Source organism: Streptomyces sp. RLB3-17 (assembly GCF_007113425.2).
Lineage (GTDB): Bacteria > Actinomycetota > Actinomycetes > Streptomycetales > Streptomycetaceae > Streptomyces > Streptomyces mirabilis_D.
This window is the reverse complement of the sequence record NZ_CP041610.2, coordinates 7026721-7256037: the sequence shown is the minus strand read 5'-3', so window position 1 is coordinate 7256037 and position 229317 is coordinate 7026721. Positions and strand designations below refer to the sequence as shown.

At 70.0% G+C, this 229317-nt stretch carries 206 protein-coding genes and 4 pseudogenes (2 of these 210 cut by a window edge); 81 read left to right on the top strand and 129 right to left on the bottom strand.

Annotation, left to right across the window (positions count from 1 at the left end):
- Positions 1 to 664 carry the 5' portion of an NYN domain-containing protein gene (locus FNV62_RS32950; RefSeq protein ID WP_179858560.1) on the bottom strand. Its footprint begins 242 nt before the window's first position, so only the first 664 of its 906 coding nucleotides appear in the window; it begins with the start codon at positions 662 to 664; its stop codon lies beyond the left edge, outside the window.
- A 217-nt stretch (positions 665 to 881) separates the two neighbouring features.
- Between FNV62_RS32950 and FNV62_RS54715 the strand changes: the two genes are divergently transcribed.
- Positions 882 to 1034 (top strand): hypothetical protein, encoded by a 153-nt coding sequence (locus FNV62_RS54715; protein WP_097286158.1) that lies wholly within the window; start codon positions 882 to 884, stop codon positions 1032 to 1034.
- 120 nt (positions 1035 to 1154) lie between these two features.
- Here the strand turns inward: FNV62_RS54715 and FNV62_RS32945 are convergent, their stop codons facing one another.
- The 3 genes from FNV62_RS32945 to FNV62_RS32935 form a co-directional block, all read right to left on the bottom strand.
- Positions 1155 to 1760: a MarC family protein gene (locus FNV62_RS32945; RefSeq protein ID WP_054228205.1), complete on the bottom strand. Its 606-nt coding sequence runs from the start codon at positions 1758 to 1760 to the stop codon at positions 1155 to 1157.
- Between the two features lie 206 nt (positions 1761 to 1966).
- Positions 1967 to 2824, bottom strand: coding sequence for a PHP domain-containing protein (locus tag FNV62_RS32940; protein WP_143627977.1), 858 nt, complete (start codon positions 2822 to 2824; stop codon positions 1967 to 1969).
- A 209-nt stretch (positions 2825 to 3033) separates the two neighbouring features.
- The gene (locus FNV62_RS32935) at positions 3034 to 3675 is read right to left on the bottom strand and encodes a DUF6758 family protein (protein WP_054228207.1); all 642 of its coding nucleotides are present in this window, start codon (positions 3673 to 3675) and stop codon (positions 3034 to 3036) included.
- 189 nt (positions 3676 to 3864) lie between these two features.
- Here FNV62_RS32935 and FNV62_RS32930 point away from each other — a divergent pair, with 189 nt between their 5' ends.
- Entirely contained in the window at positions 3865 to 5118 is a 1254-nt protein-coding gene (locus FNV62_RS32930; protein WP_054228208.1) for an MFS transporter, read from the top strand.
- A gap of 58 nt (positions 5119 to 5176) precedes the next feature.
- Here the strand turns inward: FNV62_RS32930 and FNV62_RS32925 are convergent, their stop codons facing one another.
- Positions 5177 to 5761, bottom strand: coding sequence for a suppressor of fused domain protein (locus tag FNV62_RS32925; RefSeq protein WP_054228209.1), 585 nt, complete (start codon positions 5759 to 5761; stop codon positions 5177 to 5179).
- Between the two features lie 550 nt (positions 5762 to 6311).
- Here FNV62_RS32925 and FNV62_RS32920 point away from each other — a divergent pair.
- Positions 6312 to 7424, top strand: a complete 1113-nt coding sequence (locus FNV62_RS32920) for a magnesium and cobalt transport protein CorA (RefSeq protein ID WP_054228210.1) — start codon at positions 6312 to 6314, stop codon at positions 7422 to 7424.
- A gap of 43 nt (positions 7425 to 7467) precedes the next feature.
- Positions 7468 to 8013, top strand: coding sequence for a hypothetical protein (locus FNV62_RS32915; RefSeq protein ID WP_143627975.1), 546 nt, complete (start codon positions 7468 to 7470; stop codon positions 8011 to 8013).
- A gap of 27 nt (positions 8014 to 8040) precedes the next feature.
- Here FNV62_RS32915 and FNV62_RS32910 read toward each other — a convergent pair whose 3' ends face one another.
- The gene (locus FNV62_RS32910) at positions 8041 to 8802 is read right to left on the bottom strand and encodes a hypothetical protein (RefSeq protein WP_225900456.1); all 762 of its coding nucleotides are present in this window, start codon (positions 8800 to 8802) and stop codon (positions 8041 to 8043) included.
- 354 nt (positions 8803 to 9156) lie between these two features.
- Here FNV62_RS32910 and FNV62_RS32905 point away from each other — a divergent pair, with 354 nt between their 5' ends.
- The 3 genes from FNV62_RS32905 to FNV62_RS32895 are packed head-to-tail and all read left to right on the top strand — an operon-like array spanning position 9157 to position 12317.
- Positions 9157 to 10566 carry a magnesium transporter MgtE N-terminal domain-containing protein gene (locus FNV62_RS32905; RefSeq protein ID WP_144315712.1) on the top strand — a complete coding sequence of 470 codons (1410 nt, stop codon included), beginning with the start codon at positions 9157 to 9159 and terminating at the stop codon, positions 10564 to 10566.
- Positions 10556 to 11140, top strand: coding sequence for a DUF1003 domain-containing protein (locus tag FNV62_RS32900; protein ID WP_054228286.1), 585 nt, complete (start codon positions 10556 to 10558; stop codon positions 11138 to 11140). Before FNV62_RS32905 ends, FNV62_RS32900 begins: the two co-directional genes overlap by 11 nt.
- 43 nt (positions 11141 to 11183) lie before the next feature.
- On the top strand, positions 11184 to 12317 hold the full coding sequence (locus tag FNV62_RS32895; protein ID WP_054228213.1) for an Mrp/NBP35 family ATP-binding protein: 1134 nt from the start codon (positions 11184 to 11186) through the stop codon (positions 12315 to 12317).
- Between the two features lie 162 nt (positions 12318 to 12479).
- Here the strand turns inward: FNV62_RS32895 and FNV62_RS32890 are convergent, their stop codons facing one another.
- The 5 genes from FNV62_RS32890 to sigE form a co-directional block, all read right to left on the bottom strand.
- Positions 12480 to 13136, bottom strand: a complete 657-nt coding sequence (locus FNV62_RS32890) for a hypothetical protein (RefSeq protein ID WP_054228214.1) — start codon at positions 13134 to 13136, stop codon at positions 12480 to 12482.
- A 211-nt stretch (positions 13137 to 13347) separates the two neighbouring features.
- The gene (locus FNV62_RS32885) at positions 13348 to 13797 is read right to left on the bottom strand and encodes a sec-independent translocase (protein ID WP_054228215.1); all 450 of its coding nucleotides are present in this window, start codon (positions 13795 to 13797) and stop codon (positions 13348 to 13350) included.
- A 209-nt stretch (positions 13798 to 14006) separates the two neighbouring features.
- Positions 14007 to 15866 carry a trypsin-like peptidase domain-containing protein gene (locus tag FNV62_RS32880; RefSeq protein WP_143627973.1) on the bottom strand — a complete coding sequence of 620 codons (1860 nt, stop codon included), beginning with the start codon at positions 15864 to 15866 and terminating at the stop codon, positions 14007 to 14009.
- A 138-nt stretch (positions 15867 to 16004) separates the two neighbouring features.
- Positions 16005 to 16985 (bottom strand): anti-sigma factor family protein, encoded by a 981-nt coding sequence (locus FNV62_RS32875; RefSeq protein WP_143627972.1) that lies wholly within the window; start codon positions 16983 to 16985, stop codon positions 16005 to 16007.
- Positions 16982 to 17683 carry an RNA polymerase sigma factor SigE gene (gene sigE / locus FNV62_RS32870; protein WP_054228218.1) on the bottom strand — a complete coding sequence of 234 codons (702 nt, stop codon included), beginning with the start codon at positions 17681 to 17683 and terminating at the stop codon, positions 16982 to 16984. Before sigE ends, FNV62_RS32875 begins: the two co-directional genes overlap by 4 nt.
- Positions 17684 to 18085: 402 nt before the next feature.
- Here sigE and FNV62_RS32865 point away from each other — a divergent pair, with 402 nt between their 5' ends.
- Positions 18086 to 18610, top strand: a complete 525-nt coding sequence (locus FNV62_RS32865) for an O-methyltransferase (RefSeq protein ID WP_054228219.1) — start codon at positions 18086 to 18088, stop codon at positions 18608 to 18610.
- A gap of 143 nt (positions 18611 to 18753) precedes the next feature.
- On the opposite strand, the gene FNV62_RS32860 is transcribed toward FNV62_RS32865, so the two are convergent.
- Positions 18754 to 18921, bottom strand: a complete 168-nt coding sequence (locus FNV62_RS32860; protein WP_003966491.1) for a DUF3117 domain-containing protein — start codon at positions 18919 to 18921, stop codon at positions 18754 to 18756.
- Between the two features lie 375 nt (positions 18922 to 19296).
- Between FNV62_RS32860 and FNV62_RS32855 the strand changes: the two genes are divergently transcribed.
- Positions 19297 to 20100, top strand: coding sequence for an enoyl-CoA hydratase/isomerase family protein (locus FNV62_RS32855; RefSeq protein ID WP_060901367.1), 804 nt, complete (start codon positions 19297 to 19299; stop codon positions 20098 to 20100).
- Between the two features lie 81 nt (positions 20101 to 20181).
- On the opposite strand, the gene FNV62_RS32850 is transcribed toward FNV62_RS32855, so the two are convergent.
- Positions 20182 to 20763, bottom strand: a complete 582-nt coding sequence (locus FNV62_RS32850; protein ID WP_143627970.1) for a DNA-3-methyladenine glycosylase I — start codon at positions 20761 to 20763, stop codon at positions 20182 to 20184.
- A complete protein-coding gene (locus FNV62_RS32845; protein WP_143627968.1) occupies positions 20760 to 21110 on the bottom strand; it encodes a DivIVA domain-containing protein in 351 nt (116 codons plus the stop codon). Before FNV62_RS32845 ends, FNV62_RS32850 begins: the two co-directional genes overlap by 4 nt.
- 192 nt (positions 21111 to 21302) lie before the next feature.
- On the opposite strand from FNV62_RS32845, the gene folP reads away from it, so the two are divergent.
- Positions 21303 to 22163 (top strand): dihydropteroate synthase, encoded by an 861-nt coding sequence (gene folP / locus FNV62_RS32840; RefSeq protein WP_054228223.1) that lies wholly within the window; start codon positions 21303 to 21305, stop codon positions 22161 to 22163.
- An 88-nt stretch (positions 22164 to 22251) separates the two neighbouring features.
- Here the strand turns inward: folP and FNV62_RS32835 are convergent, their stop codons facing one another.
- Positions 22252 to 23010 (bottom strand): TIGR00730 family Rossman fold protein, encoded by a 759-nt coding sequence (locus FNV62_RS32835; protein WP_054228224.1) that lies wholly within the window; start codon positions 23008 to 23010, stop codon positions 22252 to 22254.
- A 109-nt stretch (positions 23011 to 23119) separates the two neighbouring features.
- Complete coding sequence (gene dapE, locus FNV62_RS32830; RefSeq protein WP_067368472.1) at positions 23120 to 24199, bottom strand: succinyl-diaminopimelate desuccinylase; 1080 nt, start codon at positions 24197 to 24199, stop codon at positions 23120 to 23122.
- Between the two features lie 97 nt (positions 24200 to 24296).
- Here dapE and FNV62_RS32825 point away from each other — a divergent pair, with 97 nt between their 5' ends.
- Both FNV62_RS32825 and FNV62_RS32820 read left to right on the top strand, forming a co-directional pair.
- Positions 24297 to 25283, top strand: coding sequence for a heavy metal transporter (locus FNV62_RS32825; protein ID WP_097286144.1), 987 nt, complete (start codon positions 24297 to 24299; stop codon positions 25281 to 25283).
- A 350-nt stretch (positions 25284 to 25633) separates the two neighbouring features.
- Complete coding sequence (locus FNV62_RS32820; protein ID WP_097286143.1) at positions 25634 to 26077, top strand: ATP-binding protein; 444 nt, start codon at positions 25634 to 25636, stop codon at positions 26075 to 26077.
- Between the two features lie 182 nt (positions 26078 to 26259).
- On the opposite strand, the gene FNV62_RS32815 is transcribed toward FNV62_RS32820, so the two are convergent.
- Both FNV62_RS32815 and fdxA read right to left on the bottom strand, forming a co-directional pair.
- Entirely contained in the window at positions 26260 to 27354 is a 1095-nt protein-coding gene (locus tag FNV62_RS32815) for a bifunctional succinyldiaminopimelate transaminase/glutamate-prephenate aminotransferase (RefSeq protein ID WP_060901374.1), read from the bottom strand.
- A gap of 153 nt (positions 27355 to 27507) precedes the next feature.
- Positions 27508 to 27828: a ferredoxin gene (fdxA, locus tag FNV62_RS32810; RefSeq protein ID WP_018089397.1), complete on the bottom strand. Its 321-nt coding sequence runs from the start codon at positions 27826 to 27828 to the stop codon at positions 27508 to 27510.
- 140 nt (positions 27829 to 27968) lie between these two features.
- On the opposite strand from fdxA, the gene FNV62_RS32805 reads away from it, so the two are divergent.
- Together FNV62_RS32805 and FNV62_RS32800 are read left to right on the top strand one after the other, a co-directional pair.
- Positions 27969 to 29009, top strand: a complete 1041-nt coding sequence (locus tag FNV62_RS32805) for a GNAT family N-acetyltransferase (protein WP_143609149.1) — start codon at positions 27969 to 27971, stop codon at positions 29007 to 29009.
- 17 nt (positions 29010 to 29026) lie between these two features.
- Positions 29027 to 29878: a transglutaminase-like domain-containing protein gene (locus tag FNV62_RS32800; protein WP_143609148.1), complete on the top strand. Its 852-nt coding sequence runs from the start codon at positions 29027 to 29029 to the stop codon at positions 29876 to 29878.
- A 115-nt stretch (positions 29879 to 29993) separates the two neighbouring features.
- Here FNV62_RS32800 and FNV62_RS32795 read toward each other — a convergent pair whose 3' ends face one another.
- The 4 genes from FNV62_RS32795 to FNV62_RS32780 are packed head-to-tail and all read right to left on the bottom strand — an operon-like array spanning position 29994 to position 33440.
- Positions 29994 to 30608, bottom strand: a complete 615-nt coding sequence (locus FNV62_RS32795) for a DNA-binding response regulator (RefSeq protein ID WP_060901376.1) — start codon at positions 30606 to 30608, stop codon at positions 29994 to 29996.
- Entirely contained in the window at positions 30605 to 31780 is a 1176-nt protein-coding gene (locus tag FNV62_RS32790; RefSeq protein ID WP_143602823.1) for a sensor histidine kinase, read from the bottom strand. Before FNV62_RS32790 ends, FNV62_RS32795 begins: the two co-directional genes overlap by 4 nt.
- The gene (locus FNV62_RS32785; protein ID WP_143627966.1) at positions 31777 to 32517 is read right to left on the bottom strand and encodes an ABC transporter permease; all 741 of its coding nucleotides are present in this window, start codon (positions 32515 to 32517) and stop codon (positions 31777 to 31779) included. Before FNV62_RS32785 ends, FNV62_RS32790 begins: the two co-directional genes overlap by 4 nt.
- A complete protein-coding gene (locus tag FNV62_RS32780; RefSeq protein ID WP_179858271.1) occupies positions 32514 to 33440 on the bottom strand; it encodes an ABC transporter ATP-binding protein in 927 nt (308 codons plus the stop codon). Before FNV62_RS32780 ends, FNV62_RS32785 begins: the two co-directional genes overlap by 4 nt.
- 241 nt (positions 33441 to 33681) lie before the next feature.
- On the opposite strand from FNV62_RS32780, the gene FNV62_RS32775 reads away from it, so the two are divergent.
- The gene (locus FNV62_RS32775) at positions 33682 to 34011 is read left to right on the top strand and encodes a hypothetical protein (protein WP_054228234.1); all 330 of its coding nucleotides are present in this window, start codon (positions 33682 to 33684) and stop codon (positions 34009 to 34011) included.
- 118 nt (positions 34012 to 34129) lie between these two features.
- On the opposite strand, the gene FNV62_RS32770 is transcribed toward FNV62_RS32775, so the two are convergent.
- The 4 genes from FNV62_RS32770 to FNV62_RS32755 all read right to left on the bottom strand — a co-directional run bounded on the left by FNV62_RS32770 (position 34130) and on the right by FNV62_RS32755 (position 38230).
- Positions 34130 to 36403: a peptidoglycan binding domain-containing protein gene (locus tag FNV62_RS32770; RefSeq protein ID WP_143609147.1), complete on the bottom strand. Its 2274-nt coding sequence runs from the start codon at positions 36401 to 36403 to the stop codon at positions 34130 to 34132.
- Between the two features lie 160 nt (positions 36404 to 36563).
- Positions 36564 to 36983 carry a DUF6113 family protein gene (locus tag FNV62_RS32765; protein WP_079090155.1) on the bottom strand — a complete coding sequence of 140 codons (420 nt, stop codon included), beginning with the start codon at positions 36981 to 36983 and terminating at the stop codon, positions 36564 to 36566.
- Positions 36983 to 37927, bottom strand: coding sequence for an N-acetyl-1-D-myo-inositol-2-amino-2-deoxy-alpha-D-glucopyranoside deacetylase (gene mshB / locus FNV62_RS32760; RefSeq protein WP_143609146.1), 945 nt, complete (start codon positions 37925 to 37927; stop codon positions 36983 to 36985). Before mshB ends, FNV62_RS32765 begins: the two co-directional genes overlap by 1 nt.
- Positions 37928 to 38035: 108 nt before the next feature.
- Entirely contained in the window at positions 38036 to 38230 is a 195-nt protein-coding gene (locus FNV62_RS32755; protein ID WP_054228237.1) for a hypothetical protein, read from the bottom strand.
- Positions 38231 to 38406: 176 nt separating this feature from the next.
- Between FNV62_RS32755 and FNV62_RS32750 the strand changes: the two genes are divergently transcribed.
- Complete coding sequence (locus FNV62_RS32750) at positions 38407 to 40536, top strand: prolyl oligopeptidase family serine peptidase (RefSeq protein WP_097286137.1); 2130 nt, start codon at positions 38407 to 38409, stop codon at positions 40534 to 40536.
- Between the two features lie 244 nt (positions 40537 to 40780).
- Here FNV62_RS32750 and FNV62_RS32745 read toward each other — a convergent pair whose 3' ends face one another.
- The 13 genes from FNV62_RS32745 to FNV62_RS32685 form a co-directional block, all read right to left on the bottom strand.
- Entirely contained in the window at positions 40781 to 41830 is a 1050-nt protein-coding gene (locus tag FNV62_RS32745; RefSeq protein WP_143609145.1) for an ABC transporter ATP-binding protein, read from the bottom strand.
- Positions 41823 to 42851, bottom strand: a complete 1029-nt coding sequence (locus FNV62_RS32740) for an ABC transporter ATP-binding protein (protein WP_143602820.1) — start codon at positions 42849 to 42851, stop codon at positions 41823 to 41825. The genes FNV62_RS32745 and FNV62_RS32740 overlap by 8 nt, the downstream gene beginning before the upstream one ends.
- Positions 42852 to 42856: 5 nt before the next feature.
- Positions 42857 to 43840 carry an ABC transporter permease gene (locus tag FNV62_RS32735; RefSeq protein WP_054228240.1) on the bottom strand — a complete coding sequence of 328 codons (984 nt, stop codon included), beginning with the start codon at positions 43838 to 43840 and terminating at the stop codon, positions 42857 to 42859.
- Entirely contained in the window at positions 43833 to 44756 is a 924-nt protein-coding gene (locus FNV62_RS32730; protein ID WP_143609144.1) for an ABC transporter permease, read from the bottom strand. Before FNV62_RS32730 ends, FNV62_RS32735 begins: the two co-directional genes overlap by 8 nt.
- 73 nt (positions 44757 to 44829) lie before the next feature.
- On the bottom strand, positions 44830 to 46470 hold the full coding sequence (locus FNV62_RS32725; protein ID WP_143609143.1) for a peptide ABC transporter substrate-binding protein: 1641 nt from the start codon (positions 46468 to 46470) through the stop codon (positions 44830 to 44832).
- A gap of 126 nt (positions 46471 to 46596) precedes the next feature.
- A complete protein-coding gene (locus tag FNV62_RS32720) occupies positions 46597 to 46980 on the bottom strand; it encodes a VOC family protein (RefSeq protein ID WP_143609142.1) in 384 nt (127 codons plus the stop codon).
- Between the two features lie 158 nt (positions 46981 to 47138).
- Positions 47139 to 48284: an ABC transporter ATP-binding protein gene (locus tag FNV62_RS32715; RefSeq protein WP_097286133.1), complete on the bottom strand. Its 1146-nt coding sequence runs from the start codon at positions 48282 to 48284 to the stop codon at positions 47139 to 47141.
- Entirely contained in the window at positions 48277 to 49338 is a 1062-nt protein-coding gene (locus FNV62_RS32710) for an ABC transporter ATP-binding protein (RefSeq protein WP_054228245.1), read from the bottom strand. Before FNV62_RS32710 ends, FNV62_RS32715 begins: the two co-directional genes overlap by 8 nt.
- A gap of 11 nt (positions 49339 to 49349) precedes the next feature.
- On the bottom strand, positions 49350 to 50297 hold the full coding sequence (locus tag FNV62_RS32705) for an ABC transporter permease (protein WP_060900642.1): 948 nt from the start codon (positions 50295 to 50297) through the stop codon (positions 49350 to 49352).
- Positions 50290 to 51222: an ABC transporter permease gene (locus FNV62_RS32700; protein WP_054228247.1), complete on the bottom strand. Its 933-nt coding sequence runs from the start codon at positions 51220 to 51222 to the stop codon at positions 50290 to 50292. The genes FNV62_RS32705 and FNV62_RS32700 overlap by 8 nt, the downstream gene beginning before the upstream one ends.
- Before the next feature lie 154 nt (positions 51223 to 51376).
- Positions 51377 to 53002, bottom strand: coding sequence for a peptide ABC transporter substrate-binding protein (locus FNV62_RS32695; protein ID WP_054228248.1), 1626 nt, complete (start codon positions 53000 to 53002; stop codon positions 51377 to 51379).
- 723 nt (positions 53003 to 53725) lie between these two features.
- The gene (gene typA / locus FNV62_RS32690) at positions 53726 to 55633 is read right to left on the bottom strand and encodes a translational GTPase TypA (RefSeq protein WP_054228249.1); all 1908 of its coding nucleotides are present in this window, start codon (positions 55631 to 55633) and stop codon (positions 53726 to 53728) included.
- 181 nt (positions 55634 to 55814) lie between these two features.
- Entirely contained in the window at positions 55815 to 57995 is a 2181-nt protein-coding gene (locus FNV62_RS32685) for an ABC transporter family substrate-binding protein (RefSeq protein ID WP_143609141.1), read from the bottom strand.
- Between the two features lie 385 nt (positions 57996 to 58380).
- On the opposite strand from FNV62_RS32685, the gene FNV62_RS32680 reads away from it, so the two are divergent.
- Genes FNV62_RS32680 through FNV62_RS32665 form a run of 4 tightly spaced genes read left to right on the top strand, consistent with a single transcriptional unit; the run spans position 58381 to position 62246 of the window.
- Positions 58381 to 58671, top strand: a complete 291-nt coding sequence (locus FNV62_RS32680; RefSeq protein WP_054228251.1) for a hypothetical protein — start codon at positions 58381 to 58383, stop codon at positions 58669 to 58671.
- Between the two features lie 19 nt (positions 58672 to 58690).
- Positions 58691 to 59512, top strand: a complete 822-nt coding sequence (locus FNV62_RS32675; protein ID WP_143602818.1) for a hypothetical protein — start codon at positions 58691 to 58693, stop codon at positions 59510 to 59512.
- A gap of 17 nt (positions 59513 to 59529) precedes the next feature.
- Entirely contained in the window at positions 59530 to 61473 is a 1944-nt protein-coding gene (locus FNV62_RS32670) for a fumarate reductase/succinate dehydrogenase flavoprotein subunit (protein WP_054228253.1), read from the top strand.
- Entirely contained in the window at positions 61470 to 62246 is a 777-nt protein-coding gene (locus FNV62_RS32665; RefSeq protein WP_097286129.1) for a succinate dehydrogenase/fumarate reductase iron-sulfur subunit, read from the top strand. Before FNV62_RS32670 ends, FNV62_RS32665 begins: the two co-directional genes overlap by 4 nt.
- A gap of 13 nt (positions 62247 to 62259) precedes the next feature.
- On the opposite strand, the gene FNV62_RS32660 is transcribed toward FNV62_RS32665, so the two are convergent.
- From FNV62_RS32660 to FNV62_RS32645, 4 genes are read right to left on the bottom strand one after another with little or no spacing between them, the layout of a single operon-like run.
- Positions 62260 to 62589: a hypothetical protein gene (locus FNV62_RS32660; protein WP_143602816.1), complete on the bottom strand. Its 330-nt coding sequence runs from the start codon at positions 62587 to 62589 to the stop codon at positions 62260 to 62262.
- Entirely contained in the window at positions 62586 to 62897 is a 312-nt protein-coding gene (locus FNV62_RS32655) for a hypothetical protein (protein ID WP_143609140.1), read from the bottom strand. Before FNV62_RS32655 ends, FNV62_RS32660 begins: the two co-directional genes overlap by 4 nt.
- Positions 62898 to 62943: 46 nt before the next feature.
- The gene (locus FNV62_RS32650; RefSeq protein WP_164331805.1) at positions 62944 to 63096 is read right to left on the bottom strand and encodes a hypothetical protein; all 153 of its coding nucleotides are present in this window, start codon (positions 63094 to 63096) and stop codon (positions 62944 to 62946) included.
- Positions 63093 to 64292, bottom strand: a complete 1200-nt coding sequence (locus FNV62_RS32645; RefSeq protein ID WP_225900455.1) for a glycoside hydrolase family 18 protein — start codon at positions 64290 to 64292, stop codon at positions 63093 to 63095. Before FNV62_RS32645 ends, FNV62_RS32650 begins: the two co-directional genes overlap by 4 nt.
- A 106-nt stretch (positions 64293 to 64398) precedes the next feature.
- Between FNV62_RS32645 and FNV62_RS32640 the strand changes: the two genes are divergently transcribed.
- On the top strand, positions 64399 to 65943 hold the full coding sequence (locus FNV62_RS32640) for a hypothetical protein (protein WP_143609138.1): 1545 nt from the start codon (positions 64399 to 64401) through the stop codon (positions 65941 to 65943).
- Positions 65944 to 66160: 217 nt separating this feature from the next.
- On the opposite strand, the gene FNV62_RS32635 is transcribed toward FNV62_RS32640, so the two are convergent.
- The 6 genes from FNV62_RS32635 to FNV62_RS32610 form a co-directional block, all read right to left on the bottom strand.
- Complete coding sequence (locus FNV62_RS32635) at positions 66161 to 69076, bottom strand: SpoIIE family protein phosphatase (protein ID WP_225900454.1); 2916 nt, start codon at positions 69074 to 69076, stop codon at positions 66161 to 66163.
- A gap of 359 nt (positions 69077 to 69435) precedes the next feature.
- On the bottom strand, positions 69436 to 69867 hold the full coding sequence (locus tag FNV62_RS32630) for an ATP-binding protein (protein WP_097286123.1): 432 nt from the start codon (positions 69865 to 69867) through the stop codon (positions 69436 to 69438).
- A gap of 311 nt (positions 69868 to 70178) precedes the next feature.
- On the bottom strand, positions 70179 to 70592 hold the full coding sequence (locus tag FNV62_RS32625; protein ID WP_143609136.1) for a (deoxy)nucleoside triphosphate pyrophosphohydrolase: 414 nt from the start codon (positions 70590 to 70592) through the stop codon (positions 70179 to 70181).
- A gap of 74 nt (positions 70593 to 70666) precedes the next feature.
- Complete coding sequence (locus tag FNV62_RS32620) at positions 70667 to 70849, bottom strand: SPOR domain-containing protein (protein WP_054228261.1); 183 nt, start codon at positions 70847 to 70849, stop codon at positions 70667 to 70669.
- A 339-nt stretch (positions 70850 to 71188) separates the two neighbouring features.
- Complete coding sequence (locus FNV62_RS32615; protein WP_054228262.1) at positions 71189 to 71941, bottom strand: GntR family transcriptional regulator; 753 nt, start codon at positions 71939 to 71941, stop codon at positions 71189 to 71191.
- 147 nt (positions 71942 to 72088) lie between these two features.
- A complete protein-coding gene (locus tag FNV62_RS32610; protein WP_143609135.1) occupies positions 72089 to 72382 on the bottom strand; it encodes a hypothetical protein in 294 nt (97 codons plus the stop codon).
- A gap of 124 nt (positions 72383 to 72506) precedes the next feature.
- Between FNV62_RS32610 and FNV62_RS32605 the strand changes: the two genes are divergently transcribed.
- Complete coding sequence (locus FNV62_RS32605) at positions 72507 to 73613, top strand: threonine synthase (RefSeq protein ID WP_097286121.1); 1107 nt, start codon at positions 72507 to 72509, stop codon at positions 73611 to 73613.
- Between the two features lie 31 nt (positions 73614 to 73644).
- Here FNV62_RS32605 and FNV62_RS32600 read toward each other — a convergent pair whose 3' ends face one another.
- On the bottom strand, positions 73645 to 75822 hold the full coding sequence (locus FNV62_RS32600) for a DEAD/DEAH box helicase (RefSeq protein WP_143609134.1): 2178 nt from the start codon (positions 75820 to 75822) through the stop codon (positions 73645 to 73647).
- Between the two features lie 148 nt (positions 75823 to 75970).
- Between FNV62_RS32600 and FNV62_RS32595 the strand changes: the two are divergent.
- Positions 75971 to 76552: pseudogene (locus tag FNV62_RS32595) on the top strand (Uma2 family endonuclease).
- Between the two features lie 111 nt (positions 76553 to 76663).
- Here the strand turns inward: FNV62_RS32595 and FNV62_RS32590 are convergent.
- The 4 genes from FNV62_RS32590 to ychF all read right to left on the bottom strand — a co-directional run bounded on the left by FNV62_RS32590 (position 76664) and on the right by ychF (position 81778).
- Positions 76664 to 77635 carry a polysaccharide deacetylase family protein gene (locus FNV62_RS32590; RefSeq protein WP_143609133.1) on the bottom strand — a complete coding sequence of 324 codons (972 nt, stop codon included), beginning with the start codon at positions 77633 to 77635 and terminating at the stop codon, positions 76664 to 76666.
- A 34-nt stretch (positions 77636 to 77669) separates the two neighbouring features.
- Complete coding sequence (locus FNV62_RS32585; protein WP_143611446.1) at positions 77670 to 78611, bottom strand: glycoside hydrolase family 11 protein; 942 nt, start codon at positions 78609 to 78611, stop codon at positions 77670 to 77672.
- A gap of 454 nt (positions 78612 to 79065) precedes the next feature.
- The gene (locus FNV62_RS32580; RefSeq protein ID WP_143609132.1) at positions 79066 to 80505 is read right to left on the bottom strand and encodes an ATP-binding protein; all 1440 of its coding nucleotides are present in this window, start codon (positions 80503 to 80505) and stop codon (positions 79066 to 79068) included.
- Positions 80506 to 80689: 184 nt separating this feature from the next.
- Positions 80690 to 81778 (bottom strand): redox-regulated ATPase YchF, encoded by a 1089-nt coding sequence (gene ychF / locus FNV62_RS32575; RefSeq protein ID WP_054228266.1) that lies wholly within the window; start codon positions 81776 to 81778, stop codon positions 80690 to 80692.
- A gap of 335 nt (positions 81779 to 82113) precedes the next feature.
- On the opposite strand from ychF, the gene FNV62_RS32570 reads away from it, so the two are divergent.
- On the top strand, positions 82114 to 82545 hold the full coding sequence (locus FNV62_RS32570) for a DUF6542 domain-containing protein (protein WP_313905041.1): 432 nt from the start codon (positions 82114 to 82116) through the stop codon (positions 82543 to 82545).
- 145 nt (positions 82546 to 82690) lie between these two features.
- Here FNV62_RS32570 and ppgK read toward each other — a convergent pair whose 3' ends face one another.
- Positions 82691 to 83437 carry a polyphosphate--glucose phosphotransferase gene (gene ppgK, locus FNV62_RS32565; protein WP_143602807.1) on the bottom strand — a complete coding sequence of 249 codons (747 nt, stop codon included), beginning with the start codon at positions 83435 to 83437 and terminating at the stop codon, positions 82691 to 82693.
- 29 nt (positions 83438 to 83466) lie between these two features.
- Positions 83467 to 84492, bottom strand: a complete 1026-nt coding sequence (locus FNV62_RS32560; RefSeq protein ID WP_097286114.1) for a 4-hydroxy-3-methylbut-2-enyl diphosphate reductase — start codon at positions 84490 to 84492, stop codon at positions 83467 to 83469.
- A gap of 359 nt (positions 84493 to 84851) precedes the next feature.
- On the opposite strand from FNV62_RS32560, the gene xseA reads away from it, so the two are divergent.
- The 3 genes from xseA (at position 84852) to FNV62_RS32545 (ending at position 87178) form a co-directional block, all read left to right on the top strand.
- A complete protein-coding gene (gene xseA / locus FNV62_RS32555) occupies positions 84852 to 86060 on the top strand; it encodes an exodeoxyribonuclease VII large subunit (RefSeq protein WP_143602806.1) in 1209 nt (402 codons plus the stop codon).
- Positions 86061 to 86069: 9 nt separating this feature from the next.
- Positions 86070 to 86327 carry an exodeoxyribonuclease VII small subunit gene (locus tag FNV62_RS32550; RefSeq protein ID WP_143609131.1) on the top strand — a complete coding sequence of 86 codons (258 nt, stop codon included), beginning with the start codon at positions 86070 to 86072 and terminating at the stop codon, positions 86325 to 86327.
- A gap of 260 nt (positions 86328 to 86587) precedes the next feature.
- Positions 86588 to 87178 (top strand): malonic semialdehyde reductase, encoded by a 591-nt coding sequence (locus FNV62_RS32545; protein WP_097286111.1) that lies wholly within the window; start codon positions 86588 to 86590, stop codon positions 87176 to 87178.
- Between the two features lie 147 nt (positions 87179 to 87325).
- Here FNV62_RS32545 and FNV62_RS32540 read toward each other — a convergent pair whose 3' ends face one another.
- A complete protein-coding gene (locus FNV62_RS32540; RefSeq protein WP_060901390.1) occupies positions 87326 to 87844 on the bottom strand; it encodes a DUF4245 domain-containing protein in 519 nt (172 codons plus the stop codon).
- Positions 87845 to 87969: 125 nt separating this feature from the next.
- Here FNV62_RS32540 and glpX point away from each other — a divergent pair, with 125 nt between their 5' ends.
- Positions 87970 to 89001, top strand: coding sequence for a class II fructose-bisphosphatase (gene glpX, locus FNV62_RS32535; RefSeq protein WP_054235023.1), 1032 nt, complete (start codon positions 87970 to 87972; stop codon positions 88999 to 89001).
- A gap of 214 nt (positions 89002 to 89215) precedes the next feature.
- On the opposite strand, the gene FNV62_RS32530 is transcribed toward glpX, so the two are convergent.
- On the bottom strand, positions 89216 to 89587 hold the full coding sequence (locus tag FNV62_RS32530; RefSeq protein ID WP_075028724.1) for a WhiB family transcriptional regulator: 372 nt from the start codon (positions 89585 to 89587) through the stop codon (positions 89216 to 89218).
- Positions 89588 to 89786: 199 nt separating this feature from the next.
- Complete coding sequence (locus tag FNV62_RS32525) at positions 89787 to 90479, bottom strand: DUF1707 domain-containing protein (RefSeq protein WP_097286109.1); 693 nt, start codon at positions 90477 to 90479, stop codon at positions 89787 to 89789.
- Positions 90480 to 90657: 178 nt separating this feature from the next.
- Here FNV62_RS32525 and FNV62_RS32520 point away from each other — a divergent pair, with 178 nt between their 5' ends.
- The 8 genes from FNV62_RS32520 to FNV62_RS32480 all read left to right on the top strand — a co-directional run bounded on the left by FNV62_RS32520 (position 90658) and on the right by FNV62_RS32480 (position 101475).
- A complete protein-coding gene (locus FNV62_RS32520; RefSeq protein ID WP_054235020.1) occupies positions 90658 to 92328 on the top strand; it encodes a fumarate hydratase in 1671 nt (556 codons plus the stop codon).
- Positions 92329 to 92656: 328 nt separating this feature from the next.
- Positions 92657 to 93172, top strand: a complete 516-nt coding sequence (locus FNV62_RS55930; RefSeq protein ID WP_225900453.1) for an SH3 domain-containing protein — start codon at positions 92657 to 92659, stop codon at positions 93170 to 93172.
- A 238-nt stretch (positions 93173 to 93410) separates the two neighbouring features.
- Positions 93411 to 94334 (top strand): helix-turn-helix domain-containing protein, encoded by a 924-nt coding sequence (locus FNV62_RS32505; RefSeq protein WP_143602804.1) that lies wholly within the window; start codon positions 93411 to 93413, stop codon positions 94332 to 94334.
- A gap of 109 nt (positions 94335 to 94443) precedes the next feature.
- Entirely contained in the window at positions 94444 to 95844 is a 1401-nt protein-coding gene (locus tag FNV62_RS32500; protein WP_143602803.1) for a class II fumarate hydratase, read from the top strand.
- 126 nt (positions 95845 to 95970) lie between these two features.
- Positions 95971 to 96663: a DUF402 domain-containing protein gene (locus FNV62_RS32495; protein ID WP_179436447.1), complete on the top strand. Its 693-nt coding sequence runs from the start codon at positions 95971 to 95973 to the stop codon at positions 96661 to 96663.
- 319 nt (positions 96664 to 96982) lie between these two features.
- The gene (locus tag FNV62_RS32490; RefSeq protein WP_143627963.1) at positions 96983 to 99148 is read left to right on the top strand and encodes an ATP-binding SpoIIE family protein phosphatase; all 2166 of its coding nucleotides are present in this window, start codon (positions 96983 to 96985) and stop codon (positions 99146 to 99148) included.
- Between the two features lie 133 nt (positions 99149 to 99281).
- Positions 99282 to 100745: a catalase gene (locus FNV62_RS32485; RefSeq protein ID WP_054235014.1), complete on the top strand. Its 1464-nt coding sequence runs from the start codon at positions 99282 to 99284 to the stop codon at positions 100743 to 100745.
- Between the two features lie 127 nt (positions 100746 to 100872).
- Positions 100873 to 101475 carry a hypothetical protein gene (locus tag FNV62_RS32480; protein ID WP_143627961.1) on the top strand — a complete coding sequence of 201 codons (603 nt, stop codon included), beginning with the start codon at positions 100873 to 100875 and terminating at the stop codon, positions 101473 to 101475.
- Between the two features lie 74 nt (positions 101476 to 101549).
- On the opposite strand, the gene FNV62_RS32475 is transcribed toward FNV62_RS32480, so the two are convergent.
- Positions 101550 to 105908, bottom strand: coding sequence for a hypothetical protein (locus FNV62_RS32475; protein ID WP_143627959.1), 4359 nt, complete (start codon positions 105906 to 105908; stop codon positions 101550 to 101552).
- Positions 105909 to 106348: 440 nt separating this feature from the next.
- On the bottom strand, positions 106349 to 108655 hold the full coding sequence (locus FNV62_RS32470; protein ID WP_143627957.1) for a transglycosylase domain-containing protein: 2307 nt from the start codon (positions 108653 to 108655) through the stop codon (positions 106349 to 106351).
- A 355-nt stretch (positions 108656 to 109010) separates the two neighbouring features.
- On the opposite strand from FNV62_RS32470, the gene FNV62_RS32465 reads away from it, so the two are divergent.
- From FNV62_RS32465 to FNV62_RS32445, 5 genes are all read left to right on the top strand, one after another.
- On the top strand, positions 109011 to 109976 hold the full coding sequence (locus FNV62_RS32465) for an SPFH domain-containing protein (RefSeq protein ID WP_143627955.1): 966 nt from the start codon (positions 109011 to 109013) through the stop codon (positions 109974 to 109976).
- The gene (locus FNV62_RS32460; protein ID WP_143627953.1) at positions 109973 to 110248 is read left to right on the top strand and encodes a toxin-antitoxin system HicB family antitoxin; all 276 of its coding nucleotides are present in this window, start codon (positions 109973 to 109975) and stop codon (positions 110246 to 110248) included. Before FNV62_RS32465 ends, FNV62_RS32460 begins: the two co-directional genes overlap by 4 nt.
- A 947-nt stretch (positions 110249 to 111195) precedes the next feature.
- Complete coding sequence (locus FNV62_RS32455) at positions 111196 to 111720, top strand: PadR family transcriptional regulator (RefSeq protein ID WP_054235008.1); 525 nt, start codon at positions 111196 to 111198, stop codon at positions 111718 to 111720.
- On the top strand, positions 111717 to 112403 hold the full coding sequence (locus FNV62_RS32450; RefSeq protein WP_097286090.1) for an ABC transporter ATP-binding protein: 687 nt from the start codon (positions 111717 to 111719) through the stop codon (positions 112401 to 112403). Before FNV62_RS32455 ends, FNV62_RS32450 begins: the two co-directional genes overlap by 4 nt.
- Positions 112400 to 114748: an ABC transporter permease gene (locus FNV62_RS32445; protein WP_164331803.1), complete on the top strand. Its 2349-nt coding sequence runs from the start codon at positions 112400 to 112402 to the stop codon at positions 114746 to 114748. Before FNV62_RS32450 ends, FNV62_RS32445 begins: the two co-directional genes overlap by 4 nt.
- A gap of 22 nt (positions 114749 to 114770) precedes the next feature.
- On the opposite strand, the gene FNV62_RS32440 is transcribed toward FNV62_RS32445, so the two are convergent.
- On the bottom strand, positions 114771 to 115724 hold the full coding sequence (locus tag FNV62_RS32440) for a LysR substrate-binding domain-containing protein (protein WP_097289186.1): 954 nt from the start codon (positions 115722 to 115724) through the stop codon (positions 114771 to 114773).
- Positions 115725 to 115975: 251 nt separating this feature from the next.
- Between FNV62_RS32440 and FNV62_RS32435 the strand changes: the two genes are divergently transcribed.
- Together FNV62_RS32435 and FNV62_RS32430 are read left to right on the top strand one after the other, a co-directional pair.
- Complete coding sequence (locus FNV62_RS32435; RefSeq protein WP_054235005.1) at positions 115976 to 116530, top strand: peroxiredoxin; 555 nt, start codon at positions 115976 to 115978, stop codon at positions 116528 to 116530.
- A 6-nt stretch (positions 116531 to 116536) separates the two neighbouring features.
- Positions 116537 to 117070, top strand: a complete 534-nt coding sequence (locus FNV62_RS32430; protein WP_060894603.1) for an alkyl hydroperoxide reductase — start codon at positions 116537 to 116539, stop codon at positions 117068 to 117070.
- 248 nt (positions 117071 to 117318) lie between these two features.
- Here FNV62_RS32430 and FNV62_RS32425 read toward each other — a convergent pair whose 3' ends face one another.
- From FNV62_RS32425 to FNV62_RS32410, 4 genes are all read right to left on the bottom strand, one after another.
- Complete coding sequence (locus FNV62_RS32425) at positions 117319 to 118758, bottom strand: AI-2E family transporter (protein ID WP_143627951.1); 1440 nt, start codon at positions 118756 to 118758, stop codon at positions 117319 to 117321.
- Between the two features lie 134 nt (positions 118759 to 118892).
- The gene (locus tag FNV62_RS32420; RefSeq protein WP_225900452.1) at positions 118893 to 119585 is read right to left on the bottom strand and encodes a transglycosylase SLT domain-containing protein; all 693 of its coding nucleotides are present in this window, start codon (positions 119583 to 119585) and stop codon (positions 118893 to 118895) included.
- Between the two features lie 505 nt (positions 119586 to 120090).
- The gene (locus FNV62_RS32415) at positions 120091 to 121416 is read right to left on the bottom strand and encodes a PhoH family protein (protein ID WP_054235001.1); all 1326 of its coding nucleotides are present in this window, start codon (positions 121414 to 121416) and stop codon (positions 120091 to 120093) included.
- A 297-nt stretch (positions 121417 to 121713) separates the two neighbouring features.
- Positions 121714 to 122487 carry an isoprenyl transferase gene (locus FNV62_RS32410; RefSeq protein WP_054235000.1) on the bottom strand — a complete coding sequence of 258 codons (774 nt, stop codon included), beginning with the start codon at positions 122485 to 122487 and terminating at the stop codon, positions 121714 to 121716.
- A 607-nt stretch (positions 122488 to 123094) separates the two neighbouring features.
- Between FNV62_RS32410 and FNV62_RS32405 the strand changes: the two genes are divergently transcribed.
- Complete coding sequence (locus FNV62_RS32405; protein WP_097286086.1) at positions 123095 to 123430, top strand: DUF192 domain-containing protein; 336 nt, start codon at positions 123095 to 123097, stop codon at positions 123428 to 123430.
- A gap of 277 nt (positions 123431 to 123707) precedes the next feature.
- Positions 123708 to 124856 carry a winged helix DNA-binding domain-containing protein gene (locus FNV62_RS32400; RefSeq protein ID WP_143627949.1) on the top strand — a complete coding sequence of 383 codons (1149 nt, stop codon included), beginning with the start codon at positions 123708 to 123710 and terminating at the stop codon, positions 124854 to 124856.
- A 12-nt stretch (positions 124857 to 124868) separates the two neighbouring features.
- Here FNV62_RS32400 and FNV62_RS32395 read toward each other — a convergent pair whose 3' ends face one another.
- The 17 genes from FNV62_RS32395 to FNV62_RS32315 all read right to left on the bottom strand — a co-directional run bounded on the left by FNV62_RS32395 (position 124869) and on the right by FNV62_RS32315 (position 139075).
- Positions 124869 to 125642, bottom strand: a complete 774-nt coding sequence (locus FNV62_RS32395) for a class I SAM-dependent methyltransferase (RefSeq protein ID WP_143627948.1) — start codon at positions 125640 to 125642, stop codon at positions 124869 to 124871.
- A 99-nt stretch (positions 125643 to 125741) separates the two neighbouring features.
- Complete coding sequence (locus FNV62_RS32390) at positions 125742 to 126203, bottom strand: GNAT family N-acetyltransferase (protein WP_143627946.1); 462 nt, start codon at positions 126201 to 126203, stop codon at positions 125742 to 125744.
- Between the two features lie 38 nt (positions 126204 to 126241).
- On the bottom strand, positions 126242 to 127114 hold the full coding sequence (locus tag FNV62_RS32385) for an LLM class flavin-dependent oxidoreductase (RefSeq protein ID WP_143627944.1): 873 nt from the start codon (positions 127112 to 127114) through the stop codon (positions 126242 to 126244).
- A 40-nt stretch (positions 127115 to 127154) separates the two neighbouring features.
- On the bottom strand, positions 127155 to 127754 hold the full coding sequence (locus FNV62_RS32380; protein ID WP_143627942.1) for a dihydrofolate reductase family protein: 600 nt from the start codon (positions 127752 to 127754) through the stop codon (positions 127155 to 127157).
- Between the two features lie 12 nt (positions 127755 to 127766).
- Positions 127767 to 128423, bottom strand: coding sequence for an OmpA family protein (locus tag FNV62_RS32375; protein WP_143627940.1), 657 nt, complete (start codon positions 128421 to 128423; stop codon positions 127767 to 127769).
- A 2-nt stretch (positions 128424 to 128425) separates the two neighbouring features.
- Positions 128426 to 129016, bottom strand: a complete 591-nt coding sequence (locus FNV62_RS32370; protein ID WP_143627938.1) for a hypothetical protein — start codon at positions 129014 to 129016, stop codon at positions 128426 to 128428.
- Positions 129017 to 129031: 15 nt separating this feature from the next.
- Positions 129032 to 129568, bottom strand: coding sequence for a pilus assembly protein TadG-related protein (locus tag FNV62_RS32365; protein ID WP_240361518.1), 537 nt, complete (start codon positions 129566 to 129568; stop codon positions 129032 to 129034).
- 59 nt (positions 129569 to 129627) lie between these two features.
- Positions 129628 to 129867 (bottom strand): hypothetical protein, encoded by a 240-nt coding sequence (locus FNV62_RS32360; protein ID WP_143602788.1) that lies wholly within the window; start codon positions 129865 to 129867, stop codon positions 129628 to 129630.
- Positions 129868 to 129972: 105 nt separating this feature from the next.
- Positions 129973 to 130704 carry a response regulator gene (locus tag FNV62_RS32355; RefSeq protein WP_143627936.1) on the bottom strand — a complete coding sequence of 244 codons (732 nt, stop codon included), beginning with the start codon at positions 130702 to 130704 and terminating at the stop codon, positions 129973 to 129975.
- The gene (locus tag FNV62_RS32350) at positions 130697 to 132121 is read right to left on the bottom strand and encodes a sensor histidine kinase (RefSeq protein ID WP_143627934.1); all 1425 of its coding nucleotides are present in this window, start codon (positions 132119 to 132121) and stop codon (positions 130697 to 130699) included. The genes FNV62_RS32355 and FNV62_RS32350 overlap by 8 nt, the downstream gene beginning before the upstream one ends.
- Complete coding sequence (locus FNV62_RS32345; protein WP_060901398.1) at positions 132121 to 133011, bottom strand: DUF5936 domain-containing protein; 891 nt, start codon at positions 133009 to 133011, stop codon at positions 132121 to 132123. The genes FNV62_RS32350 and FNV62_RS32345 overlap by 1 nt, the downstream gene beginning before the upstream one ends.
- Positions 133012 to 133027: 16 nt before the next feature.
- Positions 133028 to 133969 (bottom strand): type II secretion system F family protein, encoded by a 942-nt coding sequence (locus tag FNV62_RS32340; protein ID WP_054234988.1) that lies wholly within the window; start codon positions 133967 to 133969, stop codon positions 133028 to 133030.
- Between the two features lie 28 nt (positions 133970 to 133997).
- Entirely contained in the window at positions 133998 to 135338 is a 1341-nt protein-coding gene (locus FNV62_RS32335) for a CpaF family protein (RefSeq protein ID WP_060901399.1), read from the bottom strand.
- Between the two features lie 44 nt (positions 135339 to 135382).
- Positions 135383 to 135748: a TadE/TadG family type IV pilus assembly protein gene (locus tag FNV62_RS32330; RefSeq protein ID WP_225900451.1), complete on the bottom strand. Its 366-nt coding sequence runs from the start codon at positions 135746 to 135748 to the stop codon at positions 135383 to 135385.
- The gene (locus FNV62_RS32325) at positions 135745 to 137364 is read right to left on the bottom strand and encodes an AAA family ATPase (protein WP_143627932.1); all 1620 of its coding nucleotides are present in this window, start codon (positions 137362 to 137364) and stop codon (positions 135745 to 135747) included. The genes FNV62_RS32330 and FNV62_RS32325 overlap by 4 nt, the downstream gene beginning before the upstream one ends.
- A 39-nt stretch (positions 137365 to 137403) precedes the next feature.
- Entirely contained in the window at positions 137404 to 138117 is a 714-nt protein-coding gene (cpaB, locus tag FNV62_RS32320) for a Flp pilus assembly protein CpaB (protein ID WP_097286074.1), read from the bottom strand.
- Between the two features lie 82 nt (positions 138118 to 138199).
- Positions 138200 to 139075 (bottom strand): hypothetical protein, encoded by an 876-nt coding sequence (locus tag FNV62_RS32315; RefSeq protein ID WP_101913835.1) that lies wholly within the window; start codon positions 139073 to 139075, stop codon positions 138200 to 138202.
- A gap of 364 nt (positions 139076 to 139439) precedes the next feature.
- On the opposite strand from FNV62_RS32315, the gene FNV62_RS32310 reads away from it, so the two are divergent.
- Positions 139440 to 141137, top strand: coding sequence for a chitinase (locus tag FNV62_RS32310; protein ID WP_143627930.1), 1698 nt, complete (start codon positions 139440 to 139442; stop codon positions 141135 to 141137).
- 279 nt (positions 141138 to 141416) lie between these two features.
- On the opposite strand, the gene FNV62_RS54710 is transcribed toward FNV62_RS32310, so the two are convergent.
- From FNV62_RS54710 to FNV62_RS32295, 3 genes are all read right to left on the bottom strand, one after another.
- Positions 141417 to 142226 carry a hypothetical protein gene (locus FNV62_RS54710; protein ID WP_186003126.1) on the bottom strand — a complete coding sequence of 270 codons (810 nt, stop codon included), beginning with the start codon at positions 142224 to 142226 and terminating at the stop codon, positions 141417 to 141419.
- A 4-nt stretch (positions 142227 to 142230) separates the two neighbouring features.
- Complete coding sequence (locus tag FNV62_RS32300) at positions 142231 to 142572, bottom strand: hypothetical protein (RefSeq protein ID WP_179858265.1); 342 nt, start codon at positions 142570 to 142572, stop codon at positions 142231 to 142233.
- Between the two features lie 212 nt (positions 142573 to 142784).
- Positions 142785 to 143165, bottom strand: a complete 381-nt coding sequence (locus FNV62_RS32295; RefSeq protein WP_097286071.1) for a hypothetical protein — start codon at positions 143163 to 143165, stop codon at positions 142785 to 142787.
- Positions 143166 to 143326: 161 nt separating this feature from the next.
- Between FNV62_RS32295 and FNV62_RS32290 the strand changes: the two genes are divergently transcribed.
- From FNV62_RS32290 to FNV62_RS32280, 3 genes are all read left to right on the top strand, one after another.
- Complete coding sequence (locus FNV62_RS32290) at positions 143327 to 143842, top strand: SigE family RNA polymerase sigma factor (RefSeq protein WP_054234980.1); 516 nt, start codon at positions 143327 to 143329, stop codon at positions 143840 to 143842.
- An 88-nt stretch (positions 143843 to 143930) separates the two neighbouring features.
- On the top strand, positions 143931 to 145226 hold the full coding sequence (locus FNV62_RS32285; protein WP_164331802.1) for a hypothetical protein: 1296 nt from the start codon (positions 143931 to 143933) through the stop codon (positions 145224 to 145226).
- A 192-nt stretch (positions 145227 to 145418) separates the two neighbouring features.
- Entirely contained in the window at positions 145419 to 146756 is a 1338-nt protein-coding gene (locus tag FNV62_RS32280; RefSeq protein WP_143627929.1) for a M14 family metallopeptidase, read from the top strand.
- 68 nt (positions 146757 to 146824) lie between these two features.
- Here the strand turns inward: FNV62_RS32280 and FNV62_RS32275 are convergent, their stop codons facing one another.
- The 5 genes from FNV62_RS32275 to FNV62_RS32255 form a co-directional block, all read right to left on the bottom strand.
- Entirely contained in the window at positions 146825 to 147433 is a 609-nt protein-coding gene (locus FNV62_RS32275; RefSeq protein ID WP_097286069.1) for a hypothetical protein, read from the bottom strand.
- Between the two features lie 86 nt (positions 147434 to 147519).
- Complete coding sequence (locus FNV62_RS32270; RefSeq protein ID WP_054234977.1) at positions 147520 to 149004, bottom strand: GntP family permease; 1485 nt, start codon at positions 149002 to 149004, stop codon at positions 147520 to 147522.
- A gap of 132 nt (positions 149005 to 149136) precedes the next feature.
- A complete protein-coding gene (locus FNV62_RS32265) occupies positions 149137 to 149547 on the bottom strand; it encodes a RidA family protein (RefSeq protein WP_054234976.1) in 411 nt (136 codons plus the stop codon).
- Positions 149544 to 150317 (bottom strand): IclR family transcriptional regulator, encoded by a 774-nt coding sequence (locus FNV62_RS32260; protein WP_060899204.1) that lies wholly within the window; start codon positions 150315 to 150317, stop codon positions 149544 to 149546. The genes FNV62_RS32265 and FNV62_RS32260 overlap by 4 nt, the downstream gene beginning before the upstream one ends.
- Positions 150314 to 151402 carry a sugar kinase gene (locus FNV62_RS32255; protein WP_097286066.1) on the bottom strand — a complete coding sequence of 363 codons (1089 nt, stop codon included), beginning with the start codon at positions 151400 to 151402 and terminating at the stop codon, positions 150314 to 150316. Before FNV62_RS32255 ends, FNV62_RS32260 begins: the two co-directional genes overlap by 4 nt.
- Positions 151403 to 151554: 152 nt before the next feature.
- Here FNV62_RS32255 and FNV62_RS32250 point away from each other — a divergent pair, with 152 nt between their 5' ends.
- Together FNV62_RS32250 and FNV62_RS32245 are read left to right on the top strand one after the other, a co-directional pair.
- Positions 151555 to 152838 (top strand): amino acid deaminase, encoded by a 1284-nt coding sequence (locus tag FNV62_RS32250; RefSeq protein ID WP_143609112.1) that lies wholly within the window; start codon positions 151555 to 151557, stop codon positions 152836 to 152838.
- 47 nt (positions 152839 to 152885) lie between these two features.
- On the top strand, positions 152886 to 154508 hold the full coding sequence (locus FNV62_RS32245) for an N-acyl-D-amino-acid deacylase family protein (RefSeq protein ID WP_143609111.1): 1623 nt from the start codon (positions 152886 to 152888) through the stop codon (positions 154506 to 154508).
- A 21-nt stretch (positions 154509 to 154529) separates the two neighbouring features.
- On the opposite strand, the gene FNV62_RS32240 is transcribed toward FNV62_RS32245, so the two are convergent.
- Together FNV62_RS32240 and FNV62_RS32235 are read right to left on the bottom strand one after the other, a co-directional pair.
- On the bottom strand, positions 154530 to 155435 hold the full coding sequence (locus FNV62_RS32240; RefSeq protein ID WP_143609110.1) for a S1 family peptidase: 906 nt from the start codon (positions 155433 to 155435) through the stop codon (positions 154530 to 154532).
- Between the two features lie 227 nt (positions 155436 to 155662).
- On the bottom strand, positions 155663 to 156361 hold the full coding sequence (locus FNV62_RS32235) for a hypothetical protein (RefSeq protein ID WP_143609109.1): 699 nt from the start codon (positions 156359 to 156361) through the stop codon (positions 155663 to 155665).
- Between the two features lie 128 nt (positions 156362 to 156489).
- On the opposite strand from FNV62_RS32235, the gene FNV62_RS32230 reads away from it, so the two are divergent.
- Positions 156490 to 157701: a pyridoxal phosphate-dependent aminotransferase gene (locus FNV62_RS32230; protein ID WP_097286062.1), complete on the top strand. Its 1212-nt coding sequence runs from the start codon at positions 156490 to 156492 to the stop codon at positions 157699 to 157701.
- A 143-nt stretch (positions 157702 to 157844) separates the two neighbouring features.
- Here FNV62_RS32230 and FNV62_RS32225 read toward each other — a convergent pair whose 3' ends face one another.
- Positions 157845 to 158276, bottom strand: coding sequence for a methyltransferase domain-containing protein (locus FNV62_RS32225; RefSeq protein ID WP_097286061.1), 432 nt, complete (start codon positions 158274 to 158276; stop codon positions 157845 to 157847).
- 29 nt (positions 158277 to 158305) lie between these two features.
- The gene (locus tag FNV62_RS32220; protein WP_164331800.1) at positions 158306 to 159295 is read right to left on the bottom strand and encodes a glycosyltransferase; all 990 of its coding nucleotides are present in this window, start codon (positions 159293 to 159295) and stop codon (positions 158306 to 158308) included.
- A gap of 283 nt (positions 159296 to 159578) precedes the next feature.
- On the opposite strand from FNV62_RS32220, the gene FNV62_RS32215 reads away from it, so the two are divergent.
- Positions 159579 to 159995: a hypothetical protein gene (locus FNV62_RS32215; protein WP_097286059.1), complete on the top strand. Its 417-nt coding sequence runs from the start codon at positions 159579 to 159581 to the stop codon at positions 159993 to 159995.
- Positions 159996 to 160088: 93 nt separating this feature from the next.
- On the opposite strand, the gene FNV62_RS32210 is transcribed toward FNV62_RS32215, so the two are convergent.
- Positions 160089 to 160964 (bottom strand): helix-turn-helix transcriptional regulator, encoded by an 876-nt coding sequence (locus FNV62_RS32210; RefSeq protein WP_143655650.1) that lies wholly within the window; start codon positions 160962 to 160964, stop codon positions 160089 to 160091.
- Positions 160965 to 161251: 287 nt separating this feature from the next.
- Between FNV62_RS32210 and FNV62_RS32205 the strand changes: the two genes are divergently transcribed.
- Genes FNV62_RS32205 through FNV62_RS32190 form a run of 4 tightly spaced genes read left to right on the top strand, consistent with a single transcriptional unit; the run spans position 161252 to position 165664 of the window.
- Positions 161252 to 162325 carry a substrate-binding domain-containing protein gene (locus tag FNV62_RS32205; protein ID WP_143609106.1) on the top strand — a complete coding sequence of 358 codons (1074 nt, stop codon included), beginning with the start codon at positions 161252 to 161254 and terminating at the stop codon, positions 162323 to 162325.
- Between the two features lie 12 nt (positions 162326 to 162337).
- Positions 162338 to 163510, top strand: coding sequence for a toxic anion resistance protein (locus FNV62_RS32200; protein WP_143609105.1), 1173 nt, complete (start codon positions 162338 to 162340; stop codon positions 163508 to 163510).
- Complete coding sequence (locus FNV62_RS32195; RefSeq protein WP_186003124.1) at positions 163507 to 165066, top strand: substrate-binding and vWA domain-containing protein; 1560 nt, start codon at positions 163507 to 163509, stop codon at positions 165064 to 165066. Before FNV62_RS32200 ends, FNV62_RS32195 begins: the two co-directional genes overlap by 4 nt.
- Entirely contained in the window at positions 165053 to 165664 is a 612-nt protein-coding gene (locus FNV62_RS32190) for a hypothetical protein (RefSeq protein WP_225900450.1), read from the top strand. The genes FNV62_RS32195 and FNV62_RS32190 overlap by 14 nt, the downstream gene beginning before the upstream one ends.
- 7 nt (positions 165665 to 165671) lie before the next feature.
- On the opposite strand, the gene FNV62_RS32185 is transcribed toward FNV62_RS32190, so the two are convergent.
- Positions 165672 to 165884 carry a hypothetical protein gene (locus tag FNV62_RS32185; protein WP_143602774.1) on the bottom strand — a complete coding sequence of 71 codons (213 nt, stop codon included), beginning with the start codon at positions 165882 to 165884 and terminating at the stop codon, positions 165672 to 165674.
- Between the two features lie 832 nt (positions 165885 to 166716).
- Between FNV62_RS32185 and FNV62_RS32180 the strand changes: the two genes are divergently transcribed.
- Together FNV62_RS32180 and FNV62_RS32175 are read left to right on the top strand one after the other, a co-directional pair.
- Positions 166717 to 167220, top strand: coding sequence for a tetratricopeptide repeat protein (locus FNV62_RS32180; RefSeq protein WP_164331799.1), 504 nt, complete (start codon positions 166717 to 166719; stop codon positions 167218 to 167220).
- Positions 167217 to 168491 carry a glycosyltransferase gene (locus FNV62_RS32175; protein ID WP_143602773.1) on the top strand — a complete coding sequence of 425 codons (1275 nt, stop codon included), beginning with the start codon at positions 167217 to 167219 and terminating at the stop codon, positions 168489 to 168491. Before FNV62_RS32180 ends, FNV62_RS32175 begins: the two co-directional genes overlap by 4 nt.
- 96 nt (positions 168492 to 168587) lie before the next feature.
- Here the strand turns inward: FNV62_RS32175 and rfbD are convergent, their stop codons facing one another.
- From rfbD to FNV62_RS32155, 4 genes are all read right to left on the bottom strand, one after another.
- Positions 168588 to 169505: a dTDP-4-dehydrorhamnose reductase gene (gene rfbD, locus FNV62_RS32170; protein WP_143602772.1), complete on the bottom strand. Its 918-nt coding sequence runs from the start codon at positions 169503 to 169505 to the stop codon at positions 168588 to 168590.
- The gene (gene rfbB / locus FNV62_RS32165) at positions 169502 to 170476 is read right to left on the bottom strand and encodes a dTDP-glucose 4,6-dehydratase (RefSeq protein WP_143602771.1); all 975 of its coding nucleotides are present in this window, start codon (positions 170474 to 170476) and stop codon (positions 169502 to 169504) included. The genes rfbD and rfbB overlap by 4 nt, the downstream gene beginning before the upstream one ends.
- 276 nt (positions 170477 to 170752) lie before the next feature.
- Positions 170753 to 171853 carry a hypothetical protein gene (locus FNV62_RS57180; RefSeq protein ID WP_263986788.1) on the bottom strand — a complete coding sequence of 367 codons (1101 nt, stop codon included), beginning with the start codon at positions 171851 to 171853 and terminating at the stop codon, positions 170753 to 170755.
- 297 nt (positions 171854 to 172150) lie between these two features.
- Positions 172151 to 172750 (bottom strand): dTDP-4-dehydrorhamnose 3,5-epimerase family protein, encoded by a 600-nt coding sequence (locus FNV62_RS32155; protein WP_097286051.1) that lies wholly within the window; start codon positions 172748 to 172750, stop codon positions 172151 to 172153.
- 282 nt (positions 172751 to 173032) lie between these two features.
- On the opposite strand from FNV62_RS32155, the gene FNV62_RS32150 reads away from it, so the two are divergent.
- A complete protein-coding gene (locus FNV62_RS32150) occupies positions 173033 to 174505 on the top strand; it encodes a DUF2079 domain-containing protein (RefSeq protein ID WP_225900449.1) in 1473 nt (490 codons plus the stop codon).
- Positions 174506 to 174679: 174 nt separating this feature from the next.
- Here FNV62_RS32150 and rfbA read toward each other — a convergent pair whose 3' ends face one another.
- The 3 genes from rfbA to FNV62_RS32135 all read right to left on the bottom strand — a co-directional run bounded on the left by rfbA (position 174680) and on the right by FNV62_RS32135 (position 179335).
- Positions 174680 to 175624 carry a glucose-1-phosphate thymidylyltransferase RfbA gene (gene rfbA, locus FNV62_RS32145; RefSeq protein ID WP_097286049.1) on the bottom strand — a complete coding sequence of 315 codons (945 nt, stop codon included), beginning with the start codon at positions 175622 to 175624 and terminating at the stop codon, positions 174680 to 174682.
- A gap of 539 nt (positions 175625 to 176163) precedes the next feature.
- The gene (locus tag FNV62_RS32140; RefSeq protein ID WP_143602768.1) at positions 176164 to 176955 is read right to left on the bottom strand and encodes a DUF6445 family protein; all 792 of its coding nucleotides are present in this window, start codon (positions 176953 to 176955) and stop codon (positions 176164 to 176166) included.
- Between the two features lie 556 nt (positions 176956 to 177511).
- Positions 177512 to 179335, bottom strand: coding sequence for a phosphoenolpyruvate carboxykinase (GTP) (locus FNV62_RS32135; protein WP_097286047.1), 1824 nt, complete (start codon positions 179333 to 179335; stop codon positions 177512 to 177514).
- Between the two features lie 334 nt (positions 179336 to 179669).
- On the opposite strand from FNV62_RS32135, the gene trhA reads away from it, so the two are divergent.
- From trhA to FNV62_RS32115, 4 genes are all read left to right on the top strand, one after another.
- A complete protein-coding gene (gene trhA / locus FNV62_RS32130) occupies positions 179670 to 180383 on the top strand; it encodes a PAQR family membrane homeostasis protein TrhA (protein ID WP_054234786.1) in 714 nt (237 codons plus the stop codon).
- A 113-nt stretch (positions 180384 to 180496) separates the two neighbouring features.
- Positions 180497 to 182065 (top strand): DHA2 family efflux MFS transporter permease subunit, encoded by a 1569-nt coding sequence (locus FNV62_RS32125; RefSeq protein ID WP_143609103.1) that lies wholly within the window; start codon positions 180497 to 180499, stop codon positions 182063 to 182065.
- The gene (locus FNV62_RS32120) at positions 182062 to 182703 is read left to right on the top strand and encodes a TetR/AcrR family transcriptional regulator (protein ID WP_144315708.1); all 642 of its coding nucleotides are present in this window, start codon (positions 182062 to 182064) and stop codon (positions 182701 to 182703) included. Before FNV62_RS32125 ends, FNV62_RS32120 begins: the two co-directional genes overlap by 4 nt.
- Positions 182704 to 182736: 33 nt before the next feature.
- Entirely contained in the window at positions 182737 to 183480 is a 744-nt protein-coding gene (locus tag FNV62_RS32115; RefSeq protein WP_143609102.1) for a Mut7-C RNAse domain-containing protein, read from the top strand.
- On the opposite strand, the gene FNV62_RS32110 is transcribed toward FNV62_RS32115, so the two are convergent.
- The 5 genes from FNV62_RS32110 to FNV62_RS32090 form a co-directional block, all read right to left on the bottom strand.
- Positions 183467 to 185869, bottom strand: coding sequence for a galactose oxidase early set domain-containing protein (locus tag FNV62_RS32110; RefSeq protein ID WP_143611437.1), 2403 nt, complete (start codon positions 185867 to 185869; stop codon positions 183467 to 183469). The two genes, FNV62_RS32115 and FNV62_RS32110, sit on opposite strands and share 14 nt — an antisense overlap.
- 5 nt (positions 185870 to 185874) lie before the next feature.
- Entirely contained in the window at positions 185875 to 187086 is a 1212-nt protein-coding gene (locus FNV62_RS32105; RefSeq protein WP_054234782.1) for a glycosyltransferase, read from the bottom strand.
- The gene (locus FNV62_RS32100) at positions 187083 to 188753 is read right to left on the bottom strand and encodes an ArnT family glycosyltransferase (RefSeq protein WP_143609101.1); all 1671 of its coding nucleotides are present in this window, start codon (positions 188751 to 188753) and stop codon (positions 187083 to 187085) included. The genes FNV62_RS32105 and FNV62_RS32100 overlap by 4 nt, the downstream gene beginning before the upstream one ends.
- A 154-nt stretch (positions 188754 to 188907) precedes the next feature.
- Entirely contained in the window at positions 188908 to 190161 is a 1254-nt protein-coding gene (locus FNV62_RS32095) for a glycosyltransferase (protein WP_060894902.1), read from the bottom strand.
- Between the two features lie 202 nt (positions 190162 to 190363).
- Entirely contained in the window at positions 190364 to 192394 is a 2031-nt protein-coding gene (locus tag FNV62_RS32090; RefSeq protein WP_143609100.1) for a thioredoxin domain-containing protein, read from the bottom strand.
- Positions 192395 to 192530: 136 nt separating this feature from the next.
- Between FNV62_RS32090 and FNV62_RS32085 the strand changes: the two genes are divergently transcribed.
- Genes FNV62_RS32085 through FNV62_RS32075 form a run of 3 tightly spaced genes read left to right on the top strand, consistent with a single transcriptional unit; the run spans position 192531 to position 198891 of the window.
- Positions 192531 to 195731 (top strand): AAA family ATPase, encoded by a 3201-nt coding sequence (locus FNV62_RS32085; RefSeq protein ID WP_143609099.1) that lies wholly within the window; start codon positions 192531 to 192533, stop codon positions 195729 to 195731.
- 35 nt (positions 195732 to 195766) lie between these two features.
- Positions 195767 to 197575, top strand: a complete 1809-nt coding sequence (locus FNV62_RS32080) for a tetratricopeptide repeat protein (protein WP_164657644.1) — start codon at positions 195767 to 195769, stop codon at positions 197573 to 197575.
- A gap of 5 nt (positions 197576 to 197580) precedes the next feature.
- Positions 197581 to 198891 (top strand): hypothetical protein, encoded by a 1311-nt coding sequence (locus FNV62_RS32075; protein WP_097286038.1) that lies wholly within the window; start codon positions 197581 to 197583, stop codon positions 198889 to 198891.
- A gap of 132 nt (positions 198892 to 199023) precedes the next feature.
- Here FNV62_RS32075 and FNV62_RS32070 read toward each other — a convergent pair whose 3' ends face one another.
- On the bottom strand, positions 199024 to 199293 hold the full coding sequence (locus FNV62_RS32070) for a hypothetical protein (protein WP_079089883.1): 270 nt from the start codon (positions 199291 to 199293) through the stop codon (positions 199024 to 199026).
- The gene (gene mca / locus FNV62_RS32065; RefSeq protein ID WP_164331955.1) at positions 199286 to 200146 is read right to left on the bottom strand and encodes a mycothiol conjugate amidase Mca; all 861 of its coding nucleotides are present in this window, start codon (positions 200144 to 200146) and stop codon (positions 199286 to 199288) included. The genes FNV62_RS32070 and mca overlap by 8 nt, the downstream gene beginning before the upstream one ends.
- Positions 200147 to 200305: 159 nt before the next feature.
- Between mca and FNV62_RS32060 the strand changes: the two genes are divergently transcribed.
- Positions 200306 to 200707, top strand: a complete 402-nt coding sequence (locus FNV62_RS32060; RefSeq protein ID WP_097286036.1) for a DUF4307 domain-containing protein — start codon at positions 200306 to 200308, stop codon at positions 200705 to 200707.
- Between the two features lie 233 nt (positions 200708 to 200940).
- A complete protein-coding gene (gene greA, locus FNV62_RS32055; protein ID WP_054234773.1) occupies positions 200941 to 201438 on the top strand; it encodes a transcription elongation factor GreA in 498 nt (165 codons plus the stop codon).
- A gap of 137 nt (positions 201439 to 201575) precedes the next feature.
- On the opposite strand, the gene FNV62_RS32050 is transcribed toward greA, so the two are convergent.
- The 3 genes from FNV62_RS32050 to FNV62_RS32040 all read right to left on the bottom strand — a co-directional run bounded on the left by FNV62_RS32050 (position 201576) and on the right by FNV62_RS32040 (position 204818).
- A complete protein-coding gene (locus FNV62_RS32050) occupies positions 201576 to 202706 on the bottom strand; it encodes a catalase family protein (protein ID WP_097286035.1) in 1131 nt (376 codons plus the stop codon).
- A 54-nt stretch (positions 202707 to 202760) separates the two neighbouring features.
- Positions 202761 to 204113: a Dyp-type peroxidase gene (locus FNV62_RS32045; RefSeq protein ID WP_186003123.1), complete on the bottom strand. Its 1353-nt coding sequence runs from the start codon at positions 204111 to 204113 to the stop codon at positions 202761 to 202763.
- Between the two features lie 114 nt (positions 204114 to 204227).
- Entirely contained in the window at positions 204228 to 204818 is a 591-nt protein-coding gene (locus tag FNV62_RS32040) for a hypothetical protein (RefSeq protein ID WP_225900448.1), read from the bottom strand.
- 359 nt (positions 204819 to 205177) lie between these two features.
- On the opposite strand from FNV62_RS32040, the gene FNV62_RS32035 reads away from it, so the two are divergent.
- Positions 205178 to 205855, top strand: coding sequence for a GAP family protein (locus tag FNV62_RS32035; RefSeq protein WP_060899023.1), 678 nt, complete (start codon positions 205178 to 205180; stop codon positions 205853 to 205855).
- Between the two features lie 108 nt (positions 205856 to 205963).
- Here FNV62_RS32035 and FNV62_RS32030 read toward each other — a convergent pair.
- Positions 205964 to 206164: pseudogene (locus FNV62_RS32030) on the bottom strand (ABC transporter permease); the annotation flags it as partial.
- A gap of 3 nt (positions 206165 to 206167) precedes the next feature.
- On the opposite strand from FNV62_RS32030, the pseudogene FNV62_RS55915 reads away from it, so the two are divergent.
- Positions 206168 to 206492: pseudogene (locus FNV62_RS55915) on the top strand (arsenite S-adenosylmethyltransferase); the annotation flags it as partial.
- A gap of 83 nt (positions 206493 to 206575) precedes the next feature.
- On the opposite strand, the gene FNV62_RS32020 reads toward FNV62_RS55915, so the two are convergent.
- From FNV62_RS32020 to ilvA, 3 genes are all read right to left on the bottom strand, one after another.
- Positions 206576 to 207331 (bottom strand): ABC transporter permease, encoded by a 756-nt coding sequence (locus tag FNV62_RS32020; protein ID WP_211180092.1) that lies wholly within the window; start codon positions 207329 to 207331, stop codon positions 206576 to 206578.
- 163 nt (positions 207332 to 207494) lie between these two features.
- Positions 207495 to 208577, bottom strand: a complete 1083-nt coding sequence (locus FNV62_RS32015; protein ID WP_169081085.1) for an ATP-binding cassette domain-containing protein — start codon at positions 208575 to 208577, stop codon at positions 207495 to 207497.
- Between the two features lie 207 nt (positions 208578 to 208784).
- Positions 208785 to 210014, bottom strand: coding sequence for a threonine ammonia-lyase (ilvA, locus tag FNV62_RS32010; RefSeq protein ID WP_060899017.1), 1230 nt, complete (start codon positions 210012 to 210014; stop codon positions 208785 to 208787).
- 165 nt (positions 210015 to 210179) lie between these two features.
- Between ilvA and FNV62_RS32005 the strand changes: the two genes are divergently transcribed.
- The 3 genes from FNV62_RS32005 to FNV62_RS31995 all read left to right on the top strand — a co-directional run bounded on the left by FNV62_RS32005 (position 210180) and on the right by FNV62_RS31995 (position 211768).
- A complete protein-coding gene (locus tag FNV62_RS32005) occupies positions 210180 to 210683 on the top strand; it encodes a MarR family winged helix-turn-helix transcriptional regulator (RefSeq protein ID WP_060899016.1) in 504 nt (167 codons plus the stop codon).
- 235 nt (positions 210684 to 210918) lie between these two features.
- Complete coding sequence (locus tag FNV62_RS32000) at positions 210919 to 211461, top strand: sigma factor-like helix-turn-helix DNA-binding protein (protein ID WP_186003122.1); 543 nt, start codon at positions 210919 to 210921, stop codon at positions 211459 to 211461.
- A gap of 58 nt (positions 211462 to 211519) precedes the next feature.
- A complete protein-coding gene (locus FNV62_RS31995; protein ID WP_060899014.1) occupies positions 211520 to 211768 on the top strand; it encodes a hypothetical protein in 249 nt (82 codons plus the stop codon).
- 22 nt (positions 211769 to 211790) lie between these two features.
- On the opposite strand, the gene FNV62_RS31990 is transcribed toward FNV62_RS31995, so the two are convergent.
- Positions 211791 to 212945, bottom strand: coding sequence for a cystathionine gamma-synthase (locus tag FNV62_RS31990; protein ID WP_054234766.1), 1155 nt, complete (start codon positions 212943 to 212945; stop codon positions 211791 to 211793).
- Between the two features lie 231 nt (positions 212946 to 213176).
- Between FNV62_RS31990 and FNV62_RS31985 the strand changes: the two genes are divergently transcribed.
- The 7 genes from FNV62_RS31985 (at position 213177) to FNV62_RS31955 (ending at position 220938) form a co-directional block, all read left to right on the top strand.
- On the top strand, positions 213177 to 214295 hold the full coding sequence (locus FNV62_RS31985; RefSeq protein ID WP_143609095.1) for a hypothetical protein: 1119 nt from the start codon (positions 213177 to 213179) through the stop codon (positions 214293 to 214295).
- Positions 214296 to 214386: 91 nt separating this feature from the next.
- Positions 214387 to 215103 carry a peptide-methionine (S)-S-oxide reductase MsrA gene (msrA, locus tag FNV62_RS31980; RefSeq protein WP_143627925.1) on the top strand — a complete coding sequence of 239 codons (717 nt, stop codon included), beginning with the start codon at positions 214387 to 214389 and terminating at the stop codon, positions 215101 to 215103.
- A gap of 209 nt (positions 215104 to 215312) precedes the next feature.
- Positions 215313 to 217748: a SpoIIE family protein phosphatase gene (locus FNV62_RS31975; protein WP_097286028.1), complete on the top strand. Its 2436-nt coding sequence runs from the start codon at positions 215313 to 215315 to the stop codon at positions 217746 to 217748.
- A 336-nt stretch (positions 217749 to 218084) separates the two neighbouring features.
- Positions 218085 to 218369, top strand: coding sequence for a hypothetical protein (locus tag FNV62_RS31970; protein WP_054234762.1), 285 nt, complete (start codon positions 218085 to 218087; stop codon positions 218367 to 218369).
- 158 nt (positions 218370 to 218527) lie between these two features.
- Positions 218528 to 219433 (top strand): hypothetical protein, encoded by a 906-nt coding sequence (locus FNV62_RS31965; RefSeq protein WP_143602756.1) that lies wholly within the window; start codon positions 218528 to 218530, stop codon positions 219431 to 219433.
- A 70-nt stretch (positions 219434 to 219503) separates the two neighbouring features.
- Complete coding sequence (locus FNV62_RS31960) at positions 219504 to 219941, top strand: GNAT family N-acetyltransferase (protein ID WP_097286026.1); 438 nt, start codon at positions 219504 to 219506, stop codon at positions 219939 to 219941.
- A gap of 52 nt (positions 219942 to 219993) precedes the next feature.
- Positions 219994 to 220938 (top strand): phosphotransferase family protein, encoded by a 945-nt coding sequence (locus FNV62_RS31955; protein WP_205521759.1) that lies wholly within the window; start codon positions 219994 to 219996, stop codon positions 220936 to 220938.
- 14 nt (positions 220939 to 220952) lie between these two features.
- Here FNV62_RS31955 and FNV62_RS31950 read toward each other — a convergent pair whose 3' ends face one another.
- The 10 genes and pseudogenes from FNV62_RS31950 to FNV62_RS31905 form a co-directional block, all read right to left on the bottom strand.
- Complete coding sequence (locus FNV62_RS31950; protein ID WP_225900447.1) at positions 220953 to 221246, bottom strand: GMC oxidoreductase; 294 nt, start codon at positions 221244 to 221246, stop codon at positions 220953 to 220955.
- Positions 221215 to 221835 carry a GMC family oxidoreductase N-terminal domain-containing protein gene (locus FNV62_RS57175; RefSeq protein ID WP_143609092.1) on the bottom strand — a complete coding sequence of 207 codons (621 nt, stop codon included), beginning with the start codon at positions 221833 to 221835 and terminating at the stop codon, positions 221215 to 221217. The genes FNV62_RS31950 and FNV62_RS57175 overlap by 32 nt, the downstream gene beginning before the upstream one ends.
- Complete coding sequence (locus tag FNV62_RS57170; RefSeq protein ID WP_186003121.1) at positions 221832 to 222038, bottom strand: NAD(P)-binding protein; 207 nt, start codon at positions 222036 to 222038, stop codon at positions 221832 to 221834. Before FNV62_RS57170 ends, FNV62_RS57175 begins: the two co-directional genes overlap by 4 nt.
- A gap of 331 nt (positions 222039 to 222369) precedes the next feature.
- Positions 222370 to 222711 (bottom strand): annotated as a pseudogene (locus tag FNV62_RS58060) ((2Fe-2S)-binding protein); the annotation flags it as partial.
- 150 nt (positions 222712 to 222861) lie between these two features.
- The gene (locus tag FNV62_RS31930; RefSeq protein WP_143609090.1) at positions 222862 to 223704 is read right to left on the bottom strand and encodes a YhjD/YihY/BrkB family envelope integrity protein; all 843 of its coding nucleotides are present in this window, start codon (positions 223702 to 223704) and stop codon (positions 222862 to 222864) included.
- Between the two features lie 224 nt (positions 223705 to 223928).
- Entirely contained in the window at positions 223929 to 225143 is a 1215-nt protein-coding gene (locus FNV62_RS31925; RefSeq protein ID WP_054234757.1) for a cytochrome P450, read from the bottom strand.
- A 37-nt stretch (positions 225144 to 225180) separates the two neighbouring features.
- Positions 225181 to 226572: an NAD(P)/FAD-dependent oxidoreductase gene (locus FNV62_RS31920; protein ID WP_060899005.1), complete on the bottom strand. Its 1392-nt coding sequence runs from the start codon at positions 226570 to 226572 to the stop codon at positions 225181 to 225183.
- A complete protein-coding gene (locus FNV62_RS31915) occupies positions 226569 to 226796 on the bottom strand; it encodes a ferredoxin (protein WP_054234805.1) in 228 nt (75 codons plus the stop codon). The genes FNV62_RS31920 and FNV62_RS31915 overlap by 4 nt, the downstream gene beginning before the upstream one ends.
- Positions 226797 to 227084: 288 nt before the next feature.
- Positions 227085 to 227561, bottom strand: a complete 477-nt coding sequence (locus FNV62_RS31910) for a hypothetical protein (RefSeq protein ID WP_097286025.1) — start codon at positions 227559 to 227561, stop codon at positions 227085 to 227087.
- A 543-nt stretch (positions 227562 to 228104) separates the two neighbouring features.
- Positions 228105 to 229317 carry the 3' portion of a multicopper oxidase family protein gene (locus tag FNV62_RS31905; protein ID WP_060899003.1) on the bottom strand. Its footprint extends 419 nt past the window's final position, so 1213 of the gene's 1632 nt are visible here — the last part of the coding sequence; its start codon lies beyond the right edge, outside the window; its stop codon occupies positions 228105 to 228107.

The following is a 229317-nucleotide window of genomic DNA, read 5'->3' as shown; positions in this document are numbered from 1 at the left end:
TCGCCGCCGTCGGGTCGTAGGTCGCGGAGGTGCGCCGGGACACGTAGGGCTTGAAGAATTCGAGGTCGAACGTGCGCTGGCTGTCGACCTCCCACAGCAGCGGCTCGGCCTGGTTGCGGCCCTCGGGCGCCTCGATACCCCAGAGGTGGACCCGCGCCCCGTACCCCTGCGCCGCCTCGACCGCCGACACCAGGTCCTCGTCGCCGCCGAGCAGTGCGGCGTCGCTGATGGCGCGGTGCCGGGCGAGGGACTCCAGGTCGGAGCGGATGAGGGAATCGACGCCCTTTTGCTGGTTGTTGGCGTTGAGGTTGCCCAACCGGACCTTCACGTCCGGGAGTTCGGCGATCGTCTGCTGTTCCGCGGTGTGGATACGGCGGCGTGCGCCGTCGTACCAGTAGACGCGCAGCAGCCTGCTGTCGGCGAAGATGGTGCGGGCCCTGTCGATGAGCGCGTCGATGAGACCTTCGGCGTCGAGGTCGAAGGCACGGCGGTCCTCGGTCCCGGCGACGAGCCGCCCCGCGGCCGCGTACAGGTATCCGGCGTCGACGAAGATCGCATGGGTCGAGGGCGTCTTCGCCACCTCGGCGAGCATGCGCTGGAGCAGCTCGTTCGTGCGGTCGATGCGGGCGCCGAGCGCCGCGTGGTCGTCGTTCATCACCTCCATTGTCCCGGCGGTCACGCTGCGAACACAACTGGTCCCGTTCAGTCTCCTCCAGACTTCTTACCGGACAGTAATTAGGTTCTCGAAAAATTTCCTTAGCGTAGGGAATGTTTGTAACACGCACCCCGTTGAATACGAACGGAAGCGCGAGCATCGACGTCTCGCGCACCACACGCCAGTAGTTCTCCTCAGGAGGATGACCAGACGAAGGGAGAAGCCCATGCGCTTCGAAATCATGCGACTCGACGATGTCGACGGCACGCCCGTGGACACCACCGTTGTAGACGCCGCCTCCGTCAACCGGATCGTTCAGCAGGCCGCCGCCATCGGGCAGCGACTGTGGATCCGCCCGACCGAATCGTCCGCTTCATAACATTTCAGAGCAGTTCGAAGCATCACGGAGCAGTTCACCTCCGGGCGGACGCCTTCAGATTTCAAAGCCCCGTACGGCACGACGCCGTACGGGGCTTTGCACGTTCTCACCGGCTCACGATCAGCTCGCCCGGATCACCTGGGTGATCCCGTTGATGATCTGCTGCACGGCGATCGCGGACAGCATCATGCCCGCGAGCCGGGTCACCAGCACGACACCGCCGTCCTTGATGACGCGGATGATCAGCAGCGAGTAGCGCATGACCAGCCACAGCACGACGTGGATGGCGAGGATCGCGACCCACACGGACACCTGGGTGGCGACGGTGTCGGCCTTCTGGACCGCGAGGATCACCGACACGATCGCGCCGGGTCCCGCGAGCAGCGGCATGCCGAGCGGTACGAGGGCGACGTTGACGTCCTTGGTCTGCTTGGGCTCGTCGGTCTTGCCGGTCAGCAGGTCGAGGGCGATCAGCAGGAGCAGCAGCCCGCCCGCGATCATCAGCGCGGGCACGGACACATGCAGGTAGTCGAGGATCTGGTGGCCGAGGAGGCCGAAGACGGCGATCACGCCGCCGGCCACGCAGACGGCCTGGAGGGCCATCCGCTTCTGCACCTTGGCGGGGCGTCCCGCGGTGAGCGCGAGGAAGATCGGCGTGATCCCGGGGGGATCCATGATGACGAAGAGGGTGAGGAAGAGGGAGCCGAAGACGGCGACGTCGAACATGAGTGAGTGAGGCCTTGCGAAGGTGGGGAAACCGGCGCGGCGAGATCTGCCGCCACCGCTGGGGAAAGGCGTTCCGCCGGGCGGAACGGAGGCACACGACGGCCGGCGTCGAGTACGTTGCCGAGCGCTTTGGCAGGCGCTTGGGCAGGCGCTTCGTCAGGTGCCCTGTCGGGTGCTTCGAGGAACCTGGGGCGCGAAGGCGGGCGTCAGACTCCGCCGGCGCCCGGCACGGGGAACGCCCCGGTCGCACGCCGGGTGATCTCGCCGTACACCTCGGGGTCGGTGGTGAACTCCCCGAGCACGCAGGTCTTGCGGCTGCCGTGGTAGTCGCTGGATCCGGTGGCGAGCAGTCCTAGGTCGGCGGCGAGGCCGCGCAGCCGGGCGCGGGTGGCCGGCTCGTGGTCCATGTGGTCCACCTCGATGCCGTCGAGCCCGGCGGCGGCCAGGTCGGCGATCGCGGACTCCGGCACGGTCCGGCCGCGTTTGGCGGCGGCCGGGTGCGCGAACACGGTCACGCCGCCCGCGGCCTTGACGAGGCGGATCGCCTCGAAGGGGTCGGTCTCGTGCTTGGGGACGTAGGCCCGACCGCCGTCGGCCAGCCAGTCCCGCGTGAAGGCGTCGGAGACGCTGTCCACGACCCCCAGCTCGACCAGGGCGGAGGCGACGTGCGGTCGCCCGACGGATCCGTCGCCCGCGATGCGCGCGACCTGCTCCCAGGTGACCGGCACACCGAGCTCCTGGAGCTTGGCGACCATGGCCCGGGCACGCGGCACGCGATCGTCGCGCACCAGCTCGCGCTCGGCGAGCAGCCCGGGCTCCTCGGGGTCGAAGAGGTAGGCCAGCACGTGCATGCTGATGCCGTCGAGGCGGCAGGAGAGTTCGGCGCCCGTGACGAGGGTGAGCCCCGCGGGCAGCGCGGCCAGCGCCTCCGCGTACCCGCGGGTCGTGTCGTGATCGGTCAGCGCGACGACGTCGAGACCGGCGGCGCCGGCGTTGCGCACCAGCTCGGCGGGGGTGTCCGTACCGTCCGACGCGGTGGAGTGGGTGTGCAGATCGATGCGCACGACGCGGACTCCAGGCGATGACGGGGTGACAGGGGACGCTCAAGCATAACGGGAGCTCCGAGCTTCTTGTCACACCCACAAGTACCGGGCGCCCCCTACAACCAAGCTGCGCGAAGCGCCCCGCCAGGGGCGCGGGGAACCGCGCGCTCAGCCAACGACAACCCGCACGCCTCCACCCGCCCGAGGCGCCCCTGCACCACAGCGGAGCGCTACGGCTCCAGGATCCGTGGTGACAACGCCCCGCACGGCAACAGATCCACCTCCGCCCCCGCATCCCGCAGATCCGTCAGCACCAGCTCGTCGTACATCAGCAGCCCCGACTGCTCGGGCCACACCACCGCCCACACCCACAGCCCCAGCGCCTCGCCCGCGAAGACGGCACGGTCGTCCGGACTGCCGGCCACATGCCAGAGCGGGGTCGGGCGACCGGCCGCGAGGACCTTCGCCTGGGGCGGTTTCTCGACGTTCATGTACGGCCCCGGGTCGGGTCCGTCGATGCCCGCGTAGCGCGCGCCGAGGCCGACGCCGAGCTCCTCGGCGACGAGGATCAGCTCCCCTATGCCGCCGAGCGGCCCGGGGCCCGAGCAGGCCACGGCCGTCGCGCGCCCTCCGCTGCGATCGTCACCGGCGAAGGCCGCGCCGGTGAACAGCCAGCCGACCGGCAGTGGCCACGGCATCCACACCGGCACCTGGGCACGGTGCACCACGACACCGAGGGCCTCGACGCTGGGCGGGATCACGGGCTGCAGCGGATACACGGCCCCGTGCGCATCGCACTGCCAGGAGTCGGCAAAGAGGCCGGGAGCCCTGACCCGGCCACCACACTTCGGGCAACTGGGTTCGCCCCTCATAGGGCCCCACGGTCCTCCCCGTATTTCGCCGCGTCAAGGACGATCACCCGTCCGGAGCGCGCCGGTCACCCGATGGAACTAGATGCAGCTTGCATTAATTAGCACTTCTAACTTATTATGTGTATACGCCAACGATCTAGCCATCGATCCATGGCCACCGATCTCTCCATTCGCAGTCGAGGAGCGAGCATGACCAACACCACGGGAGGTCCCGCCGAGGGGGACACATTCGACGCCGGCGCGGGCAGCATCCTGCGGCAGCCGAAGGCCGTCTGGGCGACCGCCGGCGCATCCGTCGTCGCCTTCATGGGCATCGGGCTCGTCGACCCGATCCTGCCCTCCATCGCCAAGGGCCTGGACGCCACCCCGAGCCAGGTCTCGCTGCTGTTCACCTCGTACTTCCTGATCACCGCGGTCGCGATGCTGGTGACCGGCTTCGTCTCCAGCCGCATCGGCGGCAAGAAGACCCTGCTGCTCGGCCTCGCGCTCGTCGTGGTCTTCGCGGGGCTCGCGGGCACGTCGGGCTCGGTCGGCGAACTCGTCGGCTTCCGGGCCGGCTGGGGTCTGGGCAACGCGCTGTTCGTCTCCACCGCCCTCGCCGTCATCGTCGGCGCGGCGGCCGGCGGCAGCGCCGCGGCGATCCTGCTCTACGAGTCCGCGCTCGGCCTCGGCATGGCGTGCGGGCCGCTGCTCGGCGCCCTGCTCGGCAACGCCAGCTGGCGCTACCCCTTCTTCGGCACCGCGTTCCTGATGGCGGTCGGCTTCCTGTGCATCACGGCGTTCCTGAAGGAGCAGCCGAGGCCCGCGAAGAAGACCTCACTGCTCGACCCGATCAAGGCGCTCGGCCACGGCGGCCTCGCCTCGGCGGCCGTGTCGGCGTTCTTCTACAACTACACGTTCTTCACCGTGCTGGCCTTCACCCCGTTCGTGCTGAACATGACCCCCTACAAGTCGGGCGCCGTGTTCTTCTGCTGGGGCCTGCTGCTCGCCGTCTTCTCGGTGATCGTGGCGCCCCGAATGCAGGCACGGTTCGGCTCGCTCAAGGTGCTGGGCGGCTCCCTGGTCCTGCTCGCCGCCGACGTGCTCGTGCTCGGGTACGGCAACCACACCGCGGCCGTGGTCTGCACGATCCTGTCGGGCGCCTTCATCGGCGTGAACAACACCGTCTACACCGAGCTGGCCCTCGGCGTGTCGGACGCGCCCCGCCCGGTGGCGAGCGCCGGCTACAACTTCGTCCGGTGGTTCGCCGCCGCGGCCGCGCCCTACTTCGCGCCGAAAATCGAGGAGTGGAGCGACATCCACATCCCGTTCGTGGTCGCCGCGATCACCGCCGTGATCGGAGCGGTCGTGGTCTTCGTACGCCGGAACGCGCTCTCCCACGAGGCCGAGGAGCTCCAGCCGAAGCACGCCACCGAGGACAGTGTGACCGTGTTCGCCAACTGACTGTTTTCGGCCAGGAAACCGGCCTGGTCTCAGGTCGGCGGAGCCGGGCGAGAAGTACTCAATCCAGCGGAACGGACCTGCGCGAGGGATCGCGCAGGTCCGTTCCGCCATTCAGCCAGCGTTCCTGAAGGGCCCCGGCGCCGTGCACGCGCTTCCACGCGGCCTCGTTCGGCGTCATCGGGAGCAGCGGCAGGAACCGTACGGGATCGGCGGGCGCGTCCAGCTCCAGGTCCTCGACCAGACCACCGGACTCCGCGACCAGGACCGAGGTGAACGGCGCACCGGGCCACAGCGCCCCGCCCACGTCGAGCGAGGCACCGGGGGCCACGATCAGCCCCTCGACCTGCGGGGACGCGGCGAGCACGGCGAGCGGGCGGAGCACCTTGTCGGTGTCGGCGGTACCGGGGCGGACCGACAGGACCAGCTCCGCGCGCGGGCCCTTCACCGGGTCGGCGAGGACCGCCGTGGGGTCCGCCATCGGCTGGGCGGACATACCCAGCGTGGCGTAGCGGACGACGTCACCCTCTGTGAAGCGCAGCACCTCGATACGGTCGGTGCCGAGGAAGGTGACCGCGGCCCGGGCGTCGGGTTCGCCCAGCGCGGAGCGCAACCGGGCCTCAACCAAAGGAAGAACATCAGCCATGAGCCGAGCATAGAACTCGTCAGCAACGGGCAAAGCGGCGGCTTGACGCTTCAGTGCGCTGATAGTCTTGGCCGCTGGTCGGGGCAGCACGCAGAAGCGTCGCTCTCAAGCTCCGACGCACTGAGACTGACTGGCTTCCCCACGGGGGGAGCCAGCTCCCCCACGGGGGATGGATCGTCCCTCACGGGGGACCGACCGGAGGAGGTGGGGCTGCAATGGACCGAAGTCGACCTGGCAGTACCACCCGCTCTTCCGGTCGCTGAAGTTTCTGTAGCTGGTTCCAGCCGCTCCCCGGCTCTTGTAGCTCTGTCGGCTGCTTCCTCCTGCAAACGTGTGCATACGTGTCAGCGTTGTCCCGGTGCACCACGGAAGAGCGCTTCGTTTCCGCCTGATCCATCCGATCTGTCTGATCTGAATCAGTAGCGAAGCTGCCACCGCGACGGTGCGGTGCTCCCCGCTTTGTGGACGTGCCAAACATCCGCAGTCAGGACGTCCCCATTCCGGGTAGTTCCAACCGTCGTCGGTCGCCTCCGTTGCGAAGGAGCCCGTCATGTCGATGATTCGTGACCTGCGTGCCGCGGTCCGCCCCCGTCCCTCGCTGCGCAAGGACAGTGGCTCGTACGACCACACCCGCGCCCCCGGGACCAACTCCGCCGTGGTCGACTGCGCCGTCTACCGCGACGGCGCCCGCGTCCAGACCCCCGAGCCGCTGACGCCCCAGGAGGCGATGCGGCTGGTGCACCGCGACGGGGGCTTCGTATGGATCGGTCTGCACGAGCCCACGGAGGCCGAATTCGCCGGTATCGCGGGCGAGTTCGGGCTGCACCCGCTGGCCGTCGAGGACGCCGTCCAGGCCCACCAGCGGCCCAAGCTGGAGCGCTACGACGACTCCCTGTTCACCGTCTTCAAGACCATCCACTACGTCGAGCACGACGAACTCACCGCCACCAGCGAGATCGTGGAGACCGGCGAGGTCATGTGCTTCACCGGGCGGGACTTCTTCATCACCGTCCGGCACGGCGGGCAGGGCTCGCTGCGGGCGCTGCGACACCGGCTGCAGGACGACCCCGAGCTGCTCGCCAAGGGCCCCTCCGCCGTGCTGCACGCCATCGCCGACCACGTCGTCGACGGGTACATCGCGGTCGCGGACGCCGTGCAGGACGACATCGACGAGGTGGAGACCGAGGTCTTCTCGCCGGGCCGCAAGGGCACCCCGCGCGGCACGGACGCCGGCCGCATCTACCAACTCAAGCGCGAGGTGCTGGAGTTCAAGCGGGCCGTGTCCCCGCTGCTGCGCCCCATGCAGCTGCTCAGCGAGCGCCCGATGCGGCTGATCGACCCGGACATCCAGAAGTACTTCCGCGACGTCGCCGACCACCTCGCCCGCGTCCAGGAGCAGGTCCTCGGCTTCGACGAACTGCTCAACTCCATCCTCCAGGCCAACCTCGCGCAGGCGTCCGTGACGCAGAACGAGGACATGCGCAAGATCACTTCCTGGGCCGCGATCATCGCCGTACCGACGATGGTCTGTGGCGTGTACGGCATGAACTTCGACTACATGCCGGAGCTGCACTGGAAGTTCGGCTACCCGCTGGTGCTGGGCGCCACGGTCGGGATGTGTCTGTCGATCCACCGGATCCTGAAGCGCAACGGCTGGCTCTGAGCGCACCGGGTGACCGCCCGGTGCCCCTGGATAGGCTGGGCCCATGACGGAACAGCTGCTCGACCGGGCCCTCGTCGAGGAGGCCACGAAGAAGTCCGGGCTGATCTGGGTGCGCAGCGGCGGCGTGCCGGCGCCCGAGGCGCCGGGCGCCGAGGCGCCCACCCGGGCCCTGTGGCACGTGTGGCACGACGGCGCGGCCTGCCTGGTCGGCGACGGGCCCGGAGAGCAGCCGCTGCCCGGGCTCGTCGACGGGGGCGACGCGGTCGTCGTCGTCCGCAGCAAGGACAAGGGCGGGCGGCTGGCCGCGTGGACGGCGAAGGTGGTCGAGCTCGCGCCCGGCTCCCCCGCGTGGGAGGCGACCGTCGCCGAGCTCAAGGGCAAGCGTCTGAACGCGCCCGACGGCGAGGAGATGCCGGCCCGCTGGGCCCGCGAGTGCCGGGTGCTGCGCCTGGAGCCCCGGGCGGGCACCCTCCCGCTGCCGGACGGCTCGCTGGCCGCCGCGCCGGTCCCGTCCCCCGCGACCACCCGCCAACCGATCCCGGCCGCCGTACCACGCCTGCTCTTCAGGAAGCGGGGACGCCGCCGCTAGTGCCTGTCCGGCGGACAGGCCCCAGGGCTACGACGTCGGCAGCTGCTGGCCGTAGTCCACGGTCTCGTCCTTGGCGGGCTCCGCGAGGGCGAAGTTCTTGCCCCAGTCGGTGAGGCTGAGCGTGCCGGCGTCGCCCGCGCGGACCAGGAGCAGCGGGTACGGGGTTCCCTTCAGGGAGACGTCCAGGGTGCCGCCCGCGCCCTTGTCGCCGGTGATACGGATGGTGCGGACGCCGGACTGCTCGTGGTGGCCGTCCGTGGCGAGGGAGCCGTGCAGGGTCAGCAGACCGTCGAGCAGGACGTCCTTGTCCGTGAAGCTGATGAAGCGCTTGTAGGCCGGGTCGCCGCTCGGGACCTTCACGTACTTGCCGTCGAGCTTGTCGGCGGCCGCGGTGTCCGCCGAGGAGGTGGCACCGCTCTTGCCGCCCTGGTGGTTCCAGAACTCGGCGCCGGCCTTGAGGAAGAGATGCCGGCCGACCCGGAGCAGATGGAAGCTCGCCCCCTCCGAGGTGACCGAACCGGTGCCGCCGTCGGACTTCAGCCGCATGTCGAGCTTGTACGTGCGGCCGTTCGACACCACGGTCCCGGCGAGTCTTACCGCCTCGGCCGACGTGGCGGCCTTGCGCGTCTTCGACTGGATCTCGGTGGCGGGCAGCTTCCCGACCCCGTTCGTGCCCGCGTCCGGATCCTCACTACCGCACCCCGTCAGCGCCGTCCCCGTCACGACCAGTGCGCACATCGCGCCCACCAGTGCGGCCCTGCGGGTTCGGCCCTGGGAAATCGCAGTCACAGGTAGGGCTGCCTTTCATACGGGTGTCCATGCGGGTGTCCAAGCGCGTGTCCGTGCGCGTGTCCGTGCGGGTGCCCATGCCGGGGTGGCCGTGCCGGGTGTCCCCAACGGCGTACGGCAGCGTACCGGTGCCGTGCGTGCCCGGCGGAGCCAGTCCGTCCGGACCGCTCACCAGGGCGTATCCGACCGGGACGGGCTAGCCTGAAGCCCACCTGAGCGGACAGGTCGGGACCAAACGCCCGTACGGAGAAGGCCGGCAAGCGTCCGGAGCAACACGCGACGAGCAAACGCGACGAACAACACGCGACCAGCGACACGGAAGAAAGAGCAACACGGAAAGAAGGAGGCGCGGGCATGGCCGCAGGCGCCCCCCGGATCTTCGTCTCGCACCTCGCCGGTGTCGCCGTCTTCGACCCCAACGGCGACCAGGTGGGCCGCGTGCGGGACCTGGTCGCCATGCTCCGCGTCGGACGCCGCCCGCCCCGGTTGCTCGGGCTGGTCGTGGAACTCTCCACCCGGCGACGCATCTTCCTGCCCATGACCCGCGTCATCGGCATCGAGTCCGGCCAGGTCATCACCACCGGTGTCCTGAACGTGCGCCGCTTCGAACCGCGGCCCACCGAGCGGCTCGTCTTCGGCGAACTGCTCGACCGGCGGGTCCAGCTCGTCGAGACCCACGAGGAGGTGACCGTGCTCGACGTGTCCGTCCAGCAGCTGCCGGCCCGCCGGGAGTGGGAGATCGGCCGCGTCTTCGTGCGCAAGGGCCGCAGCGGGACCTTCCGGCGCACCAAGGGCGAGACGCTGACCGTCGACTGGTCCGCCGTCACCGGGTTCTCGCTGGAGGAGCACGGACAGGGCGCCGAGAGCCTCCTCGCCACGTTCGAGCAGCTGCGCGCCGCCGACCTGGCCAACGTCCTGCACCACCTGTCGCCGAAGCGGCGCGGGGAGGTGGCCGCCGCCCTGGACGACGACCGCCTCGCCGACGTCCTGGAGGAACTCCCCGAGGACGACCAGATCGAGATCCTGGGCAAGCTCAAGGAGGAGCGCGCCGCCGACGTCCTGGAGGCGATGGACCCCGACGACGCGGCCGACCTGCTCGCCGAACTCCCCGAGGACGACGTGGAGCGACTGCTGACGCTGATGCGGCCCGACGACGCGGCCGACGTACGACGGCTGATGTCGTACGAGGAGCGGACCGCCGGCGGTCTGATGACGACCGAGCCCATCGTGCTGCGGCCCGACGCCACGGTCGCCGACGCGCTCGCCCGGGTCCGCAACCCCGACCTGTCCCCGGCGCTCGCCGCGCAGGTGTACGTGTGCCGCCCACCGGACGAGACACCCACCGGCAAGTACCTGGGCACGGTGCACTTCCAGCGGCTGCTGCGCGATCCGCCGTACACGCTGGTCAGCTCGATCCTCGATGGCGATCTGCAGGCGCTCGCGCCGGACGCGGCGCTGCCCGTCGTCGCGGGCTTCTTCGCCACGTACGACATGGTCGCGGCGCCCGTCGTCGACGAGAGCGGCTCACTGCTCGGCGCGGTGACCGTGGACGACGTACTGGACCACATGCTGCCGGAGGACTGGCGCGAGACCGAGTTCCATCTGCGCGAGGACGACCCCCAGGACGATCACCTGGACGAACCTCAGGACGGGCGCCTGCGCGAACGCGAGGACGACCGGGGAGACGACGAGGAAGGCGACGAGGAAGGCGACCAGAAAGACGGCCGTGAAGGCGTGGACGAAGGGGGGCGCGATGGGACCTGACCGCGAGACCCGCGAACGGGCCGCCACCGGGGCGACCGCCACCACCCGGCCCCGCACCCGCCTCGACCAGCCGCTGCCGCCGCGCCGCCGGCTGGTGCCCGAGTGGGACCCGGAGGCCTTCGGGCGACTGTCGGAGCGGATCGCGCGTTTCCTCGGCACCGGACGGTTCATCGTCTGGATGACGGTCGTCATCATCGTGTGGCTGGTGTGGAACATCTCGGCACCGCGCCATCTGCGCTTCGACCCGTACCCGTTCATCTTCCTGACCCTGATGCTCTCGCTCCAGGCCTCCTACGCCGCCCCGCTGATCCTCCTCGCGCAGAACCGCCAGGACGACCGCGACCGGGTCAACCTCGAACAGGACCGCAAGCAGAACGAGCGCTCTATCGCGGACACCGAATACCTCACCCGCGAGATCGCCGCCCTGCGCATGGGCCTCGGCGAGGTCGCCACCCGCGACTGGATCCGCTCCGAATTCCAGGACCTGATCAGGGAGCTGGAGGAACACCGCACCGACGGCCGGGTCGTATTCCCGGCAGAACGGCCGCCACGAAGTGACGTAGACGACCGCTGACGGGGCTTTCCGAGCCCAGGGCCCGGCGCCGTACCATCGTCCTATGGCTACGGAAGACGCGGTGCGTGAAGCACTGGCGACGGTGAACGACCCCGAGATCCAGCGACCCATCACCGAGCTGGGGATGGTCAAATCGGTGGAGATCGGTGCGGATGGCGCGGTCGCGGTCACCGTGTATCTGACCGTCTCCGGCTGCCCGATGCGCGAGACCATCACGAAGAACGTGACGGAGGCGGTCTCGGCGGTCGAGGGTGTCACCCGCGTCGACGTGACCCTGGACGTGATGAGCGACGAGCAGCGCAAGGAGCTGGCGACCGCGCTGCGCGGCGGTCAGACCGAGCGTGAGGTGCCCTTCGCCAAGCCGGGCTCACTCACGCGCGTGTACGCGGTCGCCTCCGGCAAGGGCGGTGTCGGCAAGTCCTCGGTGACCGTGAACCTCGCGGCGGCGATGGCGGCCGACGGCCTCAAGGTCGGCGTGGTCGACGCGGACATCTACGGCCACTCGGTGCCCCGCATGCTCGGCGCGTACGGCCGTCCGACCCAGGTCGAGAACATGATCATGCCGCCGTCCGCGAACGGCGTGAAGGTCATCTCCATCGGCATGTTCACCCCGGGCAACGCACCGGTGGTCTGGCGCGGCCCGATGCTCCACCGCGCCCTCCAGCAGTTCCTGGCGGACGTCTTCTGGGGCGACCTGGACGTCCTCCTCCTCGACCTCCCGCCGGGCACGGGCGACATCGCGATCTCGGTGGCCCAGCTGGTCCCGAACGCGGAGATCCTGGTCGTCACCACCCCGCAGCAGGCGGCGGCCGAGGTCGCCGAGCGCGCGGGCTCCATCGCCGTACAGACCCACCAGAAGATCGTGGGCGTGGTCGAGAACATGTCGGGCCTGCCGTGCCCGCACTGCGGCGAGATGGTCGACGTCTTCGGCACGGGCGGCGGTCAGACGGTCGCCGACGGCCTGACCCGCACCACCGGCGCGAGCGTTCCCGTCCTCGGCTCCATCCCGATCGACGTCCGCCTCCGCGAGGGCGGCGACGAGGGCAAGCCGGTCGTCCTGACCGACCCGGAGTCCCCCGCGGGCTCCGCCCTGCGCGCTATCGCCGGCAAGCTCGGCGGCCGCCAGCGCGGCCTGTCCGGGATGTCCCTGGGCATCACCCCGAGGAACAAGTTCTAGCCCGTTCCCCGACAGCACGTAGACGGGGGCGCCCCGCTGAGGAGCGCCCCAATGGGACGCGGGGAACTGCGCGACCAGCCAGAACCGGCCCGCAGCCGCCGAACGAGCCGAGGTCCCCCATCGGCCCGCGTTCCCGCCCCTCGCCCGGAGGGCAGGGCACCGTCACTCGTACGCCGCGATGTCCTTGATCTTGGCGAAGGCCAACCCGTACGCGCTCATCCCCCGCCCGTACGCCCCCACATGGACCCCCTCCTGGGTGGAACCCGCGAGGACCCAGCCGAACTCCAGCTCGCGGTAGTGGAACGGCGTGGGGACGCCGTCCACGGGGAGGGACAGCGAGGACCAGTCGGGCCCTTCGAGGTCGTCCGCGAGGACCCACGCCGTCTCGGTCTGCTGGTCCAGCCAGTTGTCCCGCCGGGTGTGGTCCATCTGGCCGGGCCAGGTGAAGGACAGCAGCCCCACACCGGCCAGCCAGGCCGCCGAGGACACCGACGTGGCCTCGAGGAGCCCGGTACCGTCCGCGCTGCGGCGCGAGGGGCTGGCCGCGACGGTCACCACGACCGCGAACCGCTCCTTGTCCTCCGTCGACTCGCTGCGCACCGAGGGCTCTTCCCCGTGCCCGATCGAACCGTGCTCGACGGCACCGTCCGCCGACGTACCGACCTGCATCAGCCAGCGCGGCCCCGTGAAGGCCTCGTCGAGGCCGTACCAGGGGAAGGGTGCCAGCAGGTATCCGTCTACTGTGCGGCGGGCGGAGGGGACCTGCTGTCCGTCTTCCGCGGCCGGCGCCTGCGCGCCTACCCGACTTGTCGTCTCCATCTGCCCGGACGCCTCCTTGCTCTCGTCGGACCGGGTGGCCCGCCCCCCTCGGGCGTCCTCAGCGGTCCGCACAACAACTGGGCAGCATAGCCACACCGCTGCGAGCAGCAGGGAAAGCACCCGGCGCGTGGGGCGCGCACGCGACATTTTCAGGCCGTGTCACACGCCTGCGGGTACGACTCGGGCCGTGTCACACGCCTGCGGGTACGACTCAGGTGGCGTCCGCGTCGAAGGGCGGGCGCTCGTCCGGATCGGTCTTCTCCGGCTTCTTGGTCATGTCGATCGAGCCGCCGGAGGAACCGGAGGACGAGGACGAAGAAGACGAGGAGGAGTCCGTGTCGCGGCTGTGGACCGCGTCCGTGACCTCGGCCATCTCCTTCTTCAGGTCGAAGCCGTTGCGGATCTCCTTGAGCCCCAGCTCGTCGTTGTCCAGCTGCTTGCGGATGAACGTCTTGGGGTTGAGGTCCTCGAACTCGAAGTCCTTGAACTCCGGGCCGAGTTCCTCGCGGATGTCCGCCTTGGCGCTCTCCGAGAACTCGCGGATCTTGCGGATGGTGCGGGTGACGTCCTGGATCATCTTCGGGAGCTTTTCCGGACCGAAGACGAGCACGGCGAGGACAACGAGCGTCACCAGCTCGAGCGGTCCTATGTCATTGAACACCTGAAGCTCCTTGCGATGTCCTCAGTCCTGGCCCTCGGGATTCTTCCGTGGTCCGGGCCGGGTCCACGGTACCCGTCGATCCCGTCCGTCCGGAACTGTCCCGGGGCTTCCGGGTTCGTGTACACGACGAGTTTCCCCGGATGTTCGCCGCTCAGCACGGACTTCGGGGCCCCTCCTGTGAAGTTCATGTCAGTTACTGTCGAAAGAGGTCAGCCGCCGCTCGCGGAGCCGAGGACCAGGGTGACCGTCCGCTGCGAGCCGCCCCGCCGCAGGGTCAGCCGGAGCCTGTCGCCGGGACGGTGGGCGCGTGTCTTCACAATCAGCTCCTCACCGGAGTGGACGCGCTGTCCGTCGACCTCGGTGATGACGTCGCCGGCCTTGATGCCCGCCTTGGCCCCGGGGCCACCCGCGGTGACCGGCGCGCCGCCGCCCTTCGTCCCGACCCGGGCGCCGTCGCCCGTGTAGTCCATGTCGAGCATGACCCCGATCACCGGGTGGGTCGCCCGGCCGGTGTTGATCAGCTCCTCGGCGACGCGCCTGGCCTGGTTGACGGGGATGGCGAAGCCGAGCCCGATGGAACCGGCCTGGCCGCCCTGGAGGTCGGTGCCGCCGTCGGCGGAGCGGATGGCGCTGTTGATGCCGATGACGCGGGCCCGGGTGTCGAGGAGGGGGCCGCCGGAGTTGCCGGGATTGATGGGCGCGTCGGTCTGCAGCGCGTCGACGTACGAGACGTCGCTCCCGTCGCCCTTCGCGCCGCCCGCCGTGATGGGCCGCTCCTTGGCGCTGATGATCCCGGAGGTGACGGTGTTGGCGAGGTCGAAGGGCGCGCCGATGGCGACGACGGGGTCGCCCACCTGGACGCTGTCGGAGTTGCCCAGCGCCATGGGCCGCAGCCCGACGACTCCCGACACCTTGACCACGGCGAGGTCGTAGCCCCTGTCGTGCCCGACGACGGTGGCCCTGGCGCTCTCGCCGCCACTGAACGTCACGGTTATCTCACCGCCGCTGCCGGCCGGCTCGACCACGTGGTTGTTGGTGAGGATGTGCCCCCGGGTGTCGAGCACGAACCCGGTGCCGGTGTCCGCTTCGCCGGAGCCGCGCACATGCAGGGTGACCACGCTGGGCAGCGCGCGGGCCGCTATCCCGGCCACGCTGTCCGTGGCCCGCCCGGACGCCTCCTTGGCGGCCTGGGGCAGCGTGATGTCACCGACCCCGCCGTTGCGCTCCAGATAGGCCCCTACGGCGCCTCCGACGCCTCCGGAGACGAGGGCGAGCGCCAAGGCCCCGAGGACCAGCGCCTTCCTCACCCGCTTGCGCCGCTGGGTCTTCGTCTCGACAGCCGCCCCGTTCTGCTGGAGCGGTCCCGGGGCGGCCCAGGGGTCGTAGTTCTGCCACGGGGCGGGGGCCGGGTGGGGGTTGCTCGGATACGGGGCCGGGAGCGGCGCCGGGGCCGGAAGCGGGGCCGGGAGCGGCGCCGGGGCCGGAAGCGGAGGCGGGCCCGGGGGCATGGCGGTGCCGTGCGCGGGGGTGGCCGCCGGGTGCTGGACGGGCGGGGCGGGCGCCCAGGGGCCCGGCTCGCCGTACGGCGGGGTGCTGTAGGGGTCGGGGTCGTGCAGGGGCCGGGGGCGGTCTTCGGGGGCCTGCTGCGCCGGTACGGCGGCGACGGGGGCCCGGCCCGCGGGCACGGCGTCGGAGGGACCCCCGAGCGCCTCCGCATCCGGCGCGCTTCCCTGAAGAGCCGCGGCAGGACGCTCCAGCTCGAAGTCACCGTCGCCGACACCACTCCCGGCACCGGGCCCCGCCGGTGCGACGTACGGCGAAGCCGCACCGGCCGCACCGGCCACACCCGTCGGAGCCGTGACCGTCGCCGGCCGGTCCAGTTCGTAGTCCCCGTCGGTCTGGTGGTCCCTCTCGGGCCGGTGGTCCCCGTCGGAGTGGTGGTTCGTGTCGGAGTCGCGGTCCACTCCGGGTCCGGAGATGTCCTCGACCGGGCCCACCTCGCCGACCCCCGGAGGGACCTGGCGGGGCCGACTCCACCACTTCGCCTTCGTGGGCTTCCCCTCGTTCATGCTCTCCCCACACCTGGCCCGCGGCACAACACGCCGACGGTCACCGCAGATTGCCGATTCCGCGTCCGGGAATCCCTCCGGCGGACGCGGCCCACCCTGGATTCAACCAGGTTCCGGGGCCGGGGCGCAGAGGGCCGGTCAGTGGGCGGTACGCGAGGAGGGGGACGGGGAGGAAGAGGGGGACGGGGTGGTGGCCGGGGCGGCGAGCAGCCGCGGAGGCGTGAGGCCGGGCGGCGTCGACCAGGAGGTCTGCGCGATCGGCTGGGTCTCGGTGAGCGGATGTATGAGCGGGGACATCACGGCGGCACCGGCCACCACGGGGGTGGTCAGCGTGTGCATGACGTCGTCTGCCCGGGTCACCGGAGCGGGGACTCCGGGGAGCAGGGGCGCGGACACCGAGGTGGGCACCGCGGGCGCCACGCCGAGCGCACGCTCGCCCTGGGCGAGCAGCGGCCCGTCGGAGCGGCGGCGCTGTGTCTCGGGGGCCGTCGCGGACCCCGAGCCCGGCGTACGCGCCGGCGTCACATTGCTGCCGCCGGAGCCACCGCGCGCGTCCGTGGTGTCGGCCGGCACTCCGGTCGACACCCCGCCGAGCGCGACCGCGGCCAGCGACACCGCACCGGCGGCGGCGAAGGCGAAGCGCAGCCCGCGCGAGGCCGACCGGTCGGTCTCGTGACGGCTGACGTCATGGATGCGGAAACCGCGCCCGGAGGCGGGTGGCAGCACGTCGCCGTGCGGCGCGGCGGGCACGTACCCGAAGGGCTCTCCGCGCACTCCGAAGACACCGGTCACCGGGGCGCCGGAGGGGAGTCTTCCGCCGAATCCGCCCCCGCCGAACGGTGAGCCATCACCGCCGTCGAAGTCACCTCCCCCGGGCAGTCCCTGGAGACGGGCCAGGAAGCTCTCGGAGGGGGGCGGCGGGGCGACTTCCGCGAAGACGTTCTTCAGTCGGCGCTGGGCGTCCGCCTCGGCCTTGCACTTCGCGCAGGTGACGAGGTGGGCCAGGACGCGATCACGCGACTCATGACCGAGCTCTCCGTCCACCAGGGCGGAGAGTCGGTCCCCAAGATGCTGGTCGGCAACACGCCGCTCCGTAGAGTCGGGCCGGGATCCACTCACGCGGTCGCGCCCCCTCCTCCCAGCGCGGGAACTCCCGTGATCGCGAAGCCGCGGCGCTCGGCACGGGCCTCGGGAGACCGGTGTGCCAGGGCCTTGCGCAGCTGCGAACGGCCACGGTGGATCCGGCTGCGGACCGTACCGAGCTTGACGCCCAGGGTCGCGGCGATCTCCTCGTACGAAAGTCCCTCGATGTCACAGAGGACGACGGCGGCGCGGAACTCGGGCGCGAGGGTGTCCAGCGCCTGCTGGACGTCCGCGTCGAAGTGCGCGTCGTTGAAGACCTGCTGCGGGGAGGGCTCGCGGCTGGGCAGGCGCTCGGCCGCGTCGTCACCGAGGGCGTCGAAGCGGATGCGCTGCTTGCGGCGCACCATGTCGAGGAAGAGGTTCGTGGTGATGCGGTGCAGCCAGCCCTCGAAGGTGCCGGGCGTGTAGGTCGACAGGGAGCGGAAGACGCGGACGAAGACTTCCTGGGTGAGGTCCTCGGCGTCGTGCTGGTTGCCCGTCAGGCGGTAGGCGAGCCGGTAGACCCGGCCGCTGTGCGTGCTGACGATCTCCTCCCAGGTGGGCGGAGTCCACGCCTGCGACTCCGCGTCGGTGGTGAACGTCGCGGTCTGCGCCGGGGCAGCAGCATGGAACTTGTCAGCGATGTCGGTCACGGATTTCGGCTCACCCGCTGATCTGAGAAGGCGCCGCAGCACCCCGCCCCGATCCGCAGGCGCAGCCGCACCTCCCCTGTCGGCTCTGGTGGTGTCCAGTGGAGCCCCTACCATAGCCACCTCGCCCGTTAGCTCCGGATAAGCGGTTTTACGAGAATTTGATACGTGCTCATATGCCTGCGTCAGCATGTGGTCGCCAACCCGCTCCGCGCACTGTTCCATCGACTTCCCCCCGCTCTGTTTCCGCACCCTTCTAAACGCCTGGTCCCATCTGCGGGTTCCCGGCACCAACGGATACAGTCACGCCCAGGCAACCACGGGGACAGGGAGAGGGTCATTACCGGCAACCGGCAGACGAGCTGGGCGTTCGCCGACGCCTTTGTCGCCGAGGACGAAGCGCTGCGCTGGGCCCGCGACCGGGCCCACGAGGCAGGGCTGCGCCCGGTGTCGCCCGGCACGGGCGCCGCGCTGCGGTTGCTCGCCGCCACCGTGGACGCGAAAGCGGTGGCGGAGATCGGGACCGGGACCGGCGTCTCCGGAATTCATCTGCTGCACGGCATGCGGCCGGACGGGGTACTGACCACCGTCGATCCGGAACCGGACCGCCAGCAGTTCGCCCGCCAGGCCTTCCGCGCGGCGGGCTTCGCCAGCAACCGCGCCCGCTTCATCCCCGGCCGCGCGCTGGACGTCCTGCCCCGGCTCGCGGACGCGGGCTACGACCTCGTCTTCTGCGACGGCGACCGTCTGGAGTGCCTGGACTACCTCGCTGAATCGTTGCGCCTGCTGCGTCCGGGCGGGCTGGTCGTCTTCGAGGGGGTCTTCGCGGACGGCCGCACGGTCGAATCGGGCCCGCAGCCCGCCGAGGTCGGCCGGCTGCGCGAACTGCTGCGCGCGGTGCGCGAGAGCCAGGACCTGGTGCCCTCGCTGCTGCCGGTGGGCGACGGGTTGCTGTGCGGGGTCAAGCGCTGACCGCACGTTCGACCTCGTACCCGCGATTCATGCCTGACCTGCGTCGATACGTACAGGCACACCGCTGTCACACTCCAGGAAAACCACTGCCCCGGCACCGAATTCGGTGCCGGGGCAGCTGAAAGGTATGGTCGCGTTCCGCGTCAGCCGACGACCTTCTTGAGGGCGTCGCCGAGCGCGTCGGCCTCGTCAGGGGTCAGCTCGACGACGAGCCGACCGCCGCCTTCGAGCGGAACGCGCATGACGATGCCCCGCCCCTCCTTGGTCACCTCGAGCGGGCCATCGCCCGTCCGCGGCTTCATGGCCGCCATGCTCGTTCCCCTTCCTGAAACCAGCTCATCGTCGCCGACGGCCCCTTGAAGGGCACGCACGTCCCCTCATAGGACACACGTCACCGGCATCGAACACATTGCTTCCAGGCCATTATCCCGCATCTCAGGACCCGATGACCAACATCAGTCGGCATCGCTTGCGCAACGCGCTTGAGCAAAACCACTCAATTCGGCGATGTGACTGCGATACTGCGCCGCTGCATCGACTTCCACGGCGCGGAATTCTTTGACGCAGGTCACATGTCCTGTCCACGCCCCGGACCGTGATCTCCGCCATGCTGTCCTGCATGCTGTCCTCGTACGCAGGACGTACCGACCGGTACGTCGGAGCCGCGACACCGGAGGAGACCCACCATGGCCGACACCGTGCTCTACGAGGTGAGCGACGGACTCGCGACGATCACGCTGAACCGCCCCGAGGCGATGAACGCGATGAACACCGAGACCAAGGTCGCCCTCCGGGACGCGGCCCAGGCCGCCGCGGCGGACGGCGGCGTACGGGCGATCCTGCTCACCGCCGCAGGTGACCGGGCGTTCTGCGTCGGGCAGGACCTCAAGGAGCACATCGGGCTGCTGGCCGCCGACAAGGAGTCGGGGTCGCGGCACACGATGAGCACCGTGCGCGAGCACTACAACCCGATCGTGCGCGCCCTGACCGGCGCCCCGAAGCCCGTGGTGGCCGCGGTGAACGGCGTCGCCGCGGGGGCCGGCTTCGGCTTCGCCCTCTGCGCGGACTACCGGATCGTCGCCGACACCGCCGCCTTCACCACGTCCTTCGCCGGGGTCGCGCTGACCGCCGACTCGGGCATGTCATGGACCCTGCCGCGGGTGATCGGGCCGGGCCGCGCCGCCGATCTGCTGCTCTTCCCGCGCAGCATCACCGCGCAGGAGGCCTTCGAGCTCGGGATCGCCAACCGGCTCGTCCCGTCGTCCGAACTGCGCGGCGAGGCGGAGAAGGTGGCACGGGCGCTGGCGGCGGGGCCGACGGTCGCGTACGCCGCGCTGAAGGAGTCCGTGGCGTACGGGCTCACTCATTCTCTGGACGAGACGCTGGAGAAGGAGGACGAGCTGCAGGCGCGGGCCGGGGCGTCCGAGGACCATGTGATCGCGGTGCAGGCGTTCGTCAACAAGGAGAAGCCGAAGTACTTGGGGCGGTGACGCTTCGCCGGCTTCGGCGGTCGGAGGTCGGTACGGGAACTGCGGGCCGTCCGCGGACGGTCGCGCAGTTCCCCGCGCCCCTTAAGGGGTGCTCCGGGCCGCGCAATCCTCCAAGTGGTCGTTGACCAGGCCGCACGCCTGCATGAGCGCGTACGCCGTGGTCGGGCCCACGAAGCGGATGCCGCGCTTCTTGAGGGTCTTGGAGAGGGCCGTCGACTCGTCGGTGACCGCCGGGACGTCGGCCAGCCGCTTGGGGGCCGGGCGGCCGGCCGGGTCGGGGGCGAAGGACCAGATCAGCTCGTCCAGCTCGCCCGGCGCCCAGTCGGCCAGCACGCGCGCGTTGGCGACGGTCGCCTCGATCTTGGCGCGGTTGCGGATGATGCCCGGGTCGCCGAGGAGGCGCTCCTTGTCGGCGTCCGTGAACGCGGCCACCGAGGCGATCTCGAAGTCGGCAAAGGCGGCCCGGAAACCCGGCCGGCGGCGCAGGATCGTGATCCAGGACAGGCCCGACTGAAAGGCCTCCAGGCAGAGCCGCTCGTACAGCGCGTCGTCGCCGTGGACCGGGCGGCCCCACTCCTTGTCGTGGTACGAGACGTAGTCCTCGGTGGACAGGGCCCAGGGGCAGCGCAGCGCGCCGTCGGGCCCGGCGAGCGCGTCGCTCACTGCTGCTCCCCCTCGACCGGCTTGCGCAGCGACATGGTCGCGCTGGCGCGGGCGCCGGCCAGCGCGGCCTCCAGGTCGGCGATCCTGGCGTCCCGCTCGGCGAGCTCGGCGCCGAGCCGGCCGAGGGCGTCGTCCACGTCCGCCATGCGGTAGCCGCGGGCGGCGAGCGGGAAGCGCACGGACTCCACGTCCGCGCGGTTCACCGGCCGGTCCTGGGGCAGCGGGTCCACCAGCCGATCGGGCTCGGCGTCGGGAAGGGGGGCGCTCTCGCCGCCGCCCACCACGGACAGCGTCACCGCGGCGACCACGACGGCGAGCGCGACGACCAGGAACAAGAACATGAACATCGCTGAGGTCCCCACGCTCTGGTGCCGACGCGTTGGGCGCCGACGCGAAAGTACTGAAGCTACTGAAAAATGTCTGACGAGTGCCGAAGCGGTCCGGCGCTGAAAGTGTCAGGGTCCGATCGTGCCATGCGAGTCTGACAGTTAAGGTCGCAGGCGGCTAAGCAGCGGGACTTATAGGAGAGGTCACAGGGGATGCTCAGGCTGGGCAGGCACGAATTCGACCCGCACGAGCCGGTGATCATGGCCATCGTGAACCGGACCCCCGACTCCTTCTACGACCAGGGAGCCACCTTCCGCGACGAGCCGGCGCTCGCGCGTGTGGACCAGGCGGTGGCCGAGGGCGCCGCCATCATCGACATCGGCGGGGTCAAGGCCGGGCCCGGGGAAGAGGTGACCGCCGAGGAGGAGGCGCGCCGTACGGTCGGTTTCGTCGCCGAGGTGCGGCGGCGGTTCCCGGACGTGATCATCAGCGTCGACACCTGGCGGCACGAGGTCGGGGAGGCGGTCTGCGAGGCGGGGGCGGATCTGCTCAACGACGCGTGGGGTGGCGTGGATCCGCGGCTCGCGGAGGTGGCCGCGCGGTACGGGGTGGGGCTGGTGTGCACCCATGCCGGGGGCGCCGAGCCTCGTACACGGCCGCATCGGATCGCCTACGACGACGTCGTGGCCGACATTCTGCGGGTGACCGTGGGACTGGCCGAGCGGGCGGTGGCCCTGGGCGTGCCCCGGGAGTCCGTGTTGATCGACCCCGGGCACGACTTCGGGAAGAACACGCGGCACAGCCTGGAGGCGACGCGGCGGCTGGGCGAGATGGTGGAGACGGGGTGGCCCGTGCTCGTCTCCCTCTCCAACAAGGACTTCGTCGGGGAGACGCTCGACAAGCCGGTGAAGGAGCGGGTGGTGGGGACGTTGGCCACGACGGCGGTGTCGGCGTGGCTGGGGGCGCAGGTGTACCGCGTCCACGAGGTCGCCGAGACGCGTCAGGTCCTGGACATGGTGGCGTCGATCGCGGGCCACCGCCCACCGACGGTGGCCCGCCGGGGTCTGGCGTAGTCTTCCTCGCCCCCGCCGCCCCTGCCCTCCCCCAAGCTTTCGGCTGCGCTCGAGCAGGGGACCCCCATCGCCTTGCGGGGCCGCTCCGCTAGCGGCCTGCCTCCTTGGAGACCAAGGCGACCGCTTCTTCCACCTCGTCCGTGAGGTGGAAGAGGAGGAGGTCCTTTTCGGAGGCCTTGCCCTGGGCGATCAGGGTGTTCTTGAGCCAGTCGACGAGACCGCCCCAGTACGCCGTGCCGAACAGGACGATCGGGAAGCGGGTGACCTTCTGGGTCTGGACGAGGGTGAGGGCCTCGAAGAGTTCGTCGAGGGTGCCGAGGCCGCCGGGCAGGACCACGAAGCCCTGGGCGTACTTGACGAACATCATCTTGCGGACGAAGAAGTACCGGAAGTTGAGGCCGATGTCGACGTAGGGGTTGAGGCCCTGTTCGAAGGGGAGCTCGATGCCCAGACCGACCGAGATGCCCTTGGCCTCGCAGGCGCCCTTGTTGGCGGCTTCCATCGCGCCGGGCCCGCCGCCCGTGATGACGGCGAAGCCGGCTTCGACCAGGCCTCGGCCGAGCGCGACTCCCGCCTCGTACTCGGGCGAGTCCACCGGCGTACGCGCGGAGCCGAAGACGCTGATCGCGGGCGGGAGTTCGGCGAGCGTGCCGAAGCCTTCGATGAACTCCGACTGGATGCGCAGGACCCGCCAGGGGTCGGTGTGCACCCAGTCGGAGGGGCCGCCCGCGTCGAGCAGCCGCTGGTCCGTGGTACTCGCCTGCACTTGGCCCCGCCTGCGCAGTACCGGCCCCAGTCGCTGCTCCTCCGGTGGCTGCTTCTTGCCCTCGGGGTTGCCAGTAGCCATGTGCGCTCCCTCCGCTTGCAAGTGGTTCAGGCCCAGCGTAGATCTACGCGGGTTACGGAGGGGGGACATGCGCATGTCCGCCGTGCACCGCGAAGGTTCGGGCGGGTCCTCAGGACGTCAGCCAGGCGCGCAGACGCTCCTCGGCCTCGGGGATCTCCGACGCCCGCACCCGCTCGTCCACCTTGTGGGCGAGGAGCGGCGCGCCGGGCCCGTAGTTCACCGCGGGCACCCCGAGCGCGCTGAAGCGGGCGACGTCCGTCCAGCCGAACTTGGGGCGGGCCTCGCCGCCGACGGCCGCCAGGAAGGCCGCGGCGGCCGGGTGGGTCAGACCGGGCCGGGCCCCGCCGGTGTGGTCGTCGACGATGAACTCGTCGATGTCGCAGTCGGCGAAGAAGTCACGCACGAAGGCCTCGGCCTCCGCCTCGCTGCGGTCGGGCGCGTAGCGGAAGTTGACGACGACGGTGCAGGCGTCGGGGATGACGTTGGTGGCCACGCCCCCTTCGATGCGGACGGCGTTGAGGCCTTCGTGGAACCGGAGGCCGTCCACGACCGGCGTGCGCGGCTCGTAGGCGGCGAGCTTGGCGAGGATCGGGGCCGCCGCGTGGATCGCGTTGGAACCCATCCACGCGCGCGCGGAGTGGGCACGCTCCCCCTTGGTCTTCAGGAGCACCCGGAGCGTGCCCTGGCAGCCGCCCTCCACCTGGCCGTCCGTCGGCTCCAGGAGGATCGCGAAGTCGCCCGCCAGCCAGTCGGGGTGGGCCTCGGCGACGTGCTTCAGGCCGTTCAGGTGGGCGGCGACCTCTTCGTTGTCGTAGAACACGAAGGTGAGGTCGCGGTTGGGTGCGGGGACCGTGGCCGCGATGCGCAGCTGTACGGCGACGCCGGACTTCATGTCGCAGGTGCCGCAGCCCCACAGGACGCCGTCCTCGTCGAGGCGCGAGGGCACGTTGCCGGCGATGGGGACCGTGTCGATATGGCCGGCGAGGATCACGCGCTCGGCCCGCCCCAGGTTCGTACGCGCCACGACGTTGTTGCCGTACCGGTCGACCGTCAGATGCGGCAGGGCGCGCAGCGCGGCCTCGACGGCGTCCGCGAGCGGCTTCTCGTTGCCGCTCTCCGAGGGGAAGTCGACCAGCCGCGCGGTGAGCTCGGCGGCGTCCAGCGTGAGGTCAAGGGTGGTGTCGGCCATGCCCTCGACCCTAACGCCCCCTGCTCGGCGCTCCGCCGCACACGGGTTGTCCACAACCCCATACGTCTCCAACCGTCGCCTCCAGTACCTTGTAGGCGTGCCAGAGCCGTCCCCCACTCCTGTCCGGCGCGGCCGCCTCTTCCGTTTCGGGGCGGCCGTCGTAGTCACGCTCGCGCTCGCGGGTTACCTCGCGGTGCAGTACCTCACGGGAGGGACGGGTGCGCCGCGCTGCAGAGTCGTCTCGGGCAAGAGCGACGGCGCGTCGTACGAGTTCACCCCGGAGCAGGCGGTGAACGCGGCGACGATCTCGGCGGTCGGCACCACCCGCGGGCTGCCGGAGCGCGCCGTGGCCATCGCGCTCGCGACCGCGCTCCAGGAGTCGGGGCTGCGCAACATCCAGCACGGCGACCGGGACTCGCTCGGCCTGTTCCAGCAGCGCCCCTCGCAGGGCTGGGGCACGACGAAACAGATCATGGACCCGACGTACGCGGCCGGCATCTTCTACGAACACCTGGCCAAGGTGCCGGGCTACGCGCGGCTGCCGCTCACCGTGGCCGCGCAGCGCGTGCAGCGCAGCGGCTATCCGCAGGCGTACGCGAAGCACGAGCCGGACGCGACGCTGCTGGCCGCGGCCCTGACCGGCCACGCGGCGGCCACGCTGACCTGCGAGGGCCGCCCGGGTGCGACCCCGGTCGGCGGCCCCGACTCGGTGCGCGCCGCGCTCGTGAGGGACTTCGGGCGCGAGGTGCTGCAGGAGGCGGGAGCCGATGTGGGCACCGCGGGCTCCCCCGCCTCCTCGACGGCTTCGCCGACGCTCGCCCCCTCGCCGAGCGTCTCCGGCCGCACCGTGACCGTGCCCGTGCGCAAGGACCCCACCGGCGCCTCCACCGTCCGCCAGCGCGGCTGGGAGCTGGCGCACTGGGCGGTGGCCAACTCCTCGACGCTGCACATCCAACGGGTCTCCTACGCGGGGCGGGAGTGGACGGCCGGGGAGAGGAACGGCGAGTGGCGCGCGGCGGTCGCCAAGGGCGGTTCGACGACGACGCAGTCCGCCGGCGCGGTCCGCATCGTCACCGCGCAGTAGTACGGGGCCTCACCTGTACGGGGGATGCGCGGCGTGGCGCGTTGCTGCTGCGAGCAGGTTTTCGCGTGCTCACTCCGGAATCCGCCGGACCCCTTGAAAACAAAGGGCCGTAAGGATTCGGCAGACTTTCCGACCGGATGCCCTTTGCCCGTTTTTATCCACAACTGATAATGCGACGCATTGCCAACTCTTTACGTCGGGCCACCGCAACCTTCGCGGGTCTCGAGCGGTAGTCACTGCGTCCGAGCCCGGAACGATCAACGGGTCGCCCGACAGCCGGTCGGCGGCCGGTCAGTCAACTCCCGGGCACGGGTGGACAGTTCACCGTTCTCTTCCGTCTAAGGAGCATCATGTCCCTCCCCCTGACCCGTCGGATCGCCCGTGCCGCGCTGCTCATCGCAGCGGGAGCGGCGCCCGTGGTCGGTGCGGCCGGCTCCGCCAGCGCGGCGGCCGAACTCCCGGCCACCCCCGACCTCGGCGGGCTGACCGCTCTGGACGGCGCGCACGTCGGCAACACGGTCGACGGTGCGACGCAGAACGTCACCGGGCTCGCGGGCGCGACCGGCGGCAACGCCCTCAAGAAGGCCGTCCCGGCCGCGGGCAGGACGGGTGGCAGTGTCGCCAGGACGGCGACGCCGGCCGCGCAGAAGGTGGCCGGGGACGCGGCGGGGCAGGCCGGGGGTCTGCTCGGTGACACCGCGAAGACCGCCGGTGGTGGTCTGCCGACGGACGCGGTGACCAAGGGTGGTCTGCCGACGGGGCAGCTGCCGCTGAAGGGGTTGCCGCTCGGCTAGCCGCCGGGGCCGTACGCATGCTGTAGCTGTACGGAGAAGGGGTCCAGGGATGTTCCCTGGACCCCTTCGTGCGTGTCGGTTCCTGGCGTGCGGGCCGGTGGGGGCTGGGCGCGCCCACGCGGCGGAGCCGCACATGTCGGAGCCCCGCGCCCCTAAAGGGCACGCTCCTCGCCAGGGGCTTCTTAGCCCAGGCGCTCTACCGCCGCCGCCACCCGCTCGTCCGTCGCCGTCAGGGCCACGCGGACGAAGTTCTCGCCCGCCTCGCCGTAGAAGTCGCCCGGGGCGACGAGGATGCCCAGTTCGGCCAGGTGGGCGACGGTGTCCCAGCAGGACTCGCCACGGGTGGCCCACAGGTACAGGCTCGCCTCGCTGTGCTCGATGCGGAAGCCGTGGCGCAGCAGGGCCTCGCGCAGGGCGGTGCGGCGGGCCGCGTAGCGCTCGCGCTGTTCGCGGACGTGGACGTCGTCCCCGAGGGCGGCGACCACCGCGGCCTGGGTCGGCGCGGACGTCATCATGCCGCCGTGCTTGCGGATCTGGAGCAGGTCCCCGAGGACGGCGGGGTCACCGGCGAGGAACGCGGCGCGGTAGCCGGCCAGGTTCGAGCGCTTCGAGAGCGAGTGGACCGAGACGATCCCCTCGTACGAGCCGCCGCAGACGTCCGGGTGCAGGACCGAGACCGGGTCGGCCTCCCAGCCCAGCTCGAGGTAGCACTCGTCGGAGAACACGAGGATGTCGTGCTCACGGGCCCACGCGACGATCCGGGCGAGTTCCGGGGCGGACAGGACCCTGCCCGTCGGGTTCGACGGGGAGTTCAGCCAGAGGAGCTTCAGGTCCGTCGGGTCCAGCTCCGTGGGGTCGTCGTAGACCACGTGGTCCGCGCGGGCCAGGCGCGCGCCGACCTCGTACGTCGGGTAGGCGAGGCGCGGGTACGCCACCTTGTCGCCGGGGCCCAGGCCCAGCTGGGTGGGGAGCCAGGCGACGAGTTCCTTGGAGCCGACGATCGGGAGCACGTGCTGGTGGGTGATGTCGCGTGCGCCGAGCCGCCGCTCGACCCAGCCGGTGAGCGCGTCGCGCAGTTCGGGCGTGCCCCACACCGTGGGATAGCCCGGCGAGTCCGCGGCCGCGACCAGAGCCTTCTGGATCAGCTCGGGCACCGGGTCGACCGGGGTGCCGACGGACAGGTCGACGATGCCACCCGGATGAGCGGCGGCCGTCGCCTTGAAGGGCTCCAGCTTGTCCCAGGGGAAGACGGGAAGCCGGTCGGAGACTGCGGACACGGGATCGGGCTCACTTTCTCGTTCGTACGACCCGTACACACACGGCCTGCGCGCCTGTGGCCGGTACGGGCCGCTACGGCAAACGCCTCGGCCCCGCACGGCGATCGAGGGGATCGGCCGTACGGGACCGAGGCGGCGCGTAGGTGCGGCCGCTTACTGGTTCTGCGGCGGCAGCGCTGCGATGAAGGGGTGGTCGCGCTCGATCAGACCGAGCTTGCTGGCGCCGCCGGGCGAGCCGAGCTCGTCGAAGAACTCGACGTTCGCCTTGTAGTAGTCCTTCCACTCTTCCGGAGTGTCGTCCTCGTAGAAGATCGCCTCGACCGGGCACACCGGCTCACAGGCTCCACAGTCGACGCATTCGTCCGGGTGGATGTACAAGGACCTGGAGCCCTCGTAGATGCAGTCGACCGGGCACTCCTCGATGCACGCCTTGTCCTTGACGTCGACACAAGGCTGCGCGATGACGTAGGTCACGCTGTCGTTCCTCCTCGATAGGGCGCTGGCGGGCCTCCGTAGGCTCCGCCGCCTGGCGCGCGGGAGCGCGGCGTCGTCGATGCCCGCACCTAGTATCTCCGTTCCGGGGCGTGATCCATACAGGAGGGGTGAACTGACCTGTGGAAATCTCTGCGGCCGGACGTCTCGAGGTCCGAATCACCGCTGCTGACGTGGGCAAACGTGTCTCTGTTCGGCGGATGATCACAGATATCGAAGGTGCCGCCGGCGGTGAGAAGTTCACTGACACGGTCGGTGTTCTCACATCATGGGACGAGAGTGTGCTGCTGATCACACGGCGCGACGGCGAAGTCGTCCGGATTCCGGAATCCTCACTGGTCGCGGGCAAGGTCGTACCGGCCGCCCCGGCGCGTCGGCGGGGCCCCGCGGCCTCGTACGAGGAACTGGCGCGGGTCACGGCGCGGGCCTGGCAGCCGGTGGAGAGCGAGCGGCTCGGCGACTGGGAGCTGCGGGCGGCCTCCGGGTTCACCCGGCGCGCGAATTCCGTGCTGCCGCTCGGCGACCCGGGCGTGCCGCTCGACGAGGCGCTGACGTACGTACGCGCCTGGTACGCGGCCCGTGACCTGCCCGCCTACGTCCAGACCGCCACCGGGGCCGAGGGCACGCAGGAGGTGCTGAGCGCGGAGCTGGAGGCGCGCGGCTGGGCGCGTGAGGTGAGCGCCGGGCTGTGGATCGGCGCGCTCGCGCCGCTCGCCGACCGCGAGGTCGCAAAGGCCCCCGGGGTGGTCCTCGCCCGCGCGGCCGACGAGGCCTGGCTGGGCCGCTACCAGCGCAAGGGGCTGAGCGAGGTCGCGCTGCACGTCCTGGGCAGCGGGCCCTCGGTGTGGTTCGCGACGGTGCCAGGCGCCGAGGGGGAACCTCCGGCCGCGATCGGGCGGTGCGTCGTCGACGGGCGGTGGGCCGGTTTCGCGGCCGTCGAGGTCGACCCCGCCCAGCGTCGCCGGGGCCTCGCCACCGCCGTCATGGCCGCGCTCGCCCGCCGTGCCCTGGACGAGGGCGCCTCGGCGGCCTGGCTCCAGGTGGAGGCGGACAACGCGGGGGCGCGGGCGCTGTACGCCGGGATGGGCTTCGCGGCGCATCACACGTACCACCACTACCGCGCGCCCGAGGCGTCCGCCGACGACCGCCGTCGACCGGCGTGAAGGGGTACCAGACCGCCATGCCTTCCCCCCATCCCCCGGAGCCGGAGCGAGCCGCCGAGGTGCGGCGGAGGTTCGCCGAGGAGGCACGGTCCGAACGGCCCGACCTGGCGGCGCTGTGTCTGCTGATCGGGGCGGCGGCGGACGGCACGCTGGACGAGGCGGGGACGGACGCGGCCCAGATCGAACTCGACCGGCTCGCCGGACAGCTGCCGTTCCGGCCCGGTGGGGCGCTGTCCTGGGCGACCGCGCTCGCCGAGCTGCTCGGCGGGCGCTGTGGGTTCCGGGGCTCGCCCGGGGACTATCAACGGCTGGAGTCGTCACTGCTGCACGCGGTGCTGCGGCGGCGGCGCGGGCTGCCCATCCTGCTCTCCGTGGTGTGGATGGAGGTGGCCAGACGGGCCGGCGCGCCGGTGTACGGGGTCGCCCTGCCCGGGCATTTCGTGGTGGGCTTCGGACCGGCCGAGCAGCAGGTGCTCGCCGATCCCTTCGACGGGGGGCGGGTGCTGAGCGGCTCCGATGCGGAGCTGCTCGTGCAGGGCGCCACCGGGGCGCCTCTCGATCCCTCGATGCTCGTCCCCGCCCCTCCGCTCGACGTGGTCGTGCGGATCCTGAACAACGTCCGGGCGTGGGCGGCGGCGCGGCCGGAGCGGTCGGATGTCAGTCTGTGGGCCGTGGAGTTGGCACTGCTGTTGCCGTCGCATCCTGCGCGGTTGCGGTACGAGCGGGCTCAGTTACTGGTGCAGCGGGGGGATTTCCTGGGTGGGGCCGCGGAGTTGGAGGCCTACGCCGATGTGGTCGCCGCGGTGGATCCGCCTTCGGCGGAGAAGGTTCGGGGGCAGGCTCGGGCGGCTCGGGCGATGTTGAACTGAGTTCGCGGTTCGCCCATGCACCGTAGGGGGAACTGTGCCCCCGCGACTGCGGGTCTGGTGTGGCTGAGCGCGCAGTTCCCCGCGCCCCTTTCGGGGCGCTCCCCCGAACGGGGTTTTAGAGCCAGCCCTTTTCCCGTGCTATCCGGACCGCCTCCGCGCGATTGCGGGCCGTCAGCTTCTGGATCGCTGTCGAGAGGTAGTTGCGGACCGTGCCCTGGGAGAGGTGGAGGGTGGTGGCCAGTTCGGCGTTGGTGGAACCGTCGGCCGCCGCGCGCAGGACCTCGCGTTCGCGGTCGGTCAGGGGGTTGGCGCCCTCGGCGAGGGCGGCGGCCGCGAGAGTGGGGTCGATGACCCGTTCACCGGCGAGCACCTTGCGGACCGCCGCGGCGAGTTGGGCGGCCGGGGCGTCCTTGACGAGGAAGGCGTCGGCGCCGGACTCCATGGCGCTGCGCAGATAGCCGGGGCGTCCGAAGGTCGTGAGGATGAGCAGTTTGATGCCGGGGAGTTCCTTGTGGACCTCGGCCGCCGCCTCGATGCCCGTCTTGCCCGGCATCTCAATGTCGAGAAGCGCCACATCCACGTCGTGGGCACGGGCCGCGGCCAGCACCTCGTCGCCGCGCGCCACCTGGGCGACCACCTCGATGTCGGGCTCCAGGCCCAGCAACGCGGCCAGCGCCTCGCGGACCATCGACTGGTCCTCGGCGAGCAGGACCTTGATCGTGCGGCTCATGCACCGGATCCTACGGGGTGATCGGCGGCCTCGAAGGGGGCCTGCGCCGGTACCCGTGCGACCAGCCGGAAGCCGTGCCGCACCCGGCCCGCCTCCAGGGCCCCGCCCGCCTTCTCCAGCCGCTCGGTCAGGCCCGTCAGACCATTGCCGGGACCATGGCCGGAGCCGCCCGAACCGTCGTCCTCCACGCTCAGTTCGAGCATCGGGCCGTCCAGCGTCTGGCGGCGGACGAGCTCCACGGTGCAGCGCCGGGCCCCGCTGTGCCGTACGACATTGGTGACCGCTTCCCGCAGGGCCCAGGCGAGCGCGGACTCGCTCTCCTCGGCGACGTCGGCGAGGTCCGGCTCGGCGGGCAGGTCCGCGGTGACGCCCGCCGCCGTCAACGCGACCTGTGCGCCCGCGAGTTCGCCGGACAGCCGGGGGCGCCGATAGCCGGTGACCGCCTCGCGCACGTCGACGAGGGCCTGCCGGCTGACCTGTTCGATGTCGGCGACCTGCTGGGCCGCCTTGTCGGGGTGGTCGGGGAGCATCCGGCCGGCCAGCTCGCTCTTGAGGGTGATCAGGGAGAGCGAGTGGCCCAGCAGGTCGTGCAGATCGCGGGCCAGGCGCAGGCGCTCCTCGTTCGCGGCCAGTTGGGCGACCGTCGCACGGGCCTCGCGCAGCGCGATCGTCGTGCGGATCAGTTCGCGGACGCCGGTCATGGCGAACCCGCCGAGGAAGGCCGGGATGAGCAGCCCCGCCAGATACGCCTTGCCACCCGACACGGTCAGGGCGATCCCCGTCAGCACGGCGGAGACGGCCGGGATGGCCCAGCGCGCCATCCGCAGCGGAAGCACCGCGCCGGACGCGATCGAGACGTACACGAACAGGACGAGCCACTCCCGCCCCAGGGTGAAGGAGAGCAGGGCGGCCTCGGCCGCGAGGACCCCGAGCGAGACGAACACGAAGGGGGTCGTCTCGCCGCGGCCGGTGCGGAAGACCAGCGCCGCGTACCACCCGACGAAGGCCACCAGGCCGAACCAGCCGAGTACGACGACACCGGTGCTGTGCCCGCCGTGCACCAAGTCGCTGACGGGCGCGCTCAGATAGACGAGCCAGATGCCGGTCCAGATGGCCTTGACCATCTTCTGCCTGCGATTCTGCGGGGGTTGCCCGATGCCGATGCTGCTCACGCCTTCAGCGTGTCCTTCCGGTACAGCCATGCCGCGCCGCCCGCGAAGACGAGGAAGGAGACAGCGAGGATGGCGAGGTCCTTCGCGTGCGGGGCGTCGCCCAGTTCGATGGATCGCCCGAGGGCAGCGTACGCGTGCGTGGGCAGCCAGGACGCGATCTTCTGGAGCCAGTCGGGGAAGGTGGTCGTGGGCATCCACAGGCCGCCGAGCACCGAGAGCCCGAAGTACAGGATCATCGTGATCGGGCGGACCGCGTCGCCGCTCGCGAGATAGCCGATGGCCACGCCGAGCGCGGCGAAGACGAGGCTGCCGGCCCAGATCGCGCCGGTGAGCGCGAGCCACTGCCAGGCGTCCAGCCGTACGTGCTTCACGGCGGCGGCGACCGCGAAGACGACCACGATCGACGGCAGGCTGATCACGGCGGCGCTGGCGGTCTTCGCCAGGACATAGCCGCGGCCCGGCAGGGTGGTGAGCCTGAGCTGCCGTACCCAGCCGCTCTCGCGCTCCTTCGCGATGCGCTCGCTGTTGCCCATCAGGACCGCGGTCAGGGCGCCGAAGGAGGCCATGGAGACCATGAAGAAGGTCGGCAGGGTGAGCCCGGTGCCGGCCACCTTGGTGGTGCTGTCGGCGCTGCCCGCGATCAGCAGGAACAGGGCCGAGGGGTAGACCACCGAGAAGAACAGGAACTTCTTGTTGCGCAGGGCGCGGGTGATCTCGAGCTTGATGAGGCTGTTCACTGCGACTTCGCCTCCTCGGCGGCCGTGATGGCGACGAAGGCCTGCTCGAGTCCGAGCCCGGCGACTTCGAGATTGCGGGGGTAGAGGCCGAGCCCGTACAGCGCGTGTACGGTCGCGTCGGCGTCGGAGGACTGGATGCGGACGGTGTGCCCGGAGACGTCGATCGAGGTCAGGAAGGGCAGGGCGCGCAACGGGGCCTCGTCGATGGGGCCTTCCAGGTCGAAGGCGATACGCCGGGCGCCGGCCTTCGCCTTGATCTCGGCGGCGGTGCCGTCCGCCAGCAGGCGGCCCCGGTGCAGCACGAGGACCCGGTCCGCGATGGCGTCGGCCTCCTCCAGGTAGTGCGTGGCGAACAGGACGGTCCTGCCCTGGTCGGCCTGCTCGCGCATGGTGGCCCAGAAGGCCTGGCGGGCGGAGACGTCCATGCCGGTGGTGGGCTCGTCCAGGACGATCAGGTCGTTGGCGCCGGCGGTGGCGAGCGCGAAGCGGACGCGCTGTTCCTGGCCGCCGGAGAGCTTGTTGACCTTGCGGTCGGCTATCGGCGAGATGCCCGCGCGGGCCAGCACGTCACTGACCTTGTACGGCTTCGGGTGCAGATCGCAGGCCAGCTTCACCAGCTCGCCGACCGTCACCTCGTCCATCAGGCCGCCGCTCTGCAGCATGGCGCCCACCCGGCCGCCGACGATCGCCTCGCGAGGGCTCGCGCCGAACACCCGGACCGCGCCGGTGTCGGCGTGCTTGAGGCCGAGGAGCAGGTCCAGCGTGGTCGACTTGCCGGCCCCGTTGGGACCCAGCAGGGCGACGGTCTCGCCCGGGTGCAGGTCGAGCGTCAGCCCGTCGAGGGCCCGTACGTTCCCGTAGCTCTTGCTCACCTGATCGAACCCGACCACCGGGGTGGTGGCGGGCGCCGCTGTTGTCGTCATGGGGACCATCGTGGCCGCGCGGGCCCGGTGCCCGGCAGTGTCGGCGGTCCTGACTGCCGGATGACAGATGTCATGTCGTGCCTGGTGCTGGTCGAACCCTTCGGCACGGTGGCGGCCTCGGTGCGCGTGGAGCGCGTATGCACATGCCGGTAATTTGGTGGCATGCACGTGCCAAGATAGGTAGTTTGGTCGCCGCTCGGCTTGACCCGCCAGGCACATCGACCACAAGGGGGAAACTGTGATGCGCAAACTTCTCGCCGGCGCCGCCACCGCCATGGCCGCCGTCGCCGGCCTCGCCTTCGCCGCCCCGGCGCAGGCGGCGCCGTCGGACACGGTCTCGGTCCAGGACATCAACTGCCACGCCAAGGAGAGCGTACGGATCCGGCAGTCGAAGTCGACCAGCTCGACCGCCCTCGGACTCTTCCCCAAGGGCGCGGGGGCAGACTGCGGCGGGGCCTCCGAGGGGGGCACCTACACCGCCTGCGGCCACCCCGACGGATACTTCTGGATCGCGATCAACTACCAGGGCGTCAAGGGCTACATAGCCCTGTACTGCATCACGCGTCCGTGACCTCGTGAAGCCCGTGGAGGCCCGTCCTCCCAGGACGGGCCTCCACGCGTTCGCCCTGCGACGACGGAGCCCCTGCCCGGTGCGGGCAGGGGCTCCGTTCCTCCCGGATGACCAGGGGTCAGCTCACTTTGGTGGCGATGACTCCGATGCGCTCCGCCGGCGTCTTGCCGCGCAGGGCCTTGCCCAGTGCGGTGACGACGTCCTGTGGCGTGAGAGCGCGCTTCCCGCTCGCGGTCTGGATCTGCACGCCGTCGAAGGTGGCGCCGTACGCCTTCTTGAGCGCCGTGAGGTCGTACGTCTCCACGAGCTTGCCGTTGACGGCCTTGAAGCCGAGGATCTTCGGCAGTGACAGGGCGCCGAACGGGATGCTGTGTGCCGCGTCGGTCTGAATGGTGACGCGGGCGGACATCGCGGGCTCGGCGAACTCCTTCATCATCCGGTCGACCTCGGCGTTCGAGACGGTCGGCTGACGGGTCGTGGTGGCGACCTTCACCGGGGTGGTCGTGCCGCTCTCGACCTGGGCGCGGTACGCGTCCTCGACGGCCTGGGTCGAGGCCGCCACGTCGATGCCCTTGCCCGCCTTGCCGTACACGGCGACGGCCTTGCCGGACTCGAACTTGATGGTGCCGTCGCTCGCCGAACCGGAGCCGCTCGCGGTGCGCTCCAGGGCGGCCTGGAGCTTCTCCTCGTCGACGGGCATCGCCGGCTCGACGACGCGCTGCTGACCGAACAGCGAGCCGATCACGGAGACCGGGTTGTAGTCGCTGCCCGCCGCGGCGCGGACCGTGTCCTGGGCGTTGAACTGGAGCCCGGCCTGGTCCGGCTTGAGCGAGACCGTGGTGCCGTCCACCGACAGCTGGAGCGCCTTGTTCATACGGGCCCCGAAGGCGTCGTCGAGCTTCTTGACGGCCTCGTCGCGGGTGCCGCCGCCGATGTCGACGCCGAGCACCGTGGTGCCCTTGGGGACGTCCGAGCGGTTCATCAGCAGCCCCGCGCCGTAGACGGCACCGGCGAGGAACACCACGCCGACGACCAGGAGCGTCAGCTTGCTGCGGCCCTTCTTCTTCGCCGGCTTCTTCGAGGAGGCGGCGGGCTTCGGGGCCGGCTCGGGCGCCTTCGGCGGGGTGTGCGGCAGCGGTCCGTCGGAGTGCGCGCCCGGCCCGAACGGCGAGTTCTGGGCCGGCGGCACGACGGGGATGCCACTGGTCAGGGTGTGCCCGGAGACGTTGTCCACCGGACCGCCGTAGCCCTGGCCGCCCGGATCGGGCGCGGGCTTCTGCGGGGTGAGGATCGCGGTGTCGTCGCTGAGGCCGCCCCCGGGGTACCCCGCGCCGAGACCGACCGCGCCGTGCCCGCCGGGGACGCCATGACCACCGGGGCCACCGGCCAGGCTGCCCGGAGCCGCGCCCGGGCCGACCGGCGGCACCAGCGGACCGTCACCGGTGACCGGACCGCCGGTCGGGCCCGCGGGACCGCCCCGGCCGTTCCCCGAGAAGTTCTCCGCGAAGTACGGGAGATCGTCACGGCGCGGTTCGCCACCGGGCCCTGCGGGGCCACCCGGGCCTCCGGAGCCACCCGGGCCGCCGGGACCACCGGGCCCGCCCGGGCCGTCGCTTCCTATGGCCGGGAACGAGGCCGTGTTGCCCAGCGCCGCGGAGACGTCGAAGGAACCGGTGCCGCCGCCGTGACCGGGGGCCACGGGTCCGGCGCCGGTGGCACCGGGCAGCCCGGCACCGTTCGTACCGCCGCTTCCGGGGCGGGGCGCGTTCGCCCCGCCGGGCCGGGCACCGCCAGCGCCGCCCAGGGGACCGGCACCGTTCGCGCCGCCGGGGGCACCCGGACGCGCACCGCCGGTGCCGTTGCCGCCCGGCGCGCCCGCGCCCTGCGGCGCCGCGGGACCCGCGGGTCCCGAACCGCCGGGCAGGCCCGCCCCGTTGGTGGACCCGCCGCCCGGGCCGCCGCCCGGCGCACCGGACTTGCGGGGCGCGAACCAGTCGCTGGTCTTCTCTCTGGCCGGAGGACCGCCCGCGGCGGCGGCCTCGGCCGAGGTCTCGGTGGCCGTGGCCGCTGCCACGGGCGCACTCACGGCACGCTGCGCCTCCGCGGGGGCTCCCGCGGAACCGGCGGACTCGGGGGGCGACTCGGCGTCCCCTACCGGTGTGCGCACGACGACCGGCGGGATGGGCCGCGATCCGGGGATGTTGATCCGAATCCGTGTCGTCAGCGTGGTCTCGGTCTTGCGCTCCTCCGGCGGGGTGCCGGTGGCCGAACGGCCCGCGTCGGCACCGTTCTCGGAAGCCGTGGGGGTCCCGTAGGGGGGCGTCCCCGACGGGTACGCGGCTCCACCGCGCCCGTTGGGCCCGGAGGACGAACTGTCAGTTTCACGACTCAAGGCAGGTTCTCCCGGTTGGCTCCGCCGCCCGTTTACTCGACCTCATCTCGGGCAGCTCGGCGGCGCGCACCACCATACTGGCCGTATTCGGCGCGCAAACCTCGCCCGCCCAGGAAACTCGCACGGGACCCGCACGTGTCCGGTACGGCGAAGTGGGACGTCACTTCCCAAGTCGGACGACGGAGTCGTGCGGTTGCCGCCCCAGACCAAGCGTGGCGCACATCACAGCCACGGCCATCCCGCCGAGCAGGAAGAGGTAGGAACCGACTCCCGCGCCGAAGAAGAAGTCCCCTTCCGGACGGGTGGAGGTGAGCAGGACGACCGCGATCATCCAGCCCGCGGCGGGCGCGACGGCGCCGGCCCGGGAGCCGGTCGCCCGCGATCCGCCCAGGAAGAGCCCGGCCGCGCCGGCCAGGGCGAGCAGCAACCCGCCCGGGAACCAGGCGGCTTGCACCAGCGTTCCGGCGGCCCCGACCACCGCGCCGAGCAGGAAGAGGCCCAGGTGGGCAACGATCCGCCCGGCCGAGGGCCGCGGCAACGGCTGGGCGAGCGAACTCCCCCGCTGTCCCGACATGCTCATCACGCGTCCGCCCTTCCCTGCTCGGTCCCCGTGGATCTCTGCTCGATCCCCGTGGAACCCTGTTCGATCCCCGCGAAGAGGTCGGTCTCACGACCGGGTCCCGCGCGCTCCCCGCGCACCAACTCGTAGTACTCGGTGGTGAACAGCGGTTGCGCGAGTGCGTTCGACAGCGCGAACCAGGGTTCGGCCACCTCGATCTGGGTGGCGTGCGCCCGCATGGCGGCGGCCTTCGCGGCGGCGTACGCGGTCCCGTCGATCGCGGTGGTGACCACCGTGTCGTCGACCACGCCGGGTACGTCCGCCACGGCGGCGGAGTGCTCGAAGGGCAGTCCGGGCAGGGCCTCGCGCAGCCGCCGGAAGCCCTCCTCGACGACGGAGCGCGGGGCGCGGTTCCAGTAGACCTTGGTGATCTCCCAGGGCGCGCCGAGGTCGGGGCGGGCGGCGGCGTCCGCGGCCAGCTCGACGGCGCGCACGGCCACGCGGTGGGCCTGGATGTGGTCCGGGTGTCCGTAGCCCCCGTCGGGGTCGTAGGTGACGAGCACCTGGGGGCGGACCTCGCGGATCACGTCGACCAGGTACTCCGCGGCCTCGTCGACGTCGGCGGACCAGAAGGCGCCCGCGCGGTGGTTCTGCTCCAGGCCCATCATCCCGGAGTCGCCGAAGCGCCCGGGACCGCCGAGGAAGCGGTGGTCGGTGACCCCGAGCTCCTTCATGGCGGCGGCCAGCTCACCGATCCGGTGCGGGCCGAGCCCGCCCTCGCGGTCGGGCGCGAGATGCGCCAGCTCGGGCGGGATGACCTCGCCCTCCTCGCCGAGGGTGCAGGTCACCAGCGTCACATGGGCGCCCTCGGCCGTGTACCTGGCCATGGTCGCGCCATTGTTGATCGACTCGTCGTCCGGGTGCGCGTGCACCAGGAGCAGACGCCGGTCGGGCAGTTCCGTCATGGAACCCACCCTACGAGGCGCCCGACCCCCCGCCGAGGCGGGCACGGGTCGTGGCGCCGAAGCCCCCGCCAGGACGTGCGGCTCCCCGTCAGGACCTGAGGCTCCCCGTCAGAACTTGAAGCTGCCGATCATGTCCGCGACGTTCGTCGTCAGGTCGCTGATCGTGGGGGCCATCGTCGAAGAGGCGAGATAGAAGCCGAACAGGACACACACGACCGCATGGCCGGCCTTCAACCCGGACTTCCTGACCAGGATGACGACGATGATCGCCAGCAGCACCACCGCCGAAATCGAGAGTGCCACGGCGGCTCACCTCCAAAGATCCCAGGGACATGGGGGGTCGGACATGGGGGTCGGTAAATCCATACAGCGGCCAGCAGGTTCATACCCACACACCGCCAGTGATCATAACTATCCATACGCGCGCATCGATCGGCGCACGGCCGCACAAGGGGGCGCATGGCCAATATGGTCAAGGCATGACGACCGAGCCTCTCTCCTTCCCCCGCCGGTACGCCCGGACGCAGCGCTTCACCCTCGGCGCGCCCCGCGCGTTCACCGTCTCCCCGGACGGTTCCCGGGTGGTGTTCCTGAGGTCCTCCTCCGGTACGGACCGGGCGAATCAGCTGTGGGTCCTCGATGTCGCGGAGGGGCAGGAGCGCGTCGCGGCCGACCCGCGGACGCTGCTCGGCGGCGCCACGGAGCGCCTGTCGACGGCGGAGCGGGCGCGCCGCGAGCGCAGTCGCGAGGGCGGCGCGGGGATCGTCGGCTACGCCACGGACACGGCGGTCGAGCTGGCCTCTTTCGCCTTGTCAGGGCGGCTTTTCACAGCGGAGCTGCGAGCCGGTACGGCACGTGAACTCCGGGTCCCGGGACCGGTGATCGACCCGCGTCCCTCGCCCGACGGGCGGCTCGTGGCGTACGTCCGCGGGGGCGCCCTGCGGGTCGTCGGCGCCGAGGGGGACGACGACCGGGCGCTCGTGGAGCCGGAGTCCGATGCGGACTCGGGGACGGTTTCCTATGGATTGGCCGAGTTCATCGCCGCCGAGGAGATGGGGCGTTCGCGCGGTTTCTGGTGGTCTCCGGAAGGCGACCGGCTGCTGGTCGCGCGGGTCGACGACGCGCCCGTGCGGCGCTGGTGGATTTCCGATCCCGCACAACCGGAACGCGCTCCGCAGCAGGTCGGTTACCCGGCCGCCGGAACGGACAATGCGGACGTAAGGCTCTTCGTGGTCAGCCTCGACGGGGTGCGCACGGAAGTGGTCTGGGACCGGGCGCACTACCCGTACCTGGCGCATGTGCACTGGTCAGCGGCGGGCGCGCCACTGATTCTGGTGCAGGCGCGGGACCAGCGCAGTCAGCTGTTCCTGGCCGTCGACCCGGACACCGGGGCGACCCGGATGGTGCACGCCGACGAAGATCGACAATGGCTGGATCTTTTCCCTGGTGTGCCGTGCTGGAGCCCCGCGGGACAGCTCGTACGGATCGCCGACGAGGGCGGGGCGCGGGTCCTGGCCTTCGGCGAACGCCCGTTCACGGGACCGCAGTTGCATGTGCGCGCGGTGCTGGACGTCTCGGACGACGACGTGCTGATCGCGGCGTCGGCCGGCGAGGCGGCGACCGCCCCGGAGACGGGCGAGGTGCATGTCTACCGCGTCAACGAGCTCGGTGTCGAGCGCCTCTCCCAGGAACCCGGCGTGCACGCGGCGGTGCGCGGCGGGGGCGTGACCGTACTGGTCTCCTCGGTGCCGGACCGGCCGGGAGCCCAGGTGCAGGTGCTGCGGGACGGAAAGCGGGCGGCGACTGTCGCGTCGTATGCCGAAAGTCCCGGTCTGTCCCCGCGCGTGACGTTCACCGAGGGGGGCGCACGGAAAATCTCATGCGCCCTGCTTATGCCTACTGACTACGACGGTGTCACTCCCCTCCCCGTCCTCATGGACCCCTACGGCGGTCCGCACGGCCCCCGGGTACTGGCCGCGCACAACGCGCACCTCACCTCGCAGTGGTTCGCCGACCAGGGCTTCGCGGTGGTCGTCGCCGACGGCCGCGGCACCCCCGGCCGCTCCCCCGCCTGGGAGAAGGCGGTCCGCGACGACTTCACGCTCGCCCTCGACGACCAGATCGACGCGCTGCACGGCCTCGCGGAGAGGTTCCCGCTGGATCTGTCCCGGGTGGCGATCCGGGGCTGGTCGTTCGGCGGCTGGCTCGCGGGGCTCGCCGTGCTGCGCCGCCCCGACGTCTTCCACGCGGGCATCGCGGGCGCTCCGGTCACCGACTGGCGGCTGTACGACACCCACTACACGGAGCGCTACCTCGGTGATCCGGCGACGGCCGCGGAGGCGTACGCGAAGAGCTCGCTGATCACGGACGACGGACTGTCCGCGCCCGCCGAGCCGCACCGGCCGCTGATGATCGTGCACGGCCTCGCGGACGACAACGTGGTGGTCGCGCACGCCCTGCGGCTCTCCTCGGCGCTCCTGGCCGCGGGCCGCCCGCACGAGGTGCTGCCCCTCTCGGGGGTCACTCACATGACCCCGCAGGAACAGGTCGCGGAGAACCTGCTCCTGCTCCAGGTGGACTTCCTGAAGCGCGCCCTGAAGCTTGCCTGAGCCACGGAAAATCCCACCCGGCACCGCAACCATCAATTGAGGAACCCCGACGAAGCCCCAGCCACGTCCGCGAGAGCGGCGCCGGTTCAGGCGCAAAATGCGACGGGCCGGGGCGACATGGCGCGCCCCGGCCCATCTACGGCACCCGCACGGCCGTACGCTGATTACCTTGACGCGTCCGTATATCGGTGCCGCTTCGGTCAAGTTGCCTGCGTGTTAACGAAGTTCGCCATCATTTGCGGGGTTATGTCGCCCGCTCGGGCGGTTCCTCCGGCGGCACGACCCGCTTCTCCTCGGCGAAATGACAGGCCGAGTCGTGCGCGGCCGGGCCCTCCACGAAGCGGAACTCCGCGGGCACCGCGAGCGCCGGCACCTCCAGCGCGCAGCGCTCCTGGGCCTTCCAACAGCGGGTGCGGAAGCGGCAGCCGGAGGGGATGTTCGCCGGGGAGGGCACGTCTCCGGTGAGGATGATCCGCTCCCGGCGCTCGCGGGCCTCCGGGTCGGGGACGGGCACGGCGGAGAGCAGGGCCTGGGTGTACGGGTGCGTCGGGTGGTCGTAGATCTCGGCGTCCCTGCCGGTCTCCACGATCCGTCCGAGGTACATCACGCCGACCCGGTCGGAGATGTGCCGCACGATGGAGAGGTCGTGCGCGATGAAGACGTAGCTCAGGTCGAACTCGTCCTGCAGCCGCTCCATCAGGTTGATCACCTGCGCCTGCACCGAGACGTCGAGCGCCGAGACGGGCTCGTCGGCGACGATGATCTCGGGGCGCAGCGCCAACCCCCGCGCGATGCCGATGCGTTGGCGCTGGCCGCCGGAGAACTGGTGCGGGTAGCGGTTGATGTACTCGGGGTTGAGGCCGACCACGTCCAGCAGGTCCTGGACGCGCTTCCTGCGGTCGCCCTTGGGCGCGACCTCGGGGTGGATCTCGTAGGGCTCCCCGATGATGTCGCCGACCGTCATGCGCGGGTTGAGCGAGGTGTACGGGTCCTGGAAGACCATCTGGATGTTGCGGCGTACGGCCTTGAGCGCCCTGCCGGACAGTCGGGTGATGTCCTCGCCCTTGTACTTGATCGTCCCGTCCGTCGGTTTCTCCAGGTTGACCAGCATCCTGGCGACCGTCGACTTGCCGCAGCCGGACTCGCCGACGATGCCGAGGGTCTCGCCCGCGGCGAGTTCGAAGTCGACCCCGTCGACGGCCCTGACCGCGCCGATCTGCTTCTTGAAGAGGATCCCCCGCGTCAGCGGGTAGTGCTTGACCAGGCCGCTGACCTCCAGAATCGCCTCAGCCATCGAGGCACTCCCGCCAGAAGAAGCAGGCGCTGGTGCGGGCCCCGGCTCCCTGGTCCGCCTCTGTGCGGTCCGCCCCTTCACGGTCCACCCCTTCACCATCCACCTCGAACAGCGGCGGCACCTCGGCGCGGCAGATGTCCTGGGCCATCGGACAGCGCGGGTTGAAGGCGCAGCCGGGCGGGATGTGCATCAGGTTGGGCGGCAGGCCCTTGATCGCGTAGAGCTCCTGGCCCTTCTGGTCGAGGCGCGGGATCGACTCCAGGAGGCCCTTGGTGTACGGGTGGGCGGGGGCCTTGTAGATGTCGTGGACCGGCGCGGACTCGACGATCCGGCCCGCGTACATGACGGCGATCCGGTCGGCGACGTCCGCGACGACGCCGAGGTCGTGGGTGATGAGGATGAGCCCCATGTCGAGCTCGCGCTGCAGCTCGGCGAGCAGGTCCATGACCTGGGCCTGGACGGTGACGTCGAGGGCGGTGGTCGGCTCGTCGGCGATGATCAGGGCGGGCTCCAGGGCCAGCGCCATGGCGATCATGATGCGCTGGCGCATACCCCCGGAGAACTGGTGCGGATAGTCGCGCACCCGGTCGGCGGCGGCCGGGATGCGCACCCGGTCCATCAGCTCGATCGCCTTGGCGCGGGCGCCCTTGCGGGACATCCCGCGGTGCACGGTGAACATCTCGCCCAGCTGGTCGCCGACGCTGAGCACGGGGTTGAGTGAGGACAGCGCGTCCTGGAAGATCATCGCCATCTCGGCGCCGCGGACCTTGCGCCGCTCGTCCTCCTTGAGCTTCAGCAGGTCCCGGCCCTGGAAGAGGATCTCGCCGCCGGTGATCCGTCCGGGCGGCATGTCGAGGATGCCCATCACGGCCTGCGCGGTGACGGACTTGCCGGAGCCGGACTCGCCGAGGACGGCGAGCGTCTCGCCCTCGTCCACGCCGTAGTCGACCCCGTTGACGGCCTTGGCGACCCCGTCCCGGGTGCGGAACTCCACGTGCAGATCGCGTACTTCGAGCAGCACGGCCGTCACCTCAGCTTCGGGTCGAGGGCGTCGCGCACCGCGTCGCCGAGCATGATGAACGCGAGCACGGTGATCGCGAGGGCACCGGCGGGCCACAGCAGCATGTGCGGGGCCGTGCGGATGTAGGCGGAGGCCGAGGAGATGTCGATGCCCCAGCTGACCGTGGGGGGCTTCAGGCCCACGCCGAGGTACGAGAGCGTCGCCTCCAGCGCGATGTAGGTGCCGAGCGCGATGGTGGCGACGACGATGACCGGCGCCACGGCGTTGGGGGTGATGTGCCGGAGCATCAGGCGGGAGTTCGAGGCGCCGAGGGCACGGGCGGCCTGGACGTAGTCGTTCTGCTTGATGGTGATGACGGAGCCGCGGGCGATGCGCGAGATCTGGGGCCAGCCGAGCAGCACCATGAACCCGATGACCGGCCAGATGGTGTTGCTGGTCACCACGGAGAGGAGGACCAGACCGCCGAGCACGACGGGGATCGCGAAGAAGATGTCGGTGATCCGGGAGAGGACCGAGTCGCCCACTCCGCCGAAGAACCCGGCGAGCCCGCCGAGCACCGAGCCGAGGATCGCGACGCCGAGGGTGGCGCAGACGCCGACGCTGATCGACACGCGGGTCCCGTACACCACCCGTGTGTAGACGTCGCAGCCCTGCCCGTCGAACCCGAAGGGATGTCCCGGCTGCGAGCCCTCCTGGGCCTTGGCGAGGTCGCACTTGAGGGGGTTCTGGGTGGCGATCAGCGAGGGCCACAGGGAGATGACGACCAGGAAGAGGATGAGGAGCCCGGAGACGATGAAGACGGGGTTGCGCCGCAGATCGCGCCAGGCGTCGGACCACAGGCTCCTGGGCTTCTCCTGGGGGCCCGTGCCCTCGGGTCCGCCCGGTGTCCGCTCCAGGGTGGCGCCCTCGCTCGTGGCGAGGTCCATGGCGCCGCCCGCGCCGGTCGCGGCGATGGCGCCCTCCCGCTGGTACGGCGGCTGCTCAGGCATAGCGGATCCTCGGGTCGAGTACGGCGTAGAGGAGGTCGACGAGCAGGTTGGCGACCAGGAACACCAGCACGAGCACGGTCACGAAGCCGACCACGGTCTGGGTGTTCTGCCGCACGATCCCCTGGTAGAGCTGGTAGCCGACGCCGTGGATGTTGAAGATCCGCTCGGTGACGATCGCGCCGCCCATGAGCGCGCCGATGTCCGTGCCGATGAAGGTGACCACGGGGATCAGCGAGTTGCGCAGCAGGTGCTTGGTGATCACCCGGTGCCGGGGCAGACCCTTGGCGACGGCCGTACGGACGTAGTCGGACCGCTTGTTCTCCGCGATGGAGGTCCGGGTGAGCCGGGTGACGTAGGCGAGGGAGACGGAGGCGAGGACCAGTCCCGGCACGATCAGTTCGCCGAAGGTGGCGTCCGAGGAGACCGAGGGTCTGATCCAGCCCCACTCGACACCGAAGAGCAGTTGCAAAAGCAATCCGGTGACGAAGGTCGGGATCGAGATGACGACGAGGGTGAGCAGCAGGACACCGGTGTCGACGGGCCGGCCGCGGCGCAGCCCGGTGACGACGCCCAGCAGGATGCCGATGACGATCTCGAAGAGGATCGCGACGATCGTCAGCCGGATGGTGACGGGGAAGGAGTCGGCCATCAGCTCGGTGACCGGCTGCCCGGTGAAGGCGGTGCCGAAGTCGCCGGTGAAGACATTGCCCATGTACGTGAGGTATTGCTGCCACAGCGGCTTGTCGAGGCCGAACTCCTTGCGCAGTTGGGCGGCGGTGGCGGGGTCGCACTGCCGCTCGCCGCACAGGCCCGCGATGGGGTCGCCCATCACGTTCACCATCAGGAAGATCAACAGCGTGGCGCCGATGAAGACCGGGATCATCTGGAGCAGACGCCGGATCACATACCGTCCCATGAGGGCTCCGGAGGTAGTACGGGGCCCACGCCCGGGTTCGCTTCAGCAACCCGGCATGCACCCCGTGGACGGCTCAGCTGACCTTGATCTCGTTGTAGACGGGCACGCTGAACTGGTTGAGCGCCACGTGGGAGATCCTGTCCGAGTAGCCCGCGCTGCCGTTCTGGTACCAGAGCGGGATGGCGGCCATGTTGTCCCGTACGACCCCTTCGGCCTGCTGGAAGAGCTGGATGGCCTTGGCCTTGTCGGTCTCGGCGTTCGCCTGGTCGACGAGCTTGTCGAACTCCTTGTTGGACCACTTGCCGTCGTTGGAGGAGGCGTTCGTGTAGTACAGCGGCTGAAGGAAGTTCTGGATCAGCGGGTAGTCCATCTGCCAGCCGGCCCGGAACGGACCCGGCATCTTGTGCTGCCCGATCTGGTTGCGGAAGTCGGCGAAGGTGCCGATCGGGTTGCCGACGCAGGCCTTGTCGTTGCCCAGCGCGTTGTTGATGGAGTTGCAGACGGCGTCGATCCACTCCTTGTGGGAGCCGCTGTCCGCGTTGTACGAGATCTTGATCTGACCGCCGGGCAGTCCGCCGCCGTCCTGGATCAGCTTCTTCGCCTGCGCGGGGTCGTACCGGCAGGAGGCGCCGCACAGGCCGTCCTGGAAGCCGCCCGCCGCGCCGAGCACCGGTGAGGTCCAGTCGGAGGCCGGAGTGCGGGTCTTCTGGAAGATCGTGCTGGTGATCTGATCCCGGTTGATCGCCATGGACAGTCCCTTGCGGACGTTCTCCATGCCGCTCTTGTCCCAGGCCTGGTCGTAGAACGGGAAGGCGACGGTCTGGATGATGCCGGCCGGGGTGTTGATGTAGCGGCCGCCGAGATCCTTCTTCACGTTCTTGAGCTGGGCGGCGGGCACGTCGTCGACGAGGTCGAGGTTGCCCGCCATCAGGTCGGTGTAGGCGGTGTTGTTGTCGGTGTAGACCTTCAGGTCCACCCCGCCGTTCTGTGCCTTGTCCGTCCCCGGGTACGCGTCCCACTTCCGCAGGGACATCATCGAGCCCTTGGTGTACGAGTCGACGGTGTAGGGCCCGTTGCCGATCGGCTTCTTCAGCCAGGCCGCGTGGTCGCTGAAGAACGCCTTGGGCAGCGGCGCGAACGCCACATAGCCGAGGGTGTCGGGGAAGGTCGAGAACTTCTGGTTGAGCTTGACGGTGAAGGTGTGGGCGCCGGTGACCTTCAGCCCCGACAGCGTGTCGGCGCTCTGCGTTCCCGTCTCGGGGTGGACCTTGTCGTAGCCCTCGATGTACCCGAAGAAGTACGCGTTCTTCTGGTTGTTCTTGAGACTGGCCCCGTAGTTCCAGGCGTCCACGAAGGACTGCGCGGTGACGGGCTCTCCGTTGCTGAACGTCCAGCCGTCCTTGACGGTGATCGTGAAGTTCTGCGAGTCCGAGGTGTCGATCTTCTCCGCGAGCATGTTCTTGGCGGCGCCGGTCCTGGCGTCGTACCGCTTCAGCCCCCGGAAGATCATGTCGAGGACCTTGCCGCCCTGCACCTCGTTGGTGTTGGACGGCTCCAGCGGGTTCTGCGGGTCCCCCCAGGAGGAACTGAGCACTCCGGACGCGCCGCCGCCGCTGCCGCCGCCTCCGCCTCCTCCGCCGCCTCCGCAGGCCGTCGCCACGAGGGCCACCGCCGCCGCGCCCACGACCCATGTGGCGTGCGTCGCTCCACGCATGGAGTGCCTCCCAGAGTGCGCTGCCGCCAGCGCCGCGGCGCTGTTCCATTACCGGCCAATATCAACCGGTAACGCACATACCGCACATTCAGGCCACCCGTACGTGGAGTCGCACACCCGCATGTGTCAGGCGCGCGCGACCAACTCCACCTCGAAGCCGTCCACGTCCTCCAGGTACGCGGCGCAGTGCTCCGGACCGCCCGCGTGCGGATAGCGGTCCGGAAAGAGGGGTGACCAGCCGTGGCGGGGTGCCTCGGCCACGAGCCGGTCGAGTTCGGTGCGGTCCGGCACGTGGAAGGCGAGGTGGTTCAGGCCGGGGCGCAGACGGTCGTGGGAGTCCGCCGTCAGCGCGGGCGACTGCTCGACGACGAGATAGGTCTCGCCCCGGCGCCAACTGCGGCCGCGGGGCCACTCCTGGTACGGCTCACAGCCCAGGCTCTCCAGCAGCCACCCCCAGGAGCGGACCGCGCGCTCCAGGTCCGGCACCCACAGTTCGACGTGATGCAGCATCTTCCCCCACCTGACCCCCCTCCCGACCCCCGCCCGGCCCTCGCCCGGCCCTCGCCCGATCTTCCCCCACCCGATCCCGCCCCACCCGAAAAAGCCGGTTCCCGGCACCGCGGTGGCGGTGCCGGGAACCGGCCTGTCGATCACGGGACGCATGGCGCTCAGGCCGCGTGCACGACGTCCTTCTCCTCGGCGAAGTGGCACGCCGACTCATGGGCCGCCGGCGAGTCCACGCCCATGAACACCTGGGGCACCGCGAGGATCGGGGTCTCCGCGGAGCACTTTTCCTGGGCCTTCCAGCACCGGGTGCGGAAGCTGCAGCCCGACGGCGGGTTGGCCGGGGACGGCACGTCACCGGTCAGGATGATCCGCTCGCGGTGCTCACGGGCCTCGGGGTCCGGCACCGGCACGGCCGACAGCAGCGCCTGGGTGTAGGGGTGCGTCGGGTGGTCGTAGATCTGCTCGTCGCTGCCGATCTCCGCCATCTTGCCGAGGTACATCACGCCGACCCGGTCCGAGATGTGCCGGACGATCGACAGGTCGTGCGCGATGAAGAGGTAGGACAGGTTGAACTCGTCCTGGAGCCGCTCCATCAGGTTGATGACCTGCGCCTGCACCGACACGTCCAGCGCCGACACCGGCTCGTCGCAGATGATGATCTCGGGGTTGAGCGCGAGACCGCGGGCGATGCCGATGCGCTGACGCTGACCGCCCGAGAACTGGTGCGGGTAGCGGTTGATGTACTCGGGGTTGAGGCCGACCACGTCCAGCAGTTCCTGGACCTTGCGCCGCCGGTCGCCCTTCGGAGCCACCTCGGGGTGGATGTCGAAGGGCTCACCGATGATGTCGCCCACCGTCATACGGGGGTTGAGCGAGGTGTACGGGTCCTGGAAGACCATCTGGATGTTGCGGCGCACGGCCTTCAGAGCGCGCCCGGACAGCTTGGTGATGTCCTGGCCCTTGTAGAAGATCTCGCCCGCGGTGGCCCGCTCCAGGTTCATCAGGAGCTTGGCCACGGTGGACTTGCCGCAGCCGGACTCGCCCACGATGCCCAGCGTCTCGCCCTGGTGCAGATCGAAGGAGATGCCGTCGACGGCCTTCACCGCGCCGATGTGCCGCTTGAACAGGATGCCCTGGGTGAGCGGGAAGTGCTTCACCAGGTTGCGCACCTGAAGGATCGGCTCGCCACGGTCCACCGGCGCCTCGATCGCGGCGACCGCCTCCGTCTCGGAGTGGGCGTCGACGACCTCCACGTCGGAGACGTTCGGGGTGGCCTCCTGCTCGTCGTTCTTGCTGAGCTCAGCCATGGATCGTCTCCTTCCAGAAGTGGCAGGCCGAACCGCGGCCGACCAGCTCGGTGCCGTCCTGCTCGCTCACCGGGAGCAGCGCCGGCACGTCGGTGCGGCAGATGTCCTGGGCCTTGGGGCAGCGCGGGTTGAACGCGCAGCCGGTCGGAATGCGCAGCAGGTTGGGCGGCAGCCCCTTGATCGCGTACAGCTCCTGGCCCTTCTGGTCCAGGCGCGGGATCGAGTCCAGCAGACCCCGCGTGTACGGGTGCGCGGGGCGCTTGTACAGCTCGTGGACCGGGGCGCGCTCCACGATCCGGCCCGCGTACATCACGGCGATCTTGTCCGCGACGTCGGCGACGACGCCGAGGTCGTGGGTGATCAGGATCAGGCCCATGTTGTACTCGCGCTGAAGGTCCGCGAGCAGGTCCATGACCTGGGCCTGGACCGTCACGTCGAGCGCCGTGGTGGGCTCGTCCGCGATGATCAGGTCCGGCTCCAGGGCCAGCGCCATCGCGATCATGATGCGCTGGCGCATACCGCCCGAGAACTGGTGGGGGTAGTCGTTCACGCGGGCCGCGGAGGCCGGGATCTTCACCCGGTCCATCAGCTCGATCGCCTTGGCCTTGGCCTCCTTCTTGGAGAGGCCCTGGTGCACCCGGAACATCTCGCCGAGCTGGTAGCCGACGGACAGGACCGGGTTGAGCGAGCTGAGCGCGTCCTGGAAGATCATGGCGATCTTCTGGCCGCGGATCTTGCGGCGCTCCTCGCCGGACATCTTGAGCATGTCCTGGCCGCGGAAGAGGATCTCGCCCTGCGGGATCCTCGCCGGCGGCATGTCGAGGATGCCCATGATCGCCTGCGCGGTCACGGACTTGCCGGAGCCGGACTCGCCGAGCACGGCGAGGGTCTCGCCCGCGCTGACGCTGTAGTTGACACCGTTGACCGCCTTGGCCACGCCCTCGCGGGTGTGGAACTCGACGTGCAGGTCACGCACTTCGAGCAGCGGCCCGTCGTCGGCGCCGCCCTTACGCGGGGCGGGCACCGGGACGGAGTCTTCTTCGATGATGGTCACGTACGCCTCCCTCAGCGCAGCTTCGGGTCGAGGGCGTTACGGACGGCCTCACCGAGCATGATGAACGCCAGCACCGTGATGCTGAGCATGATCGACGGGTACAGCATGATCCACTGCGCCACGCGAATCTGGTTGCCGCCGTCCGAGATGTCGTTGCCCCAGGACACGCCGTTGAGGCCGAGTCCGAGGAAGGACAGGGTCGCCTCGGCGGAGATGTAGACACCGAGCGAGATGGTGGAGACGACGATCACGGGGGCGAGGGTGTTCGGCAGGATGTGCCGGAACATGATCCGCGGGGTGCTCGCACCCAGGGCCTTGGCCGCGTGTACGTAGTCGGCCTGCTTGGTGGTGATCACCGCGCCGCGCATCACGCGGGCGATCTGCGTCCAGCCGAAGGCGGCCAGCGCGCCGATGACGACCCAGGTCGTGCGGTCCGGGAAGGAGGTCAGCACGACCATGGTGGCGAGCAGGAACGGGATGCCGAAGAAGACGTCCGTCAGACGCGACAGGATCGAGTCGATGATGCCGCCGAAGTATCCGGCGATCATGCCCATCAGGCCACCCACCAGCGTCACCGCGAGGGTGGTGCCGAAGCCCACGGCCACGGAGGCCCGGGTGCCGTAGATGGTACGGGCGTAGACACTGCGGCCCTGCTGGTCGTAGCCCAGCCAGTCCGCGGAGAACAGATGGCCCAGCTTCGGCTTCTGCAGGAAGTGCTTGGCCAGATCGCCCTTGATCGGGTCGGTGTCGGTGAACAGCCCCGGGAAGAAGGTGATGGTCAGCAGCAGCAGGATCAGCACCGCCGAGACACCGAAGATCCAGCTGTGCCGGAGGTCGTTCCAGGCGTCGCCCCACAGGCTGCGGGACTTCTCCGGCTTGGCCGCGGGGACCGCCACCGGGGTGGCCCCGCCGTCGGTCGCCACCGCCGTCTGAACGTCGGTCTTGGTCACGTCAGGCATAGCGAATCCTCGGGTCCAGGACCGCGTACAGCAGGTCGACGAGCAGGCTGGCGAGGAGGTAGACCAGCACCAGGATGGTCACCAGGCCGACGAGCGTGGTGCCTTCGCGCCGCACGATGGACTGGTAGATCGTGCCGCCGATGCCCTGGATGTTGAACAGGCCCTCGGTGACGACGGCTCCGCCCATCAGCGCGCCGATGTCGGTGCCCAGGTAGGTGATCACGGGGATCAGCGAGTTGCGCATGAGGTGGACACCCACCACACGACGCCGCGGCAGGCCCTTGGCGATGGCCGTACGGATGTAGTCGGCGCGCAGGTTCTCGGCGACCGACGTACGGGTGAGCCGGGTCACATAGGCCAGCGAGGCGGTCGCGAGGACGAACGCCGGCATCAGCAACTCGTTGTAGTTCGTGGAGTCGTTCACGTTCGGCGGCAGCCAGTTGAGCTGGAAGGCGAAGACGACCTTCAGGATGAAGCCGAGAACGAACACCGGAACGGAGATCAGCAGCAGCGAGACCAGCAGGATCGCGTTGTCCGCGAACCGCCCGGCGCGCATACCCGCCCAGACGCCCAGGGCGATGCCCAGGACGACCTCGATGGCGAAGGACAACGAGGCGAGGCGGAGGGTCACGGGGAACGCCTCGCTGAGGACGTCCGTGACAGGGCGGCCGCTCGCGATCTGCGTGCCGAAGTCGAAGTGAAGGATCATGTCCTTCATGTAGTGGTAGTACTGCACCAGGATCGGCTGGTCCAGGCCGTACTGATGTCTCAGTGAGGCGATGACGGCGGGGCTTCCGCCCTTGTCGCCGAACAGGCCTCGCACGGGGTCGCCGGGCAGGGCGTAGACCATGAGAAAGATCAGCAGGGTTGTCCCGATGAAGACCGGGATCATCTGGAGCAGTCGTCGTGCGACGTAGCGCCCCATCGTGCCTCCATGTAGTTACTACGGCGACAGCCGACGGGCCCTTTCCCCGCGCACCCCTGAACGATGCGTATGGAAAGGGCCCCCCGGCCGCTGCCGTCCCCCCGGGTGCGGCGCACGAGGCGGCGCCGCACCCGGGATCACGGGCTGATTGCGGTTACTTCTTGACCTGAACGCCGGTCAGGATCGGGTCACCGTCCTGGGCGTACTCGACGCCCGTGACCTTGTCCGAGTAGCCCGCGTTGACCTTGTAGTACCAGAGCGGGATGCTCGGCATGTAGTTGACGAGCTCCTTCTCGATGTCCTGGTACTTCTTCTCCGAGTCCGCCAGGGAGCTGGCGCTGTCGGCCGCCGCGATGTCGGCGTCGATCTTCTTGTTCGAGAACCCGCTCGTGTTGCCGTCCGACTTGGTGCCGAACAGGTCACGGATGAAGTTCGCGTTCATCGGGAAGTCGAGCACCCAGCCACTGCGGTACATGGACTTGACCGCGTGCGCGTCACGCGCGTCCAGGTCGGCCTGGAAGTCGGCCTTGGAGTCGCCGGAGCACTTGACACCGGTGGCGTTGGTGATCGAGTTGCAGACCGCCTCCACCCACTCCTTGTGACCGCCGTCGGCGTTGTACTGGATGGTCATGGCGTTGCCCGGGACGCCGCCGCCGTCCTTGATGAGCTGCTTCGCCTTGGTCGGGTTGTACGTGAAGACGTCACCGCCGACGTTCGGCTCGTAGCCGAGCACACCCTTCGCGACCCAGCCGGTGGCGGGCTCGCGGGTGCCCTGGAGCACCGTCTTGGTGATGGTGGCGCGGTCGATCGCCATCGACAGGCCCTGCAGCACCTTCGGGTTGATGTTCTTCCACTGCTTGGTGTAGAAGGCCGGCGTGATCGTCTGGATCGCCGAGTACGCCTTGTCCACCGCGCGGCTGCCGAGGTCCGACTTGTAGACCGGCAGGTCCTTCGGGGCGACCTGACGCAGAACGTCGACGTTGCCCGACTTCAGGTCCTCGTAGGCCGTCTCCAGGTTGGTGTAGTTCTTGAAGATCACACCACCGTTCTTGGCCTTGTCCGGACCCTGGTAGCCGTCGAACTTGGCGACCTCGATCTGCTTCTTGTGCGACCAGCTGACGAACTTGTACGGGCCGTTGCCGATCGGGTGCTCGCCCGCGGCCTTCGGGTCCTTGTAGAAGGACTCGGGCAGCGGCGAGAAGACCTCGTAGCCGAGCTTGTAGACGTAGTAGGGGATCGCCTTGGAGAGCGTGATCGTGAAGGTGTTGTCGTCGACGACCTTCAGACCGGACATCTCCGTGGCCTTGGGCTTGCCCTTCGCCGGGGCGACGTCGTCGTAGCCCGCGATGTCGGAGAACCAGAAGCTGTTGGTCTGCTTGTTCGCCGGGGCGGCCGCCCAGTTCCACGCCTTGACGTAGGACGTGGCGGTCACCGGGGTGCCGTCGTGGAACTTCCAGCCCGACTTCAGCTTGACCGTGTAGGTCTTGTTGTCCTTCGTGTCCACCGACTGGGCGTTCACGTAGACGATGTTGCCCTTGTCGTCGTAGCTCACAAGCTGCGAGAAGAGCGACTTGATGACGATGCTGCCGTTGGACTCCATGGTGTTGGCCGGCTGCAACGGGTTCTGCGGCTCGCCCACCTCGACCGAGAACTTACCGGCCGGGTCGACGGCGGCCTTGCTGTTGCTGCCCTTGTCGCCACCGCCACCACCACAGGCGGTCGCTCCCAGCGCCACAACCGCGGCTATCGCGACCCACTTGGCGCTCTTGGCACCGCGCATGGGTTCCTCCTCATGAGTCCATTGGTTCACCGCAAAAGGGAGCACTAGTCACACTGCCGACACTTGGGACGGAGAAAGTGCTGGTGCCCCCTGCGCTCGCAAGCCGACGCCACCTGAAGGCGTATGGCCCGTTGATCCGAGCTCTACGCGCCTAACTATCTGCCATGGGCCAGACCCCGACCACACTCACAAGGTCTCGGTTCGATCACACCTGACGCCTACTTCTTCCAAAATCCGGACAAAGGGTTTGCTGAAAGATCCCTGCGAAACGGACTTGTTACACATCTATCGGTCTCGACCGTCCGCATTGCGGACGCTCGGAGCGAAAAAAGAGGTTGCGGCTATCGTGGCCGTCATGTGGGGGTCCTATCGGCGTGCCCACCCACCCCGGACCGGCGGAGGCAGCTGCCCCGTTTCGCGGTCAACGGGCTTCCATGACAAGGCCGTTCGATGATCCAGCGGGCACGTCCCCGACGGTGTGATCACGGCACCGGGACGCGCCGTGCGGCCGGGACCCACGTGATTGCAGGGTAGTGGGAACCGGCCAATTTGGAGGGCTCCTCCTCCGTAATGAAGGGTTTTCCCTACCCTCCCCTCGTTCCCCGCCCTATCGCAGCCCCGTACCGCTGTGCAAGCCGAGCGTCACGCTCGGCGCGCCCCCCCCAACGCGACGGGCACCCCGCGGATGCGAGGTGCCCGAAATCACTGCGGAACGGTCGAGGGTCAGCCGTGCTTGGCCCGGCTGGCGGTGCGACCGCGCTCCTTCTGGTCGAGGACGACCTTGCGGATGCGCACGGCCTCCGGGGTCACCTCGACGCACTCGTCGTCGCGGCAGAACTCCAGGGACTGCTCCAGGGAAAGCTTGCGCGGCGGGACGATCGCCTCGAACGAGTCGGCGGCGGCGGAGCGCATGTTCGTGAGCTTCTTCTCCTTGGTGATGTTCACGTCCATGTCGTCGGCGCGGGAGTTCTCGCCGACGATCATGCCCTCGTACACCTCGGTGCCGGGGTCGGTGAACAGCACACCGCGCTCCTGGAGGTTCGTCATCGCGAAGGCGGTGACCGCACCGGCACGGTCGGCGACCAACGAGCCGTTGTTGCGGGTCGTCAGCGTGCCGAACCACGGCTCGTGGCCCTCGTGGATGGAGTGGGCGATGCCCGTGCCGCGCGTGCCGGTCAGGAACTCGGTCCGGAAGCCGATGAGGCCGCGGGAAGGCACGACGAACTCCAGGCGGACCCAGCCGGAGCCGTGGTTCGACATGTTGTCCATACGGCCCTTGCGGACGCCCATGAGCTGCGTGACCGCGCCCATGTGCTCCTCGGGCACGTCGATCGTCATGCGCTCGACCGGCTCGTGCACCTTGCCGTCGATCATCTGGGTGACCACCTGCGGCTTGCCGATGGTCAGCTCGAAGCCCTCGCGGCGCATCTGCTCGACCAGGATGGCGAGCGCGAGCTCACCACGGCCCTGGACCTCCCAGGCGTCCGGACGCTCGGTGTCCAGCACCCGCAGGGAGACGTTACCGACCAGCTCGCGGTCGAGACGGTCCTTGACCTGGCGGGCGGTGACCTTGCGGTCCTTGACGGCGGCCTTCGCGGAGGCGCCCTTACCGGTGCCGCCGCGGCCGACCAGCGGCGAGGTGTTCGTACCGATGGTCATCGAGATGGCCGGCTCGTCGACCGTGATCAGCGGCAGCGCGATCGGGTTCTCGGGGTCGGCAAGCGTCTCGCCGATCATGATGTCCGGGATACCGGCGACCGCGCAGATGTCACCCGGGCCCGCCTTCTCGGCCGGCTTACGGGTGAGCGCCTCGGTCATCAGCAGTTCGGTGATGCGGACGTTGGACATCGAGCCGTCGCGCTTGATCCACGTGACGGTCTGGCCCTTGCGCAGCTCGCCCTGCTCGACGCGCAGCAGCGCGATACGGCCGAGGAAGTTGTCGGCGTCCAGGTTGGTGACGTGCGCCTGGAGCGGGGCGGACTCGTCGTAGGACGGGGCCGGGACGGACTCCAGGATCGTGGTGAAGAACGGCTCCAGGTTGTCGCTGTCCTGCGGGACCGTGCCGTTCTCCGGCTTGGTCAGGGAGGCGACGCCGTCACGCGCGCACGCGTAGACGATCGGGAACTCGATCTGGTCCTCGTCGGCGTCCAGGTCGAGGAAGAGGTCGTACGCCTCGTTCACGACCTCGTCGATGCGCGAGTCGGGACGGTCCGTCTTGTTGATGCACAGGATGACGGGCAGGCGGGCCTGCAGCGCCTTGCGCAGCACGAAGCGGGTCTGCGGCAGCGGGCCCTCGGAGGCGTCGACGAGGAGGACGACCGCGTCCACCATCGACAGACCGCGCTCGACCTCGCCACCGAAGTCGGCGTGGCCCGGGGTGTCGATGATGTTGATGGTGATGACCTCACCACCATCCTTCGGGTGGTACTTCACGGCCGTGTTCTTGGCCAGGATCGTGATGCCCTTCTCACGCTCCAGGTCGTTCGAGTCCATCATGCGGTCGTCAAGCGACTCGGCGGCGTGCGCGGCGAAGGCACCGGCCTGCTTGAGCATGGCATCGACCAGGGTGGTCTTGCCATGGTCGACGTGGGCGACGATGGCGACGTTGCGGATGTCGTGGCGCGTGGCCATATTGAGGCGCTTCTCCCGGAGTGAGTGGACGGCCTGCGCGTACGTCAGTGCTACGCGGACCCTGCCGGGCTGGACACGCCACGGCCTTACCCCATGGTACGTGGCCTTGACGGGCACGGCCTCCGCGGGCTAAGCCGCAGAGGCCGTGAGCGGTGTCGATCGCCCTTCCTGCCTGGCCTTCCTACCTGTCCTTCTTCGTTGTCGTTCCCCCCTGCGCGCCCTTCTTCAGAAAGCCCATGTCCTCGTAGAGGGGGGTCTGGAACCCGAAGGCGCCGACGTTGGCGAGGTTCAGGCGGGCGGCCATGAGCTGGGGGCGCTGATAGAGGGGAATCGATCCGGCGGCGGCCCAGATCCGGGCGTCGGCCTTGCGGACCAGGGAACGCGACTCGTCCTCGTCCAGCGTCGCGATGGCCTGGTCGAAGAGCTGGTCGACCTGGTCGGTGCCGACCCGGGTGTAGTTCTGCTCGACGGCGAGGGAGCCGTCGGCCGCCGGGACCGGCTTCGCGTAGATCGGGCGGGCGTCCGTGGCGGGGAAGGCCGAGGCGGGCCAGGAGTACAGCGCCAGGTCGTACTGGCCCGAGGCGATGTGGTCCTTGAAATAGCTGTCGTCCGGCACCCTGGACGTCTCGGTACGGATGCCGATGCGCTCCAGCATCCGCGAGATCTGGTCGGCGACCGTGCGCAGCGAGTCCGAACCGGGACCCGAGGGCAGGACGAAGCGCAGCGTCAGCGCCTTGCCGTCCTTGGCGAGCGCGCCGGCCGCGGCGCCCGCCGGGGCGGCCGTGCCCTTGGGCGCGTAGGCGCCGGGCGCCCCGCCCTGCCGGTTGTCCCTGGGGGCGTACTGCCTGCCGTCGAGATGCTTGCCGGCCTCGTCGTCCGCGTGCTCCTTCCCGTTCTTCCCGTGCTTGTCGGCGTGGTCCTTCGGGTCCTTCCTGTCCCGGTCGGCCTCGCCGTTCTTGTCGTCCTCGCCGACGATGAACGTTCCGTCGTCCGGGTCGGCGTCGGAGTCCGCCTTCTTGCCCTCGGGCCCGGCCGCCTTGTCCTTCTCCTTCTTCTGCTGCTGTTGCTGTCGCTGCTCGTTCACCGGTCCCCCGGGCACCCATCCGGCATCCGCCAGCAGCGCCTGCGCCTCCTTGGTGTCCTGACCGCCGAGCGCGCCGCTGTTGTCGGCGTAGTCCGGCTGGCCGGAGAGCGCGAGGTGGCTGCCGACCGGGACGGCGGGCAGGCCCAGCGGGCCCAGGACGGCCTTGACGAGTTCGTCGCGGTTGATCGCGCGGGCGATGGCGCGGCGGACGCGCTCGTCGGCGAGCGGGCCCTCGGAGCCGTTCAGGGCCAGCTGGGTGTAGGCGGGCTCGAGGGACTTGCGGACCACGAAGTCGCGCAGGGACGTCTGCTGACGGGCGTACGTCGCGACCGAGGAACGCAGCGCCGTCGCGGGCGTGAGCACGGAGCCCGGTCCCTGCGGCGGGGCGGTCCCCTTGTCGCGGGCGGCGAGCGTGATCCGGCCGGCCTCTTCGGGGTCGATCTCGGCCAGGTCGACCTTGTCGGCGGCGAGCGCATCGGCCCGCTGGTCGCGCGGGACGGCGATCAGCGCGATCTCGGAGAGCTTGGCGGGGCGGCCCCACCAGCGCGGGTTGCGGGCGAGGAGGACCTCGCCGGTCTTGTGGTCGATCGTCTGGAGGGTGAACGGGCCCGCGGTGGCCTGGAGCTTGCGGCGTGCCCCGTCGTTGAAGGCGTCCGCGGTGCCCATCACGTCCTTGGGGTACAGCGGTGAGAAGAGTGACTTCCAGTCGGCGTAGGGGCGACTGAAGGTGACGCGGACCTCCAGGTTGCTCTTGCCGCGCTCGATCTTCTCGATGCGGTCGTAGCCGGCGTTGCGAGCCGTCCAGTACGCGCTGTCCTTGCCGGACAGGGCGCGCCACTGGGCGGCGAAGTCGGCGGCGCCGATCTCGCGGCCGTCGCTCCAGACCGCCTGCTGGTTGAGCTTGTAGAGCACGACCTGCTTGGGCTCGGTCTCGACGATCTTGGCCGATTCGAGGTAGTCGGGGTTGAGCTGGGGGGTGCCGTTGGAGTCGAGGCGGTACAGGGAGGGCAGTACGGCGCCGGCGATCCGGGAGGTGCCGGCGTCGGCGTCCGCCTGGAAGGTGTTGAGGGTCTGCGGTAGGGCGTCCACCGCCCAGCGGAGGGTGCCGCCGTCCGCGATCCGGGCGCGGGTCGCGGGTGCGATGTCCTGCGCGGCGAGGGGCTTGGCGACCTCCTCGTCGGCGCTGCACGCGGCGAGGGCGGGTACCGCGAGTGCGCCCGCGGTGAGGAACGCGACCGAGCGCATCACCGCGCGCAGTCCGACGCCGTCGTGGGACATCACTGCAACCTCCGGTGGGAGAACAGGTCCGGATCTGATCACTTTTGGCGGAATATGCGGTTGATCAGATGTATGTGCCCACTGAAGAGGAGGGGGAGCGTGGGGGTGCGGCGACACGACGTGGGGCACCCGGAACCCCACCCGTCCGGCCCAACGCTTCCTCGCCCCCGCCGCCCCTACAGGCCGGCAGCCGTAGAACTTCGGGCGAGCGGGGAGCGGATTCACTCACGTGTGGATGTAAATCGGCCCCGGGGGGCGCATTCCGGGGGCCGTGAGCCGTCAATCCGTGCAGATCCCTTCCCACGGCTCGGTGTGACGCGCAACACTCGCAGGCGCATGAACGTTGCCGCCTTGGACCGCAGGGTCCTGGAAGTGAGGGCAAGTCATGTCCGTACACGACGACTTGACGTCAGTTCAGCGATGCATCGACGACCTCGTGAGGTCGGTGGGACGCCTGGAGCAGCAGATCGGCGGAGGCGGCCTGGAGATGCGCCGCGTCCGCGCCGACGCCGACCACCTGCGCGAGAGCGTCGCCCTGCTGCGCGAGTCCGCCCCCGGCCTCTCCCCGCCCCGGCGCCCCGATCTCGTCCCGATCCCCGACACCCCGTACGACAGCTCCTTGTGGACGGACTCGGACGACGAGGGACTCGGCGCCCACGACCGCCACGCCCCGTGAGCGCCCCGGAGGCGAAAAGTTGAGCACTGGCACTGAACCCCATCCGACCCGCGGCGGCGTACACACCGGTACCCGCGCCGCGATCACCGCCCCGCATCTGCGCACCGACCGCTGGTGGCTGGCGCCCGCCGCCACCGCCGCCGGGCTGCTGGCCTTCATCGTGTACTCGACCTGGCGCGCGTTCGCGGACACGAACTACTACTCGGCGCCGTACGTCTCGCCGTTCTACTCGCCCTGTCTGGCCGAGCGGTGCCGGACGATGCACGCGGGCCCCAACGCGGACCTCTTCGGGAGCTGGTGGGGCATCTCCCCCGCCATCATCATCCTGATCTTCCCGCTCGGCTTCCGGCTGACCTGCTACTACTACCGCAAGGCCTACTACCGCGGCTTCTGGGCGTCGCCGCCGGCCTGCGCGGTCGCCGAACCGCACAAGAAGTACACCGGCGAGACCCGCTTCCCGCTCATCCTGCAGAACGTCCACCGGTACTTCTTCTACGCCGCGATCGTCGTGGCCGGGATCCTGACCTACGACACCGTGCTCTCCTTCCGCGACGAGCACTACCGCTGGGGCCACATGGGCCTGGGCACCCTGGTCTTCCTGCTCAACATCACGCTGATCTGGGCGTACACCCTGTCCTGCCACTCCTGCCGGCACATCGTCGGCGGAAAGCTCAAGCACTTCTCCAAACATCCCGTGCGCTACCGGATGTGGCAGTGGGTCGGGAAGCTGAACGCCCGCCACATGCTGCTCGCCTGGGCGTCGCTGATCAGCGTGGCGCTCGCCGACTTCTACGTGTACCTCGTCGCGTCCGGCGCCTTCGACGATCCGCGCTTCTTCTAGCTGAGTGGGGCCCTCTGATGTCCGTGGTTGACAGGCAGGAGTGGGACGTTGTCGTGGTCGGCGCCGGTGGCGCCGGACTGCGCGCCGCCATCGAGGCGCGCGAGCGTGGCGCCCGTACGGCCGTGATCTGCAAGTCGCTGTTCGGCAAGGCCCACACGGTGATGGCCGAGGGCGGCATCGCGGCCGCGATGGGCAACGTCAACTCCGGCGACAACTGGCAGGTCCACTTCCGCGACACCATGCGGGGCGGCAAGTTCCTGAACCAGTGGCGGATGGCCGAGCTGCATGCCAAGGAAGCCCCGGACCGGGTGTGGGAGCTGGAGACCTGGGGCGCCCTGTTCGACCGTACGAAGGACGGGCGGATCTCGCAGCGCAACTTCGGCGGCCACGAGTACCCGCGGCTCGCCCACGTCGGCGACCGGACCGGACTCGAACTCATCCGGACCCTCCAGCAGAAGATCGTGTCGCTCCAGCAGGAGGACATGAAGGAGACGGGCGAGTACGAGAGCCGGCTGAAGGTGTACCAGGAGTGCACCGTCACGCGTGTGCTGAAGGACGGCAACCGCGTCTCCGGCGCGTTCTGCTACGAGCGCGAGTCCGGGCGCTTCTTCGTGCTCGAAGCTCCCTCCGTCGTCATCGCCACCGGCGGTATCGGCAAGTCGTTCAAGGTGACGTCGAACTCGTGGGAGTACACGGGCGACGGGCACGCCCTCGCGCTGCTCGCCGGGGCGCCGCTGCTCAACATGGAGTTCGTGCAGTTCCATCCGACGGGCATGGTCTGGCCGCCGTCGGTGAAGGGAATCCTGGTCACCGAGTCGGTGCGCGGGGACGGCGGGGTGCTCAGGAACTCCGACGGCAAGCGGTTCATGTTCGACTACATCCCGGACGTCTTCAAGGAGAAGTACGCGCAGTCCGAGGAGGAGGGCGACCGCTGGTACGAGGACCCGGACCACAACCGGCGTCCCCCGGAACTGCTGCCCCGCGACGAGGTCGCGCGCGCCATCAACTCCGAGGTGAAGGCGGGTCGCGGGTCACCGCACGGCGGGGTCTTCCTCGATGTGTCGACCCGTATGCCCGCCGAGGTGATCCGGCGCCGACTTCCCTCCATGTACCACCAGTTCAAGGAGCTCGCGGACGTCGACATCACGGCGGAGGCGATGGAGGTCGGGCCCACCTGTCACTACGTGATGGGCGGCATCGCGGTCGAATCGGACTCGGCGGCCGCGCGCGGCGTACCGGGCCTGTTCGCCGCCGGTGAGGTCGCGGGCGGCATGCACGGTTCCAACCGGCTCGGCGGCAACTCCCTCTCCGACCTGCTGGTCTTCGGGCGGCGGGCGGGACTGCACGCCGCCGGGTACGCCGCCGACCTGGCCGGGGACCGCCCGCCCGTGGACGACATCCAGATCGACACGGCGGCGGCCGAGGCCCTGCGGCCCTTCTCGGCCGAGGGTCCGGAGCCCGGTACGGAGAGCGGACGCCCGCCCGAGAACCCGTACACCCTCCACCAGGAACTCCAGCAGACCATGAACGACCTGGTCGGCATCATCCGCCGCGAGGCCGAGATGGAACAGGCCCTGGAGAAACTCGCCGAGCTGCGGGTACGGGCACGGCGGGCCGGAGTCGAGGGCCACCGGCAGTTCAACCCCGGCTGGCACCTCGCCCTCGACCTGCGCAACATGCTCCTGGTCAGCGAGTGCGTGGCCCGCGCCGCCCTGGAGCGCACGGAGTCACGCGGCGGCCACACCCGCGAGGACCATCCGACGATGGAGCGGACCTGGCGTCGCGTGAACCTCCTGTGCCAACTCACCGACCCCACGGGCGGGTTGGCGGCCACCGACCCGGTGCACGGCCAGATCGACCTCAGCCGCGAGACCACCGAACCCATTCGTCCCGACCTGCTCGCCCTCTTCGAGAAGGAGGAGCTGGTCAAGTACCTCGCCGAAGAGGAGCTCTACGAGTGAGCAGCTACGAGGCCCGCTTCAAGGTGTGGCGCGGGGATGTGAAGGGCGGCGACCTGGAGGACTTCGCGGTCGAGGTCAACGACGGTGAGGTGGTGCTCGACATCATCCACCGGCTCCAGGCGACCCAGGCCCCGGACCTGGCCGTCCGCTGGAACTGCAAGGCGGGCAAGTGCGGTTCGTGCTCGGCGGAGATCAACGGGCGCCCCCGGCTGATGTGCATGACGCGCATGTCGGTGTTCACGCGGGAGGAGACGATCACCGTCACACCGCTGCGCGCCTTCCCGGTCGTCCGGGATCTCGTCACGGACGTCGGCTTCAACTACGCGAAGGCGCGCGAGGTCCCCGCCTTCGTCCCCCCGGCCGGTCTCGGCCCCGGCGAGTACCGCATGCAGCAGGAGGACGTGGACCGCTCGCAGGAGTTCCGCAAGTGCATCGAGTGCTTCCTGTGCCAGGACACCTGCCATGTCGTGCGCGACCACGAGGAGAACAAGCCGGCGTTCGCGGGCCCGCGCTTCCTGATGCGCGTCGCCGAACTGGACATGCACCCGCTGGACGCGGCCTCCGACACCGGCCTGGACCGCAAACGCACCGCCCAGGACGAGCACGGCCTCGGCTACTGCAACATCACCAAGTGCTGCACGGAGGTCTGCCCCGAGGGCATCAAGATCACGGACAACGCCCTGATCCCCTTGAAGGAACGCGCGGTCGACCGCAAGTACGACCCGCTGGTGTGGCTGGGTTCGAAGATCAGAAGGCGGGATTCGTCTTCATAGGACCCTTGGGGCTCTAGGAAGTCGTAGGAGCGGTGGGGCCGCGGCGGCGGTCTCGGGTCGCCCGGTGCATCAGGGCGGCCCCGGTGATCAGGCCCGCGCCGCTCACGAGGACGCCCGCGAACTGGAGGAAGCCGGGCCCCGAGAAGGCCAGGTTCAACGACTGGAGCGCGACGGCCGCCGTCACCAGCAGCGCGCCCTGGCCCCACAGGCGGCGCCGGACGACGGGACGACGCCCCCACCCCGGCACCCGGCCGCCGCGCACGGCGACGATCCCGACGGCCGCCGCGAGTCCGAGGACCACGCCCTCGCCGAGGCCCGCCGCGAAGAGCCAGTGCGCTGTCATCGGCGTTCGGGGATGCCGGGGCCACCGGGACGCCGCGAGGCCATCTGCAGCACGAGCCCCACGATGAACAGGGCCATACCGGTCATCGCGAAGGGCGCCATGCTGAGGTCGGGCCCTCGGAACGGGCCGATGAACATGTACAGGGACATCCCGGCGGCCCCCACCACCGAGCCGTACCCCCACAGCTTCGGCCGGCAGACACGGGGGCGCAGCCAGGGCGGCACCCAGCCCGTGACGATCCCGGCGATCCCCATCAGCGCCGCGCCGGTCATCGCCAGCGCGGCGAAGCCCACCAGATACGAGTGCACCGTCTCTCCCTCCCCCCACAGCGCGCCGACCAGGCGTGCCCTCAGATCATGGCACGGGGTCCTCCAGCAGCGTGAGGGTCTGCCCCATGCTGTGTTCCGCGATCGCCCGCATGAACGCCGGATCCGGGAAGTCACCGTCGAGGAGCCGGAGCGGGCCCGCGAGCTCGTCCCTCGTGAGCGGTCTGCGCGTGACGGTCATCGGACCCAGCCTTCCTCGTACGCCGTCCAGTCCTTCTCCCGGGCGGCGAAGTCCACGTACAGGGCGACGCCGAAGTGTTCCCGGGTGCGGTCGGTGCGGGAGAGGCCGAGGCGGGTGCCGCGGACGGCCGCCGCGACGGTCTCGGCGGAGCCGTGGTGGTCCATGTTGTCCTCGTAATAAAAGGGCAGGCCCATCAGCAGGTCGGTCGACTTCGGGGTGACTTCGAGGGCGAGGGAGGTCTGCTCGGCGACGTAACCCCCGTACAGGCTCTCCAGCGGAAGCGCCGTGTCGTACGACATCACGGCGATCTGGTCGACCCGGCGGGCGACCTGTCCGAAGAAGGACTGGGACCACCACTTGGGGTGCGCGGTGAAGGCGTCGACGACGGAGTGGAGGTTCGGGAGCGGGTCGATCTGGTGGGCGGCGACGGAGAGCTGGGCGTCGTGGGCGCGGGTGACGCGGCGCAGCTCGTCGAGCAGGGAAAGGTAGTTCGAGTCGTCGGAGTGCAGGGGCTCCAGGTCGAAGTGGGCGCCCTCGAAACCGGCGTCGAGGATCTGCCCGGCGGAGCGGACGACGGCGGCCCGGGTGGCCGCCCGTTCCAGGCGCATCCCGACCTCCCCCTCGGTGGCGAGCACGTCGCCGAGCCAGGCCTGGACACGGACACCGGGCAGTTCGCGGTGCACGGCCCCGACCAGCCAACGCGCCTTCGGGTACGCCGACTCGGGCAGGGTTCCGTCGTGCTCCAGCGGTCCCGCGTGCACATACAGATCCCGGATCCCGGTCGCCCGCAGCCGCTTCGCGAGCGCCTTGACGTCCGCGTCCTTCTTCCGGCCGTCCACCCAGGCGTGGCCCATCCAGAGGGCGTCGCGGTTCCTGGTCTGGGTACCGGGGGCCGGATCTCCGGAGTAATTGACCCGCAGGGCGATGCCCGTGGCGAGCGTGGAGAGGACCACCATCAGAACGAGGGCGAGCGCGACCCGTTTGGGCCAGCGGAGGCGGGGGTGCCGCCAGCCCCGGCCCACCGTTCGAAGCCAGGCGGGGACCCGGCCCGGGGAGGTACGGCCCTCGTCGTCCTCCGGCGTGCCCGCTCCCTCGCCCGCTCCCCTGTCCTTCCCCGCCCCGCCCGGTGTCGCCGGCGTCTCCGCGACCGGCTCCGCCCCCGTGTCCACCTCGGTCCCCGTGCGCTGCTCGTCCATCCCCCGTGCCCCCTCCGTATGCCCCCGTATCCCCGGTACCTTAAGCGGCCCCGCCTCGGCGCACCCCCGGTCGCGCCCCGGCGCAAGCGGTCATACGCTCCCAAATGTGACGTCGCCCCTGAGCCGAAGCCGGTCGCGCCGAGCCACGTCCCACATAGCCGTACGGGTGGCGCATGCCGTGCTCGGGGGGCTGCTGGCGGTGGGGTGGCTGCTGCTGCCCGTCGCACGGGCCGGAGCCGACGAGGTGCGGGACGCGCCCGGGCGGGGTGGGACGAGCACCGGAGATCTCGTACTGCCCCTCGTCGCGGTGGTCGCCGCGGGAGCGCTGGCGGCGTACTCGTACGTGCGGCGGACACGACGGGCCCGAACCCGCACGACGCCCGGCGGCGGCACCCCGCACCCCGTGCCGTTCGCCGAACTCGACCGGCGGGCAGGGCGGTTGCTCGTCGAGATCGACGACTGCGTGCGCGGCAGCACGGAGGAACTCGGCCGGGCCGCCGACCGGTTCGGGGAGGAGGACGTCGCGCCGTACACGAAGGCACTGGCGTTCGCGCGTTCCGAGCTGACGGCGTCCTTCCGGCTGTGGCAGCGGCTGGACGACACCCTGACGGACGACAGCCTCGTGAGGCGGCAGCTGCTGGAGGAGATCGTCGCCCGCTGTGCGGAGGCGGGGCGGCGGCTGGACGCGGAGGCGCCCGGGTTCGACCTGCTGCGCGCCCTGGAACGGACGCTGCCCGCCGCACTGGAGTCGGCGGAGGCCCGCTTCCGGGAGCTCACCGCGCGCACCCCGGCCGCGGAGGCGACGCTCACCGAACTGCGCGAGCGGTACGCGCCCTCCGCGTCCCTGTCCGTCGCGGGCAACGTCGAACAGGCCAAGGACCGGCTCGTCTTCGCCACCACCCGCCTGGACCGGTCCCGGCAGTCCCTGGACCGGGGGGAGGGCGCGCGGGCGACGGCGCATCTGCGGGCCGCCGAGGCCGCCGTCGACCAGGCGGACCTCTTCGTGGCCGGTATCGACCGGCTGGCCTCCGAACTCTCCTCCGCGACGGCCTTGTTGCCCGGCGCGCTGCGTGACGCGGACACCGAGCTCGTGGCCGCGCGCGGCCTCCCGGCCGTCGGTGCGCTGCCCGGTCGGATCACACACGCCGCGTCGGCCGTCGCCGACGTGCGGCGGGACATCACGGGCGGCGTCCGTCCGTACGACCCCCTCGGCGCCCTCCGTCGCCTCGCCGACGCCGGGACACCGCTCCTGGCCGAGGACCGCGTGCCCGTCGACCGGACCCTCCTCGACCGGGCCTTCCTCGACCACGCGCTCCTGGTGGCCCGCAGTGTCGTCGCCCTCGCCTCCGACTTCGTCACGACACACCGGGGAGCGGTCGGGGTCGAGGCCCGGACCCGGCTGTCGGAGGCGGAGCGGCACCTCGCGCTCGCTCCCCGCACCCTCGTCGACATCCGGTGCGCCGATGGGCTCGCTCTGGAGGCCCAGCAGCTCGCGGAGCGGGACGTGCGGGCGTACGGGAATCCGTACGCCGGGCCCGAGGGTGCGGGCGTCGGCGGTGCGGTGCTCGGCGGGATCCTGCTCGACGACACGCCCGGCGCCCCCGCGGCGAGCTTCGGCGGACCGAGGACACGCGGGCGCAGGGACTTCTGAGGGCGCGGGGGGGGCTTTCAGGAGCGTGGGGGCTTTGGGGAGCGCGGGGGTTTTTAGGAGCGCGGCGGCCTTCTTAGGGGCGTGGCGGCCATTTACTGCTTTTTAGGGGCGCGGGGAACTGCGCGAGCAGCCCCCACCGGCTCGCAGCCGAGGAACCACCGGCCGGGCGGGGAATCGGGGCGAAGCCCCGCCCAAGGGGCGCGGGGGAACTGTGCCGTCAGAACAGGCTCAGCAACGCCTCCGCCGGGTCCGTGAGGGGCGTGCCGCCGTCCGGGAGCGGGAGTTCGAACCAGACCGTCTTGCCGCGCGGCGTCCGCCGCGAGCCCCATGAGGCGGAGAGCAGACCGACGAGTTGCAGCCCCCGGCCGCCCTCGTCCGTGTCGCGGGCGCGGCGCCGGCGCGGCTGGACGAGGCCCGCGTCCCACACCTCGCACACGAGGGTCCGGTCCAGCAGCAGGCGCAGTCTGATCTCACCCTCGCCGTAGCGCAGCGCGTTGGTGACGAGTTCGCTGACCAGGAGCTCGGCGGTGTCGACGAGCGGCTCCAGGTCCCAGGCGGTGAGTTGGGTGCGCGCGTACTCACGGGCCCGCCCCACACTGCGCGGCTCGCGCGGCAGCGTCCAGTCGCCGACGGAATCGGCGGGCAGCCCCTGGACGCGAGCCATCAGCAGCGCGATGTCGTCCTCGCCGTGGTGGGTGTCGAGGGTGTTGAGGACGTGGTCGCACACGTCCTCCAGGGGGCGGGAGGGGTCGGTGAGCGCGCCGACGAAGGCCTGCAGACCCTCGTCGAGGGGGTGATCGCGCGATTCGACCAGTCCATCCGTGTAGAGCGCCAACAGTGCGCCTTCGGGTAGTTCGACCTCCACCTCCTCGAAGGGCTCGCCGCCCACCCCGAGCGGCATGCCCGGCGGCACGTCGAGCATCAGCGCGCTCTCGCCGGGTTCGACCAGCACCGGCGGCAGATGGCCCGCGTTGGCGAAGGTGCAGCGGCGGGTCACGGAGTCGTACACCGCGTACACGCAGGTCGCCAGGTACACCTCGGAGAGGTCGGCGTCGCGGGGCTGGCGGGCCGCGCGGGTGGCCTGCTGGACTCCGCCGGGGGTGCCGAGGCCACGGGCGATCTCGTCCAACGCCGAGAGGACTTCGGCGGGTTCGAGGTCGAGGAGGGCCAGGGTGCGCACCGCGGTGCGCAGTTCACCCATGGCGACCGCCGCCCGCAGACCGCGCCCCATGACGTCGCCGACGACCAACGCCGTGCGGTGACCGGGGAGTTCGATGACGTCGAACCAGTCGCCGCCGACCTCGGTGGCCGCGTTGCCGGGCAGGTAGCGACACGCGATGTCCAGACCGGAGGCCTCCGGGTCGCCCGGCGGGAGGAGCGAGCGCTGCAGGATCAGCGCGCGTTCGTGCTCGCGGCGGTACAGGCGGGCGTTGTCGATGCAGACCGCGGCCCGCGCCGCGAGTTCCACCGCGAGCGCCCGGTCGCGGTCGCCGAAGGGCTCGCTGCCCTTCGTACGGGAGAACTGGGCGAGGCCGACCACCGTGTCGTGGGCGACCATCGGGACCGCCAGCGTGGACTGGATGAGCCCGCCGTCCTCGGCGGGGACGTGCTGGGGGCGGGCGGTGCGCAGGGCGTCCGCGCAGGGCGAGTTGAACGGGTAGTGGTGGACGGCGCCCACGGCCACGGGGGCCGGTCCGCCGATGAACGGCGCGTCGGACACGGCGCTGGCGAAGGCGACCCGACGCAGCTCCGCGCTGCCGTCGGCGAGCGCCCGCGGGGTCTCGTCGCCCGCCAGCAGGCCCTGGTAGAGGTCGACGGTGGCGAGGTCGCAGAAACCGGGCACGACGACGTCGAGAAGTTCGCGCGCGGTGGTCTCCAGGTCGAGGGAGTTGCCGATGCGGGCGCCCGCCTCGTTCAGAAGAGCGAGATTGCGCCGGGCGGCGGCCGCTTCCCGGGCCGCGGCCCGTCGGCTGGTGATGTCGGTTCCGAGCCAGGCGATACCGATGGGGCGGCCGGTACCGCTGTGCACGCGATAGAGGTTGATCGACCAGTGCCGACGCTCGTCGGAGCCGGGTATGAAACCGGTGACGTGCATGTCCGTGATGGAGTCGCCGGTTTCGAGGACGCGGCGCAGCGTCGCGGCGACCCGATCGCCCTCGGAACGCGGCAGATAGTCGTGGACCGTGCGGCCACGGTGGCTCTCCACGTTTCCGCCGAACACCGAGGCGAACCGCTTGTTGGCGCGCCGGACCCGCAGATCCGTGTCGATGAGCAGGAAGCCGAACGGAGATTGACCGAAAATCGCCTGCGAGGCGGCGAGGTCCGTCTCGATGCTGCGGAGGGTGCGGACGTCCACGACGATGCACACGGCGGCCCGCTCGCCGTCCTCCGTCGTGGTGGGCATCACATAGACCTCGGCGAGGCCCTCGGCGCCCGGCTCTCCGTCCCCGTCGGCCGGCATGCGGAAGGGGACCACACCGGTCCACTCGCGGCCGTCCAGGATCTCCGCCATCTTGCGCTGGCCGCGCTCGCGCTGGTCGGGTTCGAAGAACGCCTCGATGGGGTCCATGCCGAGGGCGCGCTCGGGGGATATCCCGAAGAGCTGCTCGGCACGCAGGCTCCACTGGTCGACGAGGCCGTCGGCGCCGATGGAGAACGAGGCGACCTTGATGTAGTCGTAGATCGAACCGGGCGGGCTGCTCTGCCACATCGCGTCGCCCATGAGTTCGCCGGACGGTTCGACGGGCGGTACGTCGGACGGTTCGCCGGGCGCTACGACGGGTGCTCCGCCCTGCGTTCCACCAGGCGGCACGGCCGTGACCCGGCGGCTGTCCACGCCGTTCTCCGCGCCGTTGTCCGCGCCCGCGTCCGTACCAAAGTCCGTCGGATCACCCGCCCGGGAGCCCGTCGAGGCGTCCGCCGTCCGGGGCCTCGCGGCGTCGCTCGGTCCGGAGGACGCGCCGCCCCATGGTGTGTTCGTCGGCTCGGTTCTCGCGTCGCCCCGCGGTCGGGTCATGGCGTCGCCCGTCGCCCCGCCCGTCGCTCCGGCCACGGCGGAATCGCCCGCGGCCCCCGCCCTCGCGCCGTCCGACGGGTCCTCGGACTCCGTGGCCTTCGCTGGTATCTCGCTCACGCGAACCGTCCCCTCCAGCTCACCGCGTCCGGCACCGGTCACCGGGGGCGGCTGCCCGCAGTATCCAGCACTACGGCGCCGCACAACACGGTGTTCACGATCACAGCACGGTCCCGATGGTTTTTGGACCGGCCGCGACATACTCCCAGTCTTCTAACCAGGTGGCGCCCCATCGAATCAAAGACTCCGGACAACTCTGGTGGCCTGAACCGATCGGTCGCCCCACCCTCCGCCCGACACACCCTCAGCACGACAGCCGACGCCCCCTCAGCCGGGCACCGTCCACACCCTCGACCGGGTACCGTCCGCACCCTCCACCAGGCACCGTCCACGCCCCCAACCGGCCACCGCCGGCACCCTCAACCGGGCACCCCCAGCTCGAACCACACCGTCTTTCCAGTGTCCCCGGGCCGGGTACCCCAACGCCGCGACGACCCCGCCACCAGTTGCAGTCCTCGACCACTCTCGTCGTCCGCGTCGGCGGACCGCTCACGGGGCGGGTCGGGCAACGGGTCGGAGACCTCCACGAGGAGAGCGCCCGACAGTCCCCCGGGCCTGACCAGACGGACACCGATGGGGCCGGCGGCATGCCGCAGCGCGTTGGTCACCAGCTCACTGACCAGCAGCGCGGTCACATCACCGAGGGAATCCAGCCCCCAGGTGCGCAGCTGGCCCCGGACGACGGCACGGGCGGTACGGACGGCACCGGGCTCCGCGGGAAAGCTCCACTCGGCACAGTCGCCTTCGGTGTCGATCACGCCGATCACTTCCCAGGCCAGGGACCCACCCATGTCCGGTTTCGTGGGGTTAATGGGCACATACCCGATATCCGGGACGCTTTACCGCACATGTGGGCGCACTGTGGCACGAACGGCGTACGGGACTTCGAGCCGCGGACACGGCTCGCGCTCTCCCGCTCCCGAAAGCCGTGCACACAGCGCCGCGCACCGGCGCCCGCGCCCGCACCCCGTACGTCACCGGTGTCACCCAAAGAGAGGAGTCGGCGCACGGCGCCCGACCCTGCGGCCCGTCGGCGCCTAAGTCCTGTCGGCGAGAGGGCGTGCGTGGCGTCGCGGGGCAGGCGGGAATGTGACGACAGGGCCTAGGACAGGTCCTGGCCGCCCCAGCGCCGCAGCACCGCCTTCACGGCGGGGACGTCCTGGTCCAGCCAGTCCACGTCCCAGAGCTCGTCCGGACTCAGCCAGCGCAGGTCGTCGTGATCCTCGAGGGGCGTGGGGTCGGCCGAGCCCGGGAGCAGCCGCGCGGTCCACACACGCAGGACGTACGGCGTCCGCAGGGGCCACTCGCCCGGGACGCGCTCGACGGACTCCGCCGTGACGCCGAGTTCCTCGCGCAGTTCGCGTACGAGGGCGGCTTCGGGGGCCTCGCCCGGTTCCACCTTGCCGCCGGGCAGCTCCCAGCGCCCGGCCAGTTCGGGGGGTGCGCTGCGGCGCGCGGCGAGGAGGCGTCCGTCGTGCAGCAGGGCGCCGCCCACCACCACGATCGTTTCGTCCATGCGCCGGAGCCTACGGCAGCGCGCGCCGGACACGGACAGGACGTCGGACCGCCGAAGCCGGGGCCGTCACACCGTCACTTGGATCCGTTCTGCGCGATCCGCTCGACCCAGTAGAGCTGCTTGTGGCCGCGGTCGTCGAGACTGTCCGCGATCTTCTGGGCCTCGGCCCGGGTCGCGTACCTGCCGACGCGGTAGCGATTGCCGTTGTCGTCCTGCCGTATGACGAGCCAGGGAAGAGTGATCGTGCCGTCGTTCATCGAGCCCCTCCACTTCCCGCCCCCGGCCCGCGCCGTGCCCCGCACCCTAACGAAACCGCAATCCGCATATGCCCGAGCCTACGCCTAACCTTCACGCAGCGAATACGCCTTTACACAAAGAGGTACGCAACCAGCCAAGACGGAGGGGGCGCACGGGTACGAACGCGCCGTCGAGCGCTCTCCGTGCGCCCGTCAGGCAGCGCGAACTCCGCTCCGGGCTGGGCATTTGAGAAAGGCCAGATTGCAACTGACGCTGCACGCCGGGCACTTGGTGGTCGGCTCGCCCGGGAACGAGGGGTCCCCACCCGGCGGACGCCAACCGCCCGTGAACTCCTACGTCTACTTCACGGGCAGGTGGTACGCGATGCGATACCGGTCCGCCGGTACGACGACGTCGGCCGTCTCCACCGGGCGGCCCGAGGCGAAGTACGTCCGCTGGATGACGACGACCACGTGTCCGGGGACACCGCCGAGCGCGAGGAGTTCCTCGGCGAGGCCGGGACGGGCGCCCACTTCCTCCGTGACGTTGTCCACGATCACGTCGATGGCCGCCATCCGCTCGACGACGCCCATGCCCCCGAGCGGGCCTTCTTCGGGGAGCATCACCGGGGTGCGGCCCGTGACGGCGAGGGGCTCCCAGGAGGTGGAGAGCATCATCGCCTCGCCGGCGTCCCGGAAGACGTAGTTCGTGCACATCACGCGGTCGCCGGGCCGGATCGAGAGGCGCTCGGCGATCGCGCCGCTCGCCTCGGCCTGCTCGCTGTGCGACTCCCAGGTGCCGCGCACGGCCAGGTCGGCCTGCTCCTGGCGGAAAGGGGTCGCTCCACTGTCCGGGCGGTACCCGGAGCGGGCGACCCGGCGCGGCACCGGCCGCTCCCGCACATACGTCCCCGAGCCGGAGCGGCCCTCGACCAGCCCTTCGGCCATCAGCACCTTGCGCGCTTCCAGGGCGACCGTGTCCGAGACGCCGTACTCCTCGCGGATCCTGGCCTGGGAGGGGAGGCGGGTGTGCGGTGGCAGCGAACCGTCGACGATCTTCTTGCGGAGATCACCCGCGACACGCAGATACGCCGGCTGCTCACCGAAAGTCACTGGCCGCTCCCATCAGGTTGTACAGACAGCTACAGCCTGGCAACCGTGGGTTGTGCCATGCAAGCGAAGGCCAAAGAATCACTCGATGTGATTACCAATCTCCGCCGTGGGCTTTACCCAGGCACTTTCTCCCCGCTGTAGCCCGCGTCACACCTCCAGACCGCCACCGCTTCCCCCGTTGCCCCGACTGCCCCCGCCCCCGTCGTTCGACGGCGGGGTGGTGGTGAGGCCCAGAACCTTGCGTGCGGTGACCGTCCTCCTCGGGTCGATGATCTTCAGGCCCTTCTTGCAGGGGGCGGAGAAGGTGTCCGCGTCCGTGACGGCCGCCGCCTTCGTCCACTCCTTCCGCGAGGCCTCGACGTCGTCGACGAGGGTGGCGACGGGCTTCTCGGCGGCGGGGAACCAGCCGTGTCCGGCACGCAGGGCCACTACGACGGGCATGCGTTCGCCGCACAGTTGGGCGCATCGTAGGCGCGACACAGTGGGGCCGCATGGCCGGGACGGGACGGAAACGGACCCGGAGCCGCTCCCCGAGGACGTCGAGGCGCACGCATAGCCTGCGCACATGACACCTTTGCCGGATCGCTTCTGCCCGGCGGACGGTACGCGCGTCCCCGGTGGCTCGCTCGACTGGTGCTGCCCGGTCTGCCGCGGCCCGCTCGACCTGGACTTCGCACCGACCCCCGCGCCCCTCACCTCCCTGACCGGGCGGATGAACTCACTGTGGCGGTACACGGAATGCCTGCCGCTCGCCGCGCCCACGGTCAGCCTGGGCGAGGGCCGCACCCCGCTGGTGGAGCTGCGCGGGGGCATCTCGGCCAAGCTGGACTTCCTGATGCCGACCCTGTCCTTCAAGGACCGCGGCGCCGTCCTGCTGGCCGAGCTGGCACTTCGGCTGGGGCCACGGCAGGTGATCGCGGACAGCAGCGGAAACGCGGGGACGGCGATCGCCGCGTACTGCGCGCGGGCCACGCTGCCCTGCACGGTGTACGTCCCCGAGGACACCTCGCCGAAGAAGCTGGAGCAGATCGAGGCGCACGGGGCGCGGGTGCACCTCGTGGACGGGGACCGGGAGGCGACGGCGCGGGCGGCGCGCGAGGCCGCGGACCTCCCGGGCACCTTCTACGCCTCGCACGTCTTCAACCCCTACTTCCTGCACGGTACGAAGACGTACGTGCACGAACTCTGGGAGGACCTGGGCGGGCGCCTGCCCGACGTGATCGTCGTCCCCGTCGGCAACGGCACCCTGCTCCTCGGTGCCGCCCTCGCCGTCGCCGAGCTGCACGGGGCGGGGCTCATCGACCGGCGGCCCGCGCTGTACGCCGTCCAGGCCGCCGCGGTGGCGCCGCTCGCGCACGCCTGGGCCGAGGGCGCGGACGACCTGGTCGGCGTCACCCCTTCGGCCCCCACCTTCGCCGAGGGCATCGCCATCCCGCGGCCGCCCCGGGCCCGCCAGATCCTGCGCGCCGTACGCGACTCCGGTGGCACCTTCCTCACGGTGACGGAGGACCAGATCCGCCACGCCCAGCGGGACTTGGCGTCACGGGGTCTGTACGTCGAGTCGACGGGAGTGGCGTGCTGGGCGGCGGTACGGGAGGGGGTGCTCGGAGGACGTACGGCGGTGGTGCCGTTGTGCGGGGCGGGCGTGAAGACGGGACTGGCCCGGGAGTAGGCGCGGGGCCGGCCGTCGAAAGACAAGTCCCTCAGGGCTCCCGCGCACCACCCTGCCCCGGCGCCACGACGCCCGCCAGCCGTATTTGCTCCTCCTCCACGATGCGGCGGGCGAGGGCGCTGTCGGAGACGTCGACCGCGTCCGGGCTCTGTTCGGCGGTGTCGCTGCGGCGGGCGTAGGCGTCGAAGAGGCGGGTCTTGTTCTTGAGGATGTGCAGCAGGCGCTGGTCGACGCTGTCGGTCGCGAGGAGGCGGTGCACCTGGACGGGGCGGACCTGGCCCATCCGGTGGGCGCGGGCCACGGCCTGGTGTTCCATCGTGGGCTTGACCTGCGGTTCGCACAGGACGACCACGGACGCGGCCTGAAGGTTGAGGCCGATTCCGGCGGCCTCGATCTGGCAGAGGAGGACCGCGTGGCCGGGAGCGGCCGTGAAGTCGTCGACGAGACGCTGCCTGCGCGCGGCGGGCACGGCACCGGAGACCGGCCCGAACACGCCCTCTCCCAAGGCTTGTCGGACCAGTGCCAGCACATCGCGGAAGTAGGAGAACACCACCACCTTCAGGCCGTTCTCCGCCGCTTCGGCCACCAGTTCGCGCAGTCGCCCCAGCTTCGCGGACTTCTCCGCGTCGGCGTACGCGGCCCGGCGCATCGCCATGAAGTTCCCGTCCGCGACCGCTTTGAGGTACGCCTCCCGGTCCGCGGCGCTGAACTCCTCCCACTCGTCGACCTCCACCAGCGCGGGCAGTTCGGTGAGGACGTCGCGCTGGTTGCGGCGCAGATAGGCGGGGGCGACGGACTTGCGGAAGGCGTGCGGGCCGGCGGCCCCGGTGGTGTGCCGTAGCGCGGGGAGGAGGGCCGGCTGGAGGTAGCGGACGAGGGTGCGGAACTCCTCGACCCGGTTCTCCATGGGCGTCCCGGTGAGGAACAGGACGCGCTCGCACTGCCCCGTCCAGGCCGCGACCGCCCGGGAGCGGCGGGTGTCCGGATTCTTCACGTAGTGCGCCTCGTCGACGACCACCATCCCCGGCTTCGTGCCCTCGCCGTCCGGGGCGGGCAGCCGGTGCAGCATGTCGTACGTGGTGATCGCGACGCCCCCGCGCTCCCGCCACTCCTCGTAGGCGTCCAGCCGCTCCGCGCCGTGCACCGGCAGGGCCCGCAGTGTGCTGCGCGCGTCGATCTCGCGCGTCCAGTTGATCAGTACGCTGGCCGGGCAGACGACCAGGAAGTGACTGTGTCCGTCCGCCGCGAGATGCGCGAGTACGGCGATGGCCTGCACGGTCTTGCCGAGCCCCATCTCGTCGCCGAGGACGACCCGGCGCTGGGCGAGCGCGAACCGGGCGCCGAAGTCCTGGTAGCCGCGCAACGAGACTCGGCGCCGGGTGTCGTCCAGCGTCTGGGCGTGCACCCGCTCGGCGACCTCCGACGGCAGGAAGCCCTCGGCGGCCGCCACGTCCGAACGGTGCTCGCAGACCTCCGCGAGCTGGCTGTAGTACTCCGCGGAGCGCAACTCGAAGTCGACCCACGCCTCGATCTCGGAGGCGGGCGTCCGCAGCAGGTCGGTCGAGGCCTGCGCGAGCAGCAGGCGTACGTCACGGGCGCCGGCGTCGGCGGTCAGCTCGCGCAGTTCGGCGACCGCGTCGAGCGCGCTCCGTCGACGCTCCCGCCCCGCGAGCACCATCCCCAGCCGTCCGCCGGCGGGCCTGGCCGCGGGCAGCAGCGCCCCGAGCCGCTCGTCGAGCCGCGTCGCCGCGTCCACGGCCCGGCGCAGCTCGGGACCGGCCTCGACGAGGGTGCGCAGCGCGATCACCAGGGCGGTCGTGCGGGGCTCGGGCCGGTCGACGTCCATCCGTACGGAGACGGTCTCCTCCACCGCCCGCGCGAGCTGCCGGGCCGCCGCGAGGGCACGGTCGGCGGTCTGCGCGCCCACCCCCGGCAGCCGGCGCAGCTCGTACCGCCCCGCCTCGTACACCGCCCGCACCGACGCGAACCCGGCCGTCTCCAGCGCCCCGAGCCGCAGCCGCCCCTCGGTGACGTCCTTCAGCCGGGAGACGGGGATGGACTCCAGCTCCTTGCCGACGAGTTCGGCATGGATCGGTGCCAGCGCCGCGCGCACCGCGTCGAGCGCGCGGGCGTGATCGGCGAGCACACCCCGCGCGGCCTCGTGCAGTCCGACGCCCTCGGCGAGCAGACTCCGCTCACGTTTCCCCATCGGCCCGACATTACTGCCCACCACCGACAGCCCGGCCCGCCTCCGGGTACGCCGACGGAGGCAAGCCCCTACGTCATCGGCCAGGAAGGTCGATCACCTCGTTGACGGTCTCACGGCTCGGGCGGGATCGAATCGCTACGGTTGAGCCATGACCGCACTGCCCGACTGGATGCGCCCGCCGCGCTTGGAAGGCTGGTTCGCGGAGGACCTCGACCGCCTCCCCGAGGCACCCCGCCATACCGAGCTGATCGACGGAGCCCTCGTCTTCATGATGTCGCCCCAGCGGGCCTAGCACGGCCGCCTTGTCACCGCCCTGACCACCACGCTCATGGCGCAGGCGCCGGACGGCTTCGAGGTCGAGCGGGAAATGACGATCCGCCTCGACGCCCGCAACCGCCCCGAGCCGAACCTCTTGCTGACGGACCTGCCCTACGACCCGGACCGCACCTGGTACGCCCCGGAGGACGTGAAGCTCGTCGTCGAGGTGGTGTCCCCCGAATCCGCCCACCGTGATCGCACCGTAAAGCTCCGCAAGTACGCGGAAGCGGGCATCCAGCACTACTGGTGCGTCGAGGAAGAGGACGGTGCCCCCGTCGTCCACGTCTACGAACTCGACAAGCCGACCCGCTCCTACGCACCCGCCGGTATCTTCCGGGGCACCTTGGAGCGCCGCGTGCCCTTCGAGATCAGCCTGGACCTCGACAAGCCCACCCCGCCCCGGCACGCATAGAAGTCGGCACCGAGTCGGCACGGGAACACAGCAGGGGTCGGACTCCATGGAGCCCGACCCCTTCCGACCCGCCCACTCGCATGAGTCACCAAGCGTGCGGCGATCGACCGGTCAGGTCGCGGTGCAGGAGACCGTGGGCCAGGTCCAGTTGCCGTTCGGCTGAATGGTGACGCCCCAGTTGTCGCCGCTGCCGTTGGGTTTCGCGGTCAGCACCTGGCTGTTCGGGTAGGAGGCGCTGATGTTCCAGGTCGCGATGATCTTCGCGGGGGTGGGGACGTTCATCGTCACGGTCCAGTTGCTGGAGCCGGAGACCGAGACGTTGAGGTTGTAGCGGTCGCTCCACTGCTGACCCGCGGACAGGGTCGTGATGCAAGTGCCGCCGGTGCCGCCGCCGTCGGGGGCCACGGCCCGGCCGGTCTGCGGGGAGATCATTCCGGCGCACAGACTGCGGGCGGCCAGGCCCTGTGCGATTCGCGGGATCGCCGCGAGCGTATTGGCCGGCCAGTCGTGCATGAGGATGACCTGGCCGTTGGTGAGCCGACCGGCCGCCTGGACGATCGCGTCGGTGCTCGCGCCGTTCCAGTCCTGCGAGTCGACGTCCCAGATGATCTCCGTCAGGCCGTACTTGGCCTCGACCGCCTTCACCGTCGCGTTGGTCTCGCCGTACGGTGGGCGGAAGAGCTTGGGTGTGCCGCCGCCCGCACTCGCGATGGCCTGCTGGGTCCGGGAGAGTTCCGAGTCGACCGTCGCCTGGCTCTGTGCCGTCAGGTGGGGGTGGGTGTAGCTGTGGTTGCCGACCCACATACCGGCGTCGACCTGTGCCTTGACCTGCGAGGGGTAGGAGGCCGCGTACTGGCCCTCGTTGAACATCGTGGCCCGAAGACCGTTCTGCTTCAGCGCGTTGAGCAGGTTGGGCGTGTTGGCGGACGGGCCGTCGTCGAAGGTGAGCCCGACATACCCGCCGCAGGTCGCGGCCTGCGCCGGGGCGGCCGCGTCGACGGCGAGGGTGCTCGCGGCGGCCAGGGCGACGACGGCCGGCCTGGCGACCAGGGAGCGTAACGAGTTGCGTGGTCCGTGTCTCATGCGAAGTGGTCCTCCAGCATCGGGGGTTCGGGCGTCAGGTCGCGGTGCAGGAGACCGTGGGCCAGGTCCAGTTGCCGTTCGGCTGGATGGTGACGCCCCAGTTGTTGCCGCTGCCGTTGGGTTTCGCGGTCAGCACCTGGCTGCTCGGATAGGAGGCGGCGATGTTCCAGGTGGAGAGGACCTTCGCCGGGGACGGCACGTTCATCGTCACGGTCCAGTTGCTGGAGCCGCTCACCGAGACGTTGAGGTTGTACCGGTCCCCCCACTGCTGGCCGGCCGACAGGGTCGCGTTGCAGCCGCTGCTGCCGCCACCACCGCCCGAACCCGCGTCGCCCACCGTGATGTTGGCGTTCCCGCTGCTCTGGTAACCCTCGGTGGCGAGGATCATGTAGTAGGTGAAGCTGCCCAGGGGCATCCCGGCGCGGGCCCAGGCGTCGAAGTGGTTGCCGGTGGTGATGGTGCCGCCGGTCCGCTTTGTCTGCCGGACGCTCCAGTACTGATCGAAGGTGCGCGTGCCTTCCACGGAGGGGGCGTTGTACCGCGTGGTCTTGTAGATGTCGTACGTGCCGCCGTCACTGGTGACGGTGCCCATGTACGTTCCCGTGGGCCGGTAGGTGCCCCAGTTGTCGACGATGTAGTACTCGACGAGCGGGTTCGACGTCCATCCGTACAGCGACAGATAGCCGTTGCCGGACGGGTTGAAGGTGCCCGAGTACGTCACGCTCCGGCGACCGCCCGTGCTCCAGCCCTTGCCGGCGACGAAGTTGCCGGTGTTGCTCCATGAGGTGCTGTAGTTGCCGCCGGAGCCGAGGTTCATCGAGACCGACCCCTGGGTGTCGGTCCAGAACGAGTAGTAGTAGCCGTTGTTGGTGCCGGTCTGGTTCGTGGTGACGACCGTGTCGGCACTCGCGGTGCCGGGCAGGGTCATCGCCGCCAGAACGACCAGCAGCAGGGTGCAGGCACTGCCGGCGAACATCCTGAACCGGCCGCGTCTGTGGTTCGTCGGGCGTGCGGGTGCGTCGTTCATGGGGGTGCTTCCTCCTCGTCCTCGAGAGGCCGATGGAGACCGGGCAACGTGACGCGCGCCTGGGCGATCTGTCGCTGAGCATGTGACGACGGCGGCCGTGCTCGCCGTCGCGCGACACGGCCACGGTGGCGGCCCGCATCGACAGTGTTGAGCCCTGCCAACGACGAAAAGTGTTGGCCTGCCCCTGCCAACTGTCAATAGTTTCGTTATCGGATGCGAAATATTCGCTGCCTAGCCGCACCGGGAATCAGGCGAGCTTGCGCAGCTCACATGCCCTCTTGAACGATTCACGGCGAGAGGTTGCGAGGGAAGGGCGAAGGGTCAAGATCCATCGATCGAATTATTTCGCCCGAATGTTTCGAAGCTTTTCCCGTACGAGATGACGCGCATTGCCGCTCCGCGGCTATCGGGGCCGCCACGCCCGTACGAGGTCGTCCGGCCCCCAGCACGCGTTGAGGGGCAGATCACCGGCCACCCCACAGCGGGAGACCGCCACGAGGGGAGTGTGCGGGGCGGTGCCGGGGACGGCGAGCATGTCACGCACCAAGGCGTCGTAGTCATGGCGCCCGAAGGGCTGGGTCTCAAGCCACTTGACCGAGCCGACGAAGTGGACCTGCCGAGCCACCGGCTCACTGTCCGTACCGACGAGGTCGATCTCGGGGTTGTTCTGACGGTTCCACCAACCGCCGATGGCCTCGGTCTCGGGCCACTCGTCGTTGGGCATCAGACGCAGCAGGGACTCGCGGATCAGCGGCTCGACCGCTCGTCCGCGCCAAGTGGTCCACGACCGCTCGATACGTTCCAGCGCCAGGTCACCGCGGCCACGCTCGATGAGCGGGATCGCACGTGCCAGGAAGGCCAGCCAGAACCGCAGATACGGGTCGGCGATCCGATAACGCTTGTTCTTGGTGTCCGGCTTGACGGACAGGGGGAGATCGGCGGCCAGGGCTCGCTTGGCCTGCAGCATGGCCAGTAGCGGGGAGAGCGTGCCCGACGGCAGTGCGCCGGCGCCGCCCGCCTGGGCCGCGATGGTGCTGAACGTGCGCTCACCGCTGCCAACCGCTTCCAGTACGGCCCGTGAGTGTGAGGCCTCGGGGAATTCACCCAGCAGGGACAACTCACCGGCCACCAGCAAGGGCGAGAGGGGATTGGCGACCGACGCCTGCAAGAAGGCCGTGCGGTCCATTCCCGGCCTCCACGACTGCACGATCTCGGGGAATCCACCAGTGATCAACTGGGCATCGACGGCCGCCGCGGCGTCGAGTTCCGTCATGTCCTGCACGTCGGCCAGGTTCAGGGGACGGACGGTCATCTTCGCCGCACGGCCGAAAAACGGGCGCCCATACGACTGCAGCGCCTCCATCACGGATGTATCGCTGCCCACCAACAGCAGAAGTACGGGCTTGGACGAAAGGTGCCGGTCCCAGACGGTTTGGAGTGCGCCCTCGAATTCCTGATCCTGCTCGACCAGCCAGGGCACCTCGTCGATCACCGCAATGCTGGGAGAGTCGTCGGGCACCGCGAGCGCAAGCGCGCGCAGGGCCTGGTTCCAGTCCTGCGGCTGAAGGCCGGCGACCAGTTCCACCCCTGGCAACAGCGACTGCGCGAGGGTCGCGGCGAACTCGGCACGTTCCGTCACAGGGTTGCGCCCCCGGGTCGCCTGGAACACCACGTACGGCGCTCCCGAGCGATCGCAGAACTCCTGGACCAGCCGTGACTTCCCCACTCGGCGACGGCCCGTCATGATCACGGCCCGCCCCCGTGTGGCACCGACACCCTCTTCCGCGGTCCGGTACTGCTCGTCCAGCAGTTCAAGATCCCCGACCCGACCTTGGAACTCCACGACACACTCCAGGGGGAACCGTAGATGCATTATTACGTAGATTGAATCTTACTTCATTCACGCGACCTAGTGGATCGCCCTCAGGGGCGCACGGGAAAAACGCAGGGGCCCGACTCCGAAGAGTCGGGCCCCTACTGACCTGCAAATTTGCCAGGCGGCCGCCCACGTGGCGGTACGTCACCGGCTACACGTTGAAGCGGAACTCCACCACGTCGCCGTCCTGCATGACGTAGTCCTTGCCCTCCATGCGGGCCTTGCCCTTGGCGCGGGCCTCGGCGACCGAGCCCGTGTCGACGAGGTCCTCGAAGGAGATGACCTCCGCCTTGATGAAGCCCTTCTGGAAGTCGGTGTGGATGACTCCGGCGGCCTCGGGGGCGGTGTCGCCCTTCTTGATGGTCCAGGCGCGGGATTCCTTGGGGCCGGCCGTCAGATAGGTCTGCAGACCGAGGGTGTCGAAGCCGACGCGGGCGAGGGTGGCGAGGCCCGGCTCCTCGGCGCCCACCGACTCCAGGAGCTCCATGGCGTCCTCCTCGTCGAGCTCGGCGAGGTCCGCCTCCAGCTTGGCGTTGAGGAAGATCGCCTCGGCGGGGGCGACCAGGGTGCGCTGCTCGGCCTTGAAGTCCTCGTCGACCAGCTCGTCCTCGTCCACGTTGAAGACGTAGAGGAACGGCTTGGTGGTCAGGAGGTGGAGGTCGTGCAGGAGCTCCTCGTTGCCGGAGCCCTGGACGATGCCCTGCGAGAAGAGCGTGTCGCCCTTCTCCAGGATCTCCTTCGCCGCCTCGACCGCCGCGACCTTGGGAGCGATGTCCTTCTTGATGCGCGACTCCTTCTGGAGGCGCGGCAGGACCTTCTCGATGGTCTGGAGGTCCGCGAGGATCAGCTCGGTGTTGATCGTCTCGATGTCGTCCTTGGGCGAGACCTTGCCGTCGACATGCACGACGTTCTCGTCCTTGAAGGCACGGATGACCTGGCAGATCGCGTCCGACTCACGGATGTTCGCGAGGAACTTGTTGCCCAGCCCTTCGCCCTCCGAGGCGCCCTTCACGATGCCCGCGATGTCGACGAAGTCGACCGTCGCCGGAAGCACGCGCTGCGAGCCGAAGATCTCGGCCAGCTTGGTCAGCCGGGCGTCGGGGACACCGACCACGCCCACGTTGGGCTCGATCGTGGCGAACGGGTAGTTGGCCGCGAGCACGTCGTTCTTGGTCAGGGCGTTGAACAGGGTCGACTTGCCGACATTGGGCAGACCGACGATTCCGATCGTGAGCGACACGTTGCGACTTCCCGTACGTGAGGGTGGGCGACAGGTCCGCGAAGGTGCGCGGGCCGATCCACCAGTCTACGGGGTGCGAGGTCCCTTACCGGCTACGCATCGAACGCATGGCCAAGGTCGACCCATCGGCGTGTCTGAGGGGCTATTCCGCACATAAACCGACCTAAGTTGGTCCAGTGGAGCAACACAGGACGCGTCCCCCTCAGTACAAACCGCGACGCGGCGCACCTCTTCCCGCCCAGACCGGGCGCGCCGCCGCCGACCGTGTACGCAGGAGTGCGCCCCCCACGCGGCGACCCGCGCCCGCTCCCAGACCCGCTCCGGCGCGACGACGGATGCCGAACCCCCGGCTCACCGGGCTCGGCGGCGGACTGTTCTGCGCGGCGACGATGTTCGCGCTCGCCTGTCTCGACCAGCTGCTCTTCGGGGCGTCGCTGGTGGTCTACGGGGTGCTGTTCCTGCCGGTGTCCGCGCTGACCGCGTTGTGGGTGCGACGGGGAGACATCGTCACCGCACCCGTCGTCGTGCCCATCGCCTTCGCGTTCGGGCTGCTGCCCGTCGCCGACGGGGGCGGCGGGATCGGGGGCCAACTGATGGGGCTGGTCACCGCGCTGGCGACCCAGGCGGGATGGCTGTACGGGGGGACGCTGGTCGCGGGGGTCATCACCACCGTACGGAAGGTCCGCCTGATGACCCGCAGGGCCGCCCAGCGCAGGGCGGTCCGGGGGCCCCGCCCGGAGATCCGGCCGCGCCGCCGTCCGGTCTGACGGACATGAGGGGCGCGACGGACACGACGGCTCGACGGACGCAACGAGTCCGACGGGCGTGACCGGCGTGACGGGGCCGACGAACTCGACGGGCGCGGCCCCACCGGCGCCGGCGCCCGGCCCCGCCCCGCGCGCCCCGGAGGGCCTACGCGGACTTCGCCGCCCGCATCGCCGCCCCCACGATCCCCGCGTTGTTCTGCAGCTGCGCCGGGACGATCTCCGCCTTGATGCCCTCGATCAGCGGCAGGAACTTGTCGGCCTTGCGGCTGACGCCGCCGCCGATGATGAAGAGCTCGGGCGAGAAGAGCATTTCCACATGGGCGAGGTACTTCTGCACCCGGTGGGCCCATTGCTCCCAGGTCAGCTCGTGGTCCTCCTTGGCCTTGGTCGAGGCGCGCTTCTCCGCGTCGTGGCCGTTCAGTTCGAGGTGTCCCAGCTCCGTGTTCGCAACCAGCTCGCCGTCGGCGAAGAGCGCGCTGCCGATGCCCGTACCGAAGGTGAGCAGGAGGACCGTGCCCCGACGGTCGCGCCCGGCGCCGAACTGCATCTCGGCGACACCCGCCGCGTCCGCGTCGTTCAGCACCGTCACCGGCAGGCCGCCCAGCCGCTCGCCCAGCAGGGCACGCGCGTCGGTGTCGATCCACGCCTTGTCGACGTTGGCAGCCGTACGAATGGTGGCGCCGTCGGTGACCACCCCGGGGAAGGTGATGCCGACGGGTCCCGTCCAGCCGAAGTGACCGACGACCTCCTTCACGCCGTCGGCCACCGCGTCCGGGGTCGCCGGACGGGGAGTGAGCACTTTGTAGCGCTCCTCCGTCAGTTCGCCGCGGTCCAGGTCCACAGGGGCACCCTTGATCCCGGATCCGCCGATGTCCACGCCGAAGATCTGCATGGCCCTACGCTACGTCGTACGACAGACAGTCACTTCTCGGAGGGGGCGGCAGAACCCGCCGCCGCGCGCTGCTCCACCAGCGCCGCCGCCTCCGCGCGCAGATCGCGGCGCAGCTCCTTGGGCAGCGAGAAGGTGATGGACTCCTCGGCCGCCTTGACGATCTCGACGTCCTCGAAACCACGGGCGGAGAGCCACTCCAGGACCTGCTCGACCAGGACCTCCGGGACGGAGGCACCCGAGGTGACACCGACCGTCGTCACACCCTCCAGCCAGCCCTCCTCGATCTCGTCGGCGAAGTCCACGAGGTACGCCGCCCGCGCCCCCGCGAGCTTGGCGACCTCCACGAGACGCACGGAGTTGGAGGAGTTGCGCGAGCCGACCACGATGACCAGGTCCGCTTCCTCCCCCATCCGCTTCACGGCCAACTGGCGGTTCTGCGTGGCGTAGCAGATGTCGTCGCTGGGCGGGGAGATGAGCTGCGGGAACTTTTCCTTCAGCGCGTCGACCGTCTCCATCGTCTCGTCGACCGACAGCGTGGTCTGGGAGAGCCAGACGACCTTGGACGGGTCGCGGACCTCGACCTTGGCGACGTCGTCGGGACCGTCCACGAGGGTGATGTGGTCGGGCGCCTCGCCGGAGGTGCCGATGACCTCCTCGTGGCCCTCGTGGCCGATCAGCAGGATGTCGAAGTCCTCGTTCGCGAACCGGACGGCTTCCTTGTGGACCTTGGTGACCAGCGGGCAGGTCGCGTCGATGGTGGCGAGCTTGCCGGCCGCGGCCTCGTCGTGGACAACCGGGGCGACGCCGTGCGCCGAGAACATGACGATGGACCCCTCGGGGACCTCGGCCGTCTGCTCGACGAAGATCGCGCCCTTCTTCTCCAGGGTCTGCACGACGTACTTGTTGTGGACGATCTCGTGGCGGACATAGATCGGGGCCCCGTACTGCTCGAGGGCCTTCTCGACGGCGATCACGGCGCGGTCCACGCCCGCGCAGTAGCCACGGGGGGCGGCGAGCAGGACACGGCGGCCAGACGAAGCAGTCATGGCACCCATCGTAAGGCCGCGCCCGACGCGTCAAAGATGGCCTCCGCGACCGGTGGGTGCCGAGGGCGCTGTCGAAGACCGATTCCGGCGTGCCGCGGGCCGCGCTGCCGTGCGCCGCGGTCATCACGCCGGTCGCGGCGGTGTGGGCGGCCCGGCGCGACGACGGGCTCGATCGTCTGGTGTCGGTGGTCGGCATCGGCGCGCTGACCGCGTTCACGCTGCCGCACGCGAGTGTGGTGGCGGCACGTCGCTCCGCGGGCCTTTCCTCGCCGCTCCGCGGCGATCTCCCACCCGCCCACCCTCACTGGCGCTCCGCGCCAAGAACCGGTGCGGGCTCTGTGTCAGTCAGGGCCGTTAGTCTCGGGCGCATGGCTCTCAACACGTCCGCGGACGCCCCGCTGCCCGTCGGCGAGGTGTCGCGGCTCATCGGAGGGTGGATCGACCGGCTCGGCGCGGTGTGGGTCGAGGGACAGATCACCCAGTTGTCGCGGCGCCCCGGCGCGGGCGTCGTCTTCCTGACCCTGCGCGACCCGTCGTACGACATCTCGGTGAGCGTCACCTGCTACCGGCAGGTGTTCGAGGCGGTGGCGGACGTGGTGAGCGAGGGTGCCCGCGTCGTCGTCCTGGCGAAGCCCGAGTGGTACGCGCCGCGCGGGCAGCTGTCGCTGCGGGCCACCGAGATCAAACCGGTCGGCGTGGGGGAACTCCTCGCGCGACTCGAGCAGTTGAAGAAGTCCCTGGCGAGCGAGGGGCTGTTCGCGGCCGATCGCAAGAAGGCCCTGCCGTTCCTGCCGCAGCTCATCGGGCTGGTGTGCGGGCGGGCGTCCGCGGCCGAGCGGGACGTGCTGGAGAACGCGCGGCACCGCTGGCCGGCCGTCCGCTTCGAGGTGCGCAACGTCCCCGTGCAGGGGGTGCACGCGGTGCCGCAGGTCGTGCAGGCCGTGAAGGAGCTGGACGCGCTCGACGCCGTCGACGTGATCATCGTGGCCCGTGGCGGCGGCAGCGTGGAGGACCTGCTGCCGTTCTCGGACGAGCAGCTCGTACGGGCGGTCGCGGCCTGTCGTACGCCGGTCGTGTCGGCCATCGGGCACGAGCCCGACAACCCGTTGCTGGACTTCGTGGCCGACCTGCGCGCGTCCACGCCGACGGACGCGGCCAAGAAGGTCGTGCCGGACGTCGGGGAGGAGTACGAGCGGGTGCGGTTGCTGCGGGACCGGGCGCGGCGGAGCGTCCAGTCCTTCATCGACCGGGAGGAGCGCGGGCTCGCGCACGCGCTGGCCCGGCCCTCGATAGAGGATCCGCACCGGATGGTCGACGAGCGCGCCGACCAGGTCGCCGCGCTGCTGGACCGCGGGCGGCGCACGCTCGGTCATCTGCTCGACCGCGCCGACTCGGAGCTGACGCACACCCACGCGCGTGTGGTGGCCCTCTCCCCCGCCGCGACCCTGCAACGGGGGTATGCGGTGCTCCAGAAGGCCGACGGTCATGTGGTCCGGGATCCGGACGAGGTGGCGGCGGGCGAGGCGCTGCGGGCGCGGGTCGCCGAGGGTGAATTCACGGTACGAGTCGATGCATAGGGTGGGCGCATGACCAGCAAGGTGGACGAGGCGCTCGGGTACGAGCAGGCGCGGGACGAGCTGATCGAGGTCGTACGCCGCCTGGAGGCGGGTGGCACGACGCTCGAGGAGTCACTGGCGCTCTGGGAGCGGGGCGAGGAGCTGGCGAAGGTCTGCCGCCGCTGGCTGGAGGGCGCACGGGCCCGCCTGGACGCGGCGCTGGCCGAGGAGAAGTCGGAGAGCGGGGACGAAGACGGGCACGGGGACGGGGACCGCGACTCCGGGTGACGTCATGACGTTCGCTCCCTTCCGTAGCCGGTGACACCCGGCGACATCCCCAGTGACACCCGGCCGCCGTCCCGCTCGGTGACGGCGGCCTCGTCGTTCCCCCGGAACCCCGGCGCCCGGAAGCGACCTCGCTCCCCCTCACTCCCTGTGAAGCGGATCACCTCACCCCGTTTTTGGTTGAACCTTAAACCTCCTCCCCGTACTGTCGACATCGCCAACCGATCCCCCCGGATCCACCGCACATACCGAGAAGGTTTCCGATGTCTCTCGTTCTTGACCCCGCCGCCCAGGACCTGCTGTTCCGCGAGGCCCGTACCGCCAACACGTTCACCGACGAGCCGGTGACCGACGAGCAGGTGCAGGCGATCTACGACCTGGTCAAGTACGGCCCGACCGCCTTCAACCAGTCGCCGCTGCGCATCACGCTGATCCGCTCCACCGAGGCCCGCGAGCGCCTGGTGCAGCACATGGCCGAGGGCAACCAGCCCAAGACCGCCACCGCCCCGCTGGTCGCGATCCTCTCCGCGGACAACGAGTTCCACGAGGAGCTCCCCGCCCTGTTCCCGCACTTCCCGCAGGCCAAGGACGTCTTCTTCGCCGAGCGCCCGGCCCGTGAGGGTGCCGCCGCGCTGAACGCCGCGCTGCAGGCCGCGTACTTCATCATCGGCGTCCGCGCCGCCGGCCTCGCCGCCGGCCCGATGACCGGTCTCGACTTCGCGGGCGTCCAGAAGGAGTTCCTGGACGACGACCACACCCCGCTGATGGTCGTCAACATCGGCAAGCCGGGCGAGGACGCCTGGTTCCCGCGCTCCCCGCGCCTGGAGTTCGACCAGGTCATCACGACCGTCTGAGCCCCCGCGTACGCCCCGGCGCGTACGCCCGTGAGACGAGAAGGGCCCCCGGCAATGGCGGCGGGGGCCCTTCTCATGCGCGTACACGGCCGTATGACGCGGACGCATCACGACGTCACAGCATCACGACGTCGTGACGTCACTACGTCATGACGTCTTCAGCGCCTCCGCCATCTTCGTCAGCTGCCCGAACGACGCCGTCCCGGTCACCACGGTGGTCGCCCCCTTGGCCTTGAGCACGAGTGCGTCGTACTTGTCGCCCTCGTACCGCTGCCACGTCGCGTCACCGATCCGCTGGGTGGCCTTCGTCTCCTTGGCGCCCTGGCTGGCCGAGTCGATGAAGACGGCCGCGGGCTGAGTCGACTGCTCGATCGCCACGTACTGACCGTCGGGGTCGTGGAAGCCCAGGTGCCAGGCATCGAACTCGCTGCCGTCGTACCGCACCGAGGTCGCCTTCCACGCCGTCGGCAGACCCACGGGTGCCGCCACGGGATACGACGCCGCGCGGCGCGCCGTGAGCAGCTCGACGCGGTAGTCGACGCGCTTGAGAGGAGGCGCGGAGTCGTCGTGCGGGATGAAGATGTAGATCACGCCCGCCATGAGCCCGATCAGACCCAGGGAGAGGAGCATGTCCCGGACGCTCTGCTTGCCTTTCGTACCTGCCACACCCCTATCGTCGCAGGTGCCCTGGCCTGCTCATCCGTGGGGCCCCCTGCTCATTTTGTCAGCCTGACGATAGAGTCGGGGCACACCCTCATCCGGCCGTCGTCGTATCAGAAAGGTGCGCTCCGATGACCGAGCATCATCTGCCGTCCGAACTCGAGGTCCCTTCCGAGGCCCCCGACCGAAATCTCGCCCTGGAACTCGTCCGGGTCACCGAGGCCGCCGCGATGGCCGCGGGCCGCTGGGTAGGCCGCGGCGACAAGATCGGCGCCGACGGCGCCGCCGTCCGGGCCATGCGGACCCTCGTCTCCACCGTCTCGATGAACGGCGTCGTCGTCATCGGTGAAGGCGAGAAGGACGAGGCCCCGATGCTCTTCAACGGGGAGCGCGTGGGCGACGGGACCGGCCCCGAGTGCGACATCGCCGTCGACCCGATCGACGGCACCACACTGACCGCCAAGGGCATGAGCAACGCGATCGCGGTGCTGGCCGCCGCCGACCGCGGCACCATGTTCGACCCGTCCGCGGTCTTCTACATGGACAAGCTGGTCACCGGGCCGGAGGCCGCCGACTTCGTCGACATCAACGCGCCCGTATCGGTGAACATCCGCCGGGTCGCCAAGGCCAAGAAGTCCTCGCCCGAGGACGTCACCGTGGTGATCCTCGACCGGCCGCGCCACGAGGGGATCATCAAGGAGATCCGCGAGACCGGCGCCCGGATCAAGCTGATCTCCGACGGCGACGTCGCGGGCTCGATCCTCGCGCTGCGCGAGGGCACGGGCATCGACCTGCTCCTCGGCGTCGGCGGTACGCCCGAGGGCATCATCTCCGCCTGCGCCGTGAAGTGCCTGGGCGGCACCATCCAGGGCAAGCTGTGGCCCAAGGACGACGAGGAGCGACAGCGCGCGGTGGACGCCGGGCACGACCTCGACCGTGTGCTGCTCACCGACGACCTGGTCTCCGGCGAGAACGTGTTCTTCGTCGCCACCGGGATCACGGACGGGGAGCTACTGCGCGGGGTGCGGTACCGGGCGGAGACGGCGACCACCGAGTCGATCGTGATGCGGTCCAAGTCGGGTACGGTGCGCCAGATTCGGTCGGAGCACCGGCTGAGCAAGTTGCGGGCGTACAGCGCGATCGACTTCGACCGCGCCAAGTAGCTCCGCGGGGGCGCTCCGCCGGGAGTGCCGGGGAACTGCGGGCAGGTTGTGGGTCACTGCGGGTGCGTCGTGGCCCGTCGCGCAGTTCCCCGCCCCCTTATGGGGCGCTCGCCTTACGGGGCGCGTGAAGAAGTACGTACGGCCAACGCAAAGAAGTACGTACGGCAAAGGGGCCGGCCCTGTGCGGAGGGCGGCCCCTTTGGCGTACGTGCGGTCAGCCGGCTGCGGCTATCGTGCCGCGGGCGGCCTTCTTGAGTTCCAGGTCGCGCCGGCGGCGCCGGGCGAGCACCACGCGGCGCTCGGCGGCGGTGAGGCCGCCCCACACTCCGTACGGCTCGGGTTGCAGCAGCGCGTGTTCGCGGCACTCGACCATCACGGGACAGCGGGCGCAGACGCGCTTCGCCGCCTCCTCGCGGGACAACCGGGCGGCCGTGGGCTCCTTGGAGGGCGCGAAGAACAGGCCGGCCTCGTCCCTGCGGCACACCGCCTCCGTGTGCCATGGGGCTTCCTGATCCCTGTCCCGCACTGGCGCCCGCTGGGCCGGAACGGCAGCTACCTGCAGGGACTGATGCGGCGGTTGCAGCACGGTCTACTCCTGACGACGGCTTCGCGGGCGTGCCGGGCACCGCGGGAAGTCCCACAGCGCCCTCCAAGAGGCGATGCAGCAAGCCCTACCCGCTGTGCGCGCGCCTATGCACTGAGTTCCCGAGAGCGGAGCCGGTCGTTCAAAACGGGGCGCGGGTGAGTGGACCAATGCGCCCCGCGCGCCGTCGCGTTCACAGGCGTCAACGGTCGAGGTGCTTGCGCAAAGTCCTGTCCACGCGGTCCATCGTGCGGTCGAGGATGTCGGCGACGAGCTTGCCGCGCTTGGGCCGCGCCTCGATGTTCCCCAGCACCGCGAAGCCCTCGACGTAGACCACGGGGGCGTCGGGGTCGCCCGCGTCCGTGGTGTGCGTCTCGAAGTTGCCGAGGACTCCGCCGCCGCTGCCGCGCAGCGAGACGTTCTCCGGGACCTTGATCTCGACGTTGCCGAAGACCGAAATCGCCTTGATCACGACCTGTTGGTACTCGAAGATCGCCTCGCTGAGGTCGATGTCGACCGAGCCGAAGACGGCGTACGCGTGGATGCGGCGCCCGGCGCGCCGGCGGCCCTTGCGCACGACGGCGCTGAACACCGCCACCACGTTCTCGTCGGCCTCCGCCGGGATGCCGCCCGGCTGGGGGCGGTTGGGCACGGACGTGTACGCGGGGGTCGCGCGGCCCGCGCGCGCGGCGGGCAGGTCCTGGACGAACCGGTCGAGCTCCCCCACCGTCTTCGTGGCCAGCACCCCCTCGATCCGCTCGGCGTGCTCGTCGGCGGTGAGGCGCCCCTCGGCGAGGGCATCGCGCAGAATGTCGGCGATCCGGTCACGGTCGGCGTCGGAGGCCCGGAGTTCGGCGTCGGAGGCCCGGGTTTCGGTGCGCTTCTGAAGGTCCACGACAGCAGCGTACCCAAACGCGATAGATCGCGACTACCCCTTCTCGCGACCTGTGGAAAACCCGCCCCTTCACGCCAACTGAGCCTTACCTCACAGACTCACCGTCCGCGCCAGGTTCTACGCTGGTGGACGCTGCCAATGGAGGCATGCCGCTGTCTGTCGAGTGAGGAATGGGCTAGTGCCTGAGTTCGCGTACACCGATCTGCTCCCCCAGGGAGAGGACACCACCCCGTACCGGCTGGTGACCTCCGAGGGTGTCTCCACCTTCAAGGCCGACGGGCGCACGTTCCTCAAGGTCGAGCCGGAGGCGCTGCGCAAGCTCGCCGCGGAGGCCATCCACGACATCCAGCACTATCTGCGGCCCGCGCACCTGGCGCAGTTGCGGCGCATCATCGACGACCCCGAGGCGTCCGGCAACGACAAGTTCGTCGCCCTGGACCTGCTCAAGAACGCGAACATCGCGGCCGCGGGCGTACTGCCGATGTGCCAGGACACCGGCACCGCGATCGTCATGGGCAAGCGCGGGCAGAACGTGCTCACCGAGGGCGGCGACGAGGAGGCCCTCTCGCATGGCATCTACGACGCGTACACCAAGCTGAACCTGCGCTACTCGCAGATGGCTCCGCTCACCATGTGGGAGGAGAAGAACACCGGGTCCAACCTTCCGGCGCAGATCGAGCTGTACGCGACCGACGGCGGCGCCTACAAGTTCCTGTTCATGGCCAAGGGCGGCGGTTCGGCGAACAAGAGCTTCCTGTACCAGGAGACGAAGGCCGTTCTGAACGAGGCCTCCATGATGAAGTTCCTGGAGGAGAAGATCCGTTCGCTGGGCACGGCCGCCTGCCCGCCGTACCACCTGGCGATCGTGGTCGGCGGCACGAGCGCCGAGTACGCCCTGAAGACCGCGAAGTACGCCTCCGCGCACTACCTGGACGAGATTCCGGCCGAGGGCTCGGAGCTCGGTCACGGCTTCCGGGACAAGGACCTGGAGCAGAAGGTCTTCGAGCTGACCCAGAAGATCGGCATCGGCGCGCAGTTCGGTGGCAAGTACTTCTGTCACGACGTGCGCGTGGTGCGTCTGCCGCGGCACGGCGCGTCCTGCCCCGTCGCGATCGCGGTGTCCTGCTCCGCCGACCGTCAGGCCGTCGCGAAGATCACCGCCGAGGGCGTGTTCCTGGAGCAGCTGGAGACGGACCCCGCGCGCTTCCTTCCGGAGACCACGGACGAGCACCTGGACTCCGCCGGGGACGACGTCGTCCGGATCGATCTGAACCAGCCGATGGACGACATCCTCGCCGAGCTGACGAAGTACCCGGTCAAGACCCGGCTCTCGCTGTCCGGCCCGCTCGTCGTGGCGCGCGACATCGCGCACGCCAAGATCAAGGAGCGGCTGGACGCGGGCGAGGAGATGCCGCAGTACCTGAAGGACCACCCGGTGTACTACGCCGGTCCGGCCAAGACCCCCGAGGGTTACGCGTCGGGTTCGTTCGGCCCCACCACCGCCGGCCGCATGGACTCCTATGTGGAGCAGTTCCAGGCCGCGGGCGGTTCCAAGGTGATGCTCGCGAAGGGCAACCGTTCCGCGCAGGTCACAGCCGCCTGTGACGCGCACGGCGGCTTCTACCTCGGCTCCATCGGCGGCCCCGCCGCGCGGCTCGCCCAGGACTGCATCAAGAAGGTCGAGGTCGTCGAGTACGAGGAGCTCGGCATGGAAGCGGTCTGGAAGATCGAGGTCGAGGACTTCCCGGCGTTCATCGTCGTCGACGACAAGGGCAACGACTTCTTCCAGGACCCGGCGCCGCAGCCGACGTTCACTTCGATCCCGGTGCGGGGTCCCGGGCTCGCGTAGTGCCTTTCGGGGCGGCAGGGGAGGGAATCCGCCCCCGCCGCCCTCACCCGCCCCCTCCCCAGGGACTCCGCCCCTTCGATGCCGCCCGGGCTGCCGCCCCGGCACCCAGGTTCGCGCGTCGATTCCGGTGCGCGGCGCTGGGCTCGCGCGGCGTCCCGGGACAGCAGAGGCAGTTGTTCGCCAGCTGGACGCGTCCCGCCACGCCCCGATGCTGTCCCACTTCGTCCCAGGAACGAGTGGGACAGCATTTTTGTGAGCTTTGCCGGAAACCCTCCGTGATGACCGGATCACAGCCTGTGGTCCGCAGGTCATCTCGGAGGGAAATCCCATGATTGGTCGCACTTTGCGCAACGGCCTGGTGGCCGCGATCGCGGCTGTCGCCGTCTTCCCGGTGACAGCCGTCGCCTCCGCCGCCCCGGCCGCCCCGCACGTTCCCGGCCGGGGCGCCGCGTCCTCGCCGGTCGCGTCGTCGGACTGGTACCCGGCGTCCCCGCAGTCCTCGATCCCCGGCCTCCAGCGTGCCCCGCACACCCTGCCACTGGCCCCGCGGCACCACCACAAGCACTACGCGATCACTCCCGTGCGCCACCACGCCCGCCACCACCTCACCCGGCACGTCCTGGGCCGGGTGACGACCCACCACATGCGTCTGCACGTCCGGTCCGGTCCGGGCACCGGCTACCGGATCGTCGGCTCGCGGCGGGCCGGCCGCGTGGTGACTCTCGTCTGCAAGAAGAGCGGTTCCTCCGTCATGGGCAACTCGCGCTGGTACAAGCTCGCCCACGGCCGGGGCTACGTCTCCGCCCACTACGTCCGCAACAGCCGCGCCGTCCGCTGGTGCTGACGACCACCTCGCCGCTCGCCTCCTGAGGTCCGGCGCCGGCCGGCGGGGCGCGGTCCGCCCCGCCGGCCCGTAGGACAAGTCGATCAGCCGACGACCCCACTCCCCTGACGAAACAGCAGGTCAACTCCCCTTCATATTCGGTTCGCATTCGGGCGATCGGGGTGTGCCCGGGCACCGAGGGAGGGAACACATCAGGGCGGTCACCCCGGCAGGCCGAGGGAGCGAGAGGAAGAGCCACGTGAGGGTCAAGAGACAGCCGCTGCCCGACTCGTTGGACGAGACAGAACACAGCAAGGCAGTACGTACAGGAACAGAACAGATCAACATGGATCACCTCACCACCGAACGCATCAATATCGAACGCATCGGTACGGAGGACGTCGGCACGGAGGACATCGACGAGGAGCAGCTGCTGATGGAGCGGCTCCGGTGCCTCAAGCAGCGGACGGGACTGAGTCTGGCCGCGCTGGCCTCCGTCACCCCGTTCAGCAAGTCGACCTGGCACCGCTACCTGAGCGGTGATCAGTTTCCGCCGCGCTCGGCGGTCGAGTCGCTCGGCCGTCTGGCGGACACCGACCCGGGTCCCCTTCTCTCCCTGTGGGACGCCGCGTCCCGGGCCCAGTCCAGGGCGGCCACCCCGCCCCTGGGGGCCCCGGTCCCACAGGCCGCGGTTCCGGACGCGCCGGTTCGGGGCCGGCGCGTCCGGGGGTCCAACCGGGCCGTCATCGCCCTCGCGACGATGGCGGCCACGGTGGTGGTCACCGCGGGCGCGGCCGACGTCCTCGACCCCGACCTGCCCGTGGCCCCCGCCAGCGCCTCCTGCCGGGGCCACGGCTGCCAGGGGCAGTTCCCGGCCTCCGAGGCCTGCGGCCGTGACGCGCGTACGGAGAGCACCGTCACGCGCGCCGGGCAGGTCGTGCTGCTGCGTTTCTCCCCCTCGTGCGCGACGGTCTGGTCGGAGGTCCGCACCACGACCGGCGGGGCGCGGGAGATCTCGATCAGATCGGACCAGGACGAGCTGTCCGCCGCCTACCCGGGTGACCCCTCGGACGGCTACAGCAGCCCGATGCTGGCCGCGTCGAGCCCGCGCGGGGCGGAGGCCTGCGCCAAGGTCGGCGGGATGTCGGCGTGCACCGGCCCGCTCGGCGGCTCACGGAGCTGACTCCTCGGGAGGGCGGCTCACGGCGCCGACTCCCCGGGAGAAACGGGAGCCGCCTCGCCGGGAACACGGGGCACGTCCGCGATGCTGTCCCCACTGGAGGTGATCGTCGATGGCCGACGAACAGGCAGCCCCGTACCGGATCGAGCACGACTCCATGGGTGAGGTCAGAGTGCCCGCGGACGCGAAGTGGCGGGCCCAGACCCAGCGGGCCGTGGAGAACTTCCCCATCTCGGGTCAGCGTCTGGAGCGCGCGCACATCGAGGCGCTGGCGCTGATCAAGGGCGCGGCGGCCAGGGTCAACGCGAAGCTGGGGGTGGTCGACAAGGACGTGGCCGAGGCCATCCAGGAAGCGGCGGGCGAGGTCGCCGCGGGTCGCTGGGACGCGCACTTCCCGGTGGACGTCTTCCAGACGGGTTCCGGTACGTCCTCCAACATGAACACCAACGAGGTCATCGCCACGCTCGCGACCGAGCGGCTCGGCAGGGACGTGCACCCCAATGACCATGTGAACGCCTCGCAGTCGTCGAACGACGTCTTCCCGTCCTCGATCCACATCGCGGCCACCGCCGCCGTGACCAGGGATCTCGTCCCGGCTCTGGAACACCTCGCCGCCGCCCTGGAGCGGAAGGCCGAGGAGTTCGCGGACGTCGTGAAGTCGGGGCGTACGCATCTCATGGACGCCACGCCGGTGACGCTCGGACAGGAGTTCGGGGGGTACGCGGCGCAGGTGCGGTACGGCGTCGAGCGCCTCCGAGCCTCGCTGCCCCGGCTCGCCGAACTGCCGCTCGGTGGGACCGCCGTGGGCACCGGGATCAACACGCCGCCCGGGTTCTCCGCGGCCGTCATCGCGGAGGTGGCGCGGGCCACCGGGCTGCCGCTCACCGAGGCCCGTGACCACTTCGAGGCGCAGGGCGCGCGGGACGGGATCGTCGAGACGAGTGGGCAGCTGCGGACCATCGCGGTCGGGCTGACGAAGATCGCCAACGATCTGCGGTGGATGGCGTCCGGTCCGCGCACCGGGCTGGCCGAGATCAGCCTGCCCGACCTCCAGCCCGGCTCCTCGATCATGCCCGGCAAGGTGAATCCGGTCATTCCCGAGGCGGTGCTGATGGTCGCGGCCCAGGTGATGGGCAACGACGCGACGGTCGCCGTCGCCGGGGCCGCCGGCAACTTCGAGCTGAACGTCATGCTTCCGGTCATCGCCAAGAACGTCCTGGAGTCGATCCGTCTCCTCGCCAACGTCTCGCGCCTGCTCGCCGACCGCACCGTCGACGGGATCGTCGCCCACCGCGAACGGGCCCGCGAATACGCCGAGTCCTCGCCGTCGGTCGTGACACCGCTCAACAAGTACATCGGCTACGAGGAGGCCGCCAAGGTGGCCAAGAAGGCACTGGCGGAACGCCGGACGATCCGCCAGGTCGTCCTGGAATCCGGGTACGTCGAGCGCGGTGACCTCACCCTGGAACAGCTGGACGAGGCGCTCGATGTCCTGAGGATGACGCATCCGTAAACGGCGTTCACTCCCCGGATGACCTTGGAAGCCATTGGATGACGCCTCCGTTACGTCATTCGCTCCATGGCGCGAACCGTGACGCGCACCGCAGCGTCGTATGCCTGTGGCACCTAATATCTGGTCATGGCAGAGGGTGGAGCGGTGAGGCGAGTGGCGGCGGGCGGGTCGACGGTGTACTGGGCCCCCGGGAGTCACATTCTGTGGCGGTACCGGGAGAACGCCGGTGAGCACTTCCACATCTGCCGCCCCGTGACCGTCGTACGGGACGACGAGGAACTGCTCGCGGTGTGGATGGCGCCCGGCACCGAGTGCGTGAAGCCCGTGCTCGCCGACGGTACCCCGGTGCACGGAGAACCGCTGGAGTCCCGCTACACCAAGGCGCGAACGGTGCAGCGGGGCCGCTGGTTCGGCAACGGAGTACTGAAGCTGGCGCGGCCCGGCGAGCCCTGGTCGGTGTGGCTGTTCTGGGAACCGGGCTGGCGGTTCAAGAACTGGTACGTGAACCTGGAGGCGCCGCTCGCCCGTTGGGAGGGCGGGGTCGACTCCGAGGATCACTTCCTGGACATCTCCGTGCACCCGGACCGCAGTTGGCACTGGCTCGACGAAGACGAGTTCGCACAGGCGCAACGGGCCGGATTGATGGATACTCAACTGGCCGCACAGGTAAGAGAGGCAGGGCACTGCGCGGTGGAGGTGATCCGTGCCTGGGGCGCGCCGTTCTCGGACGGCTGGCAGCACTGGCGCCCGGATCCCGCCTGGCCGGTTCCTTCCCTGCCGGATGACTGGGACCGTACGCCCGCGCACGTGTCCTCATGAGACCCTTGATGCGCCCCCGTGGTACAACCGTAGGATCGTCCTCCGCAAGGGCGCACAGCAGCAACTCCCGCAGCATGCGCTGAGCTTGACCAGACGTCACCGAGGGGCGGCAGGACGTGAGCGAGGGGTACGAGGGCCACGGCGGTACGGTCGGCGGACGGCCCGTCGGGCCGCACAGGGCGTTCGGCCCGACAACGGCGTTCACGTCGGCGACGGGCAGGCCCCGTCCTGACGACGCGCAGATTCCGTTCCCGGGACACACATTCCGGGTATCGGGGCTGCGGGACGAACTGCACGCACGGCGCGCAGCCCCGGACGGATGGATTCGACACGCGTGACGGAGCACCCCACCTCGCACGAGCGCCGCCAGAGCGGCGCCGGCCGGCCCTCCACCCCCGCGGACCCCCGCGGGGCGCTCCTGCGTACCCCGGAGCCGCAGCGCGCGCCCGGCGCATTACCCGCACAACCCGCCCGCACGGGCGACGCCCCCACCGGTTCCGCGCCGAGCACGCCCTACGGCCGGCACGGATCGTCCGCCACCCAGGCGTCGGCGAGCACCGACACGCCGTCGCCCTCGGGCACCGGCGCGTCCACGCCGTCGCCCGCCTCCCCCGGCCCCGAGCACTCCCAGCCCTCGGCCAGCGAGCCCGACGCGCACCGCCCGCGCCCGGCCCCCGAGGGCATCCCGGCCCAGCCGGGCACGGAAGGCGACCGGCCGTCCGGGAACTCCACGGGCACGGACCGGCGTACCGGGCAGGGGCTGCCGCACGCGGGCCCGATGCCGATGCGGCGTGACGGGGACCGGCTGCGCTTCGTGGGCGCGGCGACCCGGCGGATCGCCCGCGGCATCGACCTGGACGAGATCGTCATGGGTCTGTGCCGGGCCACCGTGCCGACCTTCTCGGACGCGATCCTCGTCTATCTGCGCGACCCGCTGCCGGTCGGCGACGAGCGGCCCACCGGGCCCCTCGTGCTGCGACTGCGGCGCACCGACCGGATCCCCGAGGAGCGGGACACCGAGAACGGCTTCATGCCCGCACTGCGGCCCGAGCCGAACGAACTTTCGGCGATGACGGCCGAGCTGTGCGAGGTGCGCCCCGGCGGCGCCCTCGCCGAGGTGCTGCGCGGCGTGCGCCCGGTCTTCGCAGACGCGCCCGCCGCCCGGGCCGCGCTGCCCGAGCTGCTCGGCGACGAGCTGATCGTGCCCACCGGCCAGCGCGCGATCCTCGCCCCGCTGCGCGGGCGGCGCCGGGTGATCGGCGCGGCGCTCTTCGTGCGCCGCCCCGAGCGCATGGCGTTCGAGACCGACGATCTGCTGGTCGCGGCCCAGCTCGCCACGCACAGCGCGCTCGGCATCGACAAGGCGGTGCTCTACGGCCGCGAGGCGTACATCGCCGACGAGCTGCAGCGCACCATGCTGCCCGAGACGCTGCCGCGCCCCACCGGAGTGCGGCTGGCCTCGCGCTATCTGCCGGCCGCGGAGACCGCCCGGGTCGGCGGCGACTGGTACGACGCGATCCCGCTGCCGGGCAGCCGTGTCGCCCTCGTCGTCGGTGACGTCATGGGCCACTCGATGACTTCCGCCGCGATCATGGGCCAGCTGCGCACCACCGCGCAGACCCTCGCGGGGCTCGACCTGCCCCCGCAGGAGGTGCTGCACCACCTGGACGAGCAGGCGCAGCGCCTGGGCACCGACCGCATGGCGACCTGCCTGTACGCCGTCTACGACCCGGTCGCGCACCGGATCACCATCGCCAACGCGGGCCATCCGCCGCCGGTGCTGCTGCACCTGGGCGGCCGGGCCGAGGTCCTGCGGGTGCCGCCGGGCGCCCCCATCGGCGTAGGAGGAGTGGATTTCGAGGCGGTCGAGCTGGACGCGCCCGCCGGGGCGACGCTCCTGCTGTACACGGACGGCCTGGTCGAGTCGCGCCTCAGGGACGTGTGGACCGGCATAGAGCAGCTGCGCGAGAAGCTCGCCGCCACCGCGCAGCTCACCGGCCCGGACCATCCGCCGCCGCTGGAAGCGCTCTGCGACGAGGTGCTGGACATGCTCGGTCCGGGCGACCGGGACGACGACATCGCGCTGCTCGCCGCCCGCTTCGACGGGATCGCGCCGAGCGATGTGGCGTACTGGCACCTGGAGCCGGAGGACGCGGCTCCCGGGCGGGCCCGGCGCCTGGCCCGCCGCGCGCTGTCCCGCTGGGGCATGGAGGACATGAGCGACTCCGTGGAGTTGCTGGTCAGCGAGGTCGTCACCAACGCCGTGCGCTATGCGTCACGCCCGGTCACCCTCCGGCTGCTGCGCACGGACGTGCTGCGCTGCGAGGTGGGCGACGACGTGCCGCAGCTGCCCAGGCTGCGGCAGGCGCGCGCCACGGACGAGGGCGGGCGTGGCCTGTATCTGGTCAACAAACTGGCCAGACGGTGGGGCGCCACGCGTCTGAGCACCGGAAAGGTGGTCTGGTTCGAACTGAGCCGGGGCTGAATGGACCGGGGGCCGAGGGGTACGCGATCCGCCTCGCCCCACGGTGGCCCGGTTGCCGACCTCCTGTCGGCAGAGTTGACTGCTGAGGTGAGCGAAGCGATCTGAAGACTCTCTTCTTGACGGGAGGACGCTCGTGACGCAGGCACCCCAGAAGGCTCCGTACACCACGAACAACGCCGGCATTCCGGTGGAGAGCGACGAACACTCGCTGACCGTCGGTCCCGACGGCCCGATCCTGCTCCAGGACCACTACCTCATCGAGAAGATGGCCCAGTTCAACCGGGAGCGGGTCCCCGAGCGGGTGGTGCACGCCAAGGGCAGTGGCGCATACGGGTTCTTCGAAGTAACGAATGATGTCAGTCAGTTCACCAAGGCCGACCTTTTCCAGCCGGGCAAACGCACCGAGATGCTGGCCCGTTTCTCCACCGTGGCCGGCGAGCAGGGCTCGCCCGACACCTGGCGCGACCCGCGCGGCTTCGCGCTCAAGTTCTACACCGAGCAGGGCAATTACGACCTGGTGGGCAACAACACCCCGATCTTCTTCGTGCGCGACACGATCAAGTTCCAGGACTTCATCCGCTCGCAGAAGCGGCGCCCCGACAACGGGCTGCGGGACAACGACATGCAGTGGGACTTCTGGACGCTCTCGCCCGAGTCGGCGCACCAGGTGACCTATCTGATGGGCGACCGGGGCATCCCGAAGACCTACCGCAACATGAACGGCTACGGCTCCCACACCTACATGTGGATCAACGGCGCCGGTGAGCGGTTCTGGGTGAAGTACCACTTCAAGACCGACCAGGGCATCGACTTCCTCACCCAGGCGGAGGCCGACGAGCTGGCCGGTACGGACCCGGACCTGCACCGCATGGACCTCTACAAGGCGATCGAGTCCGGGAACGCGCCCAGCTGGAGCCTGAAGGTCCAGATCATGCCGTTCGAGGACGCGGCGGACTACCGCTTCAACCCCTTCGACCTGACCAAGATCTGGCCGCACGGGGACTATCCGCTGATCGACGTCGGCCGGATGACCCTCGACAGGAACCCCGAGGACTACTTCATCCACATCGAGCAGGCCGCCTTCGAGCCGTCCAACCTGGTGCCGGGCATCGGCCCCTCGCCGGACAAGATGCTGCTCGGCCGACTGTTCTCCTATCCGGACACACACCGTTACCGGATCGGCCCGAACTACGCCCAGCTGCCGCCGAACCGCCCGCACGCCCCGGCGAACTCGTACGCCAAGGACGGCCCGATGCGTTACGAGCCGTCGCTCGCGGCCCGCCCGTACGCGCCCAACTCCTACGGCGGCCCCGCGGCCGACTTCTCCCGCTTCGGCGACCCGGCGAGCTGGGAGGCCACGGGCGAGCTGGTGCGCGAGGCGTACAAGCTGCACCGCGAGGACGACGACTGGGGCCAGCCGGGCACGATGGTCCGCCAGGTCCTCGACGACGCGGCCCGCGACCGCCTGGTCTCGAACGTCACCGGCCACCTGAAGGCCGACGTCTCCCGCCCGGTCCTGGACCGCGCCCTGCAGTACTGGCGCAACATCGACAAGGAACTGGGCGACCGGATCGCCCACGACGTCAACGGAGGCTGAACACCGGGACGCCCGGCGCGTGGCGCGTGGCGCGTGGCGCCCGAGGTGGAATCGAACCGACTCCACCTCGGGCGCCACGCGCTTGTGGTGTCGTAGGGGAGGCAGCATCCAGACGTGAGGACGAACCGTGCAGCTTCAAGACGTACTGAACCGTCTCGACCGGTGGCTGGAAGCCAACGTGCCGGATGATTTCGGCACGTTGAACCCGCCCGCGACGGCGTCGGAGATCGAGGCGATCACCGAGAACAGGTTCTCGCTCGTCCCGGAGATCCGGACGTGGCTGGAGCATCACAACGGCGTGTCGACCCACTTCCGGCACAGCGGCCCCGGCGGCTTCATTCCGGGCGGCCACTATCCGGTCGACGCCGAGCGCATGATGCTCGGCCAGCGGGACATGGAGCAGGACGTGGCGTGGAGCCAGGAGGACGACAACGCGGACTTCGTCGTGGGCCGGACGGCTCATGTGAAATGGGTGCCCATCAGCAGTACCCACGTCGGGACACAGCTGATCGTGGACCATCGCGAGGGGCCGACGCACGGCGCCGTCCTGGAGATCGACCAGGATCTGGAACTGTGGGGGGTCGTGCGCTGGAAGAGCCTGTCCGAGATGTTCCAGGAGACACTCGAATCCCTGGAGACCGGACGGCCCGTCGTCACGGCGATCGGCAGGGAGATCCGTCCCGAGACGGTCCGCGAGTCGGACGGTACGAGCAACATCGTCTGGACGTGACGCCGGACGGCCCACCGTGGGGGACCGGCCGTACCGGCGGCCCCCCACGTCCGTCGCCCTAGAAGGGCGTTGGTTCAGGGACGGATGACGCAGACGTCATCGGGATTGCATCCCTCCATCTGCGGAACCTCCATGTAGAACGCCCCGCCGTTCTGCACCCGTGCCTTGGTGAAGAAGCCCGACAGTCCCGGGCCTCTTCCCGCGTCTCCGTTCTGCTTGCCCGGCATGGAAGCACGCCCGCAGATCTCCTTCCACGTGGGCGGGTCGTACCCGTCGTCGTCGAAGAGGCGCCAGGTGCCGTCGTCCTGCTTCTGCGCGAAGAGCTGCGCGCAGATCCCTCCGTTGACGACCGGTGTCGGTATTCCTCCGCTCTCCAGGGTGGCGGCGAAGGGGAACTCGTCGCACTGCACTCCCTGGGTGTCCCCGGTGGCGTCCGGGTGTGCCGTCCACTTGCCGGCGCCGGTTTTGTTGCAAATCGTGTTGCGGTTGTGTTCCTGCTGGACCTTGTCCGTCATGCGGTGCATCGGTTTGTTGTACTTCTTGCTGCCCGGATGGTCCGCAAGTTTCTCCCGCAGCACCCAGTAGTAGGCGGCAGCGGCCGGATAGCGCTTGGTGTTGGTCTGCCATGTCGGTGTGTTCTTGGCGAAGACGCAGCCGGTCGAATTGGTCACGGCGACGCTGTTGTCACATTCGACCTCTCCCCAGAAAGTCCAGGACGGCTTGATGGTCGCGGCCGCTCCGGCCGCCTCGGGGGCAGCCGCCTTGAAGTTGAGGAACGTACCCCGGTCGAACTTCTGGGACGTACCGGACACAGCGTTGTTCCAGGTGAACGTCCTGGTCGCCGACGCCCAGTGCGTGTCCACGACGGGTTCCCACACGGTGAGACCGTCCCAGGTGCCCTGGTAGGCCTCGTCGCAGTCCGGTGTGCAGATCGCGTCCCAGTAGTCCAGGGACACGGTGCCCAACGAGGCGTCGAGGGACAGCGGGCTCATGAACATCCGCTCGCGGAACACGGCCTTGTTCTCCAGCAGGATCTCCTCGCGAACCGCGAAGACGGCCGTCCCCACCGTCTCGCCGTTGTGGTCCCACCTGATCACGACGGCCAGCTTGTTGCAGCCTTCGCGGCGCGTGATGGTGTAGCCGGAGACGGTGGGGTCGTCGCACCACGACACCAGCGGGGCGGCGGCCGCGGCGACGCCACTCCTGGAGCTCTTGGACTGCTGCCACTTCCGGGCGCCGTACTTCTTGATGTCGTAGTCGAGCTTCACGCACTGGCGTGTGCCCTCGTGGTCCGTCGCGACGCAGCGCTCCTTGTTCGCCGCCAGCGTCGTGCCCTCGGGATTCGGCTGCTTCTGCCGGTCCGTGTCCTCCCACACCGGGTCGGGCGCGTCGGGGTCGCCCTCCGGGATGACGATATCGGGTACGAAGTCCCAGTCCCCGGGCTCGAACGCCACGGCGTCGAAGGCGATGTCCTCGTCCCCCGTGCCGTCGGACGTGATCGTGTTCAGCTTGACCTCGGGCACGATGCCCTTGGTCCGGAAGATCCCGAGCTTCACCCACCGGTTGCTGTCACCCGGCTGGGAGACGGTCCTGGTGCGCCAGCCGTTGCGGGTCTTGATCTGGTACTTGGCGAGCTTGGTCTGCGCACCGTGGTCGGGAAGGTGCACCCAGACCCTGGCGTCCTTGTCGAGCTCCCTGTTGAGCTTCCAGTCACCGGTGATCTTCAGCCGCTGGCCCTTGGCGTCGTCCGCGCGCGTGTGACCGAACCAGAAGTGACCGCCGAAGCCCGCGCCCAGTTGGTGGAGGTCGACCTTGGCCGGGTAGACGGTCTCGACCGAGTTGTTGGCGAAGTTGAAGCTGAAGGTGCCGGAGTTCGTCCAGGAGTTGCTGCAGCCCGCTCGGACGACGGGGGTGTCGGCCGGGACGTCGTCGACGATGAGAGCCCCGCCCGGGAGTCCGCCGGTGCCGCAGCTCGGCGGATACGCCGTGCCGTCGGGCTCTTCCGGCGCGGTGTCACCGAAGCGGACGAACTCGTATCCGCAGGTGTCGACGCAGTCGGTCTTCCACGTCACCGGCTTGTTCCACCAGCACTTGACGTCGTCACGGCCGCAGGGACCGCTGCTCGCGCTGTCGTTGGAGGCGCCGTCGGAGATCCGGCTCGGGTCGCAGCTGTTGGAGGAGTCGCAGAAGGCGTCCTCGGGCGCCTTGAGGTGGGCCCGGTTGTAGAGCGCGCTGCCCTTGACCGTGACGGCCGAGCTGGTGCCGTTCCAGGTGGCGGGGCGGAACGCGGGGACCAGCGTGCCGGGCGATTCCAGGAAGGACGGCGGGTGGGCAGCGAAGCCGAGGACCTTCTCCTGGTAGGGCCAGTTCTGCGGGCGGGCCGCGGCGCTGGCGTCCTCGCCGCCGGCCGCGTTCTCCATGAACGGCAGCCGTCCGGCGTCCCATTCGGGATTGGCGGGGTTGTTGGCCCAGCCCAGACCCCACGGCGAGCCGTCACCGGCGTTGGGGTGGAAGCCGGAGTTGTACGCCCACAGGGCGAAGTACCAGTTCTCCGGCCGGCCGCTGGTGCCGTGGTTGGCGATCATGCCGGCGGCGCGGGTCTCGTTCCACTTGGAGACGAGGGTCTGCAGGCCCGCGGCGATGTTGGCGGTGTAGTCCAGCGCGGCGGCCCGCTGCTTCTGGTAGTCCCAGGCCGCACCGCCGTGGCCGTCCTCGCGGCCGGCCATCCGCATGTGGTCGGTGATCTGCGTGATGCCGTAACCGCAGTCCGCCTTGGCGAAGTCGACGTCCCAGTCGTTGCTGGGGTCGCCGTCGTAGAGGTTGATGCCGTAGTAGTTGCCGATCAGCGGGCTGGCGGTGACCCCGGGCACGGCCTCCCGGCCGGCCTGCCACATGTTCGATTCCTGAGTGGTCACGCCGAGCATGACCTGCGCCATGGCGCGGCCGCCGCCGTCGAGCGCCGGGTTCAGGAAGAGCGACTGCGGCATGTACGCGGGCATGCCGAGGTTCTTCCAGTTCGCGGGGCGCGAGATGTGCGTGTTCAGCAAGCCCTTGACCGCCATGTCGACCGCCCACTCCACCTGACGCGGCTTGGGCTGCATGGCCTGGTTGCGCACATCGTTGCGCGGTACGGAGCAGGTGCGCTCCGCCTCCACCGGGTCGCTCGGGTCACCCGCGGCCGTCGTGGTCACCGACGCCTTGGCGGTACCTCCGGAACCGGACAGCAGCCCCGGGGACGCGTCACGGCCCTGGCTCGCGTAGGCCGACACCCGGTGCGCCGGATCGACGGTGAAGGAGGCCTTGCGTCCGGTGGCGCGGGTGGTCAGGGACATCTTCACCGTACGGGCCTTGGTGGCCTCGCCGGGCTGCAGCAGGGTGCCCTTGCCGTCGGCCCAGGCCGTGTGGGTCAGGACGGCCTCGCCACGTGTGGACACGGTGACGTCCGTCGGCGTCGACGCGAGCCTCTTCACCGTGGTCGGCGTTCGGGCTGCTGTCGGCCTGGTCGTGCCGGTCACATACACGGTGCCGGCGCTGCGGGTCAGTCCGGTCTCGGTGGCGAGGCCCCGGGCCAGCACGGTCGCCCGCGTGGTGCGTGCGTCGGGGTGCGCGACGGCACCGGCCGTGATGCGCTTCACCTTGGACGTGGCACCGTGCTTGTCGAGGAAGGTGATCCCCCCGTCGCCGTCGGGCGTCAGGCGGTAGGGCACACCGTCGGTACGGGCGAGAGCCGTGCGCCGCCCTCTGGAGTCGACCTTGATGACCTCCGCGCCGGAGGCCGCGGCTATGGAACCGCCGATGGCCGGGACGGCCGAGGTGACCTGCCCCTTGACCGGGATCGGCTTGCCGATCCCGCCTGTTGAGGCGTTCAGCCGGAACAGCCGGGTGCCGGGCCGGTCCTCACCACCGGACTGGGTCAGGATCACTGTCTCACCAGGTCCGCAGCCCGGGTTGTAGTAGGACAGCGACGCCTTGAGGTCCAGCTTCGTCACCCGGCCGGAAGCCAGATCGACCACCGCGGTGAACCCGCCCCGAGCCATCAGCTGGGGCTTGTTGGTGAAGGTACGCGGCGCATAGACCACAACCGCGCGCTTACCCGAACCGGTGACGCAGGTGTTGCCGATCCAGGCGTCGGCGTCGAATCCAGGCTCGGAAAGCGACGCGATGGTGCGCCAGCTGTATCCGTCCTTCTTCCTGGCGGTCAGGAGATGGAAGCCGTCCGCGTCCCCCGAGGTCGTCCACGCCACGTCGCCGGACGCCCGCCACCCCTTGCCCAGCACCGCGGCCCGCTCGGCCGACGGCACCGCGTCACGCCGAGCCTCGGTCGCCGCCTTCGTGGCGGAGGACGTCGGTGCCGGTGGATCGGCCCAGGCCACGGGCTGCGTGAGTCCGGCGAGTAACGCACCGGCCGCCAACGCGGCCAGCCGTGCCCGCATTCGTCTGCAGAGTCTCAAAACATCCCCTTCTCACATGGCTCCCGCACTACGAGAGCCCTGAAAAGGAAAGGGCACCTTGACCACAATCCGGGCATGCCTGATGGGCCGCACAGAGAGTTCGGAGTTCGCGGATTCAGACAAGACAGGAATTGAGCGCAGTCAGCCGGTCAGCGCGCAGCGCAAGGTGTCGCCAAGATCCCCTCCCCGTTGACGGGAGAATGGTCCAGACACCCAACCCGAGTCAACGAATTTCTCATAGAACTTTAAAGTTCCGGCCTTTGTGGCCGATAATCAACCGGCAATAAATCGCCCCATCAAGGGAATCCGCCAGATATACGCGATCATCTCGACCATGAGCCTCGGTCCGAGTGACACGAGAAGGGCGCCCGGTGGGTCACCGGACGCCCTTCTCCTCAGGCCCTGGTGGGCCTTTTCGACGGTTACTGCTGGTTGTTCGGGTTGAACGGGTCCTGCGGTGTGATCTGGTCGGTCGGGGTCCCCGCCGGAGTGGTCGGGGGTGTCGTCGCCGGGGTGGTCGGGGGCTCGGACGTCGGGGTCCCCGCCGGAGTGGTCGGGGGTGTCGTCGCCGGGGTGGTCGGGGGCTCGGTGGTCGGGGTCTGCGACGGCGTCTCGGTCGGCGATTCGCTGATCGTCGGCGGGGTGGTGGGCTCCATCGCCGCGCCCTGGGTGGTGTCCAGCTCGAACGTGCTCACGCTGCCCATCGCGTTGAAGGTGTACGCCGCCCATATCTGGGCCGGGAAGCCGCCGCCGTTGACACGGCCGCCGCCCGCGGCGCCCTTCAGGGAGACCTGCGTCCCCTGCTTGACCACGTTGCCACCGCTGTCCTTGCGGTCCTTGGGGACCTCTCCGAACAGACCGACCGAGGTGACCAGGTTCGGCGTGTACCCGGTGAACCAGGCCGACTTGTTGTTGTCGGACGTACCCGTCTTGCCCGCGACCTGCTGGCCGTTGCGGTCGACCGCCTGGGCCACCGAGACCTGGGCCGTACCGTCGTTGACCACGCCGGTGAGCACCGAGGTGACCGTGTCGGCCGCCTGGGGGCTGATGACCTGGTCGCCGATCGGGTTCGGGAAGTCGACCCGGCTGTCCTTGTGCTCGGCCGAGGCGACGACGGCCGGGGTGACCTTGCGACCGTGGTTGTCGAGGGTCGCGTAGATGCCCGCCATCTCCAGCGGGCTCGCGCCCATGGTGCCGAGGGTCTGCGCGGGCACCGCCTGCATGCCCTTGGTGTCCATGCCGAGCTTGCCGGCGACCTTGAGGACCTCGTCCATGCCGACGTCGACGCCCATCTGCGCGAAGACGGAGTTGATGGACTTGTTCATCGCGGTCTGGACGGTGACGTCGCCGTAGTCCTGGTTGTCCTCGTTGGGCGGCGCGAAGCCGATGCTGCTGCCCTTGACGGAGCGACCGCTGGTGCCGTCGTAGACCGTGTCCGCCGTGATGTCCTGGCCGTCCTGCGTCTTGGCCTGCTCCTCCAGGGCCGCCGCGAAGATCAGCGGCTTGAAGGTGGAGGCGGGCTGGTAGTCGGGGCGGGTCGCGTTGTTCACGTAGTGCTTGAAGTAGTCCTCGCCGCCGTACATCGCCACGACCTTGCCGGTCTTGGGGTCGACGGACGCGGCACCGGCCTCGACATCACCGTCGACCCTGCGCTTCTTGGCGTCCAGCTTGCCGGTGAGCTTGGTCTTGACGGCGACTTCCAGCTGCGTCTGCTTCTTCTTGTCGATGTTGAGCGTGATCGTCCAGCCGCCCGCGTCGACGAGCGCCTTGGCGTCCTCGTAGTTGGCGGCGGCACCCTTGGCCACCAGCCGGTTGGCCAGCGCGCTGTTGGCCGCGTCCACCAGATAGCCGGTCTGGCCCTCCATGCCGGGCACGCCCTTGGGGTCCTGCGGGACCGGGAACTTCAAGGTCGCGCGCTTGGCGGCGGACAGCCAGCCCTCCTCGACCATGTTGTTGAGGGTGTAGTTCCAGCGGGCCGTCACCAGCCGCTTGCCGGTGTCCGTGGCGACACCCCAGTCGTACTGGCTCGGGGCCTGGAGCAGCGAGGCGAGGTACGCGCCCTGCTCGACCGTGAGATCGCTCGCGTCCTTGCCGTAGTACGCCTGGGCCGCCGCCTGGATGCCGTAGGAGTTGCGGCCGTAGTAGCTGGTGTTGATGTAGCCCGCGAGGATGTCGTCCTTGGTCTGCTGACGGTCCACCTTCAGCGCGATGACCAGTTCCTTCAGCTTGCGCGTGACGGTCTGGTCCTGGGTGAGGTAGAAGTTCTTGACGTACTGCTGGGTGATCGTCGAACCACCCTGCTTGCCCTTGCCGGACAGGGTGTTGATCAGACCGCGGGCCGTGCCCTTGAGGTCGACGCCGGCGTCCTTGTAGAAGGACTTGTTCTCCGCGGCGACGAAGGTCTTCTGGACGTCCTTGGGCACCTTGTCCAGGCCGACGATCTCGCGGTTGACCTTGCCGGTTCGGGCGAGCGTGCTGCCGTCGCTGTACTTGTAGATGTTGCTCTGCTGCGTGGCGGCCGCGTTGCTCTGGGGTATGGACACCACCATGTAGAGCACGAGGAAGGCACCCATGCCGAGCAGACAGAAGCCCAGGAAGGTGCCGAGGATCGTCTTCCAGTTCACGAACCGGCGTATGCCGGTGCGGCGGGGCTTTCCTCCGGACGAGGGCATGGCCGCCGCGCGGCGGCCACCGTGCTGCCGCGCTCGTCTCTCTTCCGCTCGTCCCATGGCTGCGTCCGCTCCGCTCGCTCTCGTGTCGCGCTCTCTTGTACGCGTGTCCTGCCGCGTTCACTCACGCGCTCGGGTGTCGCGTTCGTGTTCGCGCGTCACACAGGTTCGCCGCTGAGGTCGGCTCAGCAAACTAACACCACGCGCTATGACAAAGGGCCGCCGATCCGGTCTTTTGCGGACGTGACAATCAGCACGTACCACTCAGGACATCGCATCCGCCCCATCTCAACCGACGTGCGAGAGGGGTGGAAGGTTGCCATGGCGGGTAAAGTGATATCACTTAGATAGGCCTCGACGGCCATGGACGGGCGGGAGTCATACGGGCTCCCGCCGTACGAAAACGGGGGCACCCATGCCGGAACACGACTCCACTCCCCACGGCTCCACTCCCACCGACTCCTCCGCTCCCGCGGACGTGCCGCGGATGCCTGATCCGCGGGTACGGGAGTTCGCCGCGCACAGCATCGGCGGCGGGCTCGCACTGCTGTTCGGGCTGGTCGGGCTGCTGCTCGGCGCCGGCCTGATCGCGGCCGCCACGACGGTCGACGCCGGCGGGGCGAAGGCCGCGCTGATCGTCCCCGGCATCCTGATCGGCCTCGCCGCGTTCATCGCGATGTGCGGGCTGAACACGGTGGCGCCCGGTGAGGCGCGGGTCGTCCAGCTCTTCGGGCGGTACCGGGGGACGATCCGCCAGGACGGGCTGCGCTGGGTGAACCCCTTCACCTCCCGCACCAGGATCTCGACCCGGGTACGCAACCACGAGACCGCCGTCCTCAAGGTCAACGACGCCTACGGCAACCCGATAGAGCTCGCCGCGGTCGTGGTCTGGAGGGTCGAGGACACCGCGCAGGCCACCTTCGAGGTCGACGACTTCCTGGAGTTCGTCGCCACCCAGACCGAGGCGGCCGTACGGCACATCGCGATCGAGTACCCCTACGACGCCCACGAGGCGGACGGTCTCTCGCTGCGCGGCAACGCCGAGGAGATCACCGAGAAGCTCGCCGTCGAACTGCACGCGCGTGTGGAGGCGGCCGGGGTCTCGATCATCGAGTCGCGCTTCACGCATCTCGCGTACGCTCCCGAGATCGCCTCCGCGATGCTCCAGCGCCAGCAGGCCGGGGCGGTGGTCGCGGCGCGGCGGGAGATCGTGGACGGGGCGGTCGGGATGGTCGAGGCCGCGCTCGCCCGGATCGCCGAGCGGGACATCGTGGATCTGGACCCCGAGCGGAAGGCGGCGATGGTGTCGAACCTGTTGGTGGTGTTGTGCGGTGACCGGGCTCCGCAGCCCGTCCTGAACACGGGGTCCCTCTACCAGTGACGGATCCCTCCGGGGGGTCGGTCCCCGAGCGTCGGCCACAGCCGCAGCAGCCGCAGTCGCAGTCGCGCAAGCAGGTTCTGCTGCGGCTGGATCCGCTGGTCCATGAAGCGCTGGCTCGGTGGGCGGCGGATGAGCTGCGCTCGGCGAACGCGCAGATCGAGTATCTGTTGCGGCGGGCGCTTGCGGAGGCGGGGCGGTTGCCGGGTGGGGCGGGGCCGATTCCTCGACGGGGGCGACCGTCCGCGTCCGCGACGGACGCGACGGAGGAGTAGGCACCGCCGGGTTCCTCTCCCCGCCGCGTCCGCCTGTCCGCTGCCTGCGGGTGAGTGGGGGCCGGTCGCGCAGTTCCCCGCGCCCCTGAAAGCCGGGGGTCGCACTCCGGCTGCGGGCGGGTGGGGGCTGGTCGCGCAGTTCCTCGCGCCCCTGAGGAACCGGGGGTGGTTCTTCGGCTGCGGGCCGGTGGGGGCCGGTCGCGCAGTTCCCCGCGCCCCTGAAAGCCGGGGGTCGTACTTCGGCTGCGGGCCGGTGGGGGCTGGTCGCGCAGTTCCTCGCGCCCCTGAGGGACCGGGGGTGGTTCTTCGGGTGCGAGTGGGTGGGGGCCGGGCGCGCAGTTCCCCGCGCCCCTAAAGGCCTCGGTCCTCGCGATGTTTCAGAACGGGGCCGGTGCCCCGCCCGCCCCGGGCCCGCGGCATTCGGGCCGTCCCTCGATCGAGAACAAGGCGAGGGTCGCCCCCCACCCACTCCAGCCCGCGCCCTGCAAGCCCTCCGGCGTTGGAGGACAAGGCCGAAGGCCGGCGCTCCCACTCACCCGGCCCCCGCCCACCCCGGCCCGCTTCTTTCAGCCCCTCCGGCGTTGGAGGACAAGGCCGAAGGCCGGCGCTCCCACTCACCCGGCCCCCGCCCACCCCGGCCCGCTTCTTTCAGCCCCTCCGGCGTTGGAGGACAAGGCCGAAGGCCGGCGCTCTCACCGACCCGGCCCTCGCCCACCCCGGTCCGCTTCTTTCCGCCCCTCCGGGGTTTGAGGACGAGGCCGTTCAGGACGATCGGGGGGCTGGGGGCGGAGCCCCCAGGGGTGGGACGGGTAGGGGCGGCGGGGGCGAGGGAATCGCGGTGACGGAACCGTGACATTCCGGCGTGACCTGCACGAACGCGGGGCCCACCATGATCTATTCGCGGCGTGTATACGTGCGGTGTATACGCCGTGTGTAGAGTGCTCGGCATGTCCATCGGTCACACCCTCCTAGGACTCCTGGAGTCCGGGCCCCGCCACGGTTACGACCTGAAGCGGGCCTTCGACGAGAAGTTCGGTCACGACCGGCCGCTGCACTACGGCCAGGTCTACTCGACGATGTCGCGACTGCTCAAGCACGGACTCGTCGAGGTCGACGGGATAGAGGCGGGCGGCGGCCCGGAGCGGAAGCGGTACGCGATCACCGACGCCGGGATCACCGACGTACAGCGGTGGCTCGCGACGCCGGAGAAGCCCGAGCCGTATCTGCAGTCGACCCTCTACACGAAGGTCGTTCTCGCGCTGCTCACACACCGGGACGCGTCCGAGATCCTCGACAGACAGCGCTCCGAGCACCTGCGGATGATGCGCATCCTGACGGACCGCAAGCGCAAGGGCGACCTCGCCGACCAGCTGATCTGCGACCACGCCCTCTTCCACCTGGAGGCCGACCTGCGGTGGCTGGAGCTCACCGCCGCGCGCCTCGAAAAACTCGCCGAGGCGGTAACCCGATGACCCCCGCAGGCTCCCTGCTCACGGCCCACGACCTGCGCAAGGCGTACGGCCCCACCAGTGCCCTCGACGGCGCCGAGTTCTCCATCCACCCGGGCGAGGTCGTCGCCGTGATGGGCCCCTCCGGCTCCGGCAAGTCGACCCTCCTGCACTGCCTGGCCGGCATCGTGACACCGGACTCCGGGTCCATCGTCTACAACGGCCAGGAGATGGCGACCATGAACGACGCCCAGCGCAGCGCGCTGCGGCGCAGCGAGTTCGGGTTCGTGTTCCAGTTCGGGCAGCTCGTTCCCGAACTCACCTGCGTCGAGAACGTCGCCCTCCCGCTGCGGCTCAACGGCACCGGGCGCAAGGAGGCCGAGCGAACCGCCCTGTCCTGGATGGAACGGCTGGAGGTCGACGACCTCAAGGGCAAGCGGCCGGGCGAGATATCCGGCGGCCAGGGACAGCGGGTCGCCGTGGCCCGGGCACTGGTCACCAGCCCGCGCGTACTCTTCGCGGACGAGCCCACCGGAGCACTCGACTCCTTCAACGGCGAACGCGTGATGGATCTGCTCACCGAGGCGGCCCGCTCGACCAACGCCGCCGTCGTCCTCGTCACGCACGAGGCACGGGTGGCCGCCTACTCGGACCGCGAGATCGTCGTACGCGACGGAAAGTCCCGCGACATGGAGCGGGTCGTATGAGCGCCGCTCCCAGCGTCCGGCAGTGGTCCAGAGACCTGGCCATGGGCGCCAAGTTCGCCTTCACCGGCGGACGCGAGGGCTGGATGCGCGCGGTCCTCACGGCCGTCGGGGTCGGGCTCGGCGTCGCGCTGCTGCTGCTCACCACGGCGCTGCCGAGCGCGCTCCAGGCCCGCAGCGACCGCGAGAAGGCCCGTACGGACATCACGTTCACCGATGTGGGCATACCGAAGGCGTCCGATCGGACCCTTCTCGTCGCGGCCGTCGACGACACCTACCGCGACAAGGACATCCGCGGACGCGAGGTGCAGGCCGAGGGGGCTCGCGCGCCGCTGCCGCCAGGGGTGAAGAAGATCCCGGCGCCGGGCGAGATGGTGGTCTCCCCCGCGCTGGCGGACCTGCTGAAGTCCGGCAGCGGGAAACTGCTGCGCGAGCGGCTGCCCTACCGCACCATCGGCACCATCGGGGAGCCCGGTCTCGTCGGCGCGAACGAACTCAGCTTCTACGCGGGCGCCGACAACCTCGCCCCGAGGATCGACGGCTCCAGAGTGACCCGTATCGACCACTTCGGGGAGCCCCTCGGACCGCCCGACAAACTGGACCCGGTACTCCTCCTCCTGATCATCGTCGTCTTCGTGGTGCTGCTGCTGCCGGTCGGTGTCTTCATCGCCGCGGCCGTGCGCTTCGGCGGCGAGCGGCGCGACCGGCGGCTCGCGGCACTGCGCCTGGTCGGCTCCGACAGCCGGATGACCCGGCGGATCGCCGCGGGCGAGGCACTCTCGGGCTCCGTCCTCGGGCTCGTCTTCGGCACCGTCTTCTTCCTGCTGGCCCGGCAACTGGCGGGATCCGTCGAGATCTTCGGCAAGAGCGTGTTCCCGAGCTATCTGAACCCCACGCCCGCACTGGCCGCCCTGGTCGCCGTCGCGGTGCCCGCGGCCGCGGTCCTCGTCACCCTGCTCGCACTGCGCGGGGTCGTCATCGAGCCGCTCGGAGTGGTCCGTGCGGCCAAGCCCGCGCGGCGCCGGCTGTGGTGGCGGCTGCTGCTGCCGATCGGCGGACTCGCGATGCTCTACCCGATGATCGGCAAGGGCAACACCAGCGGAAACTTCAACCAGTACCTGGTGATCGGCGGTGTCCTGCTGCTCCTGATCGGCGTCACGGCGCTGCTGCCCTGGATCGTCGAAACGGTCGTCGCCCGGCTCGGATCCGGCTCGGTGTCCTGGCAACTCGCCATCCGCAGACTCCAGTTGAGCAGCGGAACGGCAGCCCGCATGGTCAACGGCATCGCGGTCGCGGTGGCCGGCGCCATCGCCCTGCAAATGCTGTTCGCCGGGGTCGAGGGCGACTACACCAAGGACACGTCGAACGACCTCCAGCGGGCGCAGATGCAGATCCGCCTCCCGTACGACGTCCCGCTCGACCAGGCCCGCGAGCAGTTCGCGCGGACCAAGGGCGTACGACAGGTCACCGCGATCGGCTCCGGTTCGCTGGGCGACCAGAGGCGGGACCCCACCACGTCCACGAGCGTGACCGTCGGCAACTGCGCTTCGCTGCGCGAGGTGGCCACGCTGCCGACGTGCCGCGACGGCGACGTCTTCCTCGTCAAGGGCCCCGACAGCGACCTGGACGCGCCGAAGCTCGCCAAGCCCGGCCGAACCCTCTACATCGACCCCTCCTACGCCGAGAGCTTCAGGGGCAGGCAGGCCGCCTGGACCGTGCCGCAGGACATCAAGGCAGCCCGGATCCGCACGGATGCGACGAACGGTCTGACCGGCGGCATCCTGTTCACCCCGAGCGCTCTGCCGGCCGGGGCCGCACAGGCGATCGAGGGCAACGCCTACCTGCAGATCGACCAGTCGGCACCGGACATCTACGACCTCGTTCGCAACACCACGGCAAAGCTCAGCCCGCTGGCCCACGCCTGGACCTGGGCGTCGACCGCGCAGGACAACCGCTACACCTCCATCCGCACCGGCCTGTCCGTCGGCGCGGCCTGCGTCCTGTTCCTGATCGGCGCGAGCCTGCTGGTCTCCCAGCTGGAACAGCTGCGCGAGCGGAAGAAACTGCTCTCCGTCCTGGTCGCCTTCGGCACTCGACGCCGCACGCTGAGCCTGTCGGTGCTCTGGCAGACCGCGATCCCGATCGCGCTGGGTCTGTTGCTCGCTTCCGTGGTCGGCGTGACCCTGGGCGTGGTCCTGCAGAAGATGACGAGCGTCTCGGTGCGCGTGGACTGGCCGAGCCTGCTGTCGATGACCGGCATCGGCGCGGGAGTCGTCCTGCTGGTGACCGCACTCAGCCTGCCACCGCTGCTGCGCCTGATGCGGCCGGACGGGCTGCGCACCGAGTGACGGGTCCCGTGGGCCGGGGCGCTCAGGCGTCCCGGTCCCACACCCGTACAGGCAGCGGTCGCAGCGCTTCTCGGAGCGCTGCGGCCAGTTCTTCGTACTCGCCGCCGCGCGCGGCCCCGGCGCGCATCGCCAGCGCGATCCGCCGGGTCGGCGCCGGGTCCGCGAAGTAGCCGGTGAGGAGCTGGTTGCTGCGGGTCGTCTCGACCTTGACGGCGGTGCGCGGCAGCAGGGTGCAGCCGAGGCCGCCGGCGACGAGCTGGACCAGGGTCGACAGGCCCGCAGCCGTGGTGGTGACCGGCGCGTCCTCCCGGCCCGCCTCGCGGCAGATGTCGAGGGCCTGGTCGCGCAGACAGTGCCCCTCGTCGAGCAGCAGCAGATTGAGCTCGCGCAGGGCTTCGCGGGGGATTCCCTCCCGGCCGCCGAGCGAGTGGTCGAGCGGGGTGACGAGCACGAAGTCCTCGTCGAACAGCGGGAGTTCGGTCATGCCGGGCACACCGAGGGGGACGGCGAGCAGCAGCAGGTCGAGACGGCCGGAGGTCAGCCCGTCGAGGAGGTTGGCGGTCTGCTCCTCGTGGACCTGGAGATCGAGGTCCGGGTAGCGGTCGTGGACCAGGTTGAGGACGGTGGGCAGGAGGTAGGGCGCGACGGTGGGGATGACGCCGAGGCGCAGGGCCCCGGTGAACGGCGCCCGTACCGCCTCCGCCTCCTCCATGAGCGCGCCGACCTCGTCCAGTACCGCCTTCGCGCGTACGGCGAGACGCTCGCCGGCGGGTGAGAGCAGCACCTTGCGGGTCGTACGCTCCAGGAGGGTCACGCCGAGCGTCTCCTCCAGGACGGAGACCGCGCCCGACAGCGCGGGCTGGCTCATGCCGATCGCGGCGGCCGCGTCACGGAAGTGCAGGTGCTCGGCCACGGCGGCGAAGGCGCGCAGCTGGGCGAGGCTCGGCTGACGGCGCCCGTTCCCCTTGGAACTCATGGCTCCTTTGCCGCCCATGGCTCCTTTGCCGCCCATGGCTCCCTTGCCGCTCATGGAGCCCTTGGAGCTTGCGTTGCCCATCGGGCTGACCATGGCCGTACCTCTTACTCATAGTCACTGATAGATGCAGTCGATCAACACGACCGAGTGTAGCTATTTCCGTAATCAATGCAGCATGTGCCAACATCAGCTTCGTCCAACCCTCGGGAAACGCCCCCAAAAAGGGCTTTTCCCCGCTGCAAGGAGAGCGTGTGCTCACTGTCGGTGACAAGTTCCCCGAGTTCGATCTGACCGCCTGTGTCTCGCTGGAGAAGGGCGAGGAGTTCCAGCAGATCAACCACAAGACCTACGAGGGTCAGTGGAAGGTGATCTTCGCATGGCCCAAGGACTTCACCTTCGTGTGCCCGACCGAGATCGCGGCCTTCGGCAAGCTGAACGACGAGTTCGCCGACCGTGACGCTCAGGTGCTCGGCTTCTCCGGCGACTCCGAGTTCGTGCACCACGCCTGGCGCAAGGACCACGACGACCTGCGTGACCTGCCCTTCCCGATGATGGCCGACTCGAAGCACGAGCTCATGCGTGACCTCGGCATCGAGGGCGAGGACGGCTTCGCCAAGCGTGCGGTGTTCATCGTCGACCAGAACAACGAGATCCAGTTCTCCATGGTGACCGCCGGTTCCGTGGGCCGTAACCCCAAGGAGGTCCTCCGGGTCCTCGACGCGCTCCAGACGGACGAGCTCTGCCCGTGCAACTGGACCAAGGGCGAGAACACCCTCGACCCGGTGGCGCTCCTGGCGGGTGAGTAACCCTCCATGTCCCTCGACGAACTGAAGTCCGCCCTGCCGGACTACGCGAAGGACCTGCGTCTCAACCTCGGCTCCGTCATCGGCAACTCGGACCTTCCGCAGCAGCAGCTGTGGGGGACGGTGCTGGCGTGCGCGATCGCGGCGCGGTCGCCGCGGGTGCTGCGGGAGCTGGAGCCGGAGGCGAAGGCCCAGCTGTCGCCGGAGGCGTACACCGCCGCCAAGTCGGCTGCCGCGATCATGGCGATGAACAACGTCTTCTACCGCACGCGGCACCTGCTGTCGGACCCCGAGTACGGGACCCTGCGGGCCGGTCTGCGGATGAACGTCATCGGCAACCCCGGTGTCGAGAAGGTCGACTTCGAGCTGTGGTCGCTGGCGGTGTCCGCGGTCAACGGTTGCGGGCAGTGTCTTGACTCCCATGAGCAGGTGCTCCGCAAGGCGGGCGTCGACCGGGAGACGATCCAGGAGGCGTTCAAGATCGCTTCCGTGATCCAGGCGGTCGCCACGACGCTGGACGCCGAAGCCGTTCTCGCGGAGTAACCTCCGCCTCTTCTCTCAGGCCCCGTTCACCCTGCCCGGGTGGGCGGGGCCTCGCCTTCACCCCGGGGCTCCGCCCCCGGACCCCCGGGTGGGTTCTTCGGCTGCGGCTGAGTGGGGGCTTGGCGCGCAGTTCCCCGCGCCCCTGGGGCACGGGGAACTGCGCGACCAGCCCCCACCGGGCCCGCAGCCAAACGAATCCGGGCGGGCGGGGGATGCGGGGCGAAGCCCCCGCCTCGTGGACGGAATCGTCACGGAGACGGGGGCCGCACCGGGGCCACATCCACCGCGGTGGCGCCCCGCGGCTCCGGCGCGTGGCGCAGTGCCGGCTCACGGGAGTACGAACGCAGGTATCCCACCACCGTGTTGGTGACCGCCACCAGCGGCACCGCCACCACGGCCCCGCCGATCCCGGCGACCAGCCCACCCGCCGCGACGGACAGCACCACCGCCAGCGGATGCACCCGCACGGCCCGCCCCAGAATGAACGGCTGGAGGATGTGGCCCTCGATCTGCTGGACCGCGAGCACGACGAGCAGCGTCATCAGCGCGGTGAACACACCCTGCGTCACCACCGCGACCACCACCGCCAACGCCCCCGACATCACCGCGCCCACCAGCGGAATGAACGCGAAGAGGAAGATGAAGACGGCGAGGGGCACGGCCATGGGGACGTTCAGGAAGTAGATGCCGAGGCCGATGAAGATCGCGTCGATCAGAGCCACTATCACCGTGCCGCGCACATAGGCCGTCAGGGTCCGCCACGCGCGGGGCCCCGCCCCGGCCACCCCCGGCCGTGCCGCCGCCGGCACCAGCTTCAGCGTCCACTCCCAGATCCGCTTGCCGTCGTAGAGAAGGAAGAGCGTCGAGAACATCGTCAGGAGGATGCCGGTCAGGGCTTCCACTATGACCGTCACGCCTTCCAGCCCCGCCGACGTGATCTGGTCCGTGTTCGCGCCGATCGCGTCCCGCAGGTTCTTGGCGATCTCGTTGATCTGCTTGTCCGTCACATGGAACGGGCTGTTGAGGAGCCACTTGCGCAACTCGTCGATGCCGTCCTGGATCTGGTTCGAGAGGTTGTCGATGTTCTCCTGGACCTGCCAGACCACGAACCAGCCGACCAGCCCCATGATGACGAAGCCGAGGATCGCGGTGAGCGCGGTGGCGAGGCCCCTGGGGAATCCCACTCTCTTCAGGCGCGCCACGGTGGGCTGAAGGAGCGCGGTGATGAGCAGCGCGGCGACGAAGGCCAGGACGACCAGTTGTACGGCGCTGATCACCCGCATCAAGACCCAGAGGGTGCCCGCGAGAACGAGCAGCCGCCAGCCGGCCTCGGCCGCGACCCGTACGCCCCACGGCACGGCCAGGACGGGATCGGGCCGGGTGTCCGTCTCCGGCCCACGGGTGTGGTGGGCGGAGACGGCGGAGGGCTCCGCCTCGGAATCGAAATCGGATCCGGGTTCACGTTCGGGGATGGGTTCGGGAGCGGCGTCGGCAGGGGATGCGGAAGGCTTCGCGTCCGTCCATGCCGTCGTCGTGGAGTCGCGCGGCGACGGGTCGTCGGTCTCGTCGATCAGGTCGAGCGAGCCCCCCGACTCCTTCTCCACCTCGGCGCGGCGCTCGTCCAACCGTGCACCCAGCTCGGTCAGCCCGGCGCCGAGCCGGCCGAGCAACCCTGGCACTCTCGACATGATCCGCCCTTTTCCCCCGCTTCTCCCCACCACTCCCCCCTGGAGTCGTCGGTTCCGACCGTACATGGCCGAAGCCCCTCACCCTAGGACGGGGAGGGGCTTCGAAAGGTTGAGCGGCCGGAGGTGACGACGGCTCAGTAGTTGCCGTGAGCCTGCCAGTACGACCAGGCATCGCAAGGGCTGCCGTAGCGGTCGTTCATGTAGTTGAGGCCCCACTTGATCTGCGTGGCCGGGTTGGTCTGCCAGTCGGCACCGACGGACGCCATCTTGCTGCCGGGCAGCGACTGCACGAGACCGTAGGCGCCGGACGAGGGGTTCTGCGCCCTGTAGTTCCAGGTGGACTCGTGGTCCACGATGTTGCTGAAGCACTGGAACTGACCGCTGGGGATGATCTGGCGCGCGATGGCCTGGACCTCGGCGACGGTGTACGAGGACTGCGGGGCCAGGCTGACAGCGGCAGCGGCACGCGTCTGGGAGCGGCTGGCCGCTTCCGCGGCATCCTTGCGCGCCTTGGCGTCCGCCGCGGCCTTCTGCTTCGCGACCGCGTCCTTGGCCGCCTGCTTACGGGCAGCCTCCTCCGCGTCCTTCTTGGCGCTCGCGTCCGCGGCGATGGCCTGTGCGTCGGCCTGCTGCGTCAGGGACGCGGTCTGCACCTGGGCCTGCTGGCCCGCGGGTATGTCCGCGAGGAGAGTCGAGTCGCTCGCCATCGCCTCGGCGTCGTTCGACGGCTGGCCGGTGTTGCCCGAGGCAACACCACTCACGGCGCCGACAGCGGTGACCGCGGTGGCCGAGGCCACTGCGAGTCCCCGGACCGAAATCCGGCTCACACGGTTTCCTTCCAGCATCGCCCGCTTAGGTGACCCTCGCGGACGCAATCGTGCCCCTGAACGCTGGCCTCCCAACTGCGGGGTCACGGGAGGCACGGGCCCGGTGGGCAACTCCCGTGACGGAAGTGCCGCGTGGTGCGCGGGCGGCATACGACGACTCTATGGAGTTCTGGTGTTCCTGAGGTGCGGTACCGCTGGGGGTACACGTGTGTCGTATGCGGGGCCTGACAGGAATGAGACTCTGCCGTAACCCGACACCGCGAGGCAATTCCCAGTTGCGTGTGAAAGCTCACACCCCGTTTGCCCCAGGAGTTTTGCGGAAACAAGCGCGCACGAAGACGCCGCCCGGCTAGGCTCTTGGCCTTTTGCCGGGCGGCGTCAACTACCGTGCATCCACCACGTTTTGACCAACCGGGTCAAGTGGTGCCAGATGGATCCAGATGGGACCAGGTGACTCCAGACGGAGTCAGACAGAGCCATAGGGAACCAGATGGAACCAGGTGGGTCAGATCTGTCCGTCCTCCAGCATTTCGGTCACGAGCGCCGCGATCTGGGACCTCTCGGAGCGGTTCAACGTCACGTGCGCGAAGAGCGGATGACCCTTCAGCTTCTCCACGACGGCGACCACGCCGTCGTAGCGGCCGACGCGCAGATTGTCCCGCTGTGCCACGTCATGGGTGAGAACCACCCGCGAGTTGGCGCCGATGCGGGACAGAACGGTCAGCAGCACGTTCCGTTCCAGTGACTGGGCCTCGTCCACGATCACGAAGGCGTCGTGCAGGGAGCGGCCGCGGATGTGGGTGAGCGGCAGGACCTCCAGCATGCCGCGCGCGGTGACCTCCTCGATGACCTCGCGCGAGGTGACGGCCGACAGCGTGTCGAAGACCGCCTGCGCCCAGGGGCTCATCTTCTCGGACTCGGAGCCGGGCAGATAGCCGAGCTCCTGCCCGCCCACCGCGTACAGCGGCCGGAAGACCATCACCTTCTGGTGCTGGCGCCGCTCGAGCACGGCCTCCAGACCCGCGCAGAGCGCGAGCGCGGACTTGCCGGTGCCGGCCCGGCCGCCCATCGACACGATCCCGATGTCCGGGTCGAGCAGCAGATCGAGCGCGATGCGCTGCTCGGCGCTGCGGCCCTTGATGCCGAAGGCCTCCCGATCGCCGCGCACCAGCCGGACGTTGCCCTCGGAGGTGACACGGCCCAGGGCCTTGCCGCGCTCCGACTGGATCGTCAGACCGGTGTGCACCGGCAGGTCGGCCGCTTCGGGGACGTACGCGTGTCCCTCCTCGAAGAGGATGTCCACCTGCTCGCCGGACAGGGTCAGTTCGGACATTCCGGTCCAGCCGGAGGAGCCCGTGATGGCCAGTTCCGCGCGGTACTCCTCGGCGAGGAGGCCGACGGACGAGGCCTTGATCCTGAGCGGCAGGTCCTTCGAGACGACGGTGACGTCGTACCCCTCGGCCTGCAGGTTGCGGGCGACCGCGAGGATGCGGGAGTCGTTGTCCCCCAGGCGGTACCCGCTGGGCAGGACGCTGGGGTCCGAGTGGTTGAGCTCGACGCGTACGGTCCCGCCGAGGTCCCCGATCGGGATGGGGGAGTCGAGGCGGCCGTGCCGCACCCGGAATTCGTCGAGCAGGCGCAGGGCCTGCCGGGCGAAGTAGCCGAGTTCCGGATGGTGCCTCTTGGCCTCCAGTTCCGTCACCACGACGATCGGAAGCACGACCTCGTGCTCGTCGAAGCGGCTCAGGGCGTTCGGGTCGGCCAGCAGGACGCTGGTGTCGAGAACATAGGTGCGCCGGTCGGGCTTGTGGCGCTTTGTGCTGGTCACCACGGAAGGACGTACCCCCTCGGATGAGGTCGGGGAGCGACGGAGAGGAGCTGGACCGGTCCTGGCCGCATTGCGCGGGCCGGAGACCGGCCCTCCGTCTCGTCCGTACTGACCGCACGGTCGGGCTGGTGCAAAGGGCCTCCCGGGCGGACGGCCCCGTGCCGTCCGCTGAGATACGACACCCGTGGTTCGGGCGTCGACCTGCATGGCTTATGCCCTCGAACATGCGCGGCCATGCAAGAGCATGTGACCACGCGTTCGTTAACTCCGGATGACGCGCACCCCTCGCACCCCTCTGGGTCAGCCTCCGTAGCGGCGGTGTCGCGCCGCGTAGTCGCGCAGGGCGCGCAGGAAGTCGACCTTGCGGAACGCCGGCCAGAAGACTTCGCAGAAGTAGTACTCCGAATGGGCGGTCTGCCACAGCATGAATCCGGACAGCCGCTGCTCGCCGCTGGTACGGATCACCAGGTCGGGGTCGGGCTGGTCACTCGTATAGAGATGCTTGCCGATGAGGTCGATGTCCACCGACTCGGCGATGTCCTCGATCGAGGAGCCCTTGTCGGCGGCGTCGAGGAGCATGGAGCGCACGGCGTCGGCGATCTCCTGGCGGCCGCCGTAGCCGATGGCGACGTTGACCAGTATCCCGTCGACGTGCGCGGTGGTCTCCTCGGCCTCCTTCAGCGCGGTCTGCATCTGGGAGGGCAGGATGTCCGGCGTGCCCACGTGGTGCACCCGCCAGCGGCCGTCGGCGGCGAGGGTGCGTACGACGCCCTCGATGATGCCGAGCAGGGGGACGAGCTCGTCCTCGGGGCGGTCGAAGTTGTCCGTCGACAGCAGCCAGAGGGTGACGACCTCGACGTCGGTCTCCGAGCACCAGCCGAGGAACTCCTCGATCTTGTCGGCACCGGCACGGTGCCCCTGGGCGGCCGTGCTGCCCGCCGCCTTCGCCCAGCGCCGGTTGCCGTCCATGATGACGCCGATGTGCTTGGGCACCTGGTCGTGGTCGAGGTGGCCCTCCACCCTGCGCGTGTAGAACCTGAGCAGCAGCCGGCGCAGGTTGTCCCGCAGGTTCACGTGTTGTCAGCCCCTCCGTGCGGATCGGACGGGCGCGGCAGAGCGGCCTCGCTCAGCGCAACCCCTGTCCATATGACGGTCCCCGGGGGCGAAGCCTACCCCCGAGAAACCAACGGCCCGGCAAGGGCCTGTCCGGTCGATCATGGTGGCGGAAAGCGGCGGCGCCGCGTCGATACCGGTGAACGGGGTGGGGGCGCTGCGTCACCAAGGCCGGTCGCCGGGGTCAGGGGGGCGCACGGGGGCGCAGGCCGAGGCGGTGGTGGGGTGGGGCGTGGGGGCACAAAAAACGGGCCGGTCCGTGGGGGGGAGACGGACCGGCCCGAGGGGGGGTTTCCACCATAACCCTTCGTAAGTGATGCTGCGTGCATCGGCGTGCCACAACTACTCTCCGAAACCGGACGACGACGCCACGGTGGCCCCGGAACCTCTCATTCAGGGCTTGATCATGGCCGAATCACAGCGGATTCAAAGGGAATGGAGAGGCAAACGGAGAGATCCGGAGGGTTTGCGACCAACTGCGCCTTCCCTGCCGACTCGCCCCCACGTACTCCGGGAGAGTGACGCGCCTTCGTGTCGCCCGCTTGACGGCGCCGCTAACTTCGCACCCATGGCCATGCTCACCACGCCGGGGATCCCCGCACCGGTGCCGCTGGAGGTCGCCGCGTCGGCCCGCGCCCGGCGCCGTGGACTGCTGGGGCGCGACGGGATCGACGGGGCCCTGCTGCTCTCGCCGGCCGCCGCGGTGCACACCCTGGGGATGCGGTTCGCGATCGACGTCGCCTATGTGGACCGGAAATTCCGCGTCCTGGCGGTACGGACGATGAAGCCGGGGCGCATGGGGTGGCCCCGTCCACGCTCCCGCCACATTCTGGAGGCGGAGGCCGGGGCGATGGAGCGGTGGGGCGTACGGCGCGGAACGCAGGTCACGGTGCACGACCGGTGATGCGGCGTCAGATGGGGGCGCAGCACCGCGCAGCCCCCTCCACTGCGCGGTGCCACACGCGCAGCTTTGCTCACGCGAATTACCTTGGTCTGAACTTACGTGAGGCGAACAGCCCAGACGACCCACCCCCGATAACGATGTGGAAAACCTGTGCAGAAGTCCGTCATGCGGACGGACATCTCAGCTATGACAGGTCGCATCAGGGTGTTTTCGGTCAATCGGTCCCCGGGCGCTCCAGCGGACAGGTTCTGACCTCATTCCCTCCTACCTTCGCCGCATGACCCTGAAGATCACATGGAACGAGGCGAGCGCGCGCCGCATGGAGCGCCAGTCCCTGGCCGTTCCGGCGCGCGGCGGGACTCCGGTCGCCGACGTCGTCGGCGCGATGCTCGGCGCGCACGCACAAGTCCTGTCGGCGGCCGAGGTGTCCGTGGGCGTACGCGCCGACGGGGTCACGCGGGCAGACGTGCGCGCCGCCCTCTGGGAGGACCGCTCGCTGGTGAAGACGTACGGACCGCGCGGCACCGTCCATCTGCTCCCCACCGCGGAACTCCCCCTCTGGACGGCCGCGTTGACGGCGATCCCGTCCGGCCGGAGCCCCTTCGCACCCGCCGTCCGGCTCACCGAGGAGCAGGCGGACGAGGTCGTGGCGGCGATCGGGGACGCCCTGGACGGCGCGCGGCTGACCATCGACGAGCTGAGCGACGAGGTGGTGGCACGCACCGGGTCCTGGGCCGGGGACCTGGTGACGCCCGCGTTCCAGGGCATGTGGCCGCGCTGGCGGCAGGTCATGCACCGGGCGGGTCAGCGCGGCGCGCTGTGCTTCGCCCCGAACCGGGGCCGCAAGGTGACGTACACCCGGCCCCCGCACTTCGAGCCACTCGCCGCCGACGAGGGGCTGGCCCTGCTCGTAGGGCGCTATCTGCGCGCGTACGGACCGGCGACGCCGGGGCGGTTCGCCAAGTGGGCGGCGGCCCCGCGCGGTTGGGCCACGGAGCTCTTCGCCTCGCTGGCGGGGGCGGGGGTCATCGAGGAGGTCGACTTCGAGGGGCCGGCGTGGGTCGCGGCGGGCGACACGGAGTTTCCGGTGGCGCCGGTGCGCGGGGTGCGGCTGCTTCCGTACTTCGACGCGTACGCCATCGCGGCCGGGCCCCGCGAGATGCTCTTCCCCGGGCCGGCGTACGCGCGTGCTCTCGCGGGCGGTCAGGCCGGGAACTTCCCCGTGCTGCTGGTCGACGGTGTGGTGGCCGGGGTCTGGCACCAGCGGCGCCGGGGAGGGCGTACGACGGTCACCGTGGAGCCGTTGGAAGAGCTGACGGCAAAGCGGGAACGGGAGTTGGCGGAGCAGGTGGAACGGGTGGGCGAAATCCTCGAGGCGAGCGCGGAGTTGGTGGTGGGGAGGGTGACGGCGGGCCCGCACGCCTGAGCCACCACTCCCCTACGGGTGACGCGGCTTGCGCGCCTCGATCAGGAAGCGGGCGCTGTGGGCGACGAACGGGCCCTTCGCCTCGATCCGCTCGTGCAGGGCACGCAACTCGGTCCGGTACCGGTCGACGGTGAAGCCGGGGACCATCCAGATCACCTTGCGCAGGAAGTGGACGACGGCACCGATGTCGTGGAACTCGATGCGCAGCCGCTCCGCGCGCAGGTCGACGACGTCGAGCCCGGCGGCCTCGGCGGCGGCGCGGGCGCGGTCCGGGTGCCGGCCGTTCCTGACGTCCTGCGACAGCGGTCCGAGAAAGTACTCGACAAGTTCGAAGACGCTCGCCGGGCCGACCTGCTGGGAGAAGTACGTGCCGCCGGGGCGCAGGACGCGCGCGATCTCGGACCAGTGCGTCGTGACCGGGTGCCGGCTGGTGACCAGGTCGAAGGCGCCGTCCGCGAAGGGCAGCGGGGCGTCCTCGGGAGAGGCGACGACCACGGCGCCACGGGGGTGCAGCAGGGCGGTGGCCTTCGCGACGTTCGGGGGCCAGCCCTCGGTGGCGACGATGAGCGGGGGCAGCGACGGCGCGGAGGCCAGCACCTCACCACCACCGGTCTGGATGTCCAGCGCGGCGGACGCGCGCGCCAGCCGCTCCCCCATCGCCCGCGCATACCCCCAAGAGGGCCGCTCCTCGGTGGCACGCCCCTCGAACCAGGAAAAGTCCCAGCCCTCGACGGGCGCCGCCACACCCTCGTCCAGGAGGGCTTCGAAGGTACGGGTGGTGGTCATGGGGGGATCTTCTCAAGGGAGTGGCGGGGAGACGAGGGATTTTCCTTCGGGCGACGGGGTTCCGGAGCCAGGCGGCCAGGGTGCTCGTCGCCCGTGCCTTCACTCCCCAGGGAGTACGAGCAGGGTGTGGTCGTCGGCGCCGTGGTGGATGGTGTCGTGGTGTTGGAAGCCGTGGCGTTCCAGGAGGCGTATGGACGCGGTGTTGCCTGTGAAGGGGTCGGCGTACAGGGGGCGGTTCTTCTCCAGTTCGAGGAAGCGGGTCAGAGCCTTGGTGCCGATCCCCCGGCCCCAGTACGGGCGGCCGAACCAGTAGCCGATGAAGCGCCGCTCGCCGTCCCACCAGGAGACGAGGTTCCCCGCCGGCACACCGTCCACGGTGACCGTCTGCACGAGGACGGTGTCGTCACCGAGGATCCTGGTCCTCCAGTGGGACACGAACGCCTCCCGCGTCCGGGGCTCGAACCTCGACCGCCGGGCCGCCTCGGGATCGTGCTCGTAGGCCAGGAACAGGTCGAGGTCGGCTTCGACCACGTCCCTCAGTCGCACGTCGTCATCGCTCATACCGACGAGTGTGGCAGCGGGTACTGACAACCTCCGGCCTACGTGACGAGCGCCCGTACTTCCTCCGCCGCGAACCGTACGAAGGCCTCGGGGTCCGGTTCATCGGCGGTCGGCTGGAGGACCACGGTGTCGGCACCCGCCTCCGCGAGACGCTGTACGGCCTTGGCGACCGCCCCCGCGTCCCCGGCGACGCCGTGCTCCGGCAGCGGATCCTCACCGTTCGCCTCGATCTCGGCGCGCAGCCGGGCCGCCGCGTCCGGACCGGTGGCCGTGTGGAGGTAGACGACCACCCGGTGGTGGTCGGTCCGGCCCACCGACTCCCGCCCCTCGTCGATGAGCCGGCGTGCCCGCCGTACCCCTTCCGGCCCGGTGGCGGCGGTGAGGACGGTCCCGTCGGCGGCGGCCCCGGAGAGCCGGAGCGAACGCGGCCCGCCGGCGCCCGCGAGCACCTCCGGCGCCCCTGCCGGCGGCCAGTCGAGGGCGACGCCGTCCAGCTTCACGTACCGGCCGTCCGTGCTGACCCGCTCGCCCCGCAGCAGCGCGCGCAGCGCGTCGAGATGCTCGCGCAGCAGCGTCACGGGCGACTCCGCACGCGCACCGACCTGCCCCATCCAGTCCTGTACGCCGTGACCGACGCCCAGGATCGCGCGCCCCGGGAACATCCGGTGCAGCGTCGCGGCCTCCATCGCGGTGACGGCGACGTTGCGCAGCGGGACGGGCAGCAGGCCCACGCCGACCCGGACCCGTTCGGTCCAGGCGAGGGCGGCCGCCGCGGCCGAGATGCCCCCTTCGAGGAAGCAGTCCTCCCAGAGCCACAGCTCCTCCAGGCCCACGTCGTCCGCCGCGCGCGCGACGGCCCGCAGACGCTCGGGGGGCAGTTGGGGCCGGAACACCACGCCGAGAACAGTCATGGAGCCTTCCTACCGATGCCCCGGCTGGCGGACAACACCTTTACGCGTCGGCGGGAGCGGAAGCAGGGGCGGGGGCGGTGCTGTCGCGTTCGTAGCGCAGGAGTACGACCCCGTTGCCGAAGGCCCGTGACTCGCCGAACCGGAGACCGGTCGGGGTGTGCGACTCCGGGAACAGGGGTTTGCCGCCGCCGATCAGCACAGGATGGACGTACACCCGGAACTCGTCGACCAGGTCGTGCCGCAGGAACGCGGCCGTGAGGTCGGCGCCGCCGAGGCCGAGGTCCCCGCCGGGCTGTTCCTTGAGCGCCCTGACCTCGTCCGGTACGACGTCCCGGACGATCGTGGTGTTCCAGTCGGCCCGCTCCAGCGTCCGCGAGTACACGTACTTGGGGATGTCCCGCCAGATCCCCGCGAACTCGGCCACCTCGGCCGTACTGTCCGGATCCTGGTCGGCGGTCGGCCAGAACCCGGCCATCAGCTCGTGCGTCACGCGGCCTTCCAGCAGGCCGCCGAGCTTCCTGATCTCCTCGTTGAAATGCTGGTGCAGCTCCGCGTCGACGCGGTGCCAGTCGATCTCACGGTTCGGTCCCTCGATGAATCCGTCCAGGGACACCGACATCATCAGGACGATTCTTCTCATGTCACCAGGTTCTCAGCTCTGGGCACCCGAGGAGGCACTGTTCACCGCACCGCGTGGGAACGTCACCTCCACCCGGCGGTTCTTCCGGCGGCCCTCCTCCGAGGTGTTGTCCGCGATCGGATAGTCCTCGCTGTAGCCGCGCACCTCGAACGTGACGTCCGTCGAGCCGAGCGCCGCCGCCAGTTCGTCGTGGACGATCTCCGCGCGCTTCTTGGAGAGGACCAGGCCGTGGGCGTACGAGCCGAGGTTGTCGGTGAACCCGAACACCCTGACCGTCGTCGCCTTCTGGTTCTTGATCTCGTTCGCGATCGCCTGGATACGGGAACGGGCGTCGGGGTTCAGCTTCGAACTGTCCTTGGGGAACAGCACCTCGGCCTGCAACGCGAACGTCACGTCCGAGTTCGTGTCCTCCCGCCGCTCCTCACCCCCGAGGTCCTCGACGACCGACTTGATGTCCAACACCTTGGCCGGCGCGAGCGTGGCGCCGTCGGCGAGCTTCAGGCCGGGGCTGGTGGGGTCGACGGTGGGGGGTGGGGAGGTGGTGACGCTGCCCGGCGGGGCACTGGGGTCGGTGCCGTCGGCGCGCGCCGGGCCACCGGTGAGGCTCAGCGCGGCCAGTACGGCGAGGGCCGTGAGCGTGGTCGCGGCGCTACGGGGTGGGAGGGCCATGGTCACTCGCCGTCGGAGATCTGGATGGAGGCGGGGGGCATGGAGCCGACCTGGAAGTCGACGTTGGTGGTGTCGGCGGGGGGTGCGGGGAACTGGGCGAACCAGTCGGCCGACCGGCCCGCCTCCACTCCACCGCCGTCGAACTTCGTGCAGAGGCAGCGCCCCTGGGTGTCCCGCAGGACGAGGTACTTCTTCTTGCCCTTGCTGTCGATCAGGGAGGCTCCGGCGAGGGAGGCTCCGTTTCCGCTCAACTCCCGCTCGTCACCACGCCAGTTCGACGCGATCCAGAACTGGCCGCCACCGTTGGTCACCTTGCCGCTCACGGTGACATAGCCACCCTGGTCACGGACGGCCGAGGTGACGGTGAGTGTGATGTCGCCGCCCTTCACCTCCGCCAGTGCCGTCGCCTGACTCGGTGTCGAAGACGCCTGCGGCTTACTTCCACCGCCTTTGCTCGACTGGGAGGTCGAAGTCCCTCTCGGCTTGTCACCGCCGTCTCCCCCGCCGCAACCGGACACCGTGAGGAGCAACCCAGTCGTGATGGCCACCGCGGCCAGTGCCCGTCGACCCTTCATGGTGTGCCGGAGATCCATCGGTACGGCTTCCTCTCACTCGGCCAGATGCACAGAGAACAGCACGGAAGCGTCCGGAAGGTCGGCCGGATCGAACTTTCCGGGATCGATGTCGACGGTCTGGCCGTCGCAGTTCAGTTCCACGGGCTTCTTGGGATCCGCGGCCGGATCGAAGTCGCAGCGCGGTTGGATGACAGCGATGGCATGGGCCGTCGCGCTCTTGTCCGTGCCAGGAATGATCGACTTGCCAACCGTGTACTGGGTCTCGATATCCACTCGGTAGCCCGGAAATCCGTTCACTGCGATTGGTTCAAAACCCTGCACGGCCGAGTGGTTCTCGGCGGCCAGCCGACCGGCCGCTGCCTCGGCTCCGGTGCCTTTGAACAGGTTGCCCTTGAGCCAGTCCAGCCAGTGGTCATTCGTGCCCACGGCCCCCGTCAAGCCTGTCATCAGCTCGTCGCGGGAGTCCCGTGCGGCCGCCAACGCCGCAGCGTCCGCCGCGGATTGAGCTCCATTCCGGGCGGACGCTGCTTGGGCGAACACGAAGAAGGCGAGCGCAGCGAAGAGAAGAATCCCTGACAGCCAGATGTAGATGGGGAGGGTCTGTCCTCGGTCGCTGCCGGCCGGGTGGATCAGCCGCCGCCACCGCCGGTGACCTGGGTGACTGCCGTCCGGATCGCTCCCGAGATCATCCCGTCCAGGCCGATCTGGTCGATCAGCGTGAAGATCCCCGCGATGATGATCATCAACCCGGCGTACTCCACGAAACCCGCGCCGGCGTCCCGTCCGCGGCCCCGCATCCGACCGGCGACGGTCTTCGCCCAGGTCTCCACCCGGACCCCCACCCTCAGCGTCCAGTCCCTCGTCACCATGGCCCCTGTCCTCCCACCCGACGCCACCACTACCGACCCGAGCACCGTACGTGAGACCGCGCCTACTCCGGGTGGGCCCAGGGGCCCAACTTGCCGTTGGTGGAGTCATCGGCTCCACCCCTCACGTGCCGTGCCCAGCCAGTGGGCGATCGCTTCGCTGCGCGAGGAACTGTGCAGCTTTGCGAAGATGCGGTTGATGTGGTTCTTGACGGTCTTCTCGCTGATGAAGCAGGCGGCGGCGATCTGCTGATTGCTCATGCCGGACGCGATGAGATCCATGACCTCCACCTCCCGTGAACTCAGGCCGAAGTTGAGCCGGTTGGGCACGCGGCGGTGGAGCCTCGCCGCGAAGCCGGACCGGGCCTTCGACGACTGTCCCACAACCAGTTGCAGGTGCGAAGGGAAATCGTTCGGTTCGTACGAAACACCGAGCGAATCCGGGACAGTCGTCTTCGCGTGCCGTACCTCCCGTACGGCGGAGATCAGTTCGGCGGCCGTGAACTCGCCGTGGACGAGATAGCCGACCGCGCCCCGCCGCAACGCCTCGGCCACGACCTCGGGTTCGCGGCTGTAGGTCAGCATCATCACGGGGGCGAGCAGGGAGAGGGCGGGAAGGGCCGTCAGGCCGTCCGTGCCGGGCATGCGGACGTCGAGGAGGACGACGTCCGGGCGCAGTCGGGTCGCGGCCGCGATGGCCGCCTCGCCGTCGGCCGCCTGCGCGACGACCTCGAGTTCCGGGTGGCCGTCGAGCAGCGCGGCCAGGCCGGCCCGGACGACCGGGTTGTCGTCGGCCACGAGCACACGGAGGTTCGGGCCGGGATGTGCCTGGTCAGGCATGTGCGGCCTCCTCTTGGGGGGTGGGGGGACGGTGGGGGACGGCGGAGGATCGCGGGAGGGTCAGGTGGATCTCCGCGCCTCCTTGCGGGGAACGGTTCAGGTCGATACGGCCGCCCAGCGACGCGGCTCGCTCCGCCATGCCGAGCAGCCCGAAGTGGCCGGATCTGGTCAGGTCGTCGAGGGTCGGGTCGTCGAGGGCGGCGGGCGGGGGCAGACCGACTCCGTCGTCCCGTACGCGTACGACGCACTCGGTTTCCGACACGTCGAGTTCCACCGTCACCCGCGTCGCGTCCGCGTGGCGGTGCGCGTTCTCCAGCGCCTCGGACACGATCGCCAGGACGTGGTGGGCGGTGGCGTACGGGAGGACCGGGGGCTCGCCCCGGTGGTGGAGGGACGTGGGGAGGTGCGTGCGGGACTCGAAGGCCCGCACCCGAGAGTCGAGTTCGGACAGGACGTCCGTGTTCGCACTCGTGAGGTCCGTGTGGCGGCGCAGGTCGGAGAGGAGGTCGCGGGACTCCGCGGCCGCCCGGCGGGCCGCGCCCGCGACCATCGTCGCCTGCCGCCCCAGCGTGTGCGGGGCCGCGTCCCCGGCGGCGGCCGAGGTGGCGAGGGCCTCGGCCGCCAGGGCCAGGCCGTGCAGGGTCTTCGCGACCGAGTCGTGCATCTCGCGGGCCAGGCGGGCCCGTTCGGACTCCACCGCCTCGGCGACGGCCAGGCGGGAGTTCGCCTCCGACAGCGCCTGGCTCGCCGTACCGAAGCGGAACATCAGGTTTCGCAGGGTGACGCCGATGATGCCGGCGCCGACGCAGAAGCCCGCCACGAGGAGGGTGCTGGCGCCGGATCCCGGGTGGTGTTGCCAGGCCCTGTACACCGTCACCAGCACGATCAGCTGCAGGCCGGTGAAGATGCCCGAGCCGCGCCAGCCGTACAGCAGGCCCGCCAGAAGTGGGGTGCAGACCGTCGCGTACGCGAGGGGGGACGCGGGGGACGCCGTCAGGAGCAGGACCGCGCCGAAGGTCAGGTCCACGGCCATGAGGCCGGGGTGCGCGAGGAGGCGGGGGCCGAACCGTTCCCAGTCCCTGAGCATGGCGTACGAGCCCATGACGCCGAGGACGGCGGCGGCCAGGACCGTGTAGCGGGGCGGGCCGTTCACGGCGTTGGTCATCGCGAAGGGGGCGCCGATCGCGATCGCGGCGAGGCGGACGCCGAAGGCCTGGCGACACAGTGCCTGGAGGGCGTTGAGCTGGAGGCGGACGCTGCCGGGGGCCGGGGCGTCGTCGGCCAGGTAGCCGTCCTCGGTGCTCGCGAGGTGCCGCCGCGCCCACAGCCGGGTCAGCCACGGCGGCGGCTGTGACAGCCACTGAGGGAGCGTCCAGGGCGGTGACGGCCTCGGCAGGGGAGCACGGCGGCTGGTCATCAGCGGCCCAGGATCGAACCGAAGTTCGTGCCCGACCCCAGGAACATGCCCGTGGCGATCAGGATCATCGTCGCCGGGAGCATGAAGACGAGGGTCACCATCGTCGCCTTGGGGATGGTCTTGGCGGCGCGGCGGCGGGCGTTCTGGGCGTCCGTGCGGCGCATGTCCGTGGCGAGTTGGATGAGGGTCTCGGCGATGGGGGAACCCAGCTCCTCGCCCTGCTGCAGCGCCGAGACGAACTGCGCGACCTGCTCGGAGGAGTTGCGCTTGCGCAGTTCGTCGAAGGCCTGGCGGCGGCTGACGCCCATGTCCATCTGGCGCAGCGTGATGCGCAGTTCGTCCGCCCAGGGGCCCTCGTACTTCTCCGCGACCCGGTCCAGCGCCTGGCGGAAGCCGAGGCCCGCCGAGACCACGACCGCGAGGACGTCGAGGAAGTCGGGGAGTGTGCGGTCGATGACCTCCTTGCGTTCGCGGACGGCCTGCCAGATGAGGGCGTCGGCGGCGACGAGCCCGAAGGCCAGGGTGAGCACGGCGAACAGGAGCTGGCCGTTGGAGAGGAAGACGAGGCCGAGTACGACGCCGAAGACGCCGTACACCGCGCGGCGGGCGGCGTAGCGGTTGAGGGTCAGGCCGCCGGGATTGCCCGCCATGTCGATGCGGCGGCGTTTGGCCTCGACACGGCGGGGGCCCATCAGGCGCAGGACCGTGGGCGCGAAGCGCATGCCGAGGCGGTCGACGGCGGACTCGGCCGTGGAGACGCGGGTTCCGCCGACCTCCAGGGCGAGCGCGAGGTCGCTCGGGAGTTTGGCGTCGGCGCGGATCATGCGGATGCCCAGCAGGGCGCCCGCGACGGCCCCGGCCGTCAGGAGGGCGAGCAGCAGCGCGAGCAACGTGACCCCTCCTCTCTCAGACTTCGATCTTGCCGAGGCGGCGGATGACGAAGAAGCCGACGGTGTAGAGGCCGAGCGAGATCAGTACGAGGGTCTGGCCGAGGCCCGAGCCGGTGACGCGGGCGAGGGCGCCCTCGTTCGAGGAGTTGATCAGGAGCAACGAGCCCAGGCCGAGCATCGGGACCGTGAAGGCGGTGGCGTTGACCTCGGAGAGCATGGTGCGGACCTCGCGGCGGGTCTCCTTGCGGTCCTCCAGGGTGTGGGTGAGGTTGCGCAGGGAGCTGACGACCGAACCGCCCGCCTTGTTGGCGAGGACCAGGGTCGTGACGAGGACGATCAGCTCACGGGACGGGAGGCGCTCGGAGAGTTCACCGAGGGCGTCGTCGATGGTGCGGCCCAGCATCAACTGGTCGGCCACGTGGGCGAGTTCCTCGCCCGCGGGGGCTTCGAGCTCCTCCGCCGCCATCGCCAGTGCCGTCCGCAGGGCCAGTCCCGCGGCGGTCGCGTTGGCCAGCAGGCGTGCCACGTCGGGGAGTTGGCCGATGAAGGCCTCGATGCGTTTCTGGCGCTGCCAGTTGAGGAAGATGGCCGCGCTCCACACGCCCACGAGGGCGGCGATCGGACCGAAGAAGGGGGCCAGCACCGACGCGGCGATCAGCCACAGCGCGACGACGACGGCGGTGACGTACGTGGCGAACTCCCCGGCCGTCACGTCCAGGCCCGTCGCCGACAGGCGCAGGTGGATCGTCCGGCCGAGGCGGGTGCGGCGCAGTCGGCGGTCGATCGCGGCGAAACGGCGTACGCGGCCGGCCGCGGTGCGCAGCGGGCCGCCGCCGGAGAGGCGGTCGACGAGGGCCTGGCGCTGGGCACGGCCCGAGGCGTACATGTGGACGCCCGCGACGGCGAGGGTGCCGCACAGCACGGTGGCGCCGAGGGCGAGGAGTGCGGGGTCGTTCATGGCTGCCTCCCTTCGGGGGCGGGGTTGGTCATCCGATGGCCCGCCTCGTGTCGAGTACGTCGAGGACCTCGGCCACGCCGAACGCGGGCGGCAGCGGTTCGTTGGCGACGTACAGCTTCTCGGCGACCTGGCGCGGCACCGGAAGGTGCTCGAAACGGCCGTGTACGACACGGTCGGGGCCTGCGGGGCGGGGGACGAAGCGGGTGACGGGGACGACGCGGAACTGTTCGCGGCCGTGCGAGACGACCAGGGCTATCTCGGTGACCTTGCGGGAGCCGTCGGCGTGGCGGGTGAGCTGGACGACGACGTCCACGGCCGAGTTGATCTGGTCCTTCAGCGCCTCGAAGGGGATCTGGACCTCGGACATCGAGCCGAGGGTCTGGAGCCTCATGAGGGCGTCCTCGGCGGAGTTCGCGTGGACGGTGGCCAGGGATCCGTCGTGACCGGTCGACATCGCCTGGAGCATGTCGAGGGTCTCGCCGCCGCGGACCTCGCCGACGATGATGCGGTCGGGTCGCATACGCAGGGAGTTGCGGACCAGGTCGCGGATGGTGATATGGCCCTTGCCCTCGACGTTCGGGGGGCGGGACTCCAGCCGGATGACGTGTTCCTGCTGGAGCTGGAGTTCGGCCGAGTCCTCGATGGTGATGATGCGCTCGCGGGACGGGATCAGGCCGGAGAGGGCGTTGAGCAGGGTCGTCTTCCCGCTGCCGGTGCCGCCGCTGACGATGACGTTGAAGCGGGCCCGCACGAAGGCCGCGAGCAGCATCAGCATCTGCTCGTCGAGCGAGCCGAGATCAATGAGTTCGGGGAGGGTGTAGGCACGCGGGAAGCGGCGGATGGTGAGGGTGGGGCCGGTGAGGGCGAGCGGCGGAATGATGACGTTGACGCGCTCGCCGGTGGGGAGTCGGGCGTCGACCATGGGGTTCGACTCGTCGACGCGGCGGTTGACCGTGGAGACGATGCGCTCGATGGTCTGCATCAGCTGGTCGTGGGAGGCGAAACGGAGAGGGAGCTGTTCGACCCGTCCCGCCCGCTCCACGAAGATGGAGTCCGGCCCGTTGACCATGATCTCGGTGATCGACGCGTCGGCGAGCAGCGGTTCCAGGACGCCGAGGCCGAGGGCCTCGTCGACGACCCGCCGGATCAGCTGGGAGCGCTCGGCGGAGGACAGGACCGGGCCCTCACGGCTGATGATGTGGCCGAGCACGCGCTCGAGGCGTACCCGGCGTTCGGCCGCCGCCAGGCTCGACATCTCCGCGAGGTCGATCTCCTCGAGGAGCTTGGCTCGGTAGACGGCGACGAGGTGTCCGTCCTCGCGGGCGGGGCCCGACTCGTCGGGGGTGGAGAGTCGGCTGCGCAGGCTCATGGGTTCAGCTCCTCCCGGTCATTCGTCGGTTGTCCGTTTCCGGGTCAGTTGTCGGTGGGCATGGTGGCGTGGCGGGTGACGGTGTAGGGGCCAAAGAGGGGGATCACTCCGGGAACACTCACGGTGACCGTCGCCGTGGTGAGGTCGGCGCCCTCGTCGGGCTTCACACTCGGCTTGAGCCAGCCGCTCACGGCGGCCTGTCCGGCCGCCGAGCCGTCGCCGCCCTGCGAGGCGACCCGGGCCGCCGCCCGCGCCCCCGTCCCCGCCTGGTTGATCCCGTAGCCGATGAGGCCGAGCTGGATGGCGGCCATCCCGATGACGAGGAGGATGGGCAGGAACCCGGCGAACTCCAGCATGGAGACGCCCCGGTCGTCGCGGAGCCGACGCCTCAGCCACCGTAGGGGCCTCATCGGTTGTTCCCCTCCAGCGCGGCGCCCGCGTTCCCCTTCACACGCCACCCGGCGTCGAAGCCGGGGAAGAACAGGGGCACTTTGACGTCGACGGTGGCCTTCATGACCGAGCCCGCCGCGCCGCAGCTGATCGTGGCACCGTTCCAGGCGCCCGGCAGATGCTTGCTCCCGGCCGTCTGGCAGGCCCCGGCTACGTCACCGTTGACCGCGTACGCCGCCGTCGCCGCCCGCGCCGCCTCGTCCGCCGCGTTCCCGGCCAGCGAGTACGAGTAGCCGTACAGCACGCACTGCCACAGGATCGTCATCACGACGAGCAGGATCGGGAACATGCCGGCGAATTCGAGGGTGACCGCGCCCCGGTCGCCGCCCTTGCGCCGCAGGGCCAGTGCGCCCCGGTCCGAGGAGGTCTTGCGGCGCCTGCCGCCTCCCCCGCCGGTCTCCTGGGCGACCACGAGACCGAGTTCCCCCGCCAGCGCCCACAGTGCCTGCTTGACCGTGGAGCGGGTGTCCAGGTCCTGGAGGCGCCCCGCGTCGACGACCGACTGGAGTTCCTTGAAGGCGGCGGGGACGGAGGTGCGGGCGACCTTGGTGCCGGTGACGCGTTCGACGAGGGAGGGCTGGATCTCCGTACCGCGGGCGAAACGGTTGACGACCGTGGTCGTCTCCTCCGCCTTGCGGATCTGGAGGCGGTCCCACATGCGGACCATGCGTTTGGCGGCGCGCACGGCGACCACGTCGGGGGTGACGAGGAGCAGGGCCCGGTCGGCCATCTCGACGGCCGCGGCGGTCGCGGAGTTCATCTGGGCGCCGCAGTCGACGACCACGACGTCGTGGCGGGAGCGCAGGGCGCCCAGGACCTGGCGGGTCACCCGGTCGGTGACCTCCTCGCCGCGCTCGCCCTCGGCCGGGGCCAGCAGGAGGCCCACTCCGCTGTCGTGGGTGTAGACGGCGTCCTGGAGGACGCGGTGGTTGATGTCGCTGATTCCGGCGAGGTCGGCGATCGACCGCCGGAACTGGACGTCCAGGTACGAGGCCACGTCCCCGGACTGCAGGTCGAGGTCCACCAGCGCGACGCTGCGCCCCGACGCCTGCGTGGCGAGGGCGAGTTCGACGGCGGTGACCGTCGCTCCGACGCCGCCCTTCGCCCCGGTGACCGTGACGACGGTGCCGCCGGGGCCCGCGTACAGCTCGGGGGTGCCGCTGCCGAGGTGGCGGCGCATGCCGAGGGACCACCCGGCGGCGGCCTGGACGCGTTCGGCGAGGGCGTCGTAGCCCAGCGGGAGGCCGATGATGCCGCGGGCGCCGGAGTCCATGGCGGCGGTGAGGACACCGGTGCTGGTGTCCGCGGTGATGAAGACGACGCCGATCGCGGGGAAGCGCATGACCACGTCGCGGATCAGGTCCAACGCCGGTACGGGACCTATGCGTTCGTGGACCAGGACCACTTCGGGCAGTTCGTCGAGGGACTCGGCGGCGAGCCGCGCCAGGGTGTCGAGGAGCGCCGTCGAGTCGGGGACGGGCGGGGCCGGCTCGGCGTCCGCGAGCTGGCTCAGCAGGGTGGCGAGCGCGCGGGCCGAGTCGACGTCACTGACGGCCGGGAGGATACGGATGGTCATCGGCACAGCCCCGTGGGCGTGGACCTCATGCGCGGCCTCCTACTTGTCCTCGTCGAGGGTGTACGTACGGTCGCCGGGGGCGACGGTCGCGTCGGAGCCGCCCGCGACCAGGGCGAGGCGGACGTGTTCGGCGAACGACTCGGCGTACGCGACGCGTTGGGCGTCGGCGGTGTCGAGCGCGAAGGTGATGGGGACGGCCTGGGTGGCGCTGTTGCGCCGGTCGTTGGTGGACTGGGCGGGGTCGAGGGCGGTGAGCTTGCCGACGTCGATGACGCGGGCGTTCGCCACGATGACCTTGGACTGGTTCTTCTGCTTGTCGTTCTCGGCCTTGAAGGTGGCGTAGATGTTGACCCTGGAGCCGGGGTCGATCTTTCCGGCCACGCCGGTCGCCGCGTCGATCATGATCGCGATCTCCTGCTGGCCCGCCTCCAGCGCGGGCCGGTCCACGATCATGTCGGTCTGGAGGAGGGAGCCCTTCTGGAGCTGGGTGACGGCGATCTTCCCGCGGATCTGGCCGAGGCTGGTGACCGCCGTGCTCGACAGCCAGCGCTTGGGCATCGAGACCTTCTGGAACTGGTCGGCCGACAGCTCCTTGTAGGGCGCGATGTCGTCCTTCAGGCGGTACGCCGCCACCTCCGGGCCGACCTTGGAGTTCACGTCGCGGATCACCGAGAGCACTCCGGCGAAGGCGCCCAGGGCGCACAGGACCGAGAGGACCAGCAGGATGACGCCGCGGCGCTGGCGTGAGTTCATGACGCGGACAACCTCGATCGTGGGGCGGGGACGGCGGGGTCGAGCGGTCGTGCCTGGTGCTCTTCACGTGTACTGCGGGTGCTCAAGTTGCGCCTCGGGGCAGAGCGCGTACTGAGGATGCTGCCCGCACCGTGGCCGTCGGAAGCTCGGGAGGCGGAGGCAGCGGCGCGGCACAGAACCCGCAGCGGTCACCGATGAGTTCGAGACCGCACCAGTGGCACTCCTCCCGGCGGACGGACGACACGAGCTGGTAGAGCACGGAGACGTCGTACAGACCGGCGGCGAACTCGGCGAGCTTGGTGGTGCCCCACCAGCGGGCCGACTCCTGCGGCAGCGGTACGGTCGCGACGCCCTGCACCTGCCAGGCGGGCGCGAGGGTCGCCGTGACCCAGTCGGAGGGCGGCTGGCCCGCGGCGACGAGCAGCCGGGTGCCGAACTCGGGCCCGGTCAGCTCGTCCTGCCCGATCCGGGCCAGCTGCGGGCGTGGATGGGACAGTACGGCGAACTGGGCGCCCGGCACCCATGACTTGGCGTGCGACTTCAGCGTCACCGGAACCCGGTCGAGCTTGGCGACCGAGCCGAGCAGGGCGCCGGCGTAGATGTAGTGGGCGAGCAGCCGGGCGGAGGAGGCGAGCACGCCCGGGCTGAAGTCGCAGACCGACAGCTGCCGCAACTGCTGGGCCAGCAGGGCCACTCCGAGCGGCGGCAGGTCGATGCCGAGCAGGGCGATGCGGTCGCTCTCCAGGACGGAGCGGACGGTGTGCAGCCGCCGGGTGACCGCGTCCTCGACCGAGGCCGGGTAGAGCGCGATGACGTACCCGTGCTGCTCGATGAGGGCGTGCATGCCCGTGAGGGAGCTTTCGAGACTGTCGAGGGGCTGGACCACGGCGGGTGGGGTCTGTCGGTCGTGCGGCGGGAGCACCAGATCGGGACTGGTGACGGCTATCGCGGTCGGCACGCTGCACACACCCCGTTCACTGTGGCGGGGTGGTCGACCACCGCCTCAGATGGCCCCTGTGACGTCCTCTTGCATCAGCACCATATCCACGGCATGGCCGCCTCAACACCGAATCTTCCACATCAACTCACGGAAGGTACGGCCTTGATCAACGGAGAGTGAGACGAATATGCCACAAGTCGCCCACCCCGTGGGCCCATTGAGGCACCCGGCCACCCCTGTCACCCACCAGAGGTCTTGACAACCCAATTGGTCTGGACCAACTTGTACGCCAGCAACGTACGACGGTGGCCACCGTTCCGCATCCCCTCTTCTCCCCCCTCCCCTCCCCTCACCGGAGGTCCCAGTGGACCGCGTCATACGTATGCCCCGACCGCCCCGACGGAGATGGGCGGGCGCCCTAGCCGCCGTCGTCACCGCCTCCGTCCTCTCCCTGACCGGTCTGGCGGGCCAGGCCCAGGCGGCGGACGTCAACAACGCAAAGAACGGCGGCTACGAGTCGGGCCTGAGCAACTGGACCTGTACGGCGGGCAGCGGTACGACCGTCTCCTCGCCGGTGCACGGCGGCTCGGCCGCGCTCAAGGGCACGCCCGCCGGGCAGGACAACGCCCAGTGCACCCAGGCCGTCGCGGTCAAGCCCAACTCGACGTACACGCTGAGCGCGTGGCTGCAGGGCGGGTACGCCTATCTGGGCGTGACGGGCACCGGCACCACGGACGTCTCGACCTGGACCCCCGACTCCGCCTCCTGGAAACAGCTCTCGACCACCTTCACCACGGGCGCGTCGACGACCTCGGTGACGGTGTACACGCACGGGTGGTACGGCCAGGCCCCGTACTACGCCGACGACCTCTCGGTCTTCGGCCCCGACGGCGGCGGAGGCGGCGACCCGGCCCCCACGATCCCGGCGGCGCCCACCGGTCTGACGGTCTCCTCCACCACGTCCTCCTCCGTCTCCCTCTCCTGGAACACGGTGTCGGGCGCGACGGGCTACAACGTCTACCAGGCGGGTACGAAGGTCCAGTCGACGACGGGGACCTCGGCGACCGTCTCGTCCCTCGCGGCTTCCACCTCGTACTCCTTCCAGGTCACGGCGACGAACGCGGCGGGTGAGTCGGCGAAGTCGACGGCGGTGACGGGCACGACGACCGCGTCCTCGGGCGGCGGTGGCGGCTCCCTGCCCAAGCACGCCGTCACGGGCTACTGGCAGAACTTCAACAACGGCGCGACGGTGCAGAAGATCTCCGCCGTGCAGTCCCAGTACGACATCATCGCGGTGGCGTTCGCGGACGCGACGACCACGCCGGGCGCGGTGACCTTCAACCTCGACTCGGCCGGGCTGGGCGGCTACACCGTCGACCAGTTCAAGGCGGACATCAAGGCGAAGCAGGCCGCGGGCAAGAAGGTCGTCATCTCCATCGGCGGCCAGAACGGCACGGTGTCGATCAGCGACTCCACGTCCGCGGCGAACTTCGCGAACTCCGTCTACTCCCTGATGCAGACGTACGGCTTCGACGGCGTCGACATCGACCTGGAGAACGGCCTCAACGCGACGTACATGACGCAGGCCCTGAGGTCCCTCTCCGCCAAGGCGGGCTCTTCTCTCATCATCACGATGGCCCCGCAGACGATCGACATGCAGTCCACGTCGAACACGTACTTCCAGACGGCCCTGAACATCAAGGACATCCTGACGGTCGTCAACATGCAGTACTACAACAGCGGTTCGATGCTGGGCTGCGACGGCAAGGTCTACAGCCAGGGCTCGGTCGACTTCCTCACCGCCCTCGCCTGCATCCAGCTCCAGGGCGGCCTGGCCCCCTCCCAGGTGGGCCTGGGCCTGCCGGCCTCGACGAGCGGCGCGGGCAGCGGCTATGTCTCTCCGACGGTGGTGAACAACGCGTTGGACTGCCTGGCCAAGGGCACCAACTGCGGCTCCTTCAAGCCCTCCAGGACCTACCCGGACCTGCGCGGCGCGATGACCTGGTCGACGAACTGGGACGCGTCGGCGGGCAACGCGTGGTCGAACTCGGTGGGGGCACACGTGCACGCGCTCGGCTGACGCGCCTCTCTCCACGTCCCCTGAACACGGCCCGCCCCGCCCGAGGCTGTCGTCGCATCCCGGCTTGTTGCCAGGTGCGAACGGTCTCGGCGGTGGCGGGTCGAGGGGTTGTTTCTGCGACCTGTCCTGGGGCGGCGCCAGAACAAGCGCTCACCGTCGGTCTCGGCTCAGGCGGCCGAGTGGACCGCCTCGGCCTGGTGGCAACCATGGCGTTCCCCGCAGTCCCGGCAGAAGGCGCGCGGATCAGATGTGCGGAAGGCGCGTTCGAGCTGTACTCATTCACTTGTTCGCCTTGTGGTCGACCACGACCCCTCCGAGTTCCCGGGCCGCTTCCTGCCCGGTGGCGGTGTCGCAGAACTGAATGGTCCAGTTCCCGGCCGTGGCGATGTAGTACGGGAGATGGTCGTCGCTGAGGAGCAGCCGGATGTAGTCGTTCCGGGTGGCGGAGCTGTCGTGCAGCATGAGGTGGGCGTCGCGTCCATCGCCGGACCGACCGCAGGGACGCGTCTTCGCCGCCTGCGTCGCACACAGCACTTGGTCGGCTGACTCCGTCTTCCGCCGGTCGCAGCCGACGGACTTCTCCAGCGCGTCGGCGAGCGCGTCAACACTCTTGTATCGGGGCTTCTGGGGGATGGCGGGCAGGCGATACAGAGGAGGAAGGACGACGGCGTCGACGGCTTTGGCGATCTTTACGGAGTAGTCGGGGGAGCCGTTGGGCAGGACGCGGATGAACCAGTTGCCGGCGGCCACGACGGTGTTGCCGCTGCTGCGCCAGCTGGCGATGGAGTCCCCGACCTCGTTCCGGCTGGACTTCTTGGGATCCAGCACCTGGATCTGGTTCTCCACCTCCGCTCCGTCGATCGCTGTCCTGCAGTCGAGGCCGCCAGCCTTGCGCCGGAGCACGTCACAGGTGATGCCCCCTCGATCGAGCGCAGCCACCACGTCATCCGCCGTCCGGTACTGCGGCGTCGTAGGGACGTTGCTGGGCATGGGGGTGAGCTGATCGGAGCTGGGGGCCTTGAAGGCGTCACATGCGGTGAGCGGTACCGCCAGAAGACATGCGATCAGCGCTACTGCGGTCCTCTTCATGGGGTCAGTGAACTCCTGGCGGCGTGGGGGTCGGGCCGGGGCTCGGTGACGGTGTTCCCGGTTCGGGCTCGCCGGTGCCGGTGCCCGTGGTCTGGCCGGTGCTGTAGAGCGGGTCGAGGGAGACGTGGTGTCCTGCGGGAGTCTGCGACTCCAACTGCGCGATGGCCTTCGCGCGTTCATCATCACTGAGGGCATTCCAGGCCATCGCATCGTCGAGGTGCGGCTCCATCTTGTCCCAGTTCTTGCCTCGGACCTTGATGTCGGCGCCGCGGTGGTCGGAGTCGTCACCGTACTGTTCGTTCTTCTCCCGCACGTCAGGGGTGTCGGCGGCGTAAAGGGTGAACAACTGCTTGTCCGTGTCGGCGCCGTAGGGATCGTCGCGCAGGTCCGAGAGGAGCCAGTTGCTTCCGCCTCGGCACCGACCCCGACGGCAACGCCTACATCGCCATAGCCGGAGCCGAAGACCACTACCTCACCGACACCCGCGAAGCGCTCCGCACCATGATCCTCGGCATCAAGGCGGGCAGGGCCGACCACCTCCTCTGAGACGCCGGACGGCTACCCCATCGGCCGGTAGTACCCCAGCACCCACGCCAACTGTGCGAACCACCCGCGCAACAACTCCCGCGGCTTCGCGGTCACCACGCACTCGTAGACCCTGCCGTCCAGGTGGACCACGGCGACCATCAGGGCCTTGCCGTTGGGGCTCGCCTTGTAGTGGACGCTGCGGATCTCGGGCCAGGGGAAGTCGACCGTGATGTCGTACATCTCGAAGGCCACACCCGACGCGTCGACCACGACCGAGTTGTGCTTGTCGACCGCCAGGAACTCCGGGCCGGGCGCCGGGGGCAGGGGCGGCTGCGGGGCGTACTGCGGGGCATACTGCGGCGGGGGCGGGCCGAAGCCCGGTGGGGTGGAGGCGGGCGGCTGGTCAGTCACTCCGGCAACCTATCCCGGCGTACACAGACCCCCTACGTGGAGGGCTCCCCGTGGGCTCCCTGTGGGCCCCTCCCGGACCTTCTCTCCGTCCGCTGAAACATTTCCGGGGGGCCGGCGCATCAATGAGGTGAAGGCGGCGGTACCAGAGACGCGGGGGCGGGATGAGACAGGTCCGGGGGGACGACTACGCCGAGTTCGCGGCGGCGCGGGCGGGGCATCTCTACCGTTCCGCCTGTCTGCTCACCGGCGGGGACACCCATCTCGCCGAGGACCTGGTGCAGGAGACCCTCGGTCGCCTGTACGTCCGCTGGTACCGGGTCTCCCGCGTCGGCAACCCCGCCGGATACGCGCAGACCGTCCTCACCCGTACCTTCCTCGCCCACCAGCGGCGCCGCAGCAGCCGGGAACGCGCCACGGACGAGTTCCCCGACCTTCCCGACCCGCGCGCGGCCGACACCGACACACCCCTGCGGCTGACCCTGGTCGAGGCACTCGGCCGGCTGTCCGCCAAGGACCGGGCCGTGGTCGTGCTGCGCTACTGGGAGGACCGCAGCGTCGAGGAGACCGCCGAGGCCATGAACGTCAGCTCGGCCGCCGTACGCACCCGCTGCACCCGCGCGCTCGCCCGGCTGCGGCTGCTGCTCGGGGACGCCCTCGGCGAGCACGCAAGACCCTGACCCCGGCCCGGCGTCGGCGCCGGCGCCGACGACCGTACAGACCGCTCCGACAGACAGCCCTTACGGAGAGCAGAGAGGGTGATTCGCCATGCCCGTTGACGACCGCCACCACGACCACGACCGGTACCACGACCACCACCGGGGCGACGACGACGAGGACCGTTTCGAGGAACGGCTCGGCGAGGCCCTGCGCCAGGCCGGCGGGGCCTACGAGACCGACCGGCGCGCCCTGGTCGCCGCCGGCGCGACACGCGGCCACCGACTGCTGCTGCGGCGCAGGGCCGCCGTCGTGGCGGGCGTGGCCTCGGTCGCGCTCGTGGGCCTCGGCGGGGCACTCCTCGTACCGGGCGGCGACGGCGGACGGCAGTCCGTGGCCACCGGTGCGAAGACCCCCGTCGCTTCGGCCACCCCCAAAACGTCCTACACCGGCGACCAACTCATCGGCCTCCTCGAGAAGCTGCTCCCCCGGGGCGAGTTCGGCTCGGCGGAAGCACGCGGCACCAACGAGAAGCTGCCGCCGTACGCCCAGGTCGTCTACAACGACGGCAAGGGCAAGGCGGCCGTCGCCGTCGGCTTCAACCGGGTCCTGCCGGGCAGCGAGCAGGCCCGACAGACCGTCGAGTGCCCGGACAAGGTCCTGAAGCTGTACGACAGTTGCGTCGTGACCAGGCTGCCCGACGGCTCGGCGCTCAAGATCTTCCAGGGGTACGAGTACCCGGACCGCCGCGCGGACACGAAGCTGTGGACGGCGGACCTCGTCACCCCCAAGGGTCAGCACGTCAACGTGAGCGAATGGAACGCCGCGGCCGAGAAGGGCGCGCCGGTCAGCAGGGCCGAACCTCCGCTGTCCACGCCGCGGTTGAAGACACTCGCCACGGCCGGCGCGTGGCTGGGCGTCGTCGACGCGATCCCGGTGGACCCCAAGGCCCCGACGGCGGCACCCGCACAGCCCTCGGGCATCGACGGGAGCGCGGTCGCTTCCACGCTCGTGTCGCTGCTGCCCAAGGGCGTCGAGGTGGTCGCCAAGAACGGCCCGGACAGCGGGTACGCCTATGCCGTCGTCGACGACGGCAAGGGCAGGAGCCTGATCCAGATCAACGTGCAGCCGAACATGTCGGACGTCGAGCACCAGCTCTTCGGGGCGGGCACCGAGACGCTGGCCGACGGCACGAAGGTCATCACGCGCCAGGAGCCGGGCAAGAAGGGCGGCGCCGGCATCGTCATGTGGACCGCCGACACCATCAGGACCGACGGGTTCCGCGTGGTGGTCAGCGCCTTCAACTCCGGCAGCCAGGTGACCGCCGCGACGCGCACCGCCCCCGCGCTCACGGCGAAGCAGCTCCGGGCGATCGCCCTCAGCGCGAAGTGGCGCGGCCTGGGCTGAGTTCCCCCACCTCTGTCCCCATTCGGGCCCCGTCGGACGGACCTGCCGGCGGGGTCCGACGCATGACCGGTTTCCGCCATCGGCCCTTTAGCGACTCTTGACCCGCTCATGCCAAACACTCACCATGAGCGCCACACCCGCACTCCGTACGTCGCACTGGTTCCACCCCCCACACTCCGCCAAGGAGACTTCATGCGACTTCACCGACGCGGCAGGCGCACCGTCACCCTCGCGACCCTGCTCGCGCTCGCCCTCGCCGCCCCGATCACCGCCACCGCCAGCCACGCCACGGCGACCGGAGCGAAGGCCCCCGCGCCCTCGGCCGACGACATCCGCCAGTACGAGATCCACCAGAGCACCACCCCGGTGACCCGCACCGCCATCCAGCGCACCGGCGTCACCGTGGACGAGGCCGACGAGGAGACCGTCGTCGTCTCGGGCCGCGCCGACCAGGCCGAAAAGCTGCGCCGACTCGGCTACGAGGTCTCCCTGTTGGGATCCGCGCCGAACCGGTCCAACGGCGCCGGTGACGTCCGCCTCCTCGACTTCCCCTCGGCCGACTCGAAGTACCACAACTACACCGAGATGAACACGGAGATCGACCAGCGCCTCGCGGCCTACCCGACCATCATGAGCAAGCGGGTGATCGGCAAGTCGTACCAGGGCCGGGACATCGTCGCCATCAAGGTCAGCGACAACGTCGCCACCGACGAGAACGAGCCCGAGGTCCTCCTCACCTTCCACCAGCACGCCCGCGAGCACCTGACCGTCGAGATGGCGCTGTACCTGCTGCGCGAGCTCGGGGCCGGGTACGGCAGCGACTCCCGGGTCACCGACATGGTGAACAACCGTGAGATCTGGATCGTCCCGGACCTCAATCCGGACGGCGGAGAGTACGACATCGCGACCGGCTCCTACCGCTCCTGGCGCAAGAACCGCCAGCCCAACTCCGGTTCCTCGTACGTCGGTACGGACCTCAACCGCAACTGGAACTACAAGTGGGGCTGCTGCGGCGGCTCGTCCGGCTCCACGTCCTCCGAGACCTACCGCGGCGCATCCGCCGAGTCCGCGCCCGAGGTGAAGGTCGTCGCGGACTTCGTGCGCGGCCGGGTCGTCGGCGGGAAGCAGCAGATCAAGGCCGGGATCGACTTCCACACGTACAGCGAACTCGTGCTGTGGCCCTTCGGGTACACCACCGCCGACACCGCGACCGGCATGACCGCGGACGACGCCGCCGCGTTCAAGGCCGTCGGGCAGAAGATGGCGGCCAGCAACGGGTACACCCCGGAGCAGTCCAGCGACCTGTACATCACCGACGGGTCGATCGACGACTACCTCTGGGGCAGTCAGAAGATCTTCGACTACACCTTCGAGATGTATCCGACGTCCAGTTCCGGAGGTGGGTTCTACCCGCCCGACGAGGTGATCGAGCGGGAGACCTCGCGGAACCGGGACGCGGTGTTGCAGTTGCTGGAGAACGCGGACTGCATGTACCGGTCGATCGGGAAGGCGACGCAGTACTGCAGCTAGGAGTGGGACAAGCCGGTGAGTGGGGAACTGCGGGCCGGATGTGGCTGGTCGCGCAGTTCCCCGCGCTCCTACGGGGCGCTCTCGTCCGGGGCCTCTTCAGAAACCTCTTCAGAAACCTCACCGTCTTCGAAGTAGGCGTCCAGGACCGCGTCCAGCTGGTCCTCCCACTCCTTGAAGCGCGCCCGGGCCGTCGCCTCGATCTCGATCGGGTACCAGCGGCGGTCCGGGGTGTGCACCGTGATGGTGAACCGCTTCCCGAAGCGGGGCGACTCCGTCTCGACGGCGCCGATCTCGTCCCAGCGGAACTCCGCCTCCTGGTCGTCCAGACGCAGGCGTACGCCGCTGTGGTCGGCCTTGATCGAGGCGCGCCGGTCGGACGCCTCGAACACCGGCCCGTCCGGGTCCGGTTCGGGCTCGGAGTCCGAGTCGGATGCGGAGGTGGCCTCCTCTTCGGGCTCGGCGGACGCCTCCTCGGCGACCGCCGTCTCGGGGGCGGCGTCCTCGACAACCGCCTCCTCGGACGCGGCCTCTTCGGAGGCGGTCTCCTCGGACTCGGCCTCCTCGACGGCCGCGTCCTTCGGCTCCGCCTTCGCGGGTGACGTGAGCCCGGGGATGTACGCCGGGTTCACCGCGGCGGCGTCCAGGGGCTGGCTCTTCGAACCTATGCGCTGCTCCACAGCGGGCAGTATGGTCGAAGATCCTGTGTCGGACACAGCCAGCCCCCAAGTTGGCAACGCCACTGTTGTACGAAGACGCCCCGTACCTACACGAACAGGCTCACCACCGCCGCCACCGCGAAGCCCGCCACCGACAGCACCGACTCCAGAACCGTCCAGGTCTTGAGGGTGTCCCGTTCGGAGATGCCGAAGTACTTCGCGACCATCCAGAAGCCGCCGTCGTTGACGTGCGAGGCGAAGATGGAGCCCGCCGAGATCGCCATGATGACCAGGGCGACGAAGGCCTGGGAGTGGTCGCCCTCGGTCAGCAGCGGGGCCACGATGCCGGCCGTGGTGACGATGGCGACCGTGGCCGAGCCCTGGGCGACACGCAGGACCAGGGAGATGAGGTAGGCGAGGACGATCACCGGCAGGCCGACGTCGTTGAAGGTGTCGGAGAGGGCCTGGGCGACCCCGCTGCCCTTGAGGACCGCGCCGAAGACCCCGCCCGCGCCGACCACGAGCAGAATGTTGCCGACCGGCTTCAGCGAGGCCGTGGACACCGTCTCCAGCGATTTGCGGGACCAGCCGCGGCGGATGCCGAGCAGGTAGTACGCCAGCAGCAGCGCGATCGTCAGGGCGACGAAGGGGTGGCCGAAGAACTCGATGACCGAGCGGCCCGTGGAGGGGTCGAAGGCGATCGAGGAGAAGGTCGCGAGCAGGATCAGCACCAGCGGCGTACCGATGATGGCCAGGACCGTGCCGAGCGGCACCGGCTTCTCCTGCGGCGCGACCCCGGCGGCCCGCTGCTCCTCGACCAGCGCGGCCCTCGCCTCGTCGGCGGCCTCGGCCATGTCCTGCGGTACGGGGACGAAGATCCGCCTGCCGATCCACGCGGACCAGACCCAGGCGGCGAGCACGGCGGGGATGCCGCAGACGATGCCCATGAGGATGACCCAGCCGAGCTGTACGTGGAGCAGTCCCGCGGCGGCGACCGGGCCCGGGTGCGGCGGCAGGAACGCGTGGGTCATGGAGAGACCCGCGAGCAGGGGCAGGCAGTAGAGCAGGATCGACTTGCCGCCGCGCTTGGCCGCCGCGTACACGATCGGCGCCAGGACGAAGATGCCGACGTCGAAGAAGACCGGGATACCGAAGATGAGGCCGGTGAGGCCCATGGCGAGGGGCGCCCGCTCCTCGCCGAAGAGGTTCAGCAGCCGGGACGCCAACACCTCGGCCCCGCCGCTGACTTCGAGGATCGCGCCGAGCATCGTGCCGAGCCCGATGATGATCGCGATGTGGCCCAGGGTGCCGCCCATGCCGGACTCGATGAGGGAGACGGCGTCGGAGCGCTGGACCGTGCCGAAGAGTTCGGTGACGGAGAGACCGGCCGCGAGGCCGACGGCTATGGAGACCGCGAGGAGCGCCACGAAGGGCTGGAGTCTCACCTTGATGATCAGGACGAGGAGCAGGGCGATGCCGAGCGCGGCGACGGTCAGCAGACCGGCGGTGCCGTGGATGAGGGCGATCAGGCCGCCGGTGTGGGGTGGGACCGGTGGTGCGGTGGTGGCGGCGAGCAGCATGGGTGAGGACATGGGCGGGGGACCTCTGCAGTCGGGTAAGTGGGGCATGCGGCTTTCGGGCAGGGGGGATCGCGGCACGGCGTCCCATGGGGAGGGCGGCCGTGCCGTGATGACGTACGGGGTGCGGGAGTTCGAGGGGGGCGCTCAGCCCAGTACGGCGAGCGCGTCGATCTCGATGAGGAGGCCGGCCGGCAGGCCGACGTAGACCGTGGTGCGGGCGGCGGGGGGCGCGGTGAGACCCTGCTCCTCGAAGTAGGTGTTGTAGATCTGGTTCATCTCGGCGAAGTGGTCGACGTCCGTGAGGTAGACGCGGATCATCATCGCGTCGTCCCAGCTCGCGCCGCCCTCTTCGAGGATCGCCTGAACGTTGGCGAGGGTCTGGAGGGTCTGTTCACGCAGGGTGGGACCGGCGGGCGTGGGCGGCTTGCCCTCCTCGGCCGGGAGGAAGCCGACCTGTCCGGCGACCTGGAGGATGTTCCCCTTCTTCACGCCGTGCGAGAACTTCGCGGGCGGCGTGGTGTGGGTCTTGGGGGTGAGGGCGGTCTTCTCGGTCATGGACGTCGGGAACTCTCTTCCTTGGCTGGGGGCTTGCCGGAGTACTCGTGGCTGATGGCGTCGGCGGTCCGGCGCACCAGCGGGAGCAGGGTGAGGAGTTCGTCGGCGGTGACGACGACGTTCGGCGCGGAGACCGACATCGCGGCGACGACGCGTCCGTCGGCGCCGCGGATGGGGGCCGCGACGCAGTTGATGGACTCCTCGTGGCCACCGAGGTCGGTGGCCCAGCCCTGTTCGCGCACCGTGGCCAGTTCCTTGAGGAAGGCGGGCGCGTTGGGGGTCGAACGGGCCGTGTACATGGGGTAGTCGAGCTTGTCCGCGAGGGCGCGGCGTTCGGGCTCGGGGAGATCGGCGAGGAGGAGTTTGGCGACGGCGGCGACCGTGATGGCGACCGGCTTCCCGATCCGCGAGTACATGCGCACCGGGTAGCGGCTCTCCACCTTGTCGATGTAGAGGACCTCGTTCTCCTCGTACACCGCGAGGTGGACGGTGTGCCCGCACGTCTCGTTGAGCCGTACGAGGTGGGGGTGGGCGATCTCGCGGACGTCGAGGTTCTCGACGGCTTCCTGGGCGAGGGCGAAGAGGCGGGCGCCGAGGCGGTAGCGCTGGTCGGACTGGCGGTAGACGAGGCCGTGCTCGTGCAGGGTGCGCAGGAGGCGGAGCGCGGTGGACTTGTGGACGCCGAGGCGGTCGGCGACCTGGCCGAGGTCGGCGGGGCCCTCGGCGAGCAGCGGCAGGATGCTCAGCGCTCGGTCGACGGTCTGGCTCATGGGGTACGTACCTCCTCCTGGGCCCGCGTGACGGCTTCGGTCCAGCCGGGGCCGAGTCGAAGTGTCTCCCACGCGTCGTCGTCCAGAGCGGCCAGCCGGTCGGCGTGGTCGCGGGAGGGGGGCGCGGCGAGGTCGCCGTGGACGGTGAGGGCGGCGGCGGCCATGAGGTGGCCGTGCCGGAGCCGCTCCCGGGCGGGCAGTGCGCGCAGGGTGGCGGAGAGGAACCCGGCGGCGAAGGCGTCGCCCGCGCCGACGGCCGCGATCACGTCGACGCGCAGGGCGCGTACGAACGTGGCGGTGTCGGGGGCGTCCTGGCCGCCCTCCGAGGCCGCGCGGCCCGCCGCGGCCCTCTCGAACACGGTCGCCCCGTCCCCGCCCTGCTTGACGACGAGGACGGCCGGTTCCGGCAGCGCCTCGCGGATCGCCCGTGCCCCGGACAGCCCCCAGGCGGCACGGGCCTCGTCGTCCCCGACGAACACGATGTCCGCGCCGCGCGCGAGGTCGAGCAGGACGCGTGGTCCGTCGGCGTCGCGCCACAACCCGGCGCGGTGATTGACGTCGAAGGAGACGAGGGGGCGCCTCGCGCGGGGCGCGGTGAGTTCGCGCATGAGGCCGAGGCAGTCCTCGGACAGCGCGGCGGTGATGCCGGACAGGTGCAGTACGCGGCCCGAGCGCAGGGCGTCCAGGTCCACGTTGTCCTTGGTCATCGCGGAGGCGGCGGATCCGGCCCGGTAGTAGGCGACCTCGTGGGCGTCGCTCGCCCGGTCGCCCGCCGTGCGGAAGTAGATGCCCGTCGGGCGCGCGGGATCCCTTCGTACGGCGGAGGTGTCGACGCCGTACGCGGCGATCGCCTCGACGAGGTGGTCGCCGAACCCGTCGGTGCCGACCCGGCCGACCCAGCGCGCGGTGTGGCCGGTCGCGGCGAGCACGCACGCCACGTTGGACTCGGCTCCGCCGATCCCCCGTTCGAACGACGGCACGTCGGCGAGGCGCCCGGGCCGGGTGGGCAGGAACGTGACCATGGACTCGCCGAGCGCGACGACATCCACGACGTCCGGGGCGTCGACAGGTCCGTTGGGGGTCACGATGTCTGGGGCTCCTCGTTCTCGCGGCCGACGGGGACCGGGCGGCACCGTTGACCCTGCGTTGGCTGGGATGTTAGACAGCAGTAAACGACATGCGCAATGACCGTTGCACATGATGCAACGCAGCGCAGCACCCTTGAAGGGATGGCCCCATGACCGCCTCCGAAGCCGCCGCCCGTCTGGCGGCGGACCGTCTCGCCGCGGACCGCGTCGACCACCACTTCAAGGGCCTCCCCCCGGACGCCGAGGGTCTGACCGTCGGCGAGCTGGCCGCCCAGCGCCGCGACCTCTTCACCGGCGGCTTCACCACCCCCGTCCTCGCCCTGTCCGCCGAGCGCCTGACGCACAACCTCGAACTGATGGAGACGTACGCCGTTCGCCACGGCCTCGCCTTCGCCCCGCACGGCAAGACCTCGATGGCCCCGCAGCTGTTCTGGCGGCAGATCGAGCACGGCGCCTGGGGCATCACGCTCGCCGTGCCCCACCAGGTGCGCGTGGCACGGGAGTTCGGGATCGAGCGGATCTTCCTCGCGAACGAACTCGTCGACGCGGCGGCGCTGCGCTGGATCGCGTCCGAGCTGGCGGCCGACCCGGACTTCCGCTTCGTCTGTTACGTCGATTCGGTGCGCGGCGTCGAGCTGATGGACGCGGCGCTGCACGGCTCCACCCGTCCGGTGGACGTGGTCGTCGAGCTCGCCGCCGGCGCGGGGGCCCGCACCGGTGTGCGTACGGAGGCCGAGTGCGCGGCGGTCGCGGACGCGGTGGCCGCGACGCGGACCCTGCGGCTGGTCGGCGTGGCGGGCTACGAGGGCGAGGTCCCGGGGGCGGACCCCGAGCGCGTGCACGCCTGGCTGCGGCGGCTGACCGCGCTGGCGGTGGACTTCGACAAGGCGGGCCGGTTCGAAGGACTGGCGGAGATCGTCGTCAGCGCCGGCGGCAGCGCCTGGTTCGACGCCGTCGCGGACGTCTTCTCCGAGCTCCCCGACCTCTCCCTGCCCGTACTGAAGCTGCTGCGCTCGGGCGCCTACGTCTCGCACGACGACGGCCACTACCGCCGGCTGACCCCCTTCGCCCGGGTCCCCGAGGAGGGCGCGCTGCACCCCGCGTTCCGCCTCTGGGCCCAGGTCGTCTCCCGGCCCTCCCCCGATCAGGCCTTCGTCAACGCGGGCAAGCGGGACGCGGCGTACGACCTCGATCTGCCCGAGGCCCAGGTGGTGCGGCGGGACGGTGCCGAGCGGCCGGCGACGGGTCTGACGGTGACCGCGCTCTCCGACCAGCACGCGTGGCTGTCCACGGACCCGGAGGCGGACGTGGAGGTCGGGGACTGGGTGGGCCTCGGGCTGTCCCATCCCTGCACGTCCTTCGACAAGTGGCAGCTGATTCCGCTGGTGGAGGCGGACGGCACGGTCGTGGACTACGTCCGTACGTTCTTCTGAGAGGCCGTTGTGACGAGTGTTTCGTGTGTTTCCCGGAGGCCCCTGTGATGGATCTCGTCATCCGCGACGCGGAGGTCGTCGACGGCACCGGAGGCCCCTCGTACCGCGCCGACGTGGGCATCGAGGGCGGCAGGATCACCACCGTGCTCAAGGAGGGCGCGGCGGCCGGCTGTCTGCGGCCGGTCGCCCGGCGGGTTCTTGACGCCGAGGGCCTGGCCCTCTCCCCCGGCTTCATCGACATGCACGCCCACAGCGACCTCGCCCTCCTGCGCGACCCGGACCACAGCGCGAAGGCGGCCCAGGGGGTGACCCTGGAGGTCATCGGCCAGGACGGGCTGTCGTACGCGCCGGTCGACGACCGCACCCTCGCGGAGGTCCGGTCCACGATCACCGGCTGGAACGGACCCGGCGACGACATCGACTTCGGCTGGCGTTCGGTGGGCGAGTACCTGGACCGGCTCGACCACGGCTTCGACGGCGAGGGCATCGCGGTCAACGCCGCGTATCTGATCCCGCAGGGCACCGTCCGGATGCTCGCCGTCGGCTGGGAGGACCGCCCGGCGACGGCGCGGGAGCTGGAGCGGATGCGGCGGCTGGTGGCCGACGGGATGCGCGAGGGCGCCGTCGGCATGTCCTCCGGCCTCACCTACACCCCCGGCATGTACGCCCGGGACGCCGAACTCACCGAGCTGTGCCGGGTGGTGGCGGAGTACGGCGGCTACTACTGCCCGCACCACCGCTCGTACGGGGCGGGCGCCCTGGCGGCGTACGAGGAGATGGTGGCCCTCACCCGTGAGGCGGGCTGCCCGCTCCACCTCGCCCACGCCACCATGAACTTCGGCGTCAACGAGGGCAGGGCCCCGGAGCTGCTGGCCCTCCTGGACGACGCCCTCGCCGCGGGCGCGGACATCAGCCTCGACACGTACCCCTACACCCCCGGCTGCACCACGCTCGTGGCGATGCTGCCGAGCTGGGCGAGCGAGGGCGGCCCGGAGGCGATCCTCGCGCGCCTGAAGGACGAGGAGACGGCCGAGCGCGTCCGGCACCACATGGAGGTGATCGGGGCCGACGGCTGCCACGGCGTGCCCATCGAGTGGGACACGATCGAGATCTCGGGGGTCACCGACCCGGCCCTCGCGCCGTACGTCGGCAGCACGGTCCGGCAGTCCGCCGACCGGCTCGGCGAGAGCCCCTGGACGACCGCCCGCCGCCTGCTCCTCGACGACCGGCTGGGCCCGACGATCCTCCAGCACGTAGGCCACGAGGAGAACGTCCGCGCGATCATGCGGCACCGTGTGCACACCGGCGGTTCGGACGGCATCCTGCGCGGCGACAAGCCGCACCCGCGCGCGTACGGCACGTTCCCGCAGTATCTGGGGAAGTACGTACGGGAGTTGGGCGTCCTCTCCCTGGAGGAGTGCGTCGCCCATCTCACCGGCCGTCCGGCCGCCCGGCTGCGGCTGCCCGACCGCGGTCTGGTCCGCGAGGGGTACCGCGCCGACCTGGTCCTCTTCGACCCGGCCACGGTCGCGGCGGGCTCGACGTTCGAGGAGCCGCGCAGACTCCCCACGGGCATCCCGTACGTCCTGATCGACGGCCGGTTCGCGATCGAGGACGGGCGGCGGACGGACGTACTGGCGGGGCGGGCGGTCCGCCGGACTCCCCGGTGACCGCCCGCCGCCGCGCAGGGGTCACGGCTTGGGCAGGGTGCATCCGCTCGCGCTCAGGTTGAGCTTGTTGCCGGTCGTGAAGCACGCCGGGATCTGGTAGGTCTCCTCGGCGTAGTTGATGCCCGGGTGAATGGTGACGTTGCCGCTCGCGTCGACCTCGCAGGGGTTGTTCACCGTGCAGGTCTCGCCGTCCTCGTTACCGGTGTTGTTGACGGCGACGACCTTGCCGGTGGCCTGGTCGATGACCGGCGAGCCCGAGGTGCCGCCGATGGTGTTGCAGGCGGAGGTGTATCGGATGGAGTCCTTCCAGGTCCAGTCGCCCTCCTTGAGGCGGTACGCGAACCCGTCGATGCTGCAGTTGTAGAGCCGCTTCCAGTAACCGGAGGCGACCGTGATGGCGGTGCCGACGGTCGGGTGCGTGTCCTGCACGGTCAGCGCGCTGATGCCGTACGAGTTCTTGATCGTCGTGTAGGTGCTGGTGAGCTGGTAGATCGTGACGTCCGTGTCGGTCATGGTCGAGTACGCGACCTTGCCGGCCCGCAGGGTCGCCACCCGGGTGCCGGCGGAGTTGAGCAGGCCGAAGGTACGGCTGGACGCCTGGTCGACGATCACTTCACCGGGCGCCGGGAAGCCCGTCTCCAGGCAGTGGCCGTTGGAGAGCACGAGCGCCGGGTCGCTGTCCGCGGAGTTGGGGAAGCGGATGACGGAGCCGGAGCAGTTGCTGAGCGCGACGGTCCCGGCGAGGCTGACCGCCTGGAGGGTCGGCGCCGCCGCCTTCGTGTCCGCCTTGACCGCGGACGCGGACGTGGACGCGGACGTGGACGTGGACGTGGACGCCGCCGCGGGTGCGGGTGCCGCGACCGCGGGTGCCACGCCCGCCCCGGTGATCACCAGGGCGAAGAGCGCGGCGACGAGAGGCTTTCTCATGTGGGGGTCCCCTCTTGCGACTTGGGCGGCCGGAGATCTTCCGGCCACTTCCAGTTTTGTCATGCGCATTGTCAATCGAGGGGACGGGAGCGACAAGGAGCGGTTTCCGGCCATGGGCATGCCGGAGCGGCGGGACGGGGCGTGTCGTATACGCGGGCGAGCGACCGGGGGGCGAACACCACCGCGGGGCCTGCCGTGGCCCGGACAGAACCCGTCGGGACCGGCGGCTACTTCGGCCGCTTGGTGGCGCCCTGGCCGTGGCCGGGGTTGCCGTTGCCGGCACCGCGACCCGTGGTCGCGGTCGCGGTGGGGCTGGTGGTGGGGGTGGTGGAAGTGGTGGGGGTCCCGGCCGACGGGGACCGCGGTGCCGTCGGCGACGGCGTCGCCGACGTGGACGCGGACGCGCCCGGAGAGGTCCGCCCGGTGCTCGCGCCGGAGGCGGCGGGCGAGTCGCCCGGCGTCGTCTCCGCCGCGCCGGCGGTCGAGCCACCCGCGGAAGCCGTCGGCTCCGGGGACGCGGACGCGCCCCGGCCGTCACCGTCGCTCCGCCCCGAGGGCGAGGAGCCCCCCGACGGCCCGGAGTCGAACAGTCCCACGACCACCGCGCCGAGGACGACCGCGCACACCGCCCCGCCCGCCACCGCCACCCGCCGCCGCGGGAGCCGCTTCCGGCGGCGGCGCCGCGAGCCGTCACGGCGGCCGGCCCCGGCACGCGCCACGGCGCCCTCGCCGCCCGCCCCCGGCCCGTCACCATCGGCCGTCCGCACACCCGGCCCTTCGTCCGCACCCGCCCCGTCGTACGCGTCCTGCCAGCCGTGCGCCGCCGCCGGATCCGCGTACGCCTCGTACGCCGGGGGCGCCTCGCCGTCACCGCTCGGGAGGTACACCCTCGGCTCGGCCTCGGTCTCGCCGTTCTGCCAGGACATCGGCGCGGATTCTAAGGACTGCAAGGGCTTACGGCACAACGCCGGGGAAGAAAGTCATCCAAAACGCCACGTCTCACGTGGTGGAAAACACCCCCCGCCGAGCGTTACGCGGCCGTAAGCTCACCGTCATGCAGGTGATCCAGTCGACCAAGCTCGCCAACGTCTGTTACGAGATCCGGGGCCCGGTGCTCGAGGAGGCGATGCGGCTGGAAGCGGCGGGGCATCGGATCCTCAAGCTGAACACCGGCAATCCGGCCGCGTTCGGGTTCGAGTGCCCGCCCGAGATCCTGGAGGACATCCTCCGGAACGTGTCGACGGCGCACGGCTACGGCGACGCGAAGGGCCTGCTCGCCGCCCGCCGCGCCGTCGTGATGCACAACCAGACCCTCGGCATCGAGACCGACGTCGAGCACGTCTTCATCGGCAACGGCGTGTCCGAGCTGATCGTGATGGCGATGCAGGGCCTGCTGGACGACGGTGACGAGGTCCTCGTACCGGCGCCGGACTACCCGCTGTGGACCGCCGCCGTGTCCCTGTCCGGCGGCACCGCCGTGCACTACCACTGCGACGAGCAGTCGGACTGGATGCCCGACCTCGCGGACGTGGAGCGCAAGGTCACCGACCGCACCAAGGCGATCGTCATCATCAACCCGAACAACCCGACGGGCGCGGTGTACGACGAGGCGATGCTGCGCGGGCTCACCGACATCGCCCGCCGCCACAACCTCCTGGTCTGCTCGGACGAGATCTACGACAAGATCCTCTACGACGACGCCACGCACACCCCGACCGCCTCGGTCGCGCCCGACCTGCTCACCCTCACCTTCAACGGCATGTCGAAGGCGTACCGGGTGGCGGGCTACCGGGTCGGCTGGATGTCGATCTCCGGCCCCCGCGCGCACGCCGACTCCTACATCGAGGGCCTGACGATCCTCGCGAACATGCGCCTGTGCGCGAACATGCCCGGTCAGCACGGCGTGGTCGCGGCACTCAGCGGGCGGCAGACGATCAACGACCTGGTGCTGCCCGGCGGCCGGCTGAAGGAACAGCGGGACGTCGCCTACGAGCTGCTGACCCAGATCCCGGGCGTGAGCTGCGTGAAGCCCAAGGGCGCGCTCTACCTCTTCCCGCGGCTCGACCCGAAGGTCTTCAAGATCAAGGACGATCGCCGGATGGTCCTCGACCTGCTCCGCCGAGAGAAGATCATGGTCGTCCAGGGGACCGGCTTCAACTGGCCCGAATCGGACCACTTCCGAGTGGTCACCCTGCCGAGCGTGGGCGATCTGACCGACGCGGTGACCCGGATCGGGAACTTCCTGGACGGCTACAGCCAACCCTGACGCTCTCACATTCACACGGGAAGAGCAGCGGGCATTCCTCATCACAGCGCGACTGCGGGTGGCTCACCCGCATGAGCTGCAGCTTTGTCCGGGGATCCACTCGCCTCTCCGCTCGCGTTCCGGGGCACGGGGCAGATCGGTCCTCATCGAGGCCTCCCCAGCCAATGACCTTCCCAGCCACCCGCGACATAAAGCTCGACCGTCTCCCACAACTTGATGCCGTAGTCCGCGTCCGCACTGTGCAGGCCATCGAAGTAGCGGAAGGATTCCATGCACCAGAAGGAAACATGCGTAGGGTCGGCGATCGCCTGCCATGTGCCGGCCAACGGAACGATGATCTCAAAGGTGCCACCGGGTTTGAGGACGCGGTGAGCTTCGTTCATCACATCGATGCGTTCCTGCCCGGCGGGGATGTGCTCCATGACATGTGACGCCCTGATGCTCTCCACCGTCCCCTCCCCGGTTGGCCACGGCGTCTGCTGCGCACATCGCTGCCATTGACCTTCCCCGTTTCGGGAATCCAGATTGATCCAGCCTTCCCGAACGAGATTGCCGCCACCGATTTCCAGGTGCATATCACTTTTTCCAAACTTCGCACATCAGGTTAACCGAAGATTGCCTTCTCCCAGAGTGGCGTCAGGCAACTGATGGTCTGTTGCGCCGCCCGGGCGCGGGCGGCTTCACCCATGGCGACTCGCATGTCGGAATCATTGGCAAGGGCGCTCAAATAACGAACCCATTCGCGGTCGCCGCGTACCAGGTACCCTGTGATTCCATCCTGGACGTAGTCCCGGTAGGGTCCCACGTCGGACGCAACCACGGGAATGCCGAGGGCTCCACACTCGATGACCTTGAGTGCGGATTTACTCCGGTTGAAAATGTGCTCCTGCAGCGGGGCAATGCCAATGTGGTAGTCGATGGTATGGAGATATGTCTCCACGTTGGCCACCCAGGGCGTGAACCGGATACGCTCCTGAGGTAGCCCCATCACACGCGCGTAATTGTTTCCGATGCAATGAATCTCTGCCTGCGAATGAAGGTCAAGAAAGCGATGGATTGGGCCTCCGTGTCGTTCCCAGTCCATTTGATGGGTCGGACTGCCACCCCAGCCGAGAGTGATGGTGCCATCGCCGCGCTGCTGTGGCTGGCGGTTGACGAGCCAGTCCGGGACCGCGTTGGGAACAACATGCACGTTCGGATTCCACGGCCTCACTCGATCGGCCAGTGGCTCGGTGGTAACCGTTACCGCTGCCGAGACCTCGATGTTACGCCGAAGATTGGCCTGGATCTCCTCATCCGCGAAGTACTTGTGGACCGACGCGGAGGAGGGGTCGGTGTTCCATAGATCGTCATCGATCTCGAAAACAAGTCTGTGGTCTTCAGCGGCAAGACTCTGCCATACCCGGGTGGCGTGAGGATCACAGATGCGCTGCCCGACGATAACTGTTTTCGGATTATCGCGCACAAGGTCCGGCATATAGAAGCCGCTTACCGTGACGCGACCGCACATTGCGAGCGCCTGGAGGGGGAGTTGAATGCGATAGTATCCGCCAGAATGGTCGCTCTGCCAACCGAAGACTTCAATATCGGCCATGTAGGCCCTCCAGTGGGGCACCAAGTGAAGTGGCAAGGGCATCACTCTCCCATTTCGAGATGAGGCGTCCGAGTAGGCGCGCCGAATTCCAGCCGCTCCACGGCGACCGAACCGATCGCCCGCCGGGGGCTGTTCATGTTGCCGCTCGTCTCCACGATGGAACGGACACGGCCGGCCCCGACGTTCACGCTGCGTGATGGGTATGCACCTTTGCGATTCGACTCAACTTTAGACGAAATCTAAGCTAGGATGGCTTCCTGAAACAGCACAGGAGGCCGTCCCCATGTACGAACCGATCCGCACCAAGTCGGTCCACACGACGGCCGGTACCCCCTCCGACTTCCCCCACCGGTCGCGCGAGGAGGAGCTGGACATCCAGCTCGCCGGACACCTCGCGGCGCTCCTCACGGTGACCGACGAGATCCGCGCGATCGAGCCGTCCGCCGACCTGGACGCGGCGGCCGAGCGGCTCGCCGAGCAGGTGGCGCGGCTGCGGGGAGGAGTGGCGCCGGTCCGCGCGTCGGCCGCCGCCGTGCGCGAGCCGCACGTCGTCGCGCTCCACCAGCGGGCCCACGCCCTCGCCGGTCGTGCCCTCGTCGTCGCCGCGTCCCGCGCGGACACCGCGGGCGCGATCCTGGCCGCCGAGCGCATGGACGCCCACGCCCCGGCCGCCGAACCCCGCGAACTCGCGGCTCGCTGAGAGCCCGCGTCCGAGCCCCCGGGCTCCCCTTGTACGGCCCCGGTCCGCGCGCACCCGCAGCGACGTGCGGACCGGGTGCCACACACCCATCGGTCAGTCGAGGACAGTGGCCGGCGTCTGCAACCCGAGCGTCGCGAGCAGCGCCAGTTGCTGTGCCGCCTCCGTGCCCGGCGCGGCCGAGCAGATCGTGATCCGCAGATCCCCGCCCGGCACCGCGAGCGTGTCGCAGTCCAGGAGGATCGTCCCCACCTCGGGATGGTGGACCGCCTTGGTGTCGGCCTTGTGGAACCCGACCGCGTGCGAGGCCCACAGCTCACGGAACGGCTCGCTCTCCCGCCGCAGATCCGCGATCAGCGAGCGCAGCCCCCGGTCGTCGGGATAGCGGGCAGTGGCGGACCGAAGATCCGACACCAGGGCCGTGCGCAGCCTCCGCTCCTGCTCCGGGGTGTGCGTGGTCCGGCTGGGCAGGCCCGTGAACTGCCGCCACACGTAGTTGCGTTCCCGCCCGCGCCACCCGGACGGGTCCCCCGCCAGCGCGGCCCACAGCGGGTTCCACGAGATGAGGTTGTACGCCGCGTCGTGGACCCCGATCGGGGACTGGCTCAGCTGGTCCAGGAGGCGCTGCACGCTCGGCGGGATGTGCTGCGAGATGTATCCGGCCGCGGGCGGGGCCTGCCCGGCCAGCCGGAAGAGGTGGTCGCGCTCGGGCTCCGACAGGCGCAGGGCGCGGGCGAGCGCGCCGACGACCTGGTCGGAGGGGGCGGTGGCGCGGCCCTGTTCGAGGCGGGTGACATAGTCCACCGAGAGCCCGGCGAGCTGCGCCAGCTCCTCCCTGCGCAGTCCGGGCGCCCGCCGCGCGCCGCCCCTCGGCAGCCCGGCCTCCTGGGGTGTGGTCCGGTCGCGCCAGTACCGCAGCGTGGTACCGAGCTCTCCGTGCTCGCGATGGTCCCGAGGGTCTCGTTGGCTCACCCCTCCATGGTGCTCGCCCGGCGCCACCACAGCCTGGTACTGCCAGTCCCCCCGACGCGGAGGGCTCCGTCTGTCCGCCCGGGCGGCGCGGCCCGTGGGACACATGACCATCACCGTGATCACCGGTGCCGACGAGGGCATCGGATACGGGCGAGACCCCGCGCCCTCCACCTGGTGACACCCGCAGCAGGAGGCCGCCGCTCCGGTTGCATACCGGGATCGGTCGGACACCCTCCGTTCACCCGGAACGGCCGGGAATGTTGGGTTCCGGGAGCACTCTCCTCGATGTGAGACGCATCGCGGGAATCGTCCTGGCGGTCCTGCTGATCGGCGGCGTGGTAGCAGCCGTCATCGGGGGCCGCGAAGGTCAGGACAAGGGCACGGCAACGAAGACCGTGCAAGGAGTGATCGGATCGGAGAAGGCGGAGTTCTTCGCCGATCCCGACGTGGTGAAGGCCCTGGCTGCCAAGGGCTTCACCGTGAAGACGGAGACCTCCGGGTCCTGGGCCATGGACGGCCTGGACCTCACGGGGTACGACTTCGCCTTCCCCTCCAGCCAGGCCCCGGCCGACGAGCTGGCCGCCAAGTACCACGTACGGCAGCCGCTGCCGCGCCCGTTCTACTCGCCCCTCGTGGTCGTCGCGCACCGCAGCGCCGCCGAGGTCCTGGCGGCGAACGGGCTCGCGACCGTCGGCAAGGGCACCGGCACGCTCAGGATGGCCGCGTACCTCGAGGCCGCCGGGCAGGACCGGACCTGGCAGCAGCTCAAGGGGGCCGCGGCGCACGGCGAGTTGACCGGCACGCTCTTCATCGCCAGCACCGATCCGAACACCTCCAACTCCGGCGCGCTCTACCTGGCCGCCGCCTCGTACGTCGCCGACGGCGGCCGGGTCGCGTCCAGCGATGCCGCCGTCAGGCGCACCGCGCCCCTCATGCGCAAGCTCGTCAGCGTCCAGGGCGCCCAGCAGTCCAGCACGGACGCGGCGTTCCGGGACTTCATCAGCGGGGCCGGGAACCCGCTCGTGCTCGTGTACGAGTCGCAGGTCGCCGCGCTGCTCAATCAGGGCCAGGACGTCGGTGACCTCACGGTCCTCTACCCGGACACCACGGCGAACAGCGACCACACCGTCGTACCCCTCACTCCCGAGGGCCGTGCGCTCGGTGAGCTCCTGAGCGCCGACCCGACCCTGCGCAGGCTCGCCGTCAGGCACGGGTTCCGGCCGCAGGGCGCGACCGCGGAGTTCACGGCGGCCACCGCCGCCCACGCCACCTATCTCAACCAGAAGCTGACCGGCGTCCGGCAGGCGCCCGTGCCCGCCTACAAGGTGCTGCACGAGATGGCGCGCCGGGCCGGGAACTAGGGGGAAAAGCACGTGACGACCGAAGACACCTTCACCCTCACACCGCCCGAGGCCGTCGCGCCCGTGCCCCGTGAGAAGGCGGGCGGGCTGGTGCCCGTCGACCCGTCCGTCCAGGACGAGATGGCACGCCGGGCCGCCGAGTACGTCGGCACTCTCGCCGCCCTTGATGCCCGCTCACCCGAGTTCGCGGGCAAGGTCGGAGAGATCGCGGGCCTGGGCACGAGCGAGATGCGGGGCGCCGCCGCGCAGTCCAACCGCATGCTGGAGCGCACCCTGCGCAGTCTGCCCGACAAGGGCGGGGACGCCCAGTCGCACGTGGCGGGCTCGCTGGTCGAACTCCGACGTGTGGTCGAGGACCTGGATCCGCGCGACCTGCCTGCGAGCAAGGGGCGGAAGTTCCTGTCCAAGCTGCCCGGCGGCAACAAGCTGCGTGACCACGTCGCCAAGTACGCCTCCTCGCAGGCCACCCTGAACAAGATCGTGGGCTCGCTGCGCGGCGGCCAGGACGAACTGCGCCGTGACAACGCCGGGTTGCAGACCGAGCGCGTCCGGCTCTGGGAGACGATGGGCAAGCTCCAGGAGTACGTCGTCCTCACCCAGGCCCTGGACACGGCGGTCGAGGAGCACATCGCCACCGCCGAGGCCGTGGACCCCGCACAGGCCGACACCCTGCGCGCCGACGTCCTCTTCCCTGTCCGGCAGAAGCACCAGGACCTGCTGACCCAGCTCGCGGTGTGCGCGCAGGGCTATCTGGCCATGGACGTGGTCCGGCGCAACAACGACGAGCTCATCAAGGGCGTCGACCGCGCCGCCACCACCACGGTGTCCGCACTGCGCATCTCCGTGATGCTGGCCTCCGCCCTCGAGAACCAGCGCAAGGTCGTCGACCAGGTCAACGCCCTGCGCGGCACGACCGAGGACCTGATCCGCGGCAACGCCGAGATGCTCGCCACCCAGAGCGGGGAGATCCAGCGCATCGCCGCCGACCCGGCCGTCGGCGCGGAGACCCTGCGCACCGCCTTCCAGCAGATCTACCGCACCCTCGACGCCATCGACACGTACAAGGTCCAGGCGACCGAGTCGATGGCCGCGACCGTCGAGTCCCTCACGTCCGAACTCCAGCATGCGAGCGCCTACTTGGAGCGCAGCCGCTCGCGGGGCGCCCTGGAAGGGGGCTCCGCGTGAGACGTCGTACGGCCTACGCCGTCGTGTCCCTGCTCGCCGTCACAGCCACCGCCGCGGTCACCGGCTGCACGACGACGCAGGACCAGAAGCAGGGGTCCGCCGGCAACACCCCCGAACCCGGCACCCTGCGCGTCCTCGCCTCCAGCGAGCTCAGCGACATGGCGCCGATCCTCGAACAGGTCCGCAAGGACACCGGTATCAAGGTCCGCCCCACCTACATGGGCACCCTCTCCGCCGTCGACCTGCTCGCGAAGGGCAAGGTGGACGGCGCGTACGACGCGCTGTGGCTGTCGTCCGACGACTATCTGCGGCTGCGCCCCGAAGCGGCGAGGAAGGTCGTCTCGGAGACGCCGATCATGTCGAGCCCGGTGGCGATCGGGGTGAAGCCGGCGACCGTGAGCGCGCTGGGCTGGAAGCCCGAGAACGTCACCTGGTCCCAGGTCGAGAAGGCCGTCGCGGACGGGAAGCTGACCTACGGCATGACCGATCCGGCCCGCTCCAACTCCGGTTTCTCCACACTGATCTCGGTGGCCTCGGGCCTGTCCGGGGCGCAGTCGGCGCTCACGGACGCGGACGTGGCGAAGGCGACCCCGCGGCTGAAGGAGTTCTTCAAGGGGCAGAAGCTGACCTCGGGGTCCTCGGGCTGGCTGGCGACGGCGTACGAGCGGCGCGGCACCGTGGACGCCCTGCTCAACTACGAGTCGATCCTCAAGGGCATGAAGGGGCTGACGGTCATCCGCCCGCGCGACGGCGTGGTGACCGCCGACTACCCGCTCTCCTCGCTCGCCTCCTCCAGCAAGGACACCCGCGAGAGTGTCCGCCGCCTCACCGAGGCGCTGCGCGCTCCGGCCGTCCAGCGGGAGATCACTCAGCAGACGCGGCGCCGCCCGGTCGTCGCCTCCGTCGCCCCGGCGGCCGGCCTCGACACCGGGCGACGGCGTGAACTCCCCTTCCCCGGCAGCCGGTCCGTCGCCGACCACCTCCTGGACTCCTACGAGAACAAGCTCCGCCGACCCTCCCGGACCGTGTACGTCCTCGACACCTCCGGCTCGATGGACGGCGGCCGCCTCGACCGGCTGAAGAAGGCGCTCACCGGACTGACGGACGGCTTCCGCGACCGCGAGGAGGTGACGCTGATGCCGTTCGGCTCGAAGGTCAAGAGCGTCCACACGCACGTGGTGCGGCCCGAGGACCCGGGGGCCGGTCTCGACGGCATCCGCAAGGACACCGAGGCCCTCAGCGCCTCCGGCAACACCGCGATCTACACGTCGCTGGAGAAGGCGTACGAGCATCTGGGCGCGGGCGGCGACACGTTCACGTCGATCGTGCTGATGACGGACGGCGAGAACACGAGCGGCGCCGACCCCGAGGACTTCGACGGCTTCTACGGCCGGCTGCCGGGCGGGCAGAAGGAGATCCCGGTCTTCCCGATCCTGTTCGGCGACTCCGACCGGGGCGAGCTCCAGCACATCGCCGACCTGACCGACGGCCGCCTCTTCGACGCCCGCAAGGGTTCGCTCGACGGCGCCTTCGAGGAGATCCGTGGCTACCAATAAGAACCCCCTGAGGTATCTGGAGTCCCGCAAGAACCTCACCGGCAGCGCCTGCGGGCTCGCCGGTCTGGCCCTCACCTTCGCGGGGGTCGCGGGCCCGTACTGGCCGGTCGTCGTCGCGGGGCTGTACGGGGCGGGCGCCCTGATCGCCCCGCCGGAGCGACCGCCGCTGCCGGACTTCCCGGATCCCTCGGCCCAACTGGAGGAGCTGCGTGGCGACTTCGGCCGCCTGCGGGAGTATCTGGACGGTGTGGAACTGCCCCCGGCGGCGGCCGGCCGGCTCACCGAACTGACCGAGCTCCTGACCGCGCTGCTGGATCCCGGCTGGGTCGCCGAGGTGCTCGCGCAGGACCCGGAGGGCGTGCACGCGCTGTCCCGTACCGTACGGCAGGACATTCCCGAGGCCGTCGACACCTTCGTACGGACCCGGTGGTGGACCCGGCTGACGCCCGGCACCGAACCGCCGGAGCGCCACCTCGAGCGCCAGCTCACCCTGCTGCACGAGGAGGCGGACCGGCTCGCGGCGACCCTGCGGGAGGTCGAGGCCCGGCGCCAGGAGTCGCACACGCGCTATCTGGAGGACCGCGGACGCTCACAGTGAGCGGTCATCAGCCCTGGAGCTGTTTCGCGACGACCGCCGGCACAACCACCAGCACGGCGACCTTCAGCACCGGGCGCAGGCGTCCGCCCGGCCCCTCGTCCGTTCGCGACGGCGGGTCCGGCAGCGGTACGGGCACGGGACCGCTGAACACGTCGTGGTCAATGGTCGCCGCCCGGGTGCACCAGGGGTAGGCGTCAGGATGGAAGCCGTGCACGCCCAAGCGCCCGGTATGGCTCGATCATGTGATCGTCGGCTTCTAGGCTTTCGGTGCTCTGGGGCTGCCGGGACAACGTCACCGTGCGATCTGGGACACGGGAACGGACCACGCGCTGGACGAGGACCGCCAGGGCGAAGTCGTCGGTGACGGCCGGCCGGGCCGCCCGCCTGGCGCTCGGGGGCGAGCAGTCGGTGGTGTGCATCAGGCAGGGGCAGAGCTTGCGCCGGTTCGAGCGGCTGGGAGGCGTTGGTGGGGCGGGTGGCGAGCGGGGACATGGTCAGCGGCCTGGTCAGCCGACACTCCTGCTCGCCGGTGGTAGGTGGTCGTGTCACGTGCCTGGAGGGAACTGAGTTCTTGCGTGCGGCTCGCCGTCGAGGTCGCATGACGTCCAGGCAGCCGTTCTCATCGGTGTGAGCGCCGCGCTGGTGGCCCATCAGAGGATGAGGAGCCGAACACAGCACGCCCAATTACCCGATGAGAACAAGAGATTCACGATATCGGGTTCGCCGAAGCACATCCCTGATACGTGCATTCGGGTGGTCTGCAAATCCCAAGCGCCTGCCGCATGGCAGCTCATCAGTACGGCCTCGTAACGTCGGCGTGGATGACGGTGATTCGGATCCGGTACCGCTGGCAACGCCACGGTCTCTCGACATCGGCCACCTGAGATCAGCCGCATCCATCCGTCCCTCACTATTCCACGAGATGTGACCAAGTGAAGCGTAGGAGATTGTGGACAGGGCTCGCCGCGACAACGGCGGCGGTTGCCACCGGGTTGACCATCTGGGCTTTTCAGTCCCCGTCGGCCGCGCCCCCGGAGTCCAAGGCCGCGTCAGTGACCCGGAAGACCGCGGACACGAGCAAACTGTTGCAGACCGCTCTTCAGCAGCAGCAACAGCAGGATTCCGGTGGGGCTGCGCTTACTTACAAGCGCGTACTGGAAATGGACCCTCACAACAAGCTCGCCTGGTACGGCCTGGGGCTCATCGCGCAGCAGAACGGCAAGACGCTCGATGCCCGTGCGGCCTATGACAAGGCTCTGAAGATCGATCCGTCGTTCATGTCGGCTCTCTTCAGCGAGGCGATGATGCTGAAGTCGAGCGACCCCGACCGGACCATGGAACTCCTGAAGCGTGCCGTTGTCGCCGAACCGGAAGCAGCCACGATCCGCATGCAACTCGGGCTTCTCCTGGCGGAGAAGGGCCGCACCGACGAGGCCGGGAACGAGTTCCGGCGTGCCGTCGCGGCCAATCCCTCGCTGCGTTCCCAAGTACCGGAAGATTTCCGGGATTCCGTCAGCCCCTCCCCGACATCGAGCCAAGCAGGGAGCATCAGATGACGTCGACCGCGACGCCCAGGTTTTCTGTCTTCACCCCCAGCCACCGTCCCCGTTTTCTCGATGAGTGCCTGGCGTCCCTGCAGGCGCAGACCTGTTCGGACTGGGAGTGGATCGTCCTGCTCAACAACGGCGCCCGGTGGCGGCCGGAGCGACCCGACGAGAGGGTCCGTGTGGAGGTCGCGGACGACATCCGCGGCGTCGGAGCGGCGAAGCGCAGGGCCTGCGAACTGGCGTGCGGTGAGATCCTCGTGGAACTCGACCACGACGATCTCCTGGCGAAGGACTGCCTGGCGGAGCTCGGCGAGGCGTTCGACGCGCATCCCGAAGCTGTTTTCGTCTACAGCAACACCGCGCACATCACCGAGGACGGCAAGCGGGAGGAACTCCGTTTCGACGCGATGTGCGGCTGGGAGTACGAGGAGGTGAACGTCGACGGCCGTGAGCTGCTACAGGCCATTTCCCTGGCGGCGACGCCGCACAACGTCTCCTACATCTGGTACGCGCCCAACCATGTGCGGGCGTTCCGCAAGGAGACCTACGAGGAGGTCGGCGGGTACGACGCCACGCGTACGGTCCTGGACGACCAGGACCTGATGTGCCGCCTCTTCCACGTCGGCGACTTCCACCACATCAACCGCTGCCTGTACCTGCAGCGGATCCACTCCACGAACACCCAGCTCGACCCGAAGATCAACGCACACATCCAGCGCGAGACGGTCGTCCTGTACGACAAGTACATCGAGGCCAACGCCCTCGCCTGGACCCAGCGGCGCGGACTGCTCGCACTGGACCTCTGCGCGACCCGCCAGAAGCCGCCCGGCTACGTGGGCGTGGGCCAGTACCCGGGAGAGGGTGTGGACATCGTCGCGGACCTGCCCGGGAAGCTGGACCTGCCCGATGGATCGGTCGGCTTGGTGCGGGCGACCGAGTTCCTGGAGCGCGTGCCCGCGAAGGTGCCGCTGATCAACGAGCTGTACCGGCTGCTGGCACCCGGCGGCATGCTCCTCACCATGACGCCCAGCTCCGACGGCCGCGGCGCGTACCAGGACCCGAGTCACGTCGCCTACTACAACGAGAACTCGTTCTGGTACTACACGGACAACAAGTACCGTGCCTTCGTGCCCGAGCTCGATGCCCAGTTCCAGATGTCACGGCTGGTCACCTACTTCCCAACCGAGTGGCACGCTCAGAATGACATCTCGTACGTGGTCGCCAACCTCATCGCGATGAAGGAGGGGACCGCCCGGTGCGGCGGACCGCTGCTGGTCTGAACCTGCGCGACGAGGCGCCCGGCGGATCTGTCAGGTTCCGCCGGGCGCCTCGTCGCGTTCTGGGCCGTTCCGTCTCGGTCGTCGCCTTGCCCTCCCTCAGGTCGTCAGGCGTCCGCTGTCCGTGCGCGCCGCGGCGGCCAGAGCGGCGAAGGCGGGCGTCTTCAGGGCCGCGGTCAGCTGGTCGTCCCAGCGGGGCAGGGGCGCGAGGCCGGCCCGCAGCCAGTTGCCGTGACCGAGTACACCGAACGCCGGGCGGGTGGCCGGACGCGGGAACTTGTCCGAGCCGACCGGGCGGATGCGCTCGGCGTCGAGGCCGCTGAGACGGAAGGTCTCCCGCGCCAGGCCGCACCAGGTGGTGTGACCGGCCGCCGTGCCGTGGTAGATGCCCGCCGGGGCCCTACCGGCCAGGGCGGCACGGCCGAGGGCCGCCAGCTGCCGGGCGAGCGCACGGGACCAGGTCGGCTGGCCGTGCTGGTCGGCCACCACATCCAGGGTCTCGCGCCGGGCGGCGAGTTCCAGCATCGTGGTCACGAAGTTGGGCCCGTGCGCGCCGTAGAGCCAGGCGGTGCGCACGATGTAGCCGACGCGGGGCAGCAGCTCGACGACTGCCCGCTCCCCCGCCAGTTTGCTCCGTCCGTATGCGTTGACGGGCCCCGTCGGTGCATCCTCCGGGTACGGTCGACGGGAATCGCCCGGGAGCACGTAGTCGGTGGAGATGTGCAGCAGGAGTGCGCCGCTGTCCGCGCAGGCGCGTGCGAGGTGGCGGACGCCCGTGCCGTTCACGGCTGTGGCCGCCGACTCGGACCGCTCGGCGCCGTCGACGTCCGTCCAGGCGGCGCAGTTGACGACCACTCCGTGACCGGCAACGGCCGCGCGCGCGGCTGCCGGGTCCGTGATGTCGAGCTGGTCACGGCCCAGTCCCGTCACCACGGCGTCCGGATCGCCGGCGAGCTCGGCCAGCACGTCCTGGCCGAGGAGCCCGTGTGCACCCGTCACCAGCCAGCTCGTGGTCATCGCGGTTCGGCCCTCTCCTTCAGCGGCTCCCACCAGGAACGGTGTGTGCGGTACCAGGCGACCGTGGCGGCCAGGCCCTCGGTGAAGGAGACCTGTGGGGCGTAGCCGAGCTGCTCGCGGATCTTGCTGTCGTCCAGCGAGTAGCGCAGGTCGTGGCCTTTGCGGTCGGTCACGTACTCGACCCGGTCCCAGCCGGCGCCGACCGCGTCCAGCAGCAGGCCGGTGAGCTTGTGGTTGCTCAACTCGGTCCCGCCGCCGATGTGGTAGACCTCCCCGGCCCTGCCGCCCTTCAGGACCAGGTCGATGCCCCGGCAGTGGTCGGAGACGTGCAGCCAGTCGCGGAGGTTGCGGCCGTCTCCGTACAGGGGGACCGTCCTCCCGTCCATCAGGTGGGTGATGAAGAGCGGGATGACCTTCTCGGGGAACTGGTACGGCCCGTAGTTGTTGGTGCACCGGGTGACCACCACGTCCAGGCCGTGGGTGCGGTGGTAGGCGAGCGCGAGCAGGTCGGAGCCGGCCTTCGACGCGGAGTACGGGGAGTTCGGCGCCAGTGGCCATCCCTCGGTCCACGAGCCTTCACTGATCGAGCCGTACACCTCGTCGGTGGAGACGTGGAGGAAGCGGCCGACACCGTGCCGGTGCGCGGCGTCCAGCAGCACCTGGGTTCCCATCACATTGGTGCGGACGAACGGACCGGCCCCCTCGATCGACCGGTCCACGTGCGACTCTGCGGCGAAATGCACCACGGCGTCCTGGCCCGCCATCACCTGGTCGACCACGTCCGGGTCACAGATGTCGCCCCGGACGAAGGTGTATCCCGGGTGGTCCGCCACCGGTGCCAGATTGTCCTCGACCCCCGAGTACGTGAGTGTGTCGAGGACGGTGATCCGTGCTGTCGGATCCGAGTTCAGCCGCCGGCGGACGTATTCCGAGCCGATGAATCCGGCGCCGCCGGTCACAAGAATGCGCATAGTTCTCCGATTTTCCTTACTGCCCGGCGTTCAGCACCGGGGGATGATGCCTGGTCACCCAGCATCTGCACCGTTGACGCTACTCAGGACTGCGGTATCTTCCCGGCAGGCCGGACCGACTGACGCTGATGTCGTCGATGACGAGCCGGCACATTCCTCGATTCCGTGGGCGCGGACGGAATACGGACGGTGCCCGCGAGGCCGAAGCCTCGGGGCACCGTCGCTCGTTCCCGGGTGAAGCGGACGGCCGGTACGACACCGCCGCTCACGGGGGAGTTACGGGGTGATGTCGGCGCAGACCACGTAGGCGGTGATGTTCTGCGGGTTGTCGGCGGTGGTGCTGGCCTGCCACCCGTTGGGGGCAGCCACCGGGCCGATCGGGAAGTTGTCCCGGATGCTGCCGGTGTCGGTCATGAATCCGCCGCCGGTGGCGACGTCACCGGCGTCGCACGAGACCGTCGCGGTCATCATTTGGGGACCGCTGTTCCTGTAGTACGTGGTCACGGGACCCCGCGCGCCTTGCGAACCCTGGTTGCCCTGGAAGCCCTGGTCACCCTGGTTGCCCTGGTTGCCCTGGAAGCCCTGGTAGCCCCGCGGACCCTGGTTGCCCTGGAAGCCCTGGTTGCCCTGGTCACCCTGGAAGCCCTGGTTGCCCTGGTTGCCCTGGAAGCCCTGGTAGCCCCGCGGACCCTGGTTGCCCTGGAAGCCCTGGTTGCCCTGGTCACCCTGGAAGCCCTGGTTGCCCTGGTTGCCCTGGAAGCCCTGGTTACCTTGGAAGCCCTGGTAGCCGCGCGGGCCCTGGTTGCCCTGGTTGCCCTGGTTGCCCTGGTTGCCCTGGTTGCCCTGGAAGCCCTGCTCACCCTGGTTGCCCTGGTTACCCTGCGCACCCTGGTTGCCCTGGTTACCCTGCGCACCCTGGTTGCCCTGGAAGCCCTGCTCACCCTGGTTGCCCTGGTTACCCTGCGCACCCTGGTTGCCCTGGTTGCCCTGCGCACCCTGGTTGCCCTGGAAGCCCTGGTCACCCTGGTTGCCCTGGTTGCCCTGGTTGCCCTGCGCACCCTGGTTGCCCTGCGGACCCTGCGGACCCTGCGGACCCTGCGGACCCGGCTTACCCTGCGGACCTTGCGGACCCCGCTTACCGTCGTGGCCCTGGTGGCCGCGAGGCCCTTGCGGCCCGCGGTCGCCGCCGCGGGTGCTCACGGCGCCGTTCGGGCCGGGGGTGGCAACCTCACCAGCGCCGACGCCGTTGCCGGACCGGTGGATCGCGTCAGCGATGGCCGTCGCGCTCGGGGCGATGTTGAGCACTACGGCAAGCGCGCCGACCGACACCATGGCGGCGGACTTCACGCGTGAACTTCGGATCGTTCTACGGCTCACAGAGAACCTTCCTCGGGAACTTGGACGCATCAGACCGCAAGCGCGCGCACTCGGTGCGCTTCATTCGCATGCGTGTCACGTGTCGGTTACTGACACACCCAGTTTTCACACCCGGAGATTGAATAATTGCGATTCGTTCCGTGTCATAGACGAAGATCACCCGCGCGGCCTCAATGCACTATCTCAGGCCGATTCCGGCGCAGTACCGATTTTCCGGTGCAATTTCATGGCGGCCGGTGATTCCCGACGACGCGAAGCCCCGCCGCGAGGGAGGGGCTTCGCCGCAGGCCGGCCGTCTCAGGCGCCACTCACGAGACTTCCGCGATACGCGGTGCAGTCCTCGAAGGAAGGCAGCAGACCCTGCCGCTCGGCTTCCTCCAGCGTGGGCGCCGCCGCGTCCTTGTCCGAAAGACACGGCGCGAGGTCCTCGGGCCAGGCGATGGCCAACGCGGGGTCGAGCGGATTGATCCCGTACTCACGCTGCGGCGCGTATCCCTGCGAACACAGGTAGACGACGGTGGAGTTGTCCTCCAGCGCCATGAAGGCGTGGCCCAGTCCTTCCGAGAGGTAGACGCAGCGGTGCGTCGTGTCATCGAGCCGGACCGCCTCCCATTTCCCGAAATCCGGGGATCCGGTGCGGATGTCGACCACCACGTCGAGGACGGCGCCGCTGACGCACGTGACGTACTTGGCCTGGCCGGGCGGGACCGACGCGTAGTGGATACCGCGGAGAGTGCCGCGAGCGGAGCGGGAGCAATTGGCCTGCTCGAGCTGGAGCCCCTGACCGATGGAACCGTGGAACCTTTCACTCTTGAACCACTCGTGGAAACGCCCCCTGTTGTCCGCGAAGACCTTGGGTGTGTCCACCCAGGCCCCTTCGATGCCCAGCGGTCTCACGTGATGCTCCCTTCCACCGCGCGGCCTTTTCGCCGCTCACTACCTCCGTGTCTTCGGGACATCCGCCGCGGGACTTAAGGCCGTGCCCTACGTGGTGAGGCGGATGCGTGCGGCCATTCGGGGGATTCTGGCCACACGGGAGTTTGGTCAAGGTCGGATACCGCGTGCTGCTGGCATCTTGATGGCCGCCACTCCCGGTTTCCTGAAGGGCTCGCGATGCAAACATCCCCCACCAAAAGCGCAACGCTCCCGACGCAGCAATCGACCCTCGAGAAAAAGGCGGTGGCCGCATCACCGCACAACGGCGGCTTCTACGGCACATGGTGGATCTGGGCCATGGCCGGAGCGCTGTTCCTGGTGTACGCGGCGGTGTCGCTCCGTCTCCACCAGCGGATGATGACGAGCAGCTATGACCTGGGAATCTTCGATCAGGTCGTCCGCTCATACGCGGAAGGACACTTGCCGGTCTCCGAAGTGAAGGGCCAGGACTTTCCCGTCCTGGGGGATCACTTCTCTCCCATCCTCGCGCTCGTGGCGCCGTTCTACTGGGTGTGGCGGGGAGCGGAAACGCTCCTCGTCGTGCAGGCCGCGCTTCTCGCCGTGAGCGTCGTCCCGCTGACTCTCTGGGCACGCCGGACCCTGGGCGGCCCGGCCGGCGCGGTGATCGGTGCCTGCTACGGCCTCTCCTGGGGAATCGCGAGTGCTGTCGGCTACGACTTCCACGAAGTGGCGTTCGCCGTGCCGCTCCTGGCGTTCTCGCTGACCGCCCTCGGGAACGACCGGTTGAGCGCCGCGGCGTACTGGGCTCTGCCCCTGCTGCTCGTGAAGGAGGACCTCGGACTCACGGTTCTCGTCATCGGTCTCGTCATCGCCTGGCGAGGCGACCGCAGGCTCGGCATGTTCACGGTCGCAGCCGGTGTGGCCGCAGCGGCGCTAGCACTGTTCGTGGTTCTGCCGGCCTTCAGCCCGAGTGGGTCCTTCGCCTATTGGTCCCTGGTCGGGGGCGGTTCTGGAGCACCGGGAGTCGACGGTGGCAGTGGAGGCGGTCTGCTGGATCTGCTCCACCGGGGCACGATCGGTCTGGTCACCCCCCAGACGAAGGTGTCGACTTTCGTACTCATGCTGGCTCCCACCATGTTCTTGGCAATGCGGTCCCCGCTGCTGTGGGTCGCCCTGCCGACTCTGGTGTGGCGCTTCACGTCGAGCAACGGCCTGCACTGGGGGACGGGTTTCCACTACTCGCTCGTCCTGATGCCCATGGTCTTCGCGGCCTTCATCGACGCCCTGGTGCGACGCGGGACGAGCGTGCGCGGTCTGCGCCGTTACCTCGCGGGCTGCGCCGCGATCACCCTCGTGATCCTTCCGAACTTCCCCCTGTTCCAGCTGGTCCAGCCGGACACCTGGCGGACCGATCCTCGCGTCGCCGTCGCCCACCGCCTGATGGACAAGATCCCCGACGGTGCCACGGTCCAGACGTCCGACCATCTGGTGCCCCAGCTCAGCAACCGTACGAGCGTCAGCCTCTACGGCTCGAACGACAGCCGCCCGAACCCCCAGTGGATCATGGTGGACGTCTGGGCGCCGGACAGCACGCGAGGGTGGCTGGGCGCGCCGCTCAGCGCTGAAGCGGAACAGCAGCACTTGGTGGAAAGCAGCCGTACGGGGTACGCCCTGGTGGCGCAGGAGGGCGGCTTCGTGCTGATGCACCGCCAGGAGGTGATGCCGCAGCAGCGGAGCCGATCGGGACACGCCTGAGAGATCGCCGTCTCCCCAGGAGACGGGGGCCTCGCCGGTGAGTCGGCGGGCCATGAGAACGACCCGTGGCCAGGTGGTTGCCGCCGTCCACCCACACCTTGCGCAGGGTGGGAGGGGCGGCGGCGACCTGGTCGACAGGATGGGTTCCGCGGTACGGGCGCCTTGGGATGTTGGTTACACCGGAGCGCCCGGCCCCATGCGCAGCAGTTCTTCGCGAGGCGATCCGCTACCCCTTTGGGGCATGACGACGTATCGGGAGTCCTCCAGCAGCCCAAGCAGATAGTCGCCGTATCCGCTCTTGAGTAGCGGCTGGGCCAGTTTCCGGAGCCGGTCGTCGTCGATCAGGCCGGCCCGCCAGACCGCCTCCTCGACGCAGCCGACCTTGAAGCCCTGGCGTTCCTCGATCACGCGGACGAATTCCGAAGCCTGAACCATGGAGTTGAAGGTTCCGGTGTCGAGCCACGCGGTGCCCCGGTCGAGCCGGGTGACGTGCAGCGCCCCGGCTTCCAGATAGACGCGGTTGAGGTCGGTGATCTCCAACTCGCCCCTGGCGCTGGGCCGCAGGCCGCAGGCGATGTCCACTACGTGATTGTCGTAGAAGTACAGTCCGGGCACGGCGTACCGGGACCTGGGCCGGGCCGGTTTCTCCTCGATGGACAGCGCCCGACCCAGTTCGTCGAACTCCACCACGCCATAGGCCGTGGGGTCGGCGACCTGGTAGGCGAACACCCTGCCGCCCTTCAGATCGTCGTGTTGGGCCAGCCGGGTGCCGAGGCCGCTGCCATGGAAGATGTTGTCGCCCAGAATCAGGGCGACCGACTCGTCGTCGATGAAGTCGGCGCCCAGGATGAAAGCATGGGCAATGCCCTCCGGGCGCTCCTGTGCCATGTATTCCAGCCGCAGGCCCAGTTGACTGCCGTCGCCGAGCAGCCGACGGAACTGGAACTGGTCTTCGGGGGTGGTGACGATCAGGATCTCCCGGACGCCGGCCATCACGAGTGTGGACAGCGGGTAATAGACCATGGGCTTGTCGAAGACCGGGAGCAGTTGCTTCGACACCGAGCGGGTCAACGGCCAAAGTCGCGAGCCGGTGCCTCCGGCCAACAGGATTCCGCGCATGGCATCACCATAGGTGAATTGCCCATGAATGCCGCTTTTTCACACGGCCGAGGACTGGCCTCGATTCATCAGCTCGGTTCGACCGCTACGCCGCAGACCTTCCCCGCGGCCTCCCGGTCATCGGCTTCACGACTCCCGGAAGTTCCCCGCCACCAACGAACTGGTGGCGGTGCCGCCGCGCCCCGGCTTTGTCGGCGGCCCGGAAGTGCCCGGATGCCGTCGGAACGGGCGTCACCGCAGCTGATCCGACGAGCAGGTTCGAAAAAGGTGCAGCAACACCCGAAAGGCGGCGGAACGAAATCCTCCGGCATGCCCGTGATCACGCTGTGCCGTGAGCCGGCGGAAGCCGTACCCCAGCGACCAACCGCACGGGAATCCCCTGGAAATACCTCCCGCACGACTTCCCGAACCGACAGCGGAACGGATGCCGGGAAGCGACTTACCCGACCGTCTCCAAGGGCTGGGTCGGCACCGGCTTCGAAAACGCCGTCGCCGAACACGGGGCCGGCCTCGGAATCGAGGTTGCTTCAAGTACCGCCTCAGACGTTGATGTCGAAGAAGAAGAGCTGCACCAGGCGGTGGGTGCCGTGCTCCCCGGCGAAGTGCTCGTACGACGTGGCCGAGTGCATCAGCTTCGCGTCCCAGATCACCAGCCGGTTGTACTGACCGGAGACCGACTCGATCAGCTCCCAGTTGTCCTCGTGCTCCAAGTTGTAGGGGTCGTAGACGACCGAGCGCGCGGCCTCGACGGCCTCGGAGTTGCCGAGGCGCGCCTGTTCCTTCGGATGGCTGGGCGCACGCCGGCAACCGTAGGTCCTGTCGCGCCAGAAGCTGGTGCCAGCACCGGCAGGCGGGTTCGGGTTCAGGTAGATCGCGGCGGCGTAGCTCTGCGAGTCGTGGTGCCAGACCAGCGGGTCGTCGTGCGCGGTCTGCTGGAAGACGCCGTTGGCGTTGTGGCCGAGCCATTCGGTGACCGGAGTGCCGAGCAGCCGCGAGAACTCCTCGCGCAGGCCGGGCCAGAGGAACCGGTGGTCGCTGCGCAGGCCTTTGAAGTACTGCAGATCGGTGTGGTAGCTGGCGCTGAGCGCGATCTCGCGCACCTCGTCCGGGTCGTCGAGGAAGTCATCCACGGAGATCAGGTGCGGTGCGGTGGGGGTGAACAGCCGCTTCGCGGCGGGCTTGAGCTGCGCGTCCTCGAGGGTGGGGGCGGGGACCACGATCGGCAACTGCGCAGAGCCGCTGGAGATCAGGTAGCCACCGTCACCGCGGTCCTCCAGCACGACAGCGACCTCACCACCGAAGTTGAGCTGCTCCCCCGAGTTGAATGACATGGCCAGACTTCCTTCGTCGCGCGCTGACTGACGCACGAAGATTACCGACCAGCTCCTCGCAATTGCCAGATTTCGCCGTATAAGTACCCACATCGGCGCAGTAGCTGGTCAGATCGCGCCGGCCGCTTCCCCCTGGTACACATTCCAGGCGAACTCGGCCGCACGGCCGAAATCGCGCGCCCTCTGGTCGCGAGGACCTGTTGGTGCGGCTGCGCCCACCCGCCCTCCTGATGGTCCATACGCTGGTCACCCTCGCCACCGTGCTTGGACGGTGCGCCGGGGCCGGCCCCGGTACGAACGTATGGCAGCCGCAGGCCAGTTGACTTCGGTCGCCGGGCAACCGCCGGAGCCGGTACTGGTTTTCGGGGGTGGATGACCAGAACCGGGAACTGGGCCGGGGGCCCGCCCGTACGCCGTTGTACGGTGCGGGCCCCCGGCCCGGTTCGTGGTGCTGTCACCGCGGCCGGTCTTGACGACGTCGCAGGTCAGGGCAAGTCTGACCGGCCGCGGAGTTCAGGGGTGGACGGCAGCCGCGAGGCCGCCCGCCACTCGGAACTCAGCCCAGGCGCCGCACCAGCGCGCGGTACTCGTCCCACAGTTCCTTCGGGGTGTGCTCGCCGAAGGTGTTGAGGTGCTCGGGCACGAGCGCCGCCTCCTCGCGCCACACGTCCTTGTCGACGGTGAGCAGGAAGTCGAGGTCGGCCTCGGAGAGATCGAGTCCCTTGGTGTCCAGAGCGCCCTTGGCCGGCAGGATGCCGATGGGGGTCTCGACGCCCTCGGCGCGGCCGTCGAGGCGGTCCACGATCCACTTCAGGACACGGCTGTTCTCACCGAAGCCCGGCCACACGAACTTGCCCGCGTCGTTCTTGCGGAACCAGTTCACGTAGTAGATCTTCGGAAGCTTCGCCTGGTCCTTGTCCTTGGCGACGTCGACCCAGTGCCCCATGTAGTCGCCCATGTTGTAACCGCAGAACGGCAGCATGGCGAAGGGGTCGCGGCGCAGCTCGCCGACCTTGCCCTCGGCGGCGGCGGTCTTCTCGGAGGCCACGTTGGCGCCGAGGAAGACGCCGTGGTTCCAGTCGAAGGACTCCGTCACCAGCGGTACGGCGGTGGCGCGGCGTCCGCCGAAGAGGATCGCCGAGATCGGCACGCCCTTGGGGTCCTCCCACTCGGGCGCGATGATCGGGCACTGCGAGGCGGGGACGGTGAAGCGGGCGTTGGGGTGGGCGGCGGGCGTACCGGACTCCGGCGTCCAGTCGTTGCCCTTCCAGTCGATCAGGTGGGCCGGAGTCTCCTCCGTCATGCCCTCCCACCAGATGTCGTTGTCGTCGGTGAGCGCGACGTTGGTGAAGACGGAGTTGCCCCACAGCGTCTTCATCGCGTTGGCGTTGGTGTGCTCACCGGTGCCGGGCGCGACGCCGAAGAAACCGGCCTCGGGGTTGATCGCGTACAGCCGGCCGTCCTCGCCGAACCGCATCCACGCGATGTCGTCGCCGATCGTCTCGACCGTCCAGCCGGAGACGGTGGGCTCCAGCATGGCGAGGTTGGTCTTGCCGCAGGCACTCGGGAAGGCGGCGGCGACGTACTTGGGCTCGCCCTGCGGCGGGGTCAGCTTCAGGATGAGCATGTGCTCGGCGAGCCAGCCCTCGTCACGCGCCATGACGGACGCGATACGCAGGGCGTAGCACTTCTTGCCGAGCAGCGCGTTGCCGCCGTAGCCCGATCCGTACGACCAGATCTCGCGGGACTCGGGGAAGTGCGAGATGTACTTGGTGGAGTTGCACGGCCACGGCACGTCCGCCTCGCCCTCGGCCAGCGGCGCTCCGAGCGTGTGCACAGCACGCACGAAGAAGCCGTCGGTGCCGAGCTCGTCGAGGACGGGCTGTCCCATGCGGGTCATGGTGCGCATGGACACGGCGACGTAGGCGGAGTCGGTTATCTCGACGCCGATCGCGGAGAGGTCGGAGCCGAGCGGGCCCATGCAGAACGGGACGACGTACATCGTCCGGCCCTTCATCGAGCCGCGGAAGATGCCCTTCTCCCCCGCGAATATCTCCCGCATCTCGGCGGGCGCCTTCCAGTGGTTGGTCGGGCCCGCGTCCTCCTCCTTCTCGGAGCAGATGAACGTCCGGTCCTCGACCCGCGCGACATCGGTCGGGTCGGAAGCGGCGTAGTAGGAATGCGGGCGCTTGATGGGATCGAGCTTCTTGAAGGTGCCCTTGTGAACGAGCTCCTCACACAGGCGCTCGTACTCGGCCTCGGATCCGTCACACCAGACCACGTTGTCCGGCTGGGTCAGTTCTGCGATCTCGTTGACCCACGAGATCAGTTCCTTGTGCTGGGTGGGGACGGTGGAGGGAGCCGCGATGTCGCGCGCCACGATTGCTCCTAGATGAGGGGTTTTTTGTTGAGGCCCCGTGGGGGCTGCGACCCGGATGCTTCGGGGGTGTGGATTCCCATGGCGCTCATCCGGTGCCGACCGCACTCATTTGATCATCCGACGGGTTCGCCCATATGTCCAGAGGGCCTCACACGTGAGCGGAGTGACCATCGCCACGTGTATCCGCGATTCTTTGCGTACACGTTGGGTTCAGCTGAAGGTTCTTTTGCGTGGACGCCGCATTGCGCCACGCTCGTGAGAACATGGCCACTCTTGGCTGTTCAGTGCGTCGTACTGACACGTAACTTACGGTTCCGTAGGTAGGATTCCGCCTATGACTGCGCCCGTCCCCGACGCGCCCACGGACTCGCCGGCCGCAGGCCGCAGTCCCGCAGCGCTCTCCCCGTCGCATCCGGTCAAGCCCAAGCTCCGCGGCTGGCTGCACCTCGGCATGTTCCCGGCCGTCCTGATCTCCGGTCTGGTCCTCACCGCTCTGGCCAGTTCCACGCGGGCCCGCATCGCCTGCGGGATCTTCGTTCTGACGGCCTGCCTCCTGTTCGGAGTGAGCGCGCTCTACCACCGCGGCAACTGGAGCCCGCGGATGGACGGCGTGCTGCGCAGACTCGACCACGCCAACATCTTCCTGATCATCGCCGGCACGTACACACCGCTGACGATGCTCCTGCTCCCCGGCGCCAAGGGTCAGTGGCTCCTGTGGAGCATCTGGGCCGCCGCGGCGGCGGGGATCATCTTCCGGGTGTTCTGGGTCGGCGCCCCGCGCTGGCTCTACACCCCCTGCTACATAGCGATGGGCTGGGCGGCCGTCTTCTTCCTGCCGGACTTCATGCGCACGGGCGGCATCGCCGTGCTGGTCCTGGTGATCGTCGGCGGACTGCTCTACAGCGCGGGCGGTGTGATCTACGGGATCAAGCGCCCCAACCCCTCACCTCGCTGGTTCGGCTTCCACGAGGTCTTCCACTCCCTCACCCTCGCGGCGTTCGTCGTGCACTACGTGGGCATCTCGCTGGTGGCCTACCAGCACGGGTAACACACCCCCCTTCGCCCTGAATGGCCACGGCTTCCGAGCCGTGGCCATTTTTGTATGCCTTGACAGCGCACCCCCATTGACACTCACCACCTTTTGACAGCTACTCTCATTTCATGGTTACTGTCACTCAGGACAATGGCGTGCGGCGCGATCCGCGCCGCTGGTGGGCCCTCGGGGCCCTGGTCGCGAGCATGCTCACGCTCGGCTTCGACACGACGATCCTCAACGTGGCCCTGCCGACGATGGCGGGCGAACTCGGCGCCACCACCGGCCAGCAGCAGTGGATGGCGGACGCGTACGTGATCGTCTTCGCCGCGCTGATGCTCCCGGCGGGACTGCTCGGAGACCGCTTCGGACGGCGCCGGATGCTCGTCGTGGGGCTCGGGATCTTCCTCGCCGGTTCCGTGGCCGGCGCCCTGGTCGACGACGTCAACTGGGTCATCGCGGCCCGCACGGTGATGGGCCTCGGCGCCGCGCTGGTCATGCCGCTCGCCCTGTCCGTGCTGCCCTCGCTCTTCGGACCCGACGAGCGCACCAAGGCCGTCGGCATCATCTCCGCCGCCTCGTCGCTCGGTCTGCCGCTCGGCCCGATCATCGGCGGCTGGCTGCTCAACCACTTCTGGTGGGGCTCGGTCTTCCTGGTCAACGTCCCGATGGCCGCGATCGGCATCGCCGCCTGTGTCTTCCTGCTGCCCGAGACCCGCGACCCCGCCTCCCCCAAGGTCGACACCCTCTCCACCGCGCTCACCGCGGCAGGCCTCGGCGCCCTCATCTACGCGATCATCGAGGCGCCCAGCCGCGGCTGGGGCGACCCGCTGATCGTGGGCATGCTCGCCGGAGCCGCCGTCCTGATCGCCGCCCTGGTGCTGCGCGAGCGACGCGTGGAACGCCCCATGCTCGACATGTCGCTGCTCACCCACCGCGGGTTCCTGTTCAACACGATCGCGGCGACCCTGGTGATGTTCGTCCTGTCCGGCCTGCTGTTCGTGCTGCCGCCGTATCTCCAGGCGGTGCTCGGCCACGACGCCTTCGGCACCGGCCTGCGGCTGCTGCCCATGATGGGCGGTCTGATCGTCGCGGCCCGGGCCGCACAGCCGGTCGTCGCCCGGTTCGGCTCCCGCGCGGTGGTCACCGCCGGACTGGTGGTGCTGGCCTTCGCCGCGCTGCTCGGCAGCCGTACGACCGTCGACTCGGGCTACGGATTCACCGCGCTGTGGCTGTCCATCACCGGCTTCGGCTTCGGTTTCTCGGTCGTCCCCGCGATGGACGGCGCCCTCGGCGCCCTGCCCCGCGACCGGGCCGGCAGCGGCTCCGGGCTCCTCATGACGACGCGCCAGGTCGGCAGCGCGATCGGCATCGCCCTCCTCGGCAGCCTGCTGGCCGGCACGTTCCGCGACCGCCTCGACGTCACCGGGCTGCCCGCGAAGGCCGCCGACACCGCCGGGGAGTCCGTGGTCGCGGCGCACATCGTCGCCCAGAAGGCGGGCTCGGCCGATCTCGTGGCCTCCGCGAACAGCGCGTACGTCCACGGCATGGGCCTGGTCCTGCTGGTGTGCGGCATCGCGGCCCTCGTCACCGCCCTGCTGGCCGCGGCGTTCCTGCCGAACACCCCGGTCACGCACGCCACGAAGGAGGACGAGGACCCGGCCATGGCCACCGCTGCGGCGGATGCCGGACAATGAACGGCATGACGGCCGCACCCTCCCCCTTCAGCCCCGCCGACCGCCCTCAGCTGGGCCTGCGCGAGCGGAAGAAGATCAAGACCCGCGAGGCGATCCGCACCGCGACATACGCACTCGTCAGGGAACAGGGGTACGACGCGACGACGATCGAGCAGATCGCCGAGCGCGCCGAGGTGTCGCCGTCGACCGTCTTCCGCTACTTCCCCACCAAGGAGGACATCGTCCTCACGGACGAGTTCGACCCGCTCATCATGGAGGAGCTGCGGGCCCGGCCCACGGACGAACCGTGGATGGACACCCTCCGGTACGTGATGCAGAAGGCCATCCGGCTCGGCATCATGGACGACCCCGAGGTGTCCCGGCTGCGGACCCACCTGATGGTCCAGGTCCCGGCGGTGCGCTCGCGGATGATGGAGAGCATGTCGGTCACCGGCACCATGCTCTGCCAGGCCATCGGCGAGCGCACCGGCCGGGACCCGGACAGCCTGGAGGTGCGGGTCTACGCGATGGCGATCATCGGCGGCCTGATGGAGACGTCCCTGTACTGGGCGGAGAACGACCACCGCGACGACTTCAAGGACCTGGTGGACCGCACGATGGACGTCCTGGAGCACGGCCTCTCCGTCGAAAACCCCTGAGGCCAGGGCTCTCCGGCGTGACATCCTGACCGGGTGAACGGACCGGAGATCCATGTCGCCTTCGCCCCCGAGCTGGGGATGTTCGTACCGCACAGGCGTCGTTCGGGAGCCACGGCGGTCGCCACCGACGGCTCCTCCACCCTCGGCCATGTCGTCGAGTCGCTCGGTGTCCCGCTGACCGAGGTCGGCGCCCTCGTCGTGGACGGCCGCGAGGTGCCCGTCTCGCACCTCCCGGGGGCCGGCGAGAGCGTCGACGTACGGGCGGTCGAGCGCCCGCAGCGGGTTCCCGGCGCCCCGCTGCGCTTCCTCCTCGACGTCCACCTCGGCACCCTCGCGCGCCGACTGCGCCTCCTCGGCGTCGACGCGGCGTACGAGTCGACGGACATCGGCGACCCGGCCCTCGCCGCGCGCTCCGCCGCCGAACGTCGCGTGATGCTCAGCCGCGACCGGGGGCTGCTGCGCCGCCGCGAGCTGTGGACGGGCGCGTTCATCTACAGCACCCGGCCCGATGACCAACTCCGTGACGTGCTGGGCCGGTTCGCACCCGACCTGAGGCCCTGGACGCGCTGCACCGCCTGCAACGGCCTGCTCAAGGAGGCCGCCAAGGAGCAGGTCGTGGACCAACTGGAGGGCGGCACCGAGCGGTCCTACGACATGTTCGCGCAGTGCGAGGAGTGCGGGCGCGCCTACTGGAAGGGCGCGCACCACGACAACCTGGAGGCCATCGTGGAGCGCGCCCTCACCGAGTTCGGGAGCCAGACGCCTAGCGACGCTTGAGATCCTTGGCGCCGCAGGCCAGCCCGTCCCCGTTGGGATCGAGACCCAGCGGGTCGTCCTTGCCGTTGACCTTCAGACGGCCGTAGTCGTTCGTCCTCAGCCACGCGCAGCGCGAGGCCGTCGTCTTCTTGACGCCGTCCGGGAAGACGGTCGGCACACAGACGTTGATCGTGCCGTAGTGCCGGTCGCAGCCGGAGATCGTGGTGCTGACCTTCTGCGAGGTCCGCTTCTTGCCGCCCTTGGTGACCGTGCCCTCGAGGGAGTCGGCGAAGGAGTGGACGTGCGCCGAGGCGGTGTCCGTGGCCAGGGCGGCGGGGCCCTGGAGGTGCACCCACTTGGCGACCGAGGGCACCCCGTTGGCGTCGACCGCGAAGAGCATGTACCAACCGGGCGGGGCCATGTTGGGGTTGCTCGTCACGTTCAGGTCGACGTTGTTGCCGTCCACCGACAGGGGCAGGTCCACGAAGCGCTGGTTCGGGTCGGACGAGTGCGTCACCGCGGCCGGGCGGATCAGCTCGGCCTTCACGATGGGCCGGTCGACCGTGATGCGCTGCGTGTCCCCGTACACCCACTCGTTGTCGATCACCGAGGTGATCGTCGGACGGGTGCCCTTGAGGAGGTAGGGCGGGGTGTAGATGGACACGTTGTGGTTCCAGGTGCCGTTGCCCGGGTTGTCGCCGGTGGCCATCACCCGGCCGTCGGGCAGCAGGAACGCGGAGGAGTGGTAGCCGCGCGCCTCGGGGTCGGCGGCCACCGGGTCAAAGGTGGAGGTCGCCGGGTCGAACATCGACGCCTCGAACACCGGGTTGGCGCGGTTGTGCAGGCCACCGCCCGTCTCCAGCACCTTGCCGTCCGGCAGGAGGACGGCGGAGACGTACATCTTGCCCTGGTTGCCGGTCTCGGCGACCTTGCCGTTGCCGAGGTCGACCGTGCCCTGCGGGATCTGCGGGCCGACGGTGTACGCCGGGTTCGCGGCCTTCAGGTCGATGATGTCGGTGAGCCGGTTCGCCTCCGGGTTGGAGTCGATGTTGCCGCCGCCGATCGTCAGCACCTTCTGGTCCTGGGCCGGGGGCAGCAGCACGCTCGCGGACTGGTCGCGCTCGTCCTTGTCCTGGAGCCCGGGGATCGCCGTGACGGTGTTCGCGTCGTAGTCGTAGATCGCCGAGCCCGTGCCGGGCGTGCCGTTGCCGAAGACGTGGCTGCCCGAGTAGAAGAGCCGCCCGTCCTGCATCAGGATCATCGACGGGTACAGACCCCAGTACGACCAGGTCTGGTTGACCTGCGTGAACGGCAGCCACCGCTGCTGCGCCGCCGACCAGCGCTCGGCCGTCACCGACCCGGTGGAGTCCTCGCGCAGTCCGCCGAACGAGATGACGTCACCGTTGCCGAGCTCGGTGGCCGACGGGTACCAGTGACCGTCGTTCAGGTCGTTCGTCTTGCTGTACGTCTCGGTGACCGGGTCGAAGACGTACGAGTCCTTGTACCCCTCGTATCCGTGCCCGCCCGCGACCGGGAACGCCTTGTTGCCGCTCATCACCAGCACCCGCCCGTCGGCGAGCTGGACGTGACCCGAGCAGAACATGTCCTTCGGCGTGGGGATCACCTTGTACGTGCCGTTCAGCGGGTCGTAGACCGCGCTGGTGAACGTGCCCGCGTTGAAGTTCTCCTCGCTGTTGCCGGACCCGGCGATCAGCAGCACCTTGCCGTTGTTGAGGACGACGGAGTGCATGGAGCGCACCGGGTTCTGCGTGGGCAGCACGTCCCAGCGGCCGTTCGCGCACTCGTCGGTGGTGGCGGTGCAGGTGGCCGGCGGGATGGGGTCGGAGACCTGTTCCATCGTGTAGTCGTCGGTGGTCGCCGAGCCGGTGCCGTACACCGAGACGCCCCAGGTGATGCGGTCGGTACCGGCCGGGACGGCGGGCGTACGGACGCTCGCCTGCGTCCAGCCCGCCGCCATGTCCAGCGTCTTGAGGTCGGTCCAGTACTGCCAGCCCGCCGTGGTGTCGTGCCGGAAGAGGGTGATCGCGGTGTCCGGCGTCGTCGACTTGTACCAGAGGCCGAGGTCGTACTGCTTGCCCGCGGTGACCACCGGCGCGCAGGTCGCGGACTCCGTGATCAGGGCCTTGCGGTCGCCGTCGACGCGCCGGGTCAGCGTGACCTTCATGGCCCTGGAGCCGGAGTGGGAGTCGGCGACGGTGGCGAAGGTGAAGTCGTTGTCGCCCCAGCCGGACTTCTCCCAGCAGGACGGCATGCCGTCCGTGCCGTCGGTCTCGAAACCCGGGTTGGTGACGAGGTTGGCGGCGGAGGCGGGCTGCGGCGAGACGAGCAGCAGCCCGGCGGCCAGGCCCGCCACGGCCAGCAGTGACGTTCTCCGTCGGGGTCGTGCCAGATGTTTCACGCGGCTCTCCTCGTTGTGCGGCTGCGGCTCCCGCCCGGGGCCTCGCTGCTGCGGCGCGGCAGATAGACCAGCGCCTCGGTGCCCACGAAGCGCAGGACGAACGTCATCACCAGGGCCAGCGCGGTGGCGGACAGGGCGCCCATCCCGAAGTGGCCGACGAACAGGGCGATCAGCGGGATGCGCAGCACCAGGTCGGCGTTGGCGAGCAGCGCGAACCGGCCCACCCGGTCCCACCAGCTGCGGTGCTTTCGGCGCTCGCGGAACAACAGATGCTCGATGAGCAGGAAGTTCCAGGCGACGCCCAACTGGTTGGCGAGGATCTCGGCCGGTACGTAGTGCATGCCGGCGGCGGTGAGCGCGTACAGGCCGATCAGGTTCGGCAGGAAGCCGGTGGCGCCGATCAGACCGAAGACGACCATCCGCGCGACCGGCGAGGCGGTGCGCAGCCCGACGAGGTGACGCAGGAACCGGAAGCCCTCCTGCGCGGTCGACTTGGACTCGCCCGCGAACCGGTCCTGGAAGACGAAGGGCACCTCGGTGACCTCGCGCGGGCGGCTGCGGACGGCGAGTTCGAGGAGGATCTTGTAGCCGAGCGGCTGCAGGATCTCGGCGGTGACCGCGCTGCGGCGGATCGCGAAGAAGCCGCTCATCGGATCGCTGATACCGCGCAGTCGGCGCGGGAAGAGCGTCTTGGTCAGCCAGGTCGCGCCGCGCGAGACGGCGATGCGGTAGCCGCCCGCGAGGCCCTCGCGGCTGCCGCCCTTGATGTACCGGCTGGCGACGACGAGCCCGGCGGCGGACCGCTCCCCCGAGGCCACCAACTCCGGTATCAGGGACGGCGGATGCTGGAGATCGCCGTCCATGACGACGATCCAGTCGGAGCTCGCCGCCTTCAGCCCCTCGACGACGGCACCGCCGAGCCCGCCCACGGCTTCCTCGCGGTGCAACAAGGTCACCGGGAACGGGCAGTCCTGCGCCTCCCGGGAGATCACCTCGGGGGTGTCGTCCGTGGAGTCGTCCACGAAGACCACCTCGCAGGGCAGCCGGTCGGGTACCGACTCGGTGATCCGGCGCAGGAGTTCACGGATGTTCGCGGACTCGTTGAAGGTCGGTACGACGATGGTGACGGCGCCCGGTTCGGGCACCTCGACCGCCCTTACGGCGGGATCGCCGAGTTCCCCGGGGACGGTGCTCTCGAAGCTGCTCATCGACTGCCCCCGGACGTCGTCGTGGTCATGGTGTTTCCCGTGCTCTCGTCGATCTGCCGGATCTCGATCCGGTCGGCGCCCTTGCCGAAGGTGGCGACCGGCGTCGAATGCTCGATGGCCGCCTTGACGTTGGGCAGGTCGACCGCGTCACGCCGCACCGTCGGAGAGGCGACGACGTAGTCGATGTCCTTCCAGCCGCGCGGCATCGTCCTGGTCACCGCGGGGTCGAGGTCCGCCTTGTAGAACCAGATGACGCCGAGCCCGGGCCGGTAGCCGTCGTGGACCAGGTCGAGCCAGAGGGCGTCGTCGACCAGGACCCGGGTGTCCGCCGGGTCCTGGACCTCGGTCTTCAGCCAGGTGGCCGCCGCCCGGTAGGGGGCGTTGGCGTCGGCGGTCACGGCGGTGTGGTCGCCGTCGTACCAGTGCGGCAGCACATAGAGCGCGGCGACCGCCACGAGCGCGGCCGCCGTCACCCGCCGTCCCCAGGTGACGTACGGCTTCTCCTCGTCGCTCCGCCACCTGCGCAGCACCAGATGGGCGAGGCTGGCGGCGCCTCCGGCGAGGACCAGCGCGAGGAACGGCAGCGCCTGGATGATGTACATCGCGGGCAGATAGCCGCTCGGGCGCAGCGCCACCAGGGCGAGGATCGCCACCGTGAGGGCGGGTCCGGCGAGGGCGCGGGCGGTGACGGACCAGCGCCAGGTGGCCAGGAGCAGCAGCGCTCCGGCGAGGCCGCCGACGATCAGCACCCGGTCGTAGTAGAGCCAGGAGTGCAGCACGCCGTACGAGCCGGAGCCGGGGTCGAGGATGAAGCCGGAGCCGGGGCGGCTCATCTGGTACGTGATGCCGTCCCAGAGCGAGACATGGCCCGCGCCCGGGAACAGCTCGCCCTTGAGCAGGGCGAACAGCGGGTACGCGAGGCCGATCAGGACGCAGGCGGTGATGGCTCCGGTGAGCGCGAACTTGCGGGTGTCGCGGTGGCCGTGGCGCCACATGGTGACCAGGAGCGCGGGCAGGACGACGAGCATCGTCTCCTTGGTGAGCACGGCGGCCGCGGCCGCGATGCCCGCCCCGAAGTGGTGCCAGAGGTGCCGGCTCGGGGACGCGGCGAGGCAGAACGCGAGCAGCGTCCACATCACCGCGATGTTGTCGAGGAAGATCTCGCGCTGGAGCACCACCGACAGCGGGGAGAGCCCGAAGAGCACCATCGCGAGGCCCGCGGCCCAGCGCGGCAGCGAGAGGCGGCGCGCGAGGACGTACAGCAGGACCGCGCTGGCGGCGCTGACCGCGAGCATCGCGACGCGCATCGAGCCGACCGTCATCAGCGAGGGGCTGATGTGGGCGGGGATCCAGGTCAGGGCGGCTATCTGGATCCAGCCCAGGGGCGGGTGGTCGTACCAGTACGTGTAGTGCGCGAGGCCCTTGCCCTGCTGCACGGCCCACGCCTGGGCGAGATAGGTGCCCTCGTCGTCGCTGAGTGTCGGGTAGTCGGTGATGTTCCAGCCCTGCACGACGATGATCGCCACCAGCAGGGCGCCGCACAGCAGCAGGTCGGCGCGCGAGGTGCGCAACCGCTGGAGCGGCGGGTGGTCGTGGACGATGTCGGGCGCGGCGGGTCGCGTCGCGGGGACCGTGGACGTGGTCACCGCGGGAAGTGTCGAGGTCACGCGGGAAGGTCCTCTCGGGACTTTCGGTACGTTCGGGATGTTCGGGCCCAAGGACTGCGGCACCAGGGCCTGCGGAACCGGGGCATGCGGAACCAAGGCGTACGGAACCAAGGCCTGCCCGGCGGTGGGGACGCCCGGCGGGTGACCTCAGGTCCTAGTGGGTCGCTTCGGCCTCGGTGAGGTGCGCGCCGACATGACTGGTCAACTCCCAGTCGTTGCGGCCCCTTTGCTCACGCCATACGGCACGGACGGCCGCACCGGCGAGAAGCACCTGATAGAAGGGGCCACCGACCACGAGCTTCAGGTAGTGGACGAACCGGACGCGCAGCCCGTACTGCTTGCCGAAGTCGTGCAGTCCGACGAGCTCGAAGACGAAGGTGACCAGGGCGGTCACGGCCGGCAGGAAGGTGATGAAGGCGATCCCGACGGGCACGTCGAGGAAGAGCGCGATGGCCACGTTGAGCGGGATGACCACCCCGGAGACGGCTTGCAGATACGGCGTCATCAGCGTGTAGCGGGCGAGCAACCGCTGTCCGAAGCCGGGCAGTTGCTTCCAGTCCTTCTTGCGGTAGACCTGCAGGAAGCCCTGGTTCCACCGGGTGCGCTGCTTCATCAGCGACACCAGGCTGCCCGGGGTCTCCTCCCGGGTCACCATGTCGGAGTCGTAGGCGACGACGACCTTCTTGCCGACGCTGGAGAGCCGTACCCCCAGGTCGCAGTCCTCGGCGAGGCACTCGGGGTCCCAGCCGTCCGCTTCCCGCAGTACGTCCGTCCGTACGAAGACGGTGTTGCCGCCGAGCGGGATGAAACCTTTTTGCGCATGCAGGTGGAGCCGCGAGCGGAACCAGAAGAAGTACTCCAGGCAGTTGCGCAGGCTGTACCAGTTGGAGTGGAAGTTGATGAGCTGGACCCCGCCCTGGACGACGTCCGCACCCGTCGTGCGGAACGCGTGGTCGACATGGGCGAGCAGCTCCGGATGGACCTGGTCCTCGGCGTCGAAGACCCCGACGACGTCGCCGCGGCAGTGCGGCAGCGCCGTGTTCATGGCCTTCGGCTTGTTCTTCTTCTCGTGGTGGTCGACGACGACCCGCACCCGCCCGTCGCGGGCCTCGGCCTGCCGGGCGACCTCGGTGGTCTCCGGATCGTCGTGCCCGACGATGACGATGATCTCGAAGTCGGTGTGGCTCGATTCCAGCAGTCGCTGGATGGTGTGGTCGAGCACGGCCTGTTCGTGGCGGGCCGGCAGCAGCAGCGAGAACGCCAGCCGGTCGTCGCCGTCCGGTCTGCCGAACCGGGTGGACGCCAGCACCTCGGGCGTGCGCCACGCGTGCATCTGCCACCAGAGAGTGAACGCCGCCATCCAGAACAGGGCCATCGAAATGGCAGCAATAAAGACAGACGTGAGCAACAGATCCCCCCAGATCCCAAAACCCCCATTCGCGACGATGTGTCACATCCGCCGCGTCACGATGCAAAGACTATGGGCGATCTGTGAAGTGCACAGGCTGATCTGGTGAAGAGCGTGTTTCATCACAGTCCGATCGCTTGTTGAACGATTCGAACACCGGTCGCGTTTCAGCCAGTTGACGGACGGTCTGATGATCTGTGTTTCAGCTGCTCAGAGCCGTGCGAAGCCGGTCGGGATCGGTCGTCGGAGCATCACAAGTGAAGTTTCGGCAGACATACGCGGCGGGTTCGCCCCGTACGAGGGGGCGGTCGGCAAGGAGCGGCAGCTCGTCACTCTCCGGAGTTCCCACGGCGACCACGGCGCCCGGCGCGGTACCGAGCAGGGCCGTACGGTGCAGGGCTTTTGTCAGGGGATGCCCCTCCGGCCCCACGACCGCGACCTCACGCGGCCCGTCGAGCAGCGCCTCCGCCACCGCGAGCCCCCAGCCGATGAAACGGGGAGCGCGCGGCCCGAGCGCCTTCACGACGCCCAACGCCCTTTCGGCGGCGGTCCGATGGGGCTCGGCGCCGGTCTGGGCGGCATAGCTCAGCAGGGCACCGGCCGCCGCGCTCCAGCCGGAGGGCGTGGCGTTGTCGGTGGGGTCCTGAGGCCGGCGGATGAGGCGCTCGGCGTCGGCCGCGGTGTCGTACAGCGCGCCGGACTCGGGATCGGTGAACTGCATGATCACCTGATCCAGCAGGAACCCGGCGAATTCCAGCCACACCCCTTCCCCGGTGACGGAGGCCAGCGCGAGGAACCCCTCGGCGACGTCCGCGTAGTCCTCCAACACCCCCGCATTGGCCCCGACCTGCCCGTCCTTGCTGGTACGCGACAGTCGCGCCCGGTCGTCCATGTGCACCCGTACGAGGAGATCCGCGGCGGCGATCGCGGCGTCCACGAGGTCGGGGCGGTCGAAGTAGGCGCCGGTCTCCGCGAGGGCGGCGACGGCGAGCCCGTTCCAGGCGGCGACGATCTTGTCGTCGCGCCCGGGAGCGGGTCGCTCGGCCCGCGCGGCGAGCAGCCGACGCCGGATGCCGGCCACCTTCTCCGCGTCGAACAACTCGTCCTGCTGCGGCAGTTGCAGCACGGAGGAGCCCTCTTCGAAGGTCCCCTCCTCCGTCACCCCGAAGTACCGGGCGGCGAGTTCACCGTCCTCGGCGCCGAGCACCTCGCGCAGCTGCCGCGGGGTCCACACGTAGTACGCGCCCTCGACGTGCCGGCCCGTGCCGTCGTCACTGTCGGCGTCGAGCGCGGAGGCGAACCCGCCTTCGTTCGTGCGGAGTTCGCCCACCATGAAGTCGGCGGTCTCCAGGGCGACGCGACGGGCGAGCTCGGAGCCGGTGGTACGCCAGAGATGCGCATACACCCTGCACAGAAGTGCGTTGTCGTACAACATCTTCTCGAAATGGGGCACAACCCACTCGCGATCCACGGAGTACCGCGCGAACCCCCCACCCAACTGGTCGTAGATCCCGCCCCGCGCCATCCGCTCACAGGTGTCCTGCGCCATCTGGAGAGCGCCCTCGGAACCGGTCCGCGCGTGGTGCCGCAGCAGGAACTCGATCACCATGGACGGCGGGAACTTGGGCGCGCCCCCGAAGCCGCCGCGCGAGGCGTCGTACTCCCTGGTGAGCCCGAGCAGCGCACCGGCCAGGTCCTCCTCGCCGGGCACCTCGCCGCTCCCGAAGCTCATCTCCCGCTCGGCGAGATCCCGCACGATCTTCCCCGCGACCTCGGCGACCTCGCCCCGACGGTCGGTCCAGGCCCCGCGCACCCCCTCCAGCACCTGCCGGAACGACGGCATCCCGTGCCGGGGCGCGGGCGGGAAGTAGGTCCCGAAGTAGAAGGGCTCGGCATCCGGCGTGAGAAACACGGTCATGGGCCACCCGCCCTGCCCCGTGGCCGCCTGCACGGCCTCCATGTAGACGGCGTCGACGTCGGGCCGCTCCTCACGGTCGACCTTGACGTTGACGAAGTGCTCGTTGAGATAGGCGGCCGTCGCCTCGTCCTCGAAGGACTCGTGCGCCATGACATGACACCAGTGACAGCTGCTGTACCCGACGCTGAGCAGCACGGGCACGCCCCGCTCGCGCGCCTCCTCGAAGGCCTCGGCCGACCAGGGCCACCAGTCGACGGGGTTGTCGGCGTGCTGGAGCAGGTAGGGGGACGTCTCGTGGGCCAGTCGGTTCGGCATGGGTCCATCCTGCCGCAGTCCCCGGCCCCTGACGCGTCGGGCGCAGCCGCCCATTGATCGCGTCGCCCCCTCGCGCTCGCGCCCCCCACCAAGGACACTTGAACGTAAAGGAGTTGCCGCCGGAGGGGGACGTGACATGCGGGAAGGCCATCGGGCGGAGGCCGAGCGGCTGTTGACCCGGGCCGTGGAGGAAGAGGTACGGCGCTCGGGCGGGCGGAGCGACGGGGCCGTGTTGCTGTCGCGGGCCCGTGCCGCGCTCGACACCATGGCGGAGGCCGCCGCCGAGGAGTACGGGGCGTACACCCGGGCGCTGGACGAGGCGGAGGCCGGCCGACTGACGTTCGGACAGCGGTACGCCCGGGAGGGCGCCGGAACTCCCCTGCTGGTGGCGGTGGTTGCCGCCGTCGCGGCCTGCGCGGCGGACCTGGCGCTGGGCACGGGCGCCGGAACGGCCGTCGGCGCGGGAGCGACCGTCGCCGTGGTGGGCGCGGCGGCCACCGTGCTCAAGGTGACCGCCTCGCACGTACCGGCCGCGAGCCGCCGGGCGGGAGCCCTGGGCCAGCCGGGCGGCCCCGAGCAGTTGCGGCTCCAGTGGCTGACGGCGCTGGAGGTACGGGGCATCCGGCCCTTCCTCGATCAGCAGCGCGTGCTCAGCGCCTCCGCGGGGGCCAAGCAGGGTGCGCCCCAGCTGCGACGCACCGACAAGAGTGCCGCCGCGCGCAGACGCAACGTACTGGAGCAGTCGTTCGGGCAGCTTCCCGAGCCGGCCGGCCCGTTCACGGGGCGCCGGACCGAGCTGTCCCGGGTGGCGCAGTGGGTGCAGGCGGCCCGCGCCAGCACCGAGACGAAGCCGACCGTGGTCATCCTGCACGGCGCCCCCGGCTCAGGCCGCAGCACCCTCGCGATCCGGGCGGCGCACAGCCTGAAGGACCAGTTCCGCGGCGCGTGCGTGGTGGACCTGCGCGGCGACAGCACCGAGGAGCCGCCCCTCACCACCCGCGACGCCATGCTCCACCTCCTCAACCGGCTCGGCGCACCCCGCGAGCAGCTCCTCTTCCGTGAGCGTTCCTCGCCGGACCAGCAGGTCAGACGCCTCGGCGAGCTGTACCACCAGCACCTGACGGGCCTGCCGGTCACGATCGTCCTGGACGACGCGAGCGACGCCGAGCAGGTCCGCGCCCTGGTCCCCGAGCGCTCGGACAGCCTGGTCCTGGTCACGGCCCGCAAACCGCTCGACCTGCCCGCCGACCTCCCCGCCTGGGTGCACCAGCTCCCGGTCGACGCCCTGGACGCGGCGGGCGCCGAGGAACTGCTGAACGCGGCGGCGCAGGAGAAGCCGGACCCGTACGACGCCGAGGCCTCCGACCGGGTACGGGAGCTGTGCGGCAGCCTCCCCCTCGCCCTGCGCATCGCGGGTTCCTCCCTCGGCCCGCGCACCCCGCGCCAACTGGCCTCCGACCTCGGCGCGTACGGCCCCGTGGAGCCGGTCGAGCGGGTGCTGTGGCTGCGCTACACCGACCAGACCGACACGGCGAGGCGCCTGCTGCGCCGGCTGGCGCTGGCCGGCCGGGCCTCGCTCGGCGCCGCCGCCGCTGCCTCCCTGCTGGCGACGGACGAACAGGAGGCCACCCGCCACCTCACCGCGCTCGCGCAGGCGGGCCTCATCGACCACGTCCGCGGCAGCCGCTACCGGCTGCACGACCTCGTCCGGGGCTTCGCCCAGGCACGGCTGCTCGACGAGGAGGAGCCGTCCGAGCGGACGGCGGCCCAGGAGCGTCTGATCGTGAACTACGCGGAGCTGGCCGACTCGGTGATCCGCCTGGTCGACGGCAAGACGTCGACGCGGGCGGATCAGTTCGGCCCGCACGGATTCACCTCGCTCGACGCGGCCCTGCGCTGGCTGGACGACGAGTCGAGCTTCATCACGGCCGCCCTGCGCCACGCGGAGGGCGTGAACCAAGCGGCCGTACTGAACCTCCTCGGCGCCCTGTGCGACTACTGCCTGCTGCGCGGCGACCTCTACCGCCTGGGCGAGATCAGCGAGTTGACGCAGGCCGTCGACCAGGGCCTGCTGGTGCGCTCGGTGCAGTGGCGCACCGGTATCGCGGCCCGCCAGCTCGGCGAGCTGGACAAGGCCCACACCACCCTGTCGTCCGTGGTGAACCTCTACTTCGAGGCGCACCACGACGCGGGCGCGGCTCGGGCCCTGTGCTCCCTCGGCATCACCCTGCACCACCAGGGCAACCTCACCGAGGCGGCCGCCAAGCTCCAGGAGGCCATGGACCTGCAGGCCTCCCCCGACCTGGCGGCGGACCGCGCCTGGACGATGCACGCGCTGGCCGCCGTGGAGCGCGACCGGGGCCATCTCGCCCTCGCCCTGGACCTGCTCACCGAGGCCCTGGTCCTGCACCGCGCGGGCGAGTCCGTGCACGGCGAGGCGTGGGCCCACTTCCAGCTCGGCCAGCTGGGCCTGCGGTTGGGCGACGTTCCGCGCGCGGAACGGGAGTTGCGTGACGCCCTCGACCTGTACGGCCGTACGCGCGACGCCCGCGGCGAGGCCTGGGCCCTGACCCAGCTGGCCCGCGCCCGCCTCGTCGACGGCGACCCGTCCACCGCGGCCGAGGGCCTGCGCCAGGCGGCCTCGCGGCACCGGGAGAACGAGGACGCGCGCGGCGAGGCCTGGACGATCTACTACCTGGGCCAGTCCCTGGAGGAGACCGGCAACCTGGACCAGGCGGTCCGTGAGCTGGAGCGCTCCCGGACGATGTTCTCGCGGATGCGGGACGTGTACGGGCTCGCCTGCGCCCGCCACCACTCGGCGCGCGTCACCCGAGACCAACGGGCCGCCCAGACCGGCTCCCTGCGCAACTCGGGCTTCGCCCGCCAGCTCCTGGTGGACGCGCGCGCCGACTTCCAGCGCATCGGCGTGGCGCACGGCGAGGCGTGGACCTGCCTGGAGCTCGCGGTGGTCGACGCCGGAAACGCCCGTACGCCGGGGGCCCTCGCCCTGTGCGACGAGGCGGCCGGTCTGTTCGCCTCGTACGGGGACCGGCGCGGCGAGGACTGGGCCAGGTTCCTGAGGTGCACCCTTCTGCCGTACGGCTCCCCGGGCGGCCTCGAAGTGGGCAGCGCCGTCGCCCAGGAGGAACTGGCGCAGCTCTCCCGCACCGGCCACCCGCTCCGCGACGGAAAGCTCGACGACTACGTGGAGGCCTACCAGCTCTTGCTGGAACGGGGGGTCGACCTGGACGCGGGATGGCAGGCTTGGCGCCTGGGAATGGTGCCGAGCCGGCATGCCCGGGAGGTCATGGGGGTGGCGGTGACCGCGGCGCGGTAGCTCGGTGGGAATGTTCGGGTACGAGGGGGACTTCGGTGTCGTTCGTCGGGCACATACGCGACCTCGCCGCGGCACGGCGGGAGTTGGAGACCAGACGGCTCCTGGTGGTGGACGGCGCTCCCGACGCGGACCGGTCCGCGTTTCTCGACGCGGTGGCACGAGAGGTCGCGGACGAGGCGGGACTTCCGGTGTACCGCTTTCGGGTGGCGGACGCCGGGGAGCGGTCGGGGGAGGCCGGGCGGACGCCGGGCGAGGCGGCGAACGCGGTCGTCGAGGCCTGCCGGGGCGTGTTCGTCGTACATCCCTGCGTCGTGGTGGTGGACGGAGTCCCCGCGGGGGCGGCGGACGCAGTCCCCACCGGGACCGCTGACGGGTCCCTTCTCGCCGGCCTGATCAGCGCCTTCGCCGAGTCGGAGTCCTTCCTTCTGGTGGGCTCGACGGACGCCCGGGAGGGCGCCTCCGCCCTCCCCTCCGACGGGTGCGCCGACGGCTGGGCGCTGCTCACCCGGGCCGCCGTCCACTGCGACCGTGGTGATCCGCGCGCGGCCGGACCGCTGCTGCGGCGGGCCGTGGAGGCCCACCAGGTCGCTGGCGACCGGCGCGGCGAGGCGTGGGCGGTCTTCCTGTACGGGCGGATGTGCCGATTACGGGGCCGGGCCGAGGAGGCGCGCAGGCTGCTGCACATCGCGCGGGAGAGGTTCCGGGCGGTCGGTGAGACGCCGGGTGAGGCGTGGGCGTGCGGCGAACTCGCGCGGCTGGCCACGCGGTCGGGCGCCCCGGATCCGGACGCCTTCGCCGAGGCGCGTCGGCTGCACGAGCGCGCGGGCGACCGGCGCGGCGCCGCGTGGGCGCACCTGTGGTGGACCGTGGCGCGGGCGAACGAGCCCGGCTTCCCCTGGCGGGAGGAGTTCACGAACGTCCAGGGCCGCTTCCATGAGGTCTCCGACCGGCTCGGTACGGCATGGACACTGCATCACCACGCGCTGACCCTGGCTCGTACGGACGGGACGGACGGCGTGAGCGGGACGGCCGGGACTGACGGGACGGGCGGGACGGGCGGGACGGGCGGGACGGGCGAGCGTCGGCGCGAGGCCGATCGGCTGTTCGAGGGGGCCTTGGCGCTCTTCGAGGAGGCGGACTGCCCGCACGGGCGGGCCTGGACCATGCTCGAGTACGCGCTCCGCTCCCCCGCCCACCGTTTCCTGAACGGTGAGTGGGCGGCCGAGATCCGCCATGTGTTCCATGGGATCGGCGACGAGGCGGGCGAGGCCTGGGTGGACCTCGCCGAAGCCGGACCGTCCCCGGACGGCGAGCCGCCGTACGAACTGGCCTGCCGCTACCCCACCGCCCTGCTGGACACGCTCGGGTGGACGGAGGCCGGCGAACCGCTGATCCCGCGCGCGGCCCGCGACACCCAGCCCGAACCACGGCCCGGCTTCCCACGCCCCGGTGACCGCGACCGCCTCGACGACTCCGGGGCCCACGTCCGGCTGACCCTTCTCGACGACGTACCCGTCCCGGACGTGCCGGCCCGTATCGCCCTCCAGGTCGTGCCCGGGCCCGGGCACCCGTGGTCCACCGCCCCGCTCCCCCCGCTCACGGCCCGCGCGACCTCCCTCGGCCATGCGGAGATCGACCCCGCACACGGCGTCCCCGCCGACGGGGCGGAGTTCCGCTTCACCCCGCACCGCCCCGGCTCGCACCGGCTGCGTTTCACCGTCGAGGACCCCGCGACCGGGACCGTCCTCCAGCAGGTCGAGGCCGAGATCGACGTCGTCCCGTCCGATCCGGGGCCGCACCGGCCCACCGCGCCCGCGCCCGGCCCGTCCGCGCGGAGGGCCTGAGCCCGATGGCCCGCGAACTTCTCAGCCAGGTCGTCCAGGACCCCAGCCGCGGCTTCACCCGCCGCCCGGCCCCCACCGTCCGTCACCCGGACCTGGTCCTCGCCCTCGACGCCCACGCCGACGACCACATCCGGGCCCGGCTGTACGGCCCGGCCGCGCCCCCGTCCGCGACCGAGCACGCGCTGCGGCTGAATGTGAAGCCGGCCGCCGTCACCGCCGCCGCGGCGCATCTGCGGGGGCTGTGGAAACGGGAGCTGGTCGACTTCCAGCCCGTCGACGAGCGCGGGATCCCGGTCGGGGGCCGCCCCCACTTCCCGTACGCCACCTGCCCGGATCTCACCGCCGAGCCCCGGCAGGAACTGCGCGGGATCCTCGACGAGCTCGCGCGCCAGGGCTCCCACCTGTTGTACGGGGAGCTGCTCGGCGACGGCGGCCGGGGCACCCGGCGCTTCGGCGCGATCCTGACCGACGCGCTGAGCCGCGAGGAGCCGTTGCGCATCCGCGTCGACTCCGACCTGTTCCTGCCCTGGCCGATGCTCGCGCTGCCCGAGGACACCACGAACGGGCCGGGCGGTCCCGGCGACGAACCCTTCCGGCGTTTCCTCGGCTACCGGCACCAGATCGAGCAGACCGGCGGCCACCACCCGCGCTTCCCGGTCCCCGCAGGCGACGAGCACGACGCACCGCCGCCGCCCTTGTCACCGGTGGTGAGCCTGAATCACGACAAGGGCATCGACCCGCAGGGCGTCACCCGGGCCGCCGAGGTCGCGAGCGCCCTCGCCACCGGCACCGTCCGCGTCGAACGCGCCCTGCGCGACGAACTGCTGCGCGCCCTGCGCTCCGGCGGGCTCGACGAGCAGCTGATGTACTTCTGGTGCCACGGGCACTTCAGACCCGTCGCCGACGACGGCGCCCCGCTGTTCGTCCTTCGGCTGAGCGACGGCAAGGACATCGACGTCCCTGCGGTCCTCGCCGAGCGCGGCCCCGCCGACCCCTTGCTCGCGCAGCGCCCCTTGGTGTTCCTCAACGCCGGTTACGCCGGGCTGCCCGCCACCGCCGAGCCGGCACGCCTGGGCGGCGCGCTCATCGAGGCGGGCGCGGGCGGGGTGCTGGGGCCGCAGATCGAGATGCCGCAGCTGTTCGCCGCCGAGTACGCGCACGCGTACGTCACCCGCTATCTCGGCGGCCGGGAGACCGCGGGCGAGATCGTCCACGGGCTCGCCCGGCACTTCGCCGACGCGTGGAGCAACCCGCTCGGCTTCGCGTACGCCCTGCAGTGCGGCATGGACAACAGACTGGAGCGGGCCGCGGTGTGAGCGCGGCGAGCCACGGTACGACCATGCCGACGGCCGCCGCTGCGTACGGAGGGACCCCTTCGTACGAGAGGACGGTGCCGAGGGTGAGGGTGCGCACCCCGGCCGGCCGTGGCCGGAGTCCGCACACCAGGCTCAGCCCTTCGCGGGCGAGGCCTTCCCGCCGGGACCGGAGCCGCTCCCCTTGCCGGAGGCCACGGCGCCCTTCTCGGGCTTCTCCGGGTCCTCCTCGAAGGTGACCTTCCCCATGTGCCGGTTCATGGACTTCATCAGGCCCCACACCGCCAGGGCCAACGCCGCGAAGACGATGAAACCGAGGACGCCGGGGGTGACCTTGTTCTCGTCGACCTCCTTGGCGAGGGGAACGAGGTGCGTCAGTGCCAGGCTTGCGCTCATATCAGGCATTGTCGCGGATGCCCGCGAAGAGGTCGTCCTCGGGGAGGGAGGTGTCGACCAAAGAGGTGGCGAGCTCGTACTCCTCGGTCGGCCAGACCTCCTTCTGGATCTCCATCGGGACCTTGAACCAGCCGCCGTCGGGGTCGATCTGCGTGGCGTGCGCGATCAGCGCCTTGTCACGGATCTCGAAGAAGTCCGCGCACGGAACGTGCGTGGTCAGCGTGCGCTCGGTGCGCTCGAACTCGCTCCACCGCTTCAGCCAGTCCCCGTACGGCGACTCCAGACCGCGCTCAAGGAGGGCGTTGTGCAGCGCCTCGGTGCGCGGGCGGTTGAAGCCCTGGTTGTAGTAGAGCTTCTGCGGCTGGAACGCCTGGCCGTACTCGGACTCCGGGTACTTCTCGGTGTCCGTCGCCCCCTCGAACGCCACCATCGTGATCTTGTGGGTCATGATGTGGTCGGGGTGCGGATAACCGCCGTTCTCGTCGTACGTGGTGATCACCTGCGGACGGAACGAGCGGATCTGCCTGACCAGCTCTCCGGCCGCCTTGTCCACGTCCTCGAGCGCGAAGCAGCCCTCGGGGAGCGGCGGCAGCGGGTCACCCTCCGGAAGGCCGGAGTCCACGAATCCGAGCCACTCCTGCTTGATGCCGAGGATCTCGCGAGCCTCGTCCATCTCCTTCTTGCGTACCTCGTGGATGTGCTCCTCGATGTACTGGTCGCCCTGGAGCTTCGGGTTGAGGATGGAGCCGCGCTCCCCGCCCGTGCAGGTCACGACCAGCACGTCCACCCCCTCGGACACGTACTTCGCCATGGTGGCCGCGCCCTTGCTCGACTCGTCGTCGGGGTGGGCGTGCACGGCCATCAGTCGCAGCTGGTCAGTCAAGACTCGATCCTCAGTAAGTCGGCCGGTGAGGCCAGTCGGCAAGTCGGCGCCCGGCGTGTTTCGGCGTCATGGGCGGCTTCTATAGTGACGGAATCGGGGGACGAATAATTCCGGGACCCCGTCCCCGAGAGGACGATCATGAGCACGGCGAGCACACAGCTGCCCGAGGGCCGGTACGGCCGCTCCGAGGACGAGCGCGCGGACCGGAAACTCAAGGTCATCGGCAGTGTGCTGGGGGTGGCGCTGCTCGCCCTGATGGGCTGGTTCGCGTACTACTACGTCTTCTCGAGCAAGATCAGCGCCGAGGTGATCACCTTCAAGGCCGTCTCGGGCAACGCGGTCGAGGTGCACCTGGAGGTGCGCAAGGACGCGGGCGCCCACGGCTACTGCACGCTGCGCTCACAGGCCGACGACGGGAGTGAGGTGGGCCGCGCGGACTTCCGTTTCGACCAGGACTCCTCCCGTATCGACAAGGTCGTCACGCTCCGTACCACCTCCCGCGGCGGCACGGCGGAGCTGCTCGGCTGCCACGCCGACTGACACCACCGCTGTCGCCCCCCCCTGACGCCCCCTCTCGCCCCCCTTGCACCGCCCGCCACCTCCGGCATCACCCGTGGCACCTACGCGCTGACCTGCGTTGACGTAATTCTGATGTCTTATGTCCTCCCCCTTCTGCCCGGGAATTGTTAGGCTCGTGGTTTCGCCCACCCGTGAAAGCACATTCTTCTGGGTAGGGCGATGCTTTGTATTCCCAGTACCTACGAGGAGCACCTGTGACCCAGACCAGCGAGAACGTCACCTGGCTGACCCAGGAGGCGTACAACCAGCTCAGGGCCGAGCTGGACTACCTGTCTGGTCCTGCGCGCACGGAGATCGCCGCCAAGATCGCGGCCGCGCGCGAGGAGGGCGACCTGCGCGAGAACGGCGGGTACCACGCGGCCAAGGAAGAGCAGGGCAAGCAGGAGCTCCGTGTGCGCCAGCTGACCCAGCTCCTGGAGAACGCCAAGGTGGGCGAGGCCCCCGCGGCGGACGGCATGGTCGCCCCCGGCATGGTCGTCACCATCGCCTTCGACGGCGACGAGGACGACACGCTGGACTTCCTGCTCGCCTCGCGCGAGTACGCCAGCGCCGACATCGAGACCTACTCGCCCCAGTCCCCCCTGGGCTCCGGCGTGAACGGCAAGAAGATCGGCGAGGACGCCCAGTACGAGCTGCCCAACGGCAAGCTCGCCTCGGTGAAGATCCTCAAGGCCGAGCCCTACAAGGGCTGAGCCGGGACCGACCACGGCGACGATGCCCCCGGCCGTGCCGGGGGCATCGTCATGCCCGCATCGTCACGCCCGCGTCTTCACGCCCGTCTCTTCACGCCCGTCTCTTCACGCCCGCGTCACCGCCGTCACCGGCGACTTCATCGGGCCGGGCCGAGCACCTCGTCGGCGCTGCGGGGCTCGGTGCGTGGCTGCTGGTTGAGCTTGTGGCGCTCGATGGAGGATCGCCGGTAGACCTCCTTGCGGGCCCGCATGATGTTGCCCAGGGGGGCGTGCTCGGCGGTGACCCGCCAGGGCGTGAAGGACAGTGAGTCCATCTTCTCCAGGTTTTCCGGGCCGGAGATGTCCTGCTGCGGCAGCCGCAGTCTGGCCACGGTGACGGGCGGCGAGAGCTGCTCGGGCCACTCCACGGTGGTGTCCTCCACCGGCATGCGCTCCAGGTCGGTGCAGAGCTGCACCTGGATGTCGAAGGCGTAGGGCCGCTCCTGCAGCTCGGCTTGCAGGGCCGGTCGGAAGACCTCCTGCGCGGAGGCCGGGTCGATGGTGCGCCGGACCACCGCGGCGGCGTAGGACGGGTCGGGGGTGATGCGCACCTTGGCGATGTGGTCCCCGTGCCGGACCGCGCCCATCGTCCAGTAGCTCGACAGCAGCACGTTCGCCGGAGGGGTCTTCGACAGGCGCAGGAAGGCCAGGAACTCGTCCCACGCCCAGTTGTCCTGGTCCAGCGTTCCCTTGCCGGTCACGAACTCGGTGTAGAAGCGATGCGCGCCGGGTCGGCCCTGGGAGAAGTAGGCCGGCGCGTCCAGGAACAGTTCCTGGATGAACAGGTAGTGCTCGACCGTGTTGCAGAAGAAGATCGGCCCGTTGATGTTGGCGTAGTCGAAGGTGCCCGAGTCCGGTTCGTCCTCCAGCAGGGTCGGGCCGGGGATGTCGAAGATCTTCAGCGCCAGTCCGATGGCGGCGCCCAGTCGCGCGTCGGCTCCGGCGTGGGGCGATCCGTTGGAGAAGCGGATGAGCGCATCGTGGGTTCCCGGAGTCGCGTAGATTCCCTGGGCGTACTCGGGGGGCAGCCCGTCCAGGATCTCCACCTCCCCCCGGACCAGCCCGTAGCCCTTGGCGTGGGCGTCGCGCAGGGCCCGTCCGGTGCCACCGGCCTCGACCGACTCGGCGATGTACCTCTCGGTCTTCTCGATCACCGTCTGCAGGTTGCGGTCGAAGTTCGGGTCGTCGTCTTCGACGTCAGGCGTGTAGCGGACGAACTGTGCTGCCATGACTGCGACCTCTTCTCGAAGACCGTGTGGGGCCTCAGGGGGTGGGAATCGCCCTCAGTCCTCCAGCTCGGCGAGCCAGCGCAGGGCACGCAGACCCGGCACGAAGCAGTACTCACCGCCCCGGGTGACCACGAAGCTCGGCAGATTCCGCAGGCGGCGCCGGACCGGCTTCTCCGGGATGGTGACGCTGCCGGTTCCGCCGTGATGGCCGGCCACCGGGTCCTGCTCGCCGGGATACCCGATGAAGTTGCCGTCGTTGACCCACTCGGCCTTGATGAATTCAAACTGCCGTTCAAGGTGTGCTCCGAGGAAGACTCCGACCAGACCCCGGTCGGCGCCGTCGTCCTCCAGCACGCCCTCCGGCAGCGGCGGGCCGTAGGTGGTGCCGCGGCGGATGAGGCGGTGCATCCGCGCGTCGCCGATGATGGTGGAATCGCGGGGGTTGGTACGCCGGATGTGCGCACCGGCGGGGCACCGGAAGCCGCGATCGTCGTTCTCCCGGTACAGGAAGTTGTTGTTGCGGTGCGGATCGGCCGCCAGCTCCGGGTCATCGTGCTCCGGCGTCAGCGTCAGCGGCGCCCCGCTGGGCCAGCGCCCGACCATCTTCGCCGCCAGGAGTGCCTCCTCCTCGGCGCTGGAGGTGTTCGCGCGCAGGTACTGCCGCCAGGCCGCCACGTTGGTGTGGATCTTGCGAACGGCCGCGTAGGTTCCGTTGCGTCCCAGCACATCGGGGCTGGGCATGGGCGGCAGGCTGCCCGTCTCGTCGGGGTAGCCGAGGATGAACTCACCGGCCTTGATGGGCGCTTCCTGCGGGTTGGAGCCGGGCAGTCCGACGCCCTCGATGTTCGGATGGCTGATGCCGTCGCGAAAGCCGAAGGTGGTACGCCCGGTCGGGAGCTGGTGGACCTCCTGCTGCCAGATCACCTGGACACCGGGCGTGTCCTCGTAGGCGACGCGGGCCCGCTCCAGCTCCCTGTCCAGCTGCGCCGCGTCGGAGGAGAGAGCGCTCAGCGCGATATGAACATCGCCCGTTCCGAACGGTGCCTCCCAGTGGGCCGGGGCGCTCTCGCCCACGTCGCCGATCAGCTCCGCGCGAGCGGCCATGCCCTCACGGAACGCCCGCGGAAAGCTGTCCAGCGACTCCTGGGGCACCCCCAGGGCGCTCAGTCCCTGATAGGTGAACGCCAGGGCCACCCAGGCATCCTTGCTCCGGTCCACGCCGGGCAGACCACCCGCGGTCACCGGCAGCAGCCGTCGCAGCAGGGCGCGCCCGGCATGGCGGTCATCGACGCGCAGAAAGATGAACTTCCCCTCGTACGGCACAGGCCGTGGACGCAGTGCCCCGCTTTGGACGTCGTCGATCTCCACACCCATGCCGGCCGCGCTGCTGCTTGCCACCGTGTTCATGATCGCCTGTGCCTCCCTGTCGGCCTCCGCGTGGGCGGACGTGCAGCCACCGACCCGCGCCCGACGCGGTCCACCGATGTCGGGTCGGCTCTGAGGGTCGGTCGTGTCCGGCTTCTACGCCGCGGCTTCCTCCAGCAGCTTCTGGAAGGCCGGCGTGGCCAGCAACTCGGCGTTCGCCGGGTTGTCCAGCGCCGCCCGGAACTCAGCGGTGTCCAGCACCGCCTCGAACGCCTCCTCCACACGGTGGTCCTTGTAGATCTGCTGAACGGTCAGATCGGGATAGGCACTGACGAAGACCTCCGCGGGCTCCTGCTGGGCAAGGAACCAGTCCTTCGCCCCTGGATCGGTGACGCCGGGGAACCCTTCGCTGTGCGAGAAGACCTTGTCGAAGCGGGCCCCGACCACCGTCTGGGCGAAGTCGTCGATGTACGTGTCCCAGGAGCCGTCGAAGACACTGGCGAACATGAACCGGGTGTCGTTGTCGAAGATCACGTGCCGTGCGTCGTGCAGGGTGCCGATCTGGCGCACCGCCGCGTGGACGTTCTCGCTGGCCGCCGCGTCGGCGAGGGCGACGAGATCCTCACGCAAGGCGTCGGCATGGCCCGGCTTGATCTTGGTAAAGACGGTGAACTCGCTGCAGACCCCATCCGACCTGCCCGGGCGCTCGGGCTGAGCTGATGGGGTCGCACCTGTCGTCGCGGTCATCGTGAGATTCACCTGCCACGGATCGGTCCGAGGGGCGCCAAGCGCTCGGATATGAGGCGCCATCGCCCTCACCTCCCATCCTGGATCCACACGCACCGCCTCGCACTCCGGCCAAGGCCGGGGTCCCCGCGTTCCGAGGAGCTCCCGAGGACAGATCCCGAAAGGCGCAGGAAGATGGAGTTCGGCGTTCACAGGGCCCACTTCCGGGACGGCTGCGCCTCCCGGCCCAGGACCCCCGGCAGTTCCGGCGTATGTCCACGACAGTCCCACAGCCGGCCGCACAGGTAGTCGGGTCGCCCACTCTCACCAAGCCTTGCTCAACTCGATCGCCGCCCTGACCCATCCACCAGGAGGTAATCATGGGCAAAGTTGTCGGTGACGTGCTGGGTCTCGCGGCCGGCGTCGCCATCAGCCCGCTCCCGATCATCGCCATCATCCTCATACTCGCCACGCCTCGGGGACGTCTCAACGGCCCCCTCTTCACCATCGGCTGGATTCTGGGGCTCTCGGCGCTGGGCGCGGTGATGCTGGCGATCGCTTCCCCCGCAGGTGCCTCCACCCACAATCAACCGGCCACCTGGGTGGGAGCCCTCAAGCTCGCTCTGGGCCTGTTGCTCGTCCTCTTCAGCGCCCGGCAATGGCACCGACGACCGAAGGATCCCTCACAGGCCCAGCTGCCGAAGTGGATGGGCGCGATCGACCGCCTCACGCCGGTCAAGGTCTTCGGACTCGGACTGGCCTTGGCCGCGCTCAACGCCAAGAACGCCCCGCTGACCATCGCTGCGGCCGCCTCCATCGGCTCAGCCGGACTGCCGGTCGGGCAGCAGATCGCATCGCTGGCGATCTTCGTCCTGATCGCCACCCTCGGCCTGCTGGCCCCACTGGGAATCTTCCTGCTCGGAGGGGAGCGAGCCAGAACCACGCTCGGCAGCTGGAAGGACTGGGCGGCCCAGCACAATGTCGCCGTGATGGCGGTCCTCTTCTTCGTCATCGGGCTGAAGCTGCTCGGTGACGGCATCTCCATCCTCACCTCCTGACAGGCAACGACAGAGGCCCCGGCGTCTGCCAGGGCCTCTGGTCAATCCTTGCTCGGTCGGGCTGCGCCTAGTCGGCGGCCGTGCAGGGGGCGCGGCGAAGAGGCGTGATCAAGCGTCCGCCCGGCGGTACTTGCGTACCGCGAGCGTTCGGAACACCACGACGATCAGCACGGACCACAGCAACGATGCCCACACCGGGTGCTGCATGGGCCAGGCGTCCGGCACCGGATAGCCCGCCGGGAGGTTGCCGAAGAGCTGGCGGCAGGCCTGCACGGTGGCGCTGAACGGGTTCCAGTTCGCGATGGTCCGCCCCTCTCCCCCGCCCAGTGCGCGGAGCGCGGCGACTACGTCGGTTGCGTCGCGGGGGCTCTGTCGTTCACCGAGTACCGCGAAGGCCTTGAGGCGGCAGGGTTCGTGAAGGTCGAGATCACCCCCACCCCCCGTGGCCGACGGCATGCATTCCGCCGTCGGCCGCGCCACCAAGCCCCGGACCGAGACGCAGGCATCCCATACGACCGGATCGGCCGATGCGTGCTGCGGCGTCAACACCTGCTGCACACCCGCAGAGCCCTCCGCCGACCCCGGCGTCACCGTCACAGAGGCCAAGACAGCATCTGGCCGCGGCTGCCAGAACTGACCCGGACAGCCCTGAGGCCCCTCCCAATCGCGAGGGGCCTCAGAGCGGCGTGCCGTCAAGGCAGTTCCGGGGAATCGGAGCCATCAACTGGTCGCCCGGCGGTACTTGCGGACCGCGAGCGTGCGGAAGACGACGATGATCAGGATCGAGTAGATCAGCGACGCCCACACGGGATGCTGCATCGGCCAGGCGTCGGACGGGGACAGGCCTGGGTCGCCGAAGAGCTTGCGGCACGCCTGAACGGTCGCGCTGAAAGGGTTCCACTCAGCGATGTGACGCAGCCACGGAGTCATCTTGCTGGAGTCCACGAACGCGTTCGAGATGAAGGTCACCGGGAACAGCCAGATCAGGCCGCCGGAGGTGGCCGCCTCCGGTGTGCGCACCGACAGGCCGATCAGCGCGCCGATCCACGTGAAGGCGTACCCCAGAAGAAGAAGCAGGCCGAAGCCACCCAAGATCTTCCCGAAGTTGGTCGTCTCCACGGAGCCGGGGCGCCAACCTACGATCAACGCGACGATCGCGAGGACGAACAGCGTCAAGGCCGTCTGCACGAGGTCCGCAACGGTACGCCCGGTCAGCACTGCGCCGCGCGCCATGGGCAGCGAGCGGAAGCGGTCGATGAGCCCCTTGTGCATGTCGTCGGCGATGCCCGCACCGGAGCTGGCGGTGGCGAACGTGACGGTCTGCGCGAAGATGCCCGCCATCAGGAAGTTCTTGTAGACGTCCAGATCGGCGCTGTTGCCGATCTGCATGGAACCGCCGAACACGTACGTGAACAGCACCACGAACATGATTGGCTGGATTAGCCCAAACAGAATCATTTCGGGAATCCGGGTCATCCGAATCAAGTTCCGGCGGGCGATGACCAGGGAATCGTTCACAGCGCTCACTTCGCCTGCTCCTTCAAGGCGTTGGGCCGCCGGTCGCGGACCAGGGAGTCGCGCACGGACTGGGCGACGGCGCCCTGGGGGGCCGTCGCGGGGACGGCGTCTGTCACGGCACTCACTTCGTGGCCTCCGTCTGCGCGGTTTCCGTCTGCGCGGTTTCGTTCTTCGCCGGGTCCGTCACGGGGTCCTTCTTCGCCGGGTCCTTCTTCGGCTTGCGGCCCCTCGCGTCGCCCGCCACCCCGTTCTCCTCGTCCTTCACCTCGGCGACATGTCCGGTCAGGGAGAGGAAGACGTCGTCGAGCGTGGGCCTGCGCAGCCCGATGTCGTCGATCTCGATACCGCGGCCGTCCAGCTCGCGGATGACCTCCGCGAGGAGCTTCGCGCCGCCGGTGACGGGCACGGTGAGCTTGCGGGTGTGCTCCTCGACGGTCGTCTCGCCCTTGCCGAAGCCGCGGAGCACCTCCGAGGCCGTCGCTATGTGCTCGCGCTCGTGCACGACGACCTCGACGCGCTCGCCGCCGGTCTGCGCCTTGAGCTGGTCGGCGGTACCGCGGGCGATCACACGGCCGTGGTCGACCACACAGATGTCGTGCGCGAGGTGGTCGGCCTCTTCCAGGTACTGCGTGGTCAGCAGCAGGGTCGTACCGCCGGAGACCAGCTGCTTGATGACCTCCCACAGCTGCTGCCGGTTGCGCGGGTCGAGGCCGGTCGTCGGCTCGTCCATGAACATCACCGGCGGTGAGACGACCAGCGCGGCGGCCAGGTCGAGCCGGCGGCGCATACCGCCCGAGTACGTCTTCGCGGGGCGGTCGGCGGCCTCCGTCAGGTTGAACTGCTCGAGGAGCTCGGTCGCGCGGACCTTCGCGGCCTTCGCCCTCATCTGGTAGAGCTGGCCGACCATCTGGAGGTTCTCGCGGCCGGTCAGATACTCGTCGACGGCCGCGAACTGTCCGGAGAGGCCGACCCTGCGCCGCACCGCGTCGGGGTGCTTGAGCACGTCGACGCCCGCGACGATCGCCTTGCCGCTGTCGGGGCGCAGGAGGGTCGTCAGACAGCGGACGGCGGTCGTCTTGCCCGCGCCGTTCGGTCCCAGCAGACCCAGGACGGTGCCTTCCGGGACATCGAGATCGACGCCGTCCAGAGCCCTTACGTCACCGAAGGTCTTGACCAGACCTTCGGCATAGATGGCGCCTGGCATGTGAGTTCTCCACGTCGTTGGGGAATTTTCACGGTAACTTCTTACCTTTGCCCGTCTCGTCCCGCCTCACAGACTGCGACGAGCGCAGCGAGAGGCCGAGCGAGAACTGGGCATGGCACACCGTAACGCGATGTATCGCGTTACTCAACAGATTTTTCCGAGGTTCGAGGACAGGGGCCCTGACCTCGGACGATGGATGTCGGTCGATCAGTCGATGACCCTGTAGCCGGCCTCGCGCAGGGCGCGGCCGACCTCGGCGCAGTGCTCCGGACCCTTCGTCTCCAGGTGCAGCTCGACCTCCACCTCCGTGAGCCCGAGCCGGGGATCGGTCCGTACGTGACTCACATCGAGGACGTTAGCGTCCGCCACTGACAACACCCCCAGAAGTGTGGCCAGAGCGCCGGGGCGGTCCGTCAGCCGCAGCGTGACCGCGAGGTAGCGGCCGCTCGCGGCCATGCCGTGGCGCAGGATGCGCTGCATCAGCAGCGGGTCCACGTTGCCGCCCGACAGCAGCGCGACGACCGGGCCCTCGAAGGTCCCGGGCTCGCTCAGCAACGCCGCGACGGGGCTCGCGCCCGCCGGTTCGACGACCAGCTTGGCCCGCTCCAGGCAGAGCAGCAGCGCGCTCGACAGATGGCTCTCCGACACCGTGCGGACCTCGTCCACCAGCTCCTCGACGATCCGGAACGGCACATCGCCGGGCCGTCCTACCTTGATGCCGTCGGCCATCGTCGACGGGTTGTCGATCGCCACCGGGCGCCCGGCCGCCAGCGAGAGCGGATACGCCGCAGCGCCCGCCGCCTGCACGCCGATGATCCGTACATCGGGGCGCAGCGCCTTCACCGCGACCGCTATGCCCGCGGCCAGCCCCCCGCCGCCGATCCCGACGACGATCGTGCGCACCTCCGGGCACTGCTCCAGGATCTCCAGGCCGACGGTGCCCTGACCCGCGATGATGTCGGGGTGGTCGAAGGGGTGGATGAACACCGCGCCCGTCTCGGCCGCGTACTCCTGCGCGGCGGCCAGCGTCTCGTCGACCACCTGACCGTGCAGCCTCACCTCGGCGCCGTAGTCGCGGGTGGCAGCGACCTTCGGCAGCGGGGCGCCGGTCGGCATGAAGACCGTGGAGCGCACGCCGAGCAGCGAGGAGGCGAGGGCGACGCCCTGCGCGTGGTTGCCCGCGCTGGCCGCGACCACACCCGCGGCGCGCTCCTCAGGAAGCAGCCCGGCGATCCGCACATACGCGCCGCGCAGCTTGAACGAACCGGTGCGCTGGAGGTTCTCGCACTTGAAGTGCACCGGGGCGCCCACCAGCTGGGACAGGTACCTGCTGCCCTCCATCGCGGTCGTCCGCGCCACGCCCGTGAGCATCTTCTGGGCGCCTCGTACGTCGTCCAGTGTCACCCTGGGCAAGGAGTCGGCCGTGCTGTAGCTCATGACCACCAGTCTCCCAGTTCACACCCGAGGACTCCTGGTGTGACCACGGGCCGAGACCGGTTTTACTCAGCGTCGGTACGACCCGCGTCCGGGCCGCGTACCCTTTCCCCCAACCCAGCTCCCCACGCATGAATTGAGCCCCCGGCCATGCCCACAACACCAGAAATGTCGATGGACATGACGACCGTCGGTGACACCGGTCTCCTCGACACGCTTCAGCACGAGGTCGCGTTGTTCGCGCGCCGTGCCGAACAGACCCGGCTCGGTGGGGTGGGGCAGGTCCGCAACTCCATGGACCGCGCCGCATACCTGCTGCTCAACCGCCTCGACAAGGAAGGCCCGATGGGCGTCAAGGCGCTCGCCGCGAGCATGGGCATCGACTCCTCGACGGTCACCCGGCAGGTGGCGCCGCTGGTCGACACCGGTCTCGTCAAGCGGACCTCGCACCCCGAGGACGGACGCGCCGTGGTGCTCCAGCTGTCGCCGCGCGGGCAGTCCCGCCTCGACGAAGTGCGCTCCTCCAGGCGTCAGTTGATGGCCGAGCTGACCCACGACTGGGCGCCGGAGGAGCGCGAGGCCTTCTGCTCGCTCCTCACGCGCTTCAACAGCGCGCTCTCGTCCCGGATGGCCACGACGGGGGGCGCGGCGGGGGAGCAGCCGGCTTCCTGACCCTCCCGCCGGTTTCCTGACCGCCTCGCCGCATCCTGAGCCTTCACAAGGGCGTGTGTTTGCGGCTTCACCCGCGCGTGTCCTTTCGACTTCACACGTGTGTGCCCACCGGACTCTTGACCGCGGGGCCGCGTCTGGCCTCATATGAGACCGGGTCCTTGTCGCACACGGTGCGGCCCGTCGTACACGGCCGGGCCCTTGGTTCCGTCAGGGTCGTCCTCGGGCGGGAGGCGTGGTGCGAGAACGGCGCGCGTTCCAAAACGCCCGCCGGGCCCGGGAGTTCGAGGCGTTCGTCGCGGGCGCGGCAGGGCGGCTGCTGCATGCCGCCACACTGCTCACCGCGGAGCCGCCGAACGCCAACCCGCGCGCGCGGCGCCTGCTGACACTGGCACTGGCCCACACGTACGCCTCCTGGGACCGGCTGCGCGGTGAGGACCCGTACGACCGGGCCCGCCAGCAGCTGGCCGTCCGCTTCGCGCGCGGGGCGTGGCACCAGTACGGGGCCCTGGGACGCTCCCGCCCAGCCCCATCCCCCTCCGTCTCCGGCTCCGGTTCCGTCCCCGGCTCCGGTTCCGTCGCCGTCCTGGCCCGGCTGACGCCCCAGGAGCGGCTGGTCCTGGTCCTGAGGATGTACGAGGGCGTCGCCGAGGAACAGACGGCGGCCCTGCTCGGGCTCCCCGTGGAACGGGTCAGGGCGATCTGCGCCCGGGCGATGACGACACTGCTGCACCCGCCGCGCGGACCGGCGCCGACCATGGCGAAGGTGGTGCCGTCATGAAGCACGGTGGTGCGGTCGTGAAGCACGGAGGTGCGGTCGTGAGGTTGGTGGTGCGGTCGTGAACCTGCCCGAGCGCGAGGCGAACGTACGGCGGCTGCTGGAGCAGAGGCAGCCCACCGTGCCGCCCGACCTGTACGCGGACGTCGTGCGCCGCGGGAGCCGGATGCTGCGCCGCAGGACGCTGGCCCGGCGGGTGATGTGGCTGCTGCTGTTCGCCGCGGCCGTCGCCTTCGTGGTGTGGGCGTCCATGGCCCGTCCCTGGGTGGAGCCGCCTTCGCAGACGACCCCACCGCTGACGGGCTGGTGACCCCGAGGGGCCGACGCCGGGACTAGCCGAGGGCCTGCTGCAGATCCTGGAGCAGGTCGTCGACGTTCTCGATGCCCACGGAGAGGCGGACGAGGTCGGCGGGGACCTCCAGGGCCGAGCCGGCGGCGGACGCGTGCGTCATGCGCCCGGGGTGCTCGATCAGGGACTCCACGCCGCCCAGGGACTCACCGAGGGTGAAGACCTTGGCGCGGTTGCAGACCTCGACGGCCGCTTCCTCGCCGCCCTCGACCTGGAAGGAGACCATGCCGCCGAACGCCTTCATCTGCTTGGCGGCGATCTCGTGACCGGGGTGCTCCGGGAGGCCCGGGTAGAGAACGCGGGTCACGCGCGCGTGCCGGGTGAGCATGTCGGCGACCTTGGTGGCGTTCTCGCTGTGCCGGTCCATGCGCACCGAGAGCGTCTTGGTGCCGCGCAGCACCAGCCAGGAGTCGAAGGGACCGGCGACCGCGCCCATCGCGTTCTGGTGGTACGCCAGCTCCTCGCCGAGCGCCTGGTCGCCGACGATCAGCGCGCCGCCGACGACGTCGGAGTGCCCGCCCATGTACTTGGTCAGCGAGTGCACGACGACGTCCGCGCCGAGCGCGAGCGGCTGCTGCAGATAGGGGGTGGCGAAGGTGTTGTCGACGACGAGCCGGGCGCCCGCCTCGCGCGCGATCTGCGCGACGGCGGCGATGTCGGTGATGCCGAGAAGCGGGTTGGAGGGGGTCTCCACCCACACGACCTTGGTCTTCGGCGTGAGGGCGGCGCGTACGGAGGCCGGGTCGCTGGTGTCGGCCACGGACCACTCGACGCCCCACCGCGAGACGACCTTCGCGAAGAGGCGGAACGTGCCGCCGTACGCGTCGTTCGGGATGACCACGTGGTCGCCGGGGCTGAGCAGCGTACGCAACAGGCAGTCCTCGGCCGCCAGTCCGGACGCGAACGCGAGGCCGCGACGACCGCCCTCCAGGGCGGCGAGGTTCTCTTCCAGGGCGGTCCTGGTGGGGTTGGCGCTGCGGCTGTACTCGTAACCGCCGCGCAGCCCTCCGACGCCGTCCTGCTTGTAGGTCGAGACCTGGTAGATCGGCGGGACGACCGCGCCGGTGAGGGGATCGGCGGTGTTGCCCGCGTGGATCGCGAGGGTCTCGAAGTGCTGACTGATGTGCCTGTCGCTCATGGGTCCCGAGCGTAGTGCGCCCGCGGGCCTGATGGCGGCTCACGGCCCGTGCGGGGCGCCTCACGGGCTGCGCGGGAGCGCCTCATGGTCGGTGCGGGGGTGCCTCATGGTCGGTGCGGAGACGCGTCACGGCCTGCGCGGGGGCGCCTCGTGGTCTGCGATCGGGGCCGGGACCGGATCGGAACCGGACCGGGTTGGCCAATTGTCGGACCCGTCTGGTTCGCTTGAGGCATGGAGATTCTCTGGGTCCTGATGGCGCTGGCCATGTTCAGCCTGGTCCTGCTGCCGGTCCTCAGGCGCAGGCGCACCGGCATACAGCTGGTCTCGCCCGGCGACCCGGACGCGGCGGACCCGGCGAACTACGGATTCCTGCGTCAGGAGGAGCTGGACATCCGTATGCCCGGACCGGACGGGGACCTCCTGGACGTCCTGGACCTGGTGCAGCGCACGCAGGAGTACCAAGCGGCCTCGCAGCTCCTGGCGGGCACGGAGATCTCGGGCGAGACACGCTGGCAGCGGGTACAGGCCTTCGCCGGCGCCGCGTCCCTTGAGCTGCAGCAGCGTCCGGGCGGGGTCAGCGAGACGCCGGGCGGGCAGTGGTTGCGGGTGTGGCGGGCCGAGAAGCCCAAGGACGCGGGCGGCGCGGCGGTGCACGCGGAGTTCCTGGTCCAGCAGGCGTGGCGGACGTCGACGCCGGGGACGGACGAGTTCCGGATCATCATGGAGGAGGCGAGGACGGCATGCGGCGAGGCGGCCCTGCTCTCCCCCGGTGACCCGATCCCGTACATCATCGAGCTGTCGGTGGCCCGCGGACTCGCCTACCCCCGGCCGGAGTTCGAGGCGCTCTGGCTGAAGATCCTGGACCGTGCGCCGGCCCACATGGGCGCGCATCTGGCGGCCCTGCACTACTGGTGCGAGAAGTGGCACGGCTCGCGCGAGGTGGCGTACTCCTTCGCGGAGGCCGCGGCGGCCCGCGCCCCTCAGGGCTCCCTGCTGGCCGCCATGCCCCTCTTCGCGGTCTTCGAGCACCTCCCCGAGGTGAACCTGGTCCGCGGCTTCTACCAGAGCGAGGTCGTCACCAAGGCGGTCCACGGCGCGCTCTACGCGGTGCACGCGGCCCGCCCCGACGACCCGATGCTGGCTCACGTGCGCCACCTGCTGGTGCTCTTCCTGGTCCGCGGCGAGCGCTGGGCGGAGGCCATGAACCAGTTGGTGCACGTGGACGGCCACGTGGGCGCACTCCCCTGGACCCTCACACCCGACCCCGCGGCGGACTACGCGCTCTACCGCGCCCTGGCGGTGGCGGGCTACGAGGCGAACGGCGGAACGCCGGCGTCACTGTCGCGCTGAGGGCGTACGAGCCCCGGAATCCCGACCGGGGCTCACCCGTTGAACACCACGGCGCCCCGCCCTCGTGCCCCTGTGACCCCGTGGAGACCGCATGTTCCCGCACAGCCGTACCCCTCAGCTCCCGACCGCCGAACAGGCACTGCGCGGCCGCCCGGAGCCGATCTTCACGGTCCCCGACCGGCACACCGTCCTCGGCAACCCCCTCCTCGGCCCCTACCCCGAGGGCCTGGAGATCGCCGACTTCGGCATGGGCTGTTTCTGGGGCGCCGAGCGCAAGTTCTGGCAGCTCCCGACGGGCGTGTACACGACCCTGGTCGGCTACCAGGGCGGCTTCACCGAGCACCCCACGTACGAGGAGGTCTGCTCGGGCCTGACCGGCCACGCGGAGGTCGTCCGCGTGGTCCACGACCCCGGCCTGATCTCCTACGAGCGCCTCCTCCAGGTCTTCTGGGAGTCCCACAACCCGACCCAGGGCTTCCGCCAGGGCAACGACGTCGGCACCCAGTACCGCTCCGCCGTCCACACCCACACCCCTGCCCAGGCAGCCACGGCGGCCGCCTCCCGCGACGCCTACCAGAAGGTCCTGACCTCCTCCGGCTACGGCACCATCACCACCGAACTCCTCCCCGCGGAAGGCCGCACCTTCTACCCGGCCGAGGGCTATCACCAGCAGTACCTCGACAAGAACCCGGCGGGCTACTGCGGTACAGGAGGGACGGGGGTCAAGCTGAGTACTCCGTCCGAGAGCAACCGGGGGGCGTCCTGTCCGACGGGTGTCGCGTCGGCTCCGGGGGGGTCGGAGAAGTAGCCGGAGGTACCGGAGGCGTCGGCGAAGTGGCCGAACCGGCCTGAGTCCGGCCCGACCGGGCATGGCGTCGATCGTCGTTGGCGGGGTGCCACCGGCCGGGTCGTCCTGTCGGGCCGAGAGAGTCGTTCTGCCGGGCCGGGAGGAACGGGAAGGTCGCGAACGGAGAGCGCGGGGAGGAACATCGGAGTCACGTAGGCAAGGTGGTGGCTATGGGGATGCCGTCGATGCATTTCAGCGAGAGTCCTGAGGATCCGTTCGCCCTCGGCCGCGGCGCCTCGGCCGTGCTCGACGATCGAGGCGACGTGGTCGGCTGGAGCACACGGGCACAGGAGCTGCTGGGCTATCCGGCCAAGGAAGTGATCGGACGGGCGTGGCAGGACCTCCTGGTGGACGCCCGTGACCTGCCTGTCGTGCGGTCCGTCGTCGTGGACGCCATGAGGACGGGCGGCTGGTTCGGGGTCCTGCCCGTCCGACACCGCGACGGACGACGGGTGGAGATGGGTTTCCGGGCCCGCGCGATCACTCGGGACGGGGACGGTCAGGAGTGGGTCCTGGTCGGAGCCCCCGCCGCGGAGGTCATCGCCTGGCAGCGGGACCGTGCGCTGCTGGACGGCCTGTACCGCCGGTCCCCGATCGGTCTGGTCACTTACGGCCCGGACAGCAGGGTGATCCGGGTCAACCGCGCGGTCGAGAAGGCAAGCGGTGTCCCGGCCGAGGCGCCGGTGGGCCGTCGCCCTCGCGAATTCATGGTCGACGAGGACGCGGGTCCGACCGAGGAGCGGGTACGGCACGTCCTGGAGACCGGTGAGCCGTTGATCTTCACGGAGCAGTCGGCCAGGGCACGCCATGATCCGGGCCGGGACCGGATCGTGTCCGTCTCGGCGTTCCGGATGGAAGACCCCGCGGGCCGGGTTCTCGGCGTGGCCGAGACGATCGAGGACGTGACCGACCGCCACCGGGCCCAACGCAGGCTCGCCCTGCTCAACGAGGCGAGCGCCCGGATCGGAACCTCACTGGACGTGGCACAGACGGCCCGGGAGCTGGCCGAGGTGGCCTCCCACGGCCTCGCCGACTACTGCTCGGTGGACCTCATGAAGCCGGTGACACTTGGTGACGAACCACCCCCCGGTGTGAGAGGTCCGCTGCTCCGAGTGGCCCTCTCGCCCCCGGAACGCCGGGTCCCGTACCAGGAGGGCGAGGTGGTCCCGCTCCTTCCGGATTCCCCGCAGGCGCGGTGCTTGGCCGAGCGTCGCCCGATTCTCGACCGGCTGCTGTCCCTGCGCCCCGAGTGGTACGCCATGGACCGGCGGCGGATCGAGATAGCCATGGGTCTCGGCGTTCATTCGCTGATCGTGGTGCCCTTGGTGGCTCGCGGTCTGATACTGGGCGTGGTGAGCCTGTGGCGAGTGCGCCATTCGGAGCCTTTCGAGGACGACGATGCCGCGGTGGCCCATGAGTTTTCCTCGCGTGCGGCCGTCTGCATCGACAACGCGCGCCGCTTCACCCAGCAGCAGAGCGCCGCTCTGACTCTGCAGCGCAGTCTGCTGCCGAGCGCGGTGTCCGACCTGCCGGCGGTCGAGGTGGCCTGCCGATATCTCCCGGCGAGCGGTGAACCGGGCATCGGCGGTGACTGGTTCGACGTGATCCCGTTGTCCGGGGCCCGGGTCGCACTCGTGGTGGGAGACGTGGTCGGCCACGGGCTTCACGCCGCGGCCTCCATGGGCCGCCTGCGCGCCGCCGTGCGCACCCTGGCCAGCCTCGACCTGGAACCGGACGAGGTGGTGGCGCGGCTGGACGATCTGGTCAGTCTGCTGGCCTCCGAGCTGGAGGCGAACGCCGACGACAGCGGGTCCACAGTGGAGCAGATGCTCGGGGCCACCTGCGTGTACGCGGTCTACGATCCGGTCTCCCGGCGCTGCTCCCTGGCACGCGCCGGTCACCCGGCACCGATGCTGTCCACCCCGGACGGCGAGGTGACCGTGCTCGACCTGCCCGCGGGTCCACCGCTGGGTCTGGGCGGGCTGCCGTTCGAAACGTACGACCTCGACCTCCCCGAGGGCAGCCTGCTCACGCTCTACACCAACGGTCTTCTGGAGGCGCGCAACGGCGACATCGACGCCGCGCTGGAGCATCTGGACGAATGTCTCACCCACGTCGCCGATCCTCTGGACAGCACCTGCCACGCCGTGGTCGAAGCGCTGCTGCCGAAGGAGCACCTCCCCACCGACGACGTCGCGCTGCTCATCGCCCGTACCCGGGTGCTACCGCCGCAGGATGTCGCCATCTGGCAGCTGCCCCTGGAAGCGACCGCCGCCGCCCGTGCCAGGGAGCTGGCCACGGCGAAACTGACCGAATGGGGGCTGACGGAACTGACCTTCACCACCGAGTTGGTCGCCAGCGAGCTCGTAACCAACGCCTACCGGTACGCGGCCGGCCCCGTCACCCTGCGCCTCATCCGTACGCACTCCCTGATCTGTGAGGTGTCGGACGCCAGCCACACGTCCCCTCACCTCCGACGGGCCCTCAGCACGGACGAGGGCGGACGCGGGCTCTTCCTGGTCGCGCAGCTCACGGAGCGGTGGGGCACCCGCTACAGCCACGACGGCAAGACCGTCTGGACAGAGCAGCCGCTGCCGCACCCGTGACCCGCAATCCCCGATGGCAGCGACCAACTGCCCACGCGTAGGCGCGACGCGGCCTTCGACGCGCTGCGCGACGAGGACCAGTGGCCTGTCTTCCGGATCCCGTTCGGGGGCGGCCCCACCGCGATGGTCCTCGGATGCGACATTCCCGAGGACGCCACAGCCATCCGACCGCGACCCGCGCCTGCGCCCCCTGACGTACCGAACGGACTACCGCCGTTCGGATCGCGCGAGGCGGCCCTTCAGGTGATTGCCGGACGCCTCATGAGCCAGGCGGCCGTCGCAGGGGTACGACGTCTCAGCAAAGGACGAACCCAGAACGCCGTGAGGAGTTTGGCCATGTATGCAGCGATCCGGCGGTACGAAGGGGTGACCGATTCGGCCGAGGCCGCACGTCTCGTGAACGAGGGGTTCGTGCCGCTCATGCGCCAGGTCCCCGGCTTCGTGGCCTACTACTGGATCGATACCGGGGACGGAGCGATGGTCTCGACCAGCGTCTTCCAGGACCGGGCCGGTGCCGACGAATCGATCTCGAGGGCTGCGGACTTCGTGCGGGACAACCTCGCGTCACTGCTCCCCAACCCTCCCCAGGTCATGGCAGGCGAGGTGGTGGCTTCCGCATGACGGCGTTCGGGCCGGCCGCATGAGGCGTCACGGCCTTGGTCCCCCGTGGCGGGCAGCCCAACTGGCAACAGCCCTTGAATCCATGGCCGTTGGAGATGGGCAGCCCGTTCCGGGTGAGCGGACGGGTCAGACACCGGGCCACGGGGATACTGACCTGTATGACGGAGTGGCTCATATTCGCGGGCTATCTGGTGATCGCGTCGACGGCGTGGTCGCTCGACGGCACTGCGCGCGGCACCGCCGAAGATGCCCGGCTGAAGGCGTTCGTGGACCAGGACCGGCACGCCGCCGTCGTTGAACCGGATGCCGTGGAACGACTCGGTCCACTGGCCCTGGGCTCGCTGAGCGGCCGGGACCATTGGGAGGTGAAACAGGGGGCAGTGGCCAGGCTGGTGGCCGAGGGGCTGCTGCACCGGACGTCGCCCGATGAACCCGGCCAACAGCGTTGGGTCGCTCGCGGCACGTTGCCCGAAGACGCCGACGAGTTCGAGCGCGAACTGTGGGCCGCGGCGACACCCCTGCGTGTGCCCGATCCGGCCTTCTCCTCTGCCCACGACAAGGGCGTCTACCTGTGGAATCTGCACGCGCCGAACGCCCACCACCTTCTCGACGAGGCAAAGGCGCGGTTGATCGGTGAAGGCTATGCGCGGGGTCCGTTCGAGCCCGTTCCCGGCGGACGGCGGCTCCGGGGACGGTGGTCGACGGCCGCCACGGCGGCGGCGGTGCCGGTAGTCGCCGTACTGGTCCTCGACCACGCCTGGATCCGAGCCGTACTGGCGTTGATCATCGGCCTGGCGACTCTGGGACAGGCGGTTCCGGGCGGTCCGGTCATGCCCCGATGGCTGCCCACCACAACCGGCAAGGGGGAGAAGGTACTCCGGATGGCGCGTGAACGGTTCGCGGACCTGGATCCGGCGACGCGCCCGGATACGCAGGCGTACGACCCGCGCCAGGTGCGCATGGCGGTCGCGCTCTTCGGCTCGACGGTGCTCGAACGCATCGACGACAAGATCCTGACCGACTGGGCCCCGGAGCCGGTCTTCGTCGAGGGCCCCGGAGAGTGAACCAGGCCCCCGAGGAGCGATCCGCGCAAGGTGACCCTGATCGGTCCCGGGCGATGGATAGGCTCACGGCATGGACGTCCGTGTAGAGATCGCCCGGGAAGCGAGTCAAGAACTCGTGGATGCCTTCGGCCGACTGCTACCGCAATTGTCTTCGACGGCGGACCCGCTCGATTACGAGGCGATCGACCGGATGGTGACGTGCGAGACCAACACGGTGCTCGTCGCCCGGACATCCGATGACATCGTCGGCACCCTGACTCTGGTGCTGCTGCCCTTGCCGTCCGGCCTGCGAGCCCGTGTCGAAGACGTGGTCGTGGACAGCGTCGCGCGGGGCCGGGGAGTCGCCGGCCTCCTCACCCAGGAGGCCTTGCGGATTGCCCAGGAGGCGGGCGCCCGGACGGTTGATCTCACCTCCCGGCCGGATCGTGCGGCAGCGAACCGGCTTTATGAACGTCTGGGCTTCCAGGCCCGGCAGTCGACGGTCCACCGCTTCCCGATCGCCCGGTAGGACGCCTTTGCGGGCCTGGCTGGCGACTGCGCGGCCGACCGATGACCACCCGATGACCACCGTCGGCTTCATGCGATCGATTGATGAGGGTCGGCAGATGACCAGTCCCAGCCGCGACCGCGTCGCAGACGTCCGCAGCGTCGTGGTGACGCACATGCTCGACTACCAGATCGACTCCGTTGTGCCGCTCGGCGAGGGCCTGGACAACCTGGCGTACGAGGTCAACGGTGAGCTGATCGTGCGCTTCAGCAAGGAACCCGACCTGGCACGGCGGGCATCGCTGGTGGGCCGCGAGGCCCGCGTACTTGCTGCCGTCGCCGACATCTCGCCGCTGTCCGTCCCCGAACCGACGTTCACGGTCGCGGAGCAGGGATGTCTGGCCTACTACAAGCTCCCCGGCGCACCGCTGTTGGACATGTCGCGGCACCAGCGATCGGCCCACGGCGCGTCGATCGGCGCCACGCTCGGCGAGTTGCTCACTGCGCTGCACGCTGTTCCGATCGAACGGCTGGCCGATCTGGTGGACGTGGACCACCAGCTGCTGGCCGAGTGGCGACAAGAGGCCACGGAGAACTATGTGACGGTAGCCGGGCAGGTACCGGCGACGCACCGCCGACCCGTCGAGGCGTTCTTGGATGCCGCACCACCGCACGATGGATACACCCCAACGTTCTCCCACAACGATCTGGGGATCGAACACGTTCTCATCGACCCGGTCGCATGGACGGTGACCGGCATCATCGACTGGAGCGACGCAGCCGTCGTCGATCCGGCCTACGACTTCGGGCTGATCTACCGGGATCTCGGCCCCGCCGCCACCCGCACCGCCATCAGCAGCTGTCGAACCGACGCCGACGACCTCGCGGCTCTCAGCGAGCGCGCCGTGTTCTACGCCAGATGCAGTGTCTTCGAGGACCTGGCACACGGCATCGAGACGGACCAAGGCAGGTACGTCGACAAGAGCCTCGCCGCGATGGAATGGCTGTTTCCGCCATAGGTGTGTGCGGGCGGCTACGAAGGGGGGCGCACGAGGTCGGCCGCGCGTTCGGCGATCGCGTAGACGGTGGCGTTGGTGTTGGCGGAGACGCTGGAGGGCATCACGGAAGCGTCGGCCACGCGCAGGCCGCTGACGCCGCGCACGCGCAGCTTCGGGTCGACGACGGCCGTCTCGTCGGTGCCGATCCGGCAGGTTCCGGCGTGGTGGCTGTAGGTGCGCAGGACACCAACAGCCGCGATGTTGCCGCCATGGCCGGCGGCCTGCGCACGGCCTGCGCTAGTAGCGGGGATCGAGCAGCGGGGCCCCACCGGGTGTGCTGGTCGCCAGGCGCACCGTGCCACGGCTGAACGGCATCATGAGGGCGACCATGATGACGGGGTCGGCGACCTGCGGTTCGCTGCGGATCAGCCCCTGGACCTCGCCGTGGTTGTTCGCCCCCGGTGGGACCGGACGCGCCGCTCGGTAGACGATGCCGGACATGGGGTGGTCCCAGAGGTTGGCGCCGACACCGGGAAGGTCCACCGCCGTGTCGATCCCGACCTGCCCGAGGTGGTCCCGCGGGCCGATGCCCGAGAGCATCAGCACCTGTGGTGTGCCCACCGCTCCCGCGACGCCGGTGCAGTGGTCGCCGTCCAGGCCGCCGGCGAGATCCCGTACCTCGGTATGTCCGGCTTGTACGGCTGCGGTCAGGCCTGCCTCGGCCAGTGGATGGCGTTCGACGGCGGGTCCCACCCGCAAGGGGCCGTCCATGCCGCGTACCGCGGGGTCGCGTCCCGCGATGCCCGTGAGGTTCTCGCTGCGCTTGAAGTACGGCAGAAGGTCGTCGTAGCCCCAGCCTTCCGCGCCGACCTCGGTCCAGGCGTCGTAACCGGACCGGTGACCGCGCAGGAAGTTCATGGCGTTGATCGACGACGAGCCCCCCAGTCCGCCGACGTCCCCAGCAAGGTGGGCCAGGCCGGCGGTATCGCCATGGCTTCCAACGGCTCCCGGCCTCCCGCCTCCAGCAGAAGCACCCGTGCACCGCTGTCCTGCGACAGGCGTGCGGCGATGACGCAACCCGCCGTTCCAGCCCCTACGACGACGTAGTCGAACTCGGACACAGATCCCACCGGTCTCGGCCTTCCTCTCGCTTCCCACGGTGCCGTTGCCGGCGATGCGTCAGCCGTCGGCCCGTCACAGCAGGTGTTCGATCCTGATGGGCAGTTCGCGGACGCGGCGGCCGGTCGCGTGGAAGACGGCGTTGGCGATGGCGGCGGCGGCGCCGACCGTGCCGATCTCCCCGATCCCCTTGACTCCCAGGGGGTTGACCACCTTGTCCTGGACGTCCACGAACTCGATGTCGATGTCGGGGGCGTCCGCGTTCACGGGCACGAGGTATTCGCCGAGGCCGGTGTTGGCCCAGCGGCCGTCGCGGGCGTCGACGAGGGTCGATTCCAGCAGCGCGACGGCGGACATGATCTGGCCGGGTGTGCAGTACCCGCACTGGAAGGCGTCGTGCTCGCAGAACGCACGCTGCATCGGATGCAGCTCCGCACCGTCGGCCAGCCCCTCGATCGTGGTCACCTCACGGCCCTCGCACGTGATCGCCAGCGTCAGGCACGCCAGCACTCTGAGCCCGTCGACCCACACCGTGCAGGCACCACAGGTGCCCTGGTCGCAGCCCTTCTTCGAGCCCGTGAGATCGAGATGCTCGCGCAGCGCGTCCAGCAGGCTCACGCGCGGCTCCAGCGCCACCACGTGGCCCTTTCCGTTCACCGAGAGGTTCACCCTCACCGCATCCGGGCCACGTGTCCCCACGGTGGGAGCCTCCGCGACGGATGACAGCCCAGGTCGATCGGGCACCGTCTTCTCCTCGCACCAGAAGTCCTTGGTTCGAGCCTTGTCCGCCCATCGGCCCCCCGCAACCGGAAGTGCCCCGCTCACTCAGTGGTTCGGGCCTTTGACCTGGTGATGAGAGACCTGTTCCCGTGCCGTCCGCCACCGTGACCGAGTCTGCTCGACGACGCTGTCCCACTGTCGGTGGACCTCGTGGTCGGAAGGACGGTGGCCCTGGCGGATCCGGCCGAGCTCGTCGCGTACTTCTCGTCCCAGTGCCGCCGACGCGACCAGGACGAGCATGGCCGCGAAGAGGGCGGAGATCATCGCGAAGACGGCGCCGACCACCCCGTAGCGTGCGGCGGAGGAGTTGAAGAGGCGCGGCATGTAGATGGCCGCGCCCACCGAGTAGGCCACCGTCAGAACGGCGGCGGTGACGCCGAAGGGGATCAGGTCCGGCCGGCTGATCCGCTTCGCCGACAGGATCCGGCCGCTCCAGACAAGGAACGCGGCGGTCACCGGTACCTGACACACGGAGGCGGCCAGACCCAGCGCGCGCCCGCCAAGGAGCGCGGAGAGCGTCGCGGTGACCACCCCGTAGCCGCCGAGAGTGAGGATCCACCACAGGCCGTTGCGCGTATTGCGCACGCTGAGAGGCTTGAGTTCCCATGCCTGTTCGAAGAGCCGCTGCACGGCTCGCGCGAAACTGAGCACCGAGATCGTCAGAAACACGACCCCGAAGATGCCCACGCTCGCACTGGTGCCTTCGGCAGGAGAGAAGAGGGAGTTGACTGCCGTGGCGCCCGCTCCGGTGAGGTCGTAGCGCTTGATGATCCGCTCTGCGGCGTCGTAGTGCACGAAGTTGCCGAGGACGGCGCCGAGGAGGATGGAGAGCGGGACCAATGCCGTCAAGGCGCTGGACGCCAGGGCCATCGAGCGGTCGAAACCCACGATCTTCTGAAACCGGTTGATGACCCGCAACGCGAAGGCGGGACGCAGCCAGAAGGTCAGCGTTCTGACGAGGCGCTCTCGGTTGATCCCCGCCGTGTTGCCCTCCGTGAAGATCGGGACCTGTGGGACGGGGCGAGCCTAACGGACGGTCGCCGGACCGCTGAGGGGCGACACGAGCAGCCACCTGCCGGGCTCGAGCGCCGTGTCGGTGCTCGAACGCGGTGTCAGTTCTGGTCGACGAGCAGGTGGATGGGGCCGCGCAGGACGGGGCTGGGGCGGTACGGGGGTGGATCGGTCACCAGGGTGGGGTCGGCCAGACGGCGTACGAGTGCGGTCAGGGCGATCTGGGTTTCCAGTCGGGCCATCGGGCCGCCGAAGCACAGGTGGATGCCACTGCCGAAACCCAGGTGCTGGTTGTCCCGGCGGTCGGGGTCGAAGCGGTCGGGATCGTGGAAGCGCTCCGGGTCGCGACTGCCCGAGGCGAGCATGAGCATGATCTTCGAGCCCTTGGGGATGACGGTGTCGCCGACGGAGATGTCGCTGTACGCCGCCCGCCACGGAATGATGTGCACGGGGGGCTCGTAGCGCAGCAGTTCCTCGACCAGCGGTACGACCAGGTCCGGTTCGGCGCGCAGACGTTGCAGCACGTCAGGGCGGCGCAGCAGCGTCAGCATGCCGTTGGTGATGAGGTTGACGGTGGTCTCGTGGCCCGCGATGAGCAGCAGGTTGGCGGTGCTGACGATCTCGGCGTCGGTCATCCGCCCGTCGGGCCCGTCGTCGTTGGCCAGCCGTGTCAGGAGGTCGTCGCCGGGGTGGCCGTGGCGTTGTTCCAGCAGCCCGCCGAGGTAGTGGCGCAGGTCTTTGGTGGCCTGTACGCCGTTGTCCAGTTTCTCCTGCGGGTCGGTCTTGGGGTTGAAGTCGATCGAGTCGATGATGGCGTTCACCCACACGTGGAACCGTGGTTCGTCCTCGCGCGGCACACCGAGCAGGTGGCAGATCACGGTGACGGGGAACGGATAGGCGAAGTCGTCGACGATGTCGATCCGCTGCTTGCCCGCGAAGTCGTCGATCAGACCGGCGACGATGGCGGTCAGGTCGGGTTCCATGCCGGTCACGAGGCCCGGGGTGTGCGGGGGGCCGAAGTGACGCATCGCCAGGCGCCGCAGACGGTCGTGCTCGGGCGGGTCGAGGTTGATGAACGACGGTGTGGCGCGTTCCTGCATCGCGGGCATCGGATGTGTCAGGTTGCGGACGTCGGAGCTCAGGTGCGGGTCGTGCAGGATGCCGCTGAGTTCGCGGTAGGTGCTGATGACGTAGCTGCCGTCCTCCTGCAGGGCCACCGGCGTCTTGCGCAGCTCGGCGTAGAGCGGGTACGGGTCGGCCCGGTTCGCGTAGTCGAGGATCCGGGGCAGGATGTCGGGCGTCTCGGTCGTGGTCATGTCGCTTTCCCTCCTGTTCCGTCCTGCCTGTTCCCTCCTAGCGGTGCTGCCGCATGGCGGTGACGCGCCGCTCGCCGGGGTCATGGCCGGTGACGACCACCGTGGCGCCCTGGGCGAGCAGCGTGGGGCCGGGGAAGTCGACGGGCACCGGTTTGGCGTCGAGGGGCTGGTCGGGCGTGGGGCAGGGGGGCGGGAAGGGCGCGGCCCTCTCGATCAGCTGCCGGTAGTGGTCCAGCCACTTCGCGTTGTTGAAGCTGACGGCGGCGGTGACGCGGCCCTGATACCCGTATGCGGCGACAAAGCGGTGGTCGGCCACGGATCCCTGGGTGACGACGACCTCGTCGGCGTAGGTCGGTACACCGACGGACTTGATGTTGACGCCGAACTGGATCGACCAGAACGTCGGGATGGACAGGTGCGGCCAGCGGTTCGCCTGGGCGCTGACCATGTTGTGCGCCGCGATCTCGGCCTGCTCCACGGCGTTGGCCCAGTGCTCCAGCGAGATGAACCGGTACTCGTACATCGGGTTGGGGCTGCGTGCCACGTCTCCGGCGACGAAGATGTCGTCGGTGACCAGGCCGTTGAGGTCGAAGGCGCGGCAGCCCGCGTCGCAAGCGACTCCCCATACGCCCACCGCCAGTCCCGAGTCGCGCAGCCACTCGGTGTTGCGGATGCCCCCGAGCGCGACCACCACCACGTCGGCGTCGACCGTACTGCCGTCGGAGAAGTGGGCGCGGCGAACCCGCCCCTGCGCGTCGCCCTCCAGCTGGGTGACCTTGACACCGCAGCGCAGGTCGACGCCGTGGGCGCGCTGCATGTCCGCCGCGATCTCGCCGATCATGGCGCCGAGTCCCCCGACGAGTGGGGACGGCGCGAGTTCGGCGACGGTCACCGGGATGTCGCGCTCGCGGCAGACGGAGGCGATCTCGGAGCCGGTGAAGCCCGCGCCGATGATCAGTACGCGGGAGGGCCCGGCGGCGACCGCCCGCTGCAGGCCGGCCGCGTCCTCGCGCGTGCGGACCACGAAGACTCCGTCCAGGGCCGCCTCGGCCTCGACGGGCCAGGGCCGGGCCCGTACGCCGGTGGAGATCAGCATGCGGTCGAAGGGGACCGTGCGGCCGTCGGCGAGCCGCACATGGTTGTTCGCCAGGTCCAGTCCGTCGGCGGGGACGCCCAGGAGCCACTCCGCGTCGATGTCACGACGCCGTGGCAGGGTGGTGCCGTCGGCCGGTACCCATCCGGTCAGTACCTGCTTGGACAGCGGGGGGCGGTCGTAGGGCTCCCCCAGCTCGTCACCGATCATGGTCAGCTTCCCGGTGAACCCCTCGTCGCGCAGGGCCTCCGCGGCGCGCAGTCCCGCCAGTGACGCCCCGACGATCACGACGCGGCCGTCGCGCTTGAACCCCTGCAGGGTGTCGGCAGTGCTCATGACGGCGACGTCCCCACCGGCGCGTCCCGGCCCTCAAGCTGGTCGACCAGAATGGCCTGGAGGGGGCAGGCCGCCGCGGCGCGCAACACCTGTTGTCGCTGGGCGTCGTCGGGGTTCGAGGAGTACATCAGCGCTTCCTCGCCGTGCATCCGGAACGCGTCGGGAGCCAGGAACGCGCACTGCGCATACCCCTGGCACCGGGAAAGATCAACGACAACTCTCATCCCGACCTCCATTGCAGGGACCGCGAAGCCGCGGGTCCTGAGGCAGCACTCCCACGGCGTCCGAAGCACGAGGCACGCCTTCTTCGAAGAAAGGAGTCGGCAGGTTTCCGCAGGAAGAATCGATCATCGCGAATGAGGCCTCGGCGTCTGCAAAACCGCCCGGCGAACCTGACCTTGCCGTCAAAAGCGTATCCCCCGTGCACGTCGTCCGCACGGTGAGGATTCAGGAGGTGGGGATTGAGGAATACGTCGACCGCACACCGACCGGCCGCACGATGCGGGCGGCCCTCAGAACACCTCGGTCATTCCCGCCACTCCGCCGATGAACGCGCTGAGCAGCATCAAGGCGCCCAGCACACCGAGCAGCACCAGCAGCCCGCGCGGTGCTCGACGCGCACCGCCCTTGCCGCAGACGACCAGAATCCCCAGTAGCAGCACCATCAGGCCGAGCAGGGAAATCGCCAGCCACCCGAACGAGGACGCGGTGCCCGTCTGCTCGTATCCGCCGGAGGCCACCCGCTGCAACGCGACCGTGTCGCCGACGGGCAGGTTCTTGCCGATCGAGGCGTTCGGGTCGACGACGGTGCCGTCGGAGGAGCGGAAGATGCCACTGCAGTGGGGATACCGGTGGCCCCCGACGTGTTCCCAGGCGCACGCTTCGACCCGGAGATGCCCCGGGGTGCCGGCCAGGCCCGTGGCGTAGGCGAAATGCGTTGCGGCGAACCAGGTCAGCCCGATGCCCGCGGCCACGAGAACGACGACCATGACCGCCGGACGGCCTGCCCGAACTCTTTCCCCGCGCCGACCCCAGCCGTTCATCCGCTCTCCCCCAGAGTGCCCGCCCGGAACAACGCCCGGGTCACCCGGTCGTCCCGGCCGTCCCAAGCTACGCCTGGGCCACGACGTCGCTGCCGGGAGAGGTGCCCGGGAGCAGGCCGTCGTGGTCGGCGAGGCCGCGCGTACCGGCGATGGCGGCGTCCGTCGGGTCGGCCGACTGCGTCAAGGGTGCGTCGGCGCAGCGGTGTTCATCCCCTCCCCCGGCCTTCGGCCGAACCGCTTCCTCCGACACCCGAGCCGATGCGCCGCTGGTGGCAGCGCCGCGGCTGATGCACGGAGGACGCGGTGGGCGGGCGGGCCCGCCCGCGGCTCGGGGCGGGGGAGGCACCTGCCGCTCGGGCACCTCGCCCCGGTCCTCGCCGAGCGCTTCGACGCGCCGATCGACTTCGGCGGCCCGCGCGGCCACCGCGTCTCCCTCCCCGAGCGGGGTTTCGCATGATCAGGTGTCAAACCGTCGGTGGCTGGTGGGCCTCACTTCCGATAGCCGAGGATCGTCATCATGCCGGACTCCGAGTGGTACTGGTTGTGGCAGTGGAGCATCCACAGGCCCGGGTTGTCGGCGTAGAAGTCGACGACGAGTTTGTGGTGCGGCACCACGTGGGCGGTGTCCTTGCGGGCGCCGACCACGCCGAAGCCGGTGAGGGCGAAGGTGTGGCCGTGCAGGTGCATGGGGTGCCACATGTCGGTGGCGTTGATGAGGGTCAGGCGGATCCGTTCGCCGTAGCTGACCGGGTGGCGTTGCTCGACGGAGTACGGCCGGTGGTCGAAGGCCCAGTCGAACTTCTTCATCCCGCCGGTCAGCCTGATGCGCAGCTCGCGGTCCGGTTCGTCGTCGGTGAGGGCCACCGAGTCGTCCGGCACAAGGCGTCTGGCCGGGACGAGCTTGCCGTCGAGTTCGTCCGGGTGCACGGAGGGGCGGGGAATGTCCCCACTGCCGGTGCGCAGGACGGCCAGGGCCCTGGCGTTCTTGCCCTCGGCGAGCGCGACCAGCGGGAACACCCCGTCCTTGGCGGTGATCAGCACGTCGTAGCGTTCGGCCATGCCGAGCAGCAGCGCGTCCGTCTGCGTGTGCTCGACGGGGTAGCCGTCCGTGTGCGTGATGGTCATCTCGTGGCCGCCCAGCGCCACCCGGAAGGCCGTTTCGGCGCCGGCGTTGATGATCCGCAGCCGGATGCGGTCCCCCTTGCGGGCCCGGAAAACCGAAGGAGCCTTCGGGAGACGGCCGTTGACCAGGTAGAACGGGTAGTCGACGCTGCCTCCCTCGCTGTGCAGGATGCGGCTGTGGGAGTTCCGCAGGACGCGGGAGGGGCCGTGGGGCTTCTCGTGGGCGGCCTTGTCATGGGCCTTGCCCCCGGGTTCGTCGTCCTCACCCATGCCCATGCCCGTCGCCATGCCCTTGCCGTCGAGCAGCTGTGCGAGCACCCCGTCCGGGGTGGAGCCGGCCACGCCGTCCACCCAGTCGTCCAGGATGACGACCCACTCCTTGTCGTAGGACAACGGCTCCCTGGGGTCCTCGACGATCAGCGGGGCGTACAGGCCGCGGTCGAGCTGCAGCCCCGAGTGCGAGTGCAGCCAGTACGTGCCCGGGTGGTCCACGGCGAAGCGGTAGTTGAAGTCGTCGCCGGGCCTGATGGGGTGCTGGGTCAGGCCGGGTACTCCGTCCATGTCGCAGCGCATGCGGACA

Bases quoted from the DNA above. Each gene is read 5' to 3' on its own strand.
- FNV62_RS54715 (WP_097286158.1), top strand. From the start codon at position 882: ATGCGCTTCGAAATCATGCGACTCGACGATGTCGACGGCACGCCCGTG.
- FNV62_RS32945 (WP_054228205.1), bottom strand. From the start codon at position 1,760: ATGTTCGACGTCGCCGTCTTCGGCTCCCTCTTCCTCACCCTCTTCGTC.
- FNV62_RS32935 (WP_054228207.1), bottom strand. From the start codon at position 3,675: ATGAGGGGCGAACCCAGTTGCCCGAAGTGTGGTGGCCGGGTCAGGGCT.
- FNV62_RS32930 (WP_054228208.1), top strand. From the start codon at position 3,865: ATGACCAACACCACGGGAGGTCCCGCCGAGGGGGACACATTCGACGCC.
- FNV62_RS32925 (WP_054228209.1), bottom strand. From the start codon at position 5,761: ATGGCTGATGTTCTTCCTTTGGTTGAGGCCCGGTTGCGCTCCGCGCTG.
- FNV62_RS32920 (WP_054228210.1), top strand. From the start codon at position 6,312: ATGTCGATGATTCGTGACCTGCGTGCCGCGGTCCGCCCCCGTCCCTCG.
- FNV62_RS32915 (WP_143627975.1), top strand. From the start codon at position 7,468: ATGACGGAACAGCTGCTCGACCGGGCCCTCGTCGAGGAGGCCACGAAG.
- FNV62_RS32905 (WP_144315712.1), top strand. From the start codon at position 9,157: ATGGCCGCAGGCGCCCCCCGGATCTTCGTCTCGCACCTCGCCGGTGTC.
- FNV62_RS32900 (WP_054228286.1), top strand. From the start codon at position 10,556: ATGGGACCTGACCGCGAGACCCGCGAACGGGCCGCCACCGGGGCGACC.
- FNV62_RS32895 (WP_054228213.1), top strand. From the start codon at position 11,184: ATGGCTACGGAAGACGCGGTGCGTGAAGCACTGGCGACGGTGAACGAC.
- FNV62_RS32890 (WP_054228214.1), bottom strand. From the start codon at position 13,136: ATGGAGACGACAAGTCGGGTAGGCGCGCAGGCGCCGGCCGCGGAAGAC.
- FNV62_RS32880 (WP_143627973.1), bottom strand. From the start codon at position 15,866: ATGAACGAGGGGAAGCCCACGAAGGCGAAGTGGTGGAGTCGGCCCCGC.
- FNV62_RS32860 (WP_003966491.1), bottom strand. From the start codon at position 18,921: ATGGCGGCCATGAAGCCGCGGACGGGCGATGGCCCGCTCGAGGTGACC.
- FNV62_RS32855 (WP_060901367.1), top strand. From the start codon at position 19,297: ATGGCCGACACCGTGCTCTACGAGGTGAGCGACGGACTCGCGACGATC.
- FNV62_RS32845 (WP_143627968.1), bottom strand. From the start codon at position 21,110: ATGTTCATGTTCTTGTTCCTGGTCGTCGCGCTCGCCGTCGTGGTCGCC.
- folP (WP_054228223.1), top strand. From the start codon at position 21,303: ATGCTCAGGCTGGGCAGGCACGAATTCGACCCGCACGAGCCGGTGATC.
- FNV62_RS32835 (WP_054228224.1), bottom strand. From the start codon at position 23,010: ATGGCTACTGGCAACCCCGAGGGCAAGAAGCAGCCACCGGAGGAGCAG.
- dapE (WP_067368472.1), bottom strand. From the start codon at position 24,199: ATGGCCGACACCACCCTTGACCTCACGCTGGACGCCGCCGAGCTCACC.
- FNV62_RS32820 (WP_097286143.1), top strand. From the start codon at position 25,634: ATGTCCCTCCCCCTGACCCGTCGGATCGCCCGTGCCGCGCTGCTCATC.
- FNV62_RS32800 (WP_143609148.1), top strand. From the start codon at position 29,027: ATGCCTTCCCCCCATCCCCCGGAGCCGGAGCGAGCCGCCGAGGTGCGG.
- FNV62_RS32795 (WP_060901376.1), bottom strand. From the start codon at position 30,608: ATGAGCCGCACGATCAAGGTCCTGCTCGCCGAGGACCAGTCGATGGTC.
- FNV62_RS32780 (WP_179858271.1), bottom strand. From the start codon at position 33,440: ATGACGACAACAGCGGCGCCCGCCACCACCCCGGTGGTCGGGTTCGAT.
- FNV62_RS32775 (WP_054228234.1), top strand. From the start codon at position 33,682: ATGCGCAAACTTCTCGCCGGCGCCGCCACCGCCATGGCCGCCGTCGCC.
- FNV62_RS32765 (WP_079090155.1), bottom strand. From the start codon at position 36,983: ATGAGCATGTCGGGACAGCGGGGGAGTTCGCTCGCCCAGCCGTTGCCG.
- mshB (WP_143609146.1), bottom strand. From the start codon at position 37,927: ATGACGGAACTGCCCGACCGGCGTCTGCTCCTGGTGCACGCGCACCCG.
- FNV62_RS32750 (WP_097286137.1), top strand. From the start codon at position 38,407: ATGACGACCGAGCCTCTCTCCTTCCCCCGCCGGTACGCCCGGACGCAG.
- FNV62_RS32745 (WP_143609145.1), bottom strand. From the start codon at position 41,830: ATGGCTGAGGCGATTCTGGAGGTCAGCGGCCTGGTCAAGCACTACCCG.
- FNV62_RS32735 (WP_054228240.1), bottom strand. From the start codon at position 43,840: ATGCCTGAGCAGCCGCCGTACCAGCGGGAGGGCGCCATCGCCGCGACC.
- FNV62_RS32730 (WP_143609144.1), bottom strand. From the start codon at position 44,756: ATGGGACGGTATGTGATCCGGCGTCTGCTCCAGATGATCCCGGTCTTC.
- FNV62_RS32725 (WP_143609143.1), bottom strand. From the start codon at position 46,470: ATGCGTGGAGCGACGCACGCCACATGGGTCGTGGGCGCGGCGGCGGTG.
- FNV62_RS32720 (WP_143609142.1), bottom strand. From the start codon at position 46,980: ATGCTGCATCACGTCGAACTGTGGGTGCCGGACCTGGAGCGCGCGGTC.
- FNV62_RS32715 (WP_097286133.1), bottom strand. From the start codon at position 48,284: ATGGCTGAGCTCAGCAAGAACGACGAGCAGGAGGCCACCCCGAACGTC.
- FNV62_RS32705 (WP_060900642.1), bottom strand. From the start codon at position 50,297: ATGCCTGACGTGACCAAGACCGACGTTCAGACGGCGGTGGCGACCGAC.
- FNV62_RS32700 (WP_054228247.1), bottom strand. From the start codon at position 51,222: ATGGGGCGCTACGTCGCACGACGACTGCTCCAGATGATCCCGGTCTTC.
- FNV62_RS32695 (WP_054228248.1), bottom strand. From the start codon at position 53,002: ATGCGCGGTGCCAAGAGCGCCAAGTGGGTCGCGATAGCCGCGGTTGTG.
- typA (WP_054228249.1), bottom strand. From the start codon at position 55,633: ATGGCCACGCGCCACGACATCCGCAACGTCGCCATCGTCGCCCACGTC.
- FNV62_RS32685 (WP_143609141.1), bottom strand. From the start codon at position 57,995: ATGTCCCACGACGGCGTCGGACTGCGCGCGGTGATGCGCTCGGTCGCG.
- FNV62_RS32680 (WP_054228251.1), top strand. From the start codon at position 58,381: ATGTCCGTACACGACGACTTGACGTCAGTTCAGCGATGCATCGACGAC.
- FNV62_RS32670 (WP_054228253.1), top strand. From the start codon at position 59,530: ATGTCCGTGGTTGACAGGCAGGAGTGGGACGTTGTCGTGGTCGGCGCC.
- FNV62_RS32660 (WP_143602816.1), bottom strand. From the start codon at position 62,589: ATGACAGCGCACTGGCTCTTCGCGGCGGGCCTCGGCGAGGGCGTGGTC.
- FNV62_RS32650 (WP_164331805.1), bottom strand. From the start codon at position 63,096: ATGACCGTCACGCGCAGACCGCTCACGAGGGACGAGCTCGCGGGCCCG.
- FNV62_RS32645 (WP_225900455.1), bottom strand. From the start codon at position 64,292: ATGGACGAGCAGCGCACGGGGACCGAGGTGGACACGGGGGCGGAGCCG.
- FNV62_RS32630 (WP_097286123.1), bottom strand. From the start codon at position 69,867: ATGGGTGGGTCCCTGGCCTGGGAAGTGATCGGCGTGATCGACACCGAA.
- FNV62_RS32625 (WP_143609136.1), bottom strand. From the start codon at position 70,592: ATGGACGAAACGATCGTGGTGGTGGGCGGCGCCCTGCTGCACGACGGA.
- FNV62_RS32620 (WP_054228261.1), bottom strand. From the start codon at position 70,849: ATGAACGACGGCACGATCACTCTTCCCTGGCTCGTCATACGGCAGGAC.
- FNV62_RS32610 (WP_143609135.1), bottom strand. From the start codon at position 72,382: ATGCCCGTCGTAGTGGCCCTGCGTGCCGGACACGGCTGGTTCCCCGCC.
- FNV62_RS32605 (WP_097286121.1), top strand. From the start codon at position 72,507: ATGACACCTTTGCCGGATCGCTTCTGCCCGGCGGACGGTACGCGCGTC.
- FNV62_RS32600 (WP_143609134.1), bottom strand. From the start codon at position 75,822: ATGGGGAAACGTGAGCGGAGTCTGCTCGCCGAGGGCGTCGGACTGCAC.
- FNV62_RS32590 (WP_143609133.1), bottom strand. From the start codon at position 77,635: ATGAGACACGGACCACGCAACTCGTTACGCTCCCTGGTCGCCAGGCCG.
- FNV62_RS32585 (WP_143611446.1), bottom strand. From the start codon at position 78,611: ATGTTCGCCGGCAGTGCCTGCACCCTGCTGCTGGTCGTTCTGGCGGCG.
- FNV62_RS32570 (WP_313905041.1), top strand. From the start codon at position 82,114: ATGCCGAACCCCCGGCTCACCGGGCTCGGCGGCGGACTGTTCTGCGCG.
- ppgK (WP_143602807.1), bottom strand. From the start codon at position 83,437: ATGCAGATCTTCGGCGTGGACATCGGCGGATCCGGGATCAAGGGTGCC.
- FNV62_RS32560 (WP_097286114.1), bottom strand. From the start codon at position 84,492: ATGGGTGCCATGACTGCTTCGTCTGGCCGCCGTGTCCTGCTCGCCGCC.
- xseA (WP_143602806.1), top strand. From the start codon at position 84,852: ATGGCTCTCAACACGTCCGCGGACGCCCCGCTGCCCGTCGGCGAGGTG.
- FNV62_RS32550 (WP_143609131.1), top strand. From the start codon at position 86,070: ATGACCAGCAAGGTGGACGAGGCGCTCGGGTACGAGCAGGCGCGGGAC.
- FNV62_RS32545 (WP_097286111.1), top strand. From the start codon at position 86,588: ATGTCTCTCGTTCTTGACCCCGCCGCCCAGGACCTGCTGTTCCGCGAG.
- glpX (WP_054235023.1), top strand. From the start codon at position 87,970: ATGACCGAGCATCATCTGCCGTCCGAACTCGAGGTCCCTTCCGAGGCC.
- FNV62_RS55930 (WP_225900453.1), top strand. From the start codon at position 92,657: ATGATTGGTCGCACTTTGCGCAACGGCCTGGTGGCCGCGATCGCGGCT.
- FNV62_RS32500 (WP_143602803.1), top strand. From the start codon at position 94,444: ATGGCCGACGAACAGGCAGCCCCGTACCGGATCGAGCACGACTCCATG.
- FNV62_RS32495 (WP_179436447.1), top strand. From the start codon at position 95,971: ATGGCAGAGGGTGGAGCGGTGAGGCGAGTGGCGGCGGGCGGGTCGACG.
- FNV62_RS32490 (WP_143627963.1), top strand. From the start codon at position 96,983: ATGGATTCGACACGCGTGACGGAGCACCCCACCTCGCACGAGCGCCGC.
- FNV62_RS32475 (WP_143627959.1), bottom strand. From the start codon at position 105,908: ATGCGGGCACGGCTGGCCGCGTTGGCGGCCGGTGCGTTACTCGCCGGA.
- FNV62_RS32470 (WP_143627957.1), bottom strand. From the start codon at position 108,655: ATGGGACGAGCGGAAGAGAGACGAGCGCGGCAGCACGGTGGCCGCCGC.
- FNV62_RS32465 (WP_143627955.1), top strand. From the start codon at position 109,011: ATGCCGGAACACGACTCCACTCCCCACGGCTCCACTCCCACCGACTCC.
- FNV62_RS32455 (WP_054235008.1), top strand. From the start codon at position 111,196: ATGTCCATCGGTCACACCCTCCTAGGACTCCTGGAGTCCGGGCCCCGC.
- FNV62_RS32450 (WP_097286090.1), top strand. From the start codon at position 111,717: ATGACCCCCGCAGGCTCCCTGCTCACGGCCCACGACCTGCGCAAGGCG.
- FNV62_RS32445 (WP_164331803.1), top strand. From the start codon at position 112,400: ATGAGCGCCGCTCCCAGCGTCCGGCAGTGGTCCAGAGACCTGGCCATG.
- FNV62_RS32440 (WP_097289186.1), bottom strand. From the start codon at position 115,724: ATGAGTTCCAAGGGGAACGGGCGCCGTCAGCCGAGCCTCGCCCAGCTG.
- FNV62_RS32430 (WP_060894603.1), top strand. From the start codon at position 116,537: ATGTCCCTCGACGAACTGAAGTCCGCCCTGCCGGACTACGCGAAGGAC.
- FNV62_RS32425 (WP_143627951.1), bottom strand. From the start codon at position 118,758: ATGTCGAGAGTGCCAGGGTTGCTCGGCCGGCTCGGCGCCGGGCTGACC.
- FNV62_RS32405 (WP_097286086.1), top strand. From the start codon at position 123,095: ATGGCCATGCTCACCACGCCGGGGATCCCCGCACCGGTGCCGCTGGAG.
- FNV62_RS32400 (WP_143627949.1), top strand. From the start codon at position 123,708: ATGACCCTGAAGATCACATGGAACGAGGCGAGCGCGCGCCGCATGGAG.
- FNV62_RS32395 (WP_143627948.1), bottom strand. From the start codon at position 125,642: ATGACCACCACCCGTACCTTCGAAGCCCTCCTGGACGAGGGTGTGGCG.
- FNV62_RS32390 (WP_143627946.1), bottom strand. From the start codon at position 126,203: ATGAGCGATGACGACGTGCGACTGAGGGACGTGGTCGAAGCCGACCTC.
- FNV62_RS32385 (WP_143627944.1), bottom strand. From the start codon at position 127,114: ATGACTGTTCTCGGCGTGGTGTTCCGGCCCCAACTGCCCCCCGAGCGT.
- FNV62_RS32380 (WP_143627942.1), bottom strand. From the start codon at position 127,754: ATGAGAAGAATCGTCCTGATGATGTCGGTGTCCCTGGACGGATTCATC.
- FNV62_RS32375 (WP_143627940.1), bottom strand. From the start codon at position 128,423: ATGGCCCTCCCACCCCGTAGCGCCGCGACCACGCTCACGGCCCTCGCC.
- FNV62_RS32370 (WP_143627938.1), bottom strand. From the start codon at position 129,016: ATGGATCTCCGGCACACCATGAAGGGTCGACGGGCACTGGCCGCGGTG.
- FNV62_RS32360 (WP_143602788.1), bottom strand. From the start codon at position 129,867: ATGGTGACGAGGGACTGGACGCTGAGGGTGGGGGTCCGGGTGGAGACC.
- FNV62_RS32355 (WP_143627936.1), bottom strand. From the start codon at position 130,704: ATGCCTGACCAGGCACATCCCGGCCCGAACCTCCGTGTGCTCGTGGCC.
- FNV62_RS32350 (WP_143627934.1), bottom strand. From the start codon at position 132,121: ATGACCAGCCGCCGTGCTCCCCTGCCGAGGCCGTCACCGCCCTGGACG.
- FNV62_RS32340 (WP_054234988.1), bottom strand. From the start codon at position 133,969: ATGAACGACCCCGCACTCCTCGCCCTCGGCGCCACCGTGCTGTGCGGC.
- FNV62_RS32335 (WP_060901399.1), bottom strand. From the start codon at position 135,338: ATGAGCCTGCGCAGCCGACTCTCCACCCCCGACGAGTCGGGCCCCGCC.
- FNV62_RS32330 (WP_225900451.1), bottom strand. From the start codon at position 135,748: ATGAGGCCCCTACGGTGGCTGAGGCGTCGGCTCCGCGACGACCGGGGC.
- FNV62_RS32325 (WP_143627932.1), bottom strand. From the start codon at position 137,364: ATGACCATCCGTATCCTCCCGGCCGTCAGTGACGTCGACTCGGCCCGC.
- cpaB (WP_097286074.1), bottom strand. From the start codon at position 138,117: ATGAACTCACGCCAGCGCCGCGGCGTCATCCTGCTGGTCCTCTCGGTC.
- FNV62_RS32310 (WP_143627930.1), top strand. From the start codon at position 139,440: ATGCCCCGACCGCCCCGACGGAGATGGGCGGGCGCCCTAGCCGCCGTC.
- FNV62_RS54710 (WP_186003126.1), bottom strand. From the start codon at position 142,226: ATGAAGAGGACCGCAGTAGCGCTGATCGCATGTCTTCTGGCGGTACCG.
- FNV62_RS32290 (WP_054234980.1), top strand. From the start codon at position 143,327: ATGAGACAGGTCCGGGGGGACGACTACGCCGAGTTCGCGGCGGCGCGG.
- FNV62_RS32285 (WP_164331802.1), top strand. From the start codon at position 143,931: ATGCCCGTTGACGACCGCCACCACGACCACGACCGGTACCACGACCAC.
- FNV62_RS32280 (WP_143627929.1), top strand. From the start codon at position 145,419: ATGCGACTTCACCGACGCGGCAGGCGCACCGTCACCCTCGCGACCCTG.
- FNV62_RS32270 (WP_054234977.1), bottom strand. From the start codon at position 149,004: ATGTCCTCACCCATGCTGCTCGCCGCCACCACCGCACCACCGGTCCCA.
- FNV62_RS32265 (WP_054234976.1), bottom strand. From the start codon at position 149,547: ATGACCGAGAAGACCGCCCTCACCCCCAAGACCCACACCACGCCGCCC.
- FNV62_RS32260 (WP_060899204.1), bottom strand. From the start codon at position 150,317: ATGAGCCAGACCGTCGACCGAGCGCTGAGCATCCTGCCGCTGCTCGCC.
- FNV62_RS32250 (WP_143609112.1), top strand. From the start codon at position 151,555: ATGACCGCCTCCGAAGCCGCCGCCCGTCTGGCGGCGGACCGTCTCGCC.
- FNV62_RS32245 (WP_143609111.1), top strand. From the start codon at position 152,886: ATGGATCTCGTCATCCGCGACGCGGAGGTCGTCGACGGCACCGGAGGC.
- FNV62_RS32240 (WP_143609110.1), bottom strand. From the start codon at position 155,435: ATGAGAAAGCCTCTCGTCGCCGCGCTCTTCGCCCTGGTGATCACCGGG.
- FNV62_RS32235 (WP_143609109.1), bottom strand. From the start codon at position 156,361: ATGTCCTGGCAGAACGGCGAGACCGAGGCCGAGCCGAGGGTGTACCTC.
- FNV62_RS32230 (WP_097286062.1), top strand. From the start codon at position 156,490: ATGCAGGTGATCCAGTCGACCAAGCTCGCCAACGTCTGTTACGAGATC.
- FNV62_RS32225 (WP_097286061.1), bottom strand. From the start codon at position 158,276: ATGCACCTGGAAATCGGTGGCGGCAATCTCGTTCGGGAAGGCTGGATC.
- FNV62_RS32220 (WP_164331800.1), bottom strand. From the start codon at position 159,295: ATGGCCGATATTGAAGTCTTCGGTTGGCAGAGCGACCATTCTGGCGGA.
- FNV62_RS32215 (WP_097286059.1), top strand. From the start codon at position 159,579: ATGTACGAACCGATCCGCACCAAGTCGGTCCACACGACGGCCGGTACC.
- FNV62_RS32175 (WP_143602773.1), top strand. From the start codon at position 167,217: ATGACGTCGACCGCGACGCCCAGGTTTTCTGTCTTCACCCCCAGCCAC.
- rfbD (WP_143602772.1), bottom strand. From the start codon at position 169,505: ATGACCACGAGCTGGCTGGTGACGGGTGCACACGGGCTCCTCGGCCAG.
- rfbB (WP_143602771.1), bottom strand. From the start codon at position 170,476: ATGCGCATTCTTGTGACCGGCGGCGCCGGATTCATCGGCTCGGAATAC.
- rfbA (WP_097286049.1), bottom strand. From the start codon at position 175,624: ATGCGCGGAATCCTGTTGGCCGGAGGCACCGGCTCGCGACTTTGGCCG.
- FNV62_RS32140 (WP_143602768.1), bottom strand. From the start codon at position 176,955: ATGTCATTCAACTCGGGGGAGCAGCTCAACTTCGGTGGTGAGGTCGCT.
- trhA (WP_054234786.1), top strand. From the start codon at position 179,670: ATGACTGCGCCCGTCCCCGACGCGCCCACGGACTCGCCGGCCGCAGGC.
- FNV62_RS32125 (WP_143609103.1), top strand. From the start codon at position 180,497: ATGGTTACTGTCACTCAGGACAATGGCGTGCGGCGCGATCCGCGCCGC.
- FNV62_RS32120 (WP_144315708.1), top strand. From the start codon at position 182,062: ATGAACGGCATGACGGCCGCACCCTCCCCCTTCAGCCCCGCCGACCGC.
- FNV62_RS32105 (WP_054234782.1), bottom strand. From the start codon at position 187,086: ATGAGCAGCTTCGAGAGCACCGTCCCCGGGGAACTCGGCGATCCCGCC.
- FNV62_RS32090 (WP_143609100.1), bottom strand. From the start codon at position 192,394: ATGCCGAACCGACTGGCCCACGAGACGTCCCCCTACCTGCTCCAGCAC.
- FNV62_RS32085 (WP_143609099.1), top strand. From the start codon at position 192,531: ATGCGGGAAGGCCATCGGGCGGAGGCCGAGCGGCTGTTGACCCGGGCC.
- FNV62_RS32075 (WP_097286038.1), top strand. From the start codon at position 197,581: ATGGCCCGCGAACTTCTCAGCCAGGTCGTCCAGGACCCCAGCCGCGGC.
- FNV62_RS32070 (WP_079089883.1), bottom strand. From the start codon at position 199,293: ATGCCTGATATGAGCGCAAGCCTGGCACTGACGCACCTCGTTCCCCTC.
- mca (WP_164331955.1), bottom strand. From the start codon at position 200,146: ATGGCCGTGCACGCCCACCCCGACGACGAGTCGAGCAAGGGCGCGGCC.
- FNV62_RS32060 (WP_097286036.1), top strand. From the start codon at position 200,306: ATGAGCACGGCGAGCACACAGCTGCCCGAGGGCCGGTACGGCCGCTCC.
- FNV62_RS32050 (WP_097286035.1), bottom strand. From the start codon at position 202,706: ATGGCAGCACAGTTCGTCCGCTACACGCCTGACGTCGAAGACGACGAC.
- FNV62_RS32045 (WP_186003123.1), bottom strand. From the start codon at position 204,113: ATGAACACGGTGGCAAGCAGCAGCGCGGCCGGCATGGGTGTGGAGATC.
- FNV62_RS32040 (WP_225900448.1), bottom strand. From the start codon at position 204,818: ATGACCGCGACGACAGGTGCGACCCCATCAGCTCAGCCCGAGCGCCCG.
- FNV62_RS32035 (WP_060899023.1), top strand. From the start codon at position 205,178: ATGGGCAAAGTTGTCGGTGACGTGCTGGGTCTCGCGGCCGGCGTCGCC.
- FNV62_RS32020 (WP_211180092.1), bottom strand. From the start codon at position 207,331: ATGACCCGGATTCCCGAAATGATTCTGTTTGGGCTAATCCAGCCAATC.
- FNV62_RS32015 (WP_169081085.1), bottom strand. From the start codon at position 208,577: ATGCCAGGCGCCATCTATGCCGAAGGTCTGGTCAAGACCTTCGGTGAC.
- ilvA (WP_060899017.1), bottom strand. From the start codon at position 210,014: ATGAGCTACAGCACGGCCGACTCCTTGCCCAGGGTGACACTGGACGAC.
- FNV62_RS32005 (WP_060899016.1), top strand. From the start codon at position 210,180: ATGTCGATGGACATGACGACCGTCGGTGACACCGGTCTCCTCGACACG.
- FNV62_RS31990 (WP_054234766.1), bottom strand. From the start codon at position 212,945: ATGAGCGACAGGCACATCAGTCAGCACTTCGAGACCCTCGCGATCCAC.
- FNV62_RS31985 (WP_143609095.1), top strand. From the start codon at position 213,177: ATGGAGATTCTCTGGGTCCTGATGGCGCTGGCCATGTTCAGCCTGGTC.
- msrA (WP_143627925.1), top strand. From the start codon at position 214,387: ATGTTCCCGCACAGCCGTACCCCTCAGCTCCCGACCGCCGAACAGGCA.
- FNV62_RS31975 (WP_097286028.1), top strand. From the start codon at position 215,313: ATGGGGATGCCGTCGATGCATTTCAGCGAGAGTCCTGAGGATCCGTTC.
- FNV62_RS31970 (WP_054234762.1), top strand. From the start codon at position 218,085: ATGTATGCAGCGATCCGGCGGTACGAAGGGGTGACCGATTCGGCCGAG.
- FNV62_RS31965 (WP_143602756.1), top strand. From the start codon at position 218,528: ATGACGGAGTGGCTCATATTCGCGGGCTATCTGGTGATCGCGTCGACG.
- FNV62_RS31960 (WP_097286026.1), top strand. From the start codon at position 219,504: ATGGACGTCCGTGTAGAGATCGCCCGGGAAGCGAGTCAAGAACTCGTG.
- FNV62_RS31955 (WP_205521759.1), top strand. From the start codon at position 219,994: ATGACCACCGTCGGCTTCATGCGATCGATTGATGAGGGTCGGCAGATG.
- FNV62_RS57175 (WP_143609092.1), bottom strand. From the start codon at position 221,835: ATGAACTTCCTGCGCGGTCACCGGTCCGGTTACGACGCCTGGACCGAG.
- FNV62_RS31925 (WP_054234757.1), bottom strand. From the start codon at position 225,143: ATGACCACGACCGAGACGCCCGACATCCTGCCCCGGATCCTCGACTAC.
- FNV62_RS31920 (WP_060899005.1), bottom strand. From the start codon at position 226,572: ATGAGCACTGCCGACACCCTGCAGGGGTTCAAGCGCGACGGCCGCGTC.
- FNV62_RS31915 (WP_054234805.1), bottom strand. From the start codon at position 226,796: ATGAGAGTTGTCGTTGATCTTTCCCGGTGCCAGGGGTATGCGCAGTGC.
- FNV62_RS31910 (WP_097286025.1), bottom strand. From the start codon at position 227,561: ATGGTCGTCGTTCTCGTGGCCGCGGGCATCGGGCTGACCTGGTTCGCC.